Genomic DNA, 170312 nt, shown 5'->3' with positions numbered 1-170312 from the left:
CCCGTCGCCGCGGCATCACACGCGGCGTTGCCCGACCGGCCTCGACCGCCGACACGGGCGCGCTCGCACGAGTCGCCGTCGCGCACCGCATCGCGCTCGTCGCGCAGGGCGCGCGCACCGGGCTCGTCGGCGCCGCCGTGCCCGATCGCAGCGGCACGCAATGCGTGGTGTCGTTCGACCGGATGCGCGCCGTTCGTGCTTTCGATCCGGCGAACCGCAGCATCACGGTCGAGGCCGGCGCGCGGCTGTCCGACATCAACCGCGTGGCGGCCGAAGCCGGCCTCTGCCTGCCGATCGACCTCGGCAGCGATCCAGCAGCCGGCGGCCTCGTCGGCGCCAACGCGGGCGGCAGCCGCCTGATCAAATACGGCGACGTACGCCGCAACGTGCTCGGCGTCGAAGTCGTGCTCGCCGATGCGGCGGGCACCGTGATCGACGCGCTCGCGCCGCTGCGCAAGCGCAACGCGGGGTTCGACGTCACGCAATGCTTCATCGGCGCGAACGGCGCCAACGGGCTCGTGACGGCCGTGTCGTTCGCGCTCGCGCCGCTCGAACAGTCGTCGTGCGCGGCGTTCGTCGCGTTTGCATCGTACGACGCGGCGCTCGCCGGCCTGCTCGCGTTCGAGCGCGCGTTCGGCGAGATGCTGTCGGCGTTCGAATTCATGTCGGCCGCGGCCGTCGGCTGCGTCGCGACCGCGTATCCGTCATTGCGCATTCCGTTCGAAGCCGACGCTGCCGCGTGCTATGCGCTCGTCGAAATCGCGACCGGCATGCCGGGGCTCGACGCGCTGCTCGAGGAACGCACCGTCGCAACCCTCGACGCGCTGGCGGGCGAACACGTGGTGCTCGACGCGGCCTGCGCGCCGGCCGAACGGTTCTGGCGGATCCGCGATGCACTGCCCGCCGCGGTTGCGCAGGACGGCATTCCGCTGTCGTTCGACGTGTCGTTTCCGCGCGGCGCGCTGGCCGCGTTCGTCACCGATGCCGAGCAGTGGATCGCGGCCGCGCATCCGTCGCTGCGCTGTCACACGTTCGGTCATTTCGGCGACGGCGGCTGCCATCTCGTCGTATCGATCCCGCCCGCCGGTGCGGAGCGCTACGGGCCGCTGCAGCAGGTGGCGCTGCGCGGCGCGCTGTACGACCGCGTGGTACGGGCCGGTGGCTGCTTCAGCGCCGAGCATGGCGTCGGGCCGGTCAACGTCGCGTACTACCGCAAGCACGTGCCGGCCGCACAACGGCAGGTCGCCGCCGCTATCCAGCACGCTGTCGACCCGCTGGGTCTGATCGGGCGTGTCCGCTATTGATGCGCCGTTGCGCGGCGCCCCGGAGAATTCGCATGATCCTTCGACACCCGCCCGGCCCGGGTACCGTTTCCGAACCGGATGCCGACCTGCCGTACTCCGGCATCCCGGCCACGCTGCCCGACTCAGGCGTCGTGGTCAACGTGCGAGGGGTGGCGTACGTGATCCAGCTGCCGCCGCGCGATCATGCGCGCCCGGCGCTGTGGCGCGAGCTGGCGGATTGGCGTGATGACCGGTCGGTCGATGGCACGCCGGGCGGCGGCACCGATCCGGGCAAGCGGCAGGATTGATCGGTCGCGATGCGTCGATGGTCGCGGGCCCCCGCCCACCCGCGATCATCGTTGCCGGTTCGTGCATCGCCGCTGAAGCGGATATCCCGCGCGACGCCGCCCCAGACAGACGCTCACCCCACCCGCGCAACCCGGAAAACCGCCATCGCGGCCTGCATGGAACCGGCCTGCTGCTCGAGCGCGGTCGCGGCGGCACTGGCCTGCTCGACGAGCGCCGCGTTCTGCTGCGTCATCTGGTCCATCTGCGTGACGGCCTGGCCGACCTGGTCGATACCCGCGCTCTGCTCGACGGTGGCCGTCGTGATCTCGGTCATGATCGTCGCCACGCGCCGCACCGACGCCACGATCTCGTCCATCGCCTGTCCCGCCTGCGTCACGAGCGTGTTGCCGTCGCGTACGTCGTCGATCGACGCGCCGATCAGCTGCCGAATCTCGCGCGCGGCGCTCGCGCTGCGCTGGGCCAGCGTGCGCACCTCGCCCGCGACGACCGCGAAGCCGCGCCCGTGATCACCCGCGCGCGCCGACTCGACCGCCGCGTTGAGCGCGAGAATGTTGGTCTGGAACGCGATGCCGTCGATCATCCCGGTGATCTCCGCGATCTTCTGCGAGCTCGTGTTGATCACGCCCATCATGTCGACGGCGCGACCGACCAGCTCGCCGCCGTGCTGCGCGAGGTCCGCCGCGCTCGCCGCGAGCGTGCTCGCCTGCTGCGCATTGTCCGCGTTCTGGCGTACCGTCGACGTCAGCTGCTCCATGCTCGCGGCCGTTTCCTCGAGCGACGCGGACTGCTGCTCGGTGCGGCTCGACAGGTCGACGTTGCCTGCGGCGATCTCGCGCGCGGCCGTGTGGATCGCGTCGCTGCTGTCGCGCATGCCGGTGACGGTCGCAGCGAGCCCTGCCTGCATCCGCTTCATCGCCGCGAACAGCTGGCCGATTTCGTTACGGCCGGCATCGGGCACCGTCACGGTCAGATCGTTCGACGCGATCCGGTCGAGCAGCGCGGCCGCGTTCGCGAGCGGCCGGGACACGATCGCGCGCAGCGCGAAGTGCGTCGCGGCGATCAGCGCGAGCGCCAGTGCGACACCCAGGCCGACCATCGCGATGATGCGCGAGTACGCGGCGTTGTCGTCGTCGATCGTGTCTTCCGCCAGCTGGTTGGCCGTGCGCTGGAATTTCTCGACGTTCGCCGAATACACCTGGCCGGCGAGCGTGATTTCCTTGTCGTTGATCTCGGCATACGCGGCGGTATCGCCGTTGCGCAGCGCGTCGGTCGCGCGAGCGAGGACGCTCGCGAGATGCATCGACGATTCGACCAGCGCCTGCTTCAGGTCGGCACCGAGACTGCCGATCGGCGCGGTGTCCTTGAATGCGAGCGTTTCCTTTGCGGACAGGTCGAACGTGCGCTGCGCGCTTTGCAATGCCGAGTCGCGCTGCGCCGGGTCGTTGTGTTCCTTCAGTGCCGAATAGGCACGCACGAGCGCCGAGCGGGTGCGGGTGCTGTCCTTGTACGCATCGTTGACGAGCGACGTCTGCGCCGCGATGGCGTGCAGACGTTTCGCGTTCGTGTTCGCGCCGCCGAGCGCTACGACGCCGACAATGCCGCCGACGATGATCATCGCGGCGAACGCGGCCAGCACGGCGAGCAAACTGCTTTTTACCTTCAGATCGCGCATGGTGAATCGACTCTCGAAGTTGTCCCTTGTCGGTTAACGACAGCGGTTTATCCAACTTGAGCCGATCGAGTGCAATTTCGATGCACCCCCGGCATTGCATGCAGGCGCACATCTAGAGACGGGCGGCACGCGCGCGATGCCACCCGCTCCGTCGCATGCAGATCAGTTCGCTCCGTCGTACGTGACGATCTCGACCCAGTTCGCGCCCTTGCCGACCGGATACTTGCCGATCGCGTCGAGGTGGCCGGTGTGCCGGTCGATCCTGTACACCGCGAGCGTCGGCGACAATTGCCCGGCCGCGAGCAGATACGTGCCCGACGGATCGATCGCGAACCCGCGCGGCTGCTGCTCGGTCGCGAACGTACCGATCCGCGCGAGCTTGCCCGACGCCGGATCGACACGGTACGCCGCAAGCGTGCTCGACGTGCGCTCCGACGCGTAGAGAAATTTCCCGTCCGGCGTCAGGTGCAGGTCGGCGCCCCACGGCTTGTCGCCATGAAAATCCGGCGGCAGGATCGACACGGTCTGGATCGGCCGCGCATCGGCGCCGCCCTGCGACAGCGCGAGCACGTGCAGCTTGCCGTCAAGCTCGTCGATCAGGTACGCGAACCGCCCGTTCGACGAAAACACGAAATGGCGCGGCCCCGACTTCTCCGGCAGCCGGTACGCGGGCTCGCCCGTGTCGGTCAGCTTGCCGGTCGATGCGTCGAACGGCAAGCGCAGCCACGCATCGGCGCCGAGCACGGAAGCGAACGCGTAGCGACCATCCGGCGACTGGCGGATCGCGTGCGCCATCGGGCCGGTCTTGACCGTCTGCTGCACGTCGCCGGCCACGCCGTTCTCGCCGATCCGGTTGACCGCGAGCAGGTTGCCGCCATACGACGCGGAGAACAGGTAGCGGCCCGACGCATCGGTCGACACATACGCCATGCTGTCCGCGAGCGGCGAGCGGCCGAGTTCGATCAACCGTCCGTCGAGCGGATTGATCGCGAAGCTGACGACGCGATACGGCGTCGAGCGCAGCGCCGCATACAGCCGGTGATGATCGGGCGACAACGCCATCGGCATCACGGTGCCGTCGACCGGCACGGTTTCGATCGCGGTCAGCGCGCCGTTCGACGGGTCGACGCCGAATACCGAGATGTCGCGGCTGTCGCTGTTCGATACGTACGCATACGTCGCGGCGTGCGCGAGCGATGCGGCCAGCGCGAATGCGGCGGCCGCGACGGCGCGCCATGCTGTCTTCTTGTTCATGTGGAGTCGCTGCGGGTGAAGGAACCGTTGACGTGATTGCGGCGCCGGACAATCGGGATCGTCCGGCGCCGCGACAGGCAAGGCAGCCGCTCAGAACACCGCGTGCCCGCTGATCAGGCTCGGCAGCCAGGTCGAGAAGAACGGCAGGTACGTGACGATGTTGATCGCACTGAAGATCGCGAGGTAGTACGGCCACGCCATCTTCGTGGTCTCGCCGATCGACACGTTGCCGATCGCGCAGCCGACGAACTGCACCGAGCCGATCGGCGGATGCACGAGGCCGAGTGAGCAGTTCAGCAGCAGCATGATCCCGAACTGCACCGGCCCGACGCCGCACGCCATCGCGATCGGCAGGAACAGCGGCGTCGTGATCAGGATGTGCGCGGCCATGTCGACGAACGTGCCGAGGAACACCTGGATGATGTTGATGTACAGCAGCATCAGCCACGGCGCGGCGGTCGACTGCTTCAGCAGCCCTTCGATCGCATCCGGAATCTCCAGGTACGACATCTGGAAGCGCAGCATGTTGGACACCGCGATCAGCAGCAGCACGACCCCCGTCGTGCGCGCCGCATGCGACAGCGCGCGGCGCAGCTTCTCGGCCGTCAGCGTCCGGTACACGACCGCGGTCAGCACGAGCGAGTACACGACGGCGATCGCGGCGGCTTCGGTCGCGGTCGCAATCCCCTTCGCCACACACACGAGGATGATCGCGATCACCATCAGGCCCGGTACCGCACCGACGAAGCTGCGCAGCACCGCATACCAGCCGGGGAACGCGGGCAGCGCGGACGAACCGTCTTCACGGCGCGGATAGCCGTGGCGCACCGCCTGCCAGTACGCGGCGGCGAGCACGAAGCCCATCACCCACAACACCGGCAGTAGCCCCGAGAACAGCAGGTCGCCGATCGACACGCCGCTCACCGGCTGGCCGTGCAGCATCCCGGTGATGCCCTGCGCGGCGAACGCGTAGATGATCATGTTGGTCGACGTCGGCATCAGCGCACCGGCGAGCGACGCATGCGTCGTCACGTTCACTGCGTACGCGGCGCTGTAGCCTTCGCGCTTCATCAGCGGAATCACCACGCCGCCCATCGCGGACGTATCGGCGGTCGGCGAACCCGACACGCCGCCGAACAGCGTACAGGCGACGACGTTCGCCATCCCGAGGCCGCCGCGGAAGTGGCCGACGGTCGCCTGCGCGAAGCGCAGGATCCGGTCCGCGATGCCGCCGTGCAGCATCAGTTCGCCGGAGAAGATGAAGAACGGCACCGCGAGGAACGAGAACGCGTTCATCCCCGAGATCATGGCCTGCATCGCGGTCGCGATCGGCAAGCCTTCGACCATATAGGTCAGCACGCAGGCTATCCCGAGCGCGAACGACACGGGTACGCCGAGCACGAGGAAAATCAGAAAACTGACGGACAGGATCGCAAGTTCCATGGCGTTATTGTCCCGGCGAAGAACGACGAAGCGCGAGCAGGTGCTCGAGCGAGAAGAGGATGATGGCGATCGCCGCGGGCATCGCGATCAGGTAACGCACACCTTCGGGCAGCCCGATGATCGGAATGCGGTCGCCCATCGTCTCGGCGGCCATGCTGCCGCAGCCGACCATGATCATGATCGCGAACGCGATCAGGCTCAGGTGCTGGATCGCGATCACCGCCGTACGCGATTTCGGCGGCAGCCGGCGCACGAGCGAATCGAGGCCGATATGCCCGCCGTCGCGCACCTTCATCGCCGCGCCGAACATCGCGATCACGATCACGAGCAGCAGCGCGATCGGCTCCACGAAATCCGGCGCATTCTCGAACACGTAGCGCATCACGACCGCGTAGAACACCAGCACCGTCAGCACCGCGAGGCACGCCGACGCAATCACGGCCAGCACGCGGAACAGCACGTCGTTCACGCAGCGCAACAGCGGTGCGGCATGCGGCCGCGCCGGCGTCGCGCCGTCCGGGGCGGCGGCCGCCCCGCCCGCGGCCGTCGCGCTGTTCAGGGAGGTGCGACGCGTCACTTGGTGGCCTCGATCTCGTCGACGATCTGCTTCATCTGCGGCGTCTTCTCGTACTTCGTCCACAGCGGCTGCATCGCCTTCACGAACGCCGCTCGGTCGATCTGCGCGGCCGGCAGGACCTTCGCGCCGCCCTTCGTCACCGTCTGCTGCGCGGACGCTTCGCGCGCGGTCCACAGCTTCTGGTAGTACGGCACCGAATCGGCCGCCGCCTTCTTGATGGCCGCCTGCTCCTGCGGCGACAGCGTGTCCCAGACCTTCTTCGAGAACACCAGCACTTCCGGCGTCATCGCGTGCTGCGTCTCCGAGTAATCGGGCGCCACTTCGTAATGCTTGGTTTCCTCGTACGACGGCATGTTGTTTTCGGCCGCATCGACGAGGCCCGTCTTCAGGCCCGTGTACACCTCGGCGAACGGCATCGGCGTCGGCGTGCCGCCCATCGCCCTGATCTCGTCGACCATCAGGTCCGACGGCTGCACGCGCACCTTCAGCCCCTTCATGTCGGCCGGCGAGCGCACCGGGCGCTTCGCGTAGATCGAGCGCGCGCCGCTCTCGTAGAACGTCAGCGCGATCATCCCCTTCGCGGTGAACGCGTCGAGGATCTTCTGGCCGGCCGGGCCGTACATCGCCTTGCGGAAATGATCGACGTCGCGGAACAGGAACGGGAACGACGGAATCAGCGATTCCGGCACGATCTCGTTGAACGACGCGCCGTTCACGCGCGCCATGTCGATCGCGCCGATCCGCACCTGGTCGACCGTGTCCTTCTCCGAGCCGAGCGCGCTGTTGCCGAACACCTTGATCGAATCCTTGCCGCCCGTCTGCTTCGACAGCTCGTCGCCCATGAACTTCACGGCCATGTTGGTCGGGAAGTTGTCGCCGTGCACGTCCGCCGAGCGGAACACGCGCGCCTGGGCGGACATGGCAAAGCCGGCCATCAGCGCGACGGCCAGTGCGGTACGGGAGCCGGTGAATCGGTGCTTCATGGTGAGTCTCCTTGATGGTCGATCGTTGTTGTGCGGCGATCCGTCGGCCGGCGCGTGCGCCGCCAATGTGCTTCCCCGAACCGCAGAGTCATACGTCGTATGACGTGTTGAGCGAATGTACGTCGGTTAATCGTTTAACTCACTTGGTGCATACCCCTATGACCGCCGCCATAACGGGTTCTCGGCGAGTTTCGGGGAATCGCCTTCTCCGCTTTGGGGACTTCTGGCGAAACGTTTTCCGGAAATGGGTCCGCATTTGAATCGGATGCCCGTGTGGCTGTTTCCCGACGCCGAAACGCAATCTTTCGCTTCGGCTGGTGTTGTCATAGGATGACTGACCACGACACGGACCTACCCGCGCGGTGCCACGAGCACGCGCCGGCCATGCATCGCGCGCCACGCGATCGCCCCCGTGGCGCCGGCTCCGGCAACTCGCGCCGGAGGCCCGCGCTCACCCGCCCCGGCCTTGCCCGCAGCACGTTCAGGCGCACGTTCGCGCCGGCCGACGCGCGCGGCCCGGGCGACCCGATACCCACCCGGCATCGCGCGACCGATGCCTCATCAGGAGATCTTCGCCATGACATTCCCCCTTTCCCGGCCGAACGGACGCCCGCGCGTGCTCGGCCTGCTCGCGGCGTTGCTCGCGACGGCCGCAACGTTGAGCGCGTGCGGCGGTGACGATTCGAGCAGCGCGGGCGGCGTCGCCTCCAACGCGCCGCCCGCCACCAGCGTGTTCCAGGTCGGCACGACGACCGTCGACGCGAACCTGCCAGCCGAACCCGTGCTGCCCGCCGACACGCAGGTCTGCAGCACGCTCGAGGCCGCCAATACGCTCGTGAGCCGCCCCGACGGCTCGCTGCCGCCGGAGGCCGACCCGTCGACGGCCGGCGTCGGCAAGGCCGTACCGGCCGCGACGGCCAACCCCGACCAGGCGCGCCTCCAGGCCGCGCTCGACGCATGCGGCGCGGCGGTGGACGCCGAGGTCGGCGCGACGATCGCGGCGGCGGACGCCGCGGCCACCGCCGCACAGAAGTCGGCCGCCGTCCCGAACGCGAACCTCGCCGGCGCGTCCGGCGAGGAGCTCGCGAAGCCGAAGTACCGCGCGAGCAAGTTCGCGGTGCGGCTCGTCGTCAATCACGCAGGGCCCGGCAACGGCTTCATCAGCGGGCCGCTGACACTGCCGTCCGGCGTCACGCTGTGGATCGACAAGGGTGTCACGCTGTATGCGTCGCGCGACGTGAAGGCCTATTCGCCGAACGCCGCCGGCCCGTACTGCGGCAATACGGCCGTCAGCACGACGAAGGCCGGCAGCTCGTCGAACTGCGCCGCGCTGATCACCGGCACCAACCTCGTGAACGCGGCGGTGGTCGGCGACGGCCGCATCGACGGGCGCGGCTATGCGGAGCTCGTCACGTCCGATGCGAAATACCCGCTGATGAAGGTCGACCTGACCTGCTCGAACACCTACGCGGCGTACAAGGGCGGCACGGTGGCACCCGACGGCACCGCCTGCGACGACGGCGGCACCGTCGTCGACTCGAAATCGACGGTGCGCAACATGACCTGGTGGGATCTCGCGTATCTCGGCAACATGGTGCAGAACGGCACGACCGGCTTCGGCTCGCAGTCGAATTTCCGGCTGATGGTGTTCAACTACGCGAAGAACCTCACGCTGTACCGCATCACGCTGAACAACAGCCCGAATTTCCACGTGGTGCCGAGCGGCGTCGACGGGCTGACGATCTGGAAAGTGAAGGTGCAGACACCGACGCTCGCCGCATTCGCGAACCCGGCCGGTAACGGCAACCCGCTGTACAACGGGCAGACGTTGAACGCGGACAACGTGAAGAACACCGATGCGTTCGATCCGGGCTCCGCGTCGAAGCCGACGTCGGTGGCGCTATCGACCGGCAGCACGACGACGTCCGCCGCCGCGATCTCGTTCGACGGCTACCTGAAGAACTTCGTGTTCGCGTACAACTACGTGAGCACCGGCGACGACGACATCGCACTCAAGGGCAGCAACAACCCGGCACCCGCCGGTTCGGGGCTGTTCGGCATCGACGGCAATCGCGACGTGCGCGCCGATCGCAAATGGGGCGTCGTGATCGCACACAACCACATCTACTGGGGGCACGGCATCTCGATCGGCAGCGAGACCAACGGCGGCGTGACGAACGTTCAGGTGTACGACAATTCGTTCCAGGATTCGGAAGAAGGGCTGCGCATCAAGTCCGACTATGCGCGCGGCGGCGAAGTGAGCAACATCCGCTATTCGAACATCTGCATCCGCGATGCGAAGAACGCGCTGCTGTTCACGCCGTACTACAGCACGAAGGCCGTCCCCGCGAGCGGGCCGCTGTACCCGAACTTCCACGACATCTCGCTCGCGAACGTCGTGATCGAGGGCACGGCCGGCGTGAAGCTGCAGGGGTTCGAAGCGAACACCGGCGGCTACGGCGAGCCGGCCTTCCCGCTCGTGATGTCGCTGAGCGACGTGGTGGCCGACACGCCCGACGGCATCTCGACGATCGCGTCCGACGCGAACCTCACGCTGCACAACGTGAACCTGCCGGTGTTCCCGTCGACGGCGAACCGGGTCGTCGTTAACGGCACGGCGGTCCGGACGATCGATCCGGCCAGCGTGCTCGACTGCAGCAAGGCGTTCGTCGACTTCCCCGGAATCGACCAGTCGAACCCGTTCGGTTCGACGTGGGCGCCGGCGCTGTAACGCGCGGCCAACGCGATCGGGTTTCCCGCGCCAACGCGGGAAACCCGCCGCGCCCGTGCGCGCGGCGCGTTCAGGTCTGCATGACCAGCGACGTCAGTTGCGCCGCGCGCGCCACGGCCGTCTTCGCGTAAATCGATTTGATCTGCGTGCGGATCGTGCCGATCGACACGCCGCGCAACCCCGCGCATTCCTGCGGCGACAGCCCGTCGCAGCACAGCAGCACGGCGAGATCGGCCTCGGCCGACGACAGCCCGTAGAACACGCGCAGCCGCTGCGCGCGGGCCGACGGCGAACGCAGGTCCGCGGCCGTCATCAGCGTCGCGACGCCCGGCCGCTCGCGCATCAGGCGCGACTGCTCGGGCACCGGCATCAACGCCAGCGGCAGCGGTTCGCCCGTTGCACGCCGCAACAACAGCCCGCCGCGCGCGTACGCGTGCCGCCATTGCGCATCGTCGACGCAGCCTTCCGGCGCGAAACGCCCGTTCACCACCCGCAGCGCCGGTTCCGACGCGATCAGTTGATCGGCCGCTTGATTCGTGTAGCGCAGTTCGCGCTGTGCGCCGAGCAGGAACACCGGCACCGGAATCGCATCGAGCGCCGATTCGGCCGCGGCCACGCGCGCTTCGAGCTCGCCGATCCGCGCCTGGATCTGCAGCGCGCGGCTGATGTGCATCCCCATGCTTTCGATCGCGTGGCGTTGATCGTCGGACAGACCCTGCGACTCCGGGCCGCCCTGAACGCTGAGGAATGCGCCCGAGCCCTCGCTGCGATGGATGTACAGGCCCGAGATGCTGCCGAGCCCATAGGGGTGAAGGAATTCCTGGTAGAACGCGCTGTGCGCGCGCTGGTGCGCGGACAGGTGCTTGACGTCCTCGAACCAGCGGCCCGCCGGCCAGTTGGCGGCAACCGGCACGACCGGGTCGTACAGATAGAACTCGGTGTTGTAGGTGTGGTAACACGCGGCGACCCATGACGCGTCGTCGCCCGCCGCCTGCTCGATCGCCGGCACCCTCGCTGCATCGTCGAATGACAGCAGCGTAACCATGCGCACGCCGACCCACGATCGCAGCCCGTCCAGCACCGTTTCCCATCGTTGATCGCCCAGCGCCGCAGCGTAGACGTCATCGATCCATGCCGATGGAATCAACCCGTTCATTTGCATCTGGCCACCCCGCGCCGTGCGTTTTTGTCGAACGACTTCTGCGCATCTTAGTCAATCGGCGCCAACGTTTGAATCACTCGTTCGCATTTGGTCGAAATACCACGTTTGTTACCGTTTATCGTCAGACGTAATGGCCGCTTTTTCCGGCTTTGCAACGCAATCGAATCCGGCACGCGCGGTGCCGCCCGCTTTTCATCCGGATCAGGGTATGCCATGATGCGACGCATGACGATTCGAAACACCGCGATCTCGCTGCACCATCACCACGGACGCCCTCTGTTGCGCCGTGGTTCGTTTCGCATCTAGCAATTGCATCGGGTGAATGCCCGATCAAGACGACAACCAAGGCGCCTCCGGCGCCTTTTTTGTTTTTTGCCGCCTTAAAAACCTGCTGCGTCGATCAATCGAAACCGTACGGAGTGTTTTCAATGCAACAACCCTGGAAAACCGTCGCCTTGCCGGATTTGCCGCTCCGCGAGGATCTCAGGTTGCAGCACGCGTACGGCGCGCCGCAGCTCGACGCGCCGGTCTGCCTGAACGTCAACGAGAATCCCTATCCGCCGTCGCCGGCGCTCGTCGAGCGCATCGCGACCGCGGTGGCCGACGCCGCGCGCGCGGCGAACCGCTATCCCGATCGCGACTTTGCCGAACTGCGAACGCATCTGGCTGCGTATCTGACGCACGACACCGGGGTGACGGTCGACGCATCGAGCGTCTGGGCGGCCAACGGCTCGAATGAAGTGATCCAGCAGATCCTGCAGGCATTCGGCGGCCCGGGACGATCGGCGCTGGCCTTTACGCCCGCGTATCCCATGTATGACGAATACTGCCGCACGACCTTCACGCGCCTGCATACGTTGCCGCGCACCGAGGATTTCGCGCTGGATCGGGATCAGGCGCTCGACAGCATTCGCCGGCACCAGCCGAGCGTGGTGCTGCTGACGTCGCCGAACAACCCGACCGGCACCGCGCTGCCGGTCGACGATATCCGCGCCATCCTCGACGTCGCGCCGGGCGTGGTCGTCGTCGACGAAGCCTATGCGGAGTTCCGGCGGCGCGGCGTTCCCAGCGCGGTGACGCTGCTGCCGAGCCATCCGCGGCTCATCGTCACCCGTACGCTGAGCAAGGCGTTCAAATTCGCGGGCGGCCGCGTCGGGTATTGCGCATGTGCGCCGGCAATCGTGGAAGCGCTGAAGCTGGTTCGATTGCCCTACCACCTGTCCGCCTTCACTCAGGCGGCGGCCTGCGCGGCGCTGGTCGCGCGTGACGAGATGCTGTCGCAAGTCGAGGCGATCAAGGCCGAGCGCGACTCGACCGTCGACTGGCTGCGTGGCGTGGGCCTCACGGTGGCCGATTCCGATGCCAACTTCGTGATGTTCGGCGAATTCGCGGATCGGCAGCGGATCTGGAGCGGACTCCTGCGCCACGGCGTCCTGATTCGCGAGTCCGGGCCGCCGGCGTATCTTCGCGTCTCCATCGGCACCCGCGCGGAGATGGCCGCGTTTCGTGCGGCCCTGCTTGACGTGATGGCGCCCGGATAAGCGACCGGCCATCCGGTCGACGACGCGGTGGAGCGCATGCCAGCGCCGTATCCGACGATGTGCTTACTTCATCGTCGCGAACCGCAATTCCATCGCGTTGATCTTCGCGAGCACCACTTCGCTGAGCTTCCTGACATGGCGCGGTACATCGGGCGCCGACAGCAGCTCCTCGATGCGCCCTCGCCAGTAGCTCGGATGTCGCACACGCCCCGCGCCCGACATCGACACATCGTCAGCGTGCGTCTCGCTGTCCAGGAGAGCCACCATCCTCTGGATGTGAGAGAGCTCTCGTTCTGCATAGTCTCGTGCCAGCATATTGATTGAAATTCCCCGAAATACGACAGCAGGCCTTCCGTCATCAACGCTCCATCGTGTTGCGATGCAAGGAACTCACCGCACACGTCGAGCGTCATCGTACGCAGAAGCTGTGTCAGTAAACCGCGTGGGCATTTGCTGATTTCGACACGGAATGGCGGGCCTTTCCGATTGTTCTGAAGACTTCCGGCCCCGATGCCCTGAGGGCAATCGTAGGCTTACTGTCGGGCGATGGCATCTCCCAAAGTGGGGATGTCGGGGGATATGGGTGGGGTGGGTTTTTCCGGAAGTTTCAGGGAGTCGGGAGTAGCGCGGCAGGCATATGGTTGCCGGCCGGCGACAAACTCACGATCGGCTTACGACTTGAACGGCATGCAACCGAAGCACTGCTGCCGGGTACGCGGAAGGCAACGATTTTCAGCGCGCACCGGGGTAGTGCATAGCCAAGCGCGACGATTGCAGGCGCGAACGTGCGGCGCCGTGTTGCCGTACGCGTCGGCAGCGGCAGCGTCCGCGCCTTGCTCGATGAACCAGCGCGCGTTCACATCTCAGGCATCGAAGATCGCCCGAAGGTTCGCGAGATCCTCATCGGCGAGCAACCTGTCGAATCCTTCGGCAGCAGTCTCTTGTTTCTTTCGGCATTGCAGGCGCCTGCTGTCACCGGCTGGCGTGTCATGCGTCGGATACCTGAATGTTTCGCGAAACGACACATCCGCGAGAGATGGCCCGCCGGAATCAGATACCGACTTCGCCGCGCTTCAACCCGAAAATGAAATCCGCTTCCACCGACGCGCCTTTGGGCAATTGCAACACACCGACCGACGAACGCGTATGAACGCCTGCGTCGCCAAGCACCGCATACAAAACGTCGGATGCGCCATCGGCGACTTCGCTTTGCATCGAGAAGCCGGGCGCACTTCGCACATACACGGTGATGCGTGGCACCGTCGCTATCGCATCGAGCGTGCCGCAGTGATTTCTGATCAGCGAGAGCGCACGCAGCGCCGATACGCCGGCGGCCCGGCGAGCTTCATCGAGCGAAACGGATTCCCCCACTACGCCCACGAAATGCACCACTTCGCCGATCCGCGGAATCTGGCCGGCAATGTACGCCGTGTTCCCGTCGACCAGAACGGGCGTGTACTTTCCGCCGATCCTGATTTCCTCGTCCGGATTGAAGCCGAATTCGGCTGCGACATGGCTCAGCTTATTGTCTCTGTTCATTAGTGAATTCCCCGATACTTCAGAAAAATGTAAAGAATAATTAAGTCTCGATTGCTTGTCTCGAGAAAAAACGACATGCGGCGAGCGGTCAAAATGACGTGCCGCCGCCGTTAAGACTTTCCGGGTAATCCTCTACGTTTTCTCAAACATGACACACTTTTCAGGTGTTCGAAGCAGTCCTGCATAGCCGAATGGATGATAAAAGGCGTAGTCGAAGAGAATTTCCTGAAAATTTCCCGCTGAAACCGCTATCATGTGGGTACTCAACCTGAAGAGTGATACATGGCAACGTACAAGGAACTGAAAGCCCAAATGGAGGCTTTGGCCGAAAAAGCCGAAGCTGCACGTGCCGCGGAATTCCAGGCTATCGTCGACGACATCCGTACCAAAGTTGCGGAATTCGGCATTACCGAAAAGGATATTTTCGGTTCGCGCCGTGGTCGACCGGCCAAGCAAGCGGCCGCCCCCGTGCAGGCCAAGTATCGTGACCCGAAGACCGGGGCAACCTGGTCGGGCCGCGGTCGCGCGCCCGCATGGATCAAGGACGCGAAGAATCGCAATCGATTCCTGATCCAGGAATAAGATTCTCGACGCGTAGCGGCGTGCTGTTTAGCGCGCCGCCCTGCTATTTGGGCATCGATACCGGCGGTATTCAAAGACCGTTCCGGTTGATGAAGCTTTGTCTCAATCGGCGCGTGGCGTGCATGCTACGCGCCGAATCGTATTTCGCCCCGCCCAATATTTCCTGACTCAACGTTCGTAATAGATCGCAAGCCAGACGGATTGCGTTTCTTCGTGCGTCCACGCGACGCGATGGCGGCAATGCGGCTCGATCAACACGTAGTCGCCCGGGTGCATTTCATGGCGCGTCGGGCCTTCTTCGAATTCGAGTACGGCCGCCCCCGACAGCAGCACGACCCATTCGGCGCGCGAGTCGTCATACCAAAAGCCGTCGGGGCTCGTGTGGCCCATCGATATGATTCTCTCGACGTTCAGGCGCTGGCCCGTGACGAGGAGGTCGATTTGCTCGTCGTCGCCACGCTGGCCTTCGGTGGTGAACAGGTTGCCGGTTTGAAGTTGCATGGATCGCCTCGTCGGTAATATTCGGGGAGCTGCGGGCAGGCTTGAAGGTGGCGGGGAATGTTCACTGTAGTCCAGTGGCCGCCAATAAGGCGCCCTTGTTTCGCCGCGAAGGACGCGGCGGAACACGTCGATCCGTAGTCGACCGAGGCCGGCGTAACGTGCCGAATCCGGGCGAAATCGCGTCGAGCCCCTGCAAACGTGTCGCCGATTCCATACCCAGCGTAACGACTCGCCATTACAACGCCTGCGCCCATTCGTTGCCGGGGTGGAGAACGTCGAGACAGCCTTTCAGCCACGCACGTTCGGCAACCGGCAGTTTCGGCAATGCGCTGTCGAAATCCTGTTGATCTTTCGGGCGCCGGTCCCGAGCCTTGAACAGCAGCACAGCTGATGGGTTCAGATAGGGAATGCCGTTGGCTGTTTTCATCACCATTTCGGCGCGCGGTCGCTTGAACGACGGCTCTCTCTTGTACGCCCACGATTCAACCGTTCCCGGTTCGATCATCATATCTATCCGCCAGCTTCCATCCGCGCGGTCGAATCCCCAGAATTGCATGATCCCCGATGGGGCGTCCTGATTTTCCGGCAGCTTTTCGACAACTCCGGCATGCGCAGTGTAGAACTCCAGATCACCGAACGCTCGGCGGAAAGATCCAAAGTCTTCTCGCAATATGGTGAATTCCAGATCGTCATGTTCACGCGTCTGGGCGCCATGCCAAAGATCGAGGGCCCATCCGCCGACGACACACCAGGGCAAATGGACAGCGTTCAATCGTTGGGCAAGTTCGGCCGGGTGCCATGCTTTCCACGCATCCTGGTCGGGGACAGTCATTCGAGTATTCATCCTGTTGAAGTGACTTGTGTTGAAGAATGCTTACCGAGATCGCCAGCAAATGTCCCAATACATGGCCGCCTCGCGCCGACCCCGATGCGCATGACGCGTTGCCAGCTGCCGCCAATCATCGTCAGTTTCGCATGCCTGGAGAAAGCGGAACTCGGACCCATGCGGCAGGCAGCCACCGGCCATGATGCGTTACTCGCGAGTTCCGAGGTCAGGACGCTCGCACGTCAACGCATTCTTCGCAAACGGTCGTCGGACTTCGACGGTGGAACGTCGCTTGATCGCCGTGTTGACGAGAGATTGTGCGAAAGGCCGACACGCTGCGCCGATAGCCGCGCGAAATGAACCTCGCCGCGCGTCATGCGGCGCACTGAGCAACCCGGCTCCACCGCTCTGGTTGCGTTCATCCTCTTCACTTCGATATATGTCCTGACCTGCGATCTGCGGCGATGCGGGTATCGCACAAGACGCAATCATTGACCCGCTGGCGACTGATTCGCTTTCTATACTGTTTACGTTGCCGAATTATCAGGGCATGCGTGCATCAGCAACGCACACGTCCGACAAATCCCGGGGTAAACGAAAACTGCACCTGCCGCAATCAATTGTGGCCGGCCGGTGATGTTCGTCCCGTGCATGGACGGCGGAACGTGGATGGGCTCCTTAACCATCGGAGGCAATATGGCGACATACATCGTGTTGATGAATTGGACTGAACAAGGCGCGCGATCCGTGAAAGACACGGTCCAGCGAGCGAAAGCGTTTCAGGAAGGAGCGCAAGCGATGGGCGTCACCGTCGCCTCGCTCAAATGGACACTCGGGCCTTACGACATCGTCGCGACACTCGATGCGCCCGACGACGAAACCGCGACGCGGCTGGGACTGATGCTGGCGCAGTTGGGCAATGTTCGAACCGTCAGTATGCGTGCTTTCGGCGAAGCGGAGATGGAGAGGATCGTCGGCGGCATGAAGTGAAGCCTTGACGCGCGAGATGCAACAGCCGTCGACCGAGGTGGAACAGGCGTCCTGGAAGCCGGCTGGTTGCCTTCGCATCGTGGCGTCACGGGTATTGCTCACGAGCCAGGCGCATAGCGCAGACAAAAGCCAACGACGCAAGCGGCGAGCGTGTAGCGTGACGCCATTCTCGCGCGCCTCGACATGAGCCAGGCGCCCGCGCAGCTACGCATTCGGCGTTGATCCACGACAAGGAGCGGCGCCGCTTATCCAGGAAGGTCGTAGTGAACGAGCAGCTTTCCTGCGCGACATCGGTAACCGAATAATGGATCGGTTGATGTCTGCTGCATAAAACGTGCCGCCGGGATGATGCTCATGCCCGTTGCCCGGCGGATACGAGGACGCCCGACTCCGTGTTGCGAACCGACAGCTTCGCCACCGGAACGAGCGACGTCACGGCGACGACATACCGGTCAACACCACCCGCGCGCCCCGCGACCGACTCACTCGGTCAGCAATTCAACACCGCGGCGCGACGAGATCCCGACCAGCTGTTCGGCGGGCTGCGGGCGCGCGAACAGGAAACCCTGCACCTGGTGGCAGCCGATCTCCTGCAGGAAAGCCAGCTGCTTTTCCGTCTCGACGCCCTCCATCACGACATCGAGCCCCAGCGCACGCCCCATCGCAACGATCGCGCGAACGATCGCGTCGTCCGCGCTGCCCGAACCGCAGTCCGTGAGGAACGATCGATCAATCTTCAGCGTATCGACGGGTAGATCCTTCAGATACACCAGCGACGAATAGCCAGTACCGAAATCGTCGATCGCCAGGCTGATCCCCCGCGTTGCCAGTTCGCGCAGCAGGATGCCGATTTCCTCGCGGGTATTCATCGCCATGCTTTCGAGCAGCTCGAGCTGCAGGCATTCGGCCGGCAATGCGGTTTCGCTGAGGATGGTCGTCAGGTCGCTGAGGAAATGGTCGGTAAAGCACTGACGCGCCGACACGTTCACCGACACACGCCCGAACTCGAAGCCCTCGTCGAGCCAGCGGCGCGCCTGCCGGCAGGCTTCGCGCAGCACCCACCGTCCGATCGGGACGATCAGCGCGGATCGCTCCGCCAGCCCGATGAAGTCGCCCGGCGGCACCAGACCCTTGCGCGGATGCGACCAGCGCAGCAGCGCCTCCACGCCGACGATCCGGCCGCTGGCCAGATCGTATTGCGGCTGGTAGAACAGGCGGAATTCGTTCTGCTCGAGCGCGCGGTGCAGCTCGCCGAGCGTCTCCAACTGCTCCATCGCCGACGACGTCATCTTGCTCTCGAAGAACTGGAACACATTCCTGCCGCGGCTCTTCGCGCCGTACATCGCCTGGTCCGCGAGCAGGATCAAGTGCTCCGCCTCGGTGCCGTCGTCCGGATAGATGCTGATGCCGATGCTCGGCGTCACGAAGATCTCGCGGCCACCGATATCGATCGCCCGCCCCACTTCGTCCAGCAGCTTGCGTGCGACTCGCCCGACGTCGCGGACATCGTCGAACTCCTCGAGCACGAGTGCGAATTCGTCGCCGCCCATGCGCGCCACCGTATCGTTCGCGCGCACTTTCGCGACGATGCGGGCCGCGACCATCTTCAGCACCTCGTCGCCGGCGTTGTGGCCGAGCGTGTCGTTGACCAGCTTGAAGCGGTCGAGATCGAGGTACATCACCGCGACCTTGCGGCCGAGCCGCTTCGCGTGAACGATCGCGTGCGAGAGCCGCTCCTCGAACAGCGCCCGGTTCGCGAGATCGGTGAGCACGTCGTGCGTGGCGAGATAGCCCAGCCGCTCCTCCGCCTGGCGCCGCTGCGTGATGTCGGAGAAGATCGCCGCATAGTGCGAGATCTCGCCGTCGTTGTCGCGAATGCTGGTGATCGTCAGGTATTCGAGAAACAGCTCGCCGGTCTTGCGGCGATTCCAGATTTCGCCCTGCCAGTGGCCATCGGTCGTCAGCGAATGCCACAGCTGCTTGTAGAAATCAGGCGTCTGGCGCCCGGAACTCAACAGGCCCGGATCGCGCCCGATCACTTCGTCCTCGGTGTACCCGGTCAGGCGCGTGAAGGCCTGGTTGACGCGCTCGATCTTCGCGTGCCTGTTGGTCACCATGATGCCTTCGAGCGCCGATTCGAACACCCGATCCGCCATGCGCAGGTTGAAGCGCGCGAGACCCAGCGCTTCGTCGCGCTCGCGCAGGGCACTACGCAGTTCGTTCGCGTATTCGTGCTCGATGCTCTGCAGCACGTCCGCGAAACAGAGCAGCCCGGTCAGCCTGCCCGCCTCGTCCTGGATGCCGACGTGCCGCATATTGTGCTCGGTCATGAAGCGCTGCGCCGCGTACAGGCTCTGCTTCGCGGTCAGCATCTGCAGCGGCTTGCTCGCGTAGGCCCCGACCGCGCCTTGGGCCCCGCCGTCCGCCAGGAGCCGGACGATGTCCCGTTCGGTCAGGATGCCGTGCTCGCCGTCGTCGTAGCCGACGAGGATCGCATCGAGTCGTTGCGCGCGCATCCGCGCGATGACCTCGTGCAGCGTAACCTGCTCGGGCACCACAACGGGCGGATGAATGCGGATCGATTCGATCGGCTTCAGGTGCAGGAAGAATTCCGGCCCCTGGTTCACGACGACGTCGGTCTGCGTCAGCACGCCGATCGCGGCACCATCGCGGACCACCACGAAGTGCCGCACGCCCGACTGCTTGAACTTCATCGCGGCTTCGCCCAGCGGCGTATTGGCCTCGAGCGTCAGCACCGGACGGCTCATCACCTCGCTGACGGGTCGATCGAGCCCGTGCGGATCGTCGCCGGCCGACAGGGCGTCATGCTCGGTCCAGATCCCGACGACCTGTTCATCCTCCATCACGACGATCGAACTGCAACGCTCGGTGAACATGCGTCGCGCGACCTCCCGCACCGGCGTGGCGGGCGCGCAGGACAGAATCTGACGCGCCACGAGGCGCGCAATCGGAACATCGTAGCTGCTCGGATACATTCTCTAACCAAGACGAAAAAGCCTCGCCGGCGTACTTCGATGCGGCAACGTGCGGGCTCGCCCGCGACAAGCACGGTGCGATCTCACTTGACTCGGATGGTTGCGTACTCATCGAATTCGCAAACGGGGAATTGACCCATCGTTTGAGGCGTCGCGGCGGCGAGCGCGGCACATTGGCCTCGATGCCGGATTTGACGATCCCTTGCCCAGCGGATCTACACGCCGGAGCACTGCCCTCGCAGGGGCAGCCGCCCTGAGTTAACGACAGATTTGGACAAGAGTTGAGTGCTGTGGCGATATTCGGGCTGCGCGCCGGCAAGGTGGGCGGCTGCGGGCCGCGTGACACATCGACGCTCCTGCGACGTCGGCGCCCCACCCGACTGCTGTGCTCTACGCGGGCAGCGAGACGTGTCACCGTGCTCGGACCTGCGTCATATACCCAGGCGATCCCGCTCACGGAAGAATAGGCGCCGTGACGGAAAGCGACTGTTGGCATGTCTGTCGAGCAACGGTGACGGCCGTGCCGGAACAGACCGCACCTCATACGTTGCGGGTATTGCGGCCGGTACAACGCCGCCAAGGACACCCCATACCTTTCAAGACGTATCGATCGCCTCCCACACGAAAAGAATGGCGACCGATCCGTACCGCGGGAATAAAACCATGCGGGCTCCGGTATATCGGGGCATCACGCCGCGCTCACCACGCCGAGCGAGCCGGTGCACTACGCCCAACCGAAACGGAGAGACCGCAATGTCACGCCCTGACCACATCGCCTACACACGCTTCGCGATCGCCATGCACTGGTCGATCGCAATCTTGATCCTGTCGAACCTGTTGATCGGGATCTACATGGATACATTTCCGCACAACTCGTCTCAGTTCAACAGCATCCTGTTCTATCACGCGTCGATCGGCAGTCTGATCTTCATGCTGACCGTGCCACGCCTCGCGTGGCGTGCGACGCATACACCGCCGCCGCTGCCGGCCAGCGTTCCGGCATGGCAGGCGCGAATCGCCGGCGCACTGCACGGCGTGCTGTACCTGCTGCTGTTTCTCGTACCGCTGACCGGCTACGTGCACCGCCTCGCCGGCGCCCATCCGGTCAGTTTCTTCGGAATCGCGGAATTGCCGGTGCTTGTCGGCCGCGACGAACCGTTGCGACTCCTGACCGATGCGCTGCATCGAGCGCTGGTGCTGACGCTTGGCTTGCTGCTGGTCATGCACGTCGCGGCCGGGATGAAGCACAAGTTCGTCGATCGAGACGGTGTCGCGGAGCGGATGGGGATCTGAGCGCGACGCGGTGAATGACTCGAGGCTGTACTGTGGATTGCCCGCACGGGTAATCCGTGGCGTGATTTGCCAGGAGAATTTGGCTGCTGGAACAGCGTGTACAGGCGATTCGCTTGATGGCCCCAAGCCGGCATCTGGCATGGCGTTTTTGCTACGTTGACGGGAGGTGCTGACTTCGATGAGATCTTCATAGACGGCACCATCGTGCACGCGCACCAGCACGCCGCAGGCGCGCCGAAAAAAGGAAGATCAAGCTCTTGGACGTTCTCGCGGCGGGCTCAGCACGAAGATTCACGCGCCGTCGCATTAACTGCTTCGCTCATCTGGCTCGCCCGAGATGATCAAGCAAACTTTAGCGAGACTGAAGCCAGTCCAGAAATTCAGAGGCAACGTCGGGCGTAAGTTCTAATGCGGCCTCGGCAACCGTACCGAAGCCTTTTGCGGAGGCAATAGCAGCCAGTGCGCAAACCAGAAATCCATCATCCCAGTCTTTGTCAGATGCGAATGCCACCAGGCGGGGAAGCGCCGCCAGTGCGCCGAAGTAATCAGCACGCAAGTCTTCTGGTACTTCGATGCCCTTCCGCTGACGCCATGCCTCGACAACAGCAGGAAACTGGAAATACGGCCACGTGGCGCTCGCGGGTGCTCCAGACAAAACACGTATCACATGAGGGACAGCTGCAAACGAAGCAGAGAAAACATCACCCTGATGTGCCAAAGAACTCCAGAGTGAGAACCACGGCTCTTCGTCATACTCCAACCCCGGTGGCAGTGCCTCCAGCCTTCCTAAAAGCACCGGAATGTCATCAGCCTTTCCATACGCATGGTCAAGCTCTGCCCAGCGGGGGCTATCAAGCGAGAGACATCGAAAGGAAGGAACGCTGGTCACAGTTGGATATCCGGTTGTCGCGGCACCAAAGGATACTCCACGCATTGTGTCGGGGCGCGTTCAAGCCGTCTCTTATGCTTTGCCCGGAGATTGTCAACAGACCCTAGCAGCATGCTTCTTCGCCGGAGTAGTGCAGCCACTACTCCGGCCTTCCACGTCGGCGATCAGAAGCCGTGGTACATGCCGATGTTGACTTGAACCTGGTTGCCGCCCGATGCCGTGTTGCCAAAGTCGGCCACCGAGGCCTGAGCGCCCTGAGCATGAACGTACCCGCCCATGGCGTACAGCGCGGTGCTCTTCGACAGCGAGTACGTCGCGCCCAGCGATACCTGGTTGATCGACGCCATCGTGCGGCCTTCGGCAGCCAGCTTGGGCGTGGCCGCGGAACCGTAGACGTACGTGTACCCGGTCGCCAGCGCCAGCGCCGGGGTTACCTGGTACTGCAGCAGGGCACCCAGCACGTTGAAGTGGATCGACGGCTGGCCAGCGTTGCCCTGGTACTGGGCGTTCGAGTAGCGCAAGCCGGCCGTGTACGGACCAATCTGGTATTGAGTCGCGATTTGCGCGATGCCCGCGCTCTTGAACGCATTGCCGCCGTTGTAACCCGAACTCGGATAGCCCAGCGCACCACCGAAACTCGGTTGCGCTGTTGCATTCATCCACCCGTTCTCACCCTGGTTTGCAGCATGGAAGTAGCCGCCGGCGACCGTCAGACCACCCTGAGCATAGTTCGCAGCCACCGACCACGATTGACCCGAACCCATCGAACCGGCGACGCCGCCGAACGAGTACGCGCCTTCAGCCTGGAAGCCATGGATGAGCGGCGAAATGTACTTCACGGCGTTGTTCTGGTTCGTCGTGTTGTCGTTGTTGTCGACGTCGCCCGGGGTCGAGAATGTCGACGCCGAAATGGCGTCGCCCGTCAGGACCTGAACCATTTCCGTCACGGCGTCGAGCTGGCGCCCCATCCGCACCGTACCGTACTGATCGGAAGCGAGCGATACGTAAGCCTGGCGGTTGAACAACGAACGCGTGGAACCGATCGGCCCCTGGCCGCCTATGCCGCCGGTACCAATGTTGAAACCGTTTTCGATCTTGAAGATAGCCTTGAGGCCGCCGCCGAGGTCTTCGGTCCCCCTGAGGCCCCACTTGTTCGAACCTGCGGCACCGCCATCGAGGCCGACCCGCTTGTGGCCGTTGATGTTCGACGTGTAGCCGATACCCGCATCGAGCATGCCATACAGGGTGATCGACGACTGTGCCATTGCTGCCGAAGATGCTGCGAAGGCGGCAACAGCGATAACGCTGACCTTGATTTTCTTGTTTTTCATCTGTATTTCACTGTCAGGAGTGGTTTCGGGATTGTTTGAAACGGGTTTTGTTGTTTTCGAATGCAGATGACGGCGCACGGCCTGCGCGTCGTCTCAAGCCGCAACGGCCGGCGTCATGTTCTCCAAATCGGCATATTTGACTCAATCATTTCGTCATCCTCAAAAATTCATGCAGGAAGGCGCCTCGCATCTCGACCTGTCCGGCATTCCCTCGATCAGAACCATCGCGGCGTCCCTGCCTGGACGAAAACCGCTTCCTTGCTTCCGTTTCCGCTCGAGCTATCCGGCGCCGTCGATTGATAACGTGCCAAGTTGCCTACTCGAGCGGATCACCGCGCGGAACCGAACGTTTCTTCGATGGCATTTCGAAGAAGTACTCCACCGTCACGTTCCACGCTCGCGCAATACCCGCGAGCGAGGTCAGCGATGACGAAGCCGGACCACGCTCGACCTGCGACAAAAAAACGGCCTGGAAATACCGGCCGCCATTGCAGGCTGATTGAGCGCCCGGTTCAGGCGCTGGCGACGGGCGCGAGCCATTTCGCCGAGCGCCAACGCAACCGGGTCGCGCTTTGCAGGTGCGAAAAACATATCAGGAACATAAATCGTCGTCAAAATTTGTTTGATATAAGTTAATCGCGTTTGATAACCCTGAGCCCTACCGGGATTTCCCTAATGGGAACTGGCACCAGGACAAAGTGTTAGGGAGATCCGTGCCGTCACCTACAGCAACGCTCGCGGAGCGGATACGCTTCTTTTACGCCGCTGAATGTCAGCATGTGAAGGTGATGATCGCGAGTGTCGGGTATACGATCCGCGACTCGGTTTCGGTTGATTGTGGCCGGTTTTTGTTGCAAGACTTTTGGGGAAAGGGCTGCGCGATTGGTGCGCAGGCAGGATTGTGAGCGTGACGGCGTCATGTTCGATCGAGAATCGAGCCTCTCTTCGCGCAGCCAAATAATGCGGGTTTTACCTGATAGCCAAGATCGGTGACCAAGCCCGCTTCGAAATCCGCAAGGAAGAAGTTGATCCCCACCGCATGAAAGTGTGAACCTGAAGACGGTTCGAATCGTTGAACGTCGGCGATGAGTCGGCATCCGCCATCGGCGTCCGCAGCTGCGGACGCCGATGGAACGTTACGATCTTCGTCGTCGGACCGCGTTCGACCATGAGGCGTCGTTCACCTTTGCCGTAACGCCGACATTTGAGTGTCCGCTCCCCCCTGTCGGCGGTCGTTTGCCATTGACCACACGATGGCTGCGATGATCGTGGACATGCCTTTTGCAGCGATCACACAACTGTGGACTAAGCTGCTCTAACGGAGGCGACGTTCACGAACGATTGGCAGGAGGCTCCTATGTTCGTCATCGGAAAGCGCGACGCGAATCTTTGTCATCTTCTATCAATCGCATTCATGCTCCTGATTGTCGCCTCACCTCGAATAGTGTTCGCGCAGGTCGCGCGAATGGAGGTGATCCCGTATCAGTCCGCCACGTTGACGGACGAGGAGTTTCTGAGCGGCCAAGGCTCTGGAAAACCCGTGACGGTTGCTGGCGAACTCCGACTTCCTCGCGGCGGAACCGAACGCTTTCCGGCGGTGATCCTGCTCCATGGCTCCGGAGGCGTGTCAGGATATGTAACAGACTGGGAGCAGGAACTCCTTGCGATGGGCGTTGCCACCTTTGTGATCGACAGCTATTCCGGGCGTGGCGTCGTCAATACAAGCAACGACGAATCGCAACTGGGTCGGCTGGTGCAAACCGAGGACGCCTACCGTGCGCTGGTACTACTTTCAAAACATCCGCGGATCGACCCAGACAGGATCATGCTCATGGGCTTTTCGAGGGGAGCACAAGCCGCGCTTGTTGCCGGTTTGAAGCGGGTTCAGAGCGCTCATGAGACTCTACACGGAAGCGAATTCGCCGCGTATGTGGCGCTTTATCCGAATTGCAGTTGGACTTATCGCGATGAGGCAAACGTCGCTGACAAGCCTATTCGCGTTTTTCAGGGAAGTGCCGATGACTACGTCGCTGCTTGTCGTGCGTATGTCGCCCGAGTCAGGGCAAGTGGGAAAAATATTCAATTTATCGAATACCCTGGCGCAGGCCATGTGTTCGATTGGCGAGCGCTGACGCAACCCATGCTGCTTCCGCAAGCGCAGTCGACCCGAAACTGCCAATTGGAAGAAGTAGACGGAGGTCAGATCATCAATGCGAAAACGAAACGCCCCTTTTCGTACAGTGATTCATGTGTCGAACGTGGATATACCCTAGCCTACAATGAAAAGGCATCTACCGAGGTCAGGAATGCGGTTCGAGCGCTGGTCATTGATGTCCTGAAGCCGCGTTAGTACAACCGATTGCTGAGCGAGACGACTTCGAACTCGCCGTCTCATTTGTACTTCAGCTCCAGTTGGCAAAATGCCCGGACACTGGCCCTACTCCTGCTCGGTTTCACGAAAGGCTTCGCCTACGATCGAGCACGCGTTGGTCGATGTGGCCGAGGAATGGCCGCTTTACCTTCGAAAACGCCCGCTGAGGTCGCCATAGGTCGACAAGCTGCATCGTGTCACAGACTCAACCGCCCGCCCGCTAAGACACCTCCCTCCCAGCCACATGCCCAAGCAAATGCTCGACAAACCGAGTCAGCTTCGGCAATGGCCGCCGATCATGCCGATACACGATATGAATCGGATGTGGCTCGGGCAAGTACGCTTGCAACACCGGCACCAGTGCCCCACTCGCCAGATCGTGTGCCACCAGGACTTCCGGCTGCAACAACAGCCCCGCCCCCGCGATAGCCGCCATGCGCAAGCCATTGCCATCGTCACACGTGAAGACCGGGTCCCGTGAACCCTGCGGCCCATCCCACCCTCCGAGCTTCCACCCGCTACGACCATTCCACACCGAGTGCGACAGGCAGTGATGCGCGTCCAGATCCTGCGGCGTCTCCGGGCTCCCATGCCGCGCGAGATAACCGGGAGCGGCACAGATCACCATGCGATACAGGGTCAGCGGCTTCGCGATCAGATCGACATCGCCGAGCTCACCAATACGAACGGCCAGATCGAACCCCTCGTCAACCAGATCGACGACGCGATTGCTCAACGCCAGCTCGATACGCACGAGCGGATACATCTGCTGGAAAGTCGCGGCCAGAGGCGCGACGACACACGACCCGAAGGTGATCGGCGCACTGATACGCAACGTGCCGGACGGCGATGCGCGCAATCGTTCGACCGACGTCTCGGCGATCCGCACATGTTCAAGCGCACGCTTGGCATCTTCGTAAAACACGCGCCCCGCATCCGTCAGGCTCTGCCGTCGCGTGGTGCGCTCCAGCATTCGCGCACCGAGCCGCTCTTCAAGTTCGCGCACGTACTTGCCCACCATGACCGCCGATATGCCAAGCCGCTGCGCCGCCTCGGTGAAGTTGCCGCCTTCCACGACGGCAACGAAGGTTTCCATTGAACGCAGCTTGTCCATATTCCGAACTGGTGATTAGTAGTGTCGGAAATTAGAGCACATTTATCCCAATATTGGTTCGCTGAACAATGGCCGCTCCAACCTGAAATCGACAAGGAGTCGTTCCATGAAGATCGTTGTAATCGGTGCCGGCGGGGACGTCGGTCGTGCCGTGGCAGAGGAGCTTGCGCGTGACGGAAAGCACGAAATCATTCGCGTCGGCCGCACCTCCGGCGACCATCAGGTCGACATCGCCCGCGACGAGAGCGTCAGTGCGCTGTTCGAGAAGATCGGGCCAGTCGACGCGATCATCGCGGCCGCGGGCAATGTCATCCTGGCGCCGATCGAACAGATGACGGCGGCCGAATTCCACACGGGGTTGCAGGACAAGCTGTTGAGTCAGGTACGTGTCGCGCTGGTGGGTCAGCACTACCTGTCCGATGGCGGGTCGATCACGCTGACCTCGGGCATCGCGGTCGATGACCCGATTGCGCAAGGCGCCAATGCCGCAGCGTCGAATGCCGGAATTGAAGGATTCGTGCGCGCGGCCGCGTGCGATTTTCCAAGGGGCATACGGATCAACGCCGTGAGCCCGACCGTACTGACCGAATCCATGGACCGGTTCGGTCCGTTTTTTCCCGGCTGTGAAAGCGTGTCGGCGGCACGTGTCGCAATGGCCTATCGACGCAGCGTGGAAGGCGTGCATAGCGGGCGCGTATATCGGGTGGGTCACTGACGTCGCGGGCTCGCGGGACTACGCGATACGTCTCGACGCCAGTCATATCGTCAACGCATTGGCCGACTGAAACACCATCCGGCGCGCCAGCAACATTCGACGCCACGGTGCCCTCAAGCGGCCGATGTCCGGCCATCAGAGGTTGCGCCGGCGCGAATCCCGGCGGTAATGAAGGTCACAAGATGCTCGGCCTTGCGCTTCAGCGCACCGGCCTTGACCTTGCCACCCGAGATTCGCTCGATGCGACTGTCGAACGCACTCATCACCAACGCCCCCACCGCGAACAAATAGGCCCAGTGCGCATAGTTGGCGCTGTGGCCCGGCAGCGTCTTCCTGATTGCCTTGATGAACTCCGCCGCAAACGGATCGAAATGTTCGGCAACGATGCCGCGCTCGGCCTCGCGCGGATCGGAAGCTTCGCGCGCCACGAGCTTGGCATACGCGAGCCCGGACTCGGTATTCTGGATCTGCATCACCGGGAGCACGAAGGCGCGCACGATATGCTCGAGGGGGTCTTCCCCTGCGGCGACCGGCTCACGGAGCAAAGCCAACCGGGTGTCGAGCACCGTCTTGCGGCGCTCGAACAGCGCGCGGTACAGGCCCATCTTGGTCTCGAAGTGATACACGATCAACGGCAGGCCAACGTCTGCCGCCGACGCAATATCCCGCATCGAAACGCCATCGAAACCGCCTTCGGCAAACAGCCGCTCCGCCACGTCGAGCACCCGCTCGCGCTTGCTCGTCTCGACCGTCTGTTGCACGCCCTTCCCGCCCCGTACACCGGTCGCCTTTCCCGTGACTTCCTTCGCCTGCATGGTGTCTCCGCTGTCCTGTGGCTCGATTGCCGCGAATGCCAATCCGTTCATTACACGACGCCAGTTTACACCAACACGATACTGACTGTACGATCGTACAGTCTGCATAACGTGAACGCTGCCATGCGGCGTCGGTGGTAAGTCCCCCAAAACCAGGAGCAACCGCACATGACACGACGCTTCGTCGATCTTTCGATCTATCTGGAAAACGACGTCATTTCCGATCCACCGGGCTACGGTCCCAAGATCCAGTATCTGACGCACGGGAATACGGCCAAAGCCGTTACGGCCTTCTTTCCCGGACTGCAGGAAGCCGACCTGCCGGACAACGAAGGCTGGGCCATCGAACACATCCAGTTGAGCACACACAACGGGACGCATCTGGATGCGCCCTATCACTTCCACAGCACGATGAACGATTCGACGGGCGAGCGGGAGCGCTCGATCACCATCGACGAAGTGCCGCTCGATTGGTGCTTCCAGCCCGGCGTGAAGCTCGATTTCACCGGTTTCGACGATGGCTACGTCGTGACCGCTACCGACGTCGAAGCCGAGCTTGCGCGCATCGGGCACGAACTCAAGCCGCTTGAAATCGTCGTCGTCAACACGCGTGCAGGCAAGCGCTACGGACAACCCGACTATGTTTCCTCGGGTTGCGGCATGGGCTTCGACGCGACCATGTACCTGCTCGAGCGAGGGGTTCGCCTGACGGGCACCGACGCGTGGAGCTGGGACGCGCCGTTCGTCCATACCGCGAAAAAATATGCCGAAACGCGTGATGCATCGCTGATCTGGGAAGGACACAAGGCCGGCCGCAAGATCGGCTATTGCCACCTGGAGAAACTCCACAATCTCGAGGTGCTGCCACCTCACGGCTTCTTCATCTCGTGCTTCCCGCACAAAATCCGGGGCGCCTCCGCCGGCTGGACTCGCGCAGTCGCGATCTTCGACGACGCCCTCAACGCAACAGCTTGCGACCCGCATCGAACCGCATAGGCAAGGAGCCTCGATGGAACTGAATCACACACACGACATCACTCAACGCAGTTGGCTGGAAACGGCCAACGTGGCGGGGACCGATTTTCCGTTGCAGAATTTGCCACTCAGCGTGTTTCGCCGCAGGGGCGTCGGCGAAACCTGGCGCGGCGGGATCGCAATCGGCGACCAGATCGTCGACCTCGCTGCGTTACAGCAGGCGGGCTGCATGGACGGCCTGGCACTCGAGGCCGTGCGAGCGGCCACGGCAACCACACTGAATGCGCTGCTCGATATGGGGCCGCCTGCGTGGCAGGCACTGCGCCACGCACTCTTCGAACTGCTTCGGGCCGGCAGTCCGCATGCGCCGAACGTACGGAAGACGCTGGTATCACAAGCGGAAGCCGAGTATGCCGTCCCCGTGCGTATCGGCGACTACACCGACTTCTACACCTCGCTCGATCATGCGGTGAACTGCAGCCGCCCGCTCGGCATGGCGATCAGCCCGAATTTCGACTGGTTACCCATCGCTTATCATGGCCGCGTGTCGTCGATCGACGTCAGCGGTCAGCAGGTTTACCGGCCGATGGGGCAATATCGCGCGGATCCGTCCGCCCCTCCCGTTCACGACGCCTGTCGCCGGCTCGACTACGAGCTGGAACTGGGCGCGGTGATCGGGGTCGGCAATCCACGCGGCAACTCAATCCCGCTGCGTGACGCTCAACGGCATATTTTCGGGCTCTGCCTGCTGAACGATTGGTCCGCGCGCGACATCCAGTCGTGGGAAATGCAGCCGCTCGGGCCATTCCTCGCGAAGAATTTCGCGACGACGATATCGCCGTGGCTGGTCACCCTCGAAGCATTGCTGCCGTACCGCACCACGTGGTCACGCGCCGCCGAACGCCCGCAGCCGCTCGACTACCTGTCCTCGGACGACAACAGCACGGCCGGTGCGTTCGACATCCGGCTCGAGGCGTCGATCCTCAGCGCGCGTCAGCGCACACAAGGCTTGCAACCGCGTACGTTGACGCACACCAGTTTCCGGCACCAATACTGGACGTTGGGGCAGATGATCGCGCACCACACGATGGGGGGCTGCAACCTCCAGCCTGGCGACCTGCTGGGAAGCGGCACCATCTCCGGCCCGTCATCGGGCGAAGCCGGCGCGTTGATCGAACTGACCGTAGGCGGCACTCAACCCGTGGATATCGGCAATGGTGAAAGCCGCGCGTTCCTCGACGATGGCGATACCGTCATTTTCCGGGGCTGGTGCGAACGCGATGGCTTTGCACGAATCGGTTTCGGCACCAACCATGGAACCGTGTTGCCGGTGCCCGCCGCGGAAGGTGATCATTAACCGCACGTCGTTTCGCAACCGGCACTGATTCGATGCGAGGACCATGTTCGTGGTCCTCGTGCCTTGCAACGCTCCGCAAGTGGACTCGCGGTGTTCGCTCGCCGGGCTTGAACACCTCACCGCAACGCCTGCACGCATGCGTGAAATCGCCGCCAGCGTCATCGGCTGGCGGCGATTTCAGCGCATGTGTCTTTCGGGTGCGCTAGAAGAGGTGACGAACACCAGCGACGATGCCCACACTGCTACCGGTTGGCTCATACAGCGCGCCATTCACCGTGAACCCCGTATGCATCAACCCGTGGTTGTTCACGCATGCCGCGGAGCCATACAAGGTCGTTCGTTTCGACAGAAAGTAGTCCAGCCCGGCAGACGCCAGTAAAGAATGGTTCGCCGAGTCGTTGCTGTCCCGCATGTACCAAACGCCTACGTCGGCGGAAAGTGCCGGCGTGATCAGATATTCGCCGCCCGCGGCGTACACCTTCTCGTTGAAGGAACCGGCGATCTTGTAGCTTGTGTACGATCCCTTGAGTGTTGCGCCTCCCCACCTGTAGCTCGCGCCGACCGTTCGACCGCTGAATTCGATCGTCGACGGGAATGGCGTGGAAACGCTGGCTGAACCGCCGGGATTTCCACTGAAGAGCGCAGCGTTCACGACCAGGTCTTTCCATTCGTATCTCACGCGAGCCGCATACTGGCGCCCCGCCTGAAATCCCTTTGGATCGCCGCCCAGCGCAAGCAATGCACTCGCCTGCAAGCCGGCGATCGTCGGGCTCGTATAGGACACGGCATTGGCGACGAAAATGCCGGTCGCAAAAAAATTGCCCATGTAGATTCCGGCCTGACTCCCGAAGAACGACGCATGCCGCGCGTCCGTGTCGACGATCGCAAGTCCGAACGGCGAGTACTGCAGGCCTGCCTTGACGGTACCGAAGTGTCCGGAGAGCCCGACGAAGGCTTGCCGCCCGAAGAGATTCCCGTTCGAGTTGCCCAGCGCCCCGTTGTTCGTCGTAAAACCGCTTTCGAGCGTAAAGATCGCCTTCGTCCCTGCGCCCAAATCCTCGGCACCTGTGATACCGAAGAGAGAACCCGAGATCCCGCCATCCGTTGCCGATACCTGATGCGGGCCGCTCGCACCCGTTCCGGCGTCGAAGGTACGGCTCGTGTACATCACGCCAGAGTCCACGACACCATACAGCGTGACGTTACTTTGCGCATGCGCGTTCGACGGTAAGCCCGATACCGCGATCGAGACAGGGATCAGCAGCATCGGACGGATTTTCTGCATCTTGCTCACGTTTTAATGTCTCCTCCAGTCATGCAGGACTGCAAAGTAATTGAATAGGAATCCACCTCCGTGCGGCGCCCGACATATGGCGATCAAATGAAGCCGGACAGATGGCCGCTTCGGCTCCGGTCCTCGGTGTGCTGACGGGCACGCACGCCGGAGCGTTGGTTTTTCTTGAACCGCCGCCGGCCAGGGATTGATGTCCTTCGCGATGTTGTCGAGGAATCGGATCGCAAAGTTGATCGCACATCCGCCGCAATCGATTCACGGTATCGATGACGCGGCAAAGCGGTTGCATGTTTCCGCTGCTGCTTTGCCGCTCCACCCAAGCGGCCCGCGCCGCACTGGCCCGCTCGAAGTACGCGAACCGATGGTGCGGCTATGTATTCACGGAAAGTGCCAACGGCATCAAGTCGCGTGCTTGCGTCCGCGAGAGGACGTACAGCTCGAACCAGTTGCACCACTCGACCATCAGGTGGTCCGAGTGGCCGTGAATGAGTGCTTCCGGCGCGGTCGATGGCCAGAAGATCTCCAGCCGCGCATCGAACCCCGGAAGCGTGTCCCTGAACTGGTGCAGCAAGTAACCGACGGTCACACCATCGGGCGTCTCGACGCGCCCCATCATCCGATGCGGCATATCGGGTGCCAGTTCGATCGGGATACCGCTCCAGTCATCCAGATGGCGGAGCTTCAGGAGGGCCGGCGACTTCGTATGGCCGGGTACTTCCAGAATGCCGACACGCCCGTCCGGGAGCGGTAGCGCACCGAGATGCTCAGGGTGAGCACGAAGCATTGCCGGGCTGTTCGGCCCGCCATATCCGTCCCAGAACCAGGCCACGAACTCCGCGCTGGTGCCCACCGCCACGTGCGCTTCGGCAACTGACGAACTGAAGCGGCCATTCGCACGCAGCGACCAATCCTTCTCGTTCGATTCGTGCTCCGCGATCTCCTGCGCGAACAGGCTGACCATGCCGTCTGCCCCCAGTTTCTCCATGAGCAAGGCCATCATGTAGCGCGCCCTTTTGACCTCCATTCTGAGGATGTCCTCGCCTGCCACCTCCGTACCTGACTTGAAAAACGTCACTGCTTTCACTTGAACCTCCGTAGCACTGGTGAACGAGTTGCCATGTTTCCCGACTCGCGCCACTAACGCAAGTTAACTTGCGTTAGTGTTTACCGCATGCCCGTTGGCCGTCGCGCATGGTCGTGCTCGTGCTCGTGCTCGTGGTCGTGGTCGTGGCCGGACCGCCGTGACGACGCGGGCAGCCGATGAAACGATGTGTAAAATCCGCTCATGCCAAAGTCAGCCGAACAAGAATCGCCGTCGCCGCGTCGCCGCCTTGGCGGCCGCAGCGCACGCGTCCGTGAAGCCGTGATCTCCGCAACGATTGCGCAATTGCAGGCAGCGGGTTTCGAGGGGCTCAACATCGGCGCCATCGCCGCGCTCGCGGGCGTGCATGAGAGTTCGATCTATCGCCGCTGGAAGAGCAAGGAAGGGCTGATGATGGAGGCCGTCTTCGAGCTTTTTGCCGAGCACATCGAGATACCGGATCGGGGCTCGCTTCACGCGGACCTCGTCGCGCTGCTGTCGGCAACCGCGCGCTACTTGCGAACGGGTGTGGGCAGGTCTGCCATTCAGTTCGTGCTGGCCACGTACAACGATGCGGCCGTGGCGGGCGAACTGCGCAGGTTGTGGACGAACCGCTTTTCGGCGGTTCAGCAGGTTTTCGACCGCGCCGCAAAAATGGGCGAGTGGCCGCAGGGAGCGGATCCGATGCCCCTGCTTCATTGCCTGCTCGGCGCCGTTTATCTACGCACGCTGATCCTGCACGAGCGCGTCACGACCGATCAGATTCGAGAACTGACGCGCTGGATGCTCCGCGAGCGCGACGCCTGAGCATCGGGCAATCTCAAGGATCAGACCATCCAGGCCGGGCGGGTGCTTTACGACGTTCCATGCGGCTCGAACGAGCGGGAATCGACTGCCGAAAGTTCACCAACGCCCCCATCACGCCGAAGCCAGCCGCAGCGGTCACCGAGCATTGAATGGCCGCATCGTGTCGTCTGCCGTCCTCGCGCCGAACGCAGGACGGTCGGTCGATACGACGGCAGGCCCGACGACTTTCGCGCGGCAATCGACTTTAACGCCGACGTGGCGTGCAGGACCTTCGCACCGGATTCGACGCAGTAGCGACGGCCATCACGGCGGCCTGCGATGCCGGGCGCAGGGGCCAATTGCGATGCCCGCGCCGATCTTTGCCACGCTCCTTCGATGGGGACGCACAACGTCTCCCACCCATCTGCGCACACCCGCGCCCCATCAAACCGCCGCCCTCAACCACCCCAGCAAATCCGCCGGCGCACTCCCCGCCACCACCGGTTCCGGCGTCAACAAGCAGTAATGCGAGCCATCCTCGACGAACCCCATCGGCGCGACCAGCACACCGCTTTCGATGTCGTCTCGAACGAGGTGCCATGGGCCGATGGCAACTCCAAGCCCCGCAACCGCCGCCTGCAGACTGAAGTAGAAATGGTCGAATATCTGCCCGCGCCCACTCACGGGCGGCTGATTCGCCGCCACTGCCCATTCCTTCCACGCGTCCGCCCGTGTCCGTGTATGCAATTGCGGCACGTCCGCCTTCAACGAGCGATCCCCACGACGCGCGGAAAACCACGCGTCGACCTTATCCGGCCGGCAAACCGGCCCCACCTTCTCCGAGAACAAACGCTCCGCGTGATAACCCGCCGGCCACGCAAAGTCATCGCGTCGAATCGCCATGTCGATGCCGCTGTCGAATGAAAACGAGCCGCCCGCCGCAGCCAGGTGAATATCGACGCCCGCATATCGCGCCTGGAAATCCGGCCAGCGCGGAATCAGCCAGCGCATCAGCAGCGTCGGCTCGCACGACAGGACCCAGCGCCGCGCCCGGGCGGCCTCGGTGCGCAACTCCTGCGCGGCGTGACGCATCAGCCCCAGCCCGTCATGCACCGCCTGCGCGAGCTTGCGGCCCGCATCGGTCAGGAACACGCGACGGCTGCGCCGCTCGAACAGCGCCACGCCCAGATCATCCTCTAGCAGTCGCACCGCGCGGCTGACCGCGCCATGGGTCAGGCACAGCTCGTCGGCGGCACGGCTGAAATTCTCGTGACGCGCCGCCGCCTCGAAGCAACGCAACGCCATCAGCGACGGCAGGTTCGTGCGAACGGATTGTGAGTCAATCTCACCATTCTGGTCAGAAATCATCGCTTTTCCCGATGAAACATGACCCATAATATTGCGCTATCAAGCCACCAATCGCAAGGACTAGACGATGACCGAACTGATAGTTGTAGTCACCATCACGCTGCTGGCCGTGATCAGCCCGGGCCCGGACTTCGCGATGGTCACGCGCAACAGCCTGATGCTGTCGCGCCGCTCGGGCGTGCTCACCGCGCTGGGTATCGGGCTCGGCGTGACGATTCACGTGAGCTACACGCTGCTGGGCGTCGGCCTGCTGATCCGCCAGTCCCTGTGGCTCTTCAATGCCGTCAAGCTGGTCGGCGCGATCTACCTGGTCTACCTGGGCGTGAAGATGCTCATGACGAAGGCCGGCAACGGGCAGCCGGACGCACTGGCCGCCCCGCTGTCCGACCTGGCCGCGCTGCGCACCGGCTTCCTGACCAATACGCTGAATCCCAAGACCACGGTGTTCATCGTCAGCCTGTTCATGCAGGCCGTGCGGCCCGACACGCCGTTGATCGTGCAGATCGGCTACGGCGCGTTCATCGCCGTCGCGCATGCCGGCTGGTTCAGCCTGGTGGCCCTGTGCTTCTCCGCCACGGCAGTGCGTGATCGCCTGCTGGCGCTGCGCCACTGGATCGACCGCACCTTCGGCTGCCTGCTCGTCGGCTTCGGCGTCGCACTCGCCATCGCGCGCGGCGGGCGCTGATCCGGGCCTCCGCGCCGCGTGCCGATGCAACCGTCGGGCGCGCTCCGCTGGCGTGCCGGATGCGCCGTTCGGCAGCGTCAGAACGTACGCGCGATCGTGCGGGCCTCGTCGATCGCGCGACTGCGATCGACCTGTCCGTCGGGACCGAACAAGGTACGCTCGACGACGATGCCGGTGACGTCCTTCACGCCCACGAACCTGAGCCAGGTCTCCATGTACGGGCGCTGAAGGTCGAACTCGGCGGCCGGCGTAAATGAGCCCGGCGACTGATAGCCGAGCCCGCGCGCGTAGACCACCGCCGCCTTTTTCCCGGCCAGCTTGCCGGCGAAACCGGTGCCGTCGAACGTGAACAGCACGTCCTTCTGCGAGATCGCATCGATCAGGTGCTTGAGTTTGTACGGAATGCTGAAATTCCACAGCGGTACGCCGAACAGGAACTTGTCCGCTTCGTGGAACGGTGCCGCGAGCTGCTCGATCCGCTGCCATGCCGCCGCCTGCGACGGCGTCAATGCCGTGCCGCTCAGCCCCGCATATTTCGCGGCCAGCGCGGCTTCATCGAATTCGGGCATCGCCAGATTCCAGATGTCGAGCTTCTGTATCTCGTGATCGGGATGGGTGAGCCGGTACGCATCGAGAAAGGCATTGCACACCTCGATGGATGCCGAATACTCCTTGTTGGGTGAGCCTTCGATATAGAGCACGCGTGTCATGAAGCCGTCCTTGCCGAAAGTGACGGCGACGCGCGGGATGCGCCGTCGCCCACTGCACTTCGCAGCCTATCGGATCGACCTATAATTCGGAAACGATATGAATTGATCGAATTAACCCGAATTGGTGATCAATGAACCCTCCCCTCGACACGTCACTGCTTCACACGTTTGTCGCCATCGCCGACGTACGGAGCTTTACCGGCGCAGGCCGCAGGCTGAATCTCTCCCAATCCGCGGTCAGCGCCCAGATCGCTCGTCTCGAGGAGCAGGTCGGCCGGGCGCTGCTCGCGCGCAATACGCGCAGCGTCACGCTCACCGAGCACGGCCAGATGCTGCTCGGCTACGCACGCGCGATGCTCAATCTGAGCGAGGAAGCGAAGACAAGGCTGGGTACCGGCCAGGCAGTCGACGTCACGTTGCGTATCGGCGCATCGGAGGACTTTGCAGGAGGCTGGCTTCCCGACGTGATGCGTCGCTACGGCGTCGCGCGGCGCGGCTTGCGGCTGAACCTGACGGTGGACATCGGCGACAGCCTGTTTCGCCGGCACGCCAGCGGCGAATTCGATCTCGTGATCGGCAGCCGGTGCGCACACACGGGCCACGGCGCGACGTTGTGGCGAGAGCCGCTCGCCTGGGCGTTTGCGCGCCACGAGCCGCTGCCGGAAGGCGATGTGCCGCTCGCGTGCTTCCCCGATCCGTGCCCGTATCGGGGCGCTGCCATCAAGGCGCTCGCGCTGGCCGGCATGCCCTATCGCATTGCCTGCGAAAGCCCGAGCGTCGCGGGCATCCGGACGTTCGCGCGCGCCGGCATCGCGATCGCGCCGGTGCCGCGCAGCGCGATCGACGACACACTCCGTGAGCTGGGCGCGTCCGAAGGCTTGCCGGCGCTGCCGGAAATGGAATTCGTGATGATGCATGACGCAGGGATGCCGGCCGCCGTCGAATTCGCCGCGACGATTTTCGATGAAACCGCCATTCGCAACGGGGCAGGCACGCGCAACAGGCCGTAGCGGGCACCCTCCGCACTTGAGGCTCGATCGAGGCACTCACCGACACATTCGCCTTCGACCATAACGGCGCGCTGCTGGCGAAACAGCCGCGCGCCGGTCGCGATGCGTCGTCGGCCTCAGCGCTTCGCGCTCAATCCCGCCCGCACGCCCTCCGGTTCCCGGCTGCGCCCGAGCAGCGCCGCCAACGACAGATCCGCGAGCTTGCCGAACGGCGCGCGCAGCAGGCTCGGCAGGTTCCAGCGCCCCAGCACGAACACGCCCTTGGCATGGCTCATCGCGCGGAATCCCTCGATGCCGTGATACGCGCCCATCCCGCTCGGGCCGACGCCGCCGAACGGCAAGTCTTCCTGCGCGACATGCAGGAGCGTGTTGTTGATGCCGACATTGCCCGACGTGGTGCGCTTCAGCAACGACTCGCAGTCGCTGTCATGCGCACCGAAGTAATACAGCGCAAGCGGCCGCGGACGCGCATTCACGTAGTCGACGACTTCGTCGATCGTGCGATACGTGCGCACCGGCAGGATCGGCCCGAAGATCTCTTCCTGCATGACGGTCGTATCGTCGCCGGCCCCGACGATCAGCGTGGGCGCGAGCGTCCGCTTGCGGGTGGCCGCCTGCTGCGGGTTCACGCCCGCCTCGATCACGCGCGCGCCCTTGCTGCGCGCTTCGTCGACGAGGCTTTTCAGGCGATCGAAATGCCGGTCGCTGACGATCGACGTGTAGTCCGGGCTGGTTGGCCCGTCCGGGTAGAAGCGCGCGACGGCCGCATCGTATTGCGCGACGAACGCGTCGAGATCGTCTTCATGCACCAGCGCGTAGTCGGGCGCCACGCAGGTCTGCCCGCAGTTCGACAGCTTGCCGAACACGATGCTGGACATCGTCCGGCCGTCGACGTGCCCTCTCGCGACGATCGCCGGGCTCTTGCCGCCGAGTTCGAGCGTCACCGGCACCAGATTGTCGCTGGCCGCCTTCATGACCTTGCGGCCCACCTGCGTGCTGCCGGTAAACAGCAGATGGTCGAACGGCAAGCCGCTGAAGGCGGCGCCGACTTCCGGCCCGCCGAGCACGACCGCGACTTCCTCGCTCGGGAAGGTTTCCGCGAGCATCCGGCGCATCACCTCGCTGGTGCGCGGCGTCAGCTCGGACGGCTTGAGCATCGCGCGGTTGCCCGCGGCCAGCGCGGTGGCCAGCGGAATGAACGTGAGCGCGAACGGATAGTTCCACGGCGCCATCACGCCGATGACACCCAACGGCTGGAATTCCACGTGAGCCTGCCCGGCCCGATAAAGAATCCCGACGTGCCGGCGCTGCGGCTTCATGAAGCGGCGCAGGTTGCGGGTCAGGTAGTCGATCGCCTGGATCACGCCGACCAGTTCCATGATCGCGGTTTCGTGTCGCGAGCGATGCCCGAAATCGGCGCTGATCGCCTCCTCCACTTCACCGCGATACGCGAGCACCACGGCGCGCAGCCGCGCGAGACGGGCCTTGCGCTGCTGCATGCTCGGCGGCCCCTCGCTGACGAACGCGTTGCGCTGGCGGGCCAGCAACGCCGCCGGGTCGATGCTCGAACTGGATTCTGCGGAAACGGCCATGGTGCACCTCACGAGTTTGCGTCGATGTAGACACTGTCAACTTGCATGCGGCGGATCATAGGACCACAATGTGTTCCCTGTCAACATAGGAGCAACACGATGTCGTCGGATGTGGATGCGGACGCCGGGCAAAAGGCTTATCACCACGGGGATCTGCGTCGCGCGATCATCGAAACGGCGCTCGACACACTGCAGGAGCAACAGGGCTGGCAATTCACGCTGCGCGAAATCGCGCGGCGCGCGAACGTCAGCCACTCGGCGCCGTACCGGCATTTCCCGGACAAGGCCGCGTTGCTGCACGAGCTCGCGCTGATCGGCTTCGATCGGCTGCACGACGACCTCGCCGCGTCCGTCGATCCGGCCGCGGATGCACCGGATGTGCTGCTCGCGCTGGCCTACGCCCATCTCGCGTTCGGGCAGCGCAACCCGGATCTCTATCGACTGATGTTTGCCGCGGATGCCGGGGAGCCCACGGACATCCATCTCGATCCGCGCGTGCAGGCGCCGTTCCTGCTGGTCGTCGACATCCTGGAACACGGCCAGCGCGCCGGCACGATCCGCCCGCGCCCGGCGCTCGGCCAGGCGACCGCCTGCTGGGCGCATCTGCATGGCCTGACGATGCTGGCGATCGACGGGCGGCTGGTGCGCGAGAAGGTCGGCGATCACGCGATCGAAGATGCATTGACCACCTTGCTGGACGGCCTCGTGCTGCCCGCCGGCCCAGCACGGGCGGCGAAGACGAAAAGGCCTTGACCTTCAACTTCGCTTAAAGGTTATGGTTTGCCTCGGCAGCGTATCGAGGCCAGGGGTATGGGGACTGCCATCCGACAATCCGGCGGTGCGTCGACGACGCCCGCCCGTGGCCGATGAAAGGGAAACCGCATCATGAGCAAGCGCATCCTGCATGTCGTGAGCAACGTCGCGCACTACACCGATCCGTCGCAACCGACCGGCCTGTGGCTGTCCGAACTGACCCATGCCCATCACATCTTCGCGGCGAAGGGCTATGAGCAGCGGCTCGTGAGCCCCAAGGGCGGCGTGTCGCCGCTGGAGCCGCGCTCGCTCAAATGGCCGCATGCCGACGCCGCCGCGAAAGCGTGGCGCGCCGACAAGGCCAATGAAGCGCTGCTTGCCTCCACAGCGCGCCCCGACGAGATCGATCCGGCCGATTTCGATGCGATCTACTTCACCGGCGGCCATGCGGTGATGTGGGACTACCCGGACGATGCGGGGCTGCAGCGGCTCACACGCGAGATCTACGAGCGCGGCGGCATCGTGTCGTCGGTCTGTCACGGCTACTGCGGGCTGCTCAATACGAAGCTGTCGGACGGCTCGCTGCTGGTTGCCGGACGGCGGATCACCGGCTACTCGTGGGTGGAGGAAATCCTGGCCGGCGTCGCGAAGAAGGTGCCCTACAACGTCGAGCAGCAGATGCAGCAGCGTGGCGCGCGCTACGAGAAGGCGCTGCTGCCGTTCACGTCGAACGTCGTCGTCGACGGCCGACTCGTGACCGGCCAGAATCCGCAATCGGCGAAAGCGACCGCCGAACAAGTCGTCGCGTTGCTGTGATGTGATGCGCCGGAGACCCTCTAAGCACGGGTCGGCCGGCGCACAACAGCTTCGTCGCGATCGGCGGCGGTTGTCGCAGCCTCACCGCCATCCACCGCATTCCCCGGCGGAATCCGCGACAGCAATCTTTGCGCATGGGTTGCGCAATCGACCGACTCCGGTTTCGCGGCGATGTCGGCGATCAGCGACACGATCTGCGCCTTGCTTTGCGCGAGCCGCGCCTCCAGCGCCTCGATGTCCTGCACCTTGCGGCACAGCGCATTCAGCAGCGAAGCGCATGGCCACTGCGCGAGGTCGGCCGGTATCAGCGTGCGAATCTCGTCGAGACTGAAATCCGCCTTCTGCGCGGCCGTGATCAGGTCGAGCACCGTCACCGCTTCCTGCGGATAAGTGCGATAGCCGTTCGCTTCGCGCTCGACGAGCGTCAACAGACCGATGCGTTCGTAAAAGCGGATGCGCGAAGGGGTAAGGCCGGTGCGTTCCGCCAGTTCCCCGATCTTCATGTTCCGATACTCCCTGGCCGGATCGCGTCCGGCCATCTGCCCCGTCGTGACTGTCGGTTGTCTCCTGACGTTGATTCGCAATCCGATCCTTTTCGGCTTCCTGTCGAACGGCGAGCGGACGATGCACGCTCAGATCACTTCGAAACGCAACCCCGCATGGCGAACCAGCCGCTCGATGTAGCGCGCGTCGAACATCGTCGCGGGCGTCCAGAAGCCGCCGCCGCGGCCGGTCTTGATGCCGTCGCCGGCGCAATCCAGTGCGAGACTGATCGCGGCCTGCCCAAGCATCTTGCTGGTGGAGCCGTAGCCGGGATCGCGATCGCCGGTGACTTTCACGCGTAGGGTCTTCCCGTCGTCGGCACGGCCGAAGAAGCGCAAATCGTAGCGGCCGGCCAGTTGGGCCGCGACGCTCGGCCCCTCGCCCGGCTTCGGCAGCAGGAAACGCTCCATCAGGCTGCGCACCGGCTTGATGACGACACCCACCATGAACGCGCCGAGGCCGGCGACCATCGTCACCGCGGTCAGGCGACCCTTCAGGCCGGTGCCCGTCATCACCGCTTCGTCGTACGTGAAGCGGCTGCCGTATGCGTTGCCGGCAAGCGCATTGGAGCGATGCACGACCCGCTCGTTCACCGCCGCCATCACGAACGGCGCAATCCACGCGTCGAAGTCGCGATCGAATGCGGCGGATCGCACCGCATGCTGGCGCATCGTGAAGCCATGCCCCTTCGGGCACAGCGAATAAGGATCGAGCAGCTCCCTGCGCAACGCGGGATCGGCGGCCGCTTCCCGGACGACGTTGATCACGCTCGCCACCGTGCCGCCCGACGCGCCGCCCTTCAGCGTTTTCACACGCATCTTCACCTGCGCGGCCGGCGCGCCCCACTGCTGCCGCGCCTGTTGCTGCAGGAAAAACACGCCCATGTCCGACGGCACCGAATCGAAGCCGCAGCAATGGACGATGCGCGCGCCGGATTGCCGGGCCGCCGGCTCGTACTTGTCGATCATCCGCTTGATCCACTGCGTCTCGCCGGTGAGGTCGCAGTAGTCGGTGCCGGTTTCCGCGCAGATCCTGACCAGCGGCTCCCCGTAAAGCGCGTAGGGGCCGACGGTGGACACGACCACCCGCGTCTGCGCGCAGAGCGCGCGAAGCTGTGCTTCGTCGGCCGCGTCGGCGACGATGATCGGCACCGACTGCCCGGCCGCGCCCAGCGTATCCCGCACCTGCCTGAGCTTGGCTTCAGAGCGGCCGGCGATGGCCCAGCGCAGCGTCTCCCCGGAACCCGACAGGTACTCGGACAGGTAGCGGGCCAGGATCTGCCCGACGAAACTGGTGGCGCCAAATACGACGAGATCGTGGGTCGGACGGGTCATGGGCGGTTCCTTCGGCGCGGGCGTGCCGCGGCGTTGCGTTGCGTGGCGTCAGCGTTGCTTTCCGGGTTCATCGAAAGCCTTCAACGGAGTCGGCAGGTTCAGGACCAGTTGCGCATCCTTCACCACGTCGAGACGCAGGACGGTGGACGCGCTCAGCCCGTCGAGCAGCTGGCTCAGCGGGCCGCCGTGCCGCACGAGCTCGACGTTGCGCGGCAGCAGGCGCTGGGCGAACGATAGCGCATTCGTCTGCACCAGTGTCTGGTGCCATTCGCCGTCGATGCGATTGATCATCGTCGACGTGCCCATGTGCGACTGGGACGCGACATTGGTCAGCTCAGGCAGCGGCACGCTCAGGCTCAGGTCCGGCCGGCCGCCCGGGCCGGCAATGCGGGCGCTGGCGGTGGCGCCGAGGTTCACGTCGATATCGGCGAGCCACTTGGGCAGCTGATAGCCGTGCACGCCGCGCACCCGTGCGATTTCCGTGGTGACCGGCAGCGCCAGTACGTGCGCGAAGAAGCTGCGGCGCCGCATCGAGTCGATCAGCTCGAGCGCGTGCGACCCGGTCGCGCCGGGCCGGCGGATCACCACCGCGACGGACACTTCGTCATACGGATCGTTGTCGCAGACCGAATACGAGAAGAAGGTCAGCGCGACCAGCCCATACCCGGGCAGCGCGCGCAGCGGCTCGAGCGGCACCGGCAGCGTGGTCCGCAGGCGTTCGAGCGGCGCAAGGAACAGCAGCTGGATGCTGCTGGAACGGTAGTAGAAATTCGGCGCCCAGGTCGGGCCGACCCGTGAAGCGACCTGACGCTTCGGAATCCGACGGAAAAAATCGATGTTCCCCGCCGCGGGATCGCGCGCCACCTCGTCGAGATCAGGATTCATCCGGAACCGGTCGTAGTACCCGCCTTCGGGCACATCGACCTTGTGTGGGCCGAATTCGACCTGTGTAAACCGCCTGTCCATGTTCGTCGCCTCTCGTCGATGATCGACCGTGGCAGGCAACACCCGATGCCCGCTGACTCACTGCCGTCAGCAAGCACTCTAAGATTTAAGTCAACTTTAAGGTCAAGGCCCCGAGTAGAGGGGCGCGTCGGATTGCGTCCGGGCGGGCGGCCAGCGCTCACCGTGGGGCATCGAATCATTTGACGGCGGTCGTGCGACAGCCCTTGCCGCGTATCGACACCATGCGCTGATTGTGCAGCCGGCCCGTCACCCGATGTGTGCACCCGCAGCAGTCCGTTCGCCCAAATCGCAGGCTGACGGCCGTCCGCTATCCGAAGCCGAACGCAGCTAGTCGAGCCCGCGAAGAAAACCGGGGACCGCTTCTCCGATCGATGCAAGATAGCCGGCCATCGCGCCGGCGACCTTGCGCACGGCGGGACGGGCCGTCATCCGCTCACGCCACGCGAGCAAATGGGGCGTTTCGTCCGTCATCGGTGCGCCCTTGCGTGCACCGAACAACTGCGCCATGTAGAACGCGATGTCGGCGTACGAATACGTTCCGGCCAGAAACTCGCGATCCGCAAGCACGCGCTCCATGCGCCGATAGTATTGGGCCGCTTCGGCGCGCGCAGCGTGCGCCGCCGGATCGTCCGGCGTCGCTTCCAGCCCCATCAGCCGGACGATGTGCGGAAAATAGATTTCGTCGCTGCAGTGCTCGAGTTGACGCGCGATGGCGCGCGCCGCCGGATGCGCCGGCCATAGCGCCGGATCGGGCTTCAGATCCTCGAGATACTCGAAGAGCTGCGTGGAATCGAAGAGTTCCAGATCGCCGTCGATCAGCACCGGCACCTGCCGCTTCGGGTTGATGCGCAGCACATCCGGATGTCTGGGATCGTAGCCGCGAAGCTGGCTGAACGGCACCATCACCAGATCAAAGTCGATGCCCTTCTCGTGCGCCGCAATCTCGACCTTCGCACCAAACATGCTCAGTGGCCCGGAAATGATCTTCATCGTTCTATCCCCTGTGGTGTCATGCTGCGTAACCTGCGTCGATGAAACAGCGCAGGAATGCCGCAAAGCATAAGTCCGATAACATGACACCTCATGTCAGGTATTTGAGGTAACGTGTCGCTCATGAAAGCGAGCCGCCTGCTGTCGATCATGATGATGCTGCAAGCGCGCGGCCGGATGACCGCACCGGCGCTCGCCGAAGCACTGGAAGTGTCCGAGCGCACGATCCTGCGCGACATCGACCAGCTCTCCACGGCCGGCGTGCCGATCTGGGGCGATCGCGGCCGCAACGGCGGCTTTCAGCTGAGCGACGGCTGGCGTACCGATCTCACCGGGCTCACCGAGCACGAAGCGCACGCGATGATTCTGGCGGGCCTGCCGGGGCCCGCGAGAGAACTGGGCCTCGACGGCATGGCGACCTCCGCGCGGCTGAAGATGATCGCGAGCCTGCCGCCCGGCTCACGCGAGCACGCCGATCGCGTCGCCAGCCGGCTGCACGTCGACACCGTGGATTGGTACCGGGCGCGGGAAACGCCGGCATTCCTGCGTGAAGTCGCCGATGCGGTGTGGGGGGCGTACCGTATCGACGTGAAATATCAGAGCTGGCGCGGCGTGTCCCGCCGCGCACTCGAGCCGCTCGGCCTGGTGCTCAAGGGCGGCGCGTGGTACCTGGTTGCCAGGGTGGTCGGCAAGCCCGGCGCACTCACGTTCCGGCTCGCGAATATCCTCGAACTCGATGCATCGCGCCGCCGCTTCAAGCGGCCCGCGCGATTCGACCTCGCGACGCACTGGCGCGACGCGATGAGCCGGTACGAAACCGACCTCAATCGGCTGACCGCCCATATCGCCGTGTCGCCGCGCGGCGAAACCTGGCTGGCCAACGCGCGGATCAAGACCGCGCCCGTCTCGCAGGAAGCAGGCAGCGTGGAGGTGCCGCCGGGATGGAAGGCGTTCCTGATGCCGATCGAATCGATCGAGCACGGCGCGCGGAAACTGCTGGGGTACGGCGCACACGTGAAGATCCTCGGGCCGCAGGCGCTCAAGGATCAATTCATCGAAGAGTTGGCGCAGGTGAAGGCGCTTTATCGACCAAGCGACGATTGAAGCGCGGCGTTGCCTTCGCTTGTGTCGATGCGGTCGCGCACAGTCACCGCCTCGGCCGGCGCCGACGCGTTGACACACATGCGATGCACAACCGGTTCGACGGCTGTCAACCTCGTGAAGTCGGCGAGCACTTGCCCCCTGTCGACAGTGATTCAGCTGCGTGAGTGCACCCGGCACTCGATCCCGATGCGTATCGACGCAATCGCGGCCGCTTCGTCAAGCTAATGGGTAACCTGCCGCCGCGTCGTAGAACGGTCAATTCCGGATTCCGAATATTTCCGTACAACGAAAGCGCCCACTGCAGCGACACCCTTCCGACACAGGGTAAATCCGCACACCGCCACCGGATTCGCCACACTCGAATCGACACTTCGGAAACGCTCAATTGGCTTGCCGTTGACATGCTCTTACCCTGTCCGTCACGAATCGGATTCGCACGAATCCTGCGGACAGGCAGCAGCAAGCGACATCGGCATCACCTGATCAAGCGGCACACGTTTCCTGCTCCCGCGGGTCATCTCCACGGGCAAGGTGCGATGCCGCCGGTCAACCCGGATACCGATTTTCGTGACGTCTTCTTCCTGATCGCCGTTCCGGTTCGTCCGCGCGTGTACGCAAGCCGGCAGGCGGTTCGGCACCTCCCGACCGCCTGCCCGACGCGCACCCGCACGAAGCATGTCAAGCGAGCGCGACCGTCATCGGCGCGTGCCTGAAAAAACGGGCTGCATCCGCGGTGCCGCGAGCAAGACCATCGCGCCCGTGAAAACCCGGAAGGTCCGCCTGGCAATAAAACCGATACAACAAAGGTAAGGAGACAACGTGAGTCAAGCATCGCCTCAGGCCCGAAGCCGTCTATTCGTCATCTTTCTATGTTTCCTGACGCTCGTAGCCGATGGCTACGATCTCATCGTCTACGGTGCGACCGTCCCGCATCTGCTGAGTGAACCCGGCTGGCATCTGAGCCCGGCCGGCGCCGGCATGATCGGAAGCTGGACCCTGGTCGGCCTGATGGTCGGGCTGGCGGTGGCCGGCCCGCTGACCGACCGCATCGGCCGGCGTCGCCTGCTGATGACGGGCGTCCTGTGGTTTTCCGTCGGCTCGATCGTCTGTGCGCTCGCCACGTCGCCGACGTTCCTGGGCGCGGCCCGCTTCGTCACGGGCATCGGCATGGGCGGCGTCGTGCCGTCCGCCGTCGCGCTGTCGGTCGAGTACGCCCCCAAGGGCCGACGCCAGTTGTACAACGCGCTCACGCTGACCGGCTATTCGGTGGGCGGCATCGTGAGTGCGTTGGCCGCCATCGCATTGCTTCACGAGCATGGATGGCGCACGTTGTACGCGCTCGGTGCGTTCTATGCGGTGATCCTGCCGGTGATGGCCTTCTTCCTTCCCGAATCGGTGGACTTCCTGGTCGATCGCGGCCGCGTCGACGAGGCCCGCACGCTCGCGGCCCGGTATTCGCTCGACTTCGACCAGATCCTGCACGACAAGCAGGCGCAGCGCGCGTCGCAAGACGGCGCGCAGGCCACTCGCGGCTACCGGCTGGTGCTGTCTCGCGAATTCCGCACCACCGCGTTGCTGCTCGTGTTCATGACGTTCTGCGTCCAGTTGATCACCTACGGGCTCAACGCATGGCTGCCGCAACTGATGCGCTCGGCCGGCTATCCGCTCGGCTCGTCGCTGCAGTTCCTGCTGGTGATGCAGTTCGGCGCCGTCGTGGGCATGCTCGGCGGCGCGTGGCTCGCCGACCGGCTCGGCTCGAAACGCGTGATGTTTCCGTTCCTCGTCATCGGCGCACTGTCGCTGGTCGCACTGAGCCAGAAGCTCGATTTCGCGTGGCTGATGCTCGCCGTGTTCGGCGCCGGGCTGGGTTCGATCGGCACCAGCAGCCTGATCTACGGCTATATCGCCGCGCACTTCCCGACCGCGTGTCGCGGGTCGGCCCTGGGCGGCGCGCAGGCCATCGGGCGCTTCGGCTCGATCCTGGGCCCGATGATCGGCGGCTGGATCGTCGGCGCAAACCTCGGGCTGCACTGGAACTTCTATGCGTTCGCCATTCCCGCCATCGTCGCGGCGACGGTCGTCCCGCTGATTCCGTCATCGCAATAAGACACCCGTCCATGGAAATCTACGACTACATCGTGGTGGGCGCCGGTTCGTCGGGTTGTGTGGTCGCCGGCCGGCTGTCCGAGGATCCCGCCGTTCGCGTCCTGCTCGTCGAAGCCGGCCCCGACATGAACAACTTCTGGGTACGCACGCCCGCCGGTGCGGGCAAGCTGTTCATGAACAAGCGGTTCAACTGGGCGTTCGATACCGAGCCGGTGCCGACGCTCGGCGGCCGCACGGTGTACTGGCCGCGCGGCAAGGGGCTCGGCGGCAGCAGCGCGATCAACGGGATGATCTACATGCGCGGTCAGCCGAGCGACTTCGACCATTGGGCCGCACTCGGCAATGAAGGCTGGAGCTGGAACGACGTGTTGCCGTACTTCATCCGGTCGGAAACGAACCAGCGCGGCGCGAACGCCTATCACGGCAGCCAGGGCCCGTTGCACGTGAGCGATGCGGCCATCACCCACCCGACGGCCGACGATTTCATCGCCGCCGCGCAACAGGTCGGCATTGGTCGCAGCGACGATCTCAACGGGCCGCCGCACGAAGGCGTCGCCTATCGGCAATATACGATCCGCAACGGGCGCCGCCATACGTCGTACAACGCGTTCGTCGAGCCCGTCCGCCATCGCCGCAACCTGACCGTCCGTACCGGCGTGCGCGTCACGCGCGTGCTGCTGGAAGCCGGCGAGGCCACCGGCATCGAGGTGCTCGACCGGGACGAGCGGCGCCGGATCGTCGCGACGCGGGAGGTGATCCTGTCGGGCGGCGCACTTGCGTCGCCCCATCTGCTGATGCTGTCGGGCATCGGCGATGCCGCGGACCTGCACCGGCACGGGATCGCGGCGACGGTCGAATCGCCCGACGTGGGCCGCCACCTGCAGGATCACTGGTTCGGCTCGTTCGCGTGGCGCGTGACGCCGGAAAGCTCGTACAACCACCAGCTGCGCGGGCTGCGGAAGTATCTGGAAGGCGCGCGCTACCTGCTCACCGGCGGCGGCTATCTCGCGGTCGGCGCGGCGCCCGTGACCGCCTATGCGCGCAGCGAAGCCGGGCGTCCGGAGGCGGACCTGCAACTGACGGTAAGCCCGATGACGTTCAAGTTCGACGCGTCGGGCAACCCGGTCGTCGACAACTATCCGGCCATCGGCGGGTCGATGGTGCTGCTGACACCCGATTCGCGCGGCCATATGGCGCTGAAGTCGCCCGATCCGCTGCACCCTCCCGCGTTTCATCCGAACTACCTGAGCGACGCCGGCGACATCCGCCGTTCGCTCGCGGGCCTGCGGATGCTGCGACGCATTGCCGAAGCCGCGCCGCTCGCGTCGCGGATCGTCCACGAGCTCGCGCCCGGCGCCGCCGTCACGACCGACGAACAGTTGCTCGCGCACCTCAAGGCGAACGGCAACAGCGGCTGGCATCAAGTGGGCACCTGCCGGATGGGCGCCGATGCACAGGCTGTCGTCGACCCGCGGCTGCGCGTACGCGGCGTCACCCGGCTGCGCGTGATCGACGCATCCGTGATGCCGCGAATCGTGGCCGGCAATACCAATGCGGGCTGCATCATGATCGGCGAGAAGGGTGCCGACATGATTCGCGCGGATGCCGCCGCGCCGCGGGCCGTTTCCGTCTGACTCCTCACACAAGGACGACCTCACCTCTCATGCAAGCAAACGACCGAACCATTCCGCTGGACCATCCCGACTGCTTCTACATCGACGGCCAGTGGACGCCCGCTCCTTCCGCTCAAACCTTCGAGGTGCTCGACTGCAGCACGGAGCACGTGGCAGCGCGGGTGGCGCGCGCCGACGCGGCCGTCGCCGCGCGGGCGATCGATGCGGCACGCCGCGCGTTCGATCATGGGCCCTGGCCGCGCATGACGCCGGCCGAGCGCGCCGTCTTCCTTGAACGGATCGCGCAGCGCCTCGAAGCGGCGAACGACGAGTTCGCGCGCGGCTGGAGCATCGAATCCGGCATCCTCCAGCGGATCGCGAAGCCGCGTATCGGCCAGTTTCTCGGCGCGGCGTTCCGGCAGTACGCGGCCATGGCCGACACCTATCCGTTCGTCGAACCGCACCGCTCGATAACCGGGCACCAGGCGTATGCCGTCAAGGAAGCGGTGGGCGTCGTCCTCGCGATCGTGCCGTGGAACGGCCCGGCCGCGCTGATCGCCTACAAGGTCGCGCCCGCGCTGCTCGCGGGCTGCACGGTCATCATCAAGCCGTCTCCGGAAGCGCCGACTTCCGCGTATCTGTTCGCGCAGATCTGCGACGAGATCGGCTTGCCGCCCGGTGTCGTCAACGTCGTGACCGCCGATCGCGAAGTGTCCGAGGCGATGGTGCGAAATCCATCGGTCGACAAGATCACCTTCACGGGTTCTACCGCAGCGGGCCGCAGCATCAGCGAGGCGGCGGCCGGACGGATCGCGCGCGTCACGCTCGAACTGGGCGGCAAATCGGCGGCGCTCGTGCTGGACGATTACGACATCGACGCGGCCGCCCAGGTGCTCGGCAAATCGTACTTCAGCTACCTGACCGGGCAGGTCTGCCACAGCCTGACGCGCATCATCGTGCCGCGCGCGAAGCACGACACGATGGTGGACGCATTGAGCGAGGCGGCGCGCGCGATGGTACTCGGCGACCCGTTCAGCGATGCCACGACGGTCGGCCCGCTTGCCACCGCGCGCCAGCGCGACACGGTCGAGCACCACGTAGCCAGGGGCATCGCCGAAGGCGCGACGCTCGCCGCCGGCGGCGCACGCCCGCGCCATCTGTCGCGTGGCTTCTTTTTCGAGCCGACGGTGTTCGCCAACGTCGACAACCGGTCGACCCTCGCGCAGCAGGAAATCTTCGGGCCGGTGCTGTCCGTGATCGCGGCGGACAGCGAAGCGCATGCGATCGAGCTCGCGAACGATTCCATCTTCGGCCTGAATGCCGTGGTGTTCACGTCCGACGCCCGGCACGCATTACAGGTTGCACGGCAGCTGCGGACCGGCACGGTCGGGCACAATGCGTCGCGCACGGACTTCTCGATCGGTTTCGGGGGATTCAAGCAATCCGGTATCGGGCGCGAAGGCGGCGTCGAGGGGCTGAACGCGTTCGTCGAATCCAAGACGATCGTGCTCGATCAGCCGCTGGCGTAATCCGCGCCGAAAGCGCAAACCACCTGGTCGACGCAGTCGAGCAGGCGGTACGAGCAAGCCGGATGCTTCTCCTTTTTCATTGCCCCCTGCTTCAATCGCCGGGGCATTCCCTGTCCCGTCAGGTCCCCGGCATGTCGTCAGGCAGGTCGAGCAACTGCTCGATCAGCGCGCGCCCGATCGGGTTCAACTCGCGACCGCGTGCCGTGGCGACCTGAACGCGGCGCACGGCCCACGGCTCCGCCAGTTCCAGCACCGCGACCCGGTTGAACAGCTCATGGCTGACCATGCATTCCGGCTGGACCGTCACACCGAGCCCGGCCTGCACCAGGCTCACGGCCACGCCGGTGCTCCGGACATCGTAGCGCGGCTGGAAATCCACGCCGAGGCGGCGCGCCGCGGCCCGGATCGCACCGACCATCGCCCCGACGACGATCAGGTTCTCCGACAGCAGATCCTCGGTCGTGACGCTCGTGCGCGCGGCGAGCGGGTGCCCCTGAGGAACGACCGCGATGAGGCGATCCTCGCGATACGGCGTGACGTCGACGCCGCCGAGATCGAGCGCGTGGGCGGCCGCGAACACGCCGACGTCCACTTCGCTGCGTGCGACCGCCTGCACGATGCCGGCATTGTCGAGTTCACGCACCACGATATTGACGAGCGGATACGCGCGCTGGAATTCGCCGATCTCCCGCGCGAGAAACGGCACGATGATCGAGCGCGCGGACGCGATCGTCAGCTCTCCTCGCATGCCGTCGGTAAACGACGCGATCTCCGAGCGCATGTCGTCGAGGTTCGCGAAGATCCGCCGGAGATAGCGGACGAGCACCTCGCCGGCCGGGCTCGGCACCACCCCTTTCGGGCTGCGTTCGAGCAGCTTGATGCCCGCGATGTCCTCGAGATCCTGAATCCGCTTGGTCGCTGTCGACGCGGCCACGTTCTCGCGGATCGCCGCCAGGCCGATTTGCTGCTCCTCGACCGCCGACAGGAACAGCTTCAACGTCAGCAGATCGACCTGCCGAATCAGGTGCAGGCGATTGAAAGTACTCATGTCTCCCCTCATGCACGTCTTCAGGACGTCGCCGGACGGTGCGACTGTCGCCACGCGTCGCCCGAGCGCCCTGTCAGGGTCATACGATGCAGTCCAGGACCCGGTGCCTCTGCGGACATCCGGGATGCTGGCATTCGATACCGACCGCGCACCGCGGGTCATGCGGCGCGGCGCGTTAACGTGCGACTCGCCGGCATCCCGACGATGCCGGCGTCGCACGCCCGGTGGATTGACTCTCAGGTTTTCGTCAGGCCCTGGATCGCGCGAGCACCATCGCGCCGGCAACGACGCTATTGGGCCGTCGAACGCCGCTGACCGTTACCGCATCACGCTTGCTTGCTCGCATTGAGCAGCGCTTCGAGCGACGGGTTGTCGGCGCCGATATCCCTTGCCGCATGCAATGGCGGGGTACGCTTGCCGTCGAAAGACAACGGCAGCCCGACCAGCCCGATCTCGTCGTCCGACGGCTTTTCGATGATGCCGAGCGCATGCGTCTGCGCATGCTCGACCACCTCCGCCGTCGTCTGGATCGGCGCAACGGGAATGCCGGCGGCCTGCAATCGTGCCTGCCACGCCGCGCGGGTATCCGTCGACAAACGCTCGCCGATCAGCCGATCGATCTCCGTCCGGTTCTTCAGCCGCGCCGCATTGGTCGCGAACCGATCGTCGAGCGCCCACTCGGGGCGATCCAGTGCCGCGCACAGCTTTGCGAACAGCGTGTCGTTCGCCGAGCTGACGATCAGGTGACCGTCCGAGGTCGAATACGCGCGGTGCGGCACGATGAACGCCACGCCGGAGCCGTGGCGGCCGCCGGTGTCGCCGTCCGCGTTGTAGTTCGCGATGCTGACGGTCATCCACGCCAGCGCGGTTTCCAGCAGCGAACCGTTGACGGTCGCGCCGCAATGCTTGACCTGACGACGATACAGCGCGGACAAAATGCCGATGACGGCCCACAGGCCCGAGCCGAAATCGACGATCGACACCCCGGCGCGAACCGGCGCCTGCCCTTCTTCGCCGGTGATGCTCATGATCCCCGAGAACGCCTGCATCAGCGGATCGTAGCCGGGCAGCGTGTTCATCGGGCCGAGATGGCCGAACGCGCCGATCTCGCAGTAGACCAGTTCCGGCTTGGTCACGCGCAGGCTGTCGGAATCGAGACCATATTCGGCGCTGGAGCCGGGCCGCAGGTTGTGCAGGAAGACGTCCGCCCGCTCCGCGATCAGCTGGTGCAGCGTCTCGAGCTGTTCGCGATCCTTGATATCGATGCAGATCGCGCGCTTGCCCCGATTGAGCCCGTGATACGCGGCGCCGCTGCCCTTCCATTCGCTCGGCCCCCAACCGCGGGCCGAGTCGCCCGTCGGGCGCTCGACTTTCCATACCTCGGCACCCAGCGCCGCCAGGACCCTTCCGGCGAACGGCGCCGACGCGCTATCGCTCAGTTCGACTACCACGACACCCGACAGCGGCAGATCGCGTAACATGTCGCTTCTCCTGATTTCGTATTTATTGCGGTTGCGGCACGCCGCCGGTTTCGGGCGCAACCACGCCGCCCGAACGCAGCACCCCGTCGATTTCATTGCGATCGAACCCGTACTCCGTGAGCAGCGCCACCGAGTGTTCGCCCAGACGCGGCGCCGGATAACGCAGCTCCGGTGCGCTCTCGCTCCATTGCTGCGGAATGCCGAGCGTCCGAATCCGCCCTTCCGACGGGTGCTCCTGCTCCGCGAAGAACCCGACCGCCGTCATGTGCGGATCGTCGATCAACGTCTCAGGCGTATTCATCTCGATCACCGGAATATCGGCTTCGGTCAGCGTGTCGACCCATTCCGCCGTGGTCCGCGTCTCGAACACGCGCGCGAGAAACGCGTACAGGTGCGCGATGTGCTCGGTCCGCCCGCCGATGTTGTTGAAGCGCGGATCCTCGGCCATCTCGGGATGCCCGGACAGCAGGAAGAAGCGCTTCCAGTGATGGTCCGCATAGACGTTCACGCCGATGTAGCCGTCGAGCGTGCGATACGGGCGCCGGTCCGGATTCATCATCCGCGCATAGCCCCAGTCGCCGAGCGGCGGAACGAACGTGTGCCCGTACAGGTGATCGCCCATCACGAAATGCGCGAACGTCTCGAGCATCGGCACGAACACCTGCTGGCCGACGCCCGTCTTCTCGCGCCGGTACAGGGCCATCGCCACCGCATTGCTGGTCGCCATCCCGACCACCCGATCGGCGATCGCGCTCGCGACATAGGTCGGCGGGCCGTTCTTGCGGCTTTGCAGTACCGGCATGCCGACCGCGGCCTGGATCAGGTCGTCGTAGGCCGGGCGCGACGCATACGGGCCGTTCTGCCCGAAGCCGAATGCGCCGCAGTAGATGATGCGCGGGTTGAGCGTGCGAACGTCCTCGTACGCGATGCCCAGCTTCGCCATCGTGTGCGGACGCATGCTGTACAGCAGCACGTCGGCGGTTGCCGCCATCCGCTTCAGCGACGCGATGCCGTCCGGGTGCTTCAGGTCCAGCACGAGGCTGCGCTTGTTTCGATTCAGATGCAGGAAGATCGGGCCCATGCCGGGGTGCCGGCTCGGCCCGATATTGCGCGTCGTGTCGCCGTCGCGCGATTCGATCTTGCACACGTCGGCACCCATGTCCGCCAGCAGCAGCGATGCGTAGGGGCCCATGAAGTTCGACGTCAGGTCGAGGACGCGTACACCGTCGAGTGGTCCGGCCATGTCAGCCTCCGTCGACGGGGTGGGAATACAGCATGTTCACGATGTCTCCTCCGTGAATGAACGGCCGCGCGGGCGCCGGTTGTTCCGGCGCTCCGCGCGCGGCCGTCAGGATGCCGACAGGACGAACACCGGCAGTTTCTGTGCACCGCGCTGGATGATCCGGGCCTCGACGCGCTGGCCGATCCGGATCGCTTCGGGCACTTCGTCGATCTGCGCGAACAGGTAGTAGCCTTCGTCCATCCGGATGAAGCCGACCGTGTACGGGACGATGTCGGCCCAGACCGGCGTCGGCCCGCGCATGATCGTGCTGTGCGAGTAGATCTCGCCACGGCCCGACGCTTCGGTCCAGTTCAGCGACTTGCCGCCGCAGTGCGTGCAGAACGAATGGGCCGGCCACACGGCTTCGCTGCAGTCGTTGCAGCGCTGGTACGTCAGCTTGTCTTCGGCCAGTGCGTCCCAGTAGGGCTGGGCGTCGAGCAGCCGGTACGGCTGCGGCCAGGCATTCGGCAAATGGGTTTCGGTCATGGATGCTCCCGGTCAGGTATCACGTTGCGGACGACAGCAGCAGCACGGCGCCGGCGGCCAGCATCCCGCCCGCGCCCTGCACCAGCACGGTTTCGGGACGACGCGACGGCGCCAGCCCCAACGGTTGCCCGCGCAACTGCCTGACGGCTTCGATCATGCTGTCCATGTTGCAGGAAATGCCGGGCTGCCCGAACGACAGCCAGCCGCCGTTCGTGTCGGTCGGCAGGTCGCCGTCGACGCCCGTACGGCCTTCGCGATAGAGATCGATACCGCGCCCCTTCTTCGCGAAGCCGAGGTCCTCCATCACGATCGGCCCCATGTGCGCGAAGTTCACCGAGAGCTGTGCCATGTCGACGTCCGACGGCGCCAGCCCCGACATCGCATACGCCTGGCGCGCCGCCTCGGCGGTGGCCGTGGTGGTCAGGTTCGGGAATGCGCCGAGGCTCTCGAACCGGCATTCGCGCATGTTCATCCGGTCGGTCAGGTATTCGTGCGTCGTCGCCGATCCGTAACCCATCAGGTACACCGGATTACGCGCGTTGCGTGCATTCTCCGGCGACGTCACGACCAGCGCGCCACCCGTGCCGCCGCCCCACGTCGAACACATCCAGCGGCGCAGCGGCGTCGCGACGTACGGCGACGACAGCACCGCCGCACGATCGATCTCGCCGAACTTCGCCTTTGCCGCATGCGGATGATGGCGGCCCCAGCGCTGGTTCGCGATCGCGACATCGGCGAGGTCGCTTTCGGTGATGCCGAACTCGTGGAAGTAGCGCTGCGCGGCCTGTGCATAGAGCGCGGGAATCGTCGGGCCGTACGGAATCTCGAACTGCGGATCCGCATCGGCCTCGGCACCCATCGCGACCGCGTCGACGAACAGCTCGGTCGCATCGCTCTGCAGGCACAGCACGTATTCCGCGCGCCCTGCCGCGATCATCTGCGATGCGATCGCGAGCGTCGACGTCAGGCCCGCACCATGCATCGTCAGCTCGCTGGTGATCGTCACCGGCATCTGCATGTGCGAGATGAAGATGTTGCTCCACTGGGAGCGCTTGTCGGCCCACGGCGAACGGCCCGTGAACACCGCGTCGACCTGGTCCTTGCCGATGCCCGCGTCGGCGAGCGCATTGAGCGTCGCCTCGGCGGCCAACTGCAGCGGGTCCTTGCGATTCGCGCGCGACGCATAGGCATCGCCCATGCCGACGATCGCCGCAACCGGACGGGGAGTCATGGCCATGCTCCTCAGACCTTGAAGTCGGGTTGCGCTTCGGCGATCAGCGCGTCGAGATCGGCGCGCTTGCGCAGCATCAAGAGGCTCCACTCGCTGCGCTGCAGGACTTCACCGCGCTGGTTGTACGCCTGGATCAGCATTGTGCCGACGCCGAACTTGTCGTCCTTCTCCTTCTTCGCGATCACCTCGGCGCTGGCGTAGACCGTGTCGCCGATCTTCACCGGGTTCAGGAAGCGCATCTTGTCGACGCCGTAGTTCGCCTGGATCGCCGGGCCGAACTGCAGCAGACCCGAAATCAGCGAGAACGTCAGCTGCCCCTGCACGATGCGCTCGCCCCAGCGGGTCTTCGACGCGTATTCCTTGTTCGAGTGAATCTCGATCCAGTTGCCCGTGAACATGCAGAACATCACGACATCGCTCTCGGTCACGGTGCGACCATTCGAACGGAACTTCGTGCCGATTTCCAGCTCGTCGAGCGGAATGTTGACGCTGTTGTTGATGACGCTCATTACTGTGTCTCCGGTTGAATTGGGATGGTGGCGGGCACCGCGTGCCCGCGCGCTTCGTTCGAGGAAATAGCGTGACCGTTACTGACGCATCGACTTCGCGATGATCGTGCGCTGGATCTGCGACGTGCCGCCGCCGATGGTCGACTGGATGCTCTCGCGCAGGTAGCGTTCCATGTCCGCTTCCGGCAGGTTCGCGTAGCCGCCGAGGATCTGCATGCCGGCCAGCGCGCACTCCTTCAGCGTTTCCGAGCCGTACAGCTTGGCCATCGACACCTCGCGGCTGCACGGCACATGGTCGGCCGCGAGCTGCGCCGCGCGATAGCAGAGCAGGCGCGCCGCATCGACCTTCGTCTGGCAGTCGGCGAGCAGGTGGCGAATCACCTGGAAGTCGTAGAGCTGATGGTCGAACTGGATACGGTCGTGCGCGTAGCGCGTGGCGGTCGTCACGGCCTGCTGCGCGTTACCCGTGTATGCCGCCGCCACCGCGCAGCGTTCGAGTTCGAGGTGCTCCGTGATGATCTTCCAGCCCTGGCCTTCCTCGCCCAGCAGCGCATCGCCCGGCACGCGCACTTCGTCGAGGAAGATCTCGGTCGTGCCCGTTGCGTGACGCGACAGCGTCGGCAGCTTGTTGATCACCATCCCCGGCGTGTTGTTCGGGATCAGCAGCACCGACAGGCCCTTGTGCTTGTCGTCGGTGCTCGTGCGCACCAGCATCGCGATCACGGTGTCCTTCGCCGCCGCGCCGCTGCACCACAGCTTCTGGCCGCTGACGATCCAGTCGCCATTGCTGTCGCGGCGGGCGCGCGTCTTCGTGTTCGCTGCGTCGGAGCCTGCATCCGGTTCCGAGATCGACACCGAGAAGCGGATCTTGCCGTCGATGAACGGCTGCACGTATTGCTTCTTCTGTTCGGGCGTGCCGAACTTGATGATGTTCATCGCGGTGAACGTCGGCACCAGCACCGAACACGCGAAGTCGAAGCCAAACTTGCCGAGGCCTTCGGCCATCAGCGAGTAATCGAAAATGTCGCCGCCCGAGCCGCCTTCGGATTCCGGAATGAGGATGCCGAGCCAACCTTGCTTGGCGATCTTGTCGTACGCCTCGTACGGGTAGTCGCGATTCATGTCGCACTTGCGCACGTATTCGACCGTGATCTCGTTGTCCATGAACTTGTTCACGGTGTCGAGCCACATCGTTTGCGATTCGTCGAGAAAGTTAGCCATGTGTCTTCGCTCCAGTTGTTGGCGTCTGCTCAAGCAGCCGCGTTGTTCGTCGTGGAATGAGCTTAGGGCTTCGAGCTTTGCAAACCAACTGACCATTTCTGAAGTGCCGATTCGGAAATTCCGAAACCCTCAACGGCCCGCCATATCGATGGCTGCCGCGATCGCAAGCACGAACAGGCGCGCAAATAGAAACGCCGCGCAGGGCGAGACATCACCCTGCGCGGCGGTCATTGAAGTCGGTGTGAAAAGGTCCGAGAGACGCTCACATGCCACGCGAGCGTCGATGACAGGCAGCGCTCACATCATGCGATCGCGCCGGCCTCCCGTAGCGCGGCCAGTTCGGCAGCGGTGAATCCCCAGTCGCCGAGGACTTCGTCGGTGTGTTCACCGGGCAGCGCCGGCGACGATTGAATTTCGCCAGGTGTCCTGCTGAAGCGCGGCGCTGGCGCAGGCTGAACCACGCCATCGCGTTCGATGAAAGTCTGCCGCGCGCGCAAGTGCGGATGGTCGGGCGCTTCCTTCATCGAAAGCACGGGCGCGATGCAGACATCACGTCCCTCGGCGAGCGCGCACCATTCGTCACGGGTGCGCGTGCGGAACAGTTCCGCAAACTTCGCATGGACCTCGGGCCATCGCGAACGATCGTGTTGATCCGGCATCTCTTCTTCGCGCAGGCCCAGCATCTCCAGCGTATTGCGCCAGAAACGCGACTCGTTCGAACCGATGCTGATCCAGCGGCCGTCCTTCGTTTCGTACACGTTGTACCAGGGTGCACCGGAGTCCAGACGATTGCTGCCGCGCGCGTCCTTCCAGTAGCCGCTCGCCAGCATGCCGTAGAAGAGCGTCATCAACGAAGCCGAACCGTCGACCATCGCGGCGTCGACGACCTGCCCCTTGCCCGAACGCTTGCTCTCGAGGATCGCCGACACGACGCCAAGCGCGAGATACAGCGAGCCGCCACCGAAGTCCCCCGCCAGATTGAGCGGGATCACCGGCGGGCCGCCGGCCATGCCAACCGAATGCAGTACGCCGCTCAGCGAGATGTAGTTGATGTCGTGGCCCGGCGCCTGCGCGAGCGGGCCCTGCTGCCCCCAGCCGGTCATCCGGCCGTAGACGAGCGACGGGTTCGCCGCGAGGCAGGCATCCGGCCCGAGACCGAGTTTCTCCGCGACACCGGGGCGAAATCCTTCGACCAGCGCGTCGGCCTGGCCGACCAGTTTCAGGATCGCCGCCGTCGATTCCGCTTTCTTCAGGTCGAGTGCGGCGCTGCGCCGGCCGCGGTTCAGCAGGTTGAAACGCGGATCGCCGGGCTGGCCGCCGTCATAGCCGGGCGGCCGGTCGATACGAATGATTTCGGCGCCGAGATCCGACAGCAACATGCAGCAGAACGGCACGGGGCCGACACCACCCAGCTCCACGATCCTGATACCGGCGAGCGGCCCTTTTGCGTTGTGCATCCTGATTGTCTCCATGGGAGTGTTCTTTTCAGCGTCGGCGCGCCGGGCATCGTGCGTGCGGCACGTGCGAATGCGCTTGCGAGCCCTTCGCCGATGCGTCGATACGCACCGGTATTCAGCACGCGCTGTTCCGCGCGCCCCGCCTTCATCGTTCACTTCTCGTCTCGGATCGGTGTCGCGATTCACATGGCGGCCGGTCTCGCGACATCGCTACACACGCCATATCGCGAACGACTGCGGTATCTGCTGACCATTTCATTGTCGGGTCTAGGCTACCGTCGTCGATTCCTCGATCCAATTGATCATTTTCGAAGTGCCGCCTTCCCTGCGTCGAAACGGCGGGCAACGCGCGGCGCAATGCCGGTCAGGCACCGAGTGAACACACGGTCTGGTTGAACAGCCGATCGGAGGACACGGCGGCCGTGATCCGCAGTGTCGGCATGGCTTCCATGGAAATGACACGCCGACGATGCCGTCGGCGACCACGCACGTGGATTTCGAAGTACGGAATCGATGCGCGTTAACCCTTGATCTCGCGAGAGGGCAAGCCGAATATCCGTTGGATTTCGCCCGGAGTCCAAGTGTCCCTTCAGCCTCACATCGGCGCCACGCCCCATGCGCGCGTCCTGCCCCCCACCCGATTCGCCCGCCGGCACATGCCGCCGGCGCGCACGCCCGAGGGTGCCGCGTCATGAAATTCACGCCCGCCCGCGCCCGCCTGTTCACGCTGAGGCATCTGCGCGGCGATCTGCTGCCGTGGGCAATCGCGTTGTCCGTCGGCATCGACTACTTCGACAACTCGATCTTTTCGTTCTTCACGAGCTATATCGCGGGCGGCATCAATGCGTCGCCGGACGAGCTGGTGTGGTCGTCGACGGCCTACGCAACCGCCTCCGTGCTCGGCATCGTGCAGCAGCAATGGCTGATCGAGCGCCTCGGCTTCCGGCGCTACCTGAGCGGCTGCCTGCTGATGTTCGCGGCGGGGTCGCTCGCCGCGTCGCTCAGCGAATCGTCGATGGCGCTCGCGATGGCGCGCGGCTTCCAGGGCTACTTCATCGGACCGATGCTCGGCACCTGCCGCATCATGCTGCAAACCGGCTTCACACCGCAGGAGCGCGCGCCCGCCACGCGCATCTTTCTCGTGATGATCCTGCTCGCGAGCGCGCTCGCGCCGATGGCGGGCGGTTATCTCGTCGCGCACTTCGACTGGCGCGCGCTGTTCCTGTGCTCGACGGTCGGCGGGGCCGTGCTGTCGGCGTTCACCTTCCTCGTGGTGCCGCACATCGGCAGGCGCCCGATCGAGCGGCGCAGCGACACGCATCTATGGCCTTATCTGGTGTTCGCCATCGCGCTCGGTGCGCTGCAGATCGTCGCGCAGCAGCTGCGCTTCGAAGTGTTCAGCACCACGCCGCTGATGCCGCTGGCCACCGTCGCGGGGCTGACCGCGCTCGGCTGGTTCGCGTGGCACCAGTGGCACGATCCGCGCCCGCTCATTCGCGTGAACGCGCTGCGCGAAGGCCCTTTCCGGCAAGGCATCGTGCTTTACGCGTTCTACTACTTCATCAGCAATGCGATCGGTTTCCTGATCTCGCGGCTGCTGCAAAGCGGGCTGGGCTACCCGGTGGAAAACGCGGGCCGGCTCGTCGGGCTCACGTCGCTCACGGCGATTCCGATGGCCATCGCGTACTTCCAGTACGCGCGCCTCATCAAGCGCAAATGGCTGATCGTGCCGGGCTTCGCGATGGCGGCCGCGATCGGCATCTGGGTGCTCAACCTGCCTCCCGACGTCAGCATGGGCTGGCTGCTGCCACCGCTGGTGTTGCGCGGCTTCCTGCTGATGTTCATCGCGCTGCCCACCGCGAGCGCCGCGTTTCAGATTTTCTCGAACGATGAATTCACGCACGGGTACCGCTTCAAGAACGTGGTGAAGCAGTTGGCCTACTCGCTGTCCACCGCGACGTTCATCATCGTCGACCAGCATCGCACGGCCGTGCATCAGACGCGTCTCGTCGAGTTCGCGAATCCGTATAACCCGGTGTTCCAGAACACACTCGACACGATGACGCGCGCGTTCGAGGCACAGGGGCTGGGTGCGGGCGAGGCGCGTGGCCTGTCGTTGGGTCAGATCGCGCATATGGTCGCGCACCAGGCCAGTTTCCTGAGCGCGCTGGACGGCTTCGAGATGATCGTGGGGCTCGCGCTGGTGGGCGGAACGATCGCTCTCGTGCAGCGGCAGATTCGGTAGTCATGCGGGGAGGCAAGACCCGGCTGGTTGATCGTGTCAGATTCCGGGCCGGGCAAAATGCCGGGGGTCTCCGGCTAGACGACCATCGACACCGACGGCGGCCGACATTCTTGTCGCGTCGGTCGCTCATTGCCTGACTCTTCGCAGCGAACCGATTCGCGGGAGTGCGGCGGCTCTTCCGAACGCCGCATCAGTACACTCAGATCTCTTCGGAAAACTCGTCGAGAAAGCGCTGCAATCGATCGCGGCGAACGATCGCCATACGCGTACCGGTGACGGTCTGGAAACCGGTAGAAAGCCTCAGCAGCTTCGTGCGGAAGTGATCGATCGCGAATCGCGTGTCGTCGAGTTCCCGCTCCGATGCGTGCGGATCGGCCGAGTCATACAACGCGCTGCCCATCCGGCCCGCGACATAAAAGCAGCGTGCGACGCCCACCATGCCGATCGCATCGAGCCGGTCGGCATCCTGCAGCACCTTGGCTTCAATCGTCTTCGGTGCAATGCAGGCCGAAAAACTGTGCGCCTCGACCGCGTGCGCAACCGCGTCGATCTTCGCGTCCGGCCAATCCAGCGACCTCAGCACCTTCCGGGCCTGTTCCGCCGACAGCCGCGAGGCCTGCGCGCGAAGCGGGGAATTTTTCTCCACCGCCACGCAGTCGTGCAGCAGTGTCGCCGCAAACAGCACCTCGGCGTCTCCGCCCTCCTTCGCGTGGATCGCGGCCGCGTTCTTCCATACGCGCTGCAGATGCGAAGTGTCATGGGAACCGTCGCGATCGGCATCGCTCCAGTGAGCCAGCAAGGCCGTGGCGAGATCCTGAAAGGGTGCGAACGCAGGGATAGTCATCGGGAAAGCGGTCGAGGTCGGGATGCCGATTATCGCCGCAAGTGCCGCGCGGCACGCGATCTGCCCTTGTTCCCGACGTATCAAGCAAACCGTTACCTCCGGTAGTACGCGGTTGGCTTATAGTGCGGGTTGCCAATTCGACGAGGAGCGCTGCAATGACACTGCTGGCCAATGGTCCATTCGAAGTGAAGCTGAATCCGGAATCCCTGAGTCCCGTCGCGGAACAGTCCGGGCTCGGCCGCATGTCGCTGGACAAGCAGTATCACGGCGACCTGGAAGCCGTCAGCCAGGGAGAGATGCTCGCGTTCCGAAGCAGCGTCCAGGGCTCCGCGGGTTATGTGGCGATGGAAACCGTGCGAGGCGCGCTGGGCGGCCGCCCCGGCAGTTTTGTCCTGCAGCACAGCTCCACGATGACCCGCGGGCAGCCGCAGCAGTCGATCACCGTCGTGCCCGATTCCGGAACAGGAGATTTGCTGGGGCTCTCCGGCTCGATGATCATCACCATCGACAACGGCCGGCATTCGTACCGCTTCGACTACACGCTGCCTGAATCGCCTCGGTAGGCCGACTCGAGGGGATGCGGCTGCCTCAGGGCGTCGCCGCGCCGGGACAGTGACGCGTTCCCGTCTCCCGGCGCAGCATTCGCTTGCCCGATCACGCGCGATTGCGCTTCGTCGAAGGCTTTGCCGGGTTCGCTGATGATCGCGTAGACGGGTTCGACCGCAGCGACGCGTCCAACTCGACCATCGCCGAGCCGTATCGCCACGATCGCAACGGGTTCAATTCCACGCGTGGCGCGCCGGCCGCACGCCGTTCAGGTAGTAGTTGCCGACGAGGTGATATTTCCAGCGCACCGGATCGTGCAGCGTATGCGTGCGTGCATTGCGCCAGTGCCGGTCGAGGTTGTGCTCGGCCAGCGTCGACTGCGTGCCGGCCAGCTCGAACAGCTTCTCGCCGGCAAGCAGCGCGACTTCCGTCGTCAGCACCTTCGCCTCGCCCACCGCCACCGACGCGCGCGCGACATCGTCCTCGGTCACGTCGCCGCGCGCCGCGATCTCGTCGAGCGTACGCGCCGCGCGCTCCAGCAGCGCCTCCGCCGCATGCAGCTGAATGTGCAGATGGCCGATCTCGCGGATCGTCAACGGATCGTCGGCCGCCCGCTCGACGCCGCTGTCGACCCACGGCCGCGTGCGCGTGCGCACGAACGCCAGCGTATCGTCGAGCGCGGCCTTCGCGATGCCCGCGTCGATCGCCGCCTGGATGATCTGCGACAGCGGGCCGTTCAGCGTCGGCAGATCCGACACGCGCTGGGCCGGCAGCACGTGCGACGCAGGCACGCGCACATTGTCGAGCACGACGGTGCCGCTCGCGGTGGTCCGCTGCCCGAACCCCGACCAGTCGTCGATCACGGTCAGCCCCGGCGTCGGCTGGCGAATGTACGCGAGCCACGCGCGGCGCTCGTCGTCGAGGCCGAGCACCGGCACGTAATGCGCGAACAACGCGCCGGTCGAATAGAACTTGGTGCCGTCGACGACGTAATCGTCGCCGTCCTGCCGCACGCGTGTCTTCAGGTCGAGCACGTGCTTCGTGCCCTTCTCCGAAAAACCGTTGCCGAACCGCTTGCCGCTCAGTACTTCCGAGAAGAAGTGGCGCTTCTGCACGTCGGTGCCGGTCAGCGCGATCACGTCGACCAGCCCGAAATGATTCTGCGGCAACTGTCCGAGCGACGGATCGGCGGCCGCGACGATCTTCACCACCTCCGTCAGCGTCACATGCGACACGCCCGCGCCGCCGTAGGCTTTCGGCACGGTGATGGCCCACAGTCCCGACTGCGAGAACCATTCGATTTCGTCACGTGGCAACCGTCGCTCCCGGTCGCGCTCGGCCGCCCCTTCCGCGAGCCGCTGCGCGAGCGCATGCGCGGCCGCGATGGCCTGCGCGTCGTCGGCGATCACGCGGGCCGCTTGCGGTTGCGTATCGGCCGGCCGTTCCTGGATCGTGGCGCTCGTCTCTGACATCGGGCTCTCCTGCTGATTGACGGAAACATTCAATCTAGCAGCGCCCCGCGCGCCGGCAAACCGAGCGATTCGCACAACGATATTCCTTCGCATGACAAACGATACGGCACGCCGCGCGCAACGAACCACGCGTCAACGACGACATCGACGCCCCAGCGTCGACGCCGCGCCGCCTCGCCGGCGTAATGCGCGGTGGCGATAACGATGTACGAATCCGTTATTGGATCGTCCGCAGCGTGCTTCCTATACTGGCCTGCCGGCATCGACGGCCCGCCTTTCAAGGACCCCCGCATGACTTCGTCTCCCGCAGCAACCGACCTTTCCACCGGCACCGACTACGACGCGCTTGCCAGCCGCTTCAGGCCGATCTTCGAACGCATCGCGGCCGGCACCGCGGAACGCGAACGCCGCCGCGAACTGCCGCACGAGGCGATCGGCTGGCTGAAGGCCGCCGGCTTCGGCGCCGTGCGGCTACCGGTGCGCGACGGCGGCGCCGGCGCGTCGCTGCCGCAGCTGTTCCGGCTGCTGACCGAGCTCGCTGCCGCCGATTCCAATCTGCCGCAGGCCTTGCGCGGGCACTTCGCGTTCGTCGAGGACTGGCTGAACGCGCCGCCCGGCGCCGATCGCCAGACGTGGTTCGACCGCTTCGCAAGCGGCCAGCTCGTCGGCAATGCGTGGACGGAAACCGGTGACGTGGCGCTCGGCCAGACCATCACGAAGGTGTCGGAAAAGAATGGCCGGCTCGTGCTGAACGGCCGGAAGTTCTACAGCACCGGCAGCCTGTTCGCCGACTGGATCGACGTGTTCGCGCAGCGCGCGGACGACGGCAGCGACGTAATCGTCGCCGTCGCGACCGCGCAGCCCGGCGTGATCCGCGAAGATGACTGGGACGGCTTCGGCCAGACGACGACCGGCAGCGGCACCACGCGCTTCGAGGACGCGACGGTCGATGCACGGGACGTGATCGACTTCGCGCGACGCTTCAAGTACCAGACCGCGTTCTACCAGCTCTTCCACGTCGCGACGCTGGCCGGCATCGGCCACGCGATCGTGCGCGATGCGGGCGAACTGGTGCGCAATCGCACCCGCGTGTACAGCCACGGCAACGCCCCGCGCGCGGCCGACGACGCGCAGTTGCAGCAGGTGATCGGCGAGATCGCGTCGTGGGCCTATGCGGCCGACGCGCTCGCGGTGCGCGCCGCGCAGCCGCTGCAACTGGCCTACGAAACGCACTTCGGCGGCAACGATGCGGCCGAGCACGACGCCAACGTCGCGGCCGAGATCGAATCCGCGCAAAGCCAGCTCGTCGTATCGGAACTCGTGCTGCGCGCGGCGACGCGCCTGTTCGACGCGCTCGGCGCATCGGCTACCCGCAGCACGACGGCACTCGACCGCCACTGGCGCAATGCGCGCACCGTGTCGTCGCACAATCCGCTCGTGTACAAGGCGCGGATCGTCGGCGACTGGGTCATCAACGGGCGCACGCCGCCGTTCGTCTGGCAGGTCGGCAACGGCACGGGAGCGGCCACGGACACGCGTGCGGAAACGGGAGCCGCCCAATGAGCAAGACCATCCGCTTCAATGCATTCGAGATGAACTGCGTCGGCCACCAGTCGCCCGGGCTGTGGGCCCATCCGCGCGACCGCTCGTGGCAGTACAAGGATCTCGACTACTGGACCGACCTCGCCCGCGTGCTCGAGCGTGGCATCTTCGACGCGATCTTCATCGCGGACGTGATCGGCTACTACGACGTCTACAAGGGCAGCAACTACCACGCGCTGCACCAGGCCGCGCAGATTCCGGTGAACGATCCGCTGCAGCTCGCCGCACCGATCGCGATGGCGACCGAGCATCTCGGCATCGGCATCACCGCCTCGACGACGTTCGAGCACCCGTACACATTCGCGCGCCGGCTGTCGACCGCCGACCATCACACGAAGGGCCGGCTCGCGTGGAATATCGTCACGTCCTACCTCGAAAGCGGCGCGAAGAACGTCGGCGATCACGGCTTGCGCACGCACGACGACCGCTACGCGGTCGCGGCCGAATACGTCGAGGTGCTGTACAAGCTGTTCGAAGGCAGCTGGGAAGACGGCGCGGTCGTGCGCGATCGCGACGGCCGCGTGTTCACGCATCCGGAGAAGGTGCACGAGATCGGCCACAAGGGCCGCTTCTTCGACGTGCCCGGCTACCACCTGTGCGAACCGTCGCCGCAGCGCACGCCGGTGCTGTTCCAGGCCGGCGCGTCCGGCCCCGGCAAAACGTTCGCCGCGCAGCACGCCGAATGCGTGTTCGTCGCCGCGCCGACCCGTCCGCAGCTCGCGCGCTACGTGGCCGACGTGCGTGCTCAGGCCACGGCCGCGGGGCGCGACGCGAGCAAGGTATTGATCTACAACCTCGTCACCGTGATCGTCGACGAAACCGACGAGAAGGCGCAAGCCAAGTTCGACGAGTATCGCAAGTACGTGTCGTACGACGGCTCGCTGGTGTTCATGTCCGGCTGGACCGGCATCGACTTCGGCCAGTACGCGCCGAACGATCCCGTCCGGCGCGTCGAGACGAATGCGATCGTGTCGGCAGTCGAACACCTGGCGGGCGGCGACACCGCATGGACGATCGAGGAGCTGGCGGCCTGGGGCGGCATCGGTGGCCTGGGCCCGGTCTTCGTCGGCTCGGCGGCGACCGTCGCGGACATCCTGCAGGAATGGGTCGCCGCCACCGACGTGGACGGCTTCAACCTCGCGTATGCGGTCGCGCACGAAACCTTCGAGGACGTCGTGCGTTATCTCGTCCCCGAGCTTCAGCGGCGCGGCGTGTATCCGACCGGCTATGCGCCGGGCACGCTGCGCGAGAAACTGTTCGGCGGATCGGCGCGGCTGCCGGACGAACATCCGGCCGCGCAGTTCCGCGACATCGAGCAGGTGAAGCGCGATGCCGAACGCGTGACCGCCTAGCGTGACGGCCATGCGGCGGCTGGTTGGCCCGCGTGCGGGCCGGCCGGCCTCCTCTTCACGCTGAGCAGCAACCGGTGCGTCGGGCCGCTCGCCCGACACGCCGCCTGATCCCCTTCCCCTCATCCGAAGTCCAATGCGGCCCCGATGCGCGTTCTGCTTCCACACGCGCACATCGAGCGTGCTCGAAATCGCGGCTGTAGCAACGACGACGCGCGCACCAAAGCGTGCGCGCTTGTTCCTGACGACGAGCGATCCCGACCGCGTTCACACAGCGCCATCGTCGTCGATGTCGTGCGCCGTCGGCTCGTAGCGCACGATCAACAGGAACACGATCGGCGTAGCGGCGCTGATCGCGACGACCCAGAACATGTCCGTGCCGAGCCGCGCCTGCAGGATCGGCAGCACGAACAGCGCAAGCGCCTGACCGATGCCGCACAGCGAACGCCCGAAGCCGACGCCGGTGCCGCGGATCGCCGCCGGATACGACAGCGTCGGATAGATCATCATCTGCGCGCCCGGCCCGAAACCTTCGGCGAACAGCCAGGTGCCGAGCATCAACAGCACGAAGCCGATCGCGAGTGCGCCATGCGGATGCCCCGCCAGCGCGAGCGCCACGAGCGCGACGAACTGGAGCGCGAACCCCGCGATCGCGACATGACGCGACGCATGGCGATGGGCGAGGCGCATGCCCAGCAAGCCGCCGGTGAACGCGAACAGGACGTTCAGCGCCAGCGACGCCGCGATCGTCTCGAACACGCCCGCACCGAGAAACTGCGACAGGATCGACGGCAGGAAGAAGGCGATCGCCGTGTATTCGAACGGGATGCACAGGTTCATCACGCTGGCGACGATCGTGCGCGCCAGGTACGGGCGCTGGAACAGCACGCGAATCCGCACGGGCGGCTGGCTCGGCGCGCGTTGCGCATCCTCCGCTTCGTGGGCGTGAATCCCGTACGACTCACGCAGAATCCGCGCGGCATTGGCGAGATCGCCCTGGTTCGCGGCCCACAGCGGCGATTCGTTCATGAAGCGGTTCCTGAACAGGATGATGACGAGCGCGGGCACCGCGCCGAAGATCAGCGACGCGCGCCAAAGCCATCCCGCATGCTCGGCAGGCAGCAGGAAATACAGTCCGAAGATCAGCAGGAAGCAGACCGAGGAAGCCACGTACCACATCGGGCACCACGCCGCGAGCCGCGACGCCTTGTTGCCGCGACCGTTGAACTTCGAGAATTCCGCGAGAAACGCCATCGCGACGGGCAGGTCGATGCCGACGCCGAGCCCCATGACGAAGCGCGCGCCGATCAGCACCCAGACGTTCGGCGCCAGCCCGGCCGCGATCGCCGCGACCACGAAGAACAGCATGTCGGCCATGAACACCTGATAGCGGCCGATCTTGTCGGTCAGCCATCCGCCGATCAGGCTGCCGAAGATCGTGCCGATCATGATCGCCGACCCGACCAGCCCGGTCAGCGCCGGTGTCAGGCCGAACTCGCGCGCCACGTCGTCGATCCCGTAGGACAGCGTCGTCAGGTCGTACGCATCGAGAAAGACGCCCCCGAGCGCCAGCAGCACGATCATCCGTGCATGGCTGACCGAGCTGTCCACCGTGTTGATCAGGCGCGCGACGTCGCTTGCCGAACGAATGGGGGAAGAAACCGGGGGGATGGCGTTGATATCGATCGAACTCATCGCATTCCTTAATTTCGTTTCACAACGAATGGCACTGTCCGCATCCGGCACCGGCATCGTGCGCATTCATTCACGACCGGCGGAGCCCGGCGCAACCGCACGCCGCATCGACACCCGATGCCGTCGCGTTCCGGCAGCACGCATTCTGTTCTCCCGATTCCGTTATCCCAAGCGATATAAATCGATAAATTAATCGGCCCGCGTCATAAAGTTGCTCGCCGTCCGCGCTTAGCAGCAGCGCGCATGTTCAATCGCGGATTTCTTCGTTCGCGGATCGCCGATGCTTCGTTACATTAGCCGGTCACCCTGCCTGTTCGCGGCACCTTGCCGCCCTTCCGGAGAATCCCCGATGAAGCTGTCCTGGTCCCGCGCGTGGCGCGCCGCGGCCCTCGTCGTTGCCGCGTTCGCCGGCCTCGTCTCGGTGCACGCCCGCGCGGCCACGCCCGCGGAAATCCGCGTCGACTACGCGTACTACTCACCGGAGAGCCTGGTGATCCGCCACTTCGGCTGGCTGGAAGACGAATTCAAGGCCGACCGCACGTCGATCCGCTGGGTGCTGAGCCTGGGCAGCAATCGCGCGCTCGAGTACCTGAACAGCGGCGCCGTCGATTTCGGTTCCGCCGCCGGTCTCGCATCGGTCCTCGCGCGCGCGAACGGCAACCCGATCCATACGGTCTACGTGTTCTCCCGCCCCGAATGGACCGCGCTGGTAGTCCGCAAGGATTCGCCGATCCGCTCGCTCGCGGACCTGAAGGGCAAGAAGATCGCCGCGACGCGCGGCACCGATCCGTTCCTGTTCACGCTGCGCGCACTGCACACGGCCGGCCTGAGCCGCGACGATGTCGAGATCGTCAACCTGCAGCATCCCGACGGGCGCACCGCACTCGCGAACGGCCAGGTCGATGCGTGGGCGGGCCTCGATCCGCACATGGCCGCCGCGCAGCTCGACGACGGCGCCCGCCTGCTCTATCGCAATGTCGCGTTCAACACCTATGGCTTCCTGAACGTCCGCGATGCGTTCGCCAGCCAGTACCCGCAGGCGGTCACGCGCGTACTGAAGGTCTACGAGCGCGCGCGCCAGTGGATCGTCGCGCATCCGGCCGACACGGCGCAGATCGTGGCCGACGAATCGAAGGTATCGCTGCAGGTGGCGAAATTGCAGCTGCAGCGCAACGACTTCAGCGATCCCGTTCCGGGTGACACCCAGCGCGCGGCGCTGAAGGCGGCGGCGCCGGTGCTGACGGCCGAACAGCTGACCAAGCCCGGTGTCGATCCCGCGAAGATCGTCGATACGTTGATCGATCCGTCGTTCGCGCGCCCGCTCGTCGACGCTTCGCGCTGAGACTGCCGCCCGTGACCGACACCGCTGCCCGCGACGACACGCTCGCGCCGCGCCGCCCTGCCTCGCCACGCACCGGCCGCGATCCGCTTCGCCGGTGGCGGCTCGCAGGCCTCGCACTGCCCGTCGCGGCGCTCGCGTTGCTGGAGGTCATCGTGCGGCTGGGCTGGCTGCCGAACCATCTCGTCCCGGCGCCGAGCGAAATTCTCGACACGCTCGCCCGCATGGGCGTCACGCGCGTGGCGCGCCATGTCGGCGCGAGTACGCTGCGGGTCGCGGCAGGGTTTGCGGCGGGTGCCGGACTCGCGCTCGTCGTCGGCGCGGCGATGGGCCTGAGCCGCCGGATCGACGCGCTGTTCGAACCGACGTTCCAGGCACTGCGCGCGATTCCGTCGCTCGCCTGGGTGCCGGTGCTGTTGCTGTGGCTCGGCATCGATGAAGCACCGAAGATCACGCTGATCGCCATCGGCGCCTTCTTTCCGGTCCACCTCGCCGTGGTCGCCGGCATTCGCGACGTCGACCGCAAGCTCGTCGAGCTAGGCGCGGTGTACCGGCTCGGCCCGCTCGCCCTGTTCCGTCGCATCCTGCTGCCGGCCGCGCTGCCGCAGATCGTCACCGGCTTGCGCACCGGCCTCAGTCTCGCGTGGATGTTCATGGTCGCCGCGGAGCTGATCGCGGCCACGCGCGGCCTCGGCTTCCTGTTGAGCGACGGCCGGGAAACCGGGCGCCCCGATCTCGTGTTCGGTGCGATCCTGCTGCTGGCGTTGCTCGGCAAGCTGACCGACGGCGCGATGGCGCGCATCGAATCGCACTGGCTCGGTTGGCGCGACGCGTTCGACCACACGTCACGCAAGGTGTCGACATGAGCACGCGTCCTTCCGCACACACAGCGGCTGGCACCGGTACACCGCTGCTCGACCTGCGAATCACGCGCAAGCTCTACGGCGATCGCACGATCCTCGCCGACGTCCCGCTGCGGGTCGCGCGCGGCGAGATCGTCTGCTTGGTCGGCCCGAGCGGTTGCGGCAAGAGCACGCTGCTGCGGATCGCCGCGGGCCTCGACACCGATTTCCGCGGCAGCGTGAAGCTGGGGGGCGTCGCACTCGACGGCCCCTCCCCGCGCGTCGGCGTGATCTTTCAGGAGCCGCGGCTGCTGCCGTGGTTATCGATCGCGGACAACGTCGGCTTCGCGGCCGGCCCGCGAGGCGGGCGCGAGCCGGCCGTCGCAAGGCTGCTCGACGAAGTCGGCCTGGCCGGCGCCGCCCGGCAACTGCCGGCCACGTTGTCGGGCGGGATGGCCCAGCGCGCGGCAATCGCGCGCGGGCTGTTCGGCGAGCCCGACCTGCTGCTGCTCGACGAACCGTTCAGCGCGGTCGATGCGATGACCCGGATGCGCTTGCAGACGCTGCTGCTCGATGTCGTCGAGCGGCACCGGATGGCCGCGATCGTCGTCACGCACGATCTGGACGAGGCACTGTATCTCGGCGATCGCGTGCTGATGCTGGCGCCCGACCCGGGCCGCGTCGACGACGAGATCCATGTCGAGGTCGCACGACCGCGCGATCGGCGCGACCCGTCGCTGGCCGTGCTGCGCGCACGGCTGCTGGACGCATTCCAGCATTTTCAGGATCGTGCCGACGAAACGAAGCGCCACCCGCGCGACTATCCGGCCGCCGAATCCGGAATCCGCGCCGGCTGATTCATCTCCGGCGTCTCCCGGCTCCGGTCCGGCACGCGTTCAGCGCCGGGACGACGCATCGGTCATGTCATACCGGTGCGACAGGAATCACATTCGTATGGGCGCCTCGACAGGGTGCGTGCGGCATCGAGCGCCCGCTCGCGCCGCGGCGACGTGACGTGGTGCAACACGCCGGTGCACCGGCGCACTTCAACCGTGCGTATGCCGCAACTCGCCGTCGATCGTCTGCGGCAGCCTCAACAGGTTGAAGATCGGGCACACGGCCTCGACTGCTTCATGCAGTGCACGAATCGTCTCCGGCGGTTCAGGCGAGACGATATCGAGCGTGTAGCGGAGGTTGTGCGGGAACACCGGCACATGCTCGAACCCCGGTTGCTGCGCGAGCGGGTGCTGGTCGCCGGTCACTTCGACTTCGATCGAGTCGATCTTCAGGCCGCGCTCCGCGGCCTGGATCAGCGTGATGTGCGTCAGGCAGCTGCCCAGCACGCCGAGCTGCAGCTCCGGCGATGCCGGCCCGAGGTTGTAGCCCGCGAAATCAGGCGGGCTGTCGCTGATCACCTGGAAATCGCGAATGCGGATTTCCCGCACGCCGCTGCGGCCCAGTGCGCGCACGGTCGCCTTCAGCGGAGTCGCCTTGAAGTCTGGATTGCTGCGGGCGGCATCTTTTTTCGCGAGCCAGGCGTCGCGCTTCTGTTCGAGATAGTCGTTCAGTGTCGTCATGGTCGGGCCGGTACGGTCGCAATGATTGGCCGCGCATACCGCAGCCGATCGAGAAGGGTCTTCATGCTATGCGCTTCCGTGACGGTCACGAAACGATCATTCAAGCAAAGCAATTCACGGCGCGTGATGTCACATTTCGACGTGCGTGTTCGGGAACCGTCGACGGTCTTTCAGCATCGCATGAGTTATCCACAATTTCCGTGCATAACCCTGTGGAGAACCTCGGAGCAATCGGGCTGTCGCCCTGCCGACAAGCATCACTGCATTGCCGTGTTCGCGTTGCGGGCACTGCATGCCGACAACATCACACCGGGTTCCGCGATCGTCCGAATCTCGTTCTTCACCGGGCTGGTGCACGGATCGCGCCGACATCGACCGTCAGGATGTCCGCACCAGAACTGTGCCGCTTCGACGGCGGCCGCACCTCGTCGGACACAAGTTCGGCCCGACGATCCGGTTCCGGTCGCCGGCATCGGCGCGTTACGCGACCACCTCGTCACGCAGACGGAACTGCGCAACCGCCGCACTGAGCCGCGCGCCTTGTTCGTCGAGCGACAGCGCTGCGGCCGCGGCCTCCTCGACCAGCGCGGCATTGCGCTGCATCGTCTGCTCCATCTGGATGACCGCGGCGTTCACCTGCTCGATGCCCGACGATTGTTCCTCGAAGGCGATGCTCGTTTCGCTCATGATCGTATTGACGCGCTCGACCGCGGCGACGAGCTCGGCCATCGCCGAGCCGGCCAGCGCGACCAGACCGCTACCATCTTCGACACGCTGCGAGGAATGGCCGATCAGCTCGCGGATTTCCTTCGCCGCCGATGCGCAGCGCTGCGCAAGCCCGCGCACCTCGGTTGCGACGACCGCGAAGCCGCGCCCCTGCTCGCCAGCGCGCGCGGCTTCGACGGCAGCGTTCAATGCAAGGATGTTGGTCTGGAACGCGATGCTCTCGATCACGCCGACGATCCCGGAGATCCGCGCGGAACTGTGGGAAATCGCCGACATCGTCTCGACGACGCGCTGCATCGCCTCGCCGCCGCGCGACGCGATGCCGGCCGCGCCCTCGACGTAGGTGCGGGCATCGCGCGCGTTGTCCGCATTCTGGCGCACGGCCGCGGTCAGTTGCTCGACGCTCGCCGCTGCCTGCTGCAGCGATACGGCCTGCTGCTCGGTGCGCGCCGACAGGTCGACGTTGCCGCTCGCGATCGTGCGGACGTCGCCGACGATCGTTTCCGTACTCGCGCGCACCTGGTTCACGGTGTCGACGAGGCCGTCCTGCATCCGCTTCAGCGCATGCAGCAGATAGGCCATCTCGTTCTCGCCGGGCGCGACGACCGTTCCGGTCAGGTCGCCTTTCGAGATCCTCTCGAACTGGTCGACCGCGAGATTGATCGGCTCGATGATCGCCTTCGCGAGCACGCGCTGTGCAAGGAAGCCGACGACGAGTGCGAAAGCCGCGACCGCCACCATCCCCCACACGATCCGGTGGAAATGCACCCCGGCCGCGTCGTAGCGCGCCTTTTCGCGTGCCACCTGGAACGACTCGAGCGCATCGATCGCCTCCTGGTAGGCGGCGAACAGTTCGGGCGGCGCGGTACGTTGCGTGTCGAGGAAGCCGAAACCGTCGTCGCCGTCGAGTTGCGAGAGCGCCTTCAGGAACACGCGGTCAAGCAACGCCCGACGGCGATTCTGCAGCGTGTCGAACAACGCCTGCTCGTCGGCGTTGCGCGCGTGCAGGCCCGCATAGGCATCCAGTTCGTCGTTGCTCTGCTTGAGGAGCGTGCGGAGTTTCGCGATCTCATCCTTGCCCGAGTGGCCGGCGCTGATGATCTGCGCGACGTCGCTCAACCGTTCGCGCAGCACGAGCATGCGTTCGGAGCTGGTCTTCAGGTGCAGCAGCGACGCGGTGTCGTCGCGGTACATCGCCTCGAGCGAGCCGTTGCTTATATAGAGGGCCGCGATGCAGGCGCCGACCACCAGCACGAGCAGCACGGTGTAGCCGGCGATGGTCGCGACGAGGCCACCACGGATAGTGAGTTGTTTTCGCATGACGTTCCCTTGCGCCGGCCTGGCGCGGCCAGCGGCGGATGTGGATTCCGGATCACGAAAGACGCGCGCCGCGTCGCAACACGTGGCGCATGGGCTGCGAACGGGTTAACGGCGGGGGGAACGGGGAGGTTTTATCTGTACGCGACGTGGATCTTGACGATTGCGACAGATGCCGGGCGCCCCGCGCCTGGTTCAGGCTCACGCTCCGCGACCGCCGCCTGCCTGGTCGGGCTCAGCGCGTTCGGCGACGCAACCATCAAGGACTCAAGCATTCTGGAGCGCGTCTCGATCGGTCATCCGCGAGCGATTTTTATTGCATTGCGGATACGCTCGATTCGAGACCGGGCAAAACGTAACGTGTCACCATGACCCGGTTTCATCGAAACATTCAACGAATCGCTCAAGAACGATTACCTAAATCTCCAATATATCGAATAGTCGACGAGAATCAGACGGAGAATTAACAGGTAATGCCGGAGCAATATAGACGCTAGACCGTTGACGACGCTCGATAAAGCAATATCGGAAACATTCGCACGGCGCTATTCAATAAATCCGGGTACTTCAGGTCTTATTTTGTCGTGCCGATTTTTTACAGACCGGCTACACCCAACGCAACAAAGACTTTCTCACACCCGTAAACAATCAAGCTTCTTTTCACTTCATTCAACAATCGACGGCATGAGCGACTGACGTTTTCCGCATTCGCGATTCGACGAGCCTGCCGAAGAAACAGATAACCCGGCACATCGCCCGATGCGCCCGCAACACGGTTGCATCGGAAAACGCATGCATGGCCGCGGTTTCCCCTGCATTTTGCAAATTCACTGCGAATCGTCTGCGTTCACCTCATTCCCGGCTCAACCTTGCGACAAGCCGCAGCGACCGACCGTCCAGCCGCCGCCTGCCCTCGCTATAGCGCCGATTAATTCGGAATCTGCATCAATCCCGGGAAACGCGGCGCGCGCGCCGCTGCTTCAAAAGAAAAGTCTCGGCACAATGCCGTCGCATGCAAGCGGCCAATGCTCGCGAATCCATCGCTGGCCAGCCGCATCGCCGACCGGATCGATTCGTCGATATCACGCGCGCATCCCGTTACACACGTCCGACTCTAGAACAAGGACGTGCCCCACCCCGGTTCCAACATGGCTCAGACATCCACTCACCATCCGCCCCTGGCTGGCGGCCAACTCGTCGTCGCAACATTCGTGGTGGCACTCGCCACTTTCATGACCGTCCTCGATACGTCGATCGCCAACGTCGCGATTCCCAACCTGTCCGGCAACCTCGGCGTATCGGTCGACGAGGGCACATGGGTCATCACGATGTTCGCCGCCGCCAACGCGGTGTCGATTCCGTTGACCGGCTGGCTCACGCAACGCATCGGCCAGATCCGGTTGTTCGTCGGCTCGATCCTGATGTTCGTGTTCGCGTCATGGCTGTGCGGCATCGCACCGACGCTGCCCTTCCTGCTGGCTGCGCGCATTCTCCAGGGCGTCGTGGCGGGCCCGCTGATCCCATTGTCGCAATCGGTCCTGCTCAGCTCGTATCCCCGGGAAAAGTCCGGCACCGCGCTGGCGTTATGGGCGATGACCGCGACCGTCGGCCCGATCGCGGGCCCGCTGCTTGGCGGCTGGATCACCGACAGCTACAGCTGGTCGTGGATCTTCTATGTCAACATCCCGGTCGGCCTCATCGCGGCCAGCGTAATCTGGGCGATCTATCGCAACCGGGAAACGGAGACCCGCAAAATGCCGATCGACGTCGTCGGCCTGCTGCTGCTGATCGCGTGGGTCGCCACCCTGCAGATCATGCTCGACAAGGGGCGCGACCTCGACTGGTTCTCGTCGCCGGTCATCATCGGGCTGACCATCGCCGCGCTGATCAGCTTCGTGTTGTTCCTGATCTGGGAATTGACCGAGGCGAACCCGATCGTCGATTTGCGCTTGTTCACCCAACGCAACTTCCTCGGCGGCACGATTGCGATCTCCGTATCGTACGCACTCTACTTCGGCAACCTGGTGCTGCTGCCGCAGTGGATGCAGGAAGACCTCGGCTATCGCGCCTTCGATGCGGGGCTCGTCACCGCGCCGGTCGGCATTTTCACCGTGCTCCTGTCGCCGTTCATGGGCCGCGTGCTGAAAGCGGTCGACGCGCGCATCATCGCCACGCTGTCGTTCATCGGGTTTGCCGGCGTGTTCTACATGCGCGTGATGTACGTGACCGACATCGACACGTGGCATCTCGTGATTCCGACGCTGCTGCAAGGCATCCCGGCCGTGCTGTGGTTCGTTCCGCTGATCGCGATCATCCTGTCGGGACTGCCGCCGGAACGCATCCCGGCGGCGGCGGGCCTGTCGAATTTCGTACGCATTTTTTGCGGCGCCGCGGGCACGTCGATTGCCGGCACGGTATGGAACAACAGGACGATCATGCACCACGCGCATCTGACCGAGCAGGCAAATGTCGGCAATCCGATCTTCAATCGGCAGATCGACGCGATGCAGTCGTCGCTGCATCTCGATATGTCGTCCGCGCATGCGCTGTTCAATTCGCTCGTCGACGGCCAGGCCGCCATTCTCGGGCTTGACGATTTCTTCTATGCGTCGACGTTCATCTTTATCTGCATCATCCCGCTGATCTGGATCACCCGGCCGCTGAAGGGCGAATCGTCCGACGCCGCATCGGGTGCGCACTGATGCTTTCCGCGTAGCGCGAACACCGTCGGCGCCCCGGTACCGGGTGCGCTGACGGCGATCACTTGGGCGAATCTCCACCCACCTTGGGCGGGAAAAGGGGCATCCTGAATGCCAGACGCACACCGACCGGCACCTAGCCGCCGTTGGCCAGCCTTGAACGGATCTCGTCAGCCGAGAGGTCGCGCAGATGCGTGGCGATCTGCCAGCGATTCCCCCACGGATCTTTCACCATCGCCCGCCTGTCGCCGTACGGCATGTCGGCCGGGGCTTCGAGCGGGATCGCATGGGCCGCGAGCGCCCGCCGATAGGTCAGATCGGCATCCTCGACATAGACATACAGAAATGCCGGAACCGGATCGCGCAGGCCGTCTTCCCCGCTGATCATCACGACGGAATCGCCGATCCTGATTTCCGCCGGCAACCCAGGGCGATACTCGCCCTGCGCGAGAAACACCGTCCGGATGAATTCGATCAGGTTTTGCGGATCCGGCACGACGATCCGGGGCGTGACGGTATGCCATCCGTCGGGCTGGAATTTGACCATGTCCGCAGCCTCCGAAGAGATTTCGGCGGATATTGTCCTCCCGGCACCCGAGGTCTGCAAAGGGTCGACTACGGCCTGCGCACAGGAATGCACACCTACTTCAATCAACGATGAACAGCCTGGCCCCGGTCCGCGTCGACGATCGATGCGCTTCGGCATGGTCCGCGACCTGGTAGCTCATGCCCGGTCGAAGCGTGAACTGCCGCCCGTCTTCGAGTTCCGTCAGCAATTCGCCTTCGAGGCAGTACAGGATGTGGCCTTTGACGCACCAGTGGTCGGCCAGGTAATCGGCCGAATATTCGACCTGCCTCACGCGGATATCCCCGAACTGCATCGTCCGCCAGCGCGCGACCCCACGTTCCCCGCGGTGCTCGGTCGGCTCAACGGTGTCCCAGTCGGTCGTTCCAAACGGGATGCCGGTCATTTTCATTCTTCATCTCCCTGACGTGGCCTTGCTCGCGGGGCGTTACACGCGCCTCAAAGTATCTCCACCTCGACGAACACCACTTCGTGGTCGGTCGCGTTGACGACGTTATGCTCGACGCCCTTCAGCCCCGCATAGCTGCGCCCGGCGTGCAACTGCGACTCCCGGTTGCCTTGCGCGGTTTCGAGGAGAAGCTGCCCGTCTGTCTGCGGCACGACGACATAATCATGCTGATGGAGATGCCAGCCGGTCTCGGCGCCGGGTTCAAATCGCCATTCGGTAACGATCACGCGCTCGTTCGCTACCTGCTGCGTCGGGACGGCTTTCGGGCGGTGTTGCATCGTACGTCTCCTAAAATATCGGGGGGCTTGGCGGCACCTCGTCGGATACCGCGCTGTCTTCCAAGGCTCGACATGCTCGCCGCCCATTCTAAAGACGAAGCGCATCGTCCGACACATTCAGATGCCTTGCGTTTTCCCGCGCATCTGCTTTTTTGCCGATGCCGCACACGGGTCGATCGCAAAGACGACGCAACCTGCACGTACGCAAAAAACGCGACGCGCACCGATCGGTGTCGCTACTTCTTCGCGATCCGGTACTGGCAGATGAGGCGCCCCTCGCGCAGGCAATGATCCGTGACCGTGTGCCCCGTCGCTTCGGAAAAATAGGCGGCAATGGCGCGACACACGCATGGCGTTTCGCGCACGGCGCTCGCGACCGGGCAGCTGTAATTGCGGACCATGATCGCATTGCCGTCGGGAACCGCTTCGGTGTGCGCGCCCAGTGCGTCGACGACGGCCATCGCATTGGCCAGGTTCGCGTCGAAGTCGTCCGACGCCGGCAGGCCGTTCTCGCGTGCCAGACGCCGGCCCGTTTCAACGAGCACCTTTTCGAGCTGGCGTTCGTCGAGATGCGCCTGAAGCGTGGCGAGCAACGCCAGCAGAAACGCCGGATATGCGCTCGATGCCGCGTCCTCGCTGCCCGGCGCAGCTTCGTAGAGCACGGCCGGCTTGCCCGGTGTCCCCGTCTGCACCGGCTTGTGCCGGCGCACGAGCCCTTCCGCTTCCAGCTGCTTCAACTGCATGTTGATCGCCGTGCGCGTCACATTGAGGGACTCGCAGAGCTGCACGACGGTCAGCGGTTCTCGTTGCAGCGCGCGTAGGACGTCGTTCTTGGTAGTCACGGGAAAAGGGTTCGGATCGGCGGGTGAGCGGTCGATTATAGCCTCGCGACGGAAGGGCCCGACCGGGCCATATTAACAATAACGACACATCTATTTGTCATTATTGTCGATATGCACTAGACTCGTGTTGCCGTCCCCGTCCCCAACCCACCGAAGAGTTCCGATCATGAGACGATCCACGTCCCGTCTTTCCTGGGCGTTCCTGCTTGGCCTCGCGGCCGCGCAGGCTGCGTCCGCCCAAACGCCGGCGCCTTCCGCCGGCCAGAAGTCGTCCCCCACGCAATTGGTCGATGCGCTGAACGGCGTGTTTGGCCGGCATCCCGGCGCGCGCGCCGTGCATGCCAAGGGCATCGTGCTCGAAGGGTCGTTTACGCCGAGCGCCGCTGCGCCTACCGTCAGCAAGGCGCCGCACTTCCAGGCCGCCGTCCCGGTGGTCGTGCGCTTCTCCGACTTTGCCGGCATTCCCGATATCGCAGACAACCACCCGCTCGCGTCGCCGCGCGGTTTCGCGATCAAGTTCAAGCTGCCGAACGGCAGCGATACCGACATCGTTGCGCATTCGTTCAACGGATTTCCGTCGCCGACGGCCGACGATTTCCGCGATCTGCTGATCGCGATCGGCACGAGTGGCCCGAATGCGGCCAAGCCGACGCCGCTGGATACCTATCTGGACAGCCACCCGGTCGCGAAGGCATTTCTCACCGCACCGAAGCCGTTCCCGGCCAGCTATGCGACGCTGCCGTACTTCGGCGTCAATACGTTCCGCTTCATCGATGCGAAAGGCGCCGTGACCTACGGGCGCTATCAGATGCTGCCGGTCGACGGCGAGCACTATGTGCCGGATGCGGAGGCGGCCAAGGTGGCACCCGACTACCTGCAAGCGGAAATCCGTCAACGCGTCGCGCAGTCGCCGATTCGATTCCGCCTGGTCCTGCAGATCGCCCAGCCCGGCGACAAGCTCGACGACCCGTCCATCGTATGGTCGAACACCCATCGCACCGTGGAACTCGGCACGATCTCGATCACGAAAGCGGTGGCCGACAATGCGGCGGCGCAGCGCCGTCTGCTGTTCCTGCCCAACGCACTGCCGGCCGGTATCGAGGCAGAAGACCCGATGATCAATGCACGTTCGGCCGCCTATCCGGTATCGTTCGCGCGCCGCCAGCAGTAAGTGCGACGATCGTTCCGGCCATTCTCTACGCCTCCAACTAAGCAGTCCGTATTAACCATGGCATGCCGCCTCTGAAAGAAGCAGCATGCCGTGCCGACGCTATCCCAACCCAGGAGAAATTCCCGTGCCCATGCTCAAATTCGACCTCATCGAGGGCCGCACCGACGCACAGGTGCGCACGCTGCTGGACGCTGCACATCAGGCGATGGTGCAGGCGTTCGATGTCCCCGCGACCGATCGCTACCAGTCCGTCACGCAGCATCGCCCCGGCGAACTCGTGCTGGAGGACACCGGCCTCGGGTATCCGCGATCCCGGGACGTGGTGCTTTTGACGGCAGTGAGCCGCCGGCGCACCGAATCGCAGAAGATCGCGTTCTATCGTCTGCTCGTCGAGAACCTGCAGACGCAATGCGGCATCTCGCCGGACGACGTCATCGTGTCCATCGTCGAGAACGGTGACGCGGACTGGTCATTCGGTCGAGGGCGTGCGCAGTTCATCACCGGCGAACTCACCTGATCGGCGGCGCCGCAACGCTGGTTTCAATGGCTGGCCATCCCGCCCCGGATCGAATGAAGCCGGGGCGGGACGATCGTCGATCCGTGCGGCACGCGACCATCGCAGGCCGCAGTCGAGATGTCATGACACGGCTTACCGCTACCGGCGGCCACGGTCAATCCCCGGACGATCCGCGCCCGACGCACGCGGGTCGCGCATCACCCGCATCAAGAGACCGGGCAATGCGAAACCCGAGATCGTCGATCGCAAAGGTCGGATGACTGCGCCGACGGTTCGTCGCGAGGCAACTCCGTTCGACATCGGCCCAGCCCCCGCCGCGAAACACGCGATACGAACCGTAGACTTCCGGGTCGTATTGATCCGCGCACCACTCCCACACATTGCCCAGCATGTCGTGCAGCCCCCAGCCGTTGGGCTGCTTCTGACCGACGTCGTGCGCGCGGCCGCCGGAATTTTCCCGGTACCACGCGATGGCGTCGAGCTCGCCATACCTCGGGCCATGCGTTCCCGCGCGACATGCGTACTCCCACTCCGCTTCGGTGGGCAGCCGATAGCCGTTGCTGCCCGGAACCGGGGACGCGCCCGTTCCGTCTTCGTGGATTTCGTAACTGCAAAGCAGACCGTCCGCCATCGACAGCCGGTTGCAGAACCGAACGGCATCGATCCACGATACGTTCTCCACCGGACATTGCGCGCCGACATGCGACGACGGCGACAGCCCCGTGACAGCCGCGTATTGCGCCTGGGTCACCGGATAACGGCCGATCGCAAAGCGCTGCAGATCGACGCACCATGTGCGCCCGACCCGGTCGTCCCTCAATGCGATCGTGCCGGCGGGCACCTGCACCATCGGCAGATCGAGCGTTTCAGACGGATATTCCATGTTCTCCACTCTGCCGCACCGTTACGAAACCGGCCTGGCGGAACCGGCTTCGTCATAAACCACGATGTTCAACCCTTCCGCCACGGCCGGCGCGACGAAGTACCTCGTGATCCGTTCGAACTCGGCGTCCGACGCCTGGAACGGATGGTCGCCTCGCGCATTGCGCGCGTGCAGCCGTGCCTTGCAAACGGCATCGCTGACGTCGAGGTAATGCAGTCGATGGTCGCAGCCGGCGGCCTGCGAAATGGCGCGCCCCCACGCGCGCGCGGCGACGGTATTGAACGGAACATCCAGCACCACCGACACACCGGCCTGCAGCACCGCGCGGGCATGATCGGCAATCACGTCGCCGACGCGCGTTGCACACCGGACATAGTCGTCGATCGACAGGATCTCGCCCGGATAGAGCCGCGCGAGCCATGCGTCTTCGCTGATCGAAACGACCGGCCCGGCGGCGCTCGCGAGCCGCGCGACGAGCGTCGATTTTCCGGACGCGATCTTGCCGCATACCATGTGGAGCAACACGGCATCGTTCGATGCCGTCGCGTGAAGTGACTTCCCTGTCTGCATTTCCAGGCTCTCCATCGAATGCCCAGAAAGCAAAAACCCGCCTTCCGGGCGGGTTGTGACGATTTCCATTCAGTCGATCGCTATCCCGCCGGCAACGTTGCGGCGCAAATAATCGAACGGGTTTGCGAATGGATCATGCGCATCAGAATAACCAACTGTCCGATCGCGAGCAAGCGGGTTGGACGCGGCGTACGTCAACCTGTGCGCCTGAAACCGGTACACCAGCCGGAAATGAATATCGGCGCTCCGTGGTGCCTGAGCCGCCTCCATTCGTTCAGATAGGGGTGAGTTCGACATGTCGACTACGCGCGTCCCCTCTTCCTACGACATACATCCACGCAGCCTCATGTTTAACTCATGCCCAACCGGATCGGACGCATTCCGAATCCGCGCGGCGCGCACCTTGAGCTTTCATGAAGCCAATCAATGCCTCCATGACTTCCGATGCGCTTGACGCACTGCCTGTGTACAGCGGTGACGAACCGGCTATCGGAGTGTGAACCAAGGCGCGCGTTGCTGCCGCACCCGTTGCTCTCCGAGTGAAGATTGCCGATGCCTCGCCATGGCAACAATGACTGGAACTTGAATGGTGAAAAACGCCGAACACGTGAATTTCCACAGCGCGATCGCCTGTGCGCCAGCCGCAAGTGAACCGCTCGGGTACCCGCTCGCATGCGTCTGATCTGTTTTCCCTATGCGGGCGGCTCGGCCGCCGTCTATCGTGCGCTGCAAGCCTTGTTGCCCGGCATCGAAGTGCGCCGTCATGAACTTGCAGGCCGAGGCGGCCGCCTGTCCGAGCCTGCCGTACGAGACATGTCGACGCTGGTCGACACGTTGCTGTGCGACCTGGGTGACTGCTTCGATCGCCCCTTCGCCCTGCTCGGACACAGCATGGGCGCAGCTATTGCCGTCGAACTGGCGCTGCGGCTTCCCGCCCACGCGCAACCGAACCTGCGGCATCTGTTCGTGAGCGCGCGCGCCGCACCGGGCAAGGTGCGCCCCGATCGACGCATGCAGGCGCTGGACGACCGCGCCTTCATCGATGCGCTGCGCGAGATGGGCGGCACACCGAAGGCAGTGCTGGACAACAGCGAGCTGATGGCGCTGCTGATGCCGGCGCTGCGTGCGGATTTCACGATGATCGAAAACCACCGGCCCGTGCCCGGGCGCGGGCTGGCGGTGGACATCACCGCGTTCGCGGGCCGGGCGGATAAAGAGGTCCCCGTTGATGCCGTTGCCGGCTGGGGCGCCGAGACGACCGGGCGCTTCGATTTTCACGTCATCGAAGGCGATCATTTCTTTTTGAGAAGCGAAATGCGGACGATGGCCGGCATCATCGCGGCCCGCCTGCGGCGCGTGGAACACGTCGCGTTGAGCTCACTGCAGGCATGACGGGCCGATCCTCGCGATCGGCGTGCCGGCCGGTGCCGTGATCGTCGAATGAAACGGCCCGCGCGCCTTATCCGCTCCCATGCCGGAGCCGCGGGCCGGTCAAGCATGCCGGGAGGCCGCGTCGCTTCCCTGCGCGCGATACTTGGAGTGCAATTGTGCAACGTAATCGAAAGCGAATCCTCGTAACAGGTGGCGCGGGTTTCCTCGGTTCGCATCTTTGCGAGCGCCTGGTCGAACTCGGTCACGACGTATTGTGCGTCGACAACTATTTCACCGGCACGAAGCAGAACGTGGCTGCGCTGCTCGGCAACCCGAGCTTCGAGGCGCTGCGCCACGACGTGACCTTTCCGTTGTACGTGGAGGTGGACGAGATCTACAACCTCGCCTGCCCGGCTTCGCCGATCCACTATCAATTCGATCCCGTGCAGACCACCAAGACCAGCGTGATGGGCGCGATCAACATGCTGGGGCTCGCCAAGCGCACGCATGCGCGCGTTCTGCAAACCTCGACGAGCGAGGTGTACGGCGACCCCGATGTGCATCCGCAACCGGAGAGTTACCGGGGCAACGTCAACCCGCTCGGGCCGCGCGCCTGCTACGACGAAGGCAAACGTTGCGCGGAGACCCTGTTCTTCGACTATCACCGCCAGCAGAACGTGCGAATCAAGGTGGTCCGCATCTTCAACACGTACGGGCCGCGCATGCATCCCAACGACGGCCGCGTGGTTTCCAACTTCATCGTGCAGGCGCTGCGCGGCGAGGACATCACGCTGTATGGCGACGGCAGCCAGACCCGGGCATTCTGCTATGTCGACGATATGGTCGACGGCTTGATCCGAATGATGGCCACGCCCGCGGAACTCACCGGCCCGATCAATCTCGGCAATCCGCACGAGATCGCGGTCAGCGAACTTGCGCAGATCATTTTGCGCCTGACCGGCTCGAAGTCGCGGCTCGTATTCCGTCCGCTGCCGAAGGATGATCCGACACAACGGTGCCCCGATATCAGCCTCGCACGCGCCCACCTCGACTGGGAACCGACGATCGGGCTCGAAGCGGGGCTCCGGCGGACCATCGATTATTTCTGCTCGACCATCCCTGCCTGACGCCGCGTCCGGAAGCCACGCTTCGATGATCGGGAGGCAATCGCATGACCTAGTGACGTCGCATTGCCGATGTCCCATTTTTACGTGACAGACGTGATACGGAGAGCATGCTCCAATCGGGTCGTACCGTTACACCATTGGCCAGGATGAAGCGATTCTCGTGCGCCAGTGTCCATCAATCCGCCTCGCAAGCCGGATCTGCGCGTATGGAAAAACTCGAGTATCTGAAGCAGGTCGAATCGAAGGCGCGAACCTACGCAACCTCTTTCCCGCGGCTGTTTACCCATGCCAAAGGCATACGCGTACGCGACTCCGACGGGCAGGAATACATCGACTGCCTGTCAAACGCGGGTACGCTCGCGCTCGGACATAATCACCCGGAAGTCAATGAAGCCGTCATGCGGTTTCTGTCGTCCGATCAAATGCAACAGGCACTCGACCTGGCGACGCCGGCCAAGCACGCGTTCGTCGAGCAGCTGTTCTCGCTCCTGCCCGGGAAGATCGCCGAATCCGGCAAGATCCAGTTCTGCAGTCCCAGCGGGGCGGATGGCGTCGAAGCGGCGATCAAGCTGACCAGGCACTATACGGGCCGCCCGACGATCATGGCGTTCCACGGCGCCTACCACGGCATGACGGCCGGCGCGCTCGCCGCGTCGGGCAATCTCACGCCCAAGTCGGCCGGCGGCAATGGACGCGACGTTCATTTCCTGCCTTATCCGTATGCCTTTCGCTGCCCGTTCGGCACCGATGGCTCGGCGACCGATCAACTCAGCATCAACTATATCCGGACCGTCCTGTCCGACCCCGAAAGCGGGATCACTAAACCGGCGGCAATCATCGTCGAAGTCGTGCAAGGCGAAGGGGGCTGCATCCCTGCGCCCGACAACTGGTTGATCGAGTTGCGCGAGCTGACGCTACGGCATGAAATCCCGTTGATCGTCGATGAAGTGCAGACCGGACTCGGTCGAACCGGCGCCCTGTTCGCCATCGAACATTCCGGCATCCGGCCGGACGTACTGGTGCTGTCGAAGGCATTCGGCGGCGGCTATCCGTTATCGGTGGTGGTCTATGACGAGCGCCTGGACACCTGGCCGCCCGGCGCGCATGCCGGCACCTTTCGAGGCAACCAGATTGCGATGGTGGCCGGCTTGTCGACCATGCGCATCGTCGAACGGGAGGATCTGTCGGCGCACGCGGACAGAGTCGGCAAACTCCTGGTTGCCGGACTCGAAGGGCTTGCCGAACGCTTCCCCTGCCTGGGCCAGATACGCGGCCGCGGCCTGATGATCGGCGCTGAAGTCGTCACGCCCGGCACCCATGGCCGAACCGGCCCGCCCCATGCGGAACTGGCCAAAGCCATCAAGCGGAACTGCCTGCGAAACGGGCTCGTCATCGAAACCGGCGGGCGCAACGGCGCGGTACTCCGGTTCCTGCCGCCGCTGATCGTTTCGGAAGCGGATATCCACGAAATTCTCAATCGCTTCGAGCATGCCGTGGAAACGGCCTGCCGTGCATAGCCGCACCGCGGCGCGACCACGCAGACCGACCCGTTCGGTTTCGCCGTGATCCACGTTCAGGAAAGGACTATTGACGATGCTGGGCATGACGGAACGCAAGCTGCTTGCCGAGGGAAGCTCTCCGTGGCTGCTGGAGCCCGTGTCGAACGGGCGCGATATCGCGCAGGCGGTGAACGACAACCGGGTGGCACTCGAATCCCGGCTTCTGGAACATGGCGCACTCCTGTTTCGTGGCTTCGACGTTTCATCCGTGAGCGGCTTCGAAGCGTTTTCTCACGCAATTTCGGCCCATCAGTCCGACTACGTCTATCGCTCCACGCCTCGCACCTCGATCGGCAATGGCATCTTCACCGCAACCGAGTATCCGCCGAGCGAGACGATCGCACTTCATTGCGAAAACGCGTATCAACGAAGCTGGCCGCTGAGAGTTGCATTCTGTTGCCTGACTCCGGCCACGACCGGCGGCGAAACGCCGATTGCCGACATGCGGGAGGTGAGCCGCAGGATCGGACCGCGCATCCTGGATCACTTCGAGACGAAACAGGTGCGCTATGTCAGGCACTACCGGCGGCACGTCGACATTCCGTGGGAAACCGTCTTCCAGACCAGCGACCGCAGCCAGGTTGCAGCCTTCTGCGCAGACAACGGCATCGAGCTCGAATGGCTCGACGACGACACGTTACGCACCGCACAGATCAACCAGGGTGTGGCCTACCATCCGGTCACCCGCGACCGGGTGTTCTTCAATCAGGCGCATCTATTCCATATCTCGAACCTGGAAGCATCGCTCGCCAGTTCGATCGTCAGCCTGTTCGGCGAGGATCGAGTTCCGCGCAATGCCTGCTATGGCGACGGGAGCTCATTCGATCTTGCCGACATCGAGCAGATCCGCAACGCGTTCCGCGAATGCGCGATCGCGTTTCCATGGCAACGAGGCGACGTCCTGCTGGTCGACAACATGCGCTTCGCGCATGGCCGCAACCCGTTCGAAGGCGAGCGCAAGGTCGTCGTGTCACTGCTGGACCCGTACGCTCCCGGCATCGAAGGAATCGCCGATCGTTAGCGAGCGCGCGCATGCACATCAATAACAAGCCGTATTGATCAAGTGCGCGAAACGCCTTGTCCTTGGATTACGGGGCAGACGTCGGGTTAGAGCGATGCTCTAATTTCGAGACAATCCAGTTCAAGAAGCAAGCTTGGCAGGATCGCCACAAACGGTCCTGAGATTTTCAACGTTTAGAAGACAACGAAGGTTGAGCATGCTTCCCGATACAAAATTCAGGACTGTTACAGAAATTTTGTTGTTTCGCGGCAAGGTCGAACCGGAGAAGACGGCATTCATTTTTCTCGAGAACGGTGAAGCGGAACTGACTCGACTCACGTTCGGCGACCTGGACAAGCGGGCTCGCGGCATCGCCGCCAGGCTGCAAGACATCGCGCAACCGGGCGATCGCGTCCTTCTGGTCTATCCGCCCGGGCTGGAATTCATCTGCGCATGGGTCGGGTGCCTGTACGCCGGCCTGATCGGCGTACCGGCCTATCCACCGCGCAGGCATCGTCCCGCCGATCGTCTCAAGGCCATCGTCGCCGACGCCACGCCGGTCGTCGCGCTGACCGACGCAGCCACGCTCGACGGCATCGCGCATCACGCGGACGGCTATTCCGACACGCTGGAACTGAAGATCCTGGCGACGGACCAGCGCTTCGACGCGCCGGCCGAACAATGGCGCGCACCGGAAATCACGCCGCAGACGCTGGCGCTTCTGCAATACACGTCAGGCTCCACCGGTACGCCGAAAGGCGTGATGATCAGCCACGCGAACATCCTGAGCAATATGGCGGTGATCGCCGAGGCGAGCGATGCCGATGCATCGACGGTGTTCGTCAGCTGGCTCCCGGTGTTTCACGACATGGGTTTCTTCGGGAAGGTGCTGCTGCCGATCTATCTCGGTGTGCTGTCGGTGCTGATGGCGCCCGCGGCGTTCGTGCAGAAGCCCTTCCGCTGGCTGCAGGCCATCACGAAGTATCGCGGCACGCATTGCGCCGCGCCGGATTTCGCGTATGACCTGTGCGCGCGCAAAGTCTCCGACGAGTCCCGCGCGCAGCTGGATCTGAGCAGCTGGCGGGTTGCATTCAACGGCGCGGAACCGGTGCGCGCGGAGTCGGTGGCGCGTTTTTCGCACGCATTCGCCGCATGCGGCTTCCACGCGCACACCATGCGCCCGGTCTACGGGATGGCCGAGGCGACCTTGTTCATCTCCGGTCAGCCGGCACGCTCGCTGCCGCTCGTCGCGGACTACGACGCCGACGACCTGGCACACGGCGTGGCGACGAAAAGCGACACGGGCAAGCGCCACGCGCTGGTCTCATGCGGCCGGACCTGGGCGGAGCACCGCCTGCGGATCGTGAATCCGGATACCGGCGAGCGCTGCGCGCCCGGCCGGATCGGCGAAATCTGGCTGACCGGCCCGAGCGTCGGCGTCGGCTACTGGAACCGCGCCGAGGAAACGGAGCGCACCTTTCGCGCGAAGCTGGATGGCGATGACGCGCGCTACCTGCGCACGGGCGATCTCGGCTTCGTCGACGGCGAGGACCTCTTCGTCACCGGCCGCTTGAAAGACCTCATCATCGTCACCGGCCGCAATCACTACCCGCAGGATCTCGAGCAATCCGCCGAGGGCAGCCACCCCGCGCTGGCGCCCAACGCATCGGCGGCGTTCTCGATCAACGTCGATAACGTGGAGCGGGTCGTCGTCGCATGTGAAGTGCGCCGGGAAGCGCTCAACACCCTGAACGCGGAAGCCGTCGCCACGGAGATCCGGCGCAAACTCGCCGAAGAGCATGACGTCGATCTGTATGCGGCTGTCCTGTTGAAGCCCGCCACGATCCTGCGCACGTCCAGCGGAAAAATCCAGCGGAGCCGGATCAGGCAGGCATTCCTCGATGAACAGGGGCTCGCGATCGCGGGCGAGTGGCGGCGTGCGTTCTCCGCGGAGTACGCGCCCTCCACGGCCGCGGCACGCGACACGCAAGCGCTGGTGCAATGGTGCATCGAGCGTGTCTCGCGCCTGTCGGGAATCGATTCCGGCAAGATCGACCCCGATGCGCCGTTCAGCATCCATGGGCTCGATTCGAAGGACGCCATCATGCTCTCGGGCGAGTTGCAGGACTGGCTCGGGCGGCCGGTTTCCCCTACCGTCGTCTACGATTTTCCGAGCATTTCCCTGCTGGCGCGCCATTTGAGCGGCACCGGGAATGCCGTGCCGGACCAGGCGCCCGGCTCGGCCGAAGCACGCGCGGATATCGCGATCGTCGGCATGGGATGCCGTTTCCCCGGCGCCGGCAATCCCGACGCATTCTGGCAGCTTCTACTGGAAGGCCGGGACGCGGTCGGTGCGTCGACGAAGCGCGCCGCCGACCTTCCGCCCACCGGGCTGCTGGAACAGGTCGACCAGTTCGACGCGGCATTCTTCGGCATCAGCGCCCGCGAAGCCGAATCGATGGATCCGCAACAGCGCCTGCTTCTCGAGGTTGCCTGGGAGACGTTCGAGCATGCGGGAATCGCGCCCCGCAGTCTCGCCGGCGGACGCACCGCGGTCATCGTGGGCATCAGCAATTCGGACTACATCCGCCTGGCGCAGGAAGAAGTCGCGGACGTCGGCCCTTATGTCGCGACGGGCAATGCGCTCAGCGTCGCCGCCAACCGCATTTCCTACACGCTCGATTTGCGCGGCCCGAGCTGGGCGGTCGATACCGCGTGTTCGTCGTCGCTCGTCGCGGTGCATCAGGCGTGCCGCGCGCTGCAGCGCGGCGAGTCCGATGCGGCGCTGGCCGGTGGGGTCAACCTGATTCTTGCGCCGCAAGTGAGCGACTCCTTCACGCAAGCGGGCATGCTTTCGCCGGATGGCCGATGCAAGGCGTTCGATGCGGCAGCAAACGGCTATGTGCGCGGCGAAGGCGTGGGCATGGTGCTGCTCAAGCGGCTCGACGATGCACTCGAGAGCGGCGACACCGTGTTCGCCGTGATTCGCGGCTCGGCGGTAAATCAGGATGGACGCAGCAATGGCCTGACCGCGCCCAATGGCCCGGCCCAGCAGGCCGTGATTCACGGTGCGCTGCGCGATGCCGGCGTACGCGCGCAGGACATCGGCTTCGTCGAGGCGCACGGTACGGGAACGCCGCTCGGCGACCCGATCGAGTTGAACTCGCTGACGGCCGTCCTGAGTGAATCCCGTCGGCCGGACGATCATTGCTGGATCGGTTCGGTCAAGACCAACATCGGCCATCTGGAGTCGGCGGCGGGCATCGCCAGCCTGATCAAGACCGCCCTTGCGCTACACCATCGCGCCATTCCGCCGAACCTCCATTTCCGGTCGATCAATCCGCAAATCGCGCTCGACGGCACGCCCTTCCGCATTCCGCAGCAGGTCACGCCCTGGCATTCGGAACACGGGCCGCGCCTGGCCGGCGTGAGCTCGTTCGGCTTCGGCGGCACCAACGCGCACATGATCCTGTCCGAAGCGCCACGGCCCGCAGAGATCGAAGCCGACCCGGCGGCGCCCGCGGCGCGCGTCGTGACGTTCTCCGCGCGCACGCCCGAAGCGTTGCAGGCGCTGGCTGCGTCCTATGCGGCCTATCTCGATGCCCATCCCGAGGTCCGTGTTCAGGATGTCGCGTTCACGGCAAATACCGGGCGCACCCACTTCACGCGGCGAGCGGCCATCGTCGCATCGAGTCTCGACACGTTGCGTTCGCAACTGGATACCGTTTCGTCCGGCGAGCCTGCGGAAACACCGCCTGCGGTGACATTCCACTTTTGCGCCGACGACGGCGGCAGCACCGACGCGGTTCGGCAATTGCGCTCGGCCTGCCCCGCTTTCGATGCGCTGATGCAGCGGCAATCCGAGGCGGCCGGGCTCGTCCCCGCCGAAGCCGGGTTCACGGCATTCCAGCGCGCGCTTGCGCAACTGTGGATGTCGTTCGGCATCACGCCGGGTGCCGTCGGCAGCACCGGCGACGGGCATCGCGCCGCTGCCTCGTGGGCGGACGTGCCGCAGGCGCCGGACGGCGGTGCGGCGGGACACCACGGCATCGTGATCGAAATCGGCACACATACGGCCGCGTGGGACACGATCCTGCACACGCTCGCCGCGCTCTACGTACGCGGCGCGTCCGTCAACTGGGATGCCGTGGAGCAGGACGCACCGCGCCGCCGGCTCGCCCTGCCGACCTACCCGTTCGAGCGTCGCGGTTTCTGGATCAGTCCGCGTGCGCCTCGGCATCCGTTGCTCGGGCGCCTCATGGAGCAGCACGCGCATGCGCCGGCCACGTGGATCTGGCAATCGCGTCTCGATGCGCCGGCAACCACCTTTCTCGGCGGTCATCGCGTCAAGGGGTCGCCCGTCCTGCCCTATTCCGCCTTTGTGGAAATGGCACTGGCGGCAACGACGGAAATCGGCGCCGCCGGCCATACGACGTTGAAGGACCTCGCACTGCATGCGCCGTTGCCGCTGCATCCGCATGAATCGCGCACCGTGCAGACCGTGCTGAGCCGCCGGTCCTGGGGACCGTTTTCGTTTGCCGTCTATCACCGGATCGAGGACACCAGCGCCGCCGCGACATGGCAGATGTGCGCGAGTGCCGAAATTCACGAATCGGATCGGAGCCACGCATGAAATTCGGCCTGATGTTCTTCGCCAGCAGTGAAGAGGCGCTGTCCGGCAACAAGTACCAGCTCGTGATGGAGAGCGCGCGCTTCGCCGATGCGAACGGGTTCTCCAGCGTCTGGGTGCCGGAGCGCCATTTCACCGAATTCGGCTCGCTGTACCCGAATCCCGCCGTGCTGCACGCCGCGCTCGCCGCTGCCACCCAACGCGTGAAGCTGGTCGCTGGCAGCGTGGTCGCAGCGCTGCACAACCCGATCCGGATCGCGGAAGAATGGTCCATGGTGGACAACCTGTCGAACGGCCGCGTGGGCGTGTCGTTCGCCTCCGGCTGGAATCCGGACGACTTCGTGTTCGCCCCGGACAAATATGCGAGCCGGCAGGATGACATGCTGACCACGATGCGCGCCGTCCAGCATCTGTGGCGCGGCGGCACGCTGGATGCGACGAACGGCGTCGGCAAGCCGGTGCGGTTGCGCGTCTATCCGACGCCGGTGCAGCCGGAACTGCCCGTCTGGGTGACTGCCGCGAGCAATCCGCAGACGTTCGTGCGCGCCGGCGAAGTCGGCGCCAACCTGCTGACCCACGTGCTCGACCAGGATCGGGACCAGCTCGCGCACAAGATCGCCCTCTACCGCGAGGCACGCGCGAAGCATGGCTTCGATCCGGCGGCCGGCACCGTGTCCGTGATGCTGCACACGTTCGTCGGCGCCGATGCGGCGCAGGCGCGCGAACAGGCGCGTGTGCCGTTCTGCAACTACATCCGCAGCAATATCGGGCTGTTGAACGGGCTGGCGCAGAGTCGCGGCCAATCGGTCGACGTGCGCGCGATGGGCGCGCGCGAACTGGACGAGTTCGTCGAGTTTCTCTATGAACGCTTCGCGCAATCGCGCGGCCTCATCGGCACGCCGGAAACCTGCGTCGAACTGGTACGGGATCTCGAGTCGATCGGCGTGGATGAAGTGGCCTGCCTGCTCGATTTCGGGCCGCCGGTCGAGTTGATCCTCGGCAATCTTCCGCAGTTGCGTCGACTGCGCGAGATGTGCGCCCCCAGGCGAACCGCCGCGCCGACGCGATTCGATGCCGCCGAGGTGCAGGCCCGCTGCACCGGAACGACGTCGGGCACGGACTTCAACGGCGAAATCCGGCAGCACGGCGTGCAGATCGACGGCGTGTTCGACGCGATCCAGCAAATCTGGCGCACGACCGGCGAGGCGCTGGGGAAAATCAGCCTGCCGGCCGACGCGCTGGCGTCGTCGCAATACCAGGTACACCCCGCCTTTCTCGACGCGTGCAGCCGCGTGCTCGCCGCCGCCATCGATCCGGACGCGCTGGAGTCGGGCGACCTGTACCTGCCCAGCTCGATCGGCGCGGTACGGGTCCATCAGCCACCGTCGTCGACCGATGCATGGAGTCACGCCACGCTGCGCAAGCCGATCGGACACGGCGCGCTGGAGGGCGACATCCGCGTCCACGACCTTGCGGGGCGACTGCTGATCGAGATCGATGCGCTGCGGTTGCAGCATGTGCGCGCGGGGCGCGCCGTCGAGCGGCACGACTTCGCCGCGCTGCTCTATCAACGCGTCTGGAGACCGTCGAACATCGACACGGCAACCGCCGGTTCGGCGCAGGGCGAGTGGCTGATTCTCGCGGACCGTGGCGGCGTGGGCGCACAGCTGTCGGCCCTGCTGGAAAGCGCGGGCGATAAATGCACGCTGCGCTTCGCCGACACGACGCCGGAACTGCCCGCGCCTGACCGCCCGCTGAAAGGCGTCATCCATCTGTGGAGTCTCGATCTCGCGCCCGCCGACATCGCGGCGAGACGGCGTGCCAGCGCGAGCGTGCTGCACCTGGTCAGGGCGCTGGCGTCACGCGCGCCGTCAGCCCGGCAAGCGCGTCTGTGGCTGGTGACGTCAGGCGCGATGAATGTTCTGGATGGCGAATCGATCGCGGTGGCGCAGGCCCCGCTGTGGGGATTGGGCCGGGCGATCGCGGTGGAGCATGCGGCGCTGTGGGGCGGGCTCGTCGATCTTGATCCCGCACAACCGTCGGCGGCGGACATCGTGCACGCGGTACAGGCTGGCGGCCGTGAAGACATGATCGCGTTTCGCCGCGACCAGCGCTACGTCGCGCGCATCGCCCGCGACAATCGCGAACTCGTCAGCCACCGGCCGATCCGGTTCCACGATGACGCGACCTATCTGGTGACCGGCGGGCTCGGCGGGCTCGGCCTGCGGCTCGCGTCCTGGCTCGCCGACAACGGCGCCGGGAAAATCGTGCTGCTGGGGCGCAGCGAGCCTTCCGCCGCGGCCGGGAAAATCCTGCGCACGCTCGACGCGCGGTTCATTCGCGCCGATCTGTCGCGTCGCGAGGACGTCGAGCAGGCGCTCGGTGAAATCGCGCATTCGATGCCGCCGCTCAAAGGGATCTTTCACCTCGCCGGCGCGCTCGACGATGCGTTGCTGACGCGCCAGGACGACGACTTCTTCCATCGCGCCGGCAGCGGCAAGGCCGACGGCGCCTGGTATCTGCACGAGCTGACGGCCGACTTGCCGCTCGACCATTTCGTGCTGTTCTCGTCGATGGCCGCGCTGATCACCATGCCGGGCCAGGGCAACTACGCGGCGGCGAACAGCTTCCTCGACGCCCTCGCACAGCATCGGCACGCGCAGGGGAAACCGGGGCTCAGCGTCAATTGGGGGCCGTGGGCGGAGATCGGCCACGCCGCCACCGACTACGGACGGCGCGCGCACGAACAGCTGGGCGCGCTCGGCGTCGGCACGCTGCCGCCCGAACTGGCCATCGCGACGCTGGAACGGCTGATGGCGTCCGGCGTCGCCCAGTCCGGGGTCGCGCAAATCGACTGGCCGACCCTGTTCCAGGTCGATGCGCCGGCCGCCGGGTCCGCGCTGTTTTCCGAGCTGGCGCAACCGGCCGCGCAGCCTGCGCAGCAGGAGACGGCCTTGCTGCGACAGCTGCATGCGTGCGCACCGCGCGAGCGGATCGCGCTCATCACCGACACGCTCGCGACGACGCTGGCCGAGACCTTGCGTCTTTCCGGCCCCGACGCCATCGCGCCCGAGCAATCGCTGCTCGATCTCGGCCTGGATTCGCTGATCGCGCTCGAACTGACCGATCGCCTCACCAAGGTGTTCGGACGACCGTTTCGCGCGACGTTGTTCTTTTCCTATCCGAACCTGCAGACGCTCGCCCAGTACGTGCTCAACGAACTGTCGCCGTCGCTCCCCGCGCCGTTCGTCGACGAAGCATCCGACGACCTCGACGAGGACGACCTTTCCGAACTGATCGCCCAGGAGATCGGCGCCCAATGAACGCCAAGGCCACGCATGCACTGAAAGCCGCGCTCGACGAACTGCGCCTGCGGCGCGCGGAAATCGCGGCGCTGCGTTCGGACCGCAACGAACCGATCGCCGTCATCGGCATGGCTTGCCGCTTCCCCGGCCGCAGCGATACGCCGGACGCGTTCTGGCAATTGCTCGATGGCGCGCGCGATGCCGTCACCGAAGTGCCGGGTGAACGCTGGGATATCGATCGCTATTACGACCCCGATCCGTCCGCGCCCGGCAAGATGGCGACCCGCCACGGTGCCTTTCTCGAACGCGTGGATCAATTCGACGCGGCGTTCTTCGGGATCGCGCCGCGCGAAGCGACTTACCTCGATCCGCAACAACGGCTCCTGCTCGAAGTGGCGTGGGAGGCGCTCGAGAACGCCCATCTCGCGCCCGAGCGCTTCCGGCAGTCCGCCACGGGCGTGTACGTCGGCATCACCTGCTTCGACCATGCGATCCAGGTGTCCAATGCGTCGATGCCGTCGAGCAGCTACGCCGGCACGGGCAGCGCGCTGAACATGGCCGCGGGCCGGCTGTCGTTCGTGCTGGGCCTCACCGGCCCGAGCATGGCGATCGATACCGCCTGCTCGTCCTCGCTGGTGTGCCTGCACCTGGCCTGCGAAAGCCTGCGCTCGCGCGAAACCGGCATGGCGCTCGCGGGCGGCGTCAACCTGATGCTGTCGCCCGAGGTCATGGTCAGTTTCTCGCAAGCGCGCATGCTGTCGCCGGACGGACGCTGCAAGACCTTCGACGCGGCGGCGGACGGCTATGTGCGCGGCGAAGGGTGCGGCATGGTGGTGCTCAAGCGCCTCGCCGACGCGCTCGCCGACGGCGACCGGGTGCTCGGCATCGTGCGCGGCACGGCGGTCGACCAGGGCGGCGCAGGCGGCGGGCTGACCGTGCCGAGCCGCGATTCGCAGGAACGGGTGATCCGCCGCGCACTGAACCAGGCCGGCCTCGCGCCCGGCGACGTCTCCTATGTCGAGGCCCACGGTACCGGGACATCCCTCGGCGACCCGATCGAGGTCGAAGCGCTGGCCGGCGTCTACGGCGCCGGGCGCGCGGCGGGCGAGCCGCTCGTGATCGGTTCGGTCAAGACCAATATCGGGCATCTGGAGTCGGCCTCCGGCATCGCCGGCCTGATCAAGGTCCTGCTGTCGTTCGAGCACGACCGGATTCCGGCGCACCTGCATTTCACGCAACCCAATCCGCATACGCCGTGGCAGGACATCCCGATCCGCGTCGCGGCCGATCCGGTCGCGTGGCAGCGCGGGGAACGCAGGCGAATCGCCGGGGTGAGCGCGTTCGGATTCAGCGGCACCAATGCGCACGCGATCGTCGAGGAACCGCCCGTCGCGCCAACGCACGCCGCGCAGCGCGCGCTGCTGCTGCTGTCGGCCCGATCCGAAGCGGCGCTGGCGGCGCTCGTGCAACGCTACGAGCGCGCGATCGCCGGCGCGACGCCGCAGGAGCTGGCCGCCATCTGCCGCGCCGCCGCCACCGGGCGGAATCACTATCCGTTTCGCGCGGCCTATGTATCGGGCGTGAGGGAACCGTCGGCGGCAGCGGCGCGCACGGGCAAGGCGTTGCGCATGGGCTTCACGTTCGGCGTGCCGGACACCGGCGTCGCGCGCGCGCTCCACGCGTCGGAACCGCTGTTCCGCGACGCGTTCGCGCGTTGCTCGGTGCCGCTGGAGGCACTCGAGACCGACGCGGGCCGCTTCGCGATCCAGTTCGCGTGGGCGGAACTGTGGAAGGGATGGGGCATCCGCCCGTCCGTCGTGTCGGGCCATGGCATCGGCGAATATGTCGCGGCCTGCGTGGCAGGCGTCGTGAGCGTTGCCGACGCGCTGCGCCTCGTGGCCGCCCGCCCGGATGCCGAAGCGTTACGCGCGGTGCTTCAGGACATGCCGTTCGCACGGCCGTCGGTTCGCCTGATTTCCGGCTGTCTCGGCACCGAAGTGACCGACGAGGTGACACACCCGCAGTACTGGTTGCAGCTGGCCGGGGCGTCGGATCAAGCCGACGCGCCGCACACGCCGGAGGGGCTCACGGACGGCTGGCTGCCGCAGCCCTGCGCCGGCGATGCATTGGAGCACGCACTCGCGGCGCTGTACGTGCAGGGCGGGCAGTTCGACTGGAGCGCACTGTTCCCGGCGCCTGCCCAGCCCGCCACGACCCTGCCGAACTACCCGTTCGAGCGGCAGCGCTTCAGCCTGGAGAAGATCCAGTCGCCCGTCGTCGGCATGGATGCCGGCAGCATCGACGCAGCGGTGCGGCACCTCAAGTCGTCCGGCAAGTACCCGGAAGACGTGCTGAACGCGTTTCCGGATCTGCTCAGGACTGCGTTCGCCCCCGCCGAAACCGCCGCGTCGAACGCACATTCGCTCTATCACGTGGTGTGGGAGCCGCAAGCCGCGTTGCCGGCGGCACAGGTCGCCGCCGACGCGTCCCCGTGGCTGATCTTCGCGGACGCGAGCGGTGTCGGCGAGCGGCTCGCGGCGCTGCTGCGGGGGCTCGGCGCCTCCTGCTCGCTGGTCCGCCCCGGCCTCGACTATGTCGCCGACGTGGAAACGGGCTGGCAGGTCGCGCCCGAGCGGCCGGACGATTTCGTCCGCCTGCTGAACGAGACCGCCGCCGCCGGCCAGCGCATCGTCTTTCTATGGGCGCTGGACGAAGCCGTCGGCGAGACGCGCATGTCCGCTGCCCTGCTGCATCTCGTGCACGCGCTGGTCGGCGGCGAGCGCGAGTGGACGCCTTCGACCCGGCCCAGGATCTCGGTGGTCACGCGCGACGCGGTGGAAGCCGGCGAAGCGCCGCACGTATCCGGGCTCGCCCAGGCTGCGCTGTCGGGCCTGGCACGCGGGGCGATGATCGAGCATCCGGAATGGTTCGGCACCGCGATCGATCTCGACCCGGCCGCGCCGGAAGACGAGACGCAGGCGCTGCTTCAGGAGATGCTCGGCGAGAGCCGCGAGGAACAGGTGGCGTTGCGGCACGGCGCGCGCCATGTCGCGCGCCTGAGCCCGCTCGCGCAAGCCGAAACCGCCGCGCTGCCGGTCGACCCGGACGCGGCCTACCTGATCACCGGCGGGTTCGGCGCGCTCGGACTGCACACCGCCCGGTGGCTGGCGGCGCGCGGCGCACGCACGCTGATCCTGGTCGGCCGGCAAGGGGCCGCGAGCGACGAGAGCCGGCAGGCGATCGCCGAACTGCGTGAGCGGAACGTATCGCTGCGCTGCGAGCGCCTCGATATCGCCGACCCTGCGGCGGTCGCCGATTTCTTCGCTACGCTCCGGCGCGACGGCGTGCCGCTGCGGGGCATCGTGCACGCGGCCGGCATCGTCGGCTACAAGCCGATCATGCAGGTCGAGCGCGAGGAACTGGACGCGGTCCTGCAACCGAAGGTCGCCGGTGCGTGGCTGCTCCATCAGCAAAGCGAGCACTTCCCGCTCGATTTCTTCATCCTGTTTTCGTCGATCGCGTCCGCGTGGGGTTCGCGTGAGCAGGCGCACTACAGTGCCGCGAACCGCTTCCTCGACGCGCTCGCGCATCATCGCCGCGGCCAGGGCCTGCCGGCGCTGAGCGTGAACTGGGGCCCCTGGGCCGAAGGCGGCATGACGTTCCCCGAGGCGGAAGCGCTGCTGCGGCGCGTCGGCATCCGGTCGCTGGCGGCGGATCGCGCGCTCGACGTGCTGAATCGCCTCCCCGCCGTGCCCCAGGTCGCGGTCGTCGATATCGACCTGGCGCTGTTCCAGGGCTCCTACGAGGCGCGCGGCCCCAAGCCCTTCCTCGACCGCGTGCGGGTAGCCGGAAGCCCGCCAGGCGCGCCGGCGATGCCGGCGTTGAGCGAGGCATCGCCGCGCGAGCGAAAGCGCCTGCTGGCGGACAGCATCGATCGCGCGGTTGCCCAGGTGCTCGGTTACGACGCGGGGACGCTGGATCGCGATCTCGGCTTCTTCGAGATGGGCATGGATTCGCTGATGGCGCTCGACGTGCGCACGCACCTCGAAAATGCGCTGGGCATCCCGTTGTCGGTCGCGCTGCTGTTCGATCATCCGACGGTCAACGCCCTCGCGGATTTCCTGGCGGAGCAGGCGTCCGGCACGGCGCCGGACGCGCACGCGGCACCGGCGCAAGCCGTGCCGCCGCAGCCGCGGCCGCTCGCGCCGGCCATCGAGGCCCGCGAGGCCGGCACGCCGGAGCCGATCGCGATCGTCGGCATGAGTTGCCGGTTTCCCGGCGCCGCGCACGATCTCGACGCCTACTGGAATCTGCTGAACGACGGGGTGGATGCGATCTCCGAAGTGCCGCGCGAGCGCTGGGACATCAACGCGTACTACGATCCCGACCAGGAAGCGCCGGGGCGGATGTACTGCCGCTTCGGCGGTTTCCTCGACGACGTCGATCAGTTCGATCCGGCATTTTTCCGCATCACGCCGCGCGAAGCGGCCGCGATGGACCCGCAGCAGCGCCTGTTACTCGAAGTCAGTCACGAAGCGCTGGAGCATGCCGGCATTCCGGTCGACCGTCTCAAGGGCAGCCGGACCGGCGTCTTCGTCGGCATCACCACCAACGATTACGCGAACCTGCAGCTTCGCAACGGCGGCGGCAGCGGCATCGACGGCTATTTCTTCACCGGCAATCCGCTGAACACGGCGGCCGGCCGCATCTCCTATGGACTGGGCGTGCAGGGGCCGAGCATGGCGATCGATACCGCCTGCTCGTCGTCGCTCACCGCGATCCATACCGCCAGCCAGAATCTCCGCAGTGGCGAGTGCGATCTCGCCATCGCGGGCGGCGTGAACCTGATCCTGTCGCCGGACAACTCCATCGCCGTCTCGCGCACGCGGGCGCTGGCGCCGGACGGCCGCTGCAAGACCTTCGACGCGTCCGCGGACGGCTTCGTGCGCAGCGAAGGCTGCGGCGCGCTGGTGCTCAAGCGCCTGTCCGATGCGCTCGCCGCGGGCGATCGCGTGCTGGCCGTGCTGCGGGGTTCGGCCGTCAACCACGACGGCGCGTCGAGCGGCTTTACCGCGCCGAACGGACGCGCGCAGGAAGCCGTGATCCGCCAGGCGCTGGGCGGGCTGCCCGCCGCGTCCATCGATTACGTGGAAGCGCACGGCACCGGCACCCCGCTGGGCGATCCCGTCGAGTTGCAGGCACTGGCGACGGTGTTCGGCGCAGGCCGCGACGAGGGCCGGCGGCTGCGCGTCGGCTCGGTGAAAACCAACATCGGCCACACGGAATCCGCCGCCGGCATCGCGGGGGTCATCAAGGTCGTGCTGTCGCTGAACCACGACCGCCTTCCCGCCCACCTGCATTTCCGCCAGCCGAGCCCGCTGGTGCAGTGGGACGCGCTGCCCATCGAGGTCTGCGCCGAGGCGAGCGCGTGGCCGCGCGGCGAGCGGCCACGGCGAGCCGGCGTCAGCGCGTTCGGCGCGAGCGGCACCAATGCCCACCTGGTGCTCGAAGAAGCGCCCGCGCCGGCGCGGCCGGTGACACAACCCAAGCACAAGGTGCATCCGCTGGTGCTGTCGGCCAAGACCCCTGCGGCGTTGCGCGAGCTGGTCGGGCGCTATCAGCGGCGGCTCGAAGCCGAACCCGGTCTCGACATCGCGGCCGTGGCCTTTTCGGCGGCGAACGGCCGCTCGCATTTCGCGCATCGGCTGGCGCTGCCGGTGACGTCGCTCGACGACGCCATCGACAAGCTGCGCGCGTTCCACGCGAAGGAACCCGCCGGCGCGGCGCAACCCGCCCCCCGCGTGAAGATGGCCTTCCTGTTCACCGGCCAGGGCTCGCAATACGCCGGCATGGGCCGCCGTCTGTACGACGCGTACCCGGTGTTCCGCGACGCCATCGACCGCTGCCGCGCGGTGGCCGATTCGCTGCTCGACAAGCCGTTGCTCGAGGTGCTGTCGGCCCCGGGCGAGGACATCCACCAGACCGGCTACAGCCAGCCGGCCCTGTTCTCGCTGCAGTACGCGCTCACCACGCTGCTGGCGTCGTTCGGTGTGGTGCCCGACGCCGTGATGGGCCACAGCGTCGGCGAGTACGCGGCGGCTTGCGCGGCCGGCGTCTTCTCGCCGGAAGACGGCCTGCGGCTGATCGCCGAACGCGGCCGGCTGATGCAGGCGTTGCCCCGCGACGGCGAGATGGCGGCCATTTTCACCGACCTCGCCACGGTCGAGCGCGCGATCGAAGCGTGGCCGCACGAGGTCGCGGTGGCGGCCGTCAACGGTCCGGCGAGCATCGTGATCTCCGGCAAGCGCGAGCGCATCGCGATGCTGGTCGACGCGTTCGCCGCGCGGGACATCCGGTCCGTGCCGCTCAATACGTCGCACGCGTTTCACTCGCCGCTGCTCGAGCCGATGCTGGACAGCTTCCAGGCCGCGGCGAAAGCCGTGCCCGTCGCACGCCCGGCGATCCCGTTCTATTCGAATCTCACGGGCGCCGTGATGGACGACGCGCCCACCGACACGTACTGGCGCCGCCACTGCCGGGAGCCGGTGCAGTTCGCGAGCAGCGTCGAGCGCCTCGCCGAAGCCGGTTTCAACGTGCTGGTCGAAATCGGCCCCAAGCCGGTGCTCGTCAACCTGGCCCGCGCGTGCTGTGCGCCGGACGCCGGGATCCAGTTCCTTGCCCTGCAGCGGCCGCAAGTCGAGCAGCAAGCGCTGATCGAAACGCTGTCGAGCCTGTATGCCCGCGGCGTCGATGTCGACTGGGCCCCGACCGAAACACCCGCGCCCGCGCGCGTCGCATTGCCGTCCTATCCCTTCCAACGCAGCCGTACCTGGTTCCAGAAAGCGGACATGTCCATGACTCAGACAAGCGCATCACCCATCGCCGTAGCACCGACGCACAATCGCAGCGGCGAGGTTCTCGAATGGCTTCGCGGCAAGATCGGCGAATTGATCCAGGCCGACCCCGCCACCATCAACATCGAACTGCCCTTCCTGGAGATGGGCGCCGACTCGATCGTGCTGATCGAGGCCATCCGGCACATCGAGGCAGAGTACGGCGTGAAGCTGGCCATGCGCCGCTTCTTCGAAGACCTGGCGACGGTGCAGGCGCTCGCCGAGTATGTCGCGGACAACCTGCCGGCGGCCATCGCACCGTCCGAGGCCGCGTCCGAGGCCGTGGCAGAACCGTCCACGGCGGCGGTCGCGGTCGCGCCGTCCGCTGAGCTGCTTGCGCCGCTCGCCACCGCCCCGGTGGAATGGGTGGCGGCCGAAGGCGGCTCCACGGTCGAGCGCGTGTTGCGGGAGCAGAATCAGCTGCTGTCCCACGTGATGAGCCAGCAGATGGACCTGCTGCGCACGTCGCTGACCGGCCAGGCCGGCGTCCGGCCGGCGACGGTCGCCGCGCAAGCCGTCGCGAGCACGGCGAGCGTTGCACCCAAGGCCGCGATCGCGGCCCCGGCCGCCGCGCCCGCAGCGAAGCCCGCGCCTGCAACTGCTGCGGCGCCCGCGGCCGACAATGCGCCGCCCAAGCCGATGATGCCGTGGGGCAGCCCGGTCCAGCAGCGGGCGCGCGGCCTGTCCGCCGTGCAGCAGGAGCATCTCGAAGCGCTGATCGTGCGCTACACGACGCGCACCCGGAAATCGAAGGACTCGGTGCAGGCGTCGCGCCCGGTGCTGGCCGACAGCCGCGCCACGGTCGGCTTCCGCTTTTCGACCAAGGAGATGCTGTATCCGATCGTCGGCGATCGCGCGGCCGGTTCGCGGCTGTGGGACATCGACGGCAACGAGTACATCGATTTCACGATGGGCTTCGGCGTGCATCTGTTCGGTCACACGCCGGATTTCATCCAGCACCAGGTCACCCGCGAATGGCAGCGCCCGCTCGAGCTGGGCGCGCGCTCCAGCCTCGTCGGCGACGTGGCCGCGCGCTTTGCCCGCGTGACCGGCCTCGATCGCGTGGCGTTCTCGAACACCGGCACCGAGGCCGTCATGACCGCCATGCGGCTCGCGCGCGCCGTGACCGGACGCGACAAGATCGTGATGTTCACGCATTCGTATCACGGCCATGCCGACGGCACGCTCGCCGCGGCGAACGCGGACGGCGTGACGGAAACCATCGCCCCGGGCGTGCCGTTCGGCTCGGTGGAGAACATGATCCTGCTCGACTACGGCAGCGACGCCGCGCTCGAGGCCATTCGCGGCATGGCGTCGACCCTCGCCGCCGTAATGGTGGAGCCGGTGCAGAGCCGCAACCCCTCCCTGCAGCCCGTCGCGTTCCTCAAGGAACTGCGTCGCATCACCGAGGAGGCCGGCGTCGCACTGATCTTCGACGAAATGATCACCGGCTTCCGCGTCCATCCGGGCGGCTCGCAAGCCATGTTCGGCATCAGGGCCGATCTCGCGACGTACGGCAAGATCATCGGCGGTGGCCTGCCGCTGGGCGTCATCGCCGGCACCAGCCGCTTCATGGATGCCATCGACGGCGGCATGTGGACCTACGGCGACCACTCGTTCCCCGCCGCGGACCGCACCGCGTTCGGCGGTACCTTCTGCCAGTATCCGCTCGCGATGGCGGCCGCGCTGGCCGTGCTGGAGAAGATCGAACAGGAAGGCCCGGCGCTGCAGGCCGCGCTCAACGAACGCACCGCGCAAATCGCCGACACGTTGAATGCGTTCTTCGTGGAGGCCGAGGCGCCGATCAAGGTCACGTGGTTCGGCTCGATGTTCCGCTTCGAATTCACCGAGAACCTCGACCTGTTCTTCTATCACATGCTCGAAAAGGGCATCTACATCTGGGAATGGCGCACCTGCTTCCTGTCCACCGCGCATACGGATGCCGATATCGACCGCTTCATCCGGGCGGTGAAGGACAGCGTCGCCGACCTGCGCCGGGGCGGTTTCATCCGGCCGCACTCGAAACACGGCACGGTGGCCGCGCTGAGCGAAGCGCAGCGCCAGCTGTGGGTGCTGTCGGAAATCGATCCCGAAGGGTCGCTCGCCTACAACGTCAACACCACCCTCGAACTGAACGGCCGGCTCGACGAAGCCGCGATGCGCGCGGCCGTCCAGAGCCTGGTCGATCGGCACGAGGCGCTGCGCACCACGGTGATGGCGGACGGGTCGGGCCAGATCGTGCAACCGTCGCTGAAACTCGAGATTCCGCTGATCGACGCGGACCCGGACGCGTGGCGGGACCACGAAAGCCGCCAGCCGTTCGACCTGGTGAACGGTCCGCTCTTTCGGGCCGCGCTCGTGCGCCTGGGCAGCGAGCGTCACCTGCTGGTGATGACGGCCCATCACATCATCTGTGACGGCTCGACGTTCGGCGTCCTGCTCGAGGATCTGGCCCGCGCGTATGCCGGTGCGGCGCCGGCCGCAGCGCCGCTGCAGTTTCGCGCGTACCTGAAGCAGCTCGACGGCCAGCGCCACAGCCCGGAAACGAAGGCGAATCGCGAGTACTGGCTGGCGCAATGCGCGCGTCAGGCCGCACCGCTGAATCTTCCGGTGGACTACCCGCGGCCCGCGGTGAAGACGTTTCACGGCGAGCGCGTGTCGCTGCATCTGGACGCCGCGGCGGCCGCGACGCTGCGCACTGCGGCCCGTCAGAACGGCTGCACGCTCTACATGGTGCTGCTCGCGGGCTTCAATCTGTTCCTGCACCGTGTCGCCGGCCAGCAAGAGATCGTCACCGGCATCCCGGTGACCGGCCGCTCCGTGGCCGGCAGCGATCGCCTCGCCGGCTACTGCACGCATCTGCTGCCGCTGCGCTCCACGCTGCCCGAGCAGGCCACCGTGGCCAGCTTCCTGGCCGGCACCCGGCAGAACCTGCTCGACGCGCTCGAGCACCAGGATTACCCGTTCGCCGAGCTGGTGCGCGAAATCGGCGCACAGCGCGATCTCAACGCCGCGCCGCTGGTCTCGGCGGTCTTCAACCTCGAACCCGTGTCGGCGCTGCCCGAACTGCCGGGCCTGACGGTCGGCCTCGTTGCGCCGCTGATCCGCCATACCGCGTTCGATCTGAACGTCAACGTGCTCGACGCGGGGCAGGCACTCCTGATCGATTGCGACTACAACACCGATCTGTTCGACGCGAGCACGGTGCAGCGTTTCCTCGAAATCTACCGGACCCTGCTGACGCGTCTCGCTGACGATGCGTCGGCCGCCGTTGCCCGGCTGCCGTTGTCGAGCGATGCGGAGCGGAACCTGCTGACCGTCGAGTGGAACCAGACCGACACGGATTTCAGCGAAGCCGCCACGCAACCGCTGCATCGCCTGTTCGAACAGCAGGTCGAGCGCACGCCCGATGCCGTCGCTGCCGTCTTCGATGACCAGGCGCTCACCTACGCCGAACTCAACCTGCGCGCCAACCGCCTCGCCCACCACCTCATCGCGCTCGGCGTCGGCCCCGATGCACTCGTCGGCGTCGCCATGGAGCGCTCCCTCGACATGAGCGTCGCGCTGCTCGCGGTCCTCAAGGCCGGCGGCGCCTACGTCCCCGTCGACCCCGACTACCCCGCCGAGCGCGTGCGCTTCATGATCGACCACGCGCAGCTGCGCTGGCTCCTCACCCAGCAGCATCTGCGCGCCACGCTGCCTGAGACCGACGCCCGCGTGATCGTCGTCGATACCGACGAACTCGGTCTCGACGCCGCTGCTACGTCCAACCCCGCGCCCGCGCTGAACGGCGACAACCTCGCCTACATGATCTACACGTCCGGCTCGACCGGCCGCCCCAAGGGCGCGCTCAACACCCATCGCGCGATCACCAACCGCATCCTCTGGATGCAGCACGCCTACGCGCTCGACGCCGACGATGCCGTGCTGCAGAAGACCCCGTTCAGCTTCGACGTCTCGGTCTGGGAACTCTTCTGGCCGATCGTCACCGGCGCGCGCCTCGTGTTCGCCCGCCCCGGCGGACAGCGCGAGACCGACTACCTGGTCGAGCTCATCGAGCGCGAACGGATCACCACGATCCATTTCGTGCCGTCGATGCTGCGCGCGTTCCTCGACCATCCGGACCTCGACGCACACTGCTCATCGCTGCGCCGCGTCGTGTGCAGCGGCGAGGCGTTGCCCCACGACCTGCAGCAGCGTTGCCTCGAGCGCCTGGACGTCAGGCTCTACAACCTCTACGGCCCCACCGAGGCCGCTGTGGACGTGACCGCATGGGAATGCCGGCGCGACGATCCGCACCGCATCGTCCCGATCGGCCGGCCCATCGCCAACACCCGTCTCTACATCGTCGACGCGCAGATGCAGCCCACGCCGGTCGGCGTGGCCGGCGAATTGCTGATCGGCGGCACGCCGGTCGGGCGCGGCTACCACGGCGAACCCGAACTGAGCGCCGAGAAGTTCATCGCCGATCCGTTCTCCGCCGACCCGCTCGCGCGCCTCTACCGCACCGGCGATCTCGCGCGTTACCGCCCCGACGGCAATATCGAGTTCCTCGGCCGCATCGATCACCAGATCAAGCTGCGCGGCCTGCGCATCGAACCCGGTGAAATCGAGGCGGTGCTGACTTCGCACCCGCTGGTCGATGCCGCTGTCGTGGCGCTGCGCGGCGTGGACGACGGCGCGAGACTGGTCGGATGGCTGTGCTCGTCGCACCCCGAAGCCGAACTGGTCGAAGCGGTGCGCGGCCACCTGCGGCAACGGCTGCCGGACTACATGGTGCCCTCCGCGTTCGTCGTCGTGACCGCGTTCGAGCATCTGCCCAACGGCAAGCTCGATCGCGCCAGGCTGCCCGAACCCGGCGACGGCCTGGACCACGTTGCGCCCGTCAACGCGCTCGAAGCGCAGTTGACGGCAATCTGGCAGGAGGTCCTCGGCAAGACGCGGATCAGCACGACCGCCAATTTCTTCGAGCTGGGCGGCAATTCGCTCCTGGCGACGAAGGTCGTCGCGCGTATCCGTCGCGATCTTCATGCGAAGCTGGAAATCCGCAGCCTGTTCGCACTCCCCACCATCTCGAGCCTCGCGAAGCGCATCGCCGATACGCAGCCGATCGATTACGCACCGGTGACGCCGCTGCCGGCGCAGGCAAGCTACGCGCTCTCTCCGGCCCAGACGAGGCTGTGGGTCCAGGATCGTCTCCATGCGGCGCAAGCCGGCGGGCCGCTGCCCACGTCCCTGCTGTTCGAGGGCGTGCTGGACGTGGACGCGCTCGTGCGGGCGTTCCGCGCGTTGAGCGAGCGTCACGAGATCTTGCGCACGCGTTTCGTGCTGGAAGGCAACCAGCCGGTCCAGCACGTGCTGCCGCCCGGCGAAGCAGCGTTCCCGGTCGAGGTCGTGGATCTGCAGGATGCCGAGGACCGGGATGCCCAGGCGATGTCGATCCAGGCGAGCGAACGGCTCGTGCCGATGGATCTCGCGACCGGCCCGCTCTTCCGCGTCAAGCTGCTCAGGCTCTCCGAAGTCCGTCACGTCTGCATCTGCACGATGCACCACATCGTGAGCGACGGCTGGTCCACGGAGGTACTGCTCGACGACCTGTCCGCGCTCTATGACGCATTCGTCCAGCGTCGCGACAATCCGCTGCCCGCACTCCCGATCCAGTACAAGGATTACGCCGGCTGGCTGAACCACCTGCTTGCCGGGCCGGAGGGCGCGCGCATGAAGGACTACTGGCTGACCCGGCTGGGCGGCGGCCTGCGCGCACTGGAACTGCCGGGTGACGTCGAGCAGCCGGCCGCGCCGAGCTGGAAATCCTGGCGATTCGAACTGCCCGCCGCCGAGACGACGGCGCTGGAATCGCTCGGCAAGCGCCACGGCGCGACCCTGTTCATCGCGCTGCTGTCCGCCATCAAGGCGCTGTTCTACCGCCGTTCCGGCCAGGAGGACATCGTCGTCGGCACGCCGGTCGCGGGCCGCGAGCTGCCCGAACTCGAGTCGCAGGTCGGCCCCTACCTGAACGTGCTGGCGCTGCGCGATCGGGTCGCCGGCGACGACCGGTTCGACACGCTGCTGACCCGGGTGCGGGACACCACCCTCGAAGCGTTCTCGCACCCGCTGTATCCGCTGGATCGCTTGCTCGACGAACTGCACATCAAACGCGTTGCAGGGCGTAACCCGCTCTTCGACATCGGCCTGACGCTGCAGAACCAGCAACAGGGCCCCGTCGATCGCTACGCGGGACAAGTGCACATCGCCGAGCTGCCGGACCACGACCTGCAGGGCGCGGACACGGAAGCCGCGACGGACTTCTGGTTCCTGGCCGAACCGCGCGCCGAGGGGCTCGCGATCCGCGTCGTCTATCACGCGGGGCGGTTCAGCGAGGCCCTGGTGCAAGGCCTCGCCGACGAACTGACGTCCGTCATCGGCGAAGTGCTTGCCAATCCGGGCGTTCGCATCCGGAACCTGACCCTGGGACAACGCGCGCTGCACGCCGACGCCCGCCAGCCCACCGTCGAACTCAGCGCATTCTAAGGAGCCTTCGTTGACCATTTCGTCCAGCACGCAGGTCTACCTGCGACAAAACATCCAGTTCGAACCGCTGATCAACAGCTGGTACGCGTGGTATCACACGCTTCCGCCGTTGACCGCCGCCCTCAACGTGGCGGAGCGGTTCCTGCCGCTGCTGAAGTCCTATGCCGCATCGCCGATGATGCATGCGGCGGCCTGCAAGGATCCCGCGATGCGCGGCGGCCCGTTTCTCGACCTGGGCGGCCAGCGCGTCGACGAGATCCGCGCGCTGATCGAGCAGACCACCCGGCGCGCGACCCGGCAACTGGAACTGGCGAAGGCTTACAAGGCGTTCTCCACGCTGCTGCTGGAACAGGCCAGGGGGATGGCGTCGGACCCGCTCTACCCCGAGATTCCGGAGGTGTTGAAGGGCTATGTCGAGATCTACTACGACCTGAACCACAACCCGTCCTTCCGGGTGTTCGAAAGCCTGCTGTACGCGAGCCCATTCTATGCGCGCGATGCGCAGAGCATCGCGCTGTCGGCGATCGAGGAGAACACGCCCCGGCCGTTCATCCTCAGCACGCCCCGGCTCAGCGACGAGCGCACGCTGTTCAGCAACATGGCCTTCGACGACCGCGCGCTCGACGCGCTGTTCCGCATGCGCGACACGCCCGGCAGCTACGCGAAAATCGTCGACCTGATGCGCGTGGAGGAGAAGGACGAGCCGCTGTTCCGCTCGTTCTTCGTCGAGGAGGCGCCGGCGCCGAAACCGGATCGTTCGTTCGACGGCGACGACATCCGCATCCGCTACTACGGCCACGCGTGCGTGCTGGTCCAGAGCCGGGGCGTGAGCATCCTGATCGATCCGGTGATCAGCTACGGCTACGACACCGCGCTGCCGCGCTACACGTTCGCCGACCTGCCGGACCAGATCGACTACGTGCTGATCACGCACAGCCATCACGATCACATCGTCCTCGAAACGCTGCTGCAGCTTCGCCACAAGGTCAAGACCGTGGTGGTCGGCAGGAATCTCGACGGCTTTCCGCAAGATCCGTCGATGGAACTGGCGTTGCGCAAGCTCGGCTTCGACGACGTGCTGGAAGTTCGGGATGCCCAGGAAATCAAGGTGCCCAACGGCGCCATCACCGCCATTCCGTTCCTGGGCGAACACAACGACCTGGCGATCCACAGCAAGCAGAGCTTCATGATCCGCTTCGGCTCGCGCTCGGTGCTGTGCATCGCCGATTCGTGCAACCTGGACCCGCGCCTCTACGAGCATGTCTTCCGCCTCGCCGGCAAGCCGGACACGCTGTTCGTCGGGATGGAAACCGAGGGCGCGCCGCCGTCTTGGGTCTACGGCCCGCTGTTTCCCAAGTCGCTGCCGCGCGACATCGATCAGTCGCGCCGGGCGCGGGGCTGCCAGTTCGGCGAGGCCGCCGCGCTGGTGGACGATTTCCCGTTCAACGCGGCGTATGTCTATGCGATGGGTCAGGAGCCGTGGCTGAACCACCTCCTCGACAACACCTTCGACGAAAACTCGCCCAGCCATATCCAGTCCACCCAGTTCGTCGCGCACTGCAAGGCCAAGGGCATCGCGTCCGAAATCCTGTACGCGAAGAGGGAGATCGTGCTTTGTCAGAACTGAATCTCAACGCGCTCTCGACCAGCGGGCAATACCAGGAACACGTGGCGTTCTGGAGCGACGCGCTCGGTCGCATCGACGAAGACTTCCGCCTTCAGCAGGCGTGGCAGGCGTACGCGCTGCCGCTCGGCCCCGCGCCGACCCTGACGTTCGCGCTCGACGGCGACGCGGCGCCGGTACTGGAGAAGCTCGCCGCCGGCAACGAGCTGGGCGCGTTCGTCGTGCTGCTGGCCGCGCTGTTCCGCGTGCTGGCGCGCCACGACGGCGCGGCCGGCCTGTTCGTGGAATCGCCGCGCCTGAGCGTCGAACCCGCGGGCGGCCCGGCCGATCCCGTCCCGCTGCTCGACGCCGGCGAGCCCGGCCCCACGGTTCGCGCGTACCTGAACCAGCTGCGCGACAGGGTGCAGCGCAGCTATTCGTACCAGGATTTTCCGATCGCCGCCCTCGCGCACAAGCTGCATGGCGAACGGCTCGCGACCAACGTCGGCGTGCGCTTCGACGGCCTTCACGACGCCTGGGCGTCGGACGACTACGACCTGTCGATCGAGATCCGGCATCGCGAGCGCTACGAGATCGTGCTGACGGGCCGGCCGACGGTGTTCACGCTGCACTATCTCCAGCATGTCGCGCGGCACCTGCGCAACGTCGTGGCCGGCTTCGGCGCACTTGACGCGCCGCTCGACACCGTCTCGCTGCTCGACGACGAAGAGCGCGCGCGCCTTCGTTCGCATGCGGCGCCCGTCGCGGTACAGGGCACCTTCCTGGAACAGTTCGCGCAACGGGTCGCGGCCGCACCGGACAGCGTCGCCGTGGTGACCGCCGACGCATCGCTGACCTATGCCGAACTCGACGACCAGGCGTCCCGGCTGGCGAGCTTCCTGCTCGCGGAATACGCGATCGAACGCGGCGACGTGGTGGGCGTGGTGGCCGACCGTTCCGAGCGCTGGATCGTCGGCATGCTCGGCGCCCTCAAGGCGGGCGCGGTGTATCTGCCGCTCGACCCGGAGTTTCCGCGGGAACGGCTGCGCTTCATGATCGAGGATGCGAAGGTCAAGGCGCTGCTGACGCACTCGGAACACCTGCCGTTGCTCGCCGATTTCTGGGCGATCCCGATGTTCGCCCTCGACTTCCAGCTCGACACGCTGGAGCCCGCGTCGGCGGCGGCGCAGGTCGAGGTCCGGCCGGACGATGCGGCGTACATCATCTACACGTCCGGCTCCACGGGCGTGCCCAAGGGCGTCGTGCTCGAACACGCAGGGCTCCTGAACATGGCGCAGTACCATGTGGACGCATTCGGTTTCGATGCCGCCGACCGGTTCGTCCAGTTCTACTCCCCGGGCTTCGACGGCTCGATCATGGAGATCTTCGTCACGCTGCTCGCGGGCGCGCGCCTCGTGCTCGCAAAGACCGCCGTGATCCGGGACGTACCGCGTTTCGTCGACTACATCGCGCAGCAGGGCGTCACCACCCTCAACGCGACGCCGGCCTATCTCGCCGCGCTCGACTGGCATGCGCTCGGCGCCGTGAAACGGGTCATCAGCGCGGGCGACAACGCCCGCGTGGCGGATCTGCGCGAGCTGGCCCGGACCCGCACGTGCCACAACTCGTACGGCCCGACCGAGGCAACCGTGTGCATCACGGACTACGTGGTCGACCCGGCAATCACCTACGGGGCCCGTCTGCCGGTGGGCCGCCCGATCCGCAATACGCACCTGTACCTGCTCGACGAGCACGGGGCGCTGGCCCCCGAGGGCTGCACGGGCGAGATCTGCGTGTCCGGCATCGCGCTGGCGCGCGGCTATGTCGGCCGGGACGACCTGACGGCCGCCGCGTTCGTCGACCACCCGTTCGAGGCGGGCGAGCGTCTCTATCGCACCGGCGACCTCGGCGTCTGGCTGCCGGACGGCAACCTGGAAGTCACCGGGCGGCGCGACACGCAGGTGAAGATTCGCGGCTATCGCATCGAAATGGGCGAGATCGAGGCGGCGCTCAGGCAGCACGCCGACGTCGCCGACGCGATCGTGTTCGTGCGCGAGGACGCGCCGCAGCACAAGCAGCTGGTGGCCTGCGTCGCGACGGCGGCGGCCAGCGTCGCCAGCCTGCGGGAATACCTGAAGGAACGTCTGCCCGAGTTCATGGTGCCGGCGTCGATCGTGACGCTCGAACGCCTGCCGCTGACACCGAACGGCAAGCCCGACCGCAAGGCGCTCGCCGCGCTGGAACTGGCGCCCGTGCCGAGCGAAACCGCGTACGTCGCACCGGCCAACGACGTCGAGGCGCGCCTGGGCAAGATCTGGTCCGAGGTGCTGGGCCGCGAGCCGATCGGCGTGCACGACAATTTCTTCGAACTGGGCGGCGACTCGATCCTGATCATCCAGGTGATGTCGCTGGCCCAGCAAGTCGGGCTCAAGTTCACCGCCGACCAGTTCTTCGCGCATCCGACCATCGCCGAGCTCGCCCAGGTAGCAATGGAGGCGCCGTCGCTCCGGATCGCGCAGGAGCCGGTGGTCGGCCCCGCCCCGCTGACGCCGATCCAGCACTGGTTCTTCGCGCAAGACGTAGCCGATCCGCACCACTACAACCAGTCGACGATGATCGAGGTGCCCGCGTCGCTGCGGCCGGACACGATCGAGCGCGCGCTGGCGGCCGTCGCGACGCATCACGACGCGCTGCGGCTGAGTTTCGAGTGCGTCGCCGGTGCGTGGCAGCAATCGCATGCGGCGCCGCCGCTGGCCATTCCGCTCGGCGTCACGTCACTGGCGGACGCGGCGCCCGCCGCACGGCAGGCCGCGATGCTCGCGACCGCCACCGGGATGCAGGAGAGCTTCACGCTATCGGCGGCGCCGCTGCTGCGCGCGCACCTGTTCCAGTTCGGTCCCGACGCGTCGCAGCGCCTGCTCGTGGTCGCGCATCACCTGGTGATCGACGGCGTCTCGTGGCGCATCCTGTTCGAAGACCTGTACACCGCGTGTCGCCAGCTCGACGCGGGCGAAACGGTGCAGCTCCCGGCCAGAACGACGGCCTGGCGCGACTGGTCGACGCGTCTGTCCGAACTCGGCGCGACCCGGCTCGACGGGCTGGACTACTGGCTGCAGGGGAACGCCGGCGAACCGGCCGACTTCGACGACATGCCGCTCGGCACCCTCGCCGAAGCCGGCTCGACGGTAATCGAGTTCGACGCGCAGCAGACGCTCGCGCTGCTGCAGGACGTGCCGCGCGCGTTCAACACCCAGATCAACGAAGTCCTGCTGACGGCCCTGCTGCTCGCGTTCGGCGACTGGACCGGCAACGCGTCGCTGGTCGTCGATCTCGAAGGCCACGGCCGCGAGGACCTCTTCGACGGCGTCGATACGTCGCGCACGATCGGCTGGTTCACCGCCCACTATCCGGTGTTCCTGAACGCCGGCGACGCCACCGTGGCGGTCGACGCGCTGCGCCACGTCAAGGAGCAACTGCGCTCGGTCCCGATGCGCGGGCTCGGCTACGGCATCGCCCGCTACCTCGGCCACGACGCCGGCATCGCGGCCGCGCTGGAACGGCAGCCGCCGGCGCCGGTGCGCTTCAACTATCTCGGCCAGGTCGATCGCGTGCTGGCCGACGACACGGGCTGGAAGCCGGTGCTCGATTTCCAGAGTCCCGAGCACAGCCCGCGCGCGCGTCGCGGCCATCTGTTCGAGATCGACGGGATGGTGTTCGACGGCCGTCTGCGCCTGACCTGGCACTACAACCGCGAGGCCTGCGCACCCGGCGTCATCGAGCAGCTGACGCAGAGCTACCGCAGCCGTCTGCTGTCGATCGTCGCGGCCAGCGGCGACGGCCCGCGCGCGCTGAGCCCGTCGGACTTTCCGGCCGCGCGCATCAGCCAGGAAGCGCTGGACGCCCTTGTTTCAAGGATCAAATCGTGACATCCCCCACCATTGCCGATATCTACGAGCTCTCCCCGATGCAGGAGGGGATGCTCTTTCATGCCGTGCACGAGCCCGGCTCGAGAAGCAGCTTCAACCAGCTCAGTTGCCGGATCACCGGCAGCCTCGATCCCGCGCTGTTTCATGCCGCATGGCAGCAGCTCATCGATCGGCATCCGGTGATGCGCACGTCGTTCCATTGGGAGGAATTCGACAAGCCCATGCAGGTCGTGCACGCGCACGCCACGCTGCCGTGGGTGCAGGACGACTGGCTCGACCTGCAGGAACACGAACAGCGCAAGCGGTGGCGCGCGCATCTCGAAAACGACCTGGCCGAGGGCTTCGCGCTCGATCGCGCGCCGCTCGTGCGCTGTCGCCTGGTGCGCGTCGCCGCCGACGCCTACCTGTTCAGCTGGAGCCACCATCACATCCTTGCCGACGGCTGGTGCCTGTCGCTCGTCATCGAGGAGATCTTCCAGGTGTATGGCGCGCTCGCGCGCGGCGTGCCGCCGGCGCTGCCGCCGGTGCGCCCCTATCGCGACTATATCCAGTGGCTGCAGCAGCACGAGCCGCAAGCCGCGCAGCAATACTGGACGCGCTATCTCGAAGGGTTCCGCACGCCGACCCCGCTGCCCACGGCCGCGCGCGCGGACGCGGGCGAGCGCTTCGGCCAGGGCCTCGCACAAGTGCAGGCCGACCTGTCAGCCGACCTGAGCGCGCGCCTGCGGCAATTCGCGGCGCGCCATCACGTCACCCTCAATACCCTCGCGCAAGCGGCCTGGGCGCTCGTGCTGTCGCGTTACAGCGGGGAGACCGACGTGGTGTTCGGCGCCGTCGTGTCCGGGCGGGGCGCCAACCTGCCGGGGATCGAAACCATGCTCGGCCTGTTCATCAATACGGTGCCGGTGCGGGTGCGGGTCGACCCAAGGCAGCCGCTGGTACCGTGGCTGAAGATGATCCAGGCGCGCGTGGCCGCCCGCGCGCCGTTCGAGCACACCCCGTTGCCCGACATTCAGCGCTGCAGCGAAGTGCCGCCGACGTCGCCGCTGTTCGAGAGCAACATCACGTTCATGAATTACCCGCTCGACGCGTCGCTGACGCATGGCGCGCACGGGCTGGCGGTCGACGAGGTAGCGCTCTACAACCGCGCCGACATTCCGCTCGAATTCGTGGTGACGGCGCGCGACGACTGGAAGATGGAACTGTCGTTCGATCCGCGGCGCTTCGACGAAGACACCATGCAGCGGATGCTGGGCCACGTGGCCGCGACACTCGACGCGTTCGCGGCCGATCCGAACCGGCTGCTCGGCCGCGTGCCGATCTTGCCCGAGGCCGAACGCCGGCAGTTGCTGGAGACCTTCAACGACACCGCCGTGCCGTTCGACGCCGCGCGCACCGTGGTGCATCGCCTGGAGCAGGCCGCCGCGGACCACCCGGAGCGGCCCGCGGTCGAGTACCGCGATAGCGTCCTGAGCGCGGGCGAACTGAACGCGCGCGCCAACCGCATTGCGCACCGCCTGCTGGCCGCCGCCGAGCTGGGGCCGGACGCGCTGGTCGCGATCTGCATGCACCGGTCGGCGCATCTGATGGAGGCGATCCTTGCCGTCTGGAAATGCGGCGCCGCCTATATTCCGATCGACCCCGACTATCCGGTGGCGCGCATCCGCACCATTCTCGAGGATTCCGGCGCCACCCTCGTGCTGACCTGCGACGGCCTCCTGCCCCCGGAGCTGGGCGGGATCGCGCCGGTCGTGTCGCTCGACGCCGTCACCGATGTCGTCGACGACACCAATCCCGGCCGCCCCGTGTCGCCCGACAGCCTCGCCTACGTGATCTACACGTCCGGCTCCACCGGCAAGCCCAAAGGAGCGATGGTCGAGCACGCCGGCATGCTGAATCACATGCTCGCCGAGATCGACGAGTTTTCGATCTCGGCGTCGTCGGTGATCGCGCAAACCGCGCCGCATTGCTTCGATATTTCGGTCTGGCAATTTTTCACGGCGCCGCTCGTCGGCGGCAAGACCGTGATCGTCGACGACGAATGCATTCGCGATCCCGCGAGTTTCGTCGCATACCTGGAAACCACCCGGATCGGCATCCTCGAACTGGTGCCGTCCTATCTGTCCGCGGTGCTCGACCGCGCGTCGGAACAGCCGGCGCTGATGCGGCACCTGCGGCACCTGCTCGTCACCGGCGAGATGGTCAGCCCCGCCCTGGTGAAACGGTGGTTCGACGTGTTCCCGGACATCGCGCTGGTGAACGCGTACGGCCCGGCCGAAGCGTCCGACGACATCGCGCAGCACCGCATGACGTGCGCGCCGGCCACGCCTTACGTACCGGTCGGCAAGCCGATCCGCAACGTGCGCCTCTACGTCGTCGACCCGCAGATGAACCTGTGCCCGATCGGGATTCCCGGCGAGCTTTGCGTGTCCGGCGTCGCCGTCGGCCGCGGCTATCTGAACAACGAAGCCGCCACGCGGGAGGCTTTCGTCGAGGATCCGTTCCATCCGGAGCGCGGTGTCCGCCTGTACCGCACCAGCGACATCGGCTGCTATCTGCCCGATGGAACGATCGTGCTCCACGGCCGCAAGGACCACCAACTGAAGATCCGCGGCTACCGCATCGAGCTCGGGGAGATCGACAACGCGCTGGCCGCCATTCCGGAAATCCGCCAGGCGGCCGCGCTCGACTATCGCGACGAGGCCGGCCGCGCCGCGCTGTGCGCGTATGTCGCGTTCCGCGACGGCGCGTCGCTGAGCGACGCCCGGATTGCCGCCGCGTTGTCCGCCACGCTGCCGGAGTACATGGTGCCCGGCATCTACGTGGTGCTCGACGCGCTGCCGCTGAGCTGCAACGGCAAGATTGACCGCAAGGCGCTGCCGCCGCTGGACCGCTCGCGGCTATCCGCCACGGCACACGCGCCGACGCCGCCCCGCACGCCCACCGAGACGCTGCTGTGCCGCATCTGGGGCGAAGCGCTGGGCATTCCGTCACCCGGCATCCACGACAACATCTTCGCGCTGGGCGGCGATTCGATTCTCAGCATGCGCATCGTGTCGCTGGCCGCGAAGGCGGGCCTGAAGATCACGACCCGGCTCATCTTCCAGCATCCGACGGTGGCCGAACTCGCCGCCGTGGCGACGCGCGGCACGGTCGGCGCGGCGGAGTTCGTCGCGTCGTCCGGCCCGCTGCCGCTGACGCCCATCCAGAAGCGTTTCTTCGCGCAGCGCAAGGACGACCCGGACCAGTACAACCAGGCGGTCCTGCTCGACGTGCCGGCGGATGTCGATCCGGTCTTGCTGCGCCAGGCGCTGCGGCACGCGGTCAAATGGCATGACGCGCTGCGGCTGCGCTTTCGCGCGGACGCGTCCGGCTGGACCCAGGAAGTCGTCGACGATCCGGAGGTTCCCGTCGTCGTATCCGACATTGCGCGCGATCAGCTCGCGCAGTACGTCGCGCAGTCGCATGCGAGCCTGAATCTCGCGGACGGCCCCGTCGTGCGTGCGGACCTGTTCCGCGTCGACGAAGGCCGTTCGCTCCGCCTGCTGCTGGTCGCCCATCATCTGGTCGTCGACGGCGTGTCGTGGGGCGCGCTGCTCGAAACCGTGTACGACGCCTATACCCGCCTGCGCAACGGCAAGGCGCCCGAATTCGCGGGCGGCAGCGCGACATGGACCGCATGGACCCGGGCGATCTCGAACTGGGCCGGCTCCGGCGCCGCCGACGCCGACATCGCCCATTGGCAGGCCCTGGCGCATTCGGCCCTGCCCGGCCTGCCGCTCGATCGCGATGCGTCCGCCGATGCCAATACCGTGTCGTCCGCCGAAACGATCGTGGTCGAGCTCGGCGAAGCCGCCACGACGGCCTTGCTGGGCGCCGCGCCCCGCGCGTACGACGCGCAGATCAACGACGTGCTGCTTGCCGCGCTTGCACGTGCCGTCAGCGACTGGAGCGGATGTGCCGACGTCCTGCTGGATCTCGAAGCGCACGGGCGCGAGGAACTGATCGACGATCTCGACATCTCGCGCACGGTGGGCTGGTTTACGTCGGTTTTCCCGGTCGTGCTGACGGTCGATGCCGGTTTGCACGATCCGGCTCGCCTGGTTGCGTCGGTCAAGGCGCGACTGCGCGCCGTGCCGAGCGCGGGCATCAGCTACGGCCTGCTGCAAGACCGGCTCGACGGCCCGGCTCCGCAGCCGCGGCTGCTGTTCAACTACCTGGGCCAGACCGACCAGCTGTTCACCGCCGCAGGCGACTGGAAACAGGCCGCGGAGCCCAGCGGGGACGGCCGCAATGCGAACCAGCTGCGCGAGCACCTGCTCGACATCAACGCCTACGTGACCGGCAACCGCCTGCACGTTGCGTGGGAGTTCAGCCGGGCCTGCCACGACACGGACACCATCCAGCGCGTCGCGCAAGCGTACATCGCGGCGCTCGAAACCCTGGTCGCCGGCCATGCCGTCGAGTCCGCATCGTCCCGGCCCGCGACCGGCTTGCCGCAGGCGCCGGCCTCGGTGATGCCGGACGAGATCGCCGACGTCTACGCGCTGACGCCGACCCAGCAGGGCATGCTGTTCCACAGCCTGTACGAACCCGCGTCGGATGCGTACTTCAGCAGCCTGAATTTCGGTATCGACGGCGCGCTCGACGTCGAACGGTTCCGCCGCGCGTGGGATACCGTGGCGCACCGGCACGACATCCTGCGCACCTCGTTTCACTGGGAAGACATCGAAAGCCCCGTGCAGGTCGTGCATCGCCGTATCGACTTGCCGTGGCACGACGAGGATCTGCGCGCGGCGTCCGCCGTGGAGGCCGAACAGCGCTGGGAAGCCTACGTGGCGCAAGACCGGGCGCGCGGCTTCGACTTTACCCGCGCGCCGCTGATGCGGCTCGCGCTGTTCCGCGTGGGCGAGCACGCATGGCGCTTCCATTGGAGCCATCACCACATCCTGCTCGACGGGTGGAGCTCCGCCCGGCTCCTGAGCGAAGTGGCCGCCGCCTATCAGGCGCCGCCGGCCGCAGGCGCTCCCGAGCGGGACGCGCCGCCCGCCTTCGCCGATTACGTGCGCTGGCTGGCGCGCCAGGACGCTGCCGCGGCGGAACGTTTCTGGAAGACGAAGCTGGCGGATTTCCCGGCGACGACGCCGCTCGTGCTGGGCCGCCCCGAACTCGACGGCACGGCCGCGCCGGGCGCCTATGTGGAAGAGCCGCTGCTGCTCTCCGAAAGCGACACGCAACGGCTCGTCGCCTTCGCGCAAGCCAGCCGCCTTACCCTGAACACGCTCGCGCAGGGCGCGTGGGCGCAGTTGCTGAGCCGCTATAGCGGCGAAGCGGACGTCGTGTTCGGCACGATCGTTTCCGGTCGCCCGGCATCGCTGCCGGCGTCGGACGAGATGGTCGGGCTGTTCATCAACACGCTGCCGGTGCGGGTCCGCATCGACGCGCGCCCGACGTCCGCGTGGCTCGCGCAATTGCAGATGGATCTCGCGCAGCAGGAGGAATATGCGCACTATCCGCTGGCCGACATCCAGAAATTCGCCGGCCTGCCGCCCGGCGTGCCGCTCTTCGAAAGCCTGCTCATCTTCCAGAACTATCCGGTCGAGGAAGCGCTGGCCGATGCACTGCCCGGCCTGCGGATCGGCGCATTCCAGGTGTCCGATCCGAACAATTACCCGCTGACGCTGGTCGTGACGCCGGGCAAGCGCCTGTCGCTGCAGGTGCTGTACGACGACGGCCGGTTCGATCGCGAAACGATCGTCCGCCTGCTGCGCCATGTCGAGACCCTGCTCACCGGCCTCGCCGGCGCGGAAGATCGCCCGAACCGCAGCGTTCCGCTTCTCGCTGCCGCCGAGCGGGACGCCATCCTGCTCGACTGGAACGAACCGTTCGCGCCGGTTCCGTCCGACCGGACGCTGCCCGAAGTGATCGAGGCCGTCGCCGCCGCGCACCCGGAGCGCATCGCGGTGCGCTGCGGCACGGAGGTTCGCACCTATCGGGACCTCGTCGAAGGCGCCAGCCGGATCGCCGCGCATCTTCTGCAAACGGCCCCGCTGCAGCCGGACGACCGGATCGCCGTCTGGATGCCGCGCTCGCCGCTGATGCTGGAAACGATCCTGGCGATCTGGAAGTGCGGCGCGGCATATGTTCCGGTCGATCCGGCCTATCCGGCCCAGCGGGTCGAGACCCTCCTGACGCTGGCCCGGCCGGCCGTCATCGTCGGCACGGACTGCCAGCCCCCGCCGGCGCTGGCGTCGATCCCGCTGGTCGATCCCGCCCGCCTGCCCGCCCATCGCGACGCCGAAGCACCGACGCCGCGCTGCCGGCCCGCGGACCTCGCCTACGTGATCTTCACGTCGGGTTCGACCGGCCAACCGAAGGGCGCGATGGTCGAACATCGCGGCATGCTCAATCACGTGCTCGCGATGGCGCGCAGGGTCGGGCTCGGCGCGCAGAGCGCGGTCGCCCAGACCGCTTCGCACTGCTCCGATATTTCGGTCTGGCAGTGTTTCGCGGCGCTGGCGTCTGGCGGCACGACGGTGATCTATCCCGATGCCGTGATCCTCGAGCCCGCGTGCCTGATCGACAGCCTGCACCGCGACCGCATCACGGCGATGCAATTCGTGCCGTCCTATCTGGCGACCTTCCTCGGCGAACTGGAACGGCATGCGGCACCGGCCTTCCCGCACCTCGACACGCTGCTGACGATCGGCGAAACGCTGCAGCCCGCCACCGCGCAAGCCTGGTTCCGCCTGAATCCGGCGGTCCGGCTCATCAACGCGTACGGGCCGACCGAAGCGTCGGACTCCGTCGCGCACTACAGCATGGGGAGCGCGCCGGATCTGTCGGCGATTCCGATCGGCCGGCCGATCGAGAACCTGCGCCTCTACGTCGTGGACGCCGACATGAATCCGTGCCCACCCGGCGTCAAGGGCGAGATCTGCATCGGCGGCGTCGGCGTCGGGCGCGGCTACCTGTTCGACGAAGCACGCACCCGGGCGGTGTTCCGCGACGATCCGTTCAGTCCGGAACCGGGCGCGCGCCTGTATCGCACCGGCGATATCGGCTGCTTCGGGGCGGACGGCAATCTCCACTTCTTCGGCCGCCGCGACTTCCAGGTCAAGATCCGCGGATATCGCATCGAGCTCGGGGAAATCGAAGCCGCGCTGACCGGTCTCGCGGGCATCTCCAACGCCGTCGTGGTCGCCCGCGAGACGCCGGATTCGGAAATGACCCTGTGCGGCTACGCGTCGGGAACCGGCTGGACGCCCCAACGCGTGCGCGACGCACTGCGCGACAAGCTGCCGGCACATATGGTGCCCGACACCGTGATGCTGCTGCCGGCGCTACCGGTCATGCCGAACGGCAAGATCAACCGCGCCGCGCTGCCGCTCCCGGATGCCGCGTCGGTGCCAGACGGCGTGCCGGCCGAACCGCGGACGCCGGTCGAAGCGGCGCTGCTGCGCATCTTCGCCGAGGTGCTCGGCCGCCGGCCGAACGGTGTCGACGACGATTTCTTCGAGCATGGCGGCCAAAGCCTCAAGGCGATCCAGATGGTCAGCCGGATCCGGCGCGAACTGAAACTGGAAGTCGCGGTGGCCGACATCTTCCATGCGCCGACGCCGCGCGCGCTCGCGCGGAAGCTGGCTGCCATGCCCGCCGGCGGCGGCGCTGCCGCCGACGACGACGCGATCATCCCGGCGCTGGCCGTGCAATCGTCCTACGCGGTGTCTCGCGCACAGAAGCGGATCTGGCTCGCCAGCCGCAGCGCGGATCCGTCCACGTACAACATGGCAGGCGCGCTGCAGCTGGACGGCGCCGTCGACACGGCGCGTCTCGTCCGTGCGTTCGACACGCTGGTCGATCGCCACGAGAGCCTGCGCACCGTGTTCGCGATGATCGAAGGCGACTTGCGGCAACGCATCCTCAGCCGCGAATCATCCGGTTTCCGGGTCGAGCAGCGGGATCTCGCCGACGATGCCGGGCCGCAAGCGATCGATGCGCTGATTCGCACGGAAAGCGAGCAGCCGTTCGATCTCGCGTCGGGGCCGCTCTTTCGCGTCAAGCTGGTGCGGCTCTCGCCGGCGAAGCATCTGCTGCTGCTGAACATGCATCACGTGATATCGGATGCGTGGTCGATCCGCGTGCTGACCGACGACCTGCATGCGCTGTATGCGGGACGCGACCTGCCGCCGCTGTCGATCCAGTATCGCGACTACGCCGCGTGGCACAACGCGAGCCTCGCAGGCCCGCGCGCCGCCGCGCATCGCGCGTACTGGCTCGAGCAACTGGCGGCGCCGCTGCCCCGCCTGCAACTGGCATCCGACTTCCCGCGTCTCGAGCGGCTCGGTCATGCCGGGCAGACGCTCGAAGTCGAACTGCCGGAGCCGCAGGCGGCGGAACTCGCGACGCTGGCCCGCGCTCACCATACGTCGCTCCATGCGGTGCTCCTGGCGTCGTTCTGCGTGCTGATGCACCGCTATACGGGGCGTGAGGACATCGTCATCGGCAGCGTGTCGGCCGGGCGCGACAGCGAGCAACTCGAAGCGCAGATCGGCGTGTACCTCAACACCGTCGTGCTGCGCGTCCCGGTGCGGAAATCCGCGACCGTCGCGGAGGTGATCGACGGTGTGGCGAAAGCCTCCACGGAAGCGCTGGAGCATGCGTCCTATCCGTTCGACGAGTTGCTGGAAGACCTGAAGATTCGCACCCCGGCGGGCCATTTCCCGATCTTCGACATCCAGGTGAACCACGTTTCGATGCCGGCGCCGCAGCCCGGTCTTCGCATCACGGACCTTTCGCAGACCGACACGACAGCCAAGTTCGACCTGTCCTTCCAGGTCGTGGAAAGCGAAGGCAGGCACCTGATCCAGTTCATCTACAACACCCACCTGTTCCGCCCGTCGACCATCGCCGCGATGCGCGATCGACTGCTCGCGATCCACGACGTCTTCCGCCGCGATCCGGCCACGCCGGTCGATCGCATCCCGCTCTCCGGCGATGCGCCCGCCGCCGGCCCACGGGTGCGGGTCGGCCTGCGCCTGAAGCGCGCGCCCGAGGTCACGGCCGACGACGCGCTCGAGGAGAAGACCTGATGCGGGCCGGCCGAGGTTCGAGCAACAGGCGCCGTGCGCGCTGCTTCAGGTTGTTTCAGGTGAACAAAACGTCTCAAGGAGTTTCCTGTGCAAGACAATAACGTGCTGGTCACCGACCATCGCTATGCGCACACCGCGCGTTTCTGGCGCGAAAGCCTTTCCCAGGTCGCCGGCGTCTACCGGATCGCACCGCACGCCCCGGCTCAGCAACCGGGTCGCCAGCTGTCCCGCTCGGTGCGGCTCACGCCCGCGTCGCTCGACCTGTTGCGGCATATCGGCGACGGCGAGCTTGCCGAATTCGCCGTCACGGCGGCAGGCATTGCGTTCCTGCTCTGGAAATACTTCCGGATTCCGGTCACGGTGCTCGGCACGCCGGGGCTGGCCGAGCATCCGCCGGCCCGGGCCGCCACCGTTCCGCTGATCATCGAGGTCCGTCCCGAGGAGCGCGTCGAGGACTACCTGTCGCGCGTGGCCGGGATCGTGGAAGACAGCTACGCCGAGCCTCAATTCCCGCTTGAAACGCTCGTGCGCAACGAACAGGACATGGATCTCGCGCAGCTCACGAAAGTCGCGCTGGCGGACGATCGGGTGCACCACGCACCGACCGGTCGGGACGACGACCTGCAGCTGCATCTGCGGCTCGCGCGCGGCGAAATCGAGCTCCGTTACAGCGCGGCGATCGAGCCTTTCATCATCGACGGTTTCGCCGGCAGCCTCGGCGCGGTGCTGGAGGCATTCGAACACCTCGACCAGCCCGTCGGCGACATCGAATCGGCCCCGCCGGAAGAGCGCCCGCTGCTGACCGCATTCAACGAAACCGCGACGGCCGGCCCCAGCCACCCGACGGTCGTCGCCATGTTCGAAGCGCAGGTCGCACGCACGCCGACGGCGCCGGCCCTGGTCACCGACAGCTCGCTGATGACCTACGCCGACCTGAACGCCCGGGCCAACAGCCTGGCGCATCAATTGCGCGAACACCACGGCGTCGGGCCGGAATCGCTGGTCGGCATCATGCTCGACCGTTCCGAATGGATGATCGTCGCGATTCTCGGCATCTTGAAGGCGGGGGCGGCGTTCGTTCCGCTGGACCCGGCGTATCCGGCCGAACGGATCAATCACATCCTCGGCGACACCGGCCTGTCGCTGCTGGTGACCCAATCGAGTCAACTGGCGCAGTGGTATGAATTCTCCGGCGTGACGCTGCTGCTGGACCAGGAACTCCCCGGCTGGACGCCGCTGCCGGACAACCCGCCGTACCGTGCCGAACCGGCGCACCTGGCCTACGTGCTCTACACGTCCGGCTCGACCGGGAAACCCAAAGGCTGCCTGCTCGAACACCGGAACCTGGCCCACTACATCGCGTGGGCCGCCGGGTATTACTTTCCGGAAAGCACGACCGGCAGTTTCGGCCTGTACAGCTCGCTCTGCTTCGATTTCACGCTCACCAACATCTTCTGCCCGCTGGTGCGCGGCAAGACGCTGCGCATCTATCCGCAGTCGGAGAGCATCGACACCATCCTGGCCCGGATGTTCCAGCCCGGCAGCGGCGTCGACACACTCAAGCTCACGCCCACCCACATTCACCTGCTGGAATACATGAACCTGGCACGCTCCGGCGTGCGCAAGGTGATCGTGGGCGGCGAGGAGCTGACGCCCCAGCACATCGCCACGCTGCGCAAGATCGATCCCGCGATCGAAATCTACAACGAGTACGGACCCACCGAGGCGACGGTCGGCTGCATCGTCGAGCGCGTCGAGGACGCGCCGTCCACGGTGCTGATCGGCCGGCCCATCGCCGACACCCGGGTGTACATGCTCGACGACGCTATGCGGCCGGTTCCGCTCGGCGTGCCCGGGGAAATCTGCCTCGCCGGCGCCGGCCTTGCGCGCGGCTATCACCAGCGGCCCGACGTCACCGCCGCGAAATTCGTCGAGCATCCGTTTCCCGGCGAAGCGCGCATCTATCGCACCGGCGACATCGGCCGGTGGCTGCCCGACGGGCGTATCCAGTGCTACGGACGCGTCGACCACCAGGTCAAGATCCGCGGGCACCGTGTCGAACTCGGCGAGATCGAGGCCGCGATCGCCGCGCACGAGGATGTCGTCGGCGCGGCGGTCATGCTGCGCGAATCCGCCCACGGGGTGCGCAAGCTGGCGGCCTATGTCAAGTGCGCCGCGAGCCTCGGCGTGCCGGACCTCCGGGCCTATCTGGCCGGGAAGCTGCCGGACTACATGGTCCCGTCCGACATCATCTCGATCGCCGAATTCCCGCTCAACGCCAACGGCAAGCTGGATCGCCCGGCGCTCCTGGCCCTGGAGCCTGCCGCCGCGCCCGACGCCGCCAGTCTCGACGCCACGCCGATCCAGCTCGAGCTGGTGCGCATCTGGCGCGACGTGCTCGACAATCCGGCCGTCGATCTCACCGGCCGCTTCTTCGACTACGGCGGCGATTCGCTGCAAGCCATGCAGCTGGTCTCGCGGATCTGGAGCAGCTTCTCCGTCGAGATCGGCATCGACGCGATCTTCGAACTCCAGACCATCAGCGCGGTGTCCGACCTGATCGAAGCATCGTCGCCCCGCGCCGGTTCGACGGCCGGCACCATCCTGCCCCGCTCGCGCACGAACGACCTGCCTCTGTCCTTTCCGCAGCAGCGGTTGTGGTTCCTCGCGCAACTGGAAGGCCCGTCGGCCACCTACAACATCTCGAGCGCACTGCGCTTCGACGGCGAACTGGACATCGCGCGCCTGCGGGTTGCCGTGTCCGAAATCAGCCGACGTCACGAGATCCTGCGCACGACGTTTCCCGCCGTCGACGGCCTCGGGGTTCAACGCATCGCGCCGCCGGCGCCGGTCGCGCTCGACGTGGTCGACGTCGCCAGCGAATCCGACGTGCCCGCGCTGCTCGCGGCCGAAGCCGACCGCCCGTTCGATCTCGCCGCCGGGCCGCTCTATCGCGTCGTGCTGTATCGCGTCCACGACCGCCTGCACGTGTTCGGCATCGTGATGCATCACATCGTTTCCGATGCATGGTCGTCAGGCATCCTCATCGGCGAACTGGCCGCGCTCTATGCCGGCCAGTCGCTGCCGGAACTGGCTGTCCAGTACGCAGACTATGCCGTGTGGCAGCACGAGCGCCTGGCGTCCGCCGATACGCATCGGGAACTGGCGCTCCTGAGCGCCGCGCTGGCGGACGCACCGGACCTGATCGAACTGCCCACCGACCGCCCCCGGCCCGCCATCCAGCAGTTCCGCGGCGCGGTCCTGCCGTTCCAGCTGAGCGGCGAACGCGCCGACGGCCTGCGCGCGATTGCCCGTGCGTCCGGCACCAGCACGTTCATGGTCGTGCTCGCCGCGTATGCGCTGCTCCTGTCGCGATACAGCAACCAGCAGGACCTCGTCATCGGCTCCCCGATCGCCAATCGGCGTTCCAGCATGACCGAGCCGCTGATCGGCTTCTTCGCGAACATGCTCGCGCTGCGCGTGGACCTGTCGGGCAATCCGACCTTCGGCGAACTGCTGGCGCGCGTGAAGCGCGTCGCACTGGACGGCTACAGCCGCCAGGAGATTCCGTTCGAGCAGGTAGTAGACTCGCTCGAGCTGGAACGCAACCTGAGCCGCACGCCGGTGTTCCAGGTCGTGTTCGCGTACGAGAAAGCGCAGTCCCAGGCGGTGAGCTTCCCTGGCCTCGTGGCGACGCCGGTGTCGGTGGAGACCCACACCGCGAAGTTCGACCTCACGCTCCATGTCCAGGATGCCGACGACGGCCTCGCTGGCTCGCTGGAATACAACCTGGACCTGTTCGACGCCGCCACGATCGATCGCATGGCGGAACACTTCCGCACGCTCGTCGATGCCGTGATCGCCGATCCGAACCGGCCGCTCGGCGCGCTGTCGTTGTCGAGCGATGCGGAGCGGAACCTGCTGACCGTCGAGTGGAACCGGACCGACACGGATTTCGGCGATGCCGCCACGCAACCGCTGCACCGGTTGTTCGAACAGCAGGTCGAGCGCACGCCCGATGCCGTCGCCGCCGTCTTCGATGACGTCACGCTCACCTACGCCGAACTCAACCTGCGCGCCAACCGCCTCGCCCACCACCTCATCGCGCTCGGCGTCGGCCCCGATGCACTCGTCGGCGTCGCCATGGAGCGCTCCCTCGACATGAGCGTCGCGTTGCTCGCGGTCCTCAAGGCCGGCGGCGCCTACGTCCCCGTCGACCCCGACTACCCCGCCGAGCGCGTGCGCTTCATGATCGACCACGCGCAGCTGCGCTGGCTCCTCACCCAGCAGCATCTGCTCGCCGCGCTGCCTGAGACCGACGCCCGCGTGATCGTCGTCGATAGCGACGAAACCGATCTCGACGTCGACGCCGTGTCCAACCCCGCGCCCGCGCTGAACGGCGACAACCTCGCCTACATGATCTACACGTCCGGCTCGACCGGCCGGCCCAAGGGCGCGCTCAACACCCATCGCGCGATCACCAACCGCATCCTCTGGATGCAGCACGCCTACGCGCTCGACGCCGACGATGCCGTGCTGCAGAAGACCCCCTTCAGCTTCGACGTCTCGGTCTGGGAACTCTTCTGGCCGCTCGTCACCGGCGCGCGCCTCGTGTTCGCCCGACCCGGCGGACAGCGCGAGGCCGACTACCTGGTCGAGCTCATCGAGCGCGAACGGATCACCACGATCCATTTCGTGCCGTCGATGCTGCGCGCGTTCCTCGACCATCCGGACCTCGACGCACACTGCTCATCGCTGCGCCGCGTCGTGTGCAGCGGCGAGGCGTTGCCCCACGACCTGCAGCAGCGTTGCCTCGAGCGCCTGGACGTCAGGCTCTACAACCTCTACGGCCCCACCGAGGCCGCTGTGGACGTGACCGCATGGGAATGCCGGCGCGACGATCCGCACCGCATCGTCCCGATCGGCCGGCCCATCGCCAACACCCGTCTCTACATCGTCGACGCGCAGATGCAGCCCACGCCGGTCGGCGTGGCCGGCGAATTGCTGATCGGCGGCACGCCGGTCGGGCGCGGCTACCACGGCGAACCCGAACTGAGCGCCGAGAAGTTCATCGCCGATCCGTTCTCCGCCGACCCGCTCGCGCGCCTCTACCGCACCGGCGATCTCGCGCGTTACCGCCCCGACGGCAATATCGAGTTCCTCGGCCGCATCGATCACCAGATCAAGCTGCGCGGCCTGCGCATCGAACCCGGTGAAATCGAGGCGGTGCTGCGCACGCATCCGGCGGTCGACGACTGCGTCGTGATCGCGAAAACCGAAGGATCCCGAACGTTCCTGATCGCCTATGTCGCGACCGCGGCACCGGACATCGCCGATCTGCGCGGCTACCTGAGCGGCAAGCTCGCCGACTACATGGTGCCGTCGCAGTTCGTCGCACTTGAATCGCTGCCGATGCTGCCCAACGGCAAGATCAACCGCAAGGCGCTGCCGCTCCCGGCGGATCGGGTCGACGCGGCCCAGCCGCACGCGCCGGCCGTCACGCCCCGGGAAATCCTGCTGGCGTCGATCTGGCAAGACGTGCTGCAACTGCCTTCCGTCGGCATCCACGACAATTTCTTCGAACTCGGTGGCGACTCCATCCTGAGCATCCAGGTGATCGCGCGCGCCAATCAGGCGGGGCTGCGCGTGACGGCGAAGCAGCTGTTCCAGTATCAGACGATCGCGCAGCTGGCCGCCGCGCCCGAGGAACGGGCAGCACACGCACCGACCTTGAGCCCGCTGGGCGAGGCGCCGCTCACGCCGGTGCAGCACTGGCTCTTCGAACAGGAGATCGATGCACCGTCGCACTACAATCAAACCGTCCTGATCCAGGTGCCTGCGGATATCGACGCGTCGAGGCTCGCCGACGCGTTCCGGCAAGTCTACGAACATCACGACGCGTTGCGACTGCGTTTTTCGCACGATGCGGGCCGCTGGACCCAGCAAGTCGTGGCCGGCGGCGAGATGCCGGCGCTCTTTGCGAAACAGGTGATCGCGGGCGACGCCGGCGAGCGCCTGGCGGCGATGCGCGCCGCCGCCGCCGACGCGGAGCGCGGCATCGACATCACGCACGGCCCGTTGCTGGCGGCGCGGCTCTTCTGCCTGGCCGACGAGCCGCTCGCCCGCCTGTTCGTGTCGGTCCATCACCTGGCGGTGGACGGCGTGTCGTGGCGCGTGCTCCTCGAGGACTTGCATGCCGCGTACCACGGCCAGCCGCTGCCCGAGAAGACGACGTCGTTCCGCGAATGGGCGTTGCATCTGCAGCACCTGGCCCGGTCGCCCGCCATCGGCGACGAAGCCCGACTGTGGCAAGCCCTCCTCGCGCAGCATGTCGAGCCGATTCCGGTTGACTATCCGGCCGCGGGTGCGGCCAACAACGGCGCCAACAACGCGGTCGGCGACGCATCATCCGTTTCATTCGAACTGGACGAAGCCGACACCACCGCGTTGCTGCGCCGGCTGCCACGCGCCTACGACACCCGCATCAACGACGTCCTGCTCGTCGCGCTCGCGCAAGCCTGCAGCATGGTCACGGGCAACGCCCGCACCCGGATCGATCTCGAGAGTCACGGCCGCCACGTATCGGATGCGCCGCTCGACCTCACCCGGACGGTGGGCTGGTTCACGTCCATCTACCCCGTCGTGCTCGACGCCGACGCGATGCACGCGCCGGAGGAAGCGCTGCGTGCCGCGCGGCAGCAGCTGCGCCGGATTCCAGCCGACGGCCTCGGCTATTCGCTGCTCCGATACCTGAGCCCCGACGCCGCCGTGCGCGACAGTCTCGCCGCGTTGCCGAAGGCCGAGATCCTCTTCAACTATCACGGGCAGCTCGATACCGTGTTGCAGCAATCCGATGGCTGGCGCCCGGCGGCCGAAGACCTCGGTTCGCTGCGCGCCGAGCGGTCGCCGCGCACGCACGCATTCGAGATCGTCGCGGCCGTTGTCGACGGCAAGCTCCAGGTGGACTGGCGCTACGGCGAGCGACTCCACCGGCGGCAGACGGTCGAGAACCTGGCCGCACACTTCAAGGACCGGTTGCTCGACTTCGCGGCGTCGGTCCCCGGCACCGCATGGGACGACATCGCGGACAGCTACCCGCTCTCGTCGCTGCAGCAGGGCATCCTGTTCCATTCGCTGTACGACCTGGATCCTGCCGCCTATTTCCAGCAGTTCAGCTTTGTGGTCAGCGGCCCGCTCCAGGTGCCGGCGCTCCGGCAAGCGTGGGCCAATGCGCTCGCGCGCCATGCCGTGCTGCGCACCGCGTTCGCATGGGCCAATCGCGATCATCCCGTCCAGACCGTGCTGCACACGGTCGAGCTGCCGTGGACGTTCGTCGACTGGCGGCACCGCGATGCGTCCCGCCGCGCGCAGGACTTCGACGCGTTCCTCGCCGACGACCGGAAGCGCGGCTTCGATCTGCAACGGGCGCCGTTGTTCCGCTGCACGCTGATCCAGGAAACGGACACGCGCCATCGCTTCTGCTGGAGCGCGCACCACATCATCCTCGACGGCTGGAGCACCGCGACCCTGATGAAGGAGGTGTTCGACGACTACCTGTCGCTCGCCCGCACCGGCATGCCCGCGGTCGCGGCATCGGCGCCGGGATACCGCGCGTACATCGACTGGCTCGCGCGTCATCCTCGCTCGGCCGACGAAACCTGGTGGCGCGCCGAGCTGGCCGGCTTCCATGCCGCCACGCCGATCGCGGCCAGTCCGGCCCGGCAGACGGCCGGCGACGCCGCGCGGCAGGACAAACTCAGGACCCAGCAATTCCTGCTGGACGAGGCCCTGACCACGCGGCTGCAAGCGCTCACGCGTACTCATCGCGTCACGCTCAACGTGCTGATCCGCGCGGTCTGGGCGTTGGTGCTGCGGCGTCACGCCGGAACGGACGACGTCGTCTTCGGCGTCACCGTGTCCGGTCGACCGCCGATGCTCGACGGCGTCGAGTCGATCGTGGGGCTGTTCATCAACACGCTGCCACTACGCTTGCGTATCGCGCCGGAGCGCCCCTTCGTCGAATGGCTGGCGGCGGTCCACGCGGCCCAGACGGCGATGGAGCCGCATTCGTACAGCTCGCTGGTCGATATCCAGTCGTGGAGCGAACTGCCCGCCCGCGACAGCCTGTTCGACAGCCTGCTGGTCTTCGAGAACTTCCCGGTTGCCGCCGCCCCCGATCTCGGGCCGGACGACATCGAGATCCTCGACACCCGCGCGTTCGCGGAATCGAATTACCCGCTGACCCTGACCGTGCACCCGAATGAGCGCATCGGCTTCCATATTTCGCACGATGCACACCGCGTCGCGCCGGATGTCGTACGGCAGATGCTCGGCACCCTCCGCACGTTGCTGGAACGATTCGCCGACGACCCGACCCTCCTGACCGGCCAGCTCGCCGATCCGCCGGCCGCCGATGGCCAGCCGAGCGCGCCGCGCGGTGAGGCCGAACCGGCGATCGAAGCCGCCGCCGGTGCGGCCACGGCGGCACGCGCCCTCACGCATACGGCCGACGAAAGCACGTTGCTGGAGATCTGGCAGCGGATCTTCAAAAGAGACGACATCAAGGTCAGCGACAACTATTTCGACCTCGGCGGCCACTCGATCATTGCGATCCAGCTGATGGCCAATGTCGAGAAGGCGTTCGATCGCCGGCTGCCGATTTCCTGTCTCTTCGAGAATCCGACAATCGAGAAACTGGCGGCGGCGCTAGCCGCGAAAGAGCCGTCCGCGCCCGCCGGCGGACTCGTGCCGATTCGCGACGGCGGCCCCGCCGCGCCGCTCTTTCTCCTGCCGGGCGCCGGCGGGAACGTGGTCTACTTCCACCCGCTCGCGAACCACTTGAGCGGCGCCCACGCGATTCACGGGCTGGAAGCGCTCGGCCTCGACGGCTCGTGCATGCCGCTCACCCGCGTGGAAGACATCGCGGCCCGTCATATCGAACGCATCTGGCCGCTGGTGGGCGCGGGTCCGTACTACCTGGCAGGCCACTCGTTCGGCGCGCACGTGGCGCTCGAAATGAGCCGGCAACTGGTCGCCAAGGGCGCCGACGTGAAACTGCTGGCGATCTTCGACGCGTCCGCGCCCATCGACAGCTCGGCCGCCACTTACTGGCAGGACTGGGACGACACCGAATGGCTGGTCGCGATCGCCCACGAAATCGGCACCTTCCTCGGGACCGACCTTCAGGTGACGCGAGCCGACCTCGTCCATCTCGATCCCGACGGCCAGGCCGGCCTGATCCTCGAGCGGATCGGCAGCCGCGGCAGCTGGTTCGCGGACGCCGGGTCCGACCGCCTGCGTGCCTACCTGCGCGTCTATCAGGCCAACTTCAAATCGCACTACGCGCCGCAAGCCACCCCGCTGCCCGTGCCGATCGCGTTGTTCCGCAGCACCGAGCGCGATCCCGGCGACTACGCTCCGTCGCCCGAGATCGCGCAGCTTCGCCTGGACCCGACCTGGGGATGGTCCCGCTTCTCGGCGCTCCCCGTCGCGGTGACGGACGTCCCCGGCGACCACCTGACCATGCTGCTCGATCCGCATGCCGGTGCCCTCGCCGCCCAAGTCAATTCGTTTCTGGAAAAAACGCACTCATGAAATCAACGCCGACGATCGACAACACTTTCGCCCGCAAGGTCTGCATCAACCTGGACCGGCGCCCTGACCGCTGGGAAGCGATGCAACAAAAATTCGCAGAGCAGAACATTCTCACGGTGGAACGGCTGTCCGCCGTCGACGCAAGGCTGGTGAGCGTGCCGGAATCGTTGAGCCATATGCGCCCGCAGGACTACGGCTGCACGATGAGCCATCTCGCCGCGGTGAAACAGGCCAAGGCCGCCGGCGCGAGCGAAGTCCTGATCTTCGAGGACGACGCGTTCTTCGACGCCGATTTCGCCGCGCGCTTCCCCGAGTTCATCGCGCAAGTGCCGGACGACTGGCACATGCTGTTCCTGGGCGCGTATCACTTCACGCCGCCCATTCCCGTCGCGCCGAACATCGTCAAGGCCGTGGAGACGCTCACCGCGCACGCGTACGTCGTCAGGGACTCGCTTTACGACGCGTTCATCGCGATCAACGAAAACCCGCCGGCGATCAACGACCGCAACAACCTCGTCCTGCAGCAGACGTTCAATTGCTACTGCTTCGAGCCGAATCTGGTCGGACAGGAGTCCGGCTACTCCGACATCATGGACGAAGTGATGCCGGAAAAGCCGCTGACCTATTCCATGCCCATTCCGGACGGCTGGTAACGCCTGCGGCCCGTGCTCGCCGCGATCCATCACTCGACAGGCCTTTGAAAATCATGCAAATCACCACCGTTGACCTCGAAGCGGCGTTCGTACAGGCCGCGCTGGATGCGCTTCACCGGGACTGCAAGCTCGGCGACGCGATTTCACTGGCTTATGGGAAATGCGAATCGACTGCCGGCGTGATCGACCTGATTTTTCCGTTGATCACGAAGAAATTGCGGATCGATTACATCCTCATGTACAGCATCGAAAGCAATCCCCGCACGCTCCTGCAATTTCTTCGGCTGATCGAGTCGCGGCTGGCACGGAACGAAAACTGGACGGCCGCGTCGGTCGAGACCGCGTTGCGGAGCGTGGCCGATTCGGCGGACAGCGTCGGCTGGGATCGTGCTCAGCGCCTGCTGAAGTGCTGCATCCTGTTTTCCGATTCGCCACTGGAAATCGTGGAAAGCATCACGTTCCTGGGCAAGCACGAAACCTCGTCGAGGTTGAGATCAGCGGCAAGAAATGTCGAACTCAGCCACCTGATCAACTGAGACCTATTGGCAACTCATGGATTCCGCTCAAAGCAAATCGCCGCCATGGCATTCCGCCGTCACCCTGATGTGGCGCAGTCATCCCTGGCTGACGCTGGGCACGGTCCTGACGGGCCTCGTCAGCGGCATCGCGTCGATCGTGGGCGTCGGGTTGATCAGCACAGCGCTGCGTGACCAGGATGATCGACAGACGCTGTTGCTGATGTTCATTGCGGTGAATGTCATCGCGGTGGTCAGCAGGAGCTGCGCTGCCGTGATGCCCTCCTATGCCTGCATGAAAGTCATGACGAGATTGCGCGTCAACCTGTGCAAAAGGATCCTGGCGACCCCGCTGGATGAAATCGACAGACGCGGCGCCCCCAATGTCCTGACCATGCTGACACAGGACATTCCGCAGCTGAGCCAGACCCTGCTCACGATACCGACGATCATTGTTCAATCGGTCGTCCTGATATGCAGCATCGTCTATCTCGCCTATCTCTCCTGGATCGTGTTCGCTTCGACGATCATCCTGACCATCGTCGGCCTCGTGCTTTATCTGTTTTTCTATCGAAAGGCGGTCAATTTCACGGAGCGGGTTCGCGATGAATTTGTCCAGTTCAACGAATACACACATGGCCTCGTGTTCGGAATCAAGGAGCTCAAGCTCAACCGGGCCCGGCGACGCTGGTTTACCCGGGCCGCGATCGAATTGTCATCGAAGCGCGTGGCAGGGTTCAATTACATAGAACGCTTCTGGTTCATGAGCGGCGACAGCATCGGCCAGATCACGGTAGCGGTCCTGCTCGGATTCCTGCTGTTCGGCGTACCTTCGCTCGGCGTCGTGGATCCCTCCGTACTCACGGCGAGCATTCTGGCCGTCCTCTACATGATGGGGCCCTTGACCATGCTCATCAATATTCTGCCGGTGGTGGCCGAAGGCAAGACCGCGCTCGCCCGGCTGGCGGAATTCGGTTTTCTGATCGACGACACGCAGGACTCACACAAGGAACCGTCCCCGCCGGGCACCGTCGAATCCCCATCGGCGAAGTCATGGAAGGTCATCGAGTTGAAGGACGTGACGATGAACTACCGTGACAACGAGTCGTCGGTCGACTTCGTGCTCGGCCCCATCAACATGACCATTCATGCCGGAGAGCTTGTCTATGTGATCGGCGGAAACGGCAGCGGCAAGAGCACGTTGGGCAAGGTACTCAGCGGCCTCTATGCGCCTACCGGCGGAACGATCTCCCTCGATGGAAAAGTCATCGACGACGATGCCAGGGAACGGTACCGCAACCTGTTTTCCGCCGTCTTCACCGATTTCCATTTGTTCAACCGCATCATCGGACCGGATCGGGGCAATGAAAGCATCGAGCTTGCCCGGAAGTACCTCGAAACCCTGAAGCTGGGGGACAAGATCGAGATTTCCGGCCGGACCTACTCGACAACCCGGGCGTTATCGACCGGGCAACGCAAGCGATTGGCGTTGCTTTGCGCGTACATCGAGGATCGTCCGATTTATATCCTGGACGAATGGGCCGCCGATCAGGATCCGGTCTTCAAGCGATTTTTCTATGAAGTGCTGGTTCCCGATCTGAAATCCCGCGGGAAATGCGTCGTCATCATTACCCACGACGATCAGTACTTCAAGCTGGCGGATCGGGTCATTCGCCTGGATAGCGGCCGCATCTTCTCCGATACGGCCATGTGTGCCGTCCGGGCCCAAGCTGCCGGATGAGCAGCGATCCGGATGCTGACAAGGTGCGCGCTGTCTGTCCGAGGCGGGCGGAACAGTCGCCGTGCGCCGCACCGGATTCGGCGGCCGGCGATTCTGCGTCTGTCCCGGCAATCCGTTACAGACGCATTCGCAACCGGGTGTTTAAATCATGTCGGCATCCATGCGCGCAAGCGCAGCTTCAACGTCTCATCAGGAATCCTTTCATGGAGTTCAGCAGATTGTTCGCACACGTCGGCGAAGCGATCTCGAGCAGCGGGAGCCGACGCTTTCCCCGAATGATGTACAGCCTGATCGCCGCGGCGGTCCCCGTCGACGAGATCCGCATCTCCGAGCTTGCGGTCGACGCCGCGCCTGACGGCGATCCCGGGGTGCGCAGCCTCGGCACGGTCGGCGCGGCACTCGCGCAGGCCGGCCCGGCCGCTGTCTGTTGCGGGCCGCAGATGCCGCCGCGCCCGGGTGCGAGCCGCCTGCACATCGACGACACGCTCGCCGGCCACGGCCCGACCGACGCGCAGCTCGACCGCTTCGTCCTCATGCAGGCGGCGATCGTATCGCCGCGTTGCACGCAATTCCACCTCGTGACCCGCAAGCGGGGCCACTGTTACGTGATCTCGTTGTATCGCACGAGTACGTTCGACGATTTCTCGCCGCAGGAACGGACCTTCCTCAAGGAACTCTCGCACGTGCTGTTTCCGATCGTCGAGAGCCATGTCGCGGCGCTCGATTCGGCTCCGCCGCCCGCCCGTGCGACCACCGCCGCGCCGCCGGCGACGCAATCGGGCCGGGAACGCGTGGCGCGGCGGTTCTCCGACCGTTTGCAGCAAGCCGGCGTCAAGCTGTCGACGCGCGAGATCGAGGCATGCACGGCGCTGCTGGCCGGCGACACGGTGCCCGCCATCGCCGTGCGTTTCGCGCTCTGCGAAAGCACCGTCGAGACCTATCTAAAGCGGGCAGCCGTCAAGCTGGGCTTCAGCGGGCGTCATGGCCTGACGCGCTGGATGCTCGACGAGACGGCCGGGACCGCGACGGAAGCAGGCCGGGACGGTACGAGAAGCGTGCGGCACGACTACGCGTCGGCGCGCATCGGAACCTGACGGGCCGCGGCCCGAACGCGCACACCCTGCGGCGTAGCGCGCGTCAGGTGCGGCACGCCAGGCAATTCAGCGCGCGCGACGCCGACGCAGGCGACGCACGAAACACCATGGGACGGCTGCCGCCGACCTCCACCTCGAGTCACACGCAGGCAATCCGGCCGGCGACGCAGCCCGAGCCGCCACACCCTGTGACGTCGTCGTCATCGCCCGCAACGGCGAGCGTCGGCGCGGGCACGCGCCGCAGCCGTCCCGGCACGTCGGCCGGCGGCGTTCGTCGCGCGTCCGCGGCGTAACGGCGTGTCGGCGTCACGCCGCCGACGCGCACGGTACGGAATCGTCGATCATCCATTTCGTGAGTCCGTGCCGGCCGCTGATGCCGAGCTTCACCGCGGCGCGCTTGATGTACGTCTCGACCGTGCTCTCCTTCACACCAAGCTCATCGGCCATTTCGCGCAGCATCTTGCCCGCGAGCAGGCCGAGGCACACTTCGTTTTCACGCGCCGACAGCACGACCCCCACGCGCGCGAGCCGCGATTCGAACTCGTGGCGCAGCGCCTCGACGCCGGGCATGCCTGCCGCCGCACCGGGCGCCGTCGCGCATTCACGCTCGCCGTGCCGGCGCGTCGACGCATGCCACTCGACGAGCGGCAGCAGCGTATCGGCGAAATTCTTCAGGAACGACATCTCCTGCAACGAGAAGTCGCGATGCGATGCCGTGCGATGCAGCGAGATCACGTAGCGGCGATTCGCCTTGCCCGACACGAGATGGCACTGAAATCCGCCGCCCGGCCCGCGCGGCGGCGCCACTTCGCCGCCATTGCCGCGCCGCATCAGCGGATTGATGTGAATGAGCTGCCGGTCGCAGGCCGCCAGGATCCGGTTCAACGGCGGATGCGCTGCCGGTTCCCGCTCGCCGTGCGCGGCCGGCGCGCCGCGCCCGTCGTCGCCCGGCACGCCGAACGCGCCGAGCGATTGCACGCGGACGACTTCGCCCGCCGGCTCGTCGAGCGTCCATTCAGTCATCCGGGTGATCGCGAGCGGAATCGATTCGACCAGCAATGCATGCATGTCGGATGCGAACCGCTCACTGCCGGCGCTCGAAATCACCTTCCCGAGCTTCGCGAACATCTGACTCTCCTTGTTGTGCGTGCTTGAGGACGTGGCGCAACGCCCGCGCGGGCGAGCCGGCACGGTTTGCGCGGCGCGCGTCGGGTCGCGCTTCGCTGCGCGCCTTCTTCGGCGGGCAACGCCCCACCAATGCGTTCGGCTCACGCGAAACGGCGGCGTGGCGCTCCCTGTTCAGCACGATGCGAGCGACTGGCGAAGCTGCAAGAGGCTGAAGCGTTCATTTCAGTCGATGCGCGTTGCCGGATGAAAACGCGCCGCCGCCGGACGTGCTGAAGGCCTGAATTGGAAAACCCGGCGCCGCCCCGGAATGGACGCGTTCCCGGTGAATTCAACGAAAAATCGCGATCGAAAAACGAAACGATTCCTTCCATTGAATTTGATCCATGCATATCCCAGCCGCGTATGATAGCGATGATTTAAGACATTTGCAGTTAACCTGACATCTATTTTTCAAATCAATTCGCTCACTAACTGGAAATCGATCGATTCGCAAGCTACCCATTCGTATAATTATGAATACGCGGATAAACCAACATCTGTTTATCACGAATTTTTGCAATAATCACCCAAGCGACACATACCACGAATTTTCATCCGATCGCCTTGTTCGAGAGAGGAATTGTCGAATTTCAGCCATTCCATCCAGCTCACCGTCCTGGCTTCACGCATTACCTTCTGACGGTTATTTCGATTCGCTAAACGATCGATTCGATTTACGCGAAAGCAAAGCACAATTACCGCTTCCAGCCCACGACTGGCGTGCCACCGACACCTGCGTTGCAAAAATATCCACAAAGAGCGAAGCCATTTCCCGTCATAAAATTTCCATATTAAATGCCTCGGAATTCGTCAACCCCACCGCTTGCCACCCGATAGATAAGTTGCTACGCTTTCGACCGAAATACACGACGCATCGCCAATCAATTTTTAACTGCGGTCATGTTTATCCAGAAAATCTAAACATTGAATTGATATTCACGTGAAATCATCTTTTATTGATCATCGCGGCTAGCGCCTCGCCACCCGCCATTCCGTCGAATCTCCCTATCCGATTGCCGGCAGGACAGACCGACGGCCAATTGAAGAAGTCGTTCGGCGGTTTTTCAATTTCCATTTAGACATCCGTGGTGATGCGCGGCCGCGCATTGCCGGACGCACCGTCTTTTTCCATCCTGACCCACCCACGCGCAACGCTTCCCAAGCGTCACGCCTGTACCAATTGCCACACCTGTCTCAACGCGTCATTTGTCGTCTTTCCAATCTGCAAAACAATTCCGAAAAATTGGAGCACACCATGAGTCACGACTTCCGAGACGAACCTGCGCCGCGTCGCGCCTTCCTGGCCGACATGGCGAAGCTCGCGGCGGCCGGCATCGTCACCGGCTGGACACCGCTCTACCAGATTGCGGCGCACGCGCGGACGGCCGGCGAGACACCGCCCGGCTTCCCGGCCGACATCCCGCTTTACAAGCAGGCATTCCAGAACTGGAGCGGCGAGATCGCCGTGCAGGACGTATGGACCGCCGCGCCGCGCTCCGCCGACGACATCGTCGCGACGGTCAACTGGGCGCGCGCAAACGGCTACCGGATTCGCCCGCGCGGCTACATGCACAACTGGTCGCCGCTGACGCTGGACCCGAGCGCCGGCGCCGCGAACCTCGTGCTGCTCGATACGACGAAGTCGCTGACGGCCGTCTCCGTCGACACGTCGGCGCGTCCGGCGCGCGTCACCGCCCAAACGGGCGTCTCGCTGGAGTCGTTGCTCGCGACGCTCGAGCAGTACGGCCTCGGCGTGATTGCCGCGCCTGCACCGGGCGACATCACGCTCGGCGGCGCGCTCGCGATCGATGCACACGGCACCGCCGTGCCGGCGGCCGGCGAAACCCTGCAACCGGGCCATACCTACGGCTCGCTGAGCAATCTCGTGGTCGCGCTCACCGCGGTCGTGTTCGATCCGACCCGACAGCAATACGTGCTGCGCCGGTTCGAGCGCAGCGATCCCGAGATCGGCGCGTTCCTCGCGCACATCGGGCGGGCGTTCGTCGTCGAAGTCACGCTGACGGCAGGCCCGAACCAGCGGCTGCGCTGCCAGAGCTACGTCGATATTCCGGCATCCGAACTGTTTGCCGCGGCCGGCACGACGGGCCGCACGATCGCGTCGTTTCTCGATCGAGCGGGCCGGGTGGAAGCCATCTGGTTCCCGTTCACGACCAAGCCGTGGCTCAAGGTCTGGACGCCGACGCCGAGCAAGCCGTTCCTGTCGCGCGCCGTCACGCAGCCGTACAACTATCCGTTCTCCGATTCGATTCCGCAGTCCATCTCGGATCTCGTCAAGCGGATCGTGATCGGCGGCGAAGGCGCATTGACGCCGCTGTTCGGCCAGACGCAACTGGCCATCACGACGGCCGGTCTCGCACTCACGCTCAGCGGGGACATCTGGGGCTGGTCGCGCACCGTGCTGCAGTACATTCGACCGACGACGCTGCGCGTCACCGCGAACGGCTACGCGGTACTGGCGCGGCGCGCCGACGTGCAGCGCGTGATCAGCGAATTCGTGCAGTTCTATCAGAACCGCGTCGACACGTACAAGGCGCGCGGCGAGTATCCGATGAACGGTCCCGTCGAGATCCGTGTCACCGGTCTCGACAAGCCGGCCGATGCCGGCGCGGGCGCGGCCGTGCCTACCTTGTCCGCGCTCAAGCCGCGCCCCGATCGACCGGAATGGGATACCGCCGTGTGGTTCGACATCCTGACGCTGCCGGGCACGCCGGCCGCCGATCGCTTCTATCGCGAGATCGAGCAATGGATGCTCGCGAACTACACCGGCTCGTATGCGACGGTGCGCCCCGAATGGTCGAAGGGCTGGGCCTATACCGACACGGCCGCCTGGCAAGACGACACGATGCTCACCACCACGATTCCGAACCTGCATCGTGAAGGCCAGCCGCCGTCGAGCAGCTGGGATGCCGCGCGCGCGACCCTCGAACGCTACGACCCGTACCGGATCTTCCGGTCGCCGCTGCTCGACCGGCTGATGCCGTAGCGATCCCGGCGGAAGCGGGCTGCCACGGCTGTCACGAAACGTGATGTGGCCGAAGGTGCCCCGCAACGCCGCCTGCTGCAGGCATTACCGCAGGTGGACGGTCATTGACCGTCCTTGCCGCCGGACTCGAGCAGCAGGTACTCGCCGTCCTCCGCGCTGCCGGCGCCGATCCCAACGAAGCCGCACGCGGCATAGAACGCCAGCGCCGACGTGTTGGCGCGCAGGCACTTGAGCCGGTAAGGTGTGGCCGGCCAGCCCGGCAGCGCGCGCAGCAGCGCCTGGCCGATGCCGCTCCGGTGGTGCGGCCGGTGCACGTGCAGGTGATGGATGAAATGGTCGGGCTCCCAGACCGACACGAAGCCGGCGAGTCTCCCGACGTCGTCCTCGGCAACCCTCAGCCGCTCGCCTTCCGTCTGGGCCTCGAAGTCGGCCAGCTGGAACGCGCCGGCCGGCTGCCAGACGAAGGTCTCGCGGCGCGAGTGCAGGAACAGCTCGCGCAGGGCCGGCGTATCGGCGGCCACGGCGTCACGTACGATGATCTTCATGATTCGCTTACCTCGCGGTAGTCGTGGTTGCCGGGCCGGCACTGCCTGGCAGGCTCGCCATCACGTCGGCGACGAAGCGTTCGGTGTCCCGGCGGTGGTCCACCGTCGCGCCCAGCCGTGTGATGACCGCGCGGCACGACGGCACGATCACCACCAGCTGGTGATTGAAGCCGCCCATCATCAGGTCCGCCGGCAGTGACGGAAACCGGCGCGCGCCGGGATGCCGGCAGTCGCGCGGGCGCCAGGGCGGCCAGGCGCCACGGCGCATGCATCACGCGGCGCCGTCGCGCCCCTTCGGAAACACGCCGTGGCTCATCGCGTCGAGCTGCCGGACGATCTCCGTGCGCAACTCGGCCGATACCTCGATGCTGTCGAGCAGTTTCGAGATCCACAGCCCGTCGGCGGCGAGCCGGCAGATCATCAAGGTTGCGGCGTGCTCGAGCGGCACCGGGTCGGGCCGCGTCCATTCGCGCATCGGCACCGACCATCGCTCGCGCGTGTCCTGGTCGGTAATCATCGACGCAACCAGCACGCGCAGCACATCGGTGCTCGCGGCCGGATGCGACTCGTCCAGCACCGCATGCACGTACGCCCGTGCTGCCGCACCGGCGCCGTCGGCATCCGCCGCCACCCGCGCGGTCATCTGCGCGGCGAACCGCTCGGTCGCCTGCCCGAACAGCGCATCCAGCAGCCCCTGCTTGTTCGCGAAGTGATACTGCAACGCGCCCTTCGTCACGCCGGCGCGCTCGGCCACCGCATCGAGCGTCAACGCGGCCACGCCGTGATGTGTCGCGATTTCCGATGCGGCCGCCAGCAACTGCGCGCGCACCTGATCAGGCGCTTTTTTTCGACGCACGCCGGCGGTGGCGACGGCCGACGCCGAGGATGCCTCAGGCGCCCGCGCACCGGCCGTTCCAGCCGGTTCGACGGGCGCGGACGCATCGCGCGGCGCGGGTTCGAGGTGTGTTTTCATGGTGCGGATGGTAGCACCCGGGCGTCTCGATATAAACATTCCGGCCGGATGGTATGATCCGCCGCATGACTACACCCACCCCTTCCCCCTGGTCCGCGCTCGACACCGCCATCGCCCGTGGACGCGACGCCCTCGTGCGTCTCCAGCAGCCCGACGGCAGCTGGTGTTTCGAACTCGAATCCGACGCGACGATCACCGCGGAATACATCCTGATGATGCATTTCATGGACAAGATCGACGACATCCGCCAGGAGAAGATGGCGCGCTACCTGCGCGCGACCCAGCGGCTCGACACGCACGGCGGCTGGGCGCTGTACGTCGACGGCGATCCCGACGTGTCGTGCAGCGTGAAGGCGTACTTCGCGCTGAAGGCGGCCGGCGACAGCGAACACGCGCCGCACATGATCCGCGCGCGCGACGCGATCCTGAAGCTCGGCGGCGCGGCACGCTCGAACGTGTTCACGCGCATCCTGCTCGCGACGTTCGGCCAGGTGCCGTGGCGCGCGGCGCCGTTCATGCCGATCGAATTCGTGCTGTTCCCGAAGTGGGTGCCGATCTCGATGTACAAGGTCGCGTACTGGGCGCGCACGACGATGGTGCCGCTGCTCGTGCTGTGTTCGCTGAAGGCGCGCGCCCGCAATCCGCGCAACATCTCGATCCGCGAGCTGTTCGTCACGCCGCCGGACGAGGAGCGTCAATACTTCCCGCCCGCGCGCGGCATGCGCAGGCTGTTCCTCGCGCTCGACCGCACGGTGCGTCATGTCGAGCCGCTGATGCCGAAGGGCCTGCGGCAGCGCGCGATCCGCCATGCCGAAGCGTGGTGCGCGGAGCGCATGAACGGCGAGGACGGGCTCGGCGGCATCTTCCCGCCGATCGTGTATGCCAATCAAATGATGCAGGTGCTCGGCTACCCGGACGATCATCCGCTGCGTCGCGACTGCGACGCAGCGCTGGACAAGCTGCTGGTCACGCGGCCCAACGGCAGCATGTATTGCCAGCCGTGCCTGTCGCCGGTGTGGGATACCGCGTGGAGCACGATGGCGCTCGAGCAGGCGCGCGGCGTCACGGTGCCGGAAGACGGCGAGCCGGACGACGCACGGCGCGCACTCGACGAGCGCATCACGCGCGCGTACGACTGGCTGGCCGAACGCCAGGTGAACGACCTGCGCGGCGACTGGATCGAGAACGCGCCGGCCGACGTTCAACCGGGCGGATGGGCATTCCAGTACGCGAACCCGTATTACCCCGACATCGACGACACGGCGGTCGTCACCGCGATGCTCGATCGCCGCGGCCGCACGCATCGCAACGCGGACGGCACGAACCCGTATGCGCCGCGTGTCGCGCGCGCGCTCGACTGGATGCGCGGGCTGCAATCGCGCAACGGCGGCTTCGCGGCGTTCGATGCCGACTGCGACCGCCTGTACCTGAACGCGATCCCGTTCGCCGATCACGGCGCACTGCTCGATCCGCCGACCGAGGACGTGTCGGGCCGCGTGCTGCTGTGCTTCGGCGTGACCAAACGTGCGGACGAACGCGCGTCGGTCGCGCGCTGCATCGACTACGTGAAGCGCACGCAGCAGCCCGACGGCAGCTGGTGGGGCCGCTGGGGCACGAACTACATCTACGGTACGTGGAGCGTGCTGGCCGGCCTCGCGCTCGCCGGCGAGGACAAGTCGCAGCCGTATATCGCCCGCGCGATCGAATGGCTGCGCTCGCGACAGCATGCGGACGGCGGCTGGGGCGAGACGAACGACAGCTACATCGACCCGAAGCTGAGCGGCACCAATGGCGGCGAGAGCACGTCGAACTTCACCGCGTGGGCGCTGCTCGCGCAGATGGCATTCGGCGACTGCGAATCCGATTCGGTGAAGCGCGGCATCGCGTATCTGCAGTCGGTCCAGCAGGAAGACGGCTTCTGGTGGCACCGCTCGCACAATGCGCCGGGCTTTCCGCGCATCTTCTACCTGAAGTATCACGGCTATACCGCGTACTTCCCGCTGTGGGCGCTCGCGCGCTATCGGCGGCTTGCGGGTGCGGCGGCAGCGCGGGCTTCGGCCCCGCACGGTGCTGCGGCAGTCGCCGCAACGGACACGGCCGTCGCCTGAGCGGTAACGTGACGGCGCAACGCCGTCACACGAAGCCCTCTTCGACCAGCGTGCAGCCGTGCGCCGTGATCTCGTGCCGCTGGCCCGAGCCGCCGACCACGCGGCTCCAGCTTGCGGATACGAGCACGGCTGCGGCGCCGTCGGCGTGCAGCGCATAGCCGAACCCGCCGTACATGCCCGGCACCGCGAACCATACGCGTTCGGCTTGCGCGTCGAATTCAAGCAGCGGTTCGAGTTCGGGCAGGCGCATCGCGTCGACGCGCAGGTGGGCGATGCGGCCGCGAATCATGTCGTGGAAGTGGCGCTGGATGTCGCGCAGCGTTTCGTCGGGTACGAAGCGCCACGGCTGCGGCGTCAGCAGATCGACGAGATGTCGATGCCCGCGCTGCTCCGCAATATCGACCGGGCGTGCACCCTGTGCATCGCGCAGCATGCGCCATGCGCCGAACTGCAACAACTCGACGACAACCTCTTTCGGTGCGCCGCTGTATGCAGCCTGATGAAGAGGTGTATAGAGCGACGTGCCGCCCAGCCGTGTCGCGTTGACGAGCCTGGACTGTTTCGCAACGAGATCCAGCATCGTCGCCCAGTCGCCGTTGTGTGCAGCATCGGCCAACGCGTGCCGGCGCGCGACCTCCGCTTCGTCGAGTACGTCGGCGCCCGTAATTCCATCCCATGTGATGCTCAACCGTTTCTCCTTTCGCCTGTCGCGCAAGCAGCGACCGCGTCGTCCGCTGATCATAAGCGTTCGTCAAGGCCGTGCGATCGCGCATCGCCACGCCGGGCCGTGATCCCGCGACGCCGGCAACCGCCAATCCGTCCCGCAAATATGGAATCATGCGAACGCGCCATCGGCGCGTTCATTTCACTTCGACGAAGGATGCCAGCCGTGCTCGACATTTCCGCCATCACCGATGCCCTCACCCCGAACGGCGAACCGGTGCAATACCGCGTGCCGCCCGAGAAGCTGATTGCCGGCGACCCGCTGCAGACGCTCACCCCAGGCTTCACGAGCCCGTGCGGGCGCTTCTCGACCGGCATCTGGGAAAGCACGCCCGGCTGCTGGCGGGTTGCGTACACCGAAGCCGAATACTGCGAGATCCTGGAAGGCACGTCGGTGATCACCGACGAGGAGGGCAACGCGAAAACCCTTCGCGCCGGCCATCGCTTCGTGATTCCGCCGGGCTTTCGCGGCACGTGGGAAGTCGTCGAACGCACACGGAAAATCTTCGTCGCCTACGACGAACAGCCGCCCGAATGAGCGACAGCCGCGCGCCAAGCATGCAACATCGCGCCCCAATTTGCCACGCACATCCACGTCAATGACATGGAATTGACACACGCGGCCGGTAATTTCCGCTCGTCTCGTCCCGTGTGTCGCCATGCTTGCCCTGCTTCTCGCCGCCTTCTACGAAACCGCCCGCCAGGGAAGCGTGACCGCGGCCGCGAAGCGCCTCGACGTGAGCCAGCCGACGATCACGTCGCGCATCCAGCAGCTCGAGCGCCATTACGGCGTCGAACTGTTCCATCGCCGCGGCAACCGTCTCGATCTCAGTGACGCAGGCGCGTCGCTGATGCCGATGATCGGCCAGATGCTGCAGATGGAGAACGATATCGATTTCGCGCTGCGCAACGAGCGCGAACTGCATACCGGCAACCTGCGTGTCGGCACCACCGGCCCGTTCTACATCCTGCCCGCGATCGCCGCGTTCCGGCGCCAGTATCCGGCCGTGAAGATCAGTATCGAGATCGGCAACTCGCAGCAGGTGCTCGACGCGCTCGTCGATTTTCGCTGCGATGTTGCCGTGTCGTCGCAGCGCGACGACGATCCGCGTTTCGTGCGGCATACGATCGCGAACGATCCGCTCGTACTGGTCGTACACCGTTCGCATCGGCTCGCCGCGCGCGAGTCGGTCGCGCTCGCCGCACTGGCCGGCGAGACGCTGCTGCTGCGCGAAGCCGGCTCGCGCACGCGCGCGCTGATGGAGCACGTGCTGAAGCACGCGGGCATCGGGCTGCCCGCGAACGCGATCGAGCTCGGCAGCCGCGAAGCGATCCGCGAAGCCGTGCGGCACGACATGGGCTGCACGCTGATGCCGCGCGGCGAGGTCGGCGCGCATCCGGAACTGCGCGCGGTCGCGTTCGTCGACGATCTGCCGCCGATGCACGAATACCTGTACTACCTCGACGCGCGTGCGGGCACGCGGCTGATTACCGCGTTCATGGCCAACGTCGAACGCCACGACGAAAGCACGCAGGCCTGCGCGTGACAACGCGCGTGCTCACACCGTTTCGAACAGCTCCACGATCTGCCAACCACGTGCCGTCGCCAGCGCGCGCAGCCGCTCGTCCGGATTGGTTGCGACCGCATCGGTGACGCGCTCGAGCAGCGGGATGTCGTTGTGCGAATCGCTGTAGAACCAGCTGCGCTCGAAGTCGGACCACGCGAGCCCGAGTGACGCGAGCCACGCGTCGGTACGCACGATCTTCCCTTCCCGATAGCTCGGCACGCCGGTCGGCCGCCCCGTATAGCGTGAATCGGGGCGCCCGTCGACGGTTTCGAGCTCGCACGCGATCAGCGCATCGATGCCGAACGCGCGCGCGATCGGCCGCGTGATGAACGCATTCGTCGCGGTGACGACGCAGCACAGGTCGCCGCGCGCGCGATGATGACGCACGAGCTCGAGCGCGACGGGCGAGATCGCGGGCCGCACGACGTCGGCCATGAAGCACGCGTGCCAGTGCGCGAGACGTTCCCGCGAATAGCGGGCGAGCGGCGCGAGCATGTTGCACAGGTGCGCATGGATGTCGAGCGTGCCGGCCGCGTAACCGGCCGAGAACGCGGCGTCGATGCGGGCGAATTCAACCGCGTCGATGAGGCCATGATCGACCATGAAACGGCCCCAGGCCTGGTCGCTGTCGAACGGAATGAGGGTGAAGTCGAGATCGAAAAGCGCGAGTTGCGTCATCGAATGAAGCGTCGTGTGAGCGGGAATGAATGAAAAACGCGCGGCCCCGTCGAATCGAGGCCGCGCACAAAAAGCCGCCGGCGCGGGTCGGCGCGCCGGCGGCAACCGGTGATGCGACGCCGGCCGCGCGGCCGGCGCCCGTCAGCTGGACACGCCCATCGCCGGATCGCTGATGCTGTCCTTGCCGGTCTCGACGCGGCCCGCGAAGCGGCGCACAAGGCCGTTCTCGGCCGTCAGCGTGAAGTCGTACCAGCCGCTTGACGCGGCGAGCGTCCAGTACGGCTCGACCTGCATCCCGGCCGGCACCGCGTAACTCCACGGGCCGTCGGTGCGATACGCGTTCGACGTGACCGTGACCTGGCTCGCCGCGTTGCCGACGTTCATGATCGTCAGGTACACGGCGTCGTTCGCCGGGTCGTAGCATACGCGGATCTCTGGCACGGGCCCGCTCGCGGCCTTCGCGACGTTACCCTGGAATTCGCGCAGGAAGCCGTTCGGCCCGAGTACCCACAGATCGTAGTTGCCCGCATCGTCGGCCACCGCGCGCCACGAATCCGACAACTGCTTGCCCGCCTCGACCGTATAGCGGCGCGGCGCGCGATCGAGATGCAACTTGTCGTACACGTGGAACACCGCACCGGCCGTGCCGGTATTGCTGAACGTGAGCCACACCAGCCCGCCCGATGCATCGGCGCTCGCGCTCGTGTGCAGCTCGTACGGCAGCGCGCGCGACGGACGCGTGCCGGCCGGCTGCGTCGGCATCTGCTGCGAACCGACCGACGGCACCGGCACCGCGCCCTGCAGGCTTTGCTGCACGTGCTGCGCATCGGCCGCGGCCTTGGTCGGCGCCGGGAACGACGTCGTCGGGTTGCCGTTCGGGTTCTTGAAGTTGAAGGCCGACGTCAGGTCGCCGCACACCGCGCGACGCCACGGGCTGATGTTCGGCTCCTGCACGCCGAAGCGCTGCTCGATGAAGCGCAGCACCGACGTATGGTCGAACACCTCGGAGTTGACCCAGCCGCCCGTGCTCCACGGCGACACGACGAACATCGGCACGCGCGGGCCCGGCCCGTACGGGCGGCCGTCCGGCGCGAGCGGCGACGAATCGCCGGGCGGGTTCGGCACGGTGAAGTACTCGTACTGCGTGGATACGGTCGACTTGCCCGCGTACGTGCCGTCCGCGTTGCGCGACGGCGCGTTCGGCGGCGGCATGTGATCGAAGAAACCGTCGTTCTCGTCATAGTTCACGATGAGCACGGTCTTGCTCCACACGTCCGGGTTCGCGGTCAACGTGTCGAGCAGGCGCTGCAGGTAGTACGCGCCCTGCCCAGGCGTCGACGCGCCCGGGTGCTCGCAGTACGCGGTGGGCGACACGATCCAGCTCACCTGCGGCATCCGGTTCGCCGCGATGTCGTCGGCGAGCGACTGCAGGAAGCCGCCGTCGGGCATCGTGTTGCCGATCCCCTTGTACAGCGGCGACAGTGCTTCCATCGCCGGCGTATAGGGCGCGTTCGGCGAGCCCGGCACCGTCTCGTTGACCTTGCGGAACGTCGCGAAGCCCGCGAGCGGGTTGTCGGTGTAGTTGTCCGGCATGTTCTGGTAGACCTTCCAGCTCACGCCGGCCGCCTGCAGGCGCTCCGGGTAGGTCGTCCACGTCAGGCCCGTCTTCGACGAACCGAGGCCGTCCCAGCCGTCGTTGTTCACGACGGCCACGTTCGACGATGCCGTCGGGCCGTTGGTGCCGGTCCACAGGAAGATCCGGTTCGAGTTGGTGCCGCCGTGCAGCGAGCAGTGATACGCATCGCACAGCGTGAACGCGTTCGCCAGCGCGAAGTGGAACGGCAGGTCGGACTGCCGCAGGTAGCCCATCGACGCGTCGCCCTTCGACGCGGGCCACGCGGTCATCCGGCCGTTGTCCCACGCCGAGTGCGAATCGGTCCACGAGTGCGCGCCGCCGACGAGCAGCGCGTTGCCCTTCGTGCTGTCGAGGTAGAACGGCAGCACCGGGCGCTTGCCGTCGCTCTGCTGCCACACGGGCGTGCCGCCCGGCTGCGGAATCGTCAGGCGGTCGCCGAAGCCGCGCACGCCAGGCATCGTGCCGAAGTAATGGTCGAACGAGCGGTTTTCCTGCATGAAGATCACGACGTGCTGCACGTCGTTGATCGTGCCGGTCTGGTTGTTGGCCGGAATCGCGAGCGCGCGCCGGATGGCCGGAGGGAACATCGAGAAGGCCGTGCCGGCGGCGGCGGCACGGAGAAACGAACGGCGGTCGATGGAAGTCATGGTCGAGAAGGAAGGTCGTCCCGGAAAGGCGCGCGCGTCACGGCGCGCAGCGCAGCTGCGAGTTCAGCAACGGCGACGGCAGCGCCGCCGTGCCCGACGCGGGGCACGGGCCGGCGCCCGGCGCCACGACGATCGGCACGGGCGCGCTCGCGCCGCCCGCGCCTGCCGGCGCGGCGTTCGCCTTCGCGGCGCTCGCGGCCGTGCCGCCCGAATCGTCGCCGCCGCAACCGGCGACCAGCGCGCTCAGCACGCAGGCGGCGAGCGCGATGCGCACGCGGCGCAGGTTCGTCATGTTCATGTCGGCACTCCGTCAGTGAAGGATCGTCGACAGCGGCTTGCCCGAGCCCGCGACCGACTGCAGTTCGGTTTCGGTCACCACGCGGTTCCACATCGCGACGTCGGAGAAGCTCTCCACGTTCGGCTTGACCGTCGTGCACGCGTTGACCGTGTAGCCGCCGCTGTAGTGGCTCGCCGGGTAACCGCACGCGAGCATGTGGTACTGGCCCGTGCCGTCCTCGTTCACGCCGAACGTCTTCGTGCCGAGGCCCGGCAGCGCGGCCGCCGATACCGTGAGCGGCGTGCTCTGCTTCTGTTCGCCGAGCACCGGGTCGAACGTGTAGGCCGTCATCGTCTTGCCGACCGTGTCGATCACGAATGCCGCATACACCCACTGGTTCGCGCTCACGCTCATCGTCTTCAGGTCGTCGCGGGTCGTGCCGTCGCCCGCGTTGTACTGGATGTTGCAGGTGCCCGACGGCGCGCCCGATGCCTGCGGGAACAGCCCGATCGCGAGGCCCGCGTTCTTGCCGCTCTGCCAGTTCTTGTTCGCGAACACCGGCGTGCCGAAGCCGACCACGTCGGTACACGGCGTCTTCAGCCACATGCCGATCGTGAACTGCGCCTGCGTCGCGATATCGGCGTTCTGCACGAGCTTGTAGCCGTCGTAGCCGTTCGTGTCGACGGTCTGCGTCGTCACCTGCAGCGCCTGCCCGCCGAACGGATCGGTGGTCAGCGAACCGCCGTTCGCCGCGGCCGGGAACGGGCCCATCGTGCTCGCGTTCAGCGCATCGACGGCCGGCAGCGCACCGAACGGATAGTACGACGCAAGACCGTTCTTCAGCGTCGTCGCGAGCGGCGGCGGCGGGGGCGGCGGCGGCACGTACGCGATCCGCGCGATGTTGCCGAGCGGCGCACCGCCCGCCGTCACCACGTAGTCAAAGCTGTAGGTGCCGGCCGCGGTCAGGCCGAGATTGCTGTCGGTATAGCTCGTCGTGCCGGCCGGCAGCGTCGCGATCTGCTGGCCCGCGCGGTACACCGCGATCGCGCCGCTCGCGGGCGCCGCCCACGTCAGCACGACGCTGTGCCCGCCGGCACTCGCCGCGCCGGCGAGCTGCGACACCGGTTGCGTGCCGATCAGTTCGCCGCCGTCCATTTCATACGCGGACGGCGCGGGCAACGCGCCGAGCTGTGCAAGCACGGTCGGCGCGATATCGGCGATGCTGGCGCGCGTGTGCAGGTCGGCCAGCGACGCCGGCTGCGCGGCGCTGCCCAGCCGCCCGTTGTCGGCCTGGTTCATCGCGATGAAGGTCGTCGATTCGGACAGCAGCGGCAGGCTGTCGCTGCCGCCCGCCGCGTTCAGGCCATGGCCGCCGGTGACGACCACCAGCCAGTTCTCCTTGTTGCGCTTCGCGGTTTCGGCCACGAGCGCACCGACGGCCGCGTCGAGTTGCTGCAGCGTGTTCGCGTACGCCGACGCGCCGAGGCCGTAGTTCAGCGCCGCATCCTGCGCCGAGTGGTACTGCGCGACGACGAGCGAGTAGCCCTGCTGGATCATCGTGGCGCCTTGTTGCGTGACGCAGCTGTCGACCGCCGCGCAGTTCGCGAGCGTGTCGAGGTTGCCCGCGTTGCGCCCGGCGGTGAGCAGCGACGCGAGCGCCGGCGACCCGACGGCCGCGCCGAGCAGGCCCGCGTTCGCGGTCTTCAGCGTGTCGAAGGTGGTGGGCGCCTGCAGCGCCTGGTTCGGTGCATCGGACAGCACCTGGTGACGGTTGCCCCACGCGCCGGTGAGCAGCGTGGCCCAGCTCGGCGTGTCGAGGTTCGGTTGCTGCGACAGCAGGCCGTTGACGCCGCCGCTGTAGGCGGGCGCGGCGTGCAGCTTCGCGAGGTTCGGCAGCGTGCCGGCCGCGATACCGGCCGTCAGCGCCGCATAGGTGACGCCGTCGAGCTCGATCACGAGCGCGCGGTTCGCGACCTGCTGGCCCGGCGGGTTGCCGCCGTTGCCCTTGCCGTTATCGGTGCCGCCGGACCCGCCGGCCGCGTTCGTCGACGCGCCTGCCGCGCCGCCCGAGCCATCCATGTTGCCGCCGCACGCGCCGAGCGCGCCGACCAAGGTCAGCCCGCACAGCAGCCGCGCGAGAGTGGTCTTCCTCATGTTTCCCCCTGACTGGACTATCCGGACACGCCCGGAGATCTGCCCGGATTCTGCTCAGGGGATGCGATGCACGTATTTCGTTTTGCAGAAGCGTGCCGATACAGGTATCAGGTTTTTTGGGGAGGGCCGGCCAGGTGGCACGACTGGCCCTCCCGTGGAAACGTTACCGTCGGCCGTCGAGCGCTCCGAGGATTCCGTACGCGGCCTTCACGCGGTCCTCGTTCGGATAGCTGCGGTTCGCGAGCATCACGATCGCGATCCGCTTCGACGGGACGAACGCGACATAGGTACTGAAGCCGTTGGTCGAGCCCGTCTTGTTGATCCACGTATCCGCGCTCGGCGCGAGCGGCGGCTTGATCGCGGCGGCCGGTAACCCGTCGCGCAGCATCTTCATCGAGTTGCCTTCGAGCAGCGTCGGCAGCGCGACCGGATACGGATACTGTTCCCAGATCAGGTCCTGCGTCAGCGGCCCCGAGCGGAAATAGCCGGTGTGCGTGCGTTCGAGCGCGCGCTGCAGGCGCGGCGCGGTTTCGATCAGCCCCATGTTCGCCTGCACGAAGCGCAGCAGGTCAGCCGCCGTGGTCCGCACGCCGTAGGCCGGCTGCCACAGCATGCCGCCCGTCATCCGCATCGGCTTGCCGTCCTGCGTATAGCCCTGTGCGTAGTCGGCCTTGCGTGCTTCCGGCACGTTGATGTACGTGTGCGTCATGCCGAGCGCGGGAAAGAGCCGCTGCTCCATCAGCGCCGAGAAATCCTTGTGCATCGCCTTCGCGGTGAGCCAGCCGAGCATGCCGACCGACACGTTCGAATACGTACGGTACGTACCCGGCGCATGCGCGGGCCGCCACGCGTCGAGATAGCGGATCAGGCCCGCGTCGTCGCGGATGCTGTCCGGCACCTGCACCGGCATGCCGCCGGACGTGTGCGTGCCGAGATCGCGCAGCGTCACGACGCCGAACGGCTTGCCCTGCAGCGCGGGCAGGTACTTGCCCACCGGGTCGGCCAGCGACAGTTCGCCGCCCTCCTGCGCGTCGGCCGCGAGTGTCGCGGTCAGCGTCTTGCTGACGGAGCCGATTTCGAACAGCGTGTCGCCGGTGACGGGCTTGCCGGTTTGCGTCGACATCACGCCGTAGTCGAACACGTAGGGCTTGCCGTCGGCGACGATGCCGATCGCCATCCCGGGAATCGCGTACTGCTTCATCAGCGGCGCGATGTGGCGGGTCACGGTGTCGTGGAGGTCCTCCTGCGTGGCGGCAGCCGCGCGGCCGGCCGTGGCGGTGGCGCACACGGCGACGAACAGGGTCGCGGCGAAGCGTGTCGCGTTGAATCGCATGGTTGCGGTTCCTTTTATTTCTGATGGTTGCGTGGACAACGGATCCGGCCGCGCCATGCGCAAATCGCGGCGGCCGGTCTGCCGAAGCAGGACTATCTCGTGTCAGCCGGCCGCCAACAATCGACGATATGTTGCGCGAGCCTAAAGAAAAACTTATGGGATACGCGAAGCCTTTCCTTGCCCCGATGCCATTCCAGGAACGCTCGCCGGTTTGCCGGAAAAAACCGTCGGTTTTAACGGTATTCAATCCGGCGGCCGAATCGCACCGCACCGAAAATCGCTGAAAAAGAGATAAGTCTTGTCAGATCCGCATACGCGGGCGCGCGGCACGATTGATTCACCCGCACGGATCGCAGTAGACTCGCGGAAGCAAAAAATAAGAGCCATCCTGAGAGAAACAATGAATCGCCATTCGCTGATCGCCCGCTCCCGCGTCATTGGCTGCCGCCCGGTCGCGTGATTTTCACGCATCGACCGCCCCGCAGCGAAACCACGCAACGCCGCCGCGCCCCGCTCGCGCGCCCGTTCGCCGCTTCGCCCGCCAGCCGAAAGAACCGCCAGGGTCCCGCGCGTACCGCCCGCGCACGCCCTGCCTGACCGGAGAGGGACCCCGTGACCGAAACCGTGGCCGCGTCCGCCTATCGGCCGCGCGATGTCGTCAATGCGCCCGACATCAAGGCAGCCATCGCACGCCGCAGCACCGAGCGCGGCGATCCGGCCGACATCCGCGCGTGGCTCGGCAACCATTTTTTCCGCTGGGTCGTCGGCGCGTTCGAGCAGGCGCGGCCGCTCGATTCGTTGGCCGACTACCGCGCACTCGCCGGCGCCGACCGGCCCGCGCCCGACTGGCTCGTGCGCCGGTTCCGCCCGCAACCGGCATCCGGCGCAGCGGCCGATCCGGTGCCGCTGCCGGCCGTCGAGCCGGCGCCGCTCTACTTCATCGATCCCGACCACATGCTGCTGACCGACCGCGAGCGCGTGCTGGTCGAATTCCTGCGCTCGCGCGCCGGCACGCGGCTCGCGCAGAAGCTGCAGCGCATCACGTGCGCGATGGCGCTCGACATGTGGGAGCGCGAGCACCAGCGGATGCAGGCGCGCCGCGACAAGGGCTGGGTGCCGAGCAGCGGCCTCGCGCTGCGCGAGGTGCTGCGCACGCCGAACGGGATCGTGTTCGAATTCGCGGGCGATCACGCAGCGCTGCGCGAGGAACTCGCCTACGAGTCGTACTACATGCAGCATTGCCTCGGCCAGTTCGCCGATCGCCGCCGGCTGCGCGGCGGCTACGGCGAACAGTATGCGCAAGCCGCGCAGGAAGGACGACTGCGCCTGTTCACGCTGCGCGGCGCGGGCAACCAGCCGCACGTGACGATCAGCCTGCAGGTGACCGGCAACGGCCTGCGCATCGACCAGATCAAGGGCAAGCAGAACCGCCATCCGGTGCGCCGCTACGCCGACGACGTCCGCCAGTTCCTGCGTGCGCTCGGGCCGCGCGGCGAACGCCATCCCGATTGCGAAGGCATGGGGCTCGTGTTCGAGCCGGAGACGACCGGCGCGGCCGTCGGCGAATGGACGTTCGTCACCGACGTGCGCTCGCCCGACCATCTGCTGAGCGTGATGAGCGAGAACTTCCACCTGATCGAGCATTTCCCGCAACCGCCCGCCGTGCTGCAATGGCTGCTGCTGCGCAACGCGCCCTATGCGCTCGGCCAGCTCAGGCAGATCGACCCGGCCGTCGCGGCGGCCGCGCGGCACGCGTTGCCGGCCGATGCGCTGCCGGCCGCGCGCGACCCGGACGCGCCGCCGGCTGATACGACAGCCTTTGCGATCGAAGGCATCCCGATCGATCCCGCGCTGTGCGCGGCGCTGGTGTTTCCCGCGACGGCGGACGGAAGCGCGTCATGCTGAAACTGCTGATCGGCACGGCCGCACTATGGCTCGTGTGGTACCTGTGGCGTTCATTCCGTGTCGCCGCGCGGATGGTGCGGGAAGTCGACGCCGACCAGGCCGCGGGCACCGACACCGCGGTGCCAGTCCGGCAGACCGCCGCGGTCTCGCACGCGCGCACGCGCGCCGACCAGGCGCCGCCGAACCGCCGCCGCTGGTCGCTCGCACTCGCCGACATCCTGCTGATCCGCAACGGGCTGCGCTGCGATTGCGACGACCTCGTGTACGCGCTGCCCGACGCGCAGCGCGACAAGCTCGCCGCCCAGTTGCGGCGCGAACTCGACTTGCCGGCCGACCTGCCCGAGTGGCAGATCGTGCAGCGCGTGCCGTCGATCCTCGCCAGCTGGATACGCGGCGTCGGCCGCTCGCACGAAGGCTTCTACGAACAGCTCGCGGCTGAAGGCCGCGTGCGCGACGCGCTGGCGTTCGATTGCGCGCGCACCGCGTTCCTCGTGCGCTGCATCGCGCTGCTCGGCTGGGCGTCCGAACAGCACGCGTGGGTCGTGCTGCTGCTCAATGCCCAGCGCGCGCAGGACAGCTTCGACAGCTGGGAAGACTTCGGGCTCGCGTATGCGCGCGCACGCCAGCACTGGCTGCGCGGCAGCGGCCAGGACGGCCCCGCGTCGTCGCGCGCCACGCAGGAAGTGCGCGAGCACCTGCGCAATCCGTCCGGAAACTGGCTTTCGCTGCCGTGGAAGCGCTATCGCATCTTCGATCCCCAACCCGTTTCGTCATGACCGCCGACACCGACATGTCCTCCGTTCCCGCCGACCTGATTCCGCCCGCGAAGTCCCGATGGTTCATCTGCGACGTCGACACGCTGCTGCGCGCGGGCGATTTTGCCGCGCTCGACACGCAGCTCGACGCCGCGCTCGCGGCCAGCTTCACCGACCGCACGGCCGAAGCGCTGTACGTCGACGCACTGCCGGCCGACGTGCAGCCGTGCATCGAAGCCGGCGCCGAAGGCCTCGCGCGCCTGCACGCATGGCAGGCCGCGAACCCGCGCTCCGCCCATGCGTGGCTGTGTGAAGCGCATTACTGGCATCACTGGGCCTACGAATATCGTGGCGGCGGCTGGGCCGAGACGGTGACCGAAGCCGGCTGGATCTGCGCACATGCGTGCGCGACGCTGACGATCGTCGCCGCGCTGCGCGCACTGGTGCTTGCGCCGACGATGTGGAGCGCGCCGAAGGTGATCTTCACGAGCGTGTCGTCGTTCGGCGAGCCCGAGTGGCTCACGCAGCTCGTGCGCGAGCGCCGCTGGCCCGTCACCGAACTGCGCCTGGCCACCGGTACCGAAGACGAAGCCACGCGCGCCGAACTGCAGCGCATGCTCGCGCGCTCGGGATTGAATCCCGACGTGCCGGTCGCCTGCCCGGCCGAATTTCCCGACGCGCTGCCCGGCCCCGTCCAGGGCAAGAAGCTGCGCAAGGAAAAGTGGTACTGGATGGAGGCAACGCTGCACATTCACCCGCGCCAGTATTTCTCGATGCGCACGTTCATCTGGTACATGCAGCCGCGCTGGGGCGGCTCGCACGACCACGTCCGTGCGTTCGTCGCGTCCGACGCGTGCGCGCACCTCGACGCGGTCGAGAAGGACCGGCTGCTGCACGAGATCTGGCGCGACGACTACGCCGGCAATACGCTGGATCCGGATGACGACGACGACGATGCACGCCGCGCGATGGCCGCGACGCTCGCCCGCGCGCAAGCCGCGCTGCATCCGTATCACCGCTGGGAAACGCTGCACTGGCTCGCGTACAGCCATTTCAAGCGCAACGAGTACGAACAGGCCTACGCGCGGCTTCAGGAAGCCGAACGCAACGAGCCGATCGACGATAACCGCGCAATGGCGATGGGTTTGCGGCTGATGCTCGGCCTTGATCCGCATGGCGACTGGCTGACCGGCGCGATCGAACGCGCATCGGACGCACGCGCCTGCACGTCGGCAATGATCCTGCGCGGCTATGCGCATCGCACCGGCACGTTCGGTTTCGCACAGGACGACGCGCGCGGCGATGCATGGCTGGAAGCCGCACGCGTGAACGAGCCCGGCTCGCTCGCATGGAACCAGCTCGCCACCGCGATGGAGTATGAAAACCGGCGCCCGGCCGATGCCGTCGCAATCTGCCAGCTCGGCTACGAGGCGGGCGGCGATTCATGCGATTACCTGCTCGGCTGCTTCCACAGGGAAGGCATGCATGTCGAGGCCGACCCGTACCGCGCCGCCCACTACTTCCGCGAGTCGATGGAGGCCGGCGGCAACATGGCCGCGTATCGGCTGGGATACACGTACCACCACATCGGGCAGACCAGCACGGATCGGGCCGAACGCGCGCGCATGCAGGTCGAGGCCGTCGAGGCCGCGCGCAAGGCGCACCAGATGGGGCATACGGACGGTCTCGAGTGCATGCTGATGTTCATCGGCGACATCGAAGATCATGCGTCGCGCCATCGCTATGTCGACGAACTGCGCCAACATGCCGAAGCCGGCCATCCCGCCGCGATGGCCTCGCTGTCGTTCGTCCTGGCCGACATCAACGACAAGTCGCTTTACGACTATCGCGAAAGCGTGCGCTGGATCATGGGTGCGCAGGCCGTCGCGCCGGACGACGACTACGTGCGCACCATCACGCGCGTCAGCCACGAGGACGGCATGCTCGGGAAGCTGCGCTACAAGCTGCAGCGCAAGCAGATCAAGGCGCACGAGATTCCCGGCGCCGACAACGCGATGGTGTGAGCAGGGCCGACGCACGTGCCCGCTCGCCGGCGGGCCGTACGTGCATCACCCTGGAAGCCGGTCGAGGAACGCCAGCATCGCCGCGTTGAACCGCGCGGGCCGCTGCAGCGGCGCGAAATGGCTCACGCCGGGCAGGATCGTCAGCGTCGCATCGGGAATCGTGCGCGCCAGGTACGCCGCATGCTCGGGCCGGATGAATTCGTCGTGCTCGCCGAGCACGATCGTGACCGGCACGGCGATCGCCGCGAGATCCCGCGCGCTGTAATCCGGTTGCGTGCGCATCATTTCGCTGACCGCCGCGACGAAGGCATCGAACTGGTCCGGCGTCACGGACAGTGCTGCGTAGTCCTTGCGATGCCGCGCGAAGCAGCGGTCGAGCAGCGGGCCCGGCACGAACTCCTTCGTCCCGCCCGGATCCATGTTGCACGCGAAGAAGAACACACCGGCTGCACGTTCCGGCGCGCGATCGGCCAGCACGAGCGCGATGCACGCGCCGTCGCTCCAGCCGACGAAGCGCGCACGATCGACGTGCAGCGCGTCGAGGACCGCGAGCACGTCCGACGCCATGCGTTCGTAGGAATAGGGTTGGTCGTCGCGCGTGCTGCGGCCGTGGCCGCGGCTGTCGATCACGATCGCGCGGTAGCCGGCCGCGAGCAGCGCCGGCACCTGGTTGCCCCAGTTGCCGCCATGCCCGAGGCCGCCGTGCAGCAGCACGACCGCCGGGCCGCGGCCGAACGACGCGTGCCAGATGCGCGCGCCGTCGTGTTCCAGCCATCCTTGCTCATCGGCCGCCGGCAGCGGCGTGCCGCCTTGCGCGTCGAAGCGGGCGAGGTCGTCGTCGTCGAGTTCCGCATTCATCGTTCAGCCGTCCTGTCGAGGGAGACGCGCTTGCGATTGTAATGCGTGCGGCAATCTCGGCCGTAACGGGTCAGGCCTGCGTCGACACCAGCCCGCCCGCCTTCGAGCCGCCCGATTTCTCGAGCGCGGCCGCGAGTTGCGAGATCGCGGTCGAAAGCGCGCCCGAGATCGCACTGGCTTCCGCGCTCAGCGACTGCTGCTCGATCGCCGCCGCCGGGTCGTCCTTCGCGCGCTGGGCCGCACTGGCCATCTGCTGCTGCAGTGCCGCGAGTTGCTTCTGCAGCCGGTCGATCAGCGCCTTCAGTTGGCTGACCGCCGGGCTGTCCGACGACGCGCCCGATGCGCCGAGCGTTTCGCCAGTGGCGCCGGTCGAATCCTTCGTGCCCTTTGTGCCGGTCGCGTCAGTCGTGCTGGTCGTGCCATTGGTGCTCGTGGCATTCGTCGCGTCGCCGGTCGACGACGTCGCGGCGGGCTTGGTTGCGGTCGCACTGCTGTCGGCCAGCGGGGATAGCGTGGTCGTGGAGAAGTCGATCTGCATGATGTCGGTCCGTGTATTGGAATGGGTCGTGACGGAGTAAAAAAGGCCTTCCAGATTGTTTACGGCATTCGTCACACGAAACTTGAGTATCGGGGACGGACTGATTTAACCGAAGATCGCCGGGTTTTAGCAGCGAAAGGGCCAGATTGGCGGCACCGCGGCGCTGGTAAAATTGCGGCTTCGCCAGCGGGATTCGCGCGCGCCGGCCGCCTCCGGGCGCGAGCGCGCAACGCCGCCGGCCTCGACTCCCGCCCTTCCGGGCGCGGCACGCAACCCGTGCCGGCGCCGCGGTCGCGGCTGCGCGGGTCGTCTTTTCCGTCCACCTGCGTTTGCCGCTCGCCGATTCGAGCCGCGAACGCCGTGCGGCACGCGCTCACTTCATCACGCATTCGAGGAACACACGATGGCCCGCATCGGCGCCTTCTGCATCACGACGTGGCTCGCCGCCGCGATTCTCTACTTCGGCCAGCACTCCGTCGCGATGATCGTATTGAGCGGTGTCGTCGTATTCGGCGGGTTCGACCTGCTGCGTCCATAAGCACTGGCGAATCACGGCAAACCGGCCAGCCGGCATGAAACGAACGCCGCGTGCTTTCACCCGGCGCTTCACCGGCTCGCTCCCGCTTGCGCGGCATCACGTGGCACACGCCACCGTCAGCACGCGCCGAACGTCGGCACCGCCGGATCGACCGCCAGCGCGCGCTCGTTGAACACGACCGGCACGCCGCCGAGCCCCAGCCGGCAGTTCGGGCGATCGAGCCGCCACCCGTCGACGCGCAGCGCGACACGCGACACCGGCGCGCCGCTCGCATGCGGCAAGTCGATCGTGATCTGCCGCTTCCCGCCGGGTAAGAGATTCAGGTAGTTGTCGCTGTAGAACGCGGGCAGCACGCGCGCGCCGGTCGACGGATCGAACACCTGCAGGTGCGTCATCAGCGCGACGGTGGCGCCGATGTTGGCGACGTCGACCGTGATGCGCGTTGTCACGTCGTCGGCCTCGGCCGGCGATGCGCGGATCGCGACGGCTGCGCCCGGCATCGTGTCGAGCGACGTGTACGCGTTGTCGCCCCCGTCGCGTTGCCGCCAGTAGACGTTCTCCGCAAGCGTATTGCCGCCCGAATCGGTCAGCGCAAGCGCGACGATGCACACGTCCGACTTCGCGGCAGCCAGCGCCGACGCGAGGTTCGCCACCACGCGATACGACGCCTTCGAGACGCCGCCGACATCCGCGGTGGCCCGGCTGTTCAGCGTGCCGTCGAGGTTGTACACGCGCATCTCGACGCGGCCGGTGACGGCTGCCCCCGTGTGATTCGCGATCGTCACGTCGGCGGTATTCGCATCGAGAATCGCATTGACGCGGCGGCACCCGTGCTGCACCGCGAAGAACGACGCATGCTCCTCGAGATCGTGGCTGTACATCTGCCACACGAAGCTCGGCTGCGCGGGGTTCGTCATCCACATGATCACGCCGGTGGCCGGCGACGTGATCTTCCCGGCTACCGGGCCGATCATCACGGCCGCGTTCGCCTCGTAGATCGAGCGGATGCATTCGTAGTTCATCATCTGCGCCTTGCGCACGAAATCCGCGAGATTCCGGATCGCGCCGTAGCGCAGCGCCGTCATCGCGATATAGCCGGCGCCGCCCTGCTTGCCGACCGCCGGGTAGTACGCGCCGTTGCCGTTCATGTCGCGGTCGGCCCAGAAATCGTCGGGGCATTCGTACGAGCCGGGCGGCAGCATCGATTCGACGAATTCGAGCGTCGGGATCGAATGCGAGCCGACTTCGTTGTGAAACGCGACCGGCGTCGTGCCGTAGCCGCGGCTGAACGCGGCCTGCGGCGATGCCCAGTTGTACGGGCCGCCGGACGAATAGCCGTTCACCGCGCCTGCACCCGTATCGCCGGCCGAACTCGTGAGGCACAGGCGTTGCGGGTCCAGCTCGGCGACGAGCGCGTCGAGCCCCTTGACGAGTGCCGGCGGCGGCGACCCTTCGTTGCCGCCGCACCAGAGCAGGATCGACGGACGATGGCGGTTGCGTGCGATCACGTCGCGGATGTCGTCGAGATCGCGCGGCACGTTGGCCGGGCCCGACCCGTCTCCTTCGGTCGAGAAGAAGAAGTCCTGCCAGACGAGGATCCCGTAGCGGTCGCATGCGTCGAAGAAATCGTCGCTCGTGCTCTGCCCGTTCCAGTTGCGGATCAGGTTGAGATTCGCGTCGCGATGGAGCCGCACCTGGTTGAACAGCCGTGCACGCGGAATACGCTTCAGCGCTTCGTCGAGCCCCCAGTTGCCGCCCATCACGAGGATCGGCAGGCCGTTGACGGTGATGCTCAACTGCTGGCCCATGCCGATGTCGCGCGCATATTCGATGCGACGCAGGCCGACGTTCAGCGTGCGTTCGTCCGAGCGCCTGCGCGCCACCTCGACACCGACCGTCACCGCGTAGAGATTCGGCTCGCCATACCCGTTCGGCCACCACAGACGCGGCTGCCTGATCGACAGCGCCGCGATATCCGACGACGTGAGCGACACCTTCGTCGTCGTGCTCGATGCTGGAATCCGGATGTCGTGGCGGAACGGCGCACCGTTGCCGATGGTGCCGACGACGGTCGCGACGAGATCCGCGCCGGAGCCGTTGTCCAGTTCGAGATCGAGCCGCAACTCGGCGCGCGATAGGTCGGTGGACAGCGTGTGCGCGACATTGATTGACGCGATACGCACCGCGCCGGTCGTGAACCACGTCACCGGCTGCCAGATGCCGAGTTCGCGATCGGGAATCGTCGGCAGCCAGTCCCAGCCCGCCGAGCAGAAGAACGTCGGCCCGTTCTTCAGCGTGACGCCGGTCGGCCCGCCGTTGCGTCCGCCGCGCGTGACGCCGCTCTTGTAGCTCGGCAGCAGCGGCCCTTCCGAGAAATCCAGCCTGACGACGCGCACCGCGAGACTGGCCGCGCCGCCCGCCTGCGGCACGAGCCGTGAGATGTCGAACGCGCCCTGCTTGAACGCGCCCTCCAGCCGGCCGACGAGCGCGCCGTTCAGCCAGACCTCGGCGCAGTAATTGACGCCGCCGAAACGCAGCCACAGCCGCTGCCCCGGCTGCCTTGCCGGCGCCGCGAAGGTCGTCCGGTACCAGTAGTCGGTGTCCTTCAGCGTATCGGGAACGGTGTCGGTGACGATGCGGCCGTAGAACGGATCGGGATACTTGCCGTTGACGATCATGCTGTTCAGCACGGTGCCGGGCACCGTCGCCGGCGCCATGCCCGTCACGCCGGCCGCACCCGACAGTTGCGCCCCGCCGGCGCCCGACAGGCTGCTCGCTGGTGCGAACGTCCAGTTCGCGGCGAGTTCCTGCGCGGCCAGCAGGCTGTGCTCGGGGTCGCTCGGCACGCCCGGCACGGTGGGCGTGACCGTTGCGGGGCCGTCTGCGCCCGGCGTGCCGGCGGCGCCCGAAACAGGATCGATATCGCCATTGCAGCCGGCAAGCCAGCCCGTGCCGACGAATGCGGCGCTGTAAGACAGGAATTTCCGGCGCGCTTTCGATTTCATCTTGTCGTTCTCCCGGATGACGTCGTCTCGACGGGCGCGCAGGGAGCCCCCAGTGCGCGCCCGCTTGCGTTTATCGCGCGCCGGCCTGGCGCATGCGCATCGCGGCTGACGACCCGCCGGCCGTCATCTGCGTGTAGTCCGCGTTCGGCCCGGACGGCGGCGTCAGGTTGTCGGCGGCCGCCCATTGCGTCGGCGTCGCGGACAGCGCGTAGTTCATCATGCCGCCATTGGCGATCTTGCCCAGCGGCAGCCATGAACCCGCGTAGTCCGCACCGTTGACCTTCAGCGCCTTGACATACGCAAACGACGGGCGCCCCGAGCTATCCATCGCGACCTGCTTGTCGCTTTCGAGCCGCAGCGTCTTGCCGTTGCCGAACCAGACGGTGATCCCGCTGAACTGCGGCGTGGACAGCGCGAGCCCTGCCTCCGACGGAATGACCGGGAACATGCCGAGCGCCGCCCACACGTACCAGCTCGACGTCGCGCCCATGTCGTCGTTGCCCGGCAGCCCGTCGCGGCCGGTCGTGAACGACTTCGACATGATGATCGGGAGAACGTACTGCGCGCCGCTCGGTTGCCCCGCCCAGTTGTACCCCCACGGCGACTGGAACGACGGTTCGTTGCCGATGTACAGGTTGTTCGACGATTCGCCGCCGTTCAGGTCGCTGGAGTCCGGCACGGTCGAGAACGGCGTCGTGATCGCGAACAGGTTGTTCAGCCGCGTGACGGCCGCCTGCTTGCCGCCGGCCGCGTCGATCAGCGCGCTCCAGTCCTGCGCGAAGGTCCAGAAGTAGTTCGGTTCCGTCGATTCGTGGAACGAACCCTGCACGAGCGTGCCCAGCGTGCCGGGCGCCGAGCCGGCCGGCGGCGCGTTGCGGGCGGCAATCACCTTGTTCGTGTAGTCGAAGATGTTGCGCCACCACCCGGCGCGCGTGTACAGCGTGCCGATGTTGTCGGCCGTCACGCCGACCGACGGCGCGTTCAGCACGCTGGCGGGCAGCGCCTGCAGGAACGCGGCTGCGGAACGGTCGCTCAGCACGCGCTCGATGGTCGCCGACGACGAGTGACCGTCGTCGCTCTGCGACAGGTAGTGGGCCGTCAGGAAGTTGGCGAGCCCTGCCGCGCTCGTGCGGTCGTTGCACGCGCTGGACGGATCGAACACGGACTGCTTCGTCAGGCGGGCAGCCGACACCAGGTCGAAATCGGTCGCGCCGAACTTGTACGCGCCGGCAATCACGTTCAGCGCGTTGTCACCCGCCATCGGCGTCGAGTCGTCGCTGCCGTCGACCCAATGCGGGAACGCGCCGCACTGCAACGCGTCGACGACGAGCGACTGCATCATGTCGCTCGATTCCTTCGGTGCGAGCAGCGCCAGCAACTGCGCCTGCGACCGGTAGGTATCCCACAACGAGAAGCCCGTGTAGTGGTTGCCCGCGCCGCCCTGCGATCCGTCGGCGCGCCGGAACGCATAGTCGCCGACCTTGGCCGTCGCGCGCGACGGAATGGTGCCGGTCTGGTCGACCGACTTCGGATAGCTGCCATCCGCGTTCCTCGGCTGGCGCATGCTGCGGAATTCGCCGTTCGTGTCGCTGTACAGCGTCGGCGTGCCGAACACGCGATAGAGCGCGGTATAGAACTTCGTGAGATTTGCCTTCTGCGTCGCGTCCAGCGATGCGGGCGTTGCAGCCTGGTCGATCTGGATCGTGTTGAGCCGGTCGTTCCACAGGCCGGACGCGTTCTTGCGTGCGTCGTCGAACGCGACCTTCTCGCCTTCGGCCTTCAGGTTGGCCTGCGCATTCTGGACGCTGACGGACGAGACCCCGACTTTCACGGTGACGGTCCGGTCTGAGTCGGTCAGGTCGAACTGCAGCGTCGCCGCGCCGTTGCTGGCGGTATTCACCGCCGATGTGCCCGCCTGCTTGCGCAGCGGCTTGTCGAAGGTCGCGTAGAAATACACGGGCGCATTCCACACCGTACCGTACGGCGTGCAGAACGCGGGCGCCACCGCCTGCCCGCTCATCGACTTGCCGTCGCTCGCGAGCGCCAGCGCGACGTTGTTCGCGGTGACCTTCGTGGCACCCGAATCGCTGTTGCCGTTCAGCTTCGCGTCGATCGAGAAGAAGCCCTTGTCCTTGTTCGTATAGGTAAAGCGCGCGATGCCGGCGCGCGCGGTCGCGCTCAACTCCGTCACGATGCCGTTCGCGAGACGGACCTTGTAGTATCCGGGCTCTGCCGTTTCATCCGCGTAGCTGTACCCGATGCCGATCGGCCGGCCGCCCGATGCGACGGCCGTCGCCGCATCGGTCGGCAGCATCGCGACCGTGCCCTGCCCAGGGCACCCGACACCGCTCAGGTGCGTCACGCTGAAGAAGTCGATCGTGCCGCCGGACCCGCCCGACGACAAGTAGCCGCCCGAGCCGTTGAAGTTGTAGCGCGGCGTGTTCGGCCCGAAATTCACCATGCCGAACGGCACCATCGCGCCCGGGCTCACGTTACCCGCGTAGCCGGAATCCGAGTTGACCTGCGTGCCGATGAGTGGATTGACGAACTGGGTCAACGCCATGTTGATGCGCTTCGGCGGAGCCGGTTGATCCGGCTGGGACGGTTGCGACGGCCCAGAGGTCGGCGGCACGGTCGACGGCGTGTCTCCCGCGCCGTTGCTGGCCGTCTTCACACCGTTCACGTCGTCACCGCCACATGCGGCCAGTGCCGCGCAAGTCAGCGCGGCAACGAGCAAGAGTCGTGGATTTTTCATTTTTTCGATTAGTACCGTTAATTAAAACGATTGATCCGGCGCCGACGATCATCCGGCACGCCGCCTCGCTTGCGGCCTTGCGCGGCAGCGCGGCGTGACGTCGACTGGTCCCCCAAGCGACGTCACACCGGTTTCCACATGCGAATACCCGGCGACGATCGTTGCTGCCGCAACCGTCGCCTCCACCGCCCTGTCTCCTGGAACGTCACACACAGGCTTCCCAGGGGCTTACAGTGCCGCAACGACTGTTTATTCACTACAGGAAGTTTCCCGAATTTTCAGTTTGTTTAACTAAACAATCCGGAGTTAAGTGGCTTTTGGTACAAATTCCGCCATTTGTTGCGTTGCAATGGCGGCGCACAGGGGGGGGGCATTGACGGGCGCCCGGCGAATCCGGGCGCCGCATGAACTTGCGGAACTGAACGAACGGTTGCCGTGCGCGTCAGCGCGGCAACGTCCGCAACGAAGAAGGCCCGCCCGTCAGCGCAATCCGCTTGCCCGTATCGCGCAGCTTGCCGCCTTCCACCGCATAGAGCGCGAGCTGCCGCTCGACGTTGAACTGCACGATCACGTGCCGGCTGTCGGCGGTGAACACGATGCCTTGCGCGGCTTCGCCGCCGGGCAACTCGCTCACCTTCACGGCCTGCCCGTTGCGGATCTCGAACAGCAGCACCTTGCCGATCTTGTGGCGGCCCGGATTGTCGGCCGTCAGGTTCGAGCCGTCCATCGCCTGCACGGCGATCCACTTGCCGTTCGGCGAGATCGCGACGCCTTCCGGCAGCGACGGCACCGTCAGGTACTGGACCGTGCGGAACGGCACGCGCGACACGTCGATCAGCGCGACGGTATCGGCATCGCCCGCAAGGGTGCCCGTATAGCCCGGCAGCCCCGCGAGACCGACGTTGCTGACGACGGCCCAGCGGTTGTCGCTCGACACGTCGATCGTGTAAGGCGCGACGCCGGTGCTCAGGCGCGACCCGCTGTCGGTCACCTTGCCGTCATCGACGTTCAGCACCGCGATGCCCTGCTCGTCGCGCAGCGATACGAGCGCATGCTTGCCGTCGTGCGTGAAGCTGATCCCGGCCAGCCGCTTCTTGCCGATCTTCAGGCTGCCGTCGAGCGTCACCTGCGTGCCGTCGATGCGCAGGATCGACACGCTGCCGTCGACGTTCGCGACCAGCGCGAGCTTGCCCGAGCGGTCGATCGCGATCCCTTGCGGATGCGTGCCGAGCTCGATGCGCGTGATCGCGGGCGGCGCGGCGTCGAGACTCACGACCTGCAGGAACGTGTCGAACACGAGCTGCTTCGCGGCCGTGTCGTAGCGCGTCGGCGCGCCGACGAGCGCGAGCTTCGCGTCGGGCGTGATCGCGACGGCCTGCGGCGGGCCCTGGATGCCGTTCTCGACGTCGACCTGCAGCGCGACCTTCGGCGGGAACGTGCTGGCGTCGAGCAGCGTCAGCGTGTCGGCGGGCGGCGAAGCCAGATAGGTGTCGCGGCCTTCGACGCGCTGGTACTTGCCGTCGTTGCCGGACACGATCCAGTCGGCGGCGTGCGCGGCAACGGCCGTCGTGGCGAGGGTCAGCGCGGCGAGCAGGCGCACGCTGCGCGGGCGAAAAGGATTCGAATGCATGGCGGTCGGTTCTCCGGATCGGTTGCGGACGCAATGAATGGCTCGACCCTGCTGCTCGACGGGTCGATGCCATCGCATGATGCCCGAAAGCCGGCGAATCCGGCGTCTCGCACCCGGTGCGTTTCCGTCAATCCGCCCGTCGCGCGCCGGACCACGACCACTCGCCGACCTCGTCCAGCGGATACACGGGCCGTGCAAGCCGCTCGTAGCGGAACAACCCGTAGTCCGAACCCGTCACGCCGCGACTGTCGCACTCGACCAGCGCGGCCGCGATCGGTACGAACACCGGCCGGCAATACATCCGCGACTTCAGCAGCAGAAAGCGCGCGCGGCGCGGATCGACGCCGACGCTCTCGAACACGCCGAGATCCCACGGCTCCTGCGTACGCTCGGTGATGACGAGCGTGGCCGCGCCGATGTCGAGCACGGCCGTGCGGCCCATGTACGCACGCTGGCCCGTGTAAGTCGGCCCCGTGATCACGTATTCGCCATCGGTGAGCGCCCGCACGATGCCGGTCGCGCGAAACGGCTCTCGCCGCACGCCGCCGTGCGACGGCAGGCGGTTGCCGACCGGTACCGTCACGGTCGCGCCGACACCCGCGTCGATCAATGCCGCAACGGCCTGCGGGTCGCACAACGGCCCGCTGACGATGCCATCGAGGCCTTGCGCGAGCGCGGCCTCGAGCAGATCCATCGTGTCGCACGGGCCGCCCGACATGCAGTTGTCGCCGTGATCGAGCATCAGCACCGGGTGATCCGCGCCGCGCGCGAGCGCCGCGGCCTGCGCAACCGATTCCGCGAGCGGCGCGCTGCGGTAGACGAAATCGTCGCGCTCATCCCAGATCTGCCGCGCGATACGCTCGGCCACCGCGTCAGCCGCGCCCCGGTCGCCATCGGCCACCACGACCACGCTGATGCATGGCGCGGGAATGTCCGCGAGCGAGAAGCCGGGCAGCACCGATACCGCGAGCATCCCGTCGGCCTCGGCCGCGCGCGCGGCCTCCACCGCGCGTTGCATCGCGCCTTCCGCGCTCGCGCTGCGCAGCGTCGACGCCATCAGCGGCA

Annotated in this window: 114 protein-coding genes and 2 pseudogenes; 54 read left to right on the top strand and 62 right to left on the bottom strand. The window is 66.1% G+C overall.

The features are described from left to right. Positions 1–14 precede the first annotated feature (14 nt). The gene (locus G3O06_RS04555; RefSeq protein ID WP_205815176.1) at positions 15–1304 is read left to right on the top strand and encodes an FAD-binding oxidoreductase; all 1290 of its coding nucleotides are present in this window, start codon (positions 15–17) and stop codon (positions 1302–1304) included. Positions 1305–1336: 32 nt separating this feature from the next. Further along, the gene (locus G3O06_RS04550) at positions 1337–1591 is read left to right on the top strand and encodes a hypothetical protein (protein WP_205815170.1); all 255 of its coding nucleotides are present in this window, start codon (positions 1337–1339) and stop codon (positions 1589–1591) included. Between the two features lie 113 nt (positions 1592–1704). Here the strand turns inward: G3O06_RS04550 and G3O06_RS04545 are convergent, their stop codons facing one another. From G3O06_RS04545 to G3O06_RS04525, 5 genes are all read right to left on the bottom strand, one after another. Then, entirely contained in the window at positions 1705–3264 is a 1560-nt protein-coding gene (locus tag G3O06_RS04545) for a methyl-accepting chemotaxis protein (RefSeq protein ID WP_205815169.1), read from the bottom strand. Positions 3265–3426: 162 nt separating this feature from the next. Next, complete coding sequence (locus G3O06_RS04540; protein ID WP_205815168.1) at positions 3427–4518, bottom strand: beta-propeller fold lactonase family protein; 1092 nt, start codon at positions 4516–4518, stop codon at positions 3427–3429. A 90-nt stretch (positions 4519–4608) separates the two neighbouring features. Continuing rightward, positions 4609–5961 carry a TRAP transporter large permease gene (locus G3O06_RS04535; RefSeq protein ID WP_059241306.1) on the bottom strand — a complete coding sequence of 451 codons (1353 nt, stop codon included), beginning with the start codon at positions 5959–5961 and terminating at the stop codon, positions 4609–4611. 4 nt (positions 5962–5965) lie between these two features. Next, the gene (locus tag G3O06_RS04530) at positions 5966–6538 is read right to left on the bottom strand and encodes a TRAP transporter small permease (RefSeq protein WP_174967126.1); all 573 of its coding nucleotides are present in this window, start codon (positions 6536–6538) and stop codon (positions 5966–5968) included. Next, a complete protein-coding gene (locus tag G3O06_RS04525) occupies positions 6535–7521 on the bottom strand; it encodes a TRAP transporter substrate-binding protein (protein ID WP_174967127.1) in 987 nt (328 codons plus the stop codon). Before G3O06_RS04525 ends, G3O06_RS04530 begins: the two co-directional genes overlap by 4 nt. 577 nt (positions 7522–8098) lie before the next feature. On the opposite strand from G3O06_RS04525, the gene G3O06_RS04520 reads away from it, so the two are divergent. Beyond that, positions 8099–10252 carry a glycosyl hydrolase family 28 protein gene (locus tag G3O06_RS04520; RefSeq protein WP_205815167.1) on the top strand — a complete coding sequence of 718 codons (2154 nt, stop codon included), beginning with the start codon at positions 8099–8101 and terminating at the stop codon, positions 10250–10252. A 70-nt stretch (positions 10253–10322) separates the two neighbouring features. On the opposite strand, the gene G3O06_RS04515 is transcribed toward G3O06_RS04520, so the two are convergent. Both G3O06_RS04515 and G3O06_RS04510 read right to left on the bottom strand, forming a co-directional pair. Further along, positions 10323–11408, bottom strand: coding sequence for a helix-turn-helix transcriptional regulator (locus tag G3O06_RS04515; protein WP_241019513.1), 1086 nt, complete (start codon positions 11406–11408; stop codon positions 10323–10325). A gap of 53 nt (positions 11409–11461) precedes the next feature. After that, positions 11462–11641, bottom strand: a complete 180-nt coding sequence (locus G3O06_RS04510; RefSeq protein ID WP_205815165.1) for a hypothetical protein — start codon at positions 11639–11641, stop codon at positions 11462–11464. Positions 11642–11842: 201 nt separating this feature from the next. On the opposite strand from G3O06_RS04510, the gene G3O06_RS04505 reads away from it, so the two are divergent. Further along, complete coding sequence (locus G3O06_RS04505) at positions 11843–12955, top strand: histidinol-phosphate transaminase (protein WP_205815164.1); 1113 nt, start codon at positions 11843–11845, stop codon at positions 12953–12955. Between the two features lie 63 nt (positions 12956–13018). Here the strand turns inward: G3O06_RS04505 and G3O06_RS04500 are convergent, their stop codons facing one another. Together G3O06_RS04500 and G3O06_RS04495 are read right to left on the bottom strand one after the other, a co-directional pair. After that, the gene (locus tag G3O06_RS04500; RefSeq protein ID WP_174967130.1) at positions 13019–13270 is read right to left on the bottom strand and encodes a hypothetical protein; all 252 of its coding nucleotides are present in this window, start codon (positions 13268–13270) and stop codon (positions 13019–13021) included. Between the two features lie 735 nt (positions 13271–14005). Further along, positions 14006–14494: a RidA family protein gene (locus tag G3O06_RS04495; RefSeq protein WP_205815163.1), complete on the bottom strand. Its 489-nt coding sequence runs from the start codon at positions 14492–14494 to the stop codon at positions 14006–14008. Positions 14495–14776: 282 nt separating this feature from the next. Here G3O06_RS04495 and G3O06_RS04490 point away from each other — a divergent pair, with 282 nt between their 5' ends. Next, the gene (locus G3O06_RS04490; RefSeq protein ID WP_059902647.1) at positions 14777–15076 is read left to right on the top strand and encodes an H-NS histone family protein; all 300 of its coding nucleotides are present in this window, start codon (positions 14777–14779) and stop codon (positions 15074–15076) included. Positions 15077–15244: 168 nt separating this feature from the next. Here G3O06_RS04490 and G3O06_RS04485 read toward each other — a convergent pair whose 3' ends face one another. Both G3O06_RS04485 and G3O06_RS04480 read right to left on the bottom strand, forming a co-directional pair. Beyond that, positions 15245–15577, bottom strand: a complete 333-nt coding sequence (locus G3O06_RS04485) for a cupin domain-containing protein (RefSeq protein WP_205815162.1) — start codon at positions 15575–15577, stop codon at positions 15245–15247. Positions 15578–15812: 235 nt separating this feature from the next. Further along, positions 15813–16409, bottom strand: coding sequence for a hypothetical protein (locus G3O06_RS04480; protein WP_205815161.1), 597 nt, complete (start codon positions 16407–16409; stop codon positions 15813–15815). Positions 16410–17099: 690 nt separating this feature from the next. Between G3O06_RS04480 and G3O06_RS04475 the strand changes: the two genes are divergently transcribed. After that, positions 17100–17393 (top strand): GYD domain-containing protein, encoded by a 294-nt coding sequence (locus G3O06_RS04475; RefSeq protein ID WP_174996639.1) that lies wholly within the window; start codon positions 17100–17102, stop codon positions 17391–17393. 482 nt (positions 17394–17875) lie between these two features. On the opposite strand, the gene G3O06_RS04470 is transcribed toward G3O06_RS04475, so the two are convergent. Then, entirely contained in the window at positions 17876–20389 is a 2514-nt protein-coding gene (locus tag G3O06_RS04470; RefSeq protein ID WP_205815160.1) for an EAL domain-containing protein, read from the bottom strand. A gap of 753 nt (positions 20390–21142) precedes the next feature. On the opposite strand from G3O06_RS04470, the gene G3O06_RS04465 reads away from it, so the two are divergent. Both G3O06_RS04465 and G3O06_RS48870 read left to right on the top strand, forming a co-directional pair. Next, positions 21143–21682: a cytochrome b/b6 domain-containing protein gene (locus G3O06_RS04465; protein ID WP_205815159.1), complete on the top strand. Its 540-nt coding sequence runs from the start codon at positions 21143–21145 to the stop codon at positions 21680–21682. An 18-nt stretch (positions 21683–21700) separates the two neighbouring features. Then, positions 21701–21977 (top strand): annotated as a pseudogene (locus tag G3O06_RS48870) (transposase); the annotation flags it as partial. A gap of 57 nt (positions 21978–22034) precedes the next feature. Here G3O06_RS48870 and G3O06_RS04455 read toward each other — a convergent pair. The 3 genes and pseudogenes from G3O06_RS04455 to G3O06_RS48865 all read right to left on the bottom strand — a co-directional run. Beyond that, positions 22035–22571 carry a hypothetical protein gene (locus G3O06_RS04455; protein WP_205815158.1) on the bottom strand — a complete coding sequence of 179 codons (537 nt, stop codon included), beginning with the start codon at positions 22569–22571 and terminating at the stop codon, positions 22035–22037. A gap of 164 nt (positions 22572–22735) precedes the next feature. Then, a complete protein-coding gene (locus G3O06_RS04450) occupies positions 22736–23902 on the bottom strand; it encodes a porin (RefSeq protein WP_205815157.1) in 1167 nt (388 codons plus the stop codon). A gap of 322 nt (positions 23903–24224) precedes the next feature. Beyond that, positions 24225–24442 (bottom strand): annotated as a pseudogene (locus tag G3O06_RS48865) (helix-turn-helix transcriptional regulator); the annotation flags it as partial. Positions 24443–25259: 817 nt separating this feature from the next. Here G3O06_RS48865 and G3O06_RS04445 point away from each other — a divergent pair. Then, positions 25260–26252, top strand: a complete 993-nt coding sequence (locus tag G3O06_RS04445; protein ID WP_241019512.1) for a dienelactone hydrolase family protein — start codon at positions 25260–25262, stop codon at positions 26250–26252. Positions 26253–26493: 241 nt separating this feature from the next. Here the strand turns inward: G3O06_RS04445 and G3O06_RS04440 are convergent, their stop codons facing one another. Further along, on the bottom strand, positions 26494–27387 hold the full coding sequence (locus G3O06_RS04440; RefSeq protein WP_205815156.1) for a LysR family transcriptional regulator: 894 nt from the start codon (positions 27385–27387) through the stop codon (positions 26494–26496). A gap of 106 nt (positions 27388–27493) precedes the next feature. Between G3O06_RS04440 and G3O06_RS04435 the strand changes: the two genes are divergently transcribed. Then, positions 27494–28102, top strand: coding sequence for a short chain dehydrogenase (locus G3O06_RS04435; protein ID WP_205815155.1), 609 nt, complete (start codon positions 27494–27496; stop codon positions 28100–28102). A gap of 113 nt (positions 28103–28215) precedes the next feature. Here the strand turns inward: G3O06_RS04435 and G3O06_RS04430 are convergent, their stop codons facing one another. Further along, positions 28216–28917 (bottom strand): TetR/AcrR family transcriptional regulator, encoded by a 702-nt coding sequence (locus G3O06_RS04430; protein WP_205815154.1) that lies wholly within the window; start codon positions 28915–28917, stop codon positions 28216–28218. 168 nt (positions 28918–29085) lie between these two features. Here G3O06_RS04430 and G3O06_RS04425 point away from each other — a divergent pair, with 168 nt between their 5' ends. After that, positions 29086–29913 (top strand): cyclase family protein, encoded by an 828-nt coding sequence (locus tag G3O06_RS04425; RefSeq protein ID WP_174967142.1) that lies wholly within the window; start codon positions 29086–29088, stop codon positions 29911–29913. Positions 29914–29926: 13 nt separating this feature from the next. Next, on the top strand, positions 29927–31249 hold the full coding sequence (gene fahA, locus G3O06_RS04420) for a fumarylacetoacetase (protein WP_205815153.1): 1323 nt from the start codon (positions 29927–29929) through the stop codon (positions 31247–31249). Between the two features lie 202 nt (positions 31250–31451). On the opposite strand, the gene G3O06_RS04415 is transcribed toward fahA, so the two are convergent. Then, on the bottom strand, positions 31452–32534 hold the full coding sequence (locus G3O06_RS04415; RefSeq protein WP_205815173.1) for a porin: 1083 nt from the start codon (positions 32532–32534) through the stop codon (positions 31452–31454). Positions 32535–32913: 379 nt separating this feature from the next. After that, positions 32914–33627 (bottom strand): hypothetical protein, encoded by a 714-nt coding sequence (locus G3O06_RS04410; RefSeq protein WP_254613729.1) that lies wholly within the window; start codon positions 33625–33627, stop codon positions 32914–32916. A gap of 279 nt (positions 33628–33906) precedes the next feature. Here G3O06_RS04410 and G3O06_RS04405 point away from each other — a divergent pair, with 279 nt between their 5' ends. Next, a complete protein-coding gene (locus G3O06_RS04405) occupies positions 33907–34431 on the top strand; it encodes a TetR/AcrR family transcriptional regulator (protein WP_346779483.1) in 525 nt (174 codons plus the stop codon). A gap of 423 nt (positions 34432–34854) precedes the next feature. Here G3O06_RS04405 and G3O06_RS04400 read toward each other — a convergent pair whose 3' ends face one another. Beyond that, positions 34855–35778 (bottom strand): LysR family transcriptional regulator, encoded by a 924-nt coding sequence (locus G3O06_RS04400; RefSeq protein WP_205815152.1) that lies wholly within the window; start codon positions 35776–35778, stop codon positions 34855–34857. Between the two features lie 67 nt (positions 35779–35845). Here G3O06_RS04400 and G3O06_RS04395 point away from each other — a divergent pair, with 67 nt between their 5' ends. Next, the gene (locus G3O06_RS04395) at positions 35846–36463 is read left to right on the top strand and encodes a LysE family transporter (RefSeq protein WP_205815151.1); all 618 of its coding nucleotides are present in this window, start codon (positions 35846–35848) and stop codon (positions 36461–36463) included. A gap of 77 nt (positions 36464–36540) precedes the next feature. Here G3O06_RS04395 and G3O06_RS04390 read toward each other — a convergent pair whose 3' ends face one another. Next, the gene (locus G3O06_RS04390) at positions 36541–37173 is read right to left on the bottom strand and encodes an NAD(P)H-dependent oxidoreductase (RefSeq protein ID WP_205815150.1); all 633 of its coding nucleotides are present in this window, start codon (positions 37171–37173) and stop codon (positions 36541–36543) included. 131 nt (positions 37174–37304) lie between these two features. On the opposite strand from G3O06_RS04390, the gene G3O06_RS04385 reads away from it, so the two are divergent. Continuing rightward, positions 37305–38183 carry a LysR substrate-binding domain-containing protein gene (locus G3O06_RS04385; protein ID WP_205815149.1) on the top strand — a complete coding sequence of 293 codons (879 nt, stop codon included), beginning with the start codon at positions 37305–37307 and terminating at the stop codon, positions 38181–38183. Positions 38184–38299: 116 nt separating this feature from the next. Here the strand turns inward: G3O06_RS04385 and G3O06_RS04380 are convergent, their stop codons facing one another. Next, positions 38300–39775 (bottom strand): coniferyl aldehyde dehydrogenase, encoded by a 1476-nt coding sequence (locus G3O06_RS04380; RefSeq protein WP_174981750.1) that lies wholly within the window; start codon positions 39773–39775, stop codon positions 38300–38302. 99 nt (positions 39776–39874) lie between these two features. Here G3O06_RS04380 and G3O06_RS04375 point away from each other — a divergent pair, with 99 nt between their 5' ends. Both G3O06_RS04375 and G3O06_RS04370 read left to right on the top strand, forming a co-directional pair. Continuing rightward, entirely contained in the window at positions 39875–40528 is a 654-nt protein-coding gene (locus tag G3O06_RS04375) for a TetR/AcrR family transcriptional regulator (protein ID WP_205815148.1), read from the top strand. Between the two features lie 132 nt (positions 40529–40660). Next, positions 40661–41344 carry a type 1 glutamine amidotransferase domain-containing protein gene (locus tag G3O06_RS04370; protein ID WP_205815147.1) on the top strand — a complete coding sequence of 228 codons (684 nt, stop codon included), beginning with the start codon at positions 40661–40663 and terminating at the stop codon, positions 41342–41344. Positions 41345–41364: 20 nt separating this feature from the next. Here the strand turns inward: G3O06_RS04370 and G3O06_RS04365 are convergent, their stop codons facing one another. The 4 genes from G3O06_RS04365 to G3O06_RS04350 form a co-directional block, all read right to left on the bottom strand. After that, entirely contained in the window at positions 41365–41847 is a 483-nt protein-coding gene (locus G3O06_RS04365) for a MerR family transcriptional regulator (protein WP_205815146.1), read from the bottom strand. A 129-nt stretch (positions 41848–41976) separates the two neighbouring features. Then, positions 41977–43221, bottom strand: a complete 1245-nt coding sequence (locus G3O06_RS04360; protein WP_205815145.1) for a saccharopine dehydrogenase NADP-binding domain-containing protein — start codon at positions 43219–43221, stop codon at positions 41977–41979. Positions 43222–43269: 48 nt separating this feature from the next. Then, a complete protein-coding gene (locus G3O06_RS04355) occupies positions 43270–44187 on the bottom strand; it encodes an acetoacetate decarboxylase family protein (protein ID WP_205815144.1) in 918 nt (305 codons plus the stop codon). A gap of 327 nt (positions 44188–44514) precedes the next feature. Further along, complete coding sequence (locus tag G3O06_RS04350) at positions 44515–45177, bottom strand: glutathione S-transferase family protein (RefSeq protein ID WP_205815143.1); 663 nt, start codon at positions 45175–45177, stop codon at positions 44515–44517. Positions 45178–45300: 123 nt separating this feature from the next. On the opposite strand from G3O06_RS04350, the gene G3O06_RS04345 reads away from it, so the two are divergent. From G3O06_RS04345 to G3O06_RS04330, 4 genes are all read left to right on the top strand, one after another. Beyond that, the gene (locus G3O06_RS04345; RefSeq protein WP_205815142.1) at positions 45301–46281 is read left to right on the top strand and encodes a WYL domain-containing protein; all 981 of its coding nucleotides are present in this window, start codon (positions 45301–45303) and stop codon (positions 46279–46281) included. Between the two features lie 819 nt (positions 46282–47100). Next, entirely contained in the window at positions 47101–48387 is a 1287-nt protein-coding gene (locus tag G3O06_RS04340) for an aromatic acid/H+ symport family MFS transporter (protein WP_205815141.1), read from the top strand. 11 nt (positions 48388–48398) lie between these two features. Next, positions 48399–50021: a GMC family oxidoreductase N-terminal domain-containing protein gene (locus G3O06_RS04335; RefSeq protein WP_205815140.1), complete on the top strand. Its 1623-nt coding sequence runs from the start codon at positions 48399–48401 to the stop codon at positions 50019–50021. 29 nt (positions 50022–50050) lie between these two features. Then, complete coding sequence (locus tag G3O06_RS04330) at positions 50051–51529, top strand: aldehyde dehydrogenase (RefSeq protein ID WP_174967161.1); 1479 nt, start codon at positions 50051–50053, stop codon at positions 51527–51529. 118 nt (positions 51530–51647) lie between these two features. Here G3O06_RS04330 and G3O06_RS04325 read toward each other — a convergent pair whose 3' ends face one another. The 8 genes from G3O06_RS04325 to G3O06_RS04290 form a co-directional block, all read right to left on the bottom strand. Continuing rightward, complete coding sequence (locus G3O06_RS04325; protein WP_205815139.1) at positions 51648–52577, bottom strand: LysR family transcriptional regulator; 930 nt, start codon at positions 52575–52577, stop codon at positions 51648–51650. Positions 52578–52903: 326 nt separating this feature from the next. Next, positions 52904–54058, bottom strand: coding sequence for a CoA transferase (locus G3O06_RS04320; protein WP_205815138.1), 1155 nt, complete (start codon positions 54056–54058; stop codon positions 52904–52906). A gap of 22 nt (positions 54059–54080) precedes the next feature. Continuing rightward, positions 54081–55301 (bottom strand): CoA transferase, encoded by a 1221-nt coding sequence (locus G3O06_RS04315; protein ID WP_205815137.1) that lies wholly within the window; start codon positions 55299–55301, stop codon positions 54081–54083. Positions 55302–55406: 105 nt separating this feature from the next. Then, the gene (locus G3O06_RS04310) at positions 55407–55826 is read right to left on the bottom strand and encodes an OB-fold domain-containing protein (RefSeq protein WP_174996612.1); all 420 of its coding nucleotides are present in this window, start codon (positions 55824–55826) and stop codon (positions 55407–55409) included. A 19-nt stretch (positions 55827–55845) separates the two neighbouring features. After that, complete coding sequence (locus G3O06_RS04305) at positions 55846–57063, bottom strand: thiolase family protein (RefSeq protein WP_174981778.1); 1218 nt, start codon at positions 57061–57063, stop codon at positions 55846–55848. Positions 57064–57068: 5 nt separating this feature from the next. Continuing rightward, a complete protein-coding gene (locus G3O06_RS04300; RefSeq protein ID WP_011350178.1) occupies positions 57069–57566 on the bottom strand; it encodes a MaoC/PaaZ C-terminal domain-containing protein in 498 nt (165 codons plus the stop codon). Between the two features lie 78 nt (positions 57567–57644). Next, positions 57645–58787 carry an acyl-CoA dehydrogenase family protein gene (locus G3O06_RS04295; protein WP_174967167.1) on the bottom strand — a complete coding sequence of 381 codons (1143 nt, stop codon included), beginning with the start codon at positions 58785–58787 and terminating at the stop codon, positions 57645–57647. A 302-nt stretch (positions 58788–59089) separates the two neighbouring features. Beyond that, entirely contained in the window at positions 59090–60244 is a 1155-nt protein-coding gene (locus tag G3O06_RS04290) for a CaiB/BaiF CoA-transferase family protein (protein ID WP_205815136.1), read from the bottom strand. A gap of 691 nt (positions 60245–60935) precedes the next feature. Here G3O06_RS04290 and G3O06_RS04285 point away from each other — a divergent pair. Beyond that, complete coding sequence (locus tag G3O06_RS04285; protein ID WP_205815135.1) at positions 60936–62489, top strand: MFS transporter; 1554 nt, start codon at positions 60936–60938, stop codon at positions 62487–62489. A 199-nt stretch (positions 62490–62688) separates the two neighbouring features. On the opposite strand, the gene G3O06_RS04280 is transcribed toward G3O06_RS04285, so the two are convergent. Continuing rightward, entirely contained in the window at positions 62689–63333 is a 645-nt protein-coding gene (locus G3O06_RS04280) for an HD domain-containing protein (protein ID WP_205815134.1), read from the bottom strand. 155 nt (positions 63334–63488) lie between these two features. On the opposite strand from G3O06_RS04280, the gene G3O06_RS04275 reads away from it, so the two are divergent. Continuing rightward, complete coding sequence (locus G3O06_RS04275; RefSeq protein ID WP_205815133.1) at positions 63489–63896, top strand: DUF3224 domain-containing protein; 408 nt, start codon at positions 63489–63491, stop codon at positions 63894–63896. Positions 63897–64112: 216 nt separating this feature from the next. Here G3O06_RS04275 and G3O06_RS04270 read toward each other — a convergent pair whose 3' ends face one another. Then, on the bottom strand, positions 64113–65351 hold the full coding sequence (locus G3O06_RS04270) for an SfnB family sulfur acquisition oxidoreductase (protein ID WP_205815132.1): 1239 nt from the start codon (positions 65349–65351) through the stop codon (positions 64113–64115). Positions 65352–65642: 291 nt separating this feature from the next. Between G3O06_RS04270 and G3O06_RS04265 the strand changes: the two genes are divergently transcribed. Together G3O06_RS04265 and G3O06_RS04260 are read left to right on the top strand one after the other, a co-directional pair. After that, a complete protein-coding gene (locus G3O06_RS04265; protein WP_205815131.1) occupies positions 65643–66914 on the top strand; it encodes an acyl-CoA dehydrogenase family protein in 1272 nt (423 codons plus the stop codon). Further along, a complete protein-coding gene (locus G3O06_RS04260) occupies positions 66911–68305 on the top strand; it encodes an LLM class flavin-dependent oxidoreductase (RefSeq protein WP_205815130.1) in 1395 nt (464 codons plus the stop codon). Before G3O06_RS04265 ends, G3O06_RS04260 begins: the two co-directional genes overlap by 4 nt. A gap of 264 nt (positions 68306–68569) precedes the next feature. On the opposite strand, the gene G3O06_RS04255 is transcribed toward G3O06_RS04260, so the two are convergent. Continuing rightward, positions 68570–69997 carry an MFS transporter gene (locus G3O06_RS04255; RefSeq protein WP_174996607.1) on the bottom strand — a complete coding sequence of 476 codons (1428 nt, stop codon included), beginning with the start codon at positions 69995–69997 and terminating at the stop codon, positions 68570–68572. Between the two features lie 349 nt (positions 69998–70346). On the opposite strand from G3O06_RS04255, the gene G3O06_RS04250 reads away from it, so the two are divergent. Genes G3O06_RS04250 through G3O06_RS04240 form a run of 3 tightly spaced genes read left to right on the top strand, consistent with a single transcriptional unit; the run spans position 70347 to position 73035 of the window. Next, positions 70347–71339, top strand: a complete 993-nt coding sequence (locus tag G3O06_RS04250; RefSeq protein WP_174981792.1) for an aliphatic sulfonate ABC transporter substrate-binding protein — start codon at positions 70347–70349, stop codon at positions 71337–71339. A 2-nt stretch (positions 71340–71341) separates the two neighbouring features. Continuing rightward, positions 71342–72202, top strand: a complete 861-nt coding sequence (locus tag G3O06_RS04245) for an ABC transporter permease (protein ID WP_205815172.1) — start codon at positions 71342–71344, stop codon at positions 72200–72202. Beyond that, a complete protein-coding gene (locus G3O06_RS04240; protein ID WP_205815129.1) occupies positions 72199–73035 on the top strand; it encodes an ABC transporter ATP-binding protein in 837 nt (278 codons plus the stop codon). Before G3O06_RS04245 ends, G3O06_RS04240 begins: the two co-directional genes overlap by 4 nt. A 189-nt stretch (positions 73036–73224) precedes the next feature. On the opposite strand, the gene G3O06_RS04235 is transcribed toward G3O06_RS04240, so the two are convergent. Both G3O06_RS04235 and G3O06_RS04230 read right to left on the bottom strand, forming a co-directional pair. Beyond that, positions 73225–73755, bottom strand: coding sequence for an OsmC family protein (locus G3O06_RS04235; protein WP_174967178.1), 531 nt, complete (start codon positions 73753–73755; stop codon positions 73225–73227). Between the two features lie 480 nt (positions 73756–74235). Next, entirely contained in the window at positions 74236–75801 is a 1566-nt protein-coding gene (locus G3O06_RS04230) for a methyl-accepting chemotaxis protein (RefSeq protein ID WP_205815128.1), read from the bottom strand. 1145 nt (positions 75802–76946) lie between these two features. On the opposite strand from G3O06_RS04230, the gene G3O06_RS04225 reads away from it, so the two are divergent. Beyond that, positions 76947–78500: a DHA2 family efflux MFS transporter permease subunit gene (locus tag G3O06_RS04225; protein ID WP_174967182.1), complete on the top strand. Its 1554-nt coding sequence runs from the start codon at positions 76947–76949 to the stop codon at positions 78498–78500. A gap of 133 nt (positions 78501–78633) precedes the next feature. Here the strand turns inward: G3O06_RS04225 and G3O06_RS04220 are convergent, their stop codons facing one another. The 4 genes from G3O06_RS04220 to G3O06_RS04205 form a co-directional block, all read right to left on the bottom strand. Beyond that, on the bottom strand, positions 78634–79044 hold the full coding sequence (locus tag G3O06_RS04220; RefSeq protein ID WP_205815127.1) for a VOC family protein: 411 nt from the start codon (positions 79042–79044) through the stop codon (positions 78634–78636). A 100-nt stretch (positions 79045–79144) separates the two neighbouring features. Next, on the bottom strand, positions 79145–79474 hold the full coding sequence (locus tag G3O06_RS04215) for a DHCW motif cupin fold protein (protein ID WP_205815126.1): 330 nt from the start codon (positions 79472–79474) through the stop codon (positions 79145–79147). 47 nt (positions 79475–79521) lie between these two features. Then, positions 79522–79809 (bottom strand): cupin domain-containing protein, encoded by a 288-nt coding sequence (locus tag G3O06_RS04210; RefSeq protein WP_174967185.1) that lies wholly within the window; start codon positions 79807–79809, stop codon positions 79522–79524. 236 nt (positions 79810–80045) lie between these two features. After that, positions 80046–80687, bottom strand: a complete 642-nt coding sequence (locus G3O06_RS04205) for a MarR family transcriptional regulator (protein ID WP_346779484.1) — start codon at positions 80685–80687, stop codon at positions 80046–80048. Between the two features lie 130 nt (positions 80688–80817). Between G3O06_RS04205 and G3O06_RS04200 the strand changes: the two genes are divergently transcribed. Further along, the gene (locus tag G3O06_RS04200; protein ID WP_205815124.1) at positions 80818–81822 is read left to right on the top strand and encodes a catalase family peroxidase; all 1005 of its coding nucleotides are present in this window, start codon (positions 80818–80820) and stop codon (positions 81820–81822) included. A gap of 130 nt (positions 81823–81952) precedes the next feature. Then, entirely contained in the window at positions 81953–82339 is a 387-nt protein-coding gene (locus G3O06_RS04195; RefSeq protein WP_241019518.1) for a tautomerase family protein, read from the top strand. Positions 82340–82493: 154 nt separating this feature from the next. On the opposite strand, the gene G3O06_RS04190 is transcribed toward G3O06_RS04195, so the two are convergent. After that, on the bottom strand, positions 82494–83222 hold the full coding sequence (locus G3O06_RS04190) for a formylglycine-generating enzyme family protein (protein ID WP_241019510.1): 729 nt from the start codon (positions 83220–83222) through the stop codon (positions 82494–82496). 21 nt (positions 83223–83243) lie between these two features. After that, positions 83244–83792: an ATP-binding protein gene (locus G3O06_RS04185; protein ID WP_205815121.1), complete on the bottom strand. Its 549-nt coding sequence runs from the start codon at positions 83790–83792 to the stop codon at positions 83244–83246. A gap of 672 nt (positions 83793–84464) precedes the next feature. Between G3O06_RS04185 and G3O06_RS04180 the strand changes: the two genes are divergently transcribed. The 15 genes from G3O06_RS04180 to G3O06_RS04110 all read left to right on the top strand — a co-directional run bounded on the left by G3O06_RS04180 (position 84465) and on the right by G3O06_RS04110 (position 138426). Beyond that, positions 84465–85184 (top strand): alpha/beta fold hydrolase, encoded by a 720-nt coding sequence (locus G3O06_RS04180; protein WP_174967189.1) that lies wholly within the window; start codon positions 84465–84467, stop codon positions 85182–85184. Positions 85185–85339: 155 nt separating this feature from the next. Beyond that, positions 85340–86290, top strand: coding sequence for a UDP-glucuronic acid decarboxylase family protein (locus G3O06_RS04175; RefSeq protein WP_174967190.1), 951 nt, complete (start codon positions 85340–85342; stop codon positions 86288–86290). 206 nt (positions 86291–86496) lie between these two features. Next, positions 86497–87807, top strand: a complete 1311-nt coding sequence (locus tag G3O06_RS04170) for a diaminobutyrate--2-oxoglutarate transaminase family protein (protein ID WP_205815120.1) — start codon at positions 86497–86499, stop codon at positions 87805–87807. Between the two features lie 76 nt (positions 87808–87883). Then, on the top strand, positions 87884–88870 hold the full coding sequence (locus G3O06_RS04165) for a TauD/TfdA family dioxygenase (RefSeq protein WP_205815119.1): 987 nt from the start codon (positions 87884–87886) through the stop codon (positions 88868–88870). A gap of 196 nt (positions 88871–89066) precedes the next feature. Continuing rightward, the gene (locus G3O06_RS04160) at positions 89067–93482 is read left to right on the top strand and encodes a beta-ketoacyl synthase N-terminal-like domain-containing protein (RefSeq protein ID WP_205815118.1); all 4416 of its coding nucleotides are present in this window, start codon (positions 89067–89069) and stop codon (positions 93480–93482) included. Then, positions 93479–96802 (top strand): type I polyketide synthase, encoded by a 3324-nt coding sequence (locus tag G3O06_RS04155; protein WP_205815117.1) that lies wholly within the window; start codon positions 93479–93481, stop codon positions 96800–96802. Before G3O06_RS04160 ends, G3O06_RS04155 begins: the two co-directional genes overlap by 4 nt. Then, entirely contained in the window at positions 96799–110208 is a 13410-nt protein-coding gene (locus G3O06_RS04150; RefSeq protein ID WP_205815116.1) for a non-ribosomal peptide synthetase/type I polyketide synthase, read from the top strand. Before G3O06_RS04155 ends, G3O06_RS04150 begins: the two co-directional genes overlap by 4 nt. A 10-nt stretch (positions 110209–110218) precedes the next feature. Next, complete coding sequence (locus G3O06_RS04145) at positions 110219–111835, top strand: MBL fold metallo-hydrolase (RefSeq protein ID WP_205815115.1); 1617 nt, start codon at positions 110219–110221, stop codon at positions 111833–111835. Next, positions 111823–115737, top strand: a complete 3915-nt coding sequence (locus tag G3O06_RS04140; RefSeq protein WP_205815114.1) for a non-ribosomal peptide synthetase — start codon at positions 111823–111825, stop codon at positions 115735–115737. Before G3O06_RS04145 ends, G3O06_RS04140 begins: the two co-directional genes overlap by 13 nt. Then, positions 115734–124829 (top strand): non-ribosomal peptide synthetase, encoded by a 9096-nt coding sequence (locus tag G3O06_RS04135; protein ID WP_205815113.1) that lies wholly within the window; start codon positions 115734–115736, stop codon positions 124827–124829. The genes G3O06_RS04140 and G3O06_RS04135 overlap by 4 nt, the downstream gene beginning before the upstream one ends. Positions 124830–124916: 87 nt before the next feature. Continuing rightward, positions 124917–134423, top strand: coding sequence for a non-ribosomal peptide synthetase (locus tag G3O06_RS04130; RefSeq protein ID WP_205815112.1), 9507 nt, complete (start codon positions 124917–124919; stop codon positions 134421–134423). Then, complete coding sequence (locus G3O06_RS04125; protein WP_205815111.1) at positions 134420–135076, top strand: glycosyltransferase family 25 protein; 657 nt, start codon at positions 134420–134422, stop codon at positions 135074–135076. Before G3O06_RS04130 ends, G3O06_RS04125 begins: the two co-directional genes overlap by 4 nt. Next, the gene (locus tag G3O06_RS04120) at positions 134959–135612 is read left to right on the top strand and encodes a hypothetical protein (RefSeq protein ID WP_241019508.1); all 654 of its coding nucleotides are present in this window, start codon (positions 134959–134961) and stop codon (positions 135610–135612) included. The genes G3O06_RS04125 and G3O06_RS04120 overlap by 118 nt, the downstream gene beginning before the upstream one ends. 16 nt (positions 135613–135628) lie before the next feature. After that, positions 135629–137332 carry a cyclic peptide export ABC transporter gene (locus G3O06_RS04115; RefSeq protein ID WP_205815109.1) on the top strand — a complete coding sequence of 568 codons (1704 nt, stop codon included), beginning with the start codon at positions 135629–135631 and terminating at the stop codon, positions 137330–137332. 203 nt (positions 137333–137535) lie between these two features. After that, positions 137536–138426 carry a LuxR C-terminal-related transcriptional regulator gene (locus G3O06_RS04110; protein WP_205815108.1) on the top strand — a complete coding sequence of 297 codons (891 nt, stop codon included), beginning with the start codon at positions 137536–137538 and terminating at the stop codon, positions 138424–138426. Positions 138427–138732: 306 nt separating this feature from the next. On the opposite strand, the gene G3O06_RS04105 is transcribed toward G3O06_RS04110, so the two are convergent. Both G3O06_RS04105 and G3O06_RS49620 read right to left on the bottom strand, forming a co-directional pair. After that, positions 138733–139554 carry a helix-turn-helix transcriptional regulator gene (locus tag G3O06_RS04105; protein ID WP_205815107.1) on the bottom strand — a complete coding sequence of 274 codons (822 nt, stop codon included), beginning with the start codon at positions 139552–139554 and terminating at the stop codon, positions 138733–138735. A gap of 985 nt (positions 139555–140539) precedes the next feature. Then, complete coding sequence (locus tag G3O06_RS49620) at positions 140540–140668, bottom strand: hypothetical protein (protein ID WP_277403687.1); 129 nt, start codon at positions 140666–140668, stop codon at positions 140540–140542. Positions 140669–140848: 180 nt separating this feature from the next. On the opposite strand from G3O06_RS49620, the gene G3O06_RS04100 reads away from it, so the two are divergent. Beyond that, the gene (locus G3O06_RS04100) at positions 140849–142597 is read left to right on the top strand and encodes a cholesterol oxidase substrate-binding domain-containing protein (protein WP_205815106.1); all 1749 of its coding nucleotides are present in this window, start codon (positions 140849–140851) and stop codon (positions 142595–142597) included. 101 nt (positions 142598–142698) lie between these two features. Here the strand turns inward: G3O06_RS04100 and G3O06_RS04095 are convergent, their stop codons facing one another. From G3O06_RS04095 to G3O06_RS04085, 3 genes are all read right to left on the bottom strand, one after another. Then, on the bottom strand, positions 142699–143142 hold the full coding sequence (locus G3O06_RS04095; protein ID WP_205815105.1) for a GNAT family N-acetyltransferase: 444 nt from the start codon (positions 143140–143142) through the stop codon (positions 142699–142701). A gap of 7 nt (positions 143143–143149) precedes the next feature. Next, entirely contained in the window at positions 143150–143323 is a 174-nt protein-coding gene (locus G3O06_RS04090; RefSeq protein WP_241019507.1) for a hypothetical protein, read from the bottom strand. A 90-nt stretch (positions 143324–143413) separates the two neighbouring features. Beyond that, positions 143414–144115, bottom strand: a complete 702-nt coding sequence (locus G3O06_RS04085) for a TetR/AcrR family transcriptional regulator (RefSeq protein WP_205815104.1) — start codon at positions 144113–144115, stop codon at positions 143414–143416. A 53-nt stretch (positions 144116–144168) separates the two neighbouring features. Between G3O06_RS04085 and shc the strand changes: the two genes are divergently transcribed. Next, positions 144169–146223: a squalene--hopene cyclase gene (shc, locus tag G3O06_RS04080; RefSeq protein WP_205815103.1), complete on the top strand. Its 2055-nt coding sequence runs from the start codon at positions 144169–144171 to the stop codon at positions 146221–146223. A gap of 25 nt (positions 146224–146248) precedes the next feature. Here the strand turns inward: shc and G3O06_RS04075 are convergent, their stop codons facing one another. Further along, the gene (locus G3O06_RS04075; protein ID WP_205815102.1) at positions 146249–146911 is read right to left on the bottom strand and encodes an ankyrin repeat domain-containing protein; all 663 of its coding nucleotides are present in this window, start codon (positions 146909–146911) and stop codon (positions 146249–146251) included. Positions 146912–147103: 192 nt separating this feature from the next. Between G3O06_RS04075 and G3O06_RS04070 the strand changes: the two genes are divergently transcribed. Further along, a complete protein-coding gene (locus G3O06_RS04070) occupies positions 147104–147484 on the top strand; it encodes a cupin domain-containing protein (RefSeq protein ID WP_205815101.1) in 381 nt (126 codons plus the stop codon). 121 nt (positions 147485–147605) lie between these two features. Next, positions 147606–148493, top strand: coding sequence for a LysR substrate-binding domain-containing protein (locus G3O06_RS04065; protein ID WP_205815100.1), 888 nt, complete (start codon positions 147606–147608; stop codon positions 148491–148493). Positions 148494–148505: 12 nt separating this feature from the next. Here the strand turns inward: G3O06_RS04065 and G3O06_RS04060 are convergent, their stop codons facing one another. From G3O06_RS04060 to ampC, 5 genes are all read right to left on the bottom strand, one after another. Beyond that, on the bottom strand, positions 148506–149192 hold the full coding sequence (locus tag G3O06_RS04060) for an HAD family hydrolase (RefSeq protein ID WP_205815099.1): 687 nt from the start codon (positions 149190–149192) through the stop codon (positions 148506–148508). A gap of 141 nt (positions 149193–149333) precedes the next feature. Beyond that, the gene (locus tag G3O06_RS04055; RefSeq protein WP_205815098.1) at positions 149334–151475 is read right to left on the bottom strand and encodes a phospholipase C, phosphocholine-specific; all 2142 of its coding nucleotides are present in this window, start codon (positions 151473–151475) and stop codon (positions 149334–149336) included. 37 nt (positions 151476–151512) lie between these two features. Further along, positions 151513–151773 (bottom strand): hypothetical protein, encoded by a 261-nt coding sequence (locus tag G3O06_RS04050; protein ID WP_205815097.1) that lies wholly within the window; start codon positions 151771–151773, stop codon positions 151513–151515. A gap of 12 nt (positions 151774–151785) precedes the next feature. Further along, a complete protein-coding gene (locus G3O06_RS04045; protein WP_205815096.1) occupies positions 151786–153906 on the bottom strand; it encodes a hypothetical protein in 2121 nt (706 codons plus the stop codon). A gap of 163 nt (positions 153907–154069) precedes the next feature. Then, the gene (ampC, locus tag G3O06_RS04040; RefSeq protein ID WP_205815095.1) at positions 154070–155239 is read right to left on the bottom strand and encodes a class C beta-lactamase; all 1170 of its coding nucleotides are present in this window, start codon (positions 155237–155239) and stop codon (positions 154070–154072) included. 612 nt (positions 155240–155851) lie between these two features. Between ampC and G3O06_RS04035 the strand changes: the two genes are divergently transcribed. From G3O06_RS04035 to G3O06_RS04025, 3 genes are read left to right on the top strand one after another with little or no spacing between them, the layout of a single operon-like run. Next, positions 155852–157144 carry a hypothetical protein gene (locus tag G3O06_RS04035; protein WP_205815094.1) on the top strand — a complete coding sequence of 431 codons (1293 nt, stop codon included), beginning with the start codon at positions 155852–155854 and terminating at the stop codon, positions 157142–157144. Beyond that, complete coding sequence (locus G3O06_RS04030) at positions 157138–157920, top strand: DUF1266 domain-containing protein (protein WP_205815093.1); 783 nt, start codon at positions 157138–157140, stop codon at positions 157918–157920. Before G3O06_RS04035 ends, G3O06_RS04030 begins: the two co-directional genes overlap by 7 nt. Before the next feature lie 14 nt (positions 157921–157934). After that, the gene (locus G3O06_RS04025) at positions 157935–159923 is read left to right on the top strand and encodes a DUF4034 domain-containing protein (RefSeq protein ID WP_241019506.1); all 1989 of its coding nucleotides are present in this window, start codon (positions 157935–157937) and stop codon (positions 159921–159923) included. 45 nt (positions 159924–159968) lie between these two features. On the opposite strand, the gene G3O06_RS04020 is transcribed toward G3O06_RS04025, so the two are convergent. Together G3O06_RS04020 and G3O06_RS04015 are read right to left on the bottom strand one after the other, a co-directional pair. Then, positions 159969–160781, bottom strand: coding sequence for an alpha/beta hydrolase (locus G3O06_RS04020; protein ID WP_205815091.1), 813 nt, complete (start codon positions 160779–160781; stop codon positions 159969–159971). Positions 160782–160851: 70 nt separating this feature from the next. Beyond that, a complete protein-coding gene (locus G3O06_RS04015; RefSeq protein ID WP_174972328.1) occupies positions 160852–161319 on the bottom strand; it encodes a hypothetical protein in 468 nt (155 codons plus the stop codon). Positions 161320–161722: 403 nt separating this feature from the next. On the opposite strand from G3O06_RS04015, the gene G3O06_RS49615 reads away from it, so the two are divergent. Continuing rightward, positions 161723–161857 carry a hypothetical protein gene (locus tag G3O06_RS49615; protein WP_006767081.1) on the top strand — a complete coding sequence of 45 codons (135 nt, stop codon included), beginning with the start codon at positions 161723–161725 and terminating at the stop codon, positions 161855–161857. A gap of 116 nt (positions 161858–161973) precedes the next feature. Here the strand turns inward: G3O06_RS49615 and G3O06_RS04010 are convergent, their stop codons facing one another. The 4 genes from G3O06_RS04010 to G3O06_RS03995 form a co-directional block, all read right to left on the bottom strand. Continuing rightward, positions 161974–164862 carry a sugar-binding domain-containing protein gene (locus G3O06_RS04010; RefSeq protein ID WP_205815090.1) on the bottom strand — a complete coding sequence of 963 codons (2889 nt, stop codon included), beginning with the start codon at positions 164860–164862 and terminating at the stop codon, positions 161974–161976. A 70-nt stretch (positions 164863–164932) separates the two neighbouring features. Continuing rightward, on the bottom strand, positions 164933–167617 hold the full coding sequence (locus G3O06_RS04005) for a glycoside hydrolase domain-containing protein (protein ID WP_241019505.1): 2685 nt from the start codon (positions 167615–167617) through the stop codon (positions 164933–164935). Between the two features lie 442 nt (positions 167618–168059). Beyond that, positions 168060–169247: a beta-propeller fold lactonase family protein gene (locus G3O06_RS04000; RefSeq protein ID WP_205815089.1), complete on the bottom strand. Its 1188-nt coding sequence runs from the start codon at positions 169245–169247 to the stop codon at positions 168060–168062. Between the two features lie 127 nt (positions 169248–169374). Further along, positions 169375–170312: MlrC C-terminal domain-containing protein (locus G3O06_RS03995; protein ID WP_205815088.1), on the bottom strand; the 938-nt coding region annotated here is incomplete at its 5' end.

The organism is Burkholderia sp. Ac-20345 (genome assembly GCF_017104825.1).
Taxonomy (GTDB): Bacteria; Pseudomonadota; Gammaproteobacteria; order Burkholderiales; family Burkholderiaceae; genus Burkholderia; species Burkholderia lata_B.
This window is presented reverse-complemented; position numbering and strand designations above follow the sequence as displayed.

What these genes read in the sequence shown, in the direction of transcription:
- G3O06_RS04550 (WP_205815170.1), top strand. Translation starts at nt 1,337, where the DNA reads ATGATCCTTCGACACCCGCCCGGCCCGGGTACCGTTTCCGAACCGGAT.
- G3O06_RS04545 (WP_205815169.1), bottom strand. Translation starts at nt 3,264, where the DNA reads ATGCGCGATCTGAAGGTAAAAAGCAGTTTGCTCGCCGTGCTGGCCGCG.
- G3O06_RS04540 (WP_205815168.1), bottom strand. Translation starts at nt 4,518, where the DNA reads ATGAACAAGAAGACAGCATGGCGCGCCGTCGCGGCCGCCGCATTCGCG.
- G3O06_RS04535 (WP_059241306.1), bottom strand. Translation starts at nt 5,961, where the DNA reads ATGGAACTTGCGATCCTGTCCGTCAGTTTTCTGATTTTCCTCGTGCTC.
- G3O06_RS04525 (WP_174967127.1), bottom strand. Translation starts at nt 7,521, where the DNA reads ATGAAGCACCGATTCACCGGCTCCCGTACCGCACTGGCCGTCGCGCTG.
- G3O06_RS04520 (WP_205815167.1), top strand. Translation starts at nt 8,099, where the DNA reads ATGACATTCCCCCTTTCCCGGCCGAACGGACGCCCGCGCGTGCTCGGC.
- G3O06_RS04515 (WP_241019513.1), bottom strand. Translation starts at nt 11,408, where the DNA reads ATGAACGGGTTGATTCCATCGGCATGGATCGATGACGTCTACGCTGCG.
- G3O06_RS04510 (WP_205815165.1), bottom strand. Translation starts at nt 11,641, where the DNA reads ATGCGTCGCATCATGGCATACCCTGATCCGGATGAAAAGCGGGCGGCA.
- G3O06_RS04505 (WP_205815164.1), top strand. Translation starts at nt 11,843, where the DNA reads ATGCAACAACCCTGGAAAACCGTCGCCTTGCCGGATTTGCCGCTCCGC.
- G3O06_RS04500 (WP_174967130.1), bottom strand. Translation starts at nt 13,270, where the DNA reads ATGCTGGCACGAGACTATGCAGAACGAGAGCTCTCTCACATCCAGAGG.
- G3O06_RS04495 (WP_205815163.1), bottom strand. Translation starts at nt 14,494, where the DNA reads ATGAACAGAGACAATAAGCTGAGCCATGTCGCAGCCGAATTCGGCTTC.
- G3O06_RS04490 (WP_059902647.1), top strand. Translation starts at nt 14,777, where the DNA reads ATGGCAACGTACAAGGAACTGAAAGCCCAAATGGAGGCTTTGGCCGAA.
- G3O06_RS04485 (WP_205815162.1), bottom strand. Translation starts at nt 15,577, where the DNA reads ATGCAACTTCAAACCGGCAACCTGTTCACCACCGAAGGCCAGCGTGGC.
- G3O06_RS04480 (WP_205815161.1), bottom strand. Translation starts at nt 16,409, where the DNA reads ATGACTGTCCCCGACCAGGATGCGTGGAAAGCATGGCACCCGGCCGAA.
- G3O06_RS04475 (WP_174996639.1), top strand. Translation starts at nt 17,100, where the DNA reads ATGGCGACATACATCGTGTTGATGAATTGGACTGAACAAGGCGCGCGA.
- G3O06_RS04470 (WP_205815160.1), bottom strand. Translation starts at nt 20,389, where the DNA reads ATGTATCCGAGCAGCTACGATGTTCCGATTGCGCGCCTCGTGGCGCGT.
- G3O06_RS04465 (WP_205815159.1), top strand. Translation starts at nt 21,143, where the DNA reads ATGTCACGCCCTGACCACATCGCCTACACACGCTTCGCGATCGCCATG.
- G3O06_RS04450 (WP_205815157.1), bottom strand. Translation starts at nt 23,902, where the DNA reads ATGAAAAACAAGAAAATCAAGGTCAGCGTTATCGCTGTTGCCGCCTTC.
- G3O06_RS04445 (WP_241019512.1), top strand. Translation starts at nt 25,260, where the DNA reads ATGTTCGTCATCGGAAAGCGCGACGCGAATCTTTGTCATCTTCTATCA.
- G3O06_RS04440 (WP_205815156.1), bottom strand. Translation starts at nt 27,387, where the DNA reads ATGGACAAGCTGCGTTCAATGGAAACCTTCGTTGCCGTCGTGGAAGGC.
- G3O06_RS04435 (WP_205815155.1), top strand. Translation starts at nt 27,494, where the DNA reads ATGAAGATCGTTGTAATCGGTGCCGGCGGGGACGTCGGTCGTGCCGTG.
- G3O06_RS04430 (WP_205815154.1), bottom strand. Translation starts at nt 28,917, where the DNA reads ATGCAGGCGAAGGAAGTCACGGGAAAGGCGACCGGTGTACGGGGCGGG.
- G3O06_RS04425 (WP_174967142.1), top strand. Translation starts at nt 29,086, where the DNA reads ATGACACGACGCTTCGTCGATCTTTCGATCTATCTGGAAAACGACGTC.
- fahA (WP_205815153.1), top strand. Translation starts at nt 29,927, where the DNA reads ATGGAACTGAATCACACACACGACATCACTCAACGCAGTTGGCTGGAA.
- G3O06_RS04415 (WP_205815173.1), bottom strand. Translation starts at nt 32,534, where the DNA reads ATGCAGAAAATCCGTCCGATGCTGCTGATCCCTGTCTCGATCGCGGTA.
- G3O06_RS04400 (WP_205815152.1), bottom strand. Translation starts at nt 35,778, where the DNA reads ATGATTTCTGACCAGAATGGTGAGATTGACTCACAATCCGTTCGCACG.
- G3O06_RS04395 (WP_205815151.1), top strand. Translation starts at nt 35,846, where the DNA reads ATGACCGAACTGATAGTTGTAGTCACCATCACGCTGCTGGCCGTGATC.
- G3O06_RS04390 (WP_205815150.1), bottom strand. Translation starts at nt 37,173, where the DNA reads ATGACACGCGTGCTCTATATCGAAGGCTCACCCAACAAGGAGTATTCG.
- G3O06_RS04385 (WP_205815149.1), top strand. Translation starts at nt 37,305, where the DNA reads ATGAACCCTCCCCTCGACACGTCACTGCTTCACACGTTTGTCGCCATC.
- G3O06_RS04380 (WP_174981750.1), bottom strand. Translation starts at nt 39,775, where the DNA reads ATGGCCGTTTCCGCAGAATCCAGTTCGAGCATCGACCCGGCGGCGTTG.
- G3O06_RS04375 (WP_205815148.1), top strand. Translation starts at nt 39,875, where the DNA reads ATGTCGTCGGATGTGGATGCGGACGCCGGGCAAAAGGCTTATCACCAC.
- G3O06_RS04370 (WP_205815147.1), top strand. Translation starts at nt 40,661, where the DNA reads ATGAGCAAGCGCATCCTGCATGTCGTGAGCAACGTCGCGCACTACACC.
- G3O06_RS04365 (WP_205815146.1), bottom strand. Translation starts at nt 41,847, where the DNA reads ATGAAGATCGGGGAACTGGCGGAACGCACCGGCCTTACCCCTTCGCGC.
- G3O06_RS04360 (WP_205815145.1), bottom strand. Translation starts at nt 43,221, where the DNA reads ATGACCCGTCCGACCCACGATCTCGTCGTATTTGGCGCCACCAGTTTC.
- G3O06_RS04355 (WP_205815144.1), bottom strand. Translation starts at nt 44,187, where the DNA reads ATGGACAGGCGGTTTACACAGGTCGAATTCGGCCCACACAAGGTCGAT.
- G3O06_RS04350 (WP_205815143.1), bottom strand. Translation starts at nt 45,177, where the DNA reads ATGAAGATCATTTCCGGGCCACTGAGCATGTTTGGTGCGAAGGTCGAG.
- G3O06_RS04345 (WP_205815142.1), top strand. Translation starts at nt 45,301, where the DNA reads ATGAAAGCGAGCCGCCTGCTGTCGATCATGATGATGCTGCAAGCGCGC.
- G3O06_RS04335 (WP_205815140.1), top strand. Translation starts at nt 48,399, where the DNA reads ATGGAAATCTACGACTACATCGTGGTGGGCGCCGGTTCGTCGGGTTGT.
- G3O06_RS04330 (WP_174967161.1), top strand. Translation starts at nt 50,051, where the DNA reads ATGCAAGCAAACGACCGAACCATTCCGCTGGACCATCCCGACTGCTTC.
- G3O06_RS04325 (WP_205815139.1), bottom strand. Translation starts at nt 52,577, where the DNA reads ATGAGTACTTTCAATCGCCTGCACCTGATTCGGCAGGTCGATCTGCTG.
- G3O06_RS04320 (WP_205815138.1), bottom strand. Translation starts at nt 54,058, where the DNA reads ATGTTACGCGATCTGCCGCTGTCGGGTGTCGTGGTAGTCGAACTGAGC.
- G3O06_RS04315 (WP_205815137.1), bottom strand. Translation starts at nt 55,301, where the DNA reads ATGGCCGGACCACTCGACGGTGTACGCGTCCTCGACCTGACGTCGAAC.
- G3O06_RS04310 (WP_174996612.1), bottom strand. Translation starts at nt 55,826, where the DNA reads ATGACCGAAACCCATTTGCCGAATGCCTGGCCGCAGCCGTACCGGCTG.
- G3O06_RS04305 (WP_174981778.1), bottom strand. Translation starts at nt 57,063, where the DNA reads ATGGCCATGACTCCCCGTCCGGTTGCGGCGATCGTCGGCATGGGCGAT.
- G3O06_RS04300 (WP_011350178.1), bottom strand. Translation starts at nt 57,566, where the DNA reads ATGAGCGTCATCAACAACAGCGTCAACATTCCGCTCGACGAGCTGGAA.
- G3O06_RS04295 (WP_174967167.1), bottom strand. Translation starts at nt 58,787, where the DNA reads ATGGCTAACTTTCTCGACGAATCGCAAACGATGTGGCTCGACACCGTG.
- G3O06_RS04290 (WP_205815136.1), bottom strand. Translation starts at nt 60,244, where the DNA reads ATGCACAACGCAAAAGGGCCGCTCGCCGGTATCAGGATCGTGGAGCTG.
- G3O06_RS04285 (WP_205815135.1), top strand. Translation starts at nt 60,936, where the DNA reads ATGAAATTCACGCCCGCCCGCGCCCGCCTGTTCACGCTGAGGCATCTG.
- G3O06_RS04280 (WP_205815134.1), bottom strand. Translation starts at nt 63,333, where the DNA reads ATGACTATCCCTGCGTTCGCACCCTTTCAGGATCTCGCCACGGCCTTG.
- G3O06_RS04275 (WP_205815133.1), top strand. Translation starts at nt 63,489, where the DNA reads ATGACACTGCTGGCCAATGGTCCATTCGAAGTGAAGCTGAATCCGGAA.
- G3O06_RS04270 (WP_205815132.1), bottom strand. Translation starts at nt 65,351, where the DNA reads ATGTCAGAGACGAGCGCCACGATCCAGGAACGGCCGGCCGATACGCAA.
- G3O06_RS04265 (WP_205815131.1), top strand. Translation starts at nt 65,643, where the DNA reads ATGACTTCGTCTCCCGCAGCAACCGACCTTTCCACCGGCACCGACTAC.
- G3O06_RS04260 (WP_205815130.1), top strand. Translation starts at nt 66,911, where the DNA reads ATGAGCAAGACCATCCGCTTCAATGCATTCGAGATGAACTGCGTCGGC.
- G3O06_RS04255 (WP_174996607.1), bottom strand. Translation starts at nt 69,997, where the DNA reads ATGAGTTCGATCGATATCAACGCCATCCCCCCGGTTTCTTCCCCCATT.
- G3O06_RS04250 (WP_174981792.1), top strand. Translation starts at nt 70,347, where the DNA reads ATGAAGCTGTCCTGGTCCCGCGCGTGGCGCGCCGCGGCCCTCGTCGTT.
- G3O06_RS04240 (WP_205815129.1), top strand. Translation starts at nt 72,199, where the DNA reads ATGAGCACGCGTCCTTCCGCACACACAGCGGCTGGCACCGGTACACCG.
- G3O06_RS04235 (WP_174967178.1), bottom strand. Translation starts at nt 73,755, where the DNA reads ATGACGACACTGAACGACTATCTCGAACAGAAGCGCGACGCCTGGCTC.
- G3O06_RS04230 (WP_205815128.1), bottom strand. Translation starts at nt 75,801, where the DNA reads ATGCGAAAACAACTCACTATCCGTGGTGGCCTCGTCGCGACCATCGCC.
- G3O06_RS04225 (WP_174967182.1), top strand. Translation starts at nt 76,947, where the DNA reads ATGGCTCAGACATCCACTCACCATCCGCCCCTGGCTGGCGGCCAACTC.
- G3O06_RS04220 (WP_205815127.1), bottom strand. Translation starts at nt 79,044, where the DNA reads ATGGTCAAATTCCAGCCCGACGGATGGCATACCGTCACGCCCCGGATC.
- G3O06_RS04215 (WP_205815126.1), bottom strand. Translation starts at nt 79,474, where the DNA reads ATGAAAATGACCGGCATCCCGTTTGGAACGACCGACTGGGACACCGTT.
- G3O06_RS04210 (WP_174967185.1), bottom strand. Translation starts at nt 79,809, where the DNA reads ATGCAACACCGCCCGAAAGCCGTCCCGACGCAGCAGGTAGCGAACGAG.
- G3O06_RS04200 (WP_205815124.1), top strand. Translation starts at nt 80,818, where the DNA reads ATGAGACGATCCACGTCCCGTCTTTCCTGGGCGTTCCTGCTTGGCCTC.
- G3O06_RS04195 (WP_241019518.1), top strand. Translation starts at nt 81,953, where the DNA reads ATGCTCAAATTCGACCTCATCGAGGGCCGCACCGACGCACAGGTGCGC.
- G3O06_RS04190 (WP_241019510.1), bottom strand. Translation starts at nt 83,222, where the DNA reads ATGGAATATCCGTCTGAAACGCTCGATCTGCCGATGGTGCAGGTGCCC.
- G3O06_RS04185 (WP_205815121.1), bottom strand. Translation starts at nt 83,792, where the DNA reads ATGCAGACAGGGAAGTCACTTCACGCGACGGCATCGAACGATGCCGTG.
- G3O06_RS04180 (WP_174967189.1), top strand. Translation starts at nt 84,465, where the DNA reads ATGCGTCTGATCTGTTTTCCCTATGCGGGCGGCTCGGCCGCCGTCTAT.
- G3O06_RS04170 (WP_205815120.1), top strand. Translation starts at nt 86,497, where the DNA reads ATGGAAAAACTCGAGTATCTGAAGCAGGTCGAATCGAAGGCGCGAACC.
- G3O06_RS04165 (WP_205815119.1), top strand. Translation starts at nt 87,884, where the DNA reads ATGCTGGGCATGACGGAACGCAAGCTGCTTGCCGAGGGAAGCTCTCCG.
- G3O06_RS04160 (WP_205815118.1), top strand. Translation starts at nt 89,067, where the DNA reads ATGCTTCCCGATACAAAATTCAGGACTGTTACAGAAATTTTGTTGTTT.
- G3O06_RS04155 (WP_205815117.1), top strand. Translation starts at nt 93,479, where the DNA reads ATGAAATTCGGCCTGATGTTCTTCGCCAGCAGTGAAGAGGCGCTGTCC.
- G3O06_RS04150 (WP_205815116.1), top strand. Translation starts at nt 96,799, where the DNA reads ATGAACGCCAAGGCCACGCATGCACTGAAAGCCGCGCTCGACGAACTG.
- G3O06_RS04125 (WP_205815111.1), top strand. Translation starts at nt 134,420, where the DNA reads ATGAAATCAACGCCGACGATCGACAACACTTTCGCCCGCAAGGTCTGC.
- G3O06_RS04115 (WP_205815109.1), top strand. Translation starts at nt 135,629, where the DNA reads ATGGATTCCGCTCAAAGCAAATCGCCGCCATGGCATTCCGCCGTCACC.
- G3O06_RS04110 (WP_205815108.1), top strand. Translation starts at nt 137,536, where the DNA reads ATGGAGTTCAGCAGATTGTTCGCACACGTCGGCGAAGCGATCTCGAGC.
- G3O06_RS04105 (WP_205815107.1), bottom strand. Translation starts at nt 139,554, where the DNA reads ATGTTCGCGAAGCTCGGGAAGGTGATTTCGAGCGCCGGCAGTGAGCGG.
- G3O06_RS49620 (WP_277403687.1), bottom strand. Translation starts at nt 140,668, where the DNA reads ATGGAAATTGAAAAACCGCCGAACGACTTCTTCAATTGGCCGTCGGTC.
- G3O06_RS04100 (WP_205815106.1), top strand. Translation starts at nt 140,849, where the DNA reads ATGAGTCACGACTTCCGAGACGAACCTGCGCCGCGTCGCGCCTTCCTG.
- G3O06_RS04095 (WP_205815105.1), bottom strand. Translation starts at nt 143,142, where the DNA reads ATGAAGATCATCGTACGTGACGCCGTGGCCGCCGATACGCCGGCCCTG.
- G3O06_RS04090 (WP_241019507.1), bottom strand. Translation starts at nt 143,323, where the DNA reads ATGATGGGCGGCTTCAATCACCAGCTGGTGGTGATCGTGCCGTCGTGC.
- G3O06_RS04085 (WP_205815104.1), bottom strand. Translation starts at nt 144,115, where the DNA reads ATGAAAACACACCTCGAACCCGCGCCGCGCGATGCGTCCGCGCCCGTC.
- shc (WP_205815103.1), top strand. Translation starts at nt 144,169, where the DNA reads ATGATCCGCCGCATGACTACACCCACCCCTTCCCCCTGGTCCGCGCTC.
- G3O06_RS04070 (WP_205815101.1), top strand. Translation starts at nt 147,104, where the DNA reads ATGCCAGCCGTGCTCGACATTTCCGCCATCACCGATGCCCTCACCCCG.
- G3O06_RS04065 (WP_205815100.1), top strand. Translation starts at nt 147,606, where the DNA reads ATGCTTGCCCTGCTTCTCGCCGCCTTCTACGAAACCGCCCGCCAGGGA.
- G3O06_RS04060 (WP_205815099.1), bottom strand. Translation starts at nt 149,192, where the DNA reads ATGACGCAACTCGCGCTTTTCGATCTCGACTTCACCCTCATTCCGTTC.
- G3O06_RS04055 (WP_205815098.1), bottom strand. Translation starts at nt 151,475, where the DNA reads ATGACTTCCATCGACCGCCGTTCGTTTCTCCGTGCCGCCGCCGCCGGC.
- G3O06_RS04050 (WP_205815097.1), bottom strand. Translation starts at nt 151,773, where the DNA reads ATGAACATGACGAACCTGCGCCGCGTGCGCATCGCGCTCGCCGCCTGC.
- G3O06_RS04045 (WP_205815096.1), bottom strand. Translation starts at nt 153,906, where the DNA reads ATGAGGAAGACCACTCTCGCGCGGCTGCTGTGCGGGCTGACCTTGGTC.
- ampC (WP_205815095.1), bottom strand. Translation starts at nt 155,239, where the DNA reads ATGCGATTCAACGCGACACGCTTCGCCGCGACCCTGTTCGTCGCCGTG.
- G3O06_RS04030 (WP_205815093.1), top strand. Translation starts at nt 157,138, where the DNA reads ATGCTGAAACTGCTGATCGGCACGGCCGCACTATGGCTCGTGTGGTAC.
- G3O06_RS04025 (WP_241019506.1), top strand. Translation starts at nt 157,935, where the DNA reads ATGTCCTCCGTTCCCGCCGACCTGATTCCGCCCGCGAAGTCCCGATGG.
- G3O06_RS04020 (WP_205815091.1), bottom strand. Translation starts at nt 160,781, where the DNA reads ATGAATGCGGAACTCGACGACGACGACCTCGCCCGCTTCGACGCGCAA.
- G3O06_RS04015 (WP_174972328.1), bottom strand. Translation starts at nt 161,319, where the DNA reads ATGCAGATCGACTTCTCCACGACCACGCTATCCCCGCTGGCCGACAGC.
- G3O06_RS49615 (WP_006767081.1), top strand. Translation starts at nt 161,723, where the DNA reads ATGGCCCGCATCGGCGCCTTCTGCATCACGACGTGGCTCGCCGCCGCG.
- G3O06_RS04010 (WP_205815090.1), bottom strand. Translation starts at nt 164,862, where the DNA reads ATGAAATCGAAAGCGCGCCGGAAATTCCTGTCTTACAGCGCCGCATTC.
- G3O06_RS04005 (WP_241019505.1), bottom strand. Translation starts at nt 167,617, where the DNA reads ATGAAAAATCCACGACTCTTGCTCGTTGCCGCGCTGACTTGCGCGGCA.
- G3O06_RS04000 (WP_205815089.1), bottom strand. Translation starts at nt 169,247, where the DNA reads ATGCATTCGAATCCTTTTCGCCCGCGCAGCGTGCGCCTGCTCGCCGCG.